Origin of the sequence: Gordonia sihwensis (assembly GCF_029632925.1) — a bacterium.
GTDB lineage: Bacteria > Actinomycetota > Actinomycetes > Mycobacteriales > Mycobacteriaceae > Gordonia > Gordonia sihwensis.
Genome location: NZ_CP121248.1, coordinates 3,471,300 through 3,700,102, shown reverse-complemented (window position 1 = coordinate 3,700,102; position 228,803 = coordinate 3,471,300). Strand labels below are relative to the sequence as shown.

The window sequence follows — 228,803 nt, the reverse complement described above, 5'->3', positions numbered from 1 at the left end:
GAAAAAGAGATGAACCAGGACCAGCCACAGGAGTCGGGTGGCAAGTGTCCGGTCATGCACGACTCGATGCCGGCACCCGTCGAAGGCGGAAGCAACCGCGAGTGGTGGCCCAAGTCCCTGAATCTGAAGATCCTCAAGAAGAACCCGGCAGTCGGCGACCCCATGGGCCCGGACTTCGACTACGCAGCCGAGTTCAACTCTCTCGATCTCGCTGAGGTCAAGCGCGACATCGAAGCCCTGATGACGAACTCGCAGCCCTGGTGGCCCGCGGACTTCGGTCACTACGGCCCGTTCTTCATTCGCATGGCGTGGCACGCAGCGGGCACGTACCGCAAGCAGGACGGACGCGGCGGTGCCGGAGCGGGCATGCAGCGCTTCGCGCCTCTGAACAGCTGGCCCGACAACGCGAGCCTGGACAAGGCCCGCAGGCTGATCTGGCCGATCAAGCAGAAATACGGCCGCAAGCTCTCCTGGGCCGACCTGATCGTGCTCACCGGCAACGTCGCCATCGAGTCCATGGGCCTGCCGACCTACGGCTACGCCGGCGGACGCGTCGACGCCTGGGAGCCGGACGAGGACATCTACTGGGGCCCGGAGCAGACCTGGTTGGGCGACGAGCGCTACTACGGTGACCGCACCAGCCTCGAGGGCCCGCTGGCCGCAGTGCAGATGGGTCTGATCTACGTCAATCCCGAAGGCCCGAACGGTAACCCGGATCCGGTGCAGTCCGCACTGGACATTCGCGAGACCTTCGGCCGCATGGCCATGAACGACATCGAGACCGCCGCGTTGGCCATCGGCGGACACACCTTCGGCAAGACGCACGGCGCTGCCGATCCCGAGGTGCACATCGGTGCCGAGCCGGAAGGCGCTCCCCTCGAACAGATGGGCCTCGGCTGGAAGAACAGCTACCAGAGCGGTGTCGGTGCGGACGCGATCACCAGTGGCCTCGAGGTCATCTGGACCCCCACGCCCACCCAGTGGGACAACTCGTTCCTCGAGACCCTGTACGGGTTCGAGTGGGAGCTCTACAAGAGCCCAGCCGGTGCACACCAGTGGCGCCCGAAGAACGGCGAGGGCGCGGACCTCGTTCCCGATCCCGCCGATCCCTCCAAGCGTCGCCACCCGTCGATGCTCACCTCCGACATCGCGATGCGCGTCGACCCGATCTACGAGCAGATCACCCGGCGGTGGCTCGATCATCCCGAGGAGCTCGCAGAGGAATTCCAGAAGGCCTGGTTCAAGCTCACCCACCGCGACATGGGACCGGTCACGCGTTACCTCGGCCCCGAGGTTCCGGCGGAGCCCCTGCTCTGGCAGGACCCGATCCCGGCCGTCGATCACGAGCTGATCGGTGACGCACAGATCGCCGAACTGAAGCAGGCCATCCTCGGATCCGAATTGACTCAGGATCAGCTGATCTCGGCTGCGTGGGCGGCGGCGTCGTCGTTCCGCGTCAGTGACAAGCGCGGCGGTGCGAACGGTGGCCGTCTGCGTCTGCAGCCGCAGGCCGGCTGGGAGGTCAACGAGCCCGACGAGCTCGCACAGGTCATCCGCGTTCTCGAAGGAATCCAGCAGTCATTCTCCGGAACTGTGTCCTTCGCCGACCTCGTGGTACTCGGTGGCGTCGCAGCCGTCGAGCAGGCCGCCAAGAACGCCGGCGTCGACATCACGGTCCCGTTCACCCCGGGCCGCATGGATGCCACGCAGGAGAAGACGGACGTCGACTCGTTCTCCGATCTGGAGCCCAAGGTCGACGGTTTCCGTAACTTCCTGGGCAAAGGCCAGAAGCTGCCGGCCGAGTTCAACCTGGTCGATCGGGCAAACCTGCTCTCGCTCAGTGCGCCCGAGATGACCGTGCTCGTCGGTGGTCTGCGCGTGCTCGGTGCGAACTTCAAGAAGTCGACGCACGGCGTTCTGACCGACAAGGTCGGCACGCTCACCAACGACTTCTTCGTCAACCTCCTCGACATGGGCACCGAGTGGGTTCCCGCCGCCGAGGAGGGCATCTACGAGGCCAAGGATGCCGCTACCGGTGAGAAGAAGTGGACCGGAACTCGCAACGATCTGGTCTTCGGCTCGAACTCCGAGTTGCGCGCTGTCGCAGAGGTTTACGCTTGCGATGACGCCAAGGACAAGTTCGTCCGCGACTTCGTCGCGGCGTGGGACAAGGTCATGATGCTCGATCGCTACGATCTGGCCTGATTTCTCCATCGAACCCCATCTTCACCCCCGTACCGACTCTCGGTGCGGGGGTGAAATGGGTTCAGCGTCGGAGCCTCGGCGTCGTTGCGAAGTCTCGGTGGGCTGATCTCGTCGCCCCTACATCCTGGGTTGTTCGCCGTGGGTGCGCGACAAGTGTGGGTGGATGGCAGAGAAGCAACTTCTCGAGTTCGTCGAGACCGAGATAGCCGGGCGTGGCCGGTAGTTCGTGCCGCGAGGATGGTGGTCCTTGCTCCCGTTCAGGCCACTTTCGTGGCGTGAAGACGCTCGACAAGACCGAGAGTGAACCGGTCGATGTCCTCGATGGAGAAGCTCTCGTCACCGGTGATCACGAGCGAGGGCCGGCGCAGAAAGTGCTCGCCGCCGATCGGGACGCTCACCAGTTCCAGGGCGCGTTGGATCCATCGAACCGGCCGGATCGACGAGGCGACGTGATCGGCGAGTAGCAACGTTCCACCCGGACGCAGCACCCGCGACATTTCCGCGAGCGCGATGTCCGTGGCGGGGATGGCGCAGAGTGAGAACGTGCACACCACGGTGTCGAAGGATGCATCGGGAAAGTCGAGAGCATGAGCGTCCCCGAGCGTCAGGTGCGCATCCGGTCTGACGTCGGCGGCGCGAAAGTGTGCCTGCGCGAGCATGTCCGGACTCAGCTCGATTCCGGTCAACGATGTCCCCGCCGGGTAGTGCTCGAGATTGAGTCCCGTTCCCACTGCGACCTCGAGAACCTGGCCTCGGGCGCGACTGCAGATCCAGGATCTGGTGTCGCGGAAAAGGACTCGGTCGAGGAAGGTCATGTGCTTGTCGTAACCGGCCGCTTGCTTGTCCCAGAATCGTTGCCATCGGGCGAGACGGTGCGTCGAATCGCCGACCATCGCTCAGTGCTCCCGGCCGGGAGCGATGGGTGCCGCGGCGGTGCGTGAGGCCTCGGACTCGGGGTGCGCCGCCAGATAACGCTTCTTGACCAGCTCCGATTCCTGCGCTTTACGGGAGTTCGTGAGATCGCGGGGCAGCATGTGTCGCACGAGGCGGCGTTGCCGATTCTCTTCCATGTACGAGGCGGTGAAGAACAGCGAGAGCAGGACCGCCAGAAGCACCATGGAACCACGCAACCACAGTTCACCCGGAAAGAACATGAACACGGCGTAGATGGGAAGAAACGGAACCTGGCCGCGGATCAGGTGCCGAACCACGGCGTGATTGCCCGTCAGATCGTTGGCCACCCAGTCCGTCATGGTCGAGGGCAGAGTGCGGCCGAAGGCGTAGCCGACCCACTGCCACGGCAAAGGGCGGGTCCTGTTGCGGTTCACCGGGTCGGGGTCGCTGTGCTCTGACGCATCCCCAGCCGCTTCATCAACAGGCTGGCCGGGCACCATCCGACTGCGGAATACAGCAGCAGATTCCCGCCGACGAATGCTGTCAGGACATGCCAGCGGCGGTCGTGAAGGGAACCGGCGGCGAGGCTGGCAAGGACCATGGTGCCCGCCAGCGCGGGGACTGCGCGTTCGATACTCGGTCCGCCGGGGCCGGTGAGGGTGTCGGTGCATGACATGCGGTAGATCCTCGCTTCTCTGCGTGTGGTGCGGTCGTCCGTGCATACCCTAGGGGGTAGATACGATGATACCAGCATACCCCTGGGGGTACTGTGTTACGGTTCCTCCATCTTCCCGACCAGTAAGGGCACGATGTGAGTTCCACCGACGTTCGAACCGACGAGAGTTCTGCAGACAACTCGCCGCCAGGAATCACCGGCGGGCCGTTGGCGCGCTTCGGTGCGCGCATGGCAGGCAACTTCAAGTGGGTGGTCACCGCGTGGCTCGTGGTCATCATCGGATTGGGAGCGTTCGCCCCGTCGGTGTTCGGATCCCTCGCCGGTGCCGGGTGGCAATCCAACGGATCGGAGTCGGTCCAGGTTCGCGAACTCGCACAGGAGCACTTCGGCGGGAACTCCTCGGCCGCGATCCAGGTGGTCGTGCATTCGGACACCGAGCAGGTGACCGATCCCGCTGTCGCGGCGGTCATTTCCGAGGTCACCGACATTCTGGCCGCCGATTCGCGGATTTCCGAGGTGATCCCCCCGCAACCGGGAATGTCGATCAGCCCCGACGGACACACCGGGATCCTCATCGGTGGAGCGAACGGGACCACCGACGAGATGGTGAAGGCCGTCGACGATCTCAAAGGTGAGCTGACCGCAGCCTCCACGGACTCGATCGAGGTCTACCCGACCGGAGCATCGGCACTGTGGAGTGACTTCAACAAGGCCAACCACGACGCGATGATCAAGGCCGAAATCATCTCCTGGCCCGTCACATTGGCGATCATGGTGCTCGCGTTCGGATCGCTCGTCGCGGCAGGTCTGCCCTTGCTGTTGACTCTGGCCGGCCTCGTCGCATCCGCGGGTGGTCTGGTTCTGCTCAACGAAATCACACCGATCTCGGTGTGGGCGATGAACTTTGCGATGATGTTCGCGCTGGCGCTCGGTATCGACTACGCGCTCTTCCTCGTCGTCCGATTCCGGGATGCGCTCCGCAAGACCATCGACGCCGGACGGATCGACCCCCAGCGTGCAGTGGCAGAAACGATGGACACGGCAGGCAAAGCAGTCCTGCTGTCCGGCCTGACCGTGCTGATCAGCCTGTCCGCCGTGCTTCTGGTACCTGCACCTGCGGTACGCACGATGGCCGTGGGCATCATGCTCGCGGTGGTGTTCGTTCTCGCGGCCACCCTCACACTGCTCCCCGCAGTTCTGGGCAAGCTCGGACCGAAGGTCAATGCCGGCTCCCTCCCGTACGCGAAGCGACAGGTGCACCGCTCGCCGAAATTCGCGACCTGGGGTCAGTTGCTGCACAAGCATCCGTGGCCGTTCGCCATCGGCTCCCTGCTGATTCTGGTGGCGCTGTCGATTCCGGCACTGGGTCTCAAGGTCGCCATGCCGTCCATTTCGGTTGTCCCCGAGGACGCTCCGGTCCGCCAAGGCTACGAACTGGTGCAGGCACAGATGGGCGAAGGCGCACCAGGCATGCTGCAGATCATCGCCCCCACGGCGGAGGCAGAGCAGACCGCACAGATCGCAGCGAGCGTCGACGGCGTATCGATGGTGACGCCGCCCATGCCCGCCATGGACGGATCCGATTACGTCATGCTGCAGGCCATCCCGAACGTGGACCCGTCGGACCCCGCACTCGAGACCACACTCGACGCCTTGCGCGCCGAGCTGCCCGAGGGAGCGATCGTCGGCGGTGCACCCGCGGAGAACCTGGACCTACAGACCGCGTTGAACGAGTACCTGCCGATCGTGGTGTCGGTGATCCTCGTGCTCGGATTCCTGCTGCTGCTGATCGCGCTCCAGGCACCGCTGATCGCCCTGCTGGGGACCGTGGTCAGCCTGCTGTCCACCGGCGCAGCATTCGGTGTGGCGAAGCTGATCTTCCAAGACGGTCACGGGGCGTCGCTGCTCGGATTCACCCCGCAGGGATTCCTGAACGGTTGGGGCCCGGTGTTCTTCTTCGCGATGATCTTCGCAATCGCGATGGACTACACGGTGTTTCTGCTGTCGAGCGTCAAGGAACACTACGAGAACACCGGTGATCCGCACGGTTCTCAGGTCGACGGAATGGCGCATTCGGGTCGGGTGATCTTCGCGGCCGCAGCGGTGATGATCGCGGTGTTCTTCTCGTTCGCGCTCGCCGAACCACTGCCACCCAAGGAGATGGGCATCATTCTGGGTGTCGCCGTATTGCTGGACGCGATACTCATCCGCTTGGTTCTGCTGCCGGTGCTCCTGCGCCTGACCGGCCATGCCGCATGGTGGTCACCCACGTGGCTACGAGCAGTACTACCCAAGATCGGCTTCTCGCACAGCTGAGACGCTCGCACAGTCGAGATGCTCACCATGGTGGTGGCCGATACCGTCCGGCGTCGGCCACCACGACCACTCTTACCCCTAGGGGTAACCTGGAGTTTCATCGAACGAAGGACTGAACGACATGACCGGTGACACCGAAAGCATCGCGTTGGTACTGAACCGTCTGCGGCGTGCGCAGGGTCAGCTCGCAGGAGTGATCTCGATGATCGAGAGCGGCCGTGACTGCAAGGACGTCGTCACCCAGCTGGCCGCGGTGTCGAAGGCTCTCGACCGGGCAGGCTTCAAGATCGTCGCCACCGGACTCCGTGAGTGCATCACCGGGGCGGAAACAGGGGAGAAGATGAGCGAAGCGGAGCTCGAGAAGCTCTTTCTCGCCCTCGCCTGACAACGGTCCGATCACCCCCGCATCGATGCACGGGGGTGATCGGACCGAGGCAGGACAGCCGGTTCGAGATGGGGTGCTCGGGCCCGCGACGTGTCAGCTCCTGCGCGCTGGACCGGGATGCTCGGGTGGGCGGGTGAACACCACACGAGCCCAGAGAACGGTGGACAGCAGGGCTGCCACCGCCCCCAGATACAGGCCGATCGATGGACCCGCCACCGTCGCGGTCGGTGCCAGTGACTGCCGAGCCCAGATCGCGAGCACACCGAACACCGTGGTGACACCGTTGCCCGCCAAAGCCAGAGCGGCCCACCGAAAACGCCGAACCAGACGCGCGATCGAGGCCGCTACGACGGTGAACGTGAGAGTGAATGCGGTGAACAGTGTCGCCAACACACCCGCTGATTCCGCGTCGGCGCTTTCGGTGCGCAGAAGAACGTCGTACCCGTGTGCGCCGCCGGTGTGCGGAAGCACCACTCCGAGCACGGCCGCCGACACCAGAACGAGCAGATACGGGGTGACCCGGGTGATCACCACCTCCGGTATCACGCGTCGTTCGATGGCCTCGAACACCGACCGATAGTGGCTCAGGTCGCCCTCGCGGTCGTAACTGTGCGGCGGTCGACCGTTCACGCTCGGCCGGTGAGAATGGCATTCCAGTACAACGCCGGCAGTCCGCGTCTCTTGAGGAACCACATGTCGCGGCGTTCGCGGGTGGTGTCGATCAGCGGTATCGAGGGAGCCGGCTGCATCGTGTAGTCGAACTCGGCCAGAAGCATCGTCTTACGAGAGGTGGTCAAGGGGCAGGAGGCGTACCCGCCGTACTGTGCGGTCAGTGGACGGCCGGCGATGCTCGCCTGCAGGTTCTCGGCGACCACGGGTGCTTGCTTGCGGATGGCGGCACCGGTCTTGGAATTCGGTGACGATCCGGCGTCACCGAGGGCGAAGATGTTGTCGAATCTGTTGTGACGCAGTGTGTTCTTGTCGATCTGGACGTATCCGGCTGGATTCTCGGGGTCCGCTATGGGGCTGGCCTTGATCCAGTCCGGTGCAGATTGGCGCGGTACGACGTGGAGCAGATCGTAGGGTAGCTCGTCGGTGGTACCTGCACTGTTGTCGGTGATCGTCACCGACCGGCCGTCCGGATCGACAGCGGTGACTTCGCTGTTCTTGCGCACCTCGATGCCGTAACGCGCCACGACTCGTTCGAGCTCCTCGGCGAACACCGGTACCCCGAACATTCCGGGTGTGGGCAGGACGAGGACAACTCGGATGGCATCGAGCACGCCCTGCTCGCGCCAGTAGTCGGCCGCGAGGTACGCGATCTTCTGCGGGGCACCCGCGCATTTGATGGGGCCGGAGGGCATCGTGAACACGGCGGTGCCCGACCGCATCTTTTGAATCATCTGCCACGTCTTGGGTGCGAGATCGTAGCGGTAATTGCTCGAGACCTGCGGGGTGTCGATCGATTCGGCCATGCCGGACACCGAATCCCAGTCGAGCTGGATGCCGGGGCACACCACCAGGTGGTCGTAATGGATCGTAGTTCCCGAGGAGGTGCTGACCGTCTGGGCATCGGGGTCGACCCCCTCGGCGCGATCCTTGATCCAGCCGACGCCCTGGGGCATCACCGACGCCTCGCTGCGCGCACTCTCCGAGGCCGGGGCGCGGCCTCCACCGACGAGCGTCCACAAAGGTTGGTAATAGTGGGTCTCTGCCGGCTCGATGATGCCGATGTCGGTCATTCCTGCTCGCCGCAAACGTGCCGCGAGCGAAATACCGGCGTTGCCTCCGCCGATGATCGCGACTTTGTGGTCGATGGTGTGCGCGGACATGTGGTCCTCCTGTTCGAGACACGAGCTCGGTGAGCGCTGTCTCGATTTCGGTTGATGCCGGGTGGTTCAGCTCGACGTCGGTGTGGGCGCGAGCCGTGTGGTCACAACATTGGTGGTCATTGAAGCCAGGTGCACTGCATCCACAGCAGTCGTGCTGGAAGGTCATTCCGGCGTTCGAGCAGGTGGTGCAAGGACACGTGCCGAGGTGTACGTCGCCCTCTCCTTGATTGATCGTACGGATGTACGTACATTATGGAAGAGGTTAGTCGCCAATACTGACAAACGCCACACTCGGGACGAATGAAATTTCCTCGTCCGCCCCGAGTCGGTGAGTGCCGGACGGCTGAGGAGGACGTGATGATCGGCAACCACTGCGATGTCGCTGTGAGTCGTTGCGCCTCGCTGGATCAGTCGGTTGCGATGCCCCTGGTCGCCCAGTGGAATGCCGCCCACTTCACCTCCACCCCGCAGGAATCGGAACCGTGCACCTCGCCGCACAGAACCTCCTGAAATACCCCACGGGGTACCATGAATTCTGAGACCTGTACGAACGCCACCACGATCGACAAGGAGATTTCGATGCTTCTCGAACGCATCTACGACGAAGACCTCGCCCAAGCCGGATACTTCATCGGCTGCCAGGCCAAGGGAGAGGCAGTGGTGGTCGACGCCCGCCGCGACATCGGTGTGTACCTGGACCTGGCCGATCGACATGGCATGACCATCACCGCCGTCACCGAGACCCACATCCATGCCGACTACCTGTCCGGCACCCGCGAGCTGGCCAAGGCCACCGGCGCGACCACCTACGTCTCAGGAGAGGGCGGCGACGACTGGCAGTACGGCTTCGAGGCCGAACGCCTCCACGATGGCGACACGCTGGCTCTGGGCAACATCACCGTGCAAGCCGTTCACACGCCCGGTCATACCCCGGAGCACCTCTCGTTCCTGGTGACCGACGGCGCCTTCGCCGATGCTCCGGGATACATGTTGACGGGCGACTTCGTCTTCGCCGGCGATCTCGGCCGCCCGGACCTACTCGACGAAGCTGCAGACGGTGTCGACACCCGTTTCGAGGGTGCCAAACAGATCTTCCGCAGTCTGAAGCGGTCGTTCGTCACGCAGCCGGATCATATCCAGGTCTTTCCCGGTCACGGTTCGGGCAGTGCCTGCGGAAAAGCTCTCGGCGCGCTTCCGTCGACCAGCGTCGGCTACGAACGCCGTTTCGCTTGGTGGGCCGGGTATGTCGAGCGCGACGACGAGCAGGGCTTCGTCGACGAGATGCTCGACGGTCAACCGGATGCACACGCCTACTTCGGCCGGATGAAGCGTCAGAACAAGCAGGGCCCGGTCGTTCTCGGGCCACTCTCTCCCTTGCGCGAGTACGACTCCGCAGAATTGGCACGCGCCCTCGACTCCGACGAGGTCGTCCTCCTCGACACCCGCGGCCAAGATGAGGTGCACGCCGGCGCTGTCCCCGGAGCGCTCAACATCCCCGGCATCGACAAGGCAGCCTCGTTCGGTGCCTGGGTCTACGACCCCGAACGAGAGGACACTCCACTGGTGGTGCTCGCCGAGGACCACGCCGTCGCCGACGAGCTACGTGATCACCTGCTGCGGGTCGGCATCGATACGGTGACCGGGTACGTCACGAGTCTACGAGGGCTCCCCATGACGACACCCGAGACGATCGGTGCGGACGAGCTGGATTCGTTCGACCCGGCAATGGTGCTGGACGTGCGCAACAAAACCGAACACGCCGACGGCCACATACCTGGCTCCGAACAGCTCAGCGGTGGCCGATTGCTGTGGAACCTCGACGGACTGCCCACGGGCGGTCCGATCGTGACTTATTGCCAGAGCGGCGTCCGTAACGCGGTCGCAGCCAGCGCCCTGCGCCGCGCCGGCTACCGAGTTGTCGAACTCGAGGGCAGCTACGCCGCCTGGGCCGAGCGCAACCTCGAAACAGTCTGATCGAACCCGCCCGAATCGGAGGCGGTCGTGCAGTCCGCCCCCGGTTCGGTCCGGTGCTCGCCCTGTCGGCTCGCTGCGCCACCGACGGTAGAGCAGGCCCCGGGCGAGCAGCCCCCGGGCGACACTCCTGATCCGGCACCGACTGGCCTGATCCGGGACCGACTGGGAAGCGAAACGATGACGCTCGCTACGCGGGCGGATTCACCAGGTTCGGCGCGATCTCCACCAGGCGCTCGTTCGTGGTGGGAAACAACTTTTCTCGAAGCAAGCATTGTCTCGTTGTGTGTCGGCGACGCCGACGGATGGTTTCTCGGGGACGGGGGGAGCTGCGGTCCCCGAGATCCTCGGTCGACATCGCTTCGACGCGTAGAGAGCATCACTGCCGTCCGTACGGATGTACGTACATTTGTTGTACAGTGGCCCCGAGGGTCAGCAGCCGGCGGCTCGAATTCGGATTCCGACACAGATCGACAGGAGGGCCTCTGATGGTTGAACCCGATCGCAGCGCCGCGCTCGACCGCTCCAGTGCGATGCCGCTGTGGGCGCAACTGCATGCCGATCTGGTCCGCCGAATCGGTGACGACGAATTCGCCGGCTCCGAGTTCCCGGGCGAGCATGCGTTGACGACGAGCTACGGGGTGAGCCGTCACACCACCCGCGAGGCCCTGCGGCACCTGCGGAACGAAGGAATCTTGATTGCAGAGCGTGGCCGGCCTTCTCGGTTGGCGGCTCCGCCGGTGATCGAGCAGCCACTCGGTGCGCTCTACAGTCTCTTCGCTGCCGTGGAAGCCACGGGTGTTGCTCAGCACAGCGTGGTGCGTGCACTCGAACTGCGGACCGACCCCGCGGTGGCCGCTACCTTGCAGGTCGGTCCCAAGGCTCCGCTGCTCTACCTGGAGCGCATCCGTATGGCAGGGACCATGCCGTTGGCTCTCGACCGTGCCTGGTTGCCGGGGGAGCTGGCACGCGACCTCCTGGATGCGGACTTCACTCACACGGCTCTCTACATCGAGCTCGAGAAACGCTGCGGCATCCGCCTGACCGGTGGCCGCGAGGACGTCACTGCCGTCGTGCCGGATCCGGAGGATGCGGCAGCACTCGAACTCGACTCGAAGACCGCGGCGCTGTCGATCCGCCGCTTGGGCTGCATGAATTCCCGGCCGGTGGAGTTGCGGCACACAGTGATTCGAGGAGATCGGTTCACCGTCTCGGCCACGTTCTCACCGAGCGAGGGCTATCGCTTCGTGCCGGCCACGCCGCTGCACGCCCTGTAAGCACCCACTGATCCAAGGAGCGTTGTTCATGACTGGAGCACCACCGGAAGCCGATCCGGCCGCCGCATATGCACTGATCGCCGAATCGGGAGCCATCCTGATCGATGTCCGCGAGGACGACGAATGGGCTGCCGGCCACGCCCCGGACGCCGTCCATGTACGCCTCGGCGATCTCGATCCTGCTGCCTACCCTCCTGAGCAGAAATTGGTCGTGGTGTGCCGGTCGGGCGCTCGGTCGAGCAAAGCTGTCGCGGCCCTCACCGATGCCGGTCGTACAGCGCACAATCTGTCGGGCGGAATGAAAGCGTGGCACGAAGACGGCCGCCCTGTGGTCCGTGATGACGGCACCCCCGGCGCAGTGATCTGACATGGTCGCCACCCTGGCGATTGCAGTTGCCGCAGGGATTCTCATCGGTCTTTCCCTCGGCGCGCTCGGTGGTGGGGGATCGATACTGACTGTTCCTGCCCTGGTGTATCTCCTGGCGGTCGAACCGCAGTCGGCAACGAGCGCCTCGTTGATCATCGTCGGAATCACCTCGATCATCGCGGCCATCAGTCATGCGCGAGCACGGCACGTTCGGTGGCGGGCAGCGGCAGTGTTCGGAATTCTGGGCTCGGTCACCGCCTTCGGTGGATCGATCCTCAACCGATCGGTCGACCCGCAGATCTTGCTGCTCGCGTTCGCGGCACTGATGATCGTCGCCGCCGGTGCGATGCTGCGCCGCACCCGGCGTGGACACGATGCCGACCTACCGACACCGAACCCGGCCGAGACCGCGGGAACACGCCCGGGTGCCGTTGCGGTCGCCACCAAGCCCGCGAAAGTGAAGATCACCACGTCGCAGGTAGTCAAGCTGGTCGCTTCCGCGCTCGTCGTCGGCTTCCTCACCGGGTTTCTGGGAGTGGGCGGCGGCTTCCTCATCGTCCCCGCCCTGGTTCTGGCACTGGGCTACTCGATGCCCGTCGCGGTCGGAACGTCGCTGGTGATCATCTCCATCACCAGCGCGGGAGCCTTCACCGAACGCCTCGGCACAGGTGCCACCATCCCGTGGGAGATCGTCGTACCGTTCACCCTCGCGGCCATCGCCGGATCGTTCGCAGGAAAAGCCATCAGCGACAAAGTCTCTGCCACCACACTCACCCGTAGCTTCGCAGCCCTGTTGCTCGTCGTGGCCGTCTACGTCACCGTCCAGGCCTCCATGGCCCTGTAACGCACATCGTTGTGCATCACTGAGCCTATTTCTGCGCATGCAAATGCGGGCGCATCCCACACCTAGTTCGAGGAAATCGTCGATGACCGCACTGATTCCCCGCCCTGAGGCGGCCAGGCCGTATCCGATGCGTCACGAGCCGAAGGGCTCGACGCTGTTCCAATTGGTGACCACCACCGATCACAAGACGATCGGGAAGATGTATCTGGTCACCTCGTTCGGGTTGTTCCTCATCGGCGGGTTGATGGCGCTGCTCATGCGCACCGAACTCGCCGTACCGGGGTTGCAGTTCCTGTCCAACGAGCAGTACAACCAGCTGTTCACCATGCACGGCACGATTATGCTGTTGCTCTACGCCGTCCCGGTCGCGTACGGATTCGCCAATTACATTCTGCCGCTTCAGATCGGGGCACCGGACGTCGCGTTCCCGCGGCTCAACGCGTTCGCGTACTGGCTGTACGTGTTCGGATCGCTGATCGTGCTCGCCGGGTTCATCACCCCGGGAGGTGCCGCGGACTTCGGATGGACCGCCTACACCCCACTGACGAGCGCACTGCATTCCCCCGGCGTCGGCGCCGACCTGTGGGTACTGGGGCTGATCCTGTCCGGCTTGGGCACGATCTTGGGCGCGGTCAACTTCATCACCACCGTGGTGTGCCTGCGCGCACCCGGCATGACGATGTTCCGGATGCCGGTCTTCACCTGGAACATGCTCGTGACCTCGGTGCTGGTATTGCTGGCGTTCCCGACCTTCGCGGCCGCGTTGGCCGGGCTGGCCTTCGATCGACACTTCGGTGGTCACGTGTTCGACCCGGCGACCGGGGGAGCGGTGCTCTGGCAGCACCTGTTCTGGTTCTTCGGCCATCCCGAGGTCTACATCGTCGCGCTCCCGTTCTTCGGCATCGTCTCCGAAATCTTCCCGGTCTTCAGCCGCAAACCCATCTTCGGCTACAAGGGTCTGATCTTCGCCACCCTCGGCATCGCAGCGCTCTCGATCACGGTGTGGGCGCACCACATGTACGCCACCGGAGCTGTTCTGCTGCCGTTCTTTTCGTTCATGTCCTTCCTCATCGCCGTGCCGACCGGGGTGAAGTTGTTCAACTGGATCGGCACCATGTGGCGAGGACAGGTCACCCTGGAAACCCCGATGCTGTTCAGCATCGGATTTCTGATCACATTCCTGTTCGGCGGACTGACCGGTGTGCTGCTGGCCAGCCCCCCCGATCGATTTCCACGTCACCGACACCTACTTCGTGGTGGCTCACTTCCACTACGTACTGTTCGGGACCATCGTCTTCGCCACCTACGCCGGGGTGTACTTCTGGTTTCCCAAGATCACCGGACGCATGCTCGACGAACGCCTCGGCAAGTGGCACTTCTGGACGACGTTCGTCGGGTTCCACATGACGTTCCTGGTCCAGCACTGGCTCGGCAACGAAGGGATGCCGCGCCGCTACGCCGACTACCTGCCCTCCGACGGATTCACCACCTTGAACCTGATCTCCTCGATCGGAGCGTTCATTCTCGGGCTGTCCACGCTGCCGTTCGTATGGAATGTGTTCAAGTCCTACCGATACGGCGAGGTCGCCACCGTCGACGATCCGTGGGGCTACGGCAACTCTCTCGAATGGGCCACCACCTGCCCACCGCCCCGCCACAATTTCACCGAAATACCTCGTATCCGTTCCGAGCGGCCGGCGTTCGAGCTGCACTACCCTCATATGGTCGAACGCATGCGCACCGAAGCCCACGTCGGGCTGACGGGCCACACCGCCGCTGTGCGGGCACCCTCCGAAGTGATCGCCGACGGCGTCGAAGAGGGCACCGCCAGCGGGACCTCAGGGGAGAGACGGTGACGAGCGCGCGGAGACGGCGCTCGACAGGTGCCGCTGTCCTGGTACCGGGACGGGTGTCTTACGCGATCGCGGTCGCCATGGGGTTCTACGTGCTCGCGCTGATCCTGGTGTTCACCTTCCTCGTCCCTCGACTCTCACCCGGGTCAGCGACCGCTGTCACCGCTGCCGTGGTGGCCGGCTTCGCGGTGCTGCTGATGGCGGCGATGATGTTCGCAGCCCGCACACCGCTGCATCCTGCAGCGGTATCCGTGGTCCGGGACACCGCGGCGGACCGAGAGGACGACATCGTCGAGGGGTGGGCGGTGGTCCTGGGCACCGACATCGATTCACGACGGGTGGAACTGGAAGTGACGGTGCCCGGGTCCGGAACGTACCAGTGCGATGTGCGTGCAGAACGGTCGACCGGCCGCGCACTGGTGACCGGTGCCACCATTTCGGTGTGGGTCGATCCTCACCATCGCCGATCGTTGACCTTGGTCGGGGTCGGGGTCGGTCCGAGCATCGACGACGATATGTCCGGGAACGGGAAAAGCTGATCGAGCAACCTCGCCTGCACCCCGCGGCGGCGAAAGCCACTCCAGGGTCGCAGACGTCGATCGTAACTACCCTCGACTGCCCGCCGGACGGCTGGCTGTGCCGGTGACCGACGCGAGTGTGCCTGCGCGACATCGACTTTCCCGCGACGGAGCCCCCGCTTGCCGGCGATGGCGAGTGTGGTCGTGGTGTTGCACCTGATCGGGTGGGGGCTGTTCGTTCACTACGATGCGGACCTGCGTATGCACGGTCTGGCCGGTCGGCGCGCTGCGACGGGCGAGACCACGAAGAACGACGACTCGGGTCGCAGCCCTGGCAAGACCAGGGCTGCGGACCGCGATCTACTTCTTGGAGAACATGCGGGAGAACAATCCCGGTGACTTCGGATCGGAGTCGTGCCCCTTGCAGCGATTGGACGCCGGAACGCCCCGCATCACCTGATCGACGTGTTGACCACATCCCGCCCACGTCGTTTTCCCGCACTTCTTGCACGTGACAGCCCTGCACATGAGTCTCTCCCTCGGTCGACAATTCACTTTCAATATACCCTATGGGGTATCTTTTTCCGGGTGTCGGGGATGATCGGTCATCGCGGCGGGGGTCCGCCCAAGTGGGCGACGTCGTAGACGAACTGTTCGGGTACCGCGCTGGTCCACGGCCGCAGGCCGAGTGCGGTCTTGATACCGATCAGGGCCTGTGCGATGGGTGGGCACCGGCGACACTGCCGCAGGTGCGTATCGATGCGGGCCGACGCGTCGACATCGAGACGCCCGTCCAGGTAGTCCGATGCCGCGGCGAGTGTGCGCCGGCACGCCTGGGAGTCGTTTCGCGGGTGTGCGGGACCGTCGTCGAGGGCGCGTAGCAGCTTCACCCGTGCACGGTGGATGCGCTTGTACACCGCTGCGGTGGTGAGCGCGCCGACCGCACCGATCTGTGTCGCCGTCCAGCCCTCGCCGTCGTGCAGTGCCAGGACCATTCGATCCTCGACGGTCAACGTCGCCAGCGCCGCTCGCACCGTGGATCGATCGCTGAGCGCCTGCGCGACCGTCTCGGGGTGCTCGAGGTCGCTGATCGATACATCGATGTCGCCCGTGCCCGATGGTTCGGTGCGCTGAGTCTCCGCGCGTGCGGCCACATCGCGGGCACGGTTGATCGTGATCCGGTAGAGCCACGTCGTGAGCGCCGATTCGGATCGAAACGTTCTCCGGTTGCGCCATGCGCGTTCGAGGACGTCCTGCACCAGATCGTCGGTATCGGCCGGTGATCGTGTCATCGCGGCTGCGAAGCTACGAAGAGTCGTGCCCTGGTCGATCAGATCGCGCGCGAAGCGCTCGTCGTATGCCGCGCTGTCGAGGTCGGGGCTGGGGTAGGGTTTGGCTGTTCGCGCGAGGAGCCGTGGATCGGTCCACTTCGGCGTTCTCGCCCGTCCAACAGTGAAAGTCCCTCTACAGAACTGGAATCATCATGTCGTTCGTCGAATTCATGCGCAGTACTGCCGGGCGCGCACTGCGTATCGTGGTGGGAATCGCTCTGATCGTGGTCGCCGTCGTGCTCGGCGGTGTCGGGGGCATCGTGGTGGGAGTGATCGGCGGTGTCTTCGTGCTGACCGGGGTGATCAACGTGTGTCTGCTCGGTCCGTTGTTCTCCGTCGATCTTCGAGGTCGTCCCAAGACGTCCTGAACGGGGTGTGCGGGCGGGCAGCTCAGAAATGGGGGATCACCTTGAATGCGGTGTACCCGTCGCTGCTCTGGGCCAATGCGACACCGTTCGAGGTCACTGCTGTCGGTGCGGCGCTCGGTGATGTGCCGGTGACGCGGCCGGAGGTCGCATCGATGGCAGTCACCCGCGAGTCCGACGCGCCGTAGACGATGCCGCCGACCAGAGAGAAGCGGTCGGCACCGGGAAATTGATCGGCGGTGAAACCTCGGGTGCCGTACTGCTCGAACAGGACAGCGATGCCGTCGTCGGTGAGGTCTGCGGTGGTGATCATCGTCGCCCCGCTACTGCTGTCGGCGGTCATCACCATCGGACTGCGGCTACCGCTGATCCATCGGAGCTCGGCATCGGAGAGGCGATAGACCGCCTGGATCGGTTCGGGACGGGTCGGGATCGTCCATGCCACGACCACTGCATTGCCGGCGGTGGCGACGAATCGTGCGGTCCCGGGGATCGCTGCGGGGGGCGGGGTGAGGGTGTCGGTGGACCAGGCGGTGTTGCCGGTGTCGGCGGTCACGATGCGCGCTGTGTCGCCGTCGACGGTGACCGCGTATCCACCGGATTCGGAGATCGCACCCGTCAGGTCGGTGCGGTGTCCGTCGGTCGCCGAGATGGCGGCCACGGCCGCGGGCTTTGCTGTCTGCGAGCAGTCGGCGTCGATCAGCAGTCCGGACCCGGTCAGGCAGCCTGCAGCGGAGACCGGGCCCCATACGAGGTCGCCGGTGCGGGTATCGCGGGCGGTCACCGTGGCCGGTGCACCCGAACCGGGATCATCGATGTCCTCGGTGATCAACAGCTCACGGTTGTGTGTGCTCGTCACCGCGAACTCGTCGCGATCGGCGGGTACGTCCACGCCGAATCGTGGTGTGCCGGTGTCGTCGAGTACCTGCACCCGGTGCGAACCGGATGCGTCCGAGGAGTCGACGACTCCGACGAACCCGTCCTCGACGATGTGAGGCTGCGACAGGAACGGGATCGACCACAGGGCCGTGTCTCCGAAGCCCGGCGGCGGCGCGGCCGGCGACGACGGATGTGCCGCCGGATCGGTGCCCGTGGTGTCGGGAGCAGGTGAGGAACTGCACCCCGACGCCAGCGCGACGGCGCACAGTGCAACGGTCCCGATCACCGCCGCCGCTCTGCCGATACGGTGCGCACCCATCTATGCGGTGGTGCTGTCTCCGCCGAGTGCCATGATCGCGCTCTGCAGCAGTGCAGTGGCCCGGTCGGCGACCTCGGCCAGGCCCGCTGCATCCGAGAGCCCCACCATCACCTGGGGGTTCATCGCTTCGACGATCGTGCTGCTGCCATCGGCCCGCACCACCACGTTGCACGGCAGCAGCAACCCCACCTGCCGATCGGTGTCGATCGCAGCCTTCGCCAACTGCGGATTACACGCTCCGAGGATGACGTAGCGTTCGATGTCGGCGTCGATCTTGCTCTTCAACGTCGACTGCATGTCGATCTCGGTGAGCACTCCGAATCCCTGTTCGGCGAGTGCCTCACGGGTTGCGTCCACGGTTTCCTCGAACGGCATGTCCACGCGGGTACCGATGGCCAATTCGGTCATAGTTCGTTCGGTTCCTTTCGATCGGTTCGGGTGCCGGTCACCCGATGGTCGGTGCACGGGTGAGCAGGCGTCGCCCGGTCATGCTGCGCAGGACGCGGAGGTGCAGTCGCGTTTGCGCCATCGCACGATCACCGCTGCTGTCAGCATTGCCAGGGACACCCCGGCAAGGATGGGTTGTATCGGTGCCCACAACCCCAGTGCACCCGAGGTGCCGAGCGCAAGAAGTACCAGCTTGTTGCACACCGGACACCCGACGGCGAAGAAAGTCAGGACCACACCGAGAGCGGCGGGTGTGCCGGTCCGCTCGACCTGCGCGGGTTTGTCGATCCCGAACCACAGTGCGGTCAACAGGGCCGTGGCCAGCAGAACCGGAAGCTCCCACGCCCGCACCGGCACCTCACGGCCGAAGACCGGCGTGTCGATGATGTCGGTGGGAATGCCCACCACCAACACCGTGACCACACCGGCGACTGTGCCGCGCAGTACCCGCGCCCCCCAACCCCGGAAACGATCGGACTCGGCGATCACCCCGTCACCGGAACGGCCGGCAGCATCGACGTCGAGACGGTCGGAGGTGGCGGGCTCTGTCATCGGCTGGGATCTCCTACGAGGTGTAGTTGTGTGAGTAGGGTGACACTGTGAGGCTATACCCAGATGGGTATCGCTGCCAGTATCCGACTGCCGAAAGGTATTGCATGACTTCGACATCTCGCTCCACTCGCCGCCGCGACATCGTGCTCCTGGCCATCGCCGTCGTGGTGGCGGCCGTGCTCGTGGGAGCTCTCGTACTCGGAACGACCGGTGGCGACGAGCAGTCGGAGGCGGCACCGGACGCCGGGTCGAGCAGCGCGAGCGGACCGCCGGTGATGGGACCGCTCGGCGATCTGGCGCACCGCGAGCCCGATGATCCGATGGCCCTCGGCGACGTCGACGCCCCGGTGGTGATGATCGCCTTCTCGGACTTCCGGTGTCCGTTCTGCGCCCAATTCAGCCGGGACACCGAGCCGCAGCTGATCGACCGATACGTCGACACCGGCACCCTGCGCATCGAATGGCGAGACCTACCCATTTTCGGGCAACAATCGTTCGACGCCGCCCGGGCCGGACGCGCCGCCGCCGCCCAGGGCAAGTTCTGGGAGTTCACCCGCGCCGTCTACGCCGATGCTCCCGAAACCGGTCACGCAGACCTGACACTGGAGTCGCTGCAGAGCTACGCGCAACAGGCCGGGGTACCGGATATGGCTCGGTTCACCGCCGACGCCACCGGCACCGCATTCGACGCCGCGATCACCGCCGACTCCACCGAAGCGCAGTCGCTGGGTATCCCGGCCACTCCGGCGTTCTCGGTCAACGGAGATCCGGTTCTGGGCGCGCAACCGTTCTCGGAATTCGTCGATCTGATCGACGCGGCAGCCGGCGCGTAGGGCGGCACGATGTCGCAGATCGGACTTCTCGGAGCATTTCTCGGCGGGCTGCTGGCACTTCTCAGTCCATGCTCGGCCCTGCTACTTCCTTCCTTCTTCGCGTACGCCTTCGACGGGGCCGGCAAGCTCGCCGGCCGCACCGGGATCTTCTACCTCGGGCTGGCAGCGGTCTTGGTGCCCCTCGGTGCTGGAGTCGGGGCCATCGGCTCGGCGATCACCCGGTATCGCGAGGTCACCACGATGATCGGCGGCGTGGTCATCATCGCCCTCGGAGTGATGATCATCGTCGGTCGCGGCTTCGCGCTGGGGTCCGCTCAGAGAGCAGCCGCGCGCATCGACGTCTCCTCCACCGGATCGGTGTTCGCCCTCGGCGCGGTCTACGGGCTCGCAGGGTTCTGCTCGGGACCCCTGCTCGGCGCGGTCCTGACCGTTGCCGTCGCCGGCGGTCAGGCCGTATACGGCGGAGTGCTCATGGCACTCTACGCAGCGGGGATGGTGATACCCCTGTTCGTGCTGGCGCTGGTCTGGGACCGATTCTCGCTCGGATCACGAACGTGGCTGCGCGGCAAGGAAATCAGCATAGGACCGCTGAAAACGCACACGACGTCTCTGATATCGGGGGTGCTTTTCATCGGTATCGGAGTGCTGTTCCTGCTCACGGAGGGCACAGCGAACCTCGGCGGCGTCATGGGGGTCGACAGTCAGTACTCGCTGCAGGTCTGGATCAGCGACGTGGCCGGCGCGGTACCGAACACCGCAGTGCTCCTGATCGCAGTGCTGGTGATCATCGCAGTCCTGACGGTGCGCATCGTCCGTGGTCGAGACCGCGACACCGCAGCCGAGTCCTCCGAGCTCGGTGAACGCGAGGACCGAACTCTCTGAGACGGTGTGCCTACGACACTGGAGCGGGGATGTGACGTCAGGTGTAGAGCTGTGACCATCCATCTCGCTGACGTCGAGCGAGATGGAGCACTGCAGCGGGAACCATTTCGACACCCATCAGCAGATCGTCGTCACCGAGCCCTCTGCCCTCCAGACTGTTGCGGCATGCTTTCACCGTGATGGAGGCAGAGTCGATCAACGCCCGCATCTCCAGGGAGATATCCGAACAGCGCAAGGCCGCATCGAGGCCCGGTCCGAAGCACACGACTTCGATCGTCACCGGCTCTGTCGCAGCATCGAGAAGGTTGTGGATCGCTCGCACCACGGCGGTGGGTGTGGTGTTCACCGCGAACACCACGCGCAGGGGAGTGGGATGATCGGTCACGTGAAGGTTCCGTTCTTCAGATCGCGGTGAGCTGCGGTGCCCCAGGGCTGTGCGTGGAGAAGGACATCGATGGCCCGACCCTCGCCGACCGGGCGGACCAGGTGTCCCAGTTCGCGGACCTGCAGTCCGCTCGCGGCGCGGGCGAGGTCGTCGATGGCGGGCAGGATCGACGGATCGGGTGGGCCCCCGACGCCGTGAGTGAAGTTCTCGAGCGCATGGCCGAGATACAGCAACCGTCCGCTCGGTGCGAGCCAACTCGCTGCACCGGCAATGACGGCGACCAACTCGTCGACCGGTAGATGCAGGAAGCCGATGGCCACCAGATCCACCGGTTCGGATGGTTCCCAGGTCCGGGCGTCGGCGACGGTGTAGTCGATCGCCCGATCCTCGCCGCCGCTGCGTGCCAATTCGATTGCCACAGAAGAAAAGTCGACAGCGCGCACTGTCCAGCCCGCGTCGGCCAACCATCGAGCGTGGCGGCCGTCTCCGCAGCCCAGGTCGATCGCCCGGCCCGGCGTCAGCTCCGCGAACCGCGCAGACAGGGCAGCCGCCGGGGCCGAGCCCCACGGATGCTCGACGCTGCTGTAACGCGCATCCCACTCAGATGAATCCATCTACGCACATTCCTCCAAAACACGGGCCGGGTAGTACTCGAATCCGCCAGAGTACCCCCAGGGGTAATTGGATGGTGCGCAATTTCTGAAATGACCGTGACTATGTCGGACCTGAGGGTAGAAAAAGGTCCGCGCACAAAACCATCGCAGTGTACGAGCCCGGAATCGAATGTCCTGAACTTGGACTCTGACAGAGTACGTTTAACCGCATCAGTGCAGTGAACTCTCGAAATCGTGCTGCTCTCTTCTGAAACTGACAGGTCGACCTTTCGTTATCGAATCGTTGAGTGTCTCGAAACCCGTCCGAAAACCAACTGTCTCTCAATACTTCGTGTCGTTGAGTTCTGCGACACTGTGCCCTTGTGAGCACACTTTTTATCTGTAACTTGGTTACGGTGTATCTGACTGTGAATCACATGACGGTTTAGATTGTGGGTGACACCCCTCCAGTCGGGTGTACCCGTCGATAGGGCTTACGTGGGCGTCGAGGACCGTGAATCGTCCCGGGTTTGATGGAGGCAGGTTTGACCGGAAGGGACACTTGTTTCATGCCTCGCCCATCGAAGTACTCGAAGGAGTTGCGGGACCGTGCCACGCGGATGGCCATCGATGCCCGTAGCGATCCTGCGACCGCGCCGGGTGCGTTGGCGCGGATCGCCAAGCAACTCGATATCCACCCCGAGACTCTGCGGAACTGGGTCCGCCGCGTCGAGAAGGGCCAAGCCGAAACCCCTGGCGTGGAGACGGTCTCCGATATCGAGAGGATCCGTCAGCTCGAGCGTGAGAACGCGGAGTTGCGGCGGGCGAACGAGATCTTGAAGACCGCGTCGGCTTTCTTCGCGGCCGAGCTCGACCGGCCACGCCGCTGATCGTCGATTTCATCGACCAGTACCGCCGTCGATGGCCCGTCGAGGCGATCTGCACCGCCCTCACCGAGGCCGGATGCGCGATCGCGCCATCGACCTACTACGCCGCCCGAGGCCGCGGTCCATCGGCCCGCGCCCTGCGCGACGAGGAACTCAAAGAACAGATCATGGACGTCTACGAAGACTCCGGCGGTATCTATGGGCGCCGCAAGATCCGCGCCGCACTCGCCCGCAAAGGGATAACGGTCGCGAAGTGCACGGTCGAACGATTGTGCGGTGACCTGGGAATCCGTGGGGTGGTGCGCGGGAAGTTCCCGCGCACCACGAAACCAGCGGCCGAGACCGAACACCCCGGTGATCTCGTTGACCGCGCATTCGCCGCGACAGCGCCGAATCAGCTGTGGGTTGCCGACATCACCTACGTCCGCACCGATGCCGGCTGGGTCTACGTGGCATTCGTCTTGGACGTGTTCTCGCGGATGATCGTCGGCTGGCAGACCTCGACCCGCATGTTCGCCGACCTGGCGATCGACGCCCTCGCGATGGGCTTGTGGCTGCGGCGTCGGACCGGCCAGGACATCACTGGCCTGATTCATCATTCCGACCGCGGAGTCCAGTATCGAGCGGTGCGCTACACCCAGGCCCTCGACGAGGCCGGCGCCGTCGCCTCAGTCGGCTCGCGCGGGGACTCCTACGACAACGCGATGGCCGAAGCCCTGAACTCGCTGTACAAGCACGAGCTGATTTACCGGAAGGGCCCGTGGCGATCGACGAACGCCGTCGAGATCGCGACTGCCGAATGGGTCCATTGGTACAACACCGCCCGACTGCACGGCGAACTCGATCACCGGCCACCGACAGAGATCGAGGACCTCTACTGGCAGCAGCACGCTGCTGCCGAGACTGAACCTGCACTACAGAACAAATGATCGGTCTCTAACAAACCCGGGACTTGACACCGGCGTGGAGTCGTTTGAGATTGGCAGTCGGGGGCCAGCAGAGGATTGGTTCCGTGATTCATCCGGTAAGTCGTTCCCGATGTCACACCCGGGCGAACTCTCCGGGAGTTCCCTGATGCGGTTGCCGGGTCTGGGATGCTGCAATCGAGGTATGCATGTGGGCGAGCATGTATTGGTGAGTATTTCTCGGCAACTTGGGCGACCTGCCGGGATTCGCGGTCGAATCGTTGGCCGGGTAGTGAATCGACGCAATCGTGAACCTATCGCTGCCGCGGTGGAGGCTGCTGGAATCCGGGCGGGTCAAGTAGTCGCCGATGTCGGGTTCGGTGGTGGTGTCGGATTAGGGTTGTTGCTTGATCGTGTAGGGCAATCGGGCATGGTGCACGGATTCGAGATCTCCACAACGATGATCGACGGCGCACAGAGACGCTTCCGTCGCGAGGTCCAAACGCGGAGACTGTCACTGACTGCCGCGCCGATGGAGGCATTACCTGTTCCGGACGCTTCGATTGACGCGTTGATCAGCACAAATACGATCTACTTCATCGATGATGTGTTCGCCGCATTCAGTGAGCTCAATCGGATTCTCGCTGGCAACGGCTGCGCCGTTCTCGGCATCGCAGATCCGGATGCTTTGCGAGCGATGCCGTTCACGCAGTACGGGTTTCATGTCCGGGAGTTCGATGCGATTGTCGACGAACTCCAGCGAGCCGGCCTGCATGTCGAGGAGCGGATCCGCGCCGGCAGTGTCGACTTTCCCTACTGGTTACTCGTCGCACGCAAGTCGGGTGTCCGGTAGCGGTTTTCGATGGCTCCGCTGCCTGGGTGCGCCTGACCGCCTCACTGTGCGGTCCGGCTCGCCCCGCAGCTTCGGGTAGGCGACGTCGCTGAAGGAAACTCGTGGCGGACAACAGCATCAATGCTGTTCAGTCCAGGGCGGTGTGACGTGGGGAAGGCATCTTGGGCCGTGACGACCGAATGCCTGAAGTTGTCGGCCTGTGCCCCGGTCGGTGCAGGCGAGACTCGGTCTGCCACGGTCGGCGGGCGTACTGTTGGATCGACGGTGAATGAGGTGTAGCGATGATGTTCTCTAACGGCGGCCACATGGGCAGTTTCGGACACGGTTGGATGCTGCTCGTACTGATCGCAGTCTGGGCGTTGATCGCCGTCGGAATCACTCTGGCGATCCGTTCGTCGATACGCGCCTCTTCAAAGCTGGACCCCGAGTCTGTCCTCGGCCAGCGTTTGGCGTGCGGGGAGATCTCTGACGTGGACTACACGCGGATGGTTCGGCTGATTCGCGACGACCCCCAGGGGCCTCCAAACTGGTGAGAGCCGACCAGTCGGCGCAGTGGTCAGGCCTGTGGGGCTGGTGATAGTTCCCGTTGAACAGTGAGCCAGGACATGCCGTTGTGCGTGCTCCAATGCTGGCGACGGTGAGGGGCCACATTCGTATCGTCAGCATCGGTTCAAGGTTTCCTCAAGATCGTCCGCGAGGGTCGCTACCCGGCGCGTCGGAGACGACTCTGGGAGTGGACGTCCGCGATACATGCTCGCGGATTCAGCGCGGACCAGAAAGGCTGATCAGGATGGTTGAGGTTTCGAGGCGATCGGTGCTCATCGGAGGGTTGGCGGCGCTGGGGGTCGGCGTACTCGGCGCGTGCAGCCCGGACCGCCCTCAACGCCCTGAGTCGTCGCCGTTGCCGGGACCACCGTTGCAGGCGTCGCCGAAGCCGGGGCAGAAGGTGGTGGAGGCGTCTTTGACGGCCCGACCGGTGGCTGTCGACCTCGGTGCGGGCATTATCGCGAACACCTGGGCCTACGGCGACGAGGTTCCCGGGCGAGTGGTTCGCGCCACTGCGGGCGACTTCCTGCGAGTCAACGTCGACAACCAACTTCCTGCGCCGACGACCGTTCACTGGCACGGCATCCGACTTCGCAACGAAGCCGACGGAGTCCCAGACGTCACGCAGCAGGCGATCGCACCCGGAAACCGGTTCGTGTACGCCTTCACGGCCCCCGATGCTGGGACGCACTTCTTCCACCCCCACGTCGGGGCACAGCTCGATCGAGGTCTGTACGCGCCGATCATCATCGATGATCCGGCCGATGCGGGCGACTACGACGCGGAATGGATCGTCGTCCTCGACGACTGGACGGACGGGGTCGGGAAGAGCCCCGATCAGATTCTGGCCGACTTTCAGGCCGAGTCCGGACCGTTGAAGTCGGGCATGGGCGGGATGGATCACTCGTCGATGCCGGGAATGAACCACGGCAACTCGTCGCTGGGTGACGCCGGAGACGTCGCCTACCCGCACTATCTCATCAACGGCAGGGTTCCGGAGGCGCCGACCGAGTTCCGCTGCCGACCGGGTCAACGAGTCCGGGTGCGACTGATCAACGCGGCATCGGACACGGTCTTCAAGGTCGCACTCGCCGACCACACGATGACGGTGACGCACAGTGACGGCCATCGGGTCAACGACAAGCAGACCGGAGCCCTGTACGTCGCGATGGGCGAGCGCTACGACGTGACCATCACCGCCGGAGATGGCGTGTTCCCGCTTGTCGCGGCGGCCGAAGGCAAGAGTGGCCAAGCCTTGGCGCTCCTGCGGACAGCTTCGGGACAGGCCCCGCCGAGCACCATCCGCCCGCGCGAACTCGAGGGCCCAGTACTTCTTGGCGCCGATGACCTGGCCGCGGCGGAATCGGCACGATTGCCCGACCGCGATCCCGACACCACACTCAAAGTCACTTTGAACGGGCAGATGTCGCCGTATGCCTGGGGGATCAACGGCAAGAAGTACGGCCAGGACACACCGCTGACTGTCCGGCCCGGCCAGCGGCTGCGAATGCAGATCACGAACTCGACGATGATGGTCCATCCGATGCACATCCACGGCCACACCTGGTCGCTGCCCGACCGATCGGGTTTGCGCAAGGATACGGTGCTGATCCGTCCGATGGGCCGCGTCAACGTCGACCTCGACGCCGACAACCCCGGCGCCTGGGCTCTGCACTGCCACAACATCTATCACATGGAGACCGGCATGATGACCACGCTCCGATACGCGTAGACGCACCAGCCCTGCGGCACCTAGACCGGTACATCGCGGGCCGACTGCGACACCTCGACCACCCCATCTACTAAGCTGCTTAGTAGATGGGGTGGTTTCGCCCCTCGCGGTCGCGTTCTGTGCACACGAGAGGTCGTATCCCATGGTCAAATTCCCTAGAGGCGGTACTGCCGCCTTCCTTCTTGCTGCCGTCCTGATCATCGCAGGGTGTTCGCAGCCATCCCGGGATCTGGTGGCCGATCCGTCGGTTGCGTCGGCCGCGCCGTCGATCGAGCTCACCCCCGACGACGGGGCGAGCGGAGTCGATCCCCTTGCCCCGGTCGTGGCCACTGTGCGCGGCGGCACCCTGGAGAACGTGACGCTCGTCAACGATGGGGGGCGGCCTGTCGTCGGCATCATGACACCGGACCGCTCCTCCTGGAAGGTCGGTGAACCGCTCGGTTATGGCCGGACGTACACCGTGACCGCCACGGCTCGCGGCGGCGGACAGCGCGCCTCGCGCACCGGGTCGTTCACCACGCTCACCCCCGACAATCAGGCCGGCGTCACCCTGCAGACGACCGGCGGCACGCCACTGTCGACCGGAGGGACCTACGGCGTCGGAATCGTCATCGTTGCTCACTTCGACGAGCCGATTGGTGACCGCGCCGCAGCCGAGCGGCGACTGTCGGTCCGCACCACGCCCGGAGTCGAGGGCTCCTGGTACTGGCTCGACGACCAGAACGCTCACTGGCGGCCGCGCGAGTACTACCGTCCTGGCACCGAGGTCACCGTTGAGGCGCGGATCTACGGCGCCGACCTCGGCGGCGGCCTCTACGGTCAAGAAGATGCCGAGGCGACTTTCACGATCGGTGACTCGCACGTAGCGATCGCCGACGATCGCACCAAGCAGGTCAAGGTGTACGAGAACGGCAACCTCGTCCGCACGATGCCGACCTCGATGGGGATGGGTGGCACTGAGGTCATCGGGGGCACCGAGATCAGCTTCTGGACTCAGCGTGGCATCTATACGGTGCTGGATAAGGCGAATCCGGTCGTCATGGACTCGTCCACCTACGGTCTGCCGATCAACTCCAGGCTCGGCTACAAGCAAACCATCGCCTACGCCACGAGGATCAGCACCGACGGTGTCTATCTGCATCAACTGGACGAGACCGTCTGGGCGCAAGGAAACACGAATCTCTCGCATGGCTGCCTCAACCTCAACGGCGCCAACGCCCGCTGGTTCTACCAGTTCTCGATCCCGGGCGACGTCGTCGAGGTCCGCAACACCGGCGGGGCGCCGCTGGAGCTCTGGCAGAACGGCGACTGGGGCGTGCCCTGGGAGCAATGGCGAGCAGGCAGTGCGCTGGCCTGATCAGAACTCCTGCGAGACGATCACGAATAGATCTCACTCCCGCAACGATCTACTAAGGCGCTTAGTAGATCGTTGCGGTGACATCGACGGCGTTGCAGCCCGCGCTGACATCGACCTGTCGACCGCGCTGACCTCCATGTTCTGCGATTGAAGGCGGCCCGCACACGCATTGCCCATTCCGTCGAATGTCCGGTTTGGTGCTGGTGGTGCCAGTGGTGCGCAAGTGTCATAGTGGCGTCCATGACTAGAGATCCCCTCGTCGGACTCACCTCCTCGCCATCATCGGCAACGCTCGCACCTCGGGTGCGGCACTGGGTGGGCACCGCCCCTGTCGCTCTTGGTCTGGCCGCGGCGGTTGCGGCGGGGACGCTGAGTCCAGCGCCCGCCGTGGCTGAGACCGCCAACGGTGTTGACGGTCACGTCGTGGTCGAGCTGGCGGCCATCGTTAAAGACAGCGTGCGGGCCGTGGCCGGACCTGACGGACTGGTGAAGCTGCTGGCCCCGATGGCCACCGTGACCTCATGTCTGACCGTCTCTGCCGAGACCGACCCCGCCGCAGGCGATCGGGTCGGAGCTCTGGGGTGCTTCGCGGCCGCCGGGACTGCCTTCGGTGGGCAGGCGCCATTGATCCTCGACGCGGTCCCTGTGGGGCGCCTACTGGCGACACTCGCTGCCGCGGTCGCGCCGCACGACCCGTCGATTTCGCACGGGGGATCCTCCGATCACCTCGCCCCGGACGGCGCCCGCCCCGCTCCCGGGCAGACTGCGGCCACCCCCACCCCCGGCGGTGTCCTGACCTCCACGTTCGGTGACGGTCGCGGTCATCAGGGCATCGACATCGGCAACCGCCTGGGAGCGCCCATCCTGGCGGTCGAGGACGGCGAGGTCATCAACTCAGGGCCTGCGGAGGGGTTCGGCCTGTGGATCCGTATCCGTCACGCGGACGGTGCTGTCACGACCTACGGTCACAACGATCAGAATTCGGTCAACGTCGGCGACCGTGTGCGTATGAGTCAGCAGATCGGCACTGTCGGCAGCCGCGGGGTGTCGAGCGGGCCGCACGTGCACTTCGAGGTCGCCGACCCCGCCGGGACGGCGATCGATCCGCTGCCGTGGCTGCAGGCCCGCGGCGTCACCATCGCCACCGAGGCATCGCCGCCGCCGACTGCGACGCCTCCGGACGTGTCGGTGCTGGCTCGGGGGCAGGTGCGCGACCGCCGACCCTGACCTACTATGTCTCTTAGTAGATGGAGAGAGGTTGGCAGTGACGCGAACAAGGGTCAGTCATCAACTCGCCGTGGCGGTCGGCATTCTCGCAGCAGTCCTCAGCGGTGCAATGATCATGGTCTATGCCGAGACCGTTGACTTGCGAGGGCGCCCGCATGCGCACCGCCTCGGCTGGCCGCCGACCTGGCATTGGGTGTGGGCGGCAATAGTAGCGGCGATCGTGGCGCTCGCCGCGCGAGCGCTGCTGCGGCGACTGGTATTCACCGCGCACGTTCGCCGTGATTCGACGACTGCCGACCCGGCGGACGAGACCGACTCGACTCGACGGGCCGAGACACAGATGCTGACCAAGACAAGAAGGAGTGGCCATGCTGCGTGAGTGGTCCCTGGTGCGCTGGGTGGTGGCAGCAGTCACGGCCATCGCGATCGGATTGGCCGTCGGTATTCCGTCCGGACTGATCGACACGCCGTGGTATTCACGCATGACGCCGACCCTGTGGTGGAACTACCCGATTTGGCTGGCGACCGCGGTGTTGGGCGGCCTGATCGCGGCCACCTACATTCAAGCCCGGACGGCGCCGCGGATGGAGAAGAAACTCTGGGCGACGGTCGGTTCGGCGTTGGCTGTCGGATGCCCGGTGTGCAACAAGGTGGTGGTCGCGGTCGTCGGTGTCAGTGGAGCCTTGACCGTCTGGGCGCCGTTGCAGCCGATCCTGGCTGTGGTGTCCGTGGCATTGTTGGGTTGGGCCCTTCAGCGACGGCTGCAGGGCGAACGGCGATGCGCGGTCGCGGGCTGACTGCGCGGTTTGCCGCAGTCAGTGCGGTGGCGTGAGGGAAAGGTGTGCGATGCACGGTCTGGGCGAGCTGGAGGCACGCATCATGGAGGTCTTCTGGCGCGATGACGCGGACAAACGCGTCCGCGACGTGCTCGAAGGGCTGGACGCGGAGCGCGAACCCGCGTACACGACGGTGATGACGGTGATGGACAACCTGTACCAGAAGGGGTGGCTGGGACGCGACCGGCGCGGCCGGGCGTACTGGTATCACTCGCTCAAGTCGCGTGAGCAGACCGTCAGCGATGCCTTGCGTGCGGTGCTGGCCGACGCCGGCGACCCGTCTGGGGCGCTGCTGCATTTCGTGCGGCACGCCTCCGACCAGGAAAGCGCAGCAATCGCTCAGGGCCTGCGGGAACGGGACTGACGCGGTGGTCACGGCAGCATTGTTGGGCGTGAGTGCGCTGGCTGCGACTCTGATCGGTGACCGGGTCCTCGACGTCCTGATCGCGCGTGATCGACTCACGGCCAGGACCCTGCTGCGGGTGTGGGCGGCGCTGACCGCTGGCGTGTTCGTCGCCGCTGCGAGCTCGGTGGCCATCGTCGCCGTTCCCGGCCACGCGAGCGTCGTGGGTGGGGTGTTGCAGACCTGCCTGAACGGACTCGACAGTGCGGTCAGCCGCACCCTCGAGTTGGTCGCCGGGCCAGGCGTGTTCGCCCTCGTCCTGGCCGTGTCCGGGTGGCGGGCTGCGGCGTTCTGGCGGACCGCCCGTCGCCGTGACCTCGAGATCGGGGCGCACCACGCACTGCTCGCGCGGTTGCTGAACCCGACGGGCGCCCGGTCGCCACTGTGGCTGCCGACGAGCACACCCATGGCCTACAGCACGCCCGGACGGACCGAGGGCCTGATCGTGGCCAGCGAAGGGCTGCGGCAGCGACTGGACCCGGCGGCGTTGTCGGCGGTGATGGCTCACGAACAGGCGCACGTCCATGGTCACCATCATCTGTTCGTCCGCGTCGCCGACTGTCTCTCGCACGCGGTGCCCTGGCTACCACTGACTCGGCAGGCGAGTCCCATCGTGCGCGCCCTGGTCGAGTTCGACGCCGACGCACACGCCGCGCATGAGCACGGCGACGCTGCCGTCGTCCGCGCGATCACGCACGTTCACCCGACCGCGCCGGCGGGCGCTCTGGGGATCGCTCGTGACTGCGTCGATCTGCGGTTGCATCGATTGGGCCGTTCCGCCGCTCCCGGCACGCGACCGTCGCGTAGTTCGTCCTACGCTGCCCCGACAGCGGCCGCGATGTTCCCCATTCTGCTATTCCTCGCCGGTCTGGCCACCGTGGTCCTGGCTGCCTGCCCCGCCTGACCCTCCTGGGAACCGGCCGGTGCTCGCCCGGCCCGTCGCATCGATCGTGATCGAGAGTCCGCACGCCGACGCGCACCGTCAGGCCGGGGCCAGGCTCGTTGGGCGCCCGGTCACACGGGCAGGACGACGTCGTTGATCAGCGCCTTTCGGACCCAGTCCACGAACACATTCCACAAGCCCGTCACCAACATCACGCCGACACCGACCAGCAGGACGCCCCCGACGATCTGAATGGTGCGGGCGTGGCGGCGGAGGAAGCCAAGGCTGCGGACGGCCCATGCCGATGAGAACGCCAGGACCACGAACGGGACACCGAGGCCGAAGCAGTACGCGACGACCATCAGCGCGCCGCGGAACGGCGCGTCGCCGTTCGTGCTGATCGCTAGCCCGATGACGGCACCGAGGGTGGCACTGCTGCACGGTATCCACCCGATGGCGAACACGGCCCCCAGCAGCGGCGCGCCGACCATACCGGTGCGGCGGTGAGGCGTCATGCGGCGTTCTCGCCGGAAGAACGGAACCACGCCGACGAATACCAAGCCCATCACGATGGTCACGACCCCGCCGACGCGTTGCATCACTGCCAGGCGGGCCTGATCGAGGAAGACCGAGGTCACACCGAACAGCGCCACCGTGGCCAGGACGTAGACGAGCGTGAAGCCCAGGACGAACAGCCCTGCCGCGGCAACCACCCGCCACCGGCCGGACTTGGGGCCCTCACCGACCTGGACGGCGGGAGCTTCGGCACCGACCAGCCCCGCCAGATACGACAGGTAGCCCGGCACCAGAGGCACCACGCACGGCGAGGCGAAAGAGATGATCCCGACCAGCGCCGCGACACCCAGGCCCAGCAGCAGCGGACCACTGGTGACCGTGGCCGCGAACGTCGTTCCCAGATCCGCCAGAAACCACTGATTCACTGCGGCGCCGCCTTCTCCTCGGCCACCGTCACAACGGCGGCACGCAATTCGGCCTCGGTGATCGCTCGAAGGAACAGCTTCGCTGGGCGGTGCTGGCGGTCGAGGATCAGAGTGGTCGGGACAACACCCACGGGGACTCCGAGTGCGGCAAGGGTGGCGCCGCCGTAGTCGAAGATCGACCGATAGGGCACCTTGCGGTCGGTGGTGAAATCCTGTGCGGTCGAGCGCGAATCACGAAAGTTGATCCCCACGAACTGCACCCCACGGGCGCGGGTGTCGCGGTAGACGTTCTCCAGTGCCTGAAACTCGGTACGGCACGGTGGGCACCACGAAGCCCACACGTTCACCACAACAACGTCACCGCGGTAATCGGCGAGCCGGACAGCTCCCCGGTCGAACAAGTCCTCACCCTCGACCGCGCCGATCGCACGCCGCATGGCGGGCGCGTAGTCGATGACCGTCTGACCGTCAGGGGAGACGAACTGATTGGCGCGCACCGCAGACACGGCATCAGTGCCGGTACCGCACGCGGTCAGCACCGTGGCACCGATGAGCATCGCGCCGACGAGCGCCTGCGCGCGTCGCCGACGGCCACGCGCGCAGTCCGGCATCCTCTCGTCGATCCGGTACCTGTCCTCGGAAATGTGTCCGGGTGCCACACAACCACCTCCATCTACTAAGGAGAGTAGTACTAACTTGCTTAGTAAATGGTGAGAGTGATCGATGCCCGGGTGCTGACGGTGGCCGGCGGCGGACTAACCCGGCTAGCGGTCCAAGACTGCGCGCGTCGTTGATCCTGGATGCAGGTCGAGTCTGCGCAGCAGTTGTGCGTTCAGGGCCACGACGATGGTCGACAACGACATGAGGATCGCGCCCACCGACATCGGCATGACAAATCCGATGGGTGCAAGCACTCCGGCCGCGAGCGGGACGGAGATCAGATTGTAACCGGCCGCCCACCACAGGTTCTGTTTCATCTTGCGGTACGCCGCTCGCGACAGTTCGATCACCGAGAGCACGGAGCGGGGATCGTCGCTGGCCAGGATGACACCGGCCGAGGCGATAGCGACATCAGTACCTGCGCCGATCGCCAGACCGATGTCGGCCTGGGCGAGCGCGGGAGCATCGTTCACCCCGTCTCCGACCATCGCCACCCTGCGACCTTCGGTCTGCAGTTCCTGCACCTTGGCGGCCTTGTCTTCGGGACGGACACCGGCGAAGACACGGTCGATGCCGAGTTCATGAGCAACGGCATTCGCGACAGCTTCAGCGTCACCGGTGATCATCACGACCTCGACGCCCTGCGCATGGAGCGCATCGACAGCCTCGCGTGACTCGCGGCGGATCTCGTCGGCGAGTTTCAATGCGCCGATCAGCCGCCGGTCTTGAATGACATGCAAGATGATCGCCCCGTCCGCACGCCAGCGATCAGCGACAGGCAGTTCGTTGAGGTGTTCTTCGGCGAGCAGGTGCGGGCCCCCGACCCGCACTGTCGTTCCCTCGATCGTCGCGGTGACCCCCACTGCGGGCGATGAGGAGAAATCGCTGCTGGTCGGGACTCTGAGGCTGTGGCGATCGGCGGCGCCGACGATCGCGCGTGCGAGGGGATGCTCGCTGTCGGACTCAGCGGCCGCCGCCAACGCCAGCAACTGATCCTCGTCGACGTCGTCGACGGCAAAGACATCCGTGACAGTGGGTTCGCCCCGGGTGAGCGTGCCGGTCTTGTCGAATAGGACGCTGTCGACCGTCCGCATGCTCTCCAACGCAAGTCGGTCTTTGACGAGTACGCCGCCCCGGGCCGCACGCTCGGTCGCAATCGAGACGACGAGCGGAATCGCTAGGCCCAGAGCGTGCGGGCACGCGATCACCAAGACGGTGATCGTGCGAACCACCGCATCATCGGGCAAGCCGATCGCCGTCCACACAATCGCGGTGATCGCCGCGGCTCCGAGGGCAAACCAGAACAGCCATCCGGCCGCGGTGTCGGCGAGTCGTTGAGCACGAGACGACGAGTTCTGAGCATCGGTGACAAGCCGTTGGATCCCGGCGAGAGTCGTCTCGTCGCCGGTGGCCGTGATCACGATTCGTAGTCCTGAATCGGAAGCGACCGTCCCCGCGGTCACGGTGTCGCCAACACTGCGGGTGACCGTCTGGGACTCACCGGTGACCATCGATTCGTCCATCGCCGCACGCCCCTCGACGATCCGGCCGTCGGCTGGGATGCCCCCGCCGGGGCGAATGACGACGGTGTCGCCGACCTCCAGATCGGCGGGGGCCACGGCCTCGATTTGCCCGTCTCGGACACGTTCTGCTTGGTCGGGCAGAAGCGCGGCCAGGGAGTCCAGGGCCGAGGTGGTCTGGGCCAGCGACCGCATCTCGATCCAGTGGCCCAGCAGCATGATGACGATCAGCAGCGCCAATTCCCACCAGAACTCCAGTTGATGACTGACAAGTCCCAGCGTCGCCGCCCAGGACGCGAAGAACGCCACCGTGATCGCCAGTGCGATCAGAAGCATCATCCCGGGTTTCCGCGTCCGCAGCTCGCTCAGAGCGCCGGCCAGGAACGGCCAGCCGCCCCAGAGGTACATCACGGTGCCGAGCGCGGGCGCGATCCATTCGGCCCAGCCGGGGACCGAGTAGCCGACCAACATCGCGAACATCGGCGAGAAGGCGATTACCGGAACCGCGATGATGAGGTTGATCCAGAACAGTCGGCGAAACTCCCCGACGTGGTCACCGTGCCCACCATGCCCCCCGTGCGCACCGTGGTGGTCCCGGTGCCCACTGTGGTCTCCGTGTCCACTGTCGTGGTCCAGGTGCCCGCTACGCCCGCCGGGGGTGCCATGCTCTCCGTGATGGTCGGCGTGGTCGTTGTGATCTCGACCGTGCTCGCCGTGTTCGTTGTGCCCGCTGTGCGGTGGGTCTGCGACAGCATTGTGGCTCTCAGGCACTGCCGCGTCATGGCGGTCGACGCCGTGTATGGGGGCGCCGCCGACGTCTCGGTGGTGGTGGTGCGCGTGGGGGTCAGTCATCCTGCTGCCTTCCTCATCGTCATTCCCCAGCTGGGTTGGTGACTGTTGAAGTCGTCACCACCCCCCGGCTCAAGACGTCGGTTGAATTTCGCTCTCGACGACCCACTTATGGTTGGTCATCGTCATGCCGTCCGCCTCGTAATCGACCATGTAGACGGTCTGGTCGGTGGAGCTGGCGATTGTTGCCTTCGCCCCCTTCATGCCCGTCATGTGATCGGCCTCAAGGGTGACTTCGGTGCCATCGGCCAGACGTCGATCTCCTGCGTTTTTGATCTCCTGTTGGACTACCCACTTGTGATCCTTGACCGGCTGGCCGCCGGTGGTCGGGGTGAAGTTCACCGAGTAGGTGTAGGTGTCGAAGGCGCCGACGATTGTGGCCCGCGCACCGTCCATGCCCGCCATGTGGTCTGCGGTCAGCATGACCTGGCTGCCGATCGGAAACTTGGGTGCTGAGACCGCCTTGATGCCGGCAGGTGCCGGTCCGCCGTCCATCGGGTGGTCCATCGGCGAATCGCTCATTGCTCCGGCACTGCTGGCCATGCTGCCACTGTCATGGCCTTGGTGGTCCTGGCTTTCGCCGGCACTGCAACCGGCCAGAACCAGTACTCCGACGAGTATTCCGGCCGAGACGGCCGTCATGAGAGGCTTGCGCATGTGGTCTCCTATCCACTCTGATCTCACCGAACGACGCACCGGTGTGGTGCATCGCCGTTTTCTCCGTTGTCGGCCGATTGCGCTTTGCTCGGCGGCCGCACAGGGCTGAAGGTGTAAAAGTGCGTTAACCCGCGAACGTCACGCCGACAGCAGGACGCGAGCTGGCGTCCATCAAATCCGCACTGCCGAATAGCCGGCCGCTGTGACTGCGTCGACCACCGCGGCCTCGTCGACGAGGCCGACGGCGGTGACCACGAGCCTGCCGGTCTGCGCGCTCACCTGAGCGTCCTGAACACCCTCTACGGCTGCGACTTCCTCGCGCACCGAGGCCTCGCAATGCCCGCACGTCATGCCTGTTACCTGATACTCGCTCGACGACATGTCTTCCCACCTCTCCAGTTGATACCCCATGGGGGTATGATGTTCCGATGACGATATACCTGCCGCCGGCCGTGATGCAAGAGTGCCGCCGCGCATCGCAGGTCAGGCGACCTGGCGAGAGCTGCCAGGTGTGGGGCGACTCGGTCAGTTGCGGTTGACTACGTCTGCACGTGACCGTTCGGGCGTCTCGGCGGTGTACTGATCAGTGAGACCGAGACGGAGGTGTTCGCTATGATAAACGGCCTCGTCAAGCAGTTGAGCGACGTGGGTGTCATAGAGGCTGTACACAATGCTGCGGCCGTTGCGTACCCCCGTGACCAGGCCCAGGTTCCGTAACAGTCGTAGTTGGTGCGAGACCGCGGACGGCTCCATCTGCACGGCCGCCGCAAGTTCTCCCACAGCCATGGCTCCGCCTTGAAGCTCGGATAAGATCCGCAGCCTGCTCGGAGTCGCCAAAGCCTGCAGGGTGGTGGCGACGCGGTCGGCGGTCGCCGCGTCGAGTGAGGTCGTTGTCTCGCCGCCACTGCCGATCCGGTGTCCCATGATCAACATCATACTTCGCACTACTCACATGAAGAGGTGTTCATATATTCTGATTTGGTGATTGATTCGAACCAGAGAGAGTGACCCGGGATGGACATGGCGACGACACAGGTCGACCAAAGCAGGGGTGCCGCGAGGCGTGGCTATGCCGGGGCGCGGACCCGTCCATGGGACCTTGCCGAGGTCCGATGGGCAGTGGCCGCATTGGTGTTGTTCGTGGCCGGGCTGGCCGCGCAGCTCGGCGGCACGGCGCCGGCAGTGTGGTGGACGCTATATCTGGCCTGCTATGTCGTCGGTGGGTGGGAGTCGGCGCTGTCCGGTCTGCAGGCGTTGCGCGAGAAGACTCTCGACGTCGACCTGCTGATGGTTGTGGCCGCGATCGGTGCTGCCGCGATCGGGCAGGTCACCGACGGTGCCCTGTTGATCGTCATCTTCGCGACTTCCGGCGCCTTGGAGGCCTGGGCGACGGCTCGCACCGAGGATTCGGTGCGCGGACTGCTCGACCTTGCGCCGAGTCGGGCCACGGTCCTTGGCGCCGGCGGGCACGAGCAGATCGTTGACGCCGCGGGGTTGGTCGTTGGCGACGTGATCCGGGTCCGCCCCGGTGAGCGTATCGCCGCCGACGGCACCGTCATCGACGGTGCCAGTGAAGTCGATCAGGCCACCATTACTGGGGAGCCGCTACCGGTGATCAAGCGGGTCGACGACGAGGTCTTCGCCGGTACGGTCAACGGCACCGGCGCACTGACAATCCGCGCTGACCGGCCTGCCGCCGACTCGGTCGTCGCGCGTATTGCGGCGATGGTCGCCGAAGCGTCGCAGACGAAGGCGCGAGCACAGCTGTTCATCGACAAGGTCGAACAGCGGTATTCGATCGGCATGGTGGCCTGCACGCTCCTGGTGTTCGCGATTCCGCTCGCGTTCGGTGCCGAACTGCAGCCGTCTTTGCTGCGAGCGATGACGTTCATGATCGTTGCGTCGCCGTGCGCGGTGGTCTTGGCGACCATGCCGCCGTTGCTGGCCGCCATCGCCAACGCAGGTCGCCGCGGCGTCCTTATCAAATCAGCGGTGGTCATGGAAAATCTGTCGACGATCGACACTGTCGCATTCGACAAGACGGGCACAATCACCTCCGGCCGTCCTGTCCTGGCCACCGTCGACCTCACCGGGCAGGGCCTCGACCTCGGCCACGGCATCGACACGGTCCTCAGCGTCGCCGCAGCCGTCGAGTCACTCAGTGAACACCCACTGGCGGCGGCCATCGTCTCAGCTGCCCATGAGCGAGGGCTATCGGTCCCGCCGGTGGAAGGCTTTGCCGCGCAGCCGGGGAGCGGTGTGACCGGCGTTGTTGGCGGGCACCAGATCGCGGTCGTGTCTCCACACACCTCGGACACCCCCGCGGCGGTCGAGGTCGCCGAACTCGTTGCTGCCGCCGAAACGCGAGGCGACACCGCGGTCATCGTCGTCGACAACGGGGCGGCTATCGCAGTGTTGGCTCTGGGCGACTCGCAACGCGTCGACGCGGCCGCCAGCGTGGTCGCTCTGACTGGCGATGGAGTGAGTACCGTCCTGTTGACCGGTGACAACGCAAAAGCCGCGGAACGCGTCGCGGCCGACGTGGGCATCGTTGACATCCATGCTGAATTGCTCCCGGAGGGCAAAACGGACGCCATTGCCGCCCTGCACGCTGGCGGTCGCACTGTCGCTATGGTCGGCGACGGGGTCAACGACGCGCCCGCGCTCGCTGCGGCCGAGGTTGGGATCGCGATGGGCGGCGCCGGTTCTGATCTGGCGTTGCAGGCTGCCGATGTCGTCGTCGTCCGTGATGATCTGACCGCAGTGCCCTCGGTCCTCGCTTTTGCTCGGCGGGCGCACCGTGTCGTCGTCGCCAACCTCATCATCGCGGCGACGTTCATTGCGGTACTGGTGCTCTGGGACCTGCTCGGCACGCTGCCTCTGCCACTCGGTGTCGCCGGCCACGAAGGGTCCACCATCATCGTCGGGCTCAATGGTCTGCGACTGCTCCGGCGTTCTGCGTGGCCACGAATGATTGGGCACTGATCAGCGGAGCCTCCGAAAAACGGCGGCGAATCAGGCGGCTTGTGTGTGCGACGATGACATCCATGGAATCGGTCCGGCCCTCGGTTGCCGCCGTCCACGATCGTGTGACAGTGCATCTGGACGCCCTCGACGACGCGACACTGGTCGACCAACTGCGCACGCTGCTCGGTGCGCGTTTGGTTGCGTATCTGGCCGGCGCGCCCAGCACCGCTGCGGTCAGCGACTACATCACACACGCGGCCGCAGTCCCGGACCACGTCCGAGCCCGTTTGAAGGTGGCCTACAGCGTGGCGGCCCTGCAACACCAGCTCGGCGCTACCCCATCGTTGATCCAAGCCTGGTTCCAAGGACGCAATCCGCGCCTGGATGATCGAGCACCGGCACAGGTCATCGCCGACGATCCCGGCCGCTTCCGAGGCACGCTCATCGCGGCCGCCGTAACTCTGGTGGGTGGCTAGGTGGACACTGACGCCGCGTTTGCGGCCTCCTGGCGGATCGGCAGTCGAATCAATGCCGTTGCTCAGGCCGAGATCCTCGTCGACTCCGTGGTGGGACCGCCACAGCACATTCGGCGACGACTGGATGCCGTCATTGACGACCTCCTCGATCCTGCTGACTAGGCTGGCGAACAGACGAATCAGCCGATGGCCCTACGGTTGGGCGCGATGTGCGCAATGACGTTCTCGAACCGTGGGACGGGACGTGCGCCGGTTACCCGAGAATCGTCGGCGGTCTGTCGTCACTCGTCCGCCGTGTCTAGCCGGCCGTAGAGTTTGGCGATCAGCACGTCCTTGGCGCGAAGTTCTGCGCGGAGGCGACGGAGTTCGGCATCGTTGGCCGTTAACTGAGCGCGAAGCGCCGACACGATGGAGCTGTCGGTGGCTGCAGCCTCGGGTGGCGGGGCGATGGTGGTGTGGGCGCGGATCTTCTCCCGCAGGTCCGGATGGTTGTAAATCGTCTTGCGGGTGACGCCGGCACGTACAGCGACGGCGTTGATGTTGATTGTGGCCCCCGATCTCCGCATGGCGGTGAGGGCCTTCTCAATCCGAGTCCGGACGTCGGCGGAGCGCTGCTGTGCGTGGGCGTTGAGCGCGGCGATCGCCTGATCAGTCGGTGGCGTCATACCCCATTACCTCGGTTCTCAGCTTTCCCTAGTGCGATCTCGTGCAGCCCTCGAGTCTGGATCTGCAGCAGCGGTCGCCGATCGGAGGTGCCGGCCCCGGCCACCGCAGAATCGCGATCGGCCGATGCCTGGTCCTCTTCGGCAGCGAGTCGGGCGATGATGGCATCGAGCGAGGCGATCTCGCGGAGACGTTCGTGGACCCAGACATTCTCGTCGGAAAGTTGCCGACCCGTGCGCTCGTGGTATTGGCGGCGCCGCACCTGGAGAAGCGACTCGGTACGGGTGCGCTGGTCGGCGAGTTCGTCGAGGTGTGTGCGGTCGGTGGCGAAGTGACCGCAGGTCAGGCAGGCGTTGCCTTTGTCGCAGGTCTGCAAGGGCGGCAGCAGACAGACGCCGTTCGGGAGGACGCGGTCGGTGCGTTGGGACAGTTGGGTCATGTCGTAGACGTCGGTGGGGCTGATGCCCAGGTCGGCGCCGTGGGCGCCGATCTTCTTGTGCTTGAGGAACTCCGCTTCCGCAGTGGCTGCGAGGGTGGCCGCGTATCGCAGGGTCATCTCGGGTGAGGCGTGTCCGAGGTAGCGCTGCACGACGTGGATGGGGACGCCGTCATTGAGGAGCTCGGTCGCCCGGGTGTGCCGGAGCCGGTGGGTTTGGGTGAACCTCAGAGGGTTTCCGGCGCTGTCGGTGAGTCCGTGGACTCGGTCGAGTTTGGCCAGTGCGGATCGGTAGGAGGCATACGGGCGGGGGCGTTGCCCCTGAAATTGGTGCCGGACCCCGAGAAACAGGTACTTCGGGGTCAGGTCCGGGTAGTGGTCTCGGTTGTACTGTTGTTGTTCGGCGATGATGTTCACCACGGCCTGCTCAACCAGGATCGTCGGGATGACGCCGTCGACCTTGGTCTGCTGGTACCGGAGTTTGGCGACGAACGCATCGGGGTCGTTACTGTCTACGGGACGTTCGATGCCAGGGATCGCCTCCAGGGGTTCGTGGTCGAGCATCAGGATCTCCGAGGCTCGGCGGCCGGTCAGGGCTTGAAGCAGCCAGATGCGGGCGGTCTGCGGGTCACCGAGGCCGGCAACGACCGATAGGGTTCGGTCGGGGTGGGTGATCGACACCGGGAATCCGCGGTCGGCGGACAGGACGTCGAGGTAGCACAGCATCTGCTGCAGTTCGCTGGTGCTGTACCAGGTCAACTCCCGAACGCGGGAGGAGTGCCGAGTCCGGAACGCCGGCCCCCACAGCCGGGTGTGCGCGGCCGAGACCGCCAGCCAGCGACGATCGCCGGTCGCCGCCGCGGCTTCGGGGGCGTGGTCGGCCATGAACGTGTAGAACACCTGCGTCTGGCTGCGGGCCTCGTCGACGGCCGACGCCGACAACAATCGCCCAGGCCGGGCACAGGCCTGCGGTGAGTGCAGGTAGCCGGAGAAGTCGGTGAACACCTGACGCAATACTGCGGGGTCGGTGCTGATCACTGGATCGTCGATGCCCTGAGCCTGCAGGAACGGCCCGAGAAGGCGGGACAGGGTGCGGGCCCGCTCCACCGCCGACGACCACCGCAGCAGTTCGGTGCTCAGCGCGGTCCGCAACCAGAAGCGGACACCGTCGCGGAGCCAGCGCGGTTCGAGGGTGTCCAAGCGTAGCGCTCTGTCGTGGGCCGGTTCGTGCTCGCGTTGCGGGATCCGCCGATCGGCTCGCAGATCCCAGATGTCGTGCTCCCACCACGGCTTGGTGCCGCAGCGGACACTGACGTGCAGGTGCATCTGCTCGATGAAGTTGGTGATGTTGCGGCGCGAGTTCGCCGACGCCAGGCGGGCATTGCGCTGCTCGAACCCCACCAGCGCCGACCGGGTCAGGTCCGCGACACCCAGGTCGGTCACCGACGTCGGTGGATCACCGTGGACTCGTTGATAGTCGGCGACGGCCGCGGTCAACGTCAGGGAGAACCAGCGCAGCAGGGACGGTTCGATCTTGCGGAGTCCGTCGGCACCGCACAGCCACACCCACCACGCCAGCTCTTGCTGCAAGCGCAGCGGAACCGACTGCGGGGTGAAGTCGTGCCCGTCCGGGTTCCGCAGGTACCGCCGATTGAGCAGAAACACGCGATCGGCGGGCGCCTGGTCGATGCGGTACCGCAGCTGCCGCCATTGATCGGGGACCCGCGCCCACTGCGCCTCCCACAAAGAGTCCCCGGAGGGATCTGCGGCGTCGGCAGGTATCAGCCGCGGGGTGTGGTCAGGTGTCATGGATTCCCCTCCAGCCCGCGACGTAGTTCTTCCACTGCGACAGGGACCGCATCTGCGCGTCTTCGGTCACCCATCCGTAGGTCGAGAGAGTGGTCTGCACATCCTGGTGGCCCAGGCGCCGCATCACCACGTGCGGCGGAGTCCCGTTGAGGAGCAACGCGGTCGCATGCGTATGACGCAGCCAGTGCGGCGACCAGTCGGCCGGCACTGTGTCGGGATGGTGGCGCCGCACCTGGTCGACCCGGGCGTACACGGTCTCCACCCGCATCGGCGCGAACTGCTGCCCGCGAACGAGATTGACGAACACGAAATGTGAATCCAGGTTCTCCACGAGCACGTCAGCGCACATCTGCACGAGCATCCACACGTACTCGGTGTAGAGCGCGGCCAAGTCGTCACCGATGTAGATGCGGCGAGCCCCGGTTTTGGCGCGCAGGCCGTGAGGATGATCATCGCGGCCGACGATGTCGATGGATGGGGTGACGCCGCCAGTGATGTGGAAGTCACTGTGCCGCAACGATAACGTTTCACCCAGGCGCATGCCGGTCTCGGCCAGGACCGCCATCATGAGTCGGTCGCGGAGTCCGACAGGGCCGCCGGTCCAGCCGGTGTCGGTCTGGACCGCACAGTCGTCGAGGATCGCGACCACCTGCGCTGGATCCAGGACCGGCGTCGCAGACTGGTTCGGCAGCCGAGTCCGGTACAACGGCCGCCGGTGATCGCGGTGCGGGCCGACACCGTCGAGGAAGCCCTTGTAGGGGCTCGCCCAGCGTTGGGTCCGGCGGGCACTGTAGAGCCGCTCATACGGTTCGATCAGGTGATGAGCATCGGCGTGGAAGGTGTACAGCGCCAGCACAGCAGCACTGTAGGTGGCGACCGAGGATTCGGCGAGCCACCTCTCCCGCTCGGACAGTCGCGTCACGCCGGGCAGGTCCCCGTACCGCAGGTAGGTCAGGAAGTCGCCGAACCGGGACACCGGAAACTGGTCCCACTCGTCGCCGACATGCTCAAGCAAAGTCCACCAGTATCCCAGGCCACGGGCGTAGCCGCGGACGGTATTAGGTGAGCGGTCCTGATCGCGCAGAAACCGCAGGAACTCGTGCGCAGGCAGAACGGGTAGACCGGTGTCGTCGACGACGGTGTAGGAGTCGGGCCGGTCAGGGAATCTCATTCGCTGTGCTCGGGCCATCACCGCCACCTCCGCCGACGATCACGCTTGCCGCGAACGGTGAGCGCCGGCGAAGTCGACCTCGACAACCGCGCCGCGGCGGCCGGTGACCGACGGCGCGGCCGCTGACGCCGGCGTTGCTACAGCCTTCTGAGCCGGCCCTCGCTGGCCGACCATCAACTCGCCGATCACATCGACCGGCAGGATCAATCGGCGTGCGGCCAGAGCCTGCACAGATTTGGTGCCGTACACCGCTTCGACCCACCTGCTCATCAGGCGAGGACGCTCGGGAAGCCGATCGTCCCAGCCCGGTTCGGTGCGGCCCCAGGTGAACCCGGTATCAGGATTCACCCGCGTATACAACTGCTTGCGCAGCGTCTCGTAACGATGCTCGTCCATGGCGCCGGACTCGTAGAAGTGGCGCAGCAATGCGCCGAGCGAGATGCCCCACTTCATCTTCACCGGAAGGAGATTCACCAACGACGGTGCACTACGCAACGATGCCGACGCATGCGCGTACGGCGCCAGGAACTCCGAAGCGAATCGCGAGGCCTCTTGCTCGCGTTCGTCGGTCATCTCACCGGCATTGCGATGGAGCATCAGGTGCCCGAGCTCGTGTGCGAGCGTCCACCGCGTCCGTTCCCACGAGTCCAACTCCCGCGACGCGACCAGAGGCCGTTCCCGGAATTCTCCGATCCACACCGAGCACCCGAGATGCTTCTCCAGACGTCCGCGTGAATTGCCTTCCAGGCCTTGGGATCCGAATCGTTCACTCCGCATCATCACCGGGATCCCACTTCGTTCCATCAGATGAGTCAGGTCCGCAATCGGCGCATCCGGTCCGACATTGAGCATCTCCCTGGCCGCCGCGGCCGCAGCGACAGGATCCAACGTCGGTCTGGGCTCAATCAGTAAGGGCGGCAACTTCTGCGCAGCATGCAACTGGAGCAGGAAGTCACCTGACAACGCCATCACCTGCGCCATCCGATTTTTCTCGGCAGCGGTCATCGCCTTCGGCGCCCGGAACGACAGATCCGACGGCTCGACCCGCGACACCGGTGCGGTGGTGAAGAACTCCGCAGGAAACCGCAGAACCTCACTCAAATGATCGACGTCCTGGACGGCCAACTCGACGGTCTCCGCGCGCTCCATCCGCGTCAACCGCGCACCAGACCAGCCCATCTTCGCGAGTACTTCTTTGGCGGTCATCCGTCGGAGCAGTCTCGCTTGCCGGACCCTGAGTCCGTACACCTCACATGTGGTCATAACGTCCCCGATTCAAACACTCGCCGACTGACGGTAGCGACCGGGTCTGACAATTCCGCTAGGCCGGCGAAGGACCGTCGCCCTCCTGAGCCTTGCCCAGCAGGTCGCCGAAGTCGTCGTCGTTCTCGGCGACGACCTGACGAGGCTGCACTTGCCGCGGGAGTGGAGTCGACGCCAAAATCGCCACCGTCGACGATGAATCGATCCCGACCACCGCCGCCAGAAAAACCTCGGCCACCTGCACCGAGTCCGGCGTGAACGAGTAGAGCACGAACCATTCCACTGGGCCCGAGGGAATCTGCTGCTCCGGATCGGGAACAGGGAACGGAAGCACCCAGTCGGCCTCCGCCGGGCCGGAGTCCCGCTCGTCGGGAGTCACCGGAACCGGGCCGGTGCGCACGATTAGACGCTCGCCCTGCTCCGGGATGACCGACGCCGGCATCTTCCGGACCCGGATGCTGGTCCCTCGCTGGTCCTCGAGCAGTGCTGACATCCCCTGCCCGTAACGCATCGCGAACACGCCAGGCTTCGGCGGAGAATCTGGATTCCTGAAACCCACAGTGCGAAGCAACAGCATCCCGCGCACGTCCGTGCAGTGGATCATTCCGTGTAGGTCCGACACGGTCCCGCCGTGCTCGGTCACCACAGGTTCCCAGAGGTCGGCAACCGCCTGAACGGCGTCGGCCAGGTCGCGCCGCAACACCACGAACTCGCCGTTGAACTGCTCGACCAGCTGGTCGCACTTGGCCTGGAGTTGGCTGAGGTTCATGCATGAAGAATTTCATATCCGTTCCTACATATCAATAGGTTCACCGATGAAAGTTTTCGCATCTGAATACTCGGTTGATACCTAATAGTATACATGTAGATAACAATAAATGCAAAGGTCAAGGGCATATTTATAACTCATCTTGTCTTGCTACTACAGATAACGCGACCAGGTGATCTTCGGAATGGCCAGGACCGCGGGCGGTCGACGGTCGATGACCGAGATCGGGGTGGTGGAACGGGATCGAGCCGGGCTGGTCCGGGTGGTGCCCGCGTGGCGGGCCGGAACCGGTTTCACCGACCGCCGGGATGCTCTCGTGCGGCTCATCGGGAGTCGGTCGTGACCGTGATTCCGCTGCTCCTCGCGGCAGCGGCCGCCGTCTTGCTGTGGCCGGCGCCGCAGGCTCACCGCAGACTCGAGGAACTCTGCGGTCGTGCCGATCGGGGCTCGCGCCGGCGGACCGACCCCTGGCTGACGGTCTGGGCGCTGCCCGCGGGCGCGCTGATCGTGTTCGGCGTCGCACCCGGTGTCGCCGGGGCGCTGGTGGCCGGTGCGATTACCCGGCAGCGGAGGCAGACGCGACGGGACGCTGCGCGAGATCGCGACATGGGCGAGCTGATCGCCGCGCTCGGAGTGATGGGAGCCGAACTGTCGGTCGGTGCCCCTGTGGTCCAGGCGTGTCGCGCCGCAGCGTCCGACCTGCTGCAGTCCGGGTCGTCCGGACCGGTCGCGGACGAACTGGCCCGGATGGCGGCCCGGGCCGAACTCGGCGGCGATCCGGGACCACCCCCGTCCACCGCGTCGAACCCGGTCCGGCGTCTGGCGCAGGCATGGGCCATGTCGCTCGAGTTCGGGCTGCCCATCGGTGAGGTGCTCGCCGCGCTGCGGTCGGATCTCCTGTCGAGGCAGGACTTCGCCGCGCGGACCAGAGCCGGGCTCGCGGGGCCGCGCGCCACCGCGGCGGTTCTCGCAGGTCTGCCGATGCTCGGACTGGTACTCGGACAGGCGATGGGAGCCGACCCGGCTCGAGTGCTGCTGGGCACGGGGACGGGCGGTGTTCTGCTGGTGATCGGCACGCTGCTGGCGGTCGCCGGACTCGCATGGGCCGGGCGGATCACGAATAGGGCGGTGGCGCCGTGAGTGCGGCGCTGGTGCTTCTGGCGGCGGCATTGCTCGCGTGGCCACCGCCCGGGTGGGTGCTCGCCCGGGTCCGGGAGTCCGAGCAGACCGGTGCGGGGGACGAGGCCGGAGGATCGCCGGATCCCTTCGACATCGCAGCGGGCTACGACACGCTGGCGGTGTGCCTCCGGTCCGGACTGCCGCTGGCGACCGCGGCGGCGGTCGCGGCCCGGACGTCGCCGCCGGTGCTGGGCAGGTCGCTCACCAGAGCCGCGGAACTCCTGGCGCTCGGCTCCGATCCGGACCAGGCCTGGGCAGCTGCAGAGTCCGACAGCCCGGAGTTCGCGGAACTCGCGGCGCTGATCAGGAGGGCATCGCGAGCGGGTTCGGCGGTGGCCGACGTGGTTTCGGGATTCGCCGACGGCACACGGCGGCGTGCGGAGAACGCCGCTCTCGAAGCGGCCGAACGTGCGGGAGTCAAGATCAGCGGACCGCTGGGGCTGTGCTTCCTTCCCGCGTTCGTATGTCTGGGCATCGCGCCGGTGGTGATCGGCCTGGCGTCGGGACTCCTCGCGGGCGTGTGACGGAGGCGTGCGCCCGTGCCGGGCGTCCCGGGTCATTCAGACGGCAGAATTCGGTTCTGCCGCTCTTTCCTCTTCTCGCCCGGACGCGCACGCTTCGTACATGGATACACGTGCAGTCACCCGATGGATGGCCGTGGCGGCCGGAGCGGCGCTGCTGGCGGTCGGAGTCGCGTCTTGCGACAACGGCGACCGCGCCGTGCGGCAGAGCGCCCCGTCGACGGTCGTCACGGTCACGAAGTCGGTCGCGCCCGTGACCGACAGTGGGTCGCCCACGGTGACGGTCATGCCGACTGAGTCGACGGAGACGACCGAGGCGGCCACGGAGACCTCTCCCAGGTCGGATCTGTCGAGCTATTACGGGGAGTGGACCGGGCACGGACGGCAGATGACGCTGCAGCCGGATGGGACCGCATTGGTCACCCTGGCCTCCGGCGCCGCGAATGTGGAGAAGTGGACCGCCACGTGGGGAGCGCACGGCAACGGCATCGTCGTCACGCTGGACACCATGACCTGGCACACGGGCGAACCGCTCGGAAACCAGCCCGGCACGTCGTGGACCGCGGTCCTGGCGCCGTCGGCGGAGGACGGTGTCACGGTGCTCCACATGCCCGGGTTCGCCGACTGGTGCTCGACGAGATTCGGCCGGTCGGTGGTGTGCGGGGCGTGAGCGGCCGACGTCGGCCCGCGCGCAGTTCTTCGCCGACACGCCCTACCGCCGCCGTCGGAACCGATCCGGCCTTTCGCGCGTCTAAGTGATGCAGGGTTTCATCGACGAAGAAGGGGGACGTCATGACGATTCCGGGGGCCGCGCGGCAACGCTGGACGGAGATTCGGGAGTTAACGATCCGGCTCGCGGTCGAAGAGGAGGGCATGTCGACGGCGGAGTACGCGATCGGCACGATCGCGGCGGCGGCGTTCGGGGCGCTTCTGTACACGGTGGTCACCGGCGATTCGGTGCTCTCGGCACTGACCGGGATCATCGGCAAGGCGCTGAGCACGTCGGCGGGGTGAGCCGTGCGTGGCCGGACGGTCGCGCTGATCCGGCGGTGCGCCCGCGACGAGTCCGGGATGGTAACCGTGGAGGCGGCCTATGCACTCGCGGCGATAGCGGCGTTTCTGCTCATCGGCCTTGGAGCGGTGGCCGCGGTGTCGGCGCAGATCCGGTGCACCGATGCGGCACGCGAGGTGGCGCGGCTGACGGCCGCGGGAGACGAGTCGGCCCGCAGCGTGGGCGCGGAGGTGGCGCCCGCCGGTGCGGGAATCGCGGTGTCCGGTGAGAACGACCGGGTGGTGGTCGAGGTGTCGGCGGACGTCCCGCTGCTTCCTTTCGTCAGAGTCTCGGCGAAGGCGGTGGCCGCTCGCGAGCCGACCGGCGATGAGGCGGGCGGACCGGGGGACGGCGATGAGCGTTCGGCGGACGGAGGCTGACGAGGGATTCTCGACCGTCGCCGGAGCCGCGGTGATCGCGGGTTTGGGGTTCCTGCTGGTGGCGATGCTGTATTCCGGAGCAGCGGTGGTGGCGAGGCATCGGGCGCAGTCGGCGGCGGACCTGTCCGCACTGGCGGCCGCCGCGGTGCGGGTCAGTGGAGACGGGGAGGCGTGTGCGGCCGCGCGGCAGCTGATGTCGAGGCAGGAGGGGGGTCCGAGGATGACCGGTTGCGTGGTCGACGGCGACGACGTGCAGCTGTCCGTCGCGGTCAGGGTTCGGTTGGGTCGCTTCGGTATTCGTGAGGCACGTGCGGTCGCGCGGGCGGGGCCGGTCGAGTCGCCGTAGGGCCGCGGGTCGGCCCGGAGCTACGTGTGCAGACGGCCGATCAGGCGGAGCAGTTTGATCGCGTGCTCCTTGTCCAGCGGTTCGTTGCCGTTGCCGCACTTCGGGGACTGCACGCACGACGGGCAGCCGGTGTCGCAGCCGCATGAGGAGACGGCGGCCTCGGTGGCTGCGACCCACTCGGTGAACGCCTCGTACCCGCGATCGGCGAAGCCCGCCCCGCCGGGGAAACCGTCGTAGACGAACACGGTCGGCAAGCCGGTTCCCGGATGCAGCGCGGTGGAGAGTCCGCCGATGTCCCAGCGGTCGCACGTCGCGACGAGCCCCAGCATTCCGATGGCCGCGTGCTCGGCGGCATGCAGTGCGCCGGGGAACTTGTCGAGTGCGATGCCGGCGTCGATCATCGCCTCGGGCGTGAGGGTGTACATCACGGCGCGGGTCTCGAGTCGGTGCTCCGGCAGGTCGAGCGGAACCGAGTCGAGGATCTCGCCGCTGAGCGACTTGCGGAGGAAACCGACCACCTGACTGGTGACGACGACCGATGCGAGAGCGACGGTGAGGGGACCGAACTCGCGGCGGTCCACGGTCTCGAGGATCGACACGTCGCTGACCTGGCGAGCCGACGTCGTCCAATCGGGTTCCTCGGGGTGACTCAGTGCGAGGCCGTCGTCGAGATCGAGTTCGTCGACCACGAAGCTCTCGCCCTGGTGCAGGTACACCGCTCCCGGGTACACCGAAGTCATGGCGCGGGCGGTGTCGACGGTGCCGAGCAGACGGGAGGACGTGACATCGACGATCAGCACCTGTCCGCCGATGCCGCCGCGCAGGTCGATGTCGCCGTGCGGGTCGAGCCCGGGTGCCGCGTACCAGCCGGCCTTGCGTCGTTTGAGCTTGCCCTCGGCGGCGAGGTCGGCCACCACCTGCTCAGCGGAGAAGGCCGCGACTTCGGCCTCGGTGAGCGGGAACTCGGTCGCCGCGCACAGCATGTGCGGACCGAGGACGAACGGGTTGGTGGGGTCGGTGACGGTGGCCTCCACCGCGCGCTCCAGGAGTGCCTCGGGGTGGTGCACCAGATAGGTGTCGAGCGGATCGTCGCGGGCCACCATCACGACGATCGACCCCTCGCCCCGCCGACCGGCGCGTCCGGCCTGCTGCCAGAAGGAGGCGACCGTTCCGGGGTAGCCGGCCACCACCACGGCGTCGAGCCCGGAGATGTCGACGCCGAGTTCGAGGGCGTTGGTGGTCGCGACACCGAGCAATTCGCCTTCGGAGATGGCCCGTTCGAGCCGGCGCCGATCGTCGGCGAGGTATCCGGCGCGGTACGCGGCGACGCGGTCGACCAACTCCGGTGCCGTCTCGGCCAGGATCTGCCGGGCCCGCACCGCGGTCACCTCGACGCCTCGCCGGCTGCGTACGAAGCACAGGGTGCGTGCGCCTTCGATGACGAAGTCGGCGAGCAGTCGTGCCGCCTCCGATCCTGCGGAGCGGCGTACCGGAGCCTCGTTCTCCCCGGTGACCTCTTCGAGGAAACCCGGCTCCCACATGGCGACGGTCCGTTCACCGTGGGGCGAGGCGTCCTCGGTGACGGCGACGACGTCCTCGCCGATCAGCCGAGACAGGGCCTGCGCCGGGTTCGACACGGTCGCGCTGGCCCCGATCACGACGGGGTCGGCGCCGTACTTCCGCGCGATCCGCAGTGCCCGCTGCAGCACCAGCGCGGTGTGCGAGCCGAAGACGCCGCGGTAGTGGTGGCATTCGTCGACGACGATGTAGCGGAGCTTCGCGAAGAACGGCCGCCATCGGGGGTGGGTGGAGGTGATGCCGATCTGCAGCATGTCGGGATTGGTGAAGATCCACCGGGAATGCTGCCGCGCCCACTGACGCAGCTCCGAATCGGTGTCGCCGTCGTAAGCGCACGGCTGCAGGTGCGCGAACTCCGGCCGGCCGGCGATCAACTGCGCCACCGACCGGAGCTGGTCGGTCCCGAGAGCCTTGGTCGGGGACAGGTAGAGCGCCGTCGAGTCGGGGTCGTCGGCGAAGGTGGTGAGCACCGGGAGCTGGTAGGCGAGGGACTTTCCCGATGCGGTGCCGGTGCAGACACAGACGTGACGACCGCCGGCGGCGAGGCTCGCGGCCTCGGACTGGTGACGCCAGGGACGCTGCACTCCGCGTTCGACGAACGCCTCGCGCACCGCCGGGTGCACCCAGTCGGGCCAATCGGTGAACTCCGCGCCGCGGGGATCGATCACCGACATGTGCGTGAGTCCCGCGGTGCCCTCCGGCGTTCCCTCGAGGGTGCGGCCGAGAAGTTCGCTGCCGTAACCACGCTGCGACATGCCGTGTTCTCGCCTCACTGCCCTCAATTCGTCTTGCCCGAAGCACCCATGGTACGCAGGGACTTTGGCGCCTTCTCCGGCGTGTCGCCGAACGACCTGCCGAATGAGGGTGTCATTGGCGTGAGGAACGTGATTAGCTTAAGGCGGTCGCATGCTCCGATCTGATCGAAGTTCGTTGCGGCCGGTGTACTGCAGTTGGTTTCATCGCCCTACGGCGAGGCTTGTTGAAGTATGGCGGTCGGAACAGGCCCCCGTCGCGGCTCCGTTGCGATGGGTGATGCAATGCAATGTAAAGGAATGCAGTAAATGGCACAGGGAACTGTGAAGTGGTTCAACGCGGAGAAGGGCTTCGGCTTCATCGCGCCTGACGACGGCAACGCCGATGTTTTCGTGCACTACTCCGAGATTCAGGGCAACGGCTTCCGTACCCTGGAAGAGGACCAGCGCGTGGAGTTCGAGGTCGGTCAGGGCACCAAGGGCCCGCAGGCCACCGGCGTTCACGCCCTCTAGTCTTCTCTGAGCCCGCCAGGGTTCGACACAAGACTTCACCGGACTCCCGGACCGCTTCGGCGGCCGGGAGTCCGGTCTTTTCGTCCCGCGTCGGCCGGAGACCTCACTGTCACATTCGGGCCGTACCATGGTCGTGTGAGTCAGATGTCGCTGTTCTCTGCGGAGATCGAGGACCCGGCCATCGCGGACCTCGCCGGATTACTTGCGGCACAGGGTCAGTCGGTGCACACGAGTTGGGGTGCACGCGTCTCCGTGGTGGTCGGGGAGCAATGGCGCGCGGAGGAGATCTGCGCGGAGATCCGCGGCGCCGGTCTCGAAGCGGAGATCGTGACCTCCGAGGAGGGCCGCCCGATCGCACGGACCGAGGCCAATCCGCGGATCACCGCGCTGCACCGTGCATGGTCTGCCGGTGCAGTGAAGGCGGTTCCTGAGGGGTGGACGCCGACCCCGCACGCGCTGCGCCTGTGGACTCTCGCGTCCGGCCGCCCGGACGGCGCTCATTACCTGCTCGGCCTCGACCCGAGTGCCCCCGACACTCACGCGCCGCTGTCGACCGCGCTCATGCGGGTCGGCATCGCACCGACCCTCGTCGGAACGCGCGGGCCGCACCCGGCGCTGCGGATCTCCAGTCGCAAGCGGGTCACCCGGCTGCTCGAGACCGTCGGCATCGCACCGGACGGGGCTCCGGAAGGTGTGTGGCCTTCCCCATAGGCCGTGAGGTGCGGCGACCCCACCGGGTGTCGTCCGTTCGGACTACTCGACGTGTGTCATTCGGGACCAACGTCCCGACCCCACAATCCGAGGTGACGTGCAGAAGACGCGTTATATAAGGTACAACGGCATCGAGCAGCAATTCTCTGACTGAAGGGCACCCGTGGCCGCCTCCGACAACGCATCCTCAGCCGTCCGGCGTCTCGTCATCGTCGAGTCGCCGACCAAAGCCCGCAAAATCGCGGGCTACTTGGGCGGGAACTACGTCGTCGAATCGTCTCGCGGCCACATCCGCGATCTGCCGCGCGGTGCAGCCGACGTCCCCGCCAAGTACAAGGGCCAGCCCTGGGCTCGCCTCGGCGTGAACGTCGACGACAACTTCGAGCCGCTGTACGTGGTGTCCGCCGACAAGAAGTCGACTGTCTCCGAACTCAAGTCGCTGATGAAGGACGTCGACGAGCTCTACCTCGCGACGGACGGTGACCGCGAGGGGGAGGCGATCGCCTGGCATCTGCTCGAGACGCTCAAGCCGAAGATCCCGGTGAAGCGCATGGTGTTCCACGAGATCACCGAGTCGGCGATCCGCGCCGCCGCCGAGAATCCGCGTGAGCTCGACATCGACATGGTCGACGCGCAGGAGACCCGCCGCATCCTCGACCGGCTCTACGGCTACGAGGTGTCGCCGGTGCTGTGGAAGAAGGTCATGCCGAAGCTGTCGGCGGGCCGAGTGCAGTCGGTCGCCACCCGGATCATCGTCGAGCGCGAGCGTGAGCGCATGGCGTTCGTCTCCGCCGACTACTGGGACATCGCCGCCACCGTAGACGCCGGCGAGTCCTCGTCGCCGCGGACCTTCGCCTCCCGCCTGGTGAACATCGGCGACGACCGCGTCGCCACCGGGCGCGACTTCGGTGCCGACGGCCAGCTCAAGAAGGCCACCGGGGTCACGGTGCTCGATCAGGCGCGCGCGAGGGCCCTCGCGACCGCACTGGAGGGCGCGTCGCTCACGGTGACGTCGGTGGAGGAGAAGCCGTACACCCGCCGTCCCTACGCGCCGTTCATGACCTCGACGCTGCAGCAGGAGGCGGGCCGCAAGCTGCGGTTCTCGTCCGACCGCACGATGCGGATCGCGCAGCGGTTGTACGAGAACGGTTACATCACCTACATGCGTACCGACTCGACCACGCTGTCGGAGTCGGCCATCAACGCCGCCAGGTCGCAGGCCCGTCAGCTCTACGGCGACGATTACGTCCACCCGACGCCGCGTCAGTACACGCGCAAGGTCAAGAACGCGCAGGAGGCGCACGAGGCGATCCGCCCGGCGGGCGACTCGTTCCGCACCCCCGGCCAGGTGGCGTCGGCGCTCGACACCGATGAGTTCCGGCTCTACGAGCTGATCTGGCAGCGCACCGTCGCCTCGCAGATGGCCGACGCACGCGGTACCACCATGAGCCTGCGGCTGACCGGGCACGCGACCGCCGGTCCCAGCCCCAGCGGTGAACAGGTCACCTTCGCCTCGTCCGGCCGCACCATCACGTTCCCCGGCTTCCTGTCGGCCTACGTCGAGACTGTGGACGCGCTGGCCGGCGGCCAGGCCGACGACGCCGAGAACCGGCTGCCGAACCTCCGCGAAGGGCAGACGCTCACCGCCGCGTCGCTCACCGCCGACGGACACTCCACCAACCCGCCGGCCCGCTACACCGAGGCCTCGCTGGTCAAGGTGCTCGAAGAGCTGGGCATCGGCCGGCCGTCGACCTACGCGTCGATCATCGGCACCATCCAGGACCGCGGCTACGTGGTGAAGAAGGGCAGCGCGCTGGTTCCGTCATGGATCGCGTTCGCTGTGGTGGGGCTGCTGGAGGGTTACTTCAACAGCCTCGTCGACTACGACTTCACCGCGTCGCTGGAGGACGACCTGGACCAGATCGCGTCGGGGAACGCCGACCGCACCCGCTGGCTCAGCGAGTTCTATTTCGGCGCGGACGAGGCTCAGCACGACGACGACGGAGACGCGGCGGGCGCGATGGCCCGCGTCGGCGGACTCAAGAAGCTGGTCGGAGTGAACCTCGAAGGCATCGATGCCCGCGAGGTGAACTCGATCAAGCTGTTCGATGATTCGCAGGGCCGTCCGGTGTTCGTGCGGGTGGGCAGGTACGGCCCGTATCTGGAACGCAACGTCGCGGGACCGGACGCCGAGCCCGATCTGCAGCGCGCCAACCTGCCGTCGGACATGACGCCCGACGAACTGACGCTCGACGTCGCGGAGAAGCTGTTCGAGACTCCGCAGGAGGGCCGTGTGCTGGGCGTGGACCCGGCCACCGGACACCAGATCGTCGCGAAGGAGGGCCGATTCGGCCCTTACGTCACCGAGATCCTTCCGTCCGAGGACGACGAGGACGAGGACCCGGGGACGTCGGCGCCCGTCCCGACCATTCCGGCCGGGCCGACACCGCGCGGCGGCGCGGACGAGGTGGTCTCGCTCGACGACGTGCCGAGCGGCGGATCGGGCGGTGTCGCGACCGCGACGACCACGACGACGGCCAAGAAGACCGCGAAGAAGACGGCGAAGAAGGCTGCCAAGAAGGCCGGACCGAAGCCGCGCACCGGCTCGTTGTTCAAGGGCATGGACATCTCGACGATCACGCTCGACGACGCCCTGAAGCTTCTGTTGTTGCCGCGCGTGGTGGGAGTGGACCCGGAGAGCAAAGAGGAGATCACCGCCCAGAACGGCCGGTACGGTCCGTACCTCAAGAAGGGCACCGACTCGCGGTCGTTGACCAGCGAGGAGCAGCTGTTCACGGTCACGCTCGACGAGGCGCTGAAGATCTACTCCGAGCCGAAGCGCCGTGGTCGTGCGGCCGCAGCGCCGCCGTTGCGCGAACTCGGCAACGACTCGGTCAGCGAGAAGCCGATGGTGATCAAGGACGGCCGATTCGGTCCGTACGTCACCGACGGCGAGACCAACGCCAGCCTCCGCAAGGGCGACGAGGTGGCGACCATCACACCCGAGCGGGCGATGGAACTGCTCGCTGACCGCCGTGCCCGCGGTCCGGCCAAGAAGACCGCCAAGAAGACCACGGCCAAGAAGACCACGGCCAAGAAGACGACTGCGAAGAAGACGGCTGCGAAGAAGACGACTGCGGCGAAGAAGACCACAGCGAAGAAGACGGCTACGAAGAAGACGGCCGCCAAGAAGACGGCGCCGAAGACCGAGGACTGAGCGGGACCCGAGGCTGCCGGGGCCGGCGGATCGAGGCATTGCGACCCTTGGCCGGGACCGGTCGGCCGGGGGACACTGGACTGGTGGACTCCCGATCGACGCCTCCGGATCACAGTGCCCCCGACCGCGCTGCCCGACCTGCGACGATGCGGGTCTGGCGCGTGACCGACACCGGCCCGGTGTCGACGACGTCGCCGATCGAATGGACGCGGGAACCGGTCCCGACGCCCTCACCGGGCGAGCTGCTGATCCGCGTCGACGCGTGCGGCGTGTGCCGCACCGACCTCCACGTGGTGGAGGGCGATCTACCGGTGCACCGACCGCATGTCGTACCCGGTCACGAGGTCGTCGGCACCGTGGTGGAGATCGCGCCGGGCACGACCACCGAGTTCCGGGTGAACGATCGAGTCGGGGTCCCGTGGCTGCACAGCACGTGCGGTCGGTGCGTGTACTGCCGGCGCGGAGCAGAGAACCTGTGCCCCGACTCGACCTACACCGGATGGGACGCCGACGGCGGATACGCCGAGTTCGCGGTGGTGCCCGCCGCCTACGCGCTGCGCCTGCCGACGGGCTACAGCGTCGACGAGCTGGCGCCCCTGCTGTGCGCCGGGATCATCGGCTTCCGTGCCCTGCGCCGCGCCGAACTCCCGCCCGGCGGGCGACTCGGTCTGTACGGGTTCGGCGGCAGCGCACATCTCGTCGCGCAAGTCGCGATTCATCAGGGTGCCCGCGTTCACGTTCTCACTCAGGCTCCCCACGCGCGTCGACTGGCCGCCGATCTGGGAGCCGTCTCCGTCGGCGGCGCCTACGACAGCCCGACCGAACCGCTCGATGCGGCCATCATCTTCGCGCCGGTCGGCGAACTGATCCCCACGGCACTCGAGGCGCTCGACCGCGGCGGAATCCTGTGCCTCGCCGGGATCCATATGAGTGCGACCCCGCCGCTGGACTACCGCAGGCATCTCTTTCACGAGAAGGAGATCCGGAGTGTGGAGGCCAACACTCGCGACGACGCCGTCGCCTTCCTCCAGTTCGCCGACGACCACCGCCTGCAGGTGACGACGAGGCCGTACCGGCTCGACGAGGCGCTGCACGCGTTGCGTGACCTGAAGGCCGGCCGGTTCGCGGGGGCTGCGGTGCTGCATCCGGCCGTCGAACCGGAGCCGTGACGCCTACGGGACGACGAGCACCGGGCACCGCGCGTGATGGACCAGGTTCTGGCTCACCGATCCCATGAACGTGCCCGCCACCGACCCCATCCCGCGTGAGCCGACGATCAGGAGCCGGGCGGACGACGATGCGCCGACCAACCCTCGTGCCGCGGACGAGTCGCCGTACACGATGTCGACGTCCACCTCCGGGAACTGCTCGCACGCGGGAGCGATCCGACGCCGCAGCCGTGCGATCCCGTCCTGCTCCACCAGGCTCCAGTTGACGAGGTTGAGCGCGTATCCGGCGCCGATCATGGCGGCGGCCGGGAAGTAATAGGCGACGGTGAGCTCTTCACCGAGAGCCCGAGCCTGATGCAGAGCCACGGTCAGCGCGCGGTCGGCGTGAGGTGAACTGTCGTATCCGACCACCAGTCCGTCGCGATCACTGTCGGCGGGATCGTCCTCGCGCCATGCGAGGACCGGACACGACGACGATCGGATGACCCCCATCACCTGGCTGCCGAGCAGGACGTCGCGAATGGGACCGGACCGCGTCGACCCGATGACCACCATCGACGCCCCGGAGGAGTACTCGGCGACGTGGTCGGCGAGGGTGCCGCTGTAGACCTGGGTGGCGATGTCCAGGTCCGGTGCGACCTCGCGGGCAGCGGCCAGGGCTTCGGTGAGCACCTTGGTCCCGGCTGTGTTCGCCTCTCGGCGGAGTGCTGGGTCGACGCACATCGCGAACGGATCGTGGGCGGCGAACCACACATCGTCCGGAACGGCGTACACGAGCCGGATCGGAGACCGCGTGCGGGCACACCACTCCGCAGCCCATCGGGCGGCTCCGAGCGCGCGCCGGGACCCGTCCACTCCGACGATCACGGGTCGGTCGAGGGTGTAGCTCATCGACCCATCCTCGCGCGTCGAGTCCCATCGCCGACAGTGCCGAACAGGACCGGAGACCACGTGACCAAGGACTGCCACCCCGGGTGACCTCGGGCCCGCCCCGGAACTACTCCAGCGTGGACGTCGGCTCGGCGACGTCGATGTCGGGGCGGGCGAGGAGGGTCTCGATGCCGCGGCCGCGCAATTCGACGCCCTCGCCGATCCGCCAGTGCTCGGCCTCGCCCTCGCCGGCGAGGAAGACGGCGCGGGCGGAGCCGAGCACGCGGGTCGGCTCGTCCTTCGCCAGTTCGGTGAGGCGTGCCGCCTCGTTGACCGGATCGCCGATCACCGTGTACTCGAGCCGCTGCTCCGCGCCGATGTGGCCGGCCACCGCCTTGCCCGCGGAGACGCCGATACCCATGTCCACGTCGCCGAGCCGTCGCGCGAGCTCGACGCGCAGGTCGCGTGCGGCGGCCAGCGCCGAACCGGCGAAATCGTCCTGCTCGAGGGGCGCGCCGAAGATCGCCAGCGCGGCGTCGCCCTGGAACTTGTTGACGAATCCGCCGTGCCTGCCGACCACGTCGACGACCACCTTGAAGAATTCGTTGAGCAGTTCCACCACCTCGCGCGGCGGCCGGTTCACCGCCAAACGCGTCGACCCGACGATGTCGACGAACAGCACGCCGACGTAACGCTCCTCGCCGCCGAGTTCGGTGCCCGTCTCGATCGCCCGACGGGCGACGTCCTCGCCGACATAGCGTCCGAACAGGTTGCGCAGCTGCTGGCGTTCGCGGAGGTCGGAGACCATCTCGTTGAAGCCCGCCTGCAGCAGACCGAGGTCGTTGCCGTCGTAGATCTTCACCGCGACGTTGAGGTTGCCGGCGCGGACCTGATTCAGCGCGACGCGCAGTTGTTTCACCGGATCGGTGATGGACCGGACGAGGCGGGTGATCGCGAGCAGTCCGAACACCAGGGCGGCCGCGGCCATCCACAGGATGGGCCGCTGCAGGCCGACGGCGTCGGTGTCGATGACCGCCGTGCGCTGCAGGATGATGAGCGCGGCGATGATGGTCATCGGTACGGCCACCGACACCACCCAGAACACGGTGATCCGAGTGGCGATGCCGGGTGCGTTGGAGTTGTCCGGGTCGTTGGCCATCGCGGCCACGGTGATCGGCCGCAGCACCTTCTCCGCCTGCATGAAGCTCAGCACGCCCGTGACGAGGGCGCCGATCAGGCTGGCGATGATCACGACGACGAAGTCCTTCATCGACGTGCGCAGGTTGATGACCGCGAGGATCACTCCGCCGATGCCCCACAGGCCGAGGTTCACCGCGGTCAGCAGAGTCGGGAGGTTCAGCGCCCGTTTGCGTGCGGCGGCGTCGTCGAGTCTGGTCCGCCGACGGTGCCAGATCAGCACCGGCATGCTCAGCTGGATGGAGAGATACGCACCGACGATGATGGCGATGAACAGGTACAGCCCGAAGGCCACCTGATTCTGGGCGTTGAACTCGCTGATCGAGATCGAGTCGACGCGCGGCATGCCGAAACGCAGGAAGGCGAATGTGAACAGAGCGCCGATCAGGTTCGCGCGAAGCATGTCGAGTGCGAGGACCGGCCACGGTGTGTGTGCCAGCCAGCGCAGGGTGTGCGCTGCTCTGGACAACCACGACCGTCGTCTTACCATGTCATCCAAGGTAGCGGCATGCTTGCAATTGTTAAACAGCGTGCGGGATGCGTGTTGTCTGAACTGGGCTTTAGGCTGGCTGATGTGACAAATGTCTTTGACCGGATGATCGGGCAGCAAGCGCTGATCGGAGAGCTTCTGGCGGCCGCGACGTCGGCGCGGTCGGTGGCCGCTCGACTCGACGAAGCGGACGCCGGGGCGGTGTCGATGTTCGACGAGCGCCCGGGATCCGAGTCCGAGGCGGGTCCGCGCGAGTCGATGACCCACGCCTGGCTGTTCACCGGTCCTCCCGGCAGCGGCAGGTCGGTGGCCGCGACCTGCTTCGCGGCCGCGCTGCAGTGTCAGGCGGCCGACGAGGTGGGCTGCGGTGAATGCCGTGCGTGCACCACCGTGCTGGCCGGGACTCACGGCGACGTCCGGCACATCGTTCCCGAGGGGCTCACCATCTCGGTGGCGCAGATCCGCGACATCGTCCAACTCGCGGCCCGCCGCCCGACCACCGGTCGCTGGCAGATCGTGGTGGTCGAGGACGCCGATCGGCTCACCGAACAGGGCGCCAACGCGCTGCTGAAAGCCGTCGAGGAGCCGCCGGACCGCACCATCTTCCTGCTCTGCGCGCCCTCGGTGGCGCCGGAGGACATCGCGATCACGCTCCGGTCGCGGTGCCGGCATGTGGGACTGACCGCGCCCGCGGCCGCCGACATCGCCCGCGTCCTGGTGGACCGTGACGGGATCGACGCCGACCGCGCGTCCTGGGCGGCATCGGTGTCGGGCGGGCACGTCGGCCGGGCCCGCCGCCTCGCCGTCGACGGGTCGGCACGCGCACAGCGCGACCAAGCGCTCGGCCTGGCTCGGGCAGCCACCCGCGATTCCACCGCGTTCGCGGCGGCCGAGACGCTCGTCAAGACGGCGACCGAGGCCGCGAACCAGATCAGTGCCGAGCGCGACGCCGCCGAGACCGAGGAACTGATGACCGCCCTCGGTGCCGGCGGAACCGGCAAGGGCACCGCACGGCCGCCCCGCGGAACGGCCGGTGCGGTGAAGGAACTCGAGAAGCGGCAGAAATCGCGCCGCACCCGGACGATGCGGGACGTGCTCGACCGCGCGCTCGTCGACCTCGCGGCTCTGTTCCGCGACGGGCTCTCGCTGTCGATGGGAGCACAGGTGACACTGATGCACCCGGACAAGGCTCAGGACCTGACCGTCCCGATGGCGCGGCACGCGTCTCCCGAACAGCTTCTGCGGTGCCTTGAGGCGGTGCTGGAGTGCCGTGAGGCACTCGAGACGAATGTGAAGCCCAAGTTCGCCGTCGACGCCATGGTGGTGCGGATCGGCAGGCAGCTGGCACGCCGCTGAACGCCCGAAGGCGGGCTCCACCGGAGCCGGTTTCTCCGGACCGGAGAAATTCTTCAGTCCTTTGACCAGCAGGTTAGCCCGATTCTCGGATCCGGCGATTTCGTCCGTCACGCGCGGGCGCGTGAAATGGTTGCATGCTCACTTGGGAGAACTTGGAGGACCGGATCGGCCGGAACTGGGCCATCGTGTCCAGGCTCGTGCTGGCCACAGTCCTCTATTACGCGGTCTCCGTCCTGTACCACGGGACGGTCGGCTACGCCGGCGGCGAGGTGTTCACTCGTCCGCTGACGGGGACTGCGATCTTCGCGGGCATCATGTGCATCCCGGCCGCGGCCGGGTGGTACGTGTCGCGACGGTTCGCTACGGCGGGGGACGCCTAGCGATCAGTCGTCGCCGTCGGCGGCTTCCGACTCGTCGTGCTCGGCGAGAGGATCGTCGCCGCCGGCACCCTCCAGCACCGTCAGCTCATTGTCGATCGCCGCGGAGACAGCTTCGGCCTTCTCTTTGATCTTGTCGATGAAGTCGGGCATATGAGTCTCCTCGGACGGTGCGGAACCTGCCTCAACTATAGGTGCGCAGGGGAGAGGGACGAGGGTCAGCCGCCGGGGAGCAGCGGCCGGCCTGTCGGGGCTTACGTCCACGGCGCGCTATGAGAGGGGTTAGCGCGTCGGGGCGTGACGTCGAGGAGGCGTCGGAGAGACTGACGGTCGGCACACGACCGTCGGCGTGACGGCCGGTGTACCGCTCGCACTGTCGGGGATGCGAGCGGCACGCCGGCTGTCGCTGTTGAGCGAACGTCTGGTTCTTAAGCCGCTTTAGTTCTCAGGCCGGTTGGGTGAGCGTCCGGTTATTAGGCCGCTTTAGTTCTCAGGCCAGTTGAGCGAGCGGAGCGAGTCGAAACACAGCCAGCGGGAGTTTCGACTCGCTTCGCTCGCTCAACAAGCCTGGGTGGTGGCTGCTCGCTCAACGAGCCTGGGTGGTGGCTGCTCGCTCAAGAAGCCTGGGTGGCGACTGCTCGCTGAACAAGCCTGGGTGGTGGCTGCTCGCTCAACAAGCCTGGGTGACTGCCCGCTCAACGTCCGGTACCGGCCGGCAGAGGGCGCGGGTCACGCGGTGACGATGCTGCGCTTGGCCAGTCCCATCCAGAAGCCGTCGATCGGCTGCTCGGGTACGGCGTCGGCCCGGGTGGCGGCGCCGAGGGTGACGAACAGCGGCGCGAAGTGCTCGGTTCGCGGGTGCGCGTACGGCATACCGGGTGCGCGGTGCGCGAAGTCGAGGAGACCGTCGACGTCGCCGGCGGCGAAGCGTTCGCGTGTCCATTCATCGAAGTCGACCGACCACTGCGGGGGCGTCGCGCCGGGCGACGGATCGTCGAGGAAGGGCAAGCCGTGAGTGGTGAAACCGGATCCGATGATGAGCACGCCCTCGTCGCGCAGTTCGGTGAGCCGCTCGCCGAGACGCATGAGGCGCGCGGGATCGAGGGTCGGCATCGACATCTGCAGCACCGGGATGTCGGCGTCCGGGTACATGATCGTGAGCGGCACGTATGCGCCGTGGTCGAGCCGCCGCTCGGCGTCGCGATGCACCTGCTCGCCCAACGGCATCAGCCCGGCGACCCGATCAGCGAGATCGGGTGCGCCGGGCGATGGGTACGTCGTTCGGTAGTAGCGGTCCGGGAATCCCCAGAAGTCGTAGGTGAGGGGGACTCTCGAGTCCGTGGCTCCGATGGTCAGCGGTGCGGCCTCCCAATGAGCGGAGACCACCAGGATCTGCCGCGGTCGCGGAAGGTCGGCGGCGAGTCGTTCCAACTGGCCGACCCACCGTTCGTCGTCCACCAGGGGAGGAGCGCCGTGGCTGAGGAACAGCGCGGGCATGCGGTCGGCGGTCGGAGCGTTCATGGCTTCACAATCTCATCTGCGGTGTGACTGCGAATGGAACGTCGGCCGGCCGCCGGGTATTCCTCCTGCGTCAGCTGGCCGAGAGCAGGCTGAGGATGCTCGCGAAATCGGAGCTGCCGACGCCGGACTGCATCGCCAGGCTGCCGAAGTCCAGGACCGAGCCGATGCTGCCGATGCCGCTCGGGACGATCACCGGACGCACAGTGACGCCGATATTGCCCGGTTCCAGCGACTTGATGCCACCGCAGGTGCCGAGGAACAAGTACACGCCGTCGCCGACCTTGACGTCCGTGGAGTTGCTGTTGGGTCCGGGACTGATCAGGTTGTTGCTCGCGGCGGGACCGAACCGCAGTCCGGGGTTCAGCATGATCTTGACGATCGTCCCGTAGTCGCCGGCGTTAAAAGCGACGAAGGCCTGCAGCGCTTGAGTGCCGTCGAGCAGCGCGGAGGTGCAGCTGCTTTCGCCGAGGAGATGTTCGGTTACATTCGGATTGGTCAGTGTCAGCCGCACGTTCTTGCCATTGAACGAGCCCTGCTCCGATTTCAGGGTCGGACCCTGGTAGCGGTCGGCGGCGGCCGCCTCGCCGGGAGTCGCGACGGTCACACCGGCGACGGCCGTCAGCGCGACCGCGGCGGTGAGTACGAGAGTTCGGAGATTTCGGAGCATTCGGGGCACGTCCTGTCGGGTCCGGAACGGGGAGTTCGCCTGAAATATAGCCACCGAAGGCGCATTCGGCGTCATCGACGACGGTTCGTGGCACGGATCTGTACATGGCCGGAGAGTTTCGCGGAGCCGCCTGGCGTGTGAGACTGCAACTTCGTTGACAGTGACCTCGACGCGGTGAGCCGATGCCACGATCGGGCATGACAACCGAAGACAAACGACTCGCGAAGGACCCGCAGGGCTGGCGCGCCGGGCTCACGAGTTCCCCGTCATCGCCCCGGAACGACCCCGGCAGGGTTCACCGACCGAATCATCGCACTGCGCCGACAACTGACCGCCGAAGGCGAAGACGCCGGACCAGTGACCATCGGGTGGCACCGACAACCCGCGAACCCCCGGAAAAGCAATGAGTCGCGACATCGTGTGCAAACGATGTCGCGACTCATCACACGGAGCCGCCTGGGGTGTGTGAGACTGCGACATCGTTGACACGTCTCATCGGGGGTTTTCCGCGCACATCGTTGACACCTGCGGCGCGACATCGTTGACGTTTTGGCCGCGGACATCGTTGACACCTGCAGCGCGACATCGTTGACAGTGACCTCGACGGTGAGCCGATGCCACGATCGGGCATGACAACCGAAGACAAACGACTGGTGATCGTCCGCGCGGTCCGCGACCAACACCTCACACCGACACAGGCTGCCGCGCGTTACCGAGTGTCCCGGCAGTGGGTGTACGAACTCCTCAAGCGATACGACCGCGAAGGACCCGCAGGTCTGGTGCCGCGCTCACGAGCTCCCCGTCATCGCCCCGGAACGACCCCGGCAGTGATCACCGACCGAATCATCGCACTGCGCCGACAACTGACCGCCGAAGGCAAAGACGCCGGACCAGAGACCATCGGATGGCACCTGCACAGGGAAGGACTGCAGGTGCCTGCGGCCTCGACGATCCGCCGCATCCTGCACGCCGCGGGCCTGATCACCCCAGAACCCCGCAAACGGCCCCGCAGTTCCTACATCCGCTTCGAAGCCGACCTGCCCAACGAATGCTGGCAAGCCGACATCACTCACTGGTACCTCGCCCACGGAGACCGGGTAGAGATCCTCGACTTTCTCGATGATCACTCTCGATTCCTGCTCCACATCAGCACGCAGAACGCATACACCGGAACAGATGTCGTCACCGTCATGAACGCACTGATCAACCAGTACGGGGCACCGTCATCGACCCTGACCGACAACGGGATGGTGTTCACCACCCGACTCACCGCACGCAACGCCGGCCGTAACGGCTTCGAGAAACTCCTCGAAGCCCACCACATCACCCAGAAGAACGGCTCACCCGGACACCCGCAGACACAAGGCAAGATCGAACGCTTCCACCAAACCCTCAAACGGTGGCTCCGCGCCCGCCCCCGACCCACCACCATCGAGGACCTACAAGCACATCTCAACGACTTCCGCACCTGGTACAACACCGACCGTCCGCACCGTTCGCTAGGCCGCCGCACACCCTGCCAGGCCTACACCGCGCTGGCGAAGGCACACCCGCAGACCACCACCGAACCAGAGTGGCGTACCCGGACCGACCGGATCGACAACCACGGCAAAGTCAGCCTCCGCTACGCCGGCCGCCTACGACACCTCGGAATGGGCCGAGCCAACATCGGCCAGCCAGTACTCATGCTGATCCACGACCACGACGTCATCACCACCCACGCAGAGACCGGCACAATCATCGCCACCCACCACATCGACGACACCCGCGACTACCAGCCGCCAGACAAGAACACACCGACAACCCGCGAACCCCCGGAAAAGCAATGAGTCGCGACATCGTGTGTAAACGATGTCGCGACTCATCACACGGAGCCGCCTGGGGGAATCGAACCCCCGACCTATTCATTACGAGTGAATCGCTCTGCCGACTGAGCTAAGGCGGCGTGCCGTCTGACGACAGCGCTCATGATGGTACCGAGTCGTCAGCCTCGCAGGCAAAACGGGTGCTAGGAGACCGATTCCGCGATGCGTCGGGTCTCCGCTGCGATCACCGCGCGACAATCGTCCGGGTCCAGGACCACGCCGAAGACGTCCGCGAGCAGGACCGGGAGCTCCGCGGGTTCGACGTCGCGGACCTGTGAGAGGCCGTCCGGTTTCTCCGTGGTCCAGGTGACCCCGTCGAGGGTCTCGTGTGTGCGTTCGTCGAAGCGCTGAACGAAGGATCGGGTGACGAACGGTGACCGGGGTGAAGTGGAGACGAAGTGATTGCCGACGGCGTAATCGATCGGGAACTGCGGATCGAACGTGAACGCGTTGCGAGGGATCCACTCTTCGGCCCGCTGGGCGAGGACCCAGCGTGCGGTACCGAACAGGTCGCCGACCGGTGAAGAGGTGAGGCGGAAACCCCAGCCGTCCTGCTCCACCTCCGCGCCGTTCGCCAACGGGATCGGCTCGAGGGGGCCGCGGCCGAAGCCGACGTCACACAGGTATCGACTGCCGTCGTCGAACTCGACGGCGAGGAGCGCATGCGTCGCAGGCCGCGTCTCGGGGTCGCCGCCGAGAATCACCCGCCCGGACAGGGCTGTGAAGCGAAACCCGAGGCGTTCGAGTGCGGCGGCGAACAGCGCGACGTGCTCGAAGCAGTAACCGCCGCGCGATTGCTCGACCAGCTTGCGCTGGACGGCAGCGATGTCGAGCGGAATCGGTCGGCCGACGATGATCTCGAGGTTCTCGAACGGGATGGACGTGACGTGGGCGCGATGGAGCTCGCGCAGCGCGTCGAGCGTCGGTACGGGCGGTGCGGCCGCACCGATCCTGTCCAGATACGCCGTGAAGTCGAGGCCGTCGCTGCACCAGAGGGACATGCGTCCCAGTCTGCCGGTGCGGCGACGGCCTCGGCCAGTGGATTTCGCTATCCGGCGACGCCCTCGGCGCGGGCCGCGGCGGCGACGGCCGCGGCCACAGCGGGGGCCACCCGCTCGTCGAGTGGGCTGGGCACGATGCGGTCAGCGGCCAGATCGTCGCCCACCACCGAGAGGATCGCCTCGGCGGCGGCGATCTTCATGCCCTCGGTGATACGGCGGGCGCCGGCGTCCAGCGCTCCGGCGAAGACGCCGGGGAAGGCGAGGACGTTGTTGATCTGATTCGGGAAGTCGCTGCGTCCGGTCGCGACGATCGCCGCGTACTTGGCGGCCACGTCTGGATGGATCTCCGGGTCGGGATTCGACATCGCGAAGACGATCGCGTCGTCGGCCATCGAGGCGATGAGCTTCTCGTCGACGGTCCCCGCGGAGACGCCGAGGAAGACGTCGGCGCCGTCGAGGGCTTCGGCGACACCGCCGGTGAGCCCGCGCGGATTGCTCCAGGCGGCGACCTCGTTCTTGTACTCGACCATGTCGGTGCGGTCGGTGCCGACGATGCCCTTGGAGTCGAGCACCACGATGTCGTCCACGCCCGCGGCTTTGAGGATCTTGGCGCACGCCACCCCGGCCGCGCCGGCGCCCGAGACGACCACCTTGAGTCCGGCGAGCTCACGGCCCAGGAATCGGACCGCGCCCTTGAGGGCTGCGAGGACGACGATCGCCGTGCCGTGCTGGTCGTCGTGCATCACCGGGCAGTCGAGCGCCTCGATGACGCGGCGCTCGATCTCGAAGCAGCGCGGCGCCGAGATGTCCTCGAGGTTCACCGCGCCGAAGCTGGGCCGCAGCCGGACGAGCGTCTCGACGATCTCGTCGGGGTCGGTGGTGTCGAGCACCAGGGGGATGGAGTTCAGGCCCGCGAAGGTGCGGAACAGGGCGGCCTTGCCCTCCATGACCGGCAGCGAGGCGCGCGGGCCGATGTCGCCCAGCCCCAGGACGGCGGTGCCGTCCGACACCACCGCCACCAACCGGTCGGTCCAGGTGTAGTCGTTGACGAGTTCGGGTTCCCGGTGGATCGCGCGCGATACCTGCGCCACGCCGGGTGTGTAGGCGATCGAGAGATCGCGCTGGGTGGCGATGGGGGCGCTCAGTTCGACGGACAGTTTGCCGCCGCGGTGCGCGTCGAAGATCTCGTCGTCGGTGATGGGCATGTCGGTGGTCTCCGGCTCGCTCGGTGCAGCGATCGTCTCGTCTGCCGTACTGGTCACTGTGTCTCCTCGATGCGGACGCCGTTGTCCGTTGTCAGATCTGCTCCGCGGATGCTGCCGACACGCGCAGAGGTGAAGGGCGCCGCGGAGTGTGTGCAGCGTATTCGTCTCGGCGGCACGGTGGCGCCGAACGGTCGCGTCGTCGCGCAAGTCACATCGCGGGGAGGGTCGCTCGGCCGTCGACGGTGGCGGTGACGCCCGCGTCGAAGAGGATGGAGCCGACGCGGCACGGATGAGATTGTGCCATCGGCGCGCACGAGAAGTGCACGCGCCTGCGGGGTCGCCTCCCCGATGCGGCCGTCGAGGCCGCCGAGCGCTAACATACAACTTGTGTCTATGACGTATTCATCCGCGGACCGCGTGTACGACGAGGTCAAGGAATTGATCCTGACCTGCGACCTTCCCGGCGGGGAGATGATCAGCGAGGGCGAGATCGCCACTCGGTTCGACGTGAGTCGCACACCGGTCCGCGAGGCCTTCCTACGGCTGGCCGCCGAGGGCTGGATGCGTCTGTACCCGAAGCGCGGCGCGCTCATCGTCCCGATCGGCGAAGGCGAGGCCCGGGACGTCCTCGACGCCCGTGTGCTGCTCGAGACTCACGCGATGGAGTCAGTGTCGGGCGACACCGTGGCCATCGCCGCACTGGTCGGCCGACTGGAGGACAACCTCTCGCGGCACCGGCTGGTGGATCCGGCCGACGCGTCGGAGTTCGCGCGGCTCGACGCCGAGTTCCACCAGCTGATCGTCGCCGCCGGGCGCAACGGGCTGTTGGCCGACTTCTACGTCTCGCTGGGCGAACGGCACCGTCGGATGACGGCCGAGCGACTGCGTCACGACCCCGGAATCACCGAACGCATCGTGGCCGATCACGCCGACCTCGCGCAGGTGGTCGGAGCGGCCGACGCCGCCCGTTTCGCGTCGCTGCTGACCGCACACCTCACCGGTGTCCACGGCACGGACGGAAGCGCGGCATGAGCGCGGCCGAACGCGCACGCGGCGCGGTCGCCGGGTGGCCCGCGGTCTCGCTGGCGGTCTTCACCGCGGCATGGGGCGGCAATGAGTTCACACCGCTGCTGGTCATGTACCGGACCGCATCGCAGATGTCGGCGGTGGTGGTGGACGCCCTGCTGTTCCTGTACGTGTTGGGCATCGTCCCGGCACTGCTGGTCGGCGGACCGCTGTCGGATCGGCTCGGCCGCCGCGCGCTGATGCTGCCGTCGCCGGTGATCGCGGCGGCCGGGTCCGTCCTCCTGGCGCTCGGCGAGCACTCGGTTCCGCTGTTGGCCGCCGGCCGCGTGCTGAGCGGCGTGGCGCTGGGTCTGGCGATGGCGGTCGGCGGAACGTGGATCAAGGAACTGTCGGACCGGGCGGGCGATCCGCCGTCGGCCGGTGCCCGACGCGCCGCGTTGAGCCTGACCGCGGGCTTCGGGATCGGTGCCGGCCTGGCGGCCGTGCTCGCGCAGTGGGCTCCGCTGCCGGGACAGCTGTCGTACCTGGTCAACGTCGCACTCGCGGTGGCCTCGCTCGGTCTGATCCTGCGGACGCCGGAGACCCGGCCGCGTGCCTCGGACGGTCGGCTGCGGGACGCGATGCGCATTCCCTCGGCGATGAAGCCGCGGTTCTGGCTGCTCGTGGCGCCGGTGGCGCCGTGGGTCTTCGGCGCCTGCGCGATGGCTTATGCGGTGATTCCCGCGATGATGGCCGAACACACGCCCGGCACCGCGATCGCGTTCGCCGGTCTCTGCTGCGTCGCGGGACTCACGGCGGGCTTCTTCATCCAGACCCTCGGCAAGCGGATCGACCGCCCGGGGTCGGTGCGCACCCTGCTCGTGGCACTGGGTCTGGTGGCGGTGGGGATGGCGCTGGCGATCGTCGTCGTGCTGCACCCGTCGATCGTGCTCGCGGTGGTGACCGCCATAGTCCTGGGCTGCGGCTACGGCATGGCGCTCATCTCGTGCCTCATGGAGGTCCAGCGTCTCGCCGGACCCGACGATCTCGCCGGGCTCACCGCCGTCTTCTACACCCTGACTTATCTCGGATTCGCCTCGCCGGCTGTGATGGCCTGGGTCGTCGAGCGTTTCCCGTCGATCAGCTATCCCGAGATGTTCGGAGCGGGAATCGCGATGACCGCACTCGGGGCCGCGGTGGTCTCCCTCGCGAACCGCACGCGAGCGGCCGGTCCGCAGACCGTGGAGCCGGCCGAGCAGACCGTGGACCTCGAACGCGTCTGAAGCGGCTCCCGTACCCGCCCCGGGAGAGGGGGTGACATGATTTCGCGCATGGTTCCGACCAAGATCACCGGACCGCTGAACGCGGTGCTCGCGCGTCTGCCGGAGAGCGCCGCAGATCACCTCGTCCTCGGGTACCGGATGGTCCGCGCGATAGCGGTCAGCAATGTCAGCGACCGTGCGATGACCCTCGCGGCGCAGGCGTTCACCTCCATCCTCCCGGTGCTGTTGCTGCTGACCACGATTCCCGGAGACGGCGTCCTGGACCGAACGATCATGATGTTCAGCCTCGACGGACTCGTCCTGGGACACCCGGATTCGCCGGGGTCGTACGCGTCGTTCGGCATCGCGGGCGCCTTCATGACCATCGTGTCCGCGACTTCGCTCGCCCGCGCCCTCGACCGCATGTACGTCGGCGTCTGGGGTGTGCGGTCCACCGGGCTGCGCGGCTGGTGGCGGTGGCTCACCGTGGTCGCGGTACTCGCCCTCGCGACCACGGCGCAGGCGGTCGTCGTGCTCGACTACAACGAGGACGGCGGACGCATGGTGTTCGCGCTGATCTGGACCTTCGTCATCTGGATGCTGGCGTGGACCGCGGTCCCGCGGATTCTGACGGTGCGACAGCTGGCCGCACCCGACCTGTGGAGCATCGGCGCCCTGGCCGGCGCCGGACTGACGGTCTTCATGGCGATCACGCAGATCGGCTACGCGCAGGTCTTCCACTCCGCGCGCGCCTCGTTCGGATCGCTGGGCATGGTCTTCGCGGCCATCGGCTGGCTGTTCGTGTTCACCGCGATCGTCGTCGTCGCGACAGTTCTGGCACAGGTGATCCGCACGCCGAACGACTCGGACGACGCCTTGGTCGAGGAACCGGTGGAGCTGCGCTCCGACTACGCGTCCGGATAACCGTTCGGATTCTGCGACTGCCAGCGCCAGACGTCGGCGCACATGTCGTCGATGCCGCGGCCGGCGTGCCAGCCGAGTTCCCGATTCGCTTTCGACGGATCGGCCCAGTTCGCCGCCAGATCGCCCGGCCGGCGTGCGACCACCTCGTACGGAATCGTCCGGCCGCTGGCGCGCTCGAAGGCCGCGACCAACTGCAGCACCGACACCGGCTCACCGCTGCCCAGGTTCCACACCGACAGCGCGTCGGCGGTCTCACCGAGCCGGTCGAGTGCGGCGATGTGGCCGGCGGCCAGGTCCTCGACGTGGATGTAGTCGCGGACGCCGGTGCCGTCGACGGTGTCATAGTCGTCGCCGAACACCGACAGCTTCTCCCTGCGTCCGACAGCCACCTGTGCGACGAAGGGCATCAGATTGTTCGGCAGCCCGTTCGGATCCTCACCGATGCGGCCGCTGGCGTGCGCGCCGACCGGATTGAAGTAGCGCAGCAGGGCGATCCGCCAGGAGTCGTCGGCGAGGGCGAGATCGCGCAGCACCTGCTCGATCATCACCTTGGTCCAGCCGTACGGATTGTTCGCCGACGTCGGCATGTCCTCGGTGCGCTGGAGCACCGGGTTCTCGCCGTACACCGTGGCGGAGGAGGAGAAGACGAACTTCCGCACGCCGCGGGCGTCCATCGCGCGGAGCACGCTGAACGCGGTGTCGAGGTTGTTCCGGTAGTACTTCAGCGGCTCGGAGACCGATTCCCCGACCGCCTTGAATCCCGCGAAATGGATGACGGCGTCGATGTCCTCGGCGGCGAAGATCGCGGCGGTGGCCGCCTCGTCGGTCAGGTCCACGCGGTGCACCTTGATCGACTGTCCGCTCAGTTCCTCGAGCCGGTCGATCACCGCGGGCTTGGCGTTGCTGAAATCATCGGCGATCAGGACGTCGTGCCCCGCCGCCAGCAGTTGCAGGACGGTGTGCGAACCGATGTAACCGGCGCCGCCGGTGACGAGTACGCGCATGAGTGTCGGGTCTCCGATCAATCGAGGATCTGCTGAGTTCGGGCGTAGGCGGCTTCCACGCCCTCCTTGTGCGGCGCCCACCAGTCGCGGTTCTCGCGGTACCACGCGATCGTCGCGGCGAGGCCGGAGGCGAAATCGGTGTACGCCGGCCGCCACCCGAGTTCGGTGCGGAGGCGGTGGGAGTCGATCGCGTACCGGCGGTCGTGGCCGGCGCGGTCGGTGACGAAGTCGAAGGCGTCGGCGGGCTGTCCGAGCGCGGTCAGAATCGCCTCGACCACCGTGCGGTTGTCGACCTCGCCGTCGGCGCCGATCAGATAGGTCTCACCGATCCGACCGCGGTCGACGACGGCCCAGACGGCGTCGTTGTGGTCGTCGACGTGGATCCAGTCGCGGACGTTGCGCCCGTCGCCGTAGAGCTTGGGCCGCACCCCGGTCAGCACGTTCGTGATCTGACGCGGAATGAACTTCTCGATGTGCTGATACGGCCCGTAGTTGTTCGAGCAGTTCGAGATGGTGGCGGCGATGCCGAACGACCGGACCCACGCGCGGACCAGCATGTCGCTGCCGGCCTTCGTGGAGCTGTACGGGCTCGACGGGTTGTAGGCCGTCTCCTCGGTGAAACGCGACGGATCGTCGAGGTCGAGGTCGCCGTAGACCTCGTCGGTGCTGATGTGGTGGAGGCGCACGCCATGCCTACGGACTGCTTCGAGCAGCGTGTACGTGCCTACGAGATTGGTCTGGACGAATGCCGACGGGTCGGCGAGCGAATTGTCGTTGTGCGATTCGGCCGCGAAGTTCACCACGAGATCCGATTCGGCGACGAGCGGATCGACGGCCGCGGCGTCGGCGATGTCGCCGCGGACCACCCGGATCCGGTCGGCCACCGGTTGCAGCGTCGACGGGTTCGCGGCGTAGGTGAACTTGTCGAGAACGGTCAGCTGGGCGTCGGGCCGGGTGGCCAGTGTCCGCAGCACGAAGTTGGCTCCGATGAAACCGGCTCCGCCGGTCACCAGCACTCGCATACGGGTTCCCCCGGATCCGGGCATCGCTGCCCCGTGGCTTCGAAATCTGTCGCGGCCAACTGTACCGATAGGCTGATCGCATGCGCGGAATCATCCTCGCCGGCGGCACCGGGAGCAGGCTTCACCCGATCACGCTGGGTGTGAGCAAACAGCTGGTCCCGGTGTACGACAAGCCGATGATCTACTACCCGCTCTCGACGCTGATGCTCGCCGGGATCCGGGACATCCTGGTCATCACCACGCCCGGCGACCGCGCCGCCTTCGAACATCTCCTCGGCGACGGCGAGCGGTTCGGCGTCTCGATCAGCTACACCGTTCAGCCCGAACCGGAGGGCCTCGCGCAGGCCTTCCTGCTCGGTGCCGATCACATCGGCGACGATTCCGTCGCGCTGGTCCTCGGCGACAACATCTTCTACGGTCCGGGGCTGGGTTCGCAGCTCAAGGGATTCGACGGGCTCGAGGGCGGTGCGATCTTCGCCTACCGGGTCGCCGATCCCAGCGCGTACGGTGTCGTCGAGTTCGACTCGGCGGGGAACGCGGTGTCGTTGGAGGAGAAGCCCGCGAGGCCGAAGTCGCGCTACGCGGTGCCGGGGCTGTACTTCTACGATAACGACGTGGTCGACATCGCCGCCGGCCTACGGCCCTCCGCGCGCGGCGAATACGAGATCACCGACGTCAACGCGGAGTACCTGCGGCGCGGAAAGCTCCGGGTCACGGTGCTGCCGCGCGGCACGGCCTGGCTCGACACCGGCACCTTCGACGGTCTGCTCGACGCCGGGAACTTCGTCCGGACGGTGGAGCAGCGGCAGGGGCTCAAGATCGCGGTGCCCGAAGAGATCGCTTGGCGGCTGGGATACCTCGACGACGAGCGGCTCCGCGCGACCGCCGTGCCCCTTGTGAAATCCGGTTACGGAAGTTATCTGCTCGACCTGCTCGAGCGCGGACGGGAGTTGTGAGCGTGGATGTACGACCGCTGAGCATCGACGGCGCGTGGGCCTTCACCCCCGTGCTTCACGGCGACGATCGCGGAGTGTTCCTGGAAGCCTTCAAAGCCGACGTGGTCGCCGAGACCATCGGCCGACCGTTCCAGCTCGCCCAGGTCAACACCTCGGTGTCGGCGGCGGGCGTGGTCCGGGGCATCCACTTCTCCGATGTGCCGCCGAGTCAGGCCAAGTACGTGACCTGCTCTGCGGGGGCGGTGCTCGACGTGGTCGTCGACATCCGCGTCGGCTCGCCGACCTTCGGCCGCTGGGACGCGGTGCTGCTCGACGACAACGACCGCCGCGCCGTCTACCTCTCGGAGGGATTGGGCCACGCCTTCTGCTCCCTGCAGGACGGATCGGTCGTCACCTATCTGTGCTCCACCGGATATCGCCCGGGCAGCGAGCACGGCATCGACCCGATGGACCCCGAACTCGGCATCGAATGGCCGAAGATCGCCCGCGACGGCTCTCCGCTGGAGTACGTGCTGTCGGAGAAGGACTCCGCCGCGCCGGGCCTGTCGCAGGCTCGGGAGTCGGGATTGCTGCCGAGTCTCGACGCGGTGCGCGAGTTCCTGACGGACTGAGCTCGAGTCAGGAAATTTTGGCTCCCGGAAGGGTCTGAGAGACCGTTCCGGGAGCCAAAATTTTCGGCGGAGGTCAGCCCAGGGACGGGAACGGCGGGAGCGCGGGGGTGAAGAGCCAGTCCTGCCAGATGTCGTTCAGCGACGATGTGGAGAAGGTGGAGGCGAGCGCGATGAAGTCCTCGGTGGTCACGCAGCCGTAGGCGTACTTCTCCGTCCACCGGCGGAGGAGAGCGAAGAACTCGCCGTCGCCGATCCGCAGACGCAGCGCGTGCAAGGTCATCGCGCCGCGCTTGTAGACCCAGTCCTCGAACATCTCCTCGGCGCCGGGGTCGGCGAGCGGGACGCGGACCGGCGCGGCGGCGAGCTTGGTGTAGTAGTGCCGCGCCCACTCGTCGGCCGACCTGCCGCCGGAGTGCTGGCTCCACAGCCACTCGGCGTAGCAGGCGAAGCCCTCGTGCAGCCAGATGTCGCGCCAGCGCGCGACCGTCACCGAGTTGCCGAACCACTGATGCGCGAGCTCGTGCGCGACGAGGCGCTCGTGTTCCCGAGTGCCGTTGCAGTGGTTGGCGCCGAAGGTGGAGAAGCCCTGAGATTCGAGGGGGATGTCGAGGTCGTCCTCGGTGACGACGGCAGTGTATTCGCGGAACGGATACGGGCCGAACATCTCGATGAAGGCGCGCATCATCTGCGGCTGCCTGGCGAAGCTCACGTCGAACCGAGCGCGGAGCGTGGGCGGGACCAGCGCATGCACCGGCACCGGTTCCTCCGCCATCGTCCGGTGTTCGTACTGTCCGATCTGAATAGCGGCCAGGTAGGTCGCCATCGGCTCCACCTGTTCGTACACCCAGGTGGTCTGCGCGGCGCGGCGGCGTTTGGACGCGAGCCGGCCGTTCGCGAGCGCAAAGTACGGGCTGTCGGTGGTGATCTCGATGCGGAACGGCGCCTTGGCCTCGGGATGGTCGTCGCAGGGGAACCACGACGGCGCGCCGTTCGGCTGATTGGCGCACAGCGAGCCGTTGTCGAGTTCCTCCCATCCGACGTCGCCGAAGGGACCCCGTATCGGCCGGGGACTGCCGCGGTAGCGCACCTCCACCGTCAGCGCACCGCCCGGCGGCACCGGCGCCGGCGGCGTGATCGACAGCTTGCCGAGCCGGTGGGAGAAGCGTGCGCGCCGGTCGTTGACCGTCACGCGGTCCACGCGCATGCCCGTCGCGAGGTCGAGGCTGAAACGGTTCAGCTGCTGGTACGACGACGCGGTGATGACCGCGGTCCCGGACAGCCTGTTGCTGCTGACCCGGTACTCGAGGTGCAGATCGTAGCGGGAGACGCGGTACCCGAGGTTGCCGTTGCGGGGAAGGTACGGATCCAACTCATGGGAAGCCGCACTGAGTTTGGGGGTGTGCCACGCGGACTTCTCGATCTTGCCTGGCACAGACAGCCTTCCCGTTGGTCGATTGGCGCGGCAATTCGAGCCTACCGCTGAACCTGCGACGCCGCGTGACGACGGTCAGCGCGGCCACGGCGTGATCGGATTGCCCTGCCAGCGCGTGTGCGCCGGAACCACGTCGCCGCGCATCACGAGCGACGCGGGCCCGACCGTCGCCGACGTCTCGATGCCGGAGGCCGGCAGCGCCACGCAATGCGGGCCGAGTGTGGCACCCGCCGCGAGGGTCACCGAATCGATCGCCATCACGCGGTCGTGGAACAGATGCGTCTGCACCACGCAGCCGCGCTGGACGGTCGCGCCGTCGCCGAGCGTCACCAGGTCGGCTTCGGGCAGCCAGTACGACTCGCACCACACGCCGCGGCCGATGCGCGCGCCCAGCGCCCGCAGCCACAGGTTGAGCACCGGGGTGCCGGCCGCGGCGTTGGCGAACCAGGGGGCGGCGACCGTCTCGACGAAGGCGTCGGAGAGTTCGTTGCGCCAGACGAACGAACTCCACAGCGGATGCTCCGATGCGCGGATGCGCCCCACGACCGTCCATTTGGCGATCGCCGCGATCACGCCCGCGACCGCTCCCGCCGCCAGCAGGGTCAGCCCGCTGCATGCGGCGGCCACCAGCACGTTCGTCGTCACGGCCAGCGACTGCAGCGCGAACAGCACCCCGACCCCGATACCGAACGAGACCATCACCGCGATGATCCGCAGAGTCTCGACCACCCCGCGCGCCACGCGGAGCCGGGTGGGCGGGGCGAAGGTCCGTGACGTGTCGGACTCCGACGCCGTCCGCCGTAACCGCACCGGCGGGCTGCCGAGCCAACTCGACCCGCTCTTGGACTTCGTCGGCGCGGACGACAGCACCGCCACCAGCGAATTCTTCGGCAGCTTGCGCGAGGGTGCCACCATGCCGGAGTTGCCGAGGAAGGCCCGCTTGCCGACCTTGGCCTCGCCGACGCGCATCCAGCCGCCCCCGAGTTCGTACGACGCCATCAGCGTGTCGTCGGCGAGGAACGAGTCGTCGCCGACACTGGTGAACTTCGGGATCACCAGCGCGGTGGAGATCTCCGTCCCCCGGCCGATCCGGGCGCCCAGGGCGCGGAACCACCAGGGGGTGAGCAGGCTCGCGTACAGCGGGAACAGGTAGGTGCGCGCCGAGTCCACGAGCCGTTCGGTGGCCCACACCTGCCACCCGATGCGCGACCGGACGGGGTACACCCCGGCGCGCATGCCGATCGACAGCAGCCGCACCGCCACCAGGATGAGCAGCGCGAACGCGGCCATCGCGGCCACGGCGGCGACCGGCGCCATCGCCAGGCCGCGTGCCGCGGCGGCGCCCATCGAGTCCGCGGGCAGCGCCCAGGAGCCGATCACGGTGAGCCCGACGGCCAGCGACACCAGCGGTATCCCGGAGATGAGGAAGGCGCTGCACGCATATACCGGCACCCACCGGCGACGCCGCGGGGGCCGGTGCTCGGGCCAGTCGGCTTTCGCTTTGCCGACTTTGGCGGCCGGCGAGCCCGCCCACCGCTGTCGCGACTTCACCTTCCCGCGCACCGCCGATCCCGGGTCGACGATCGCGTCGCGTCCCACGGTGGCGCCCGGGAACAGCGTCGAGCGCGATCCGACGGTGGCGCCGGGCTTGATCGCGATCGGACCGATCACGAGCTCGTCTCCGTCGATCCACCAGCCGGCGAGGTCGACCTCCGGCTCCACGGCGGCGCCGTCGCCGATCTCCAGCAGCCCGGTGACCGGCGGCAGCGAGTGCAGGTCGACGCCGCGGCCGATGCTCGCACCGAGCGCCCGTGCCAGCGTCGGGAGCCACGGGGCTCCCGAGAGATTGTGGGTGCCGCTGGCCTGCATCAAGCGTTCGGCGGCCCACAGGCGCACGTGGACGGATCCGCCGCGCGGATACGTGCCGGGACCGACCCCCGCGAGCAGGGCGCGAGCTCCGGCGGCGGCGATCACCAACCGGCCGAAGGGGGTCACGAACACCAGGAACGCGACGATCAGCAGCCACCAGTTCACCGACGCCAGCCACGGCGCGGAGTAGCCGAGGGCGTCGGCGGCGGCGCGACCGACGTTGTTCGCGACGCCCAGCCAGGTGATCCACTGGATGCCGGTGAGCGTGGCGAGTGGGATGGATGCGGCCGCCTGCGCGAATCCGGTGGACCGCGGCACCGGCGTCACCGACCGCGGTGCGACGGTGGCGCCGGGTGCCAGGGAGTCGAGGAGCTCGGCCAGCGAGCCGAGCCGGGGGTGGTCGTAGAGGTCGGCGACGGTGATCTCGGGGTAACGGGCGCGCAGTGCCGTCACCAGCTGAGCTGCGGAGAGCGATCCGCCGCCCTCGGCGAAGAAGTCGGCTTCGGCCGAGTCGACACCGACGCCCAGCACCGCCGTCCACTGTTCGGCGAGCCACGCCTCGGTGGGTGTGAGATCGCCGCCGCCGTCCGAGGAGTCCGTGCCCGGCACCGGCCAGGGCAGCGCGTCGCGGTCGACCTTGCCCGAGGTGCGGGTGGGCAGCTCGTCCATGAGGACCAGCCGGGGCACCAGCGCGGCGGGCAGGTCCTCGCGCAGCAGCGCTTGCGCGGCCGCGACGTCGAAACTCGGGTCGGCCGACGCGAGATAGCCCACCAGCAGGGCGTTCCCGGTGGCTGTCTTGCGGACGGCGGCCGCCGCACCGCTGACCCCGGGGAGATTCTGGAGCGCGTTGTCGACTTCGCCGAGTTCGATGCGCCGTCCGCCGATCTTGACCTGATCGTCCGCCCGGCCGACGAAGTCGAGACCGTCGTCGCACATCCGCACCAGGTCGCCGCTGCGATAGGCGCGAGCCCAGCCGAGCGAGGGCATCGGCGAATACTTCTCCGCGTCCTTGACCGGGTCGAGGTAGCGGGCCAGCCCCACGCCGCCGATCACGAGTTCGCCAGTCTGCCCCGGCTCCACCGGTTGTTGGTCGGCTCCCACCACCGCGAGGTCCCAGCCGCGCAGCGGCAGACCGATCCGCACCGGCCGTCCCCGGTGCATCTGCGCGGCGCAGGCCACCACGGTGGCCTCGGTGGGGCCGTAGGTGTTCCACAGTTCCCGGTCGTCCGTCGCGAGACGGTCGGCCAGTTCGGGAGGGCACGCCTCACCCCCGAAGATCAGCAGACGGACGGCTTCGAGGGCCTCGGCCGGCCACATCGCCGCCAGGGTGGGGACGGTCGAGACGACGTTGATGTCGCGCTTCACCAGCCACGGACCGAGGTCCATTCCGGAACGGACGAGCGCCCGCGGCGCGGGTACGAGGCAGGCGCCGTTGCGCCACGCCAGCCACATCTCCTCGCAGGACGCGTCGAAGGCGACCGAGAGGCCGGCGAGCACGCGGTCGCCGGGTCCGAGCGGTTCGTCCTGCAGGAACAGCTGGGCCTCCGCGTCGACGAACGCGGCGGCGTTGCGGTGGGTCACCGCCACGCCCTTCGGCTTCCCGGTGGAGCCGGAGGTGAAGATGATCCACGCGTCGTCGGCGGTGGTCGCCGGGGACGACAGGAGTGCGGGGTCGTGATCGGTGCGGGTCTCGCGGTCGGTGCGCCGATGGACGCCGTCGGCGTCGATGATCGCGTCGACGTCGGCCTCGCCGAAGACCAGTCGCGCGCGTTCGTCGGGGTCGTCGGCGTCCACCGGCACGTAGGCCGCGCCCGCGTACAGGGTCGCGAGAATCGCGATGTACAGATGGCGATCGCCCGAGGGCATCCGGATACCCACCCGGTGCCCGCGCCCGATGCCGATCGACGCGAGCCTGCGGGCCACTCGACGCACCAGGACGGCGAGTTCGGAGTACGAGACCATGCGGTCGCCGTCGTCGACGGCCGGCGCGTCCGGGTACCGCTCGGCGGTGGCGGCGAGGATCTCGCACAGGGTGCGCGGAGCCGGTGCCTGGGACGAGAGCAGGTACTCGGGCGGGATCGGCACGGGTGATGGACCTCCGGGAGGCGACGCGAACGAGCAACGGGCCACCACGGCACGTCGAGGTAATTGTGCAACAGGGCGAACGGTCGCGCTGGGCGGCACACGGCGGGTCCGAGCCGGTTTCGCCTGCTCGACGAGCTCACCGGAGCGGACCGTAAGCTGGATCACGTCGGGCCGGCGACGCTCGATCACCGGCACGTATCGATGCTTGTATCACCAGCGCTCAGGAGATGAAACATGGCGGCACCGCTCAAACTCGGACTGAAGGCGTCGGCGGAGCAGTTCGACCCGCGCGAACTGGTCGAGGTCGGCGTGATGGCGGAGGAGTTCGGTCTGGACTCGGTGACGGTCAGCGACCACTTCCAGCCGTGGCGGCACAACGGCGGACACGCCCCGTTCTCCCTCGCGTGGATGGCCGCGGTCGGCGAACGGACGCAGCGACTGCAGATGGGCACCTCGGTACTCACCCCGACCTTCCGCTACAACCCCGCTGTGATCGCCCAGGCGTTCGCGACGATGGCGTGCCTGTACCCCGGCCGGGTGATGCTCGGCGTCGGCACCGGTGAGGCGCTGAACGAGTACGCCACCGGGTTCCAGGGCGACTGGCCGGAGTTCAAGGAGCGCTTCGCGCGCCTGAGGGAGTCGGTCCGCCTGATGCGCGAGCTGTGGACCGGCGAGAAGGTCGACTTCGACGGCGATTACTACCGCACCCAGGGCGCCTACATGTACGACATCCCCGCCGAGCCGGTGCCGGTGTACATCGCGGCGGGCGGTCCGGTGGTGGCCCGGTACGCCGGACGGGCCGGCGACGGTTTCATCTGCACCTCCGGCAAGGGTATGGAGCTGTACACCGAGAAGCTCATCCCGGCGGTGAAGGAGGGCGCCGCCAAGGCCGAGCGGGAGTTCACCGACATCGACCGGATGATCGAGATCAAGATCTCCTACGACCGCGACCCGGAGACGGCCCTCGAGAACACCCGCTTCTGGGCGCCGCTGTCACTGACCCCGGAGCAGAAGCACAGCGTGAACAGCTCGGTGGAGATGGAGCGGCTCGCCGACGAACTCCCGATCGAACAGGTCGCCAAGCGGTGGATCGTCGCGTCGGATCCGGACGACGCGATCGCGCAGATCAAGCCCTATCTCGACGCCGGGCTCAACCATCTGGTCTTCCACAACCCCGGGCACGACCAGCGCCGGTTCCTCGAGTCGTTCACCGCCGACGTGGTGCCGAAGCTGCGCGCGCTGGCCTGACCGGCCGAGGCGTTCCGGGGCACAGACGCCGAACCGTGCCGTCTGTGACCCGTTTCGTGCCACTGGTCCGATACTCCCGCTTGGTCGGACCTGTGGCGACGATGAATGTTTGCAGGTAGGAGGGTTTTCTCGAGGTCGACGGTTCTCCTGCGAGGTCCGATTTGAGAAAGTGCAATGCCTGTCGCGGGGCAAGGCTCTCGGATAGCGTTCCGAAATATGGGCAATGCGAAGGATTCTCGTAGAACTCTTATCAAGAATGCACGGGTGTTCGACGGTCTCGCCGACCGAGCCGCGGACGGAGTCGACGTCCTGATCGACGGACGCACGATCGCCGCGGTGTCCACCGATCCGATCGATGCGCAGTCGGCCGACGCCACGGTGATCGACGCGGGCGGCAAGTTCCTGATGCCCGGTCTGTCCGACGCGCACGTGCATCTGATGGGCAATGCGAACGGCTACCTGGACTTCGTGGCCGGGCCCACCGGCAGCCTGTACACGAACACCCTCGCCGAGGCGAGGCGCATGCTGCACCGAGGGTTCACCACCGTCCGCGACATGGGCGGCGACGTGGCGCCGATCAAGACCTCCATCGACCGCGGCGACTTCGAGGGCCCGCGGATCTTCCCCAGCCAGGCGATGATCTCGCAGACCTCCGGTCACGCCGACTTCGCGTTCGTCTATCAGACTCCGCAGGAGTTCGGCGGCGGCCCCTCGCGGACCGATGAGATCGGCTTCACGCGGGTGGCCGACGGCGTCGACCGGGTGCTGGCCGCGGTGCGCGAGCAACTCCGCAAAGGCGCGAGCCAGATCAAGCTCACCGTCGGAGGTGGCGCCGCGTCGATGTACGACCCGCTGTACACCCTGCAGTTCACGCCGGACGAGATCCGCGCCGCCGTCGCCGCGGCCGCCGATTACGGCACCTATGTGGCGACCCACGTCTACACCGTCGACGGAGTGCGCCGGGCGATCGAGGCCGGTGTGCGGTCCATCGAGCACGGTCACCTGGCGGATGAGGCGACCGTCGCGCTCATCGGGGAAAAGGGTTTGTGGCTGTCGATGCAGCCCTTCGCCGAGGCCGATCACCACTATCCGGACCCCGCGAGAGCGGCGAAGAACACACAGATCTGCGCGGGCACCGAAGCGGTGTACGGCTGGGCGCGCAAGCACGGTGTCCAGGTGGCCTTCGGCACCGATCTGCTGCTGGAGCCCGAAGCGGCGCCCCGGCAGAGCGTGATGGCCGCGCGGCTGGGCGACTACTACTCGAATGTCGAGGCGCTGAAGATGCTCACCTCCGGCAACGCCGCCCTCTTCGAGATGGCCGGTCCGCGCAATCCGTACGCGTCGGCCCGGCTCGGCGTGATCGCCGAGGGCGCGTGGGCCGACCTGCTGTTGATCGACGGCGATCCGATCGCCGACCTCTCGGTGATCGCACAGCCCGACGAGAAGTTCGTCCTGATCGTCAAAGACGGCGTCGTCGTCAAGAACGCGGTGTGAGGACGGACGTGACGATCCAGTACGAGACCGCGGCGTTCGACACCGATCCGCTGCTGCACGGCATCGACCTGGGGGTCGACGCGTCGTGGGGACACATCTACGGTCCCGTCGAAGTGACGGTGCCACGCGGCGGCGTCACCGTTCTGCAGGGGTCGGGCGGCCGCGGCCGGACGGCGTTGCTGCTGACGCTGTGCGGGCGGATGCGCCCGACGAAGGGAACGCTGACGGCCTTCGGCCGCACCGACGACGCCCACCATCTGTTCAATCACTCCGCGATGGCGTTCATCGACGAGGTCGACGGCATCGAGCAGACGATTCGCGTCCGGGACGTGCTCACCGAACAGTTGCGCTGGCACGCGCCCTGGTACCGCTGGGTGAAACAGGCGCGTGAAGACGACCTGGAACGGATCTGCCGTCCGGTGTTCGGGGACGATCTGCAACTGCCGCCGCTGATGTCGTACGTCGAGGAACTGCCCGAGCTGACCGCGGCGCTCTTCCGGATCGCGGTCGCGAACATCGGGAGGTCGGAGCTGCTCGTGGTGGGCGGGGTCGACAACCTGACGCGGGTGGAGAACTCGAATCTGATGCTCGACCGGCTCGTCGCGCTCGGGCGCGAACAGACGGTGGTGACGGCCGACGTGAACGGCGCGCCGGCACACCGGGGACTCGTCCGAGTGGAGCGAGTCGACAATCTGACGGACCGCGAATTCGTCCGGCTCGAGCCGGCAGATCGGAATATCTGACATGCTCGCCGCCTTTTCGCCGGGAAGCGATTTCAAGCGTTACTACCGCGGGCGGATGCCACGGCTCGCGCTGGCCGTCATCATCCTGATGCCGCTGCTCTACGGTGCGCTCTACCTGTGGGCGTTCTGGAACCCGTTCAACGCCGTCGACAAGATCCCGGTGGCTCTGGTGAACCTGGACAAGGGCGCCGAAGTGATGGGGAACAAGCTCGACGCCGGCGACCAAGTGGTGCAGGGGCTCATCGACTCGAAGCAGCTCGACCTGCACGTGGTGTCCGAGGAGGAGGGCGCCCAGGGTGTCGCCGACGGCAAGTACTACTTCTCGATCACCCTGCCCGAGGACTTCAGCGCCAAGGTGGCCTCGCCGACGTCGAGCGAGCCCGGCTCGGCCGAGCTGATCTTCACCTACAACGACGCGAACAACTACCTCGCGACCATCATGGGCCAGGACGCCGCGCAGCAGGTGGTCAACAAAGTGTCGGCGCAGGTCGGTTCCCAGACCTTCGAGATCGTTCTGAACGACGCGGGGTCGATGGTCGGGAAGCTGACCCAGGCGGCCGACGGGGCCAACGAGCTGAGCGCCGGACTGGTCACCGCGCACGACGGCTCGGCGAAGCTGTCGTCGGCGTTGAACGAACTCAACGACGCGATCGTCGAGACGACCGATCCGCTGATGGCGCTCTCGGAATCGCCGGGCCGCGGAATGAGCGCGGCCGAGTTGAGCGCGGCGGCCGACCGGATGAGTCGGACGGCGGCCGGACTGAGCACGATCAGCGGCGGCGCGGCCACCGCGGAGAGCGACGCCTCGCAGGCTCTCGCCCGCGTCACCGCGCAACTGAAGGGACATCCCGACCCCGCGGTCCGCGCTGCAGGTCAGGCGCTCGAGGGCGTGCGCCGCCAGCTGGCGACTCCGCAGCGACCCGATCTGCCGAGCTCGGCTGAGCTGGCGCAGTTGAGCACCGACACCGCCGCGGTCAGCCGCGAGCTCGCCGATCCGTCGAGTCCGGTGCGCATGGCGATGACTCTTCTCGAGCCGGGCGTCATGCACGACGATCTCGTGAAGGTCCGCGCCGGATCGGCCGAACTCAGTTCCGGCGCCGACCAGCTCACCGCCGGTCTCGTCGAACTGTCCTCCGGCTCCAAGGAACTGGCGTCGGGCCTGAACCAGGGCGTCGAAGCGATACCGCACTGGTCCGCCGCGCAGAAGAAGGAACTGGCCGACACCCTCGGGCAGCCGGTCAAGCTCACCGAGAACACCGAGCACGAGGCCGCGACCTTCGGTACCGGTTTCGCACCGTTCTTCTTCTCGCTCGCGCTGTTCGTCGGCTGCATCATCGCCTGGATGCTGTTCACCCCGATCCAGGCTCGGCCGGTGGCGCAGGGACTCGACTCGCTGCGGGTGGTGCTCGCATCCTATGCGCCGACCTTCGCCGTCGGTTTCCTCCAGGCGGCGATCCTGTACGCGGTGGTCGTCTTCGCGATCGGGATGCGCCCGGCGTATCCGGTGGCCACATTCGGCTTCATGCTGCTGATCGTCGCGATGTTCCTGGCGATGATCCAGATGTTCAACGCGCTGTTCGGGCCGGCCGTCGGGCGGGTGGTCACGCTCGCGTTCCTGATGATCCAGCTGACGTCCGCGGGCGGCATCTATCCGGTGCCGACGACGACCCTCCCGTTCCAGTACATCCACTGGGTGGACCCGATGACCTACACGGTCAACGGTCTGCGCCAGCTGACGCTCGGCGGAATCGACCACCGACTGTGGATCGCGATCGCCGTGGTGGCGGGCCTGACCGCGCTGTTCATGGCAGGGTCCACATGGGCGGCACACCGCAACCGCCAATACACGATGGACCGCTTGTATCCGCCAGTCGAGGTCTGACCGGCGCCGAGTTCCCGCGCTGTACCCACCGCTGTTGAAGGAGAAGAGATGCCCAACTCGCGTTCGACCGACTCGATGATCGTCAGTCCCGTGTTCACCCGCGGGGGAGAGGCGACCGAACTGCCTCGGTTCGAGATGCCCGACGAGATGATGCTGCCGGAGACGGCGTATCAGATCGTGCACGACGAGGCGATGCTCGACGGAAACGCCCGGCTCAACCTGGCGACCTTCGTCTCGACCTACATGGACAAGGAGGCGCAACTCCTGTACATGCAGACGGTCGACAAGAACATGATCGACAAGGACGAGTACCCGGCGACGGCGGCGATCGAGGACCGCTGCTGGCGGATCCTCGGCAACCTCTGGCACAACCCCGACGTCGACCAGGCGATCGGCACCTCGACCATCGGGTCGTCGGAGGCCTGCATGCTCGGCGGCCTGGCGCTCAAACGCCGGTGGCAGGCCAAGCGCAAGGCCGCGGGTGAGTCGATCGAGAAGCCGAACCTGGTGATGTCGACAGCGGTGCAGGTGTGCTGGGAGAAGTTCTGCAACTACTTCGAGGTGGAGCCTCGCTGGGTGCCGATCACCGAGGAGCATCTGTTCCTCGACGGCTATGAACTCGAGAAGTACGTCGACGAGAACACGATCGGCGTGGTGGCGATCATGGGCCAGACGTACACGGGCGCGTACGAGCCGGTGAAGGAGATCTCCGCCAAGCTCGACCAGATCCAGAAGGACACCGGCCTCGACGTGCACATCCACGTCGACGGTGCCTCGGGTGCGATGATCGCGCCGTTCTGCCAGCCGGATCTGGAGTGGGACTTCCGCGTCGACCGTGTCGCATCGGTCAGCACCTCCGGCCACAAGTTCGGTCTGGTGTATCCGGGCGTGGGCTGGATCGTGTGGCGCGACGCCGAGGCGCTCCCGGAGAGCATGATCTTCCACTGCAGTTACCTGGGGGGAGACATGCCGACGCTCGCGCTGAACTTCTCCCGGCCGGGCGCCCAGGTGCTGCTGCAGTACTACCAGTTCCTGCGACTGGGGCGGGCGGGCTATGCCGCCGTCCAGCAGGGTTCGCTCGACGTGGCGCAGTACCTGTCGTCGGCGATCGCGGAGATGGGCCCGTTCGAGTTGATCAGCAAGGGCGACACCATCCCGGTGTTCGCGTGGCGGCTCACGAAGGACGCGAACCCGAACTGGAACCTGTACGACCTTCAGGACCGGCTTCGGATGAAGGGCTGGCAGGTGCCCGCCTACCCGCTGGCCGACGATCTCGCCGACATGACGGTGCAACGGATCGTGGTGCGGGCCGGGCTCAGTCACGATCTCGCCGACAAGTTGCTCGACGATCTGCGCGCGGAGGTCGACTTCCTCGAGAAGCTCGACGCGCCGATGCCGCGTGAGGGCAACAACTCGCACTTCCACCACTAGACGTCCGTGGTCCGCTGCTCGTCTCCTCAATGTGGGAGGCGAGCGGCGGGGAGTCGCTCAGGAGACACGTACCGTCCATGACCAATCGCAACGCCACCACGGCGCTGACGAGCCGGATCCTGACACCCTCGGTGGTTCATCAGTGCATCGGCTTCATGATCGGCTCTGCGCTGTTCGCGATCGGCTCGGCTCCCGGTTTCGGGAACTGGGCCGGCGCGTCCGTCGTGAACATCTGCTATTTCGCCGGCTCCTGGTTCTTCACCGGTGCGGCGTTCATCCAACTGGTGCTCAGCGGCAGTCCCACCGTCCCGGTCTCGTATGCGCCGGGGGTGATGGTTCGCGCCGAGTGGTTCGCGGCGGCGACGCAGTTCTTCGGCACGCTGCTGTTCAACGTCAGCACCGGCGGGGCGCTCATGACGCACACCATCCGCGGCGAGAAGCATCTCGTCTGGACTCCGGACGCGGCCGGCTCGGTGGCGTTCCTGGTGAGCGGGTTCTTCGTCCTCGTCGCCTTCTCCCACGCCACGGGACGGATGTGGGCGCCCGGTGACCGGAACTGGTGGTCGGGCCAGATCAACTTCATCGGGTGCGTGGCATTCGGCGTCTCCGCCGTCGCCTCCTACATCACGGTCGGCGGCATCACCGTCGATGCCGTGGCCGCCAACGTGGGCACCTTCGTCGGCGCGATCTGCTTCTTCCTGGCCTCGGCCGTCGTCCTCCCACGGGCATCGGCGGCACGATGACTGCCCGGCCCGCCCCGGACGAGATCAGGGACTGGAGCCGGTCGGTCGGCGTGTGCGACGACGATCCGCCGCTCGTTCTCGGCGGGCGCCAGGGACTGGCGGCCTACCGGGACATGGTGGGCGTCGACCGGCTCGCGAGCACTGACCCGGAGACCTTCGGCGCGGCGATCCATCAGCGCAGGCTGTCGGTGGTGACGGCCACACGGGCGCTGCGCACACCGCTGACGTGGCACGCGGAGGTTTCCGAACCCCCACCGGACGGCGACTTCCTGTTGATCGCGATGCCCGACGCCGCGGGATCGTCCGGCGACCACGTCGTGGTCGTGACCGGCGGCTCGCCGGAACCGCCGTCGTCCGGTGACCTGGCGGACGTGGCCGCGCTGCGGATCCCGGCCGACGAACTGGGAGTCGGGGCGAGGACGCTCGCCACGGCCGGTGTACTCATTCCCGACACCCTGTTGGCGGCGGTCGCGGCGCGCAGTGTCCGCGGGTTCGTCTCATCGGTCATCGCGCGCGATGTGCGGACGCCGACCCTGGCCGCCGAGATCGCGATGATCGACATGCTCTCCGCTGTGGTCGCCGAGACGGGCTGCCGGACCGGGTGACGTGTCCGGCACCACCGCCTACGTCCGGGAGCAGACTCACGAACTCATCGAGCGGCACTTCCGCGATCCGTCGCTGTCACCGGCGGTGCTGGCCGGGCGCCTTCACCTGTCCCGGCGCCAGTTCTACCGCCACTTCGAGGACTGCGACCGGAGCGTCGCCGAGATGATCGCCGACCGGCGACTGCAGGCCGCGCGGGTGCTGCTGATATCGAACCCGGCGGCGTCGATCGCCTCGGTGGCACGAGCGTGCGGGTTCGCGTCGCTGGGCGCCTTCCGCTTCCGGTTCCGCCGCGCCTACGGTCTGGGCCCCAATGAGTTCCGTGATCGGCTGGCGCAGTCGAGGGCGGGAGGGGCGCCCGCGTCCGCGGAGACCTCGCGTCCGGTGGGCTAACCCGACTTCGCAGGCGGGGCGACGGTTTCGGTCACCGTCTTGGTGTCGGTCTCGGTCCGGGTCCTGGTGACCGTGTCGGTCACGGTGCGCGTGGCCGTGGCGTTCGACGTCGCTGTCTCGGTCGCGGTCTCGGTCACGGTGTCGGTCGCGGTGCGCGTGGCGGCGCTGCCGGTGGTCGTCGAGATCACCGTGGTGGTGTCGACGACGGTCTCGGTGACCGGAGCCTGGCTGTCGGACGATCGGCTCTGGCCGACGAGGAAGAAGCTGACGATGACGAGAGCGGCGGCGAGGCAGGCGACCGCGGTGATGATCCGCCAGCGCCGGACGGCCGCGGTCTCCGCGGCGGCGGCCGTCACGGGTTCCGGAGGGCCGGTCGGCGGGCCGTACCCCGCAGGCTGGTTGCTGTAGGCGGTCTGTCCCGCGGACGCCGGGTACTGCGGCTCGCTCGACGGGGGTGTCGTGGGGCCGTCGTTCGGCGGCTGGGTCACGGGCGCTCCTAGGACGAGACGATGCGGGCCGCGGCGGGTCGTCGCGCCGCGGTCTCCCAGAACAGTACCGCGCCGGGTATGCCGCGATGCCGGCCTGCTAGCAGTTACCCCCAGGTAGTGACAGTTGCGACGCAAGTTTGCCGATCGGACCCGCCCGATGTGACCCGAATATCACCTTGGCGCTTTTGGTGATTCGCTCGACACTGATAATTGGGTGTGCAAGTATGTCAGATGAGAAAGCAAGGCTCCCTCCCAAAGCCAGGCCCACCTCGCCATGTCCCCCATGCGTAGAAGGTCTCCTCATGCCCCATAGTGCAACCCTGCCCAAGACAAGTCTGTCCAATACGCGCGCTTCGTTCCCTCAGGCGGCACGTCCCGGACTGGCGACCCGGCTCACTCCGCGCACCGTCGCCGAATGGGAAGCGCGGCTCGGCGTCGGCAGTGTCCCGACGCGCCCGCGTCCGGACCGGTTCACCGGCCATTCCGGCACCACCGCCTACAGCCCGACGGTCGACGTCCGCATCGCGGAACCGGAGACCTTTCATGCGATGCGCTTCGCACAGAGTCTGTCGTCGATCGTGACCTACTGCGCACTGCAGCCCGCGATGACGATGGAGCGCACGGCGGAGCGGGTGCGGAACGAGCCGTCGGACTCTCTGGTGGTCAGTGTCAGCGGTATGCGCGGACAGTCACTCATCCGGCAGAACGGCCGGGAGTTCGTCTACGGCCCCGGCGACCTGGTGTTCGTCAGCAACGCGACCCCGTACAGCCTGGTGACCAACGCCGTGGCCGACCCGTCCGGACTGCTCATCCCGTTCAATCGGCTCGGCAAGCACCGCCACATCGCCGAGCGGCTGCAGCGTCCCATCGCGGCCAACACCCCGCTGGCCCGCGCGGCCGCGGTCTTCGTCCGCCGATTCGCCGCCGAGACCTCGGCGCTCAATGCGGGGCAGGCGACGGGCACCGTCTCGGAGCAGGCCGCCGTCGATCTGATTGTCGCCGCGCTGTCGTAACTCGACGGTTCTCCGACCGGCACCGAGGACAACGCCCTGTTCGTCCAGGAGGCCGCTCGCGACCTCATCGACCGCCACCACCGCGATCCCAGCTTCTCCCCGGACGCGATCGCCGAGCGGCTGCACCTCTCGCGCCGCCAGCTGTACCGCTACTTCGAGAACTGCGACACCTCGCTCGCGAGCCGGATCGCCGATCGCCGGCTGCAGACCGCCCACGAGATGCTCATGCAGAACGCGGGCGCCTCGATCAGCACCATCGCGCTCTCATCGGGCTTCCCGACGGTCGCGACCTTCCGGAACCGGTTCAAGCAGCGCTACGGCGTCGGACCGGTGGAGTATCGCCACCGCGTGCGCGGATAGCGGCGGGCCGGTCACGGCGGGGAGTCGGCCGCCGGATCGAGCCGCCACAGCGGGTTCACCGGGCCGTGGCCGGCGCCGAGCGGATAGGCGGCGGCCAGGCCGCGGGTGACCCACCGCTTCGCGAAGGCCACGGCGTCGGGCACGCGGTAGCCGTGGCCCAGCGCGCCGGTGATCGCCGCGGCCAGGGTGTCACCCGCACCGTGGTCGTGCGGGGTGTCGATGCGTCTGCCCGGGAACTCCAGGAACTCTCGGCCGTCGTACAGGATGTCGGGGCTGTGTTCGCTGCCCCGCAGGTGGCCGCCCTTCACCAGGGCCCACCGGGCGCCCGTCTCGCGCAGTGCCGCGGCGGCCGCCCGTTGGCTCGCACCGTCCACGACGTCGATCCCGGTCAGTAGGCGCACCTCGTCCAGGTTCGGCGTGACGACCGTGGCGAGCGGCATCAACCGCTCGGTGAGCGCACCGAGGGCGTCGGACGCCAGCAGGGGATCGCCGTGCATCGACGCGCAGACGGGATCGACCACCAGCGGCACTCCCGTGTCACCGCCGATGCCGAGCTGCGTCGCGGCTTCGGCGATCGCCGTGATGATCGGATCGGAGGCCAGCATCCCCGTCTTGACCGCACAGACGCCGATGTCGGGAACCACCGAGTGCATCTGCGCCGCGACCACCGCCGGATCGATCTCCTGGATTCCGGTGACCCCGGTGGAGTTCTGCACGGTCACCGCGGTGACCGCGACGCAGGCGTGCAGGCCGAGCATCGCGAAGGTGCGCATATCGGCCTGAATGCCCGCGCCGCCGCCGGAATCGGAGCCGGCCACGGTCATCACCCGGACCGGGGTGACGCCGGGGCCGGCCTGCGGAAGCCGCAGGGTCACGGCGCGGCGGCCTCGGAGATCGGCAGGTACACCTGGTTTCCCGCCGCCGCGAACTCGGCCGATTTGGCCGCCATGTCCTGTGCCAGCCGCGCGTCGATGTCCTCCTGCGTGACGAGCCCGTTCTCCTGTGCATAGGTGCGGACGTCGGCCGAGATCCGCATGGAGCAGAACTTGGGGCCGCACATGGAGCAGAAGTGCGCGGTCTTCGCCGGCTCGGCGGGCATCGTCTCATCGTGGTACTCGCGTGCCGTGTCGGGATCGAGCGCGAGGTTGAACTGATCGGTCCAGCGGAACTCGAAGCGCGCCTTGCTGAGGGCGTCGTCGCGTTCCTGGGCGCGCGGATGCCCCTTGGCGAGGTCGGCCGAGTGTGCCGCGATCTTGTAGGTGATGACGCCGACCTTCACGTCGTCCCGGTTCGGCAGCCCCAGGTGCTCCTTCGGCGTCACGTAGCAGAGCATCGCCGTGCCGGCCTGCGCGATCATCGCGGCGCCGATCGCGGAGGTGATGTGGTCGTAGGCCGGCGCGATGTCGGTGGCGAGCGGGCCGAGCGTGTAGAACGGGGCCTCCTCACACAGCTCTTCCTCGAGCCGGACGTTCTCGGCGATCTTGTGCATCGGGACGTGCCCGGGGCCCTCGATCATCACCTGTACGCCGTGGCTCTTGGCGATCTTCGTCAGCTCGCCCAGGGTCCGCAGTTCGGCGAACTGCGCCTCGTCGTTCGCATCGGCGATGGACCCGGGGCGCAGGCCGTCGCCGAGCGAGAAGGTGATGTCGTACCGCGCGAAGATCTCGCACAGCTCGTCGAAGTGCGTGTACAGGAACGACTCGGTGTGGTGGGCCAGACACCATGCGGCCATGATGGAGCCGCCGCGCGAGACGATGCCGGTCACCCGCTTGGCGGTCAGCGGGACGTAACGCAGGAGCACGCCGGCGTGCACGGTCATGTAGTCGACGCCCTGTTCGGCCTGTTCGATGACGGTGTCGCGGTAGATCTCCCAGGTCAGGCGCGTGGGATCGCCGTTCACCTTCTCGAGCGCCTGGTAGATCGGCACGGTTCCGACCGGGACGGGGGAGTTGCGCAGGATCCATTCGCGAGTGAGGTGGATGTCCTTGCCGGTCGAGAGATCCATGATGGTGTCGGCGCCCCACCGGGTGGCCCAGACCATCTTCTCCACCTCTTCGGCGATGGACGAGGTGACGGCAGAGTTGCCGATGTTCGCGTTCACCTTCACCGCGAAGGCCTTGCCGATGATCATCGGCTCCGACTCGGGGTGGCGGTGATTGACCGGAATCACCGCGCGTCCGGCGGCCACTTCGCTGCGGACCAGCTCGGCGTCGACGCCCTCGCGCGCGGCGATGTATCTCATCTCCGGCGTCACGATCCCGGCGCGTGCCCAGGCCAGCTGGGTGGCCGCGTCGTGTCCGCCCACGGGCACCGGTGCCGGCCGTTCCCAGGAGTCGCGCGTCTTCGCCAGCCCCTTCTCGAGGTCGATGGTCGCCGACGAGTCGGTGTACGGACCGGAGGTGTCGTAGAGGTCGAGGTGCTCGCCGTTCGTCAGATGCACTCGACGCTGGGGAACGGCCATGCCGTCGATGTCGAGGTAGACCTTGCTGCTGCCCTCGATGGGGCCACAGGTCACCTCGGCGGTGGCGTCGTCACGTGTGGTTCCAGGCATGGATGTGCCCATGATGATCCTCCCTACGCCGGCATTATCCGGACAGGTTCAGGCGGTCGACGACCGCCTGTCGCCATCTCAGCCCCCGGTTCCGTGGGAGCCCCCGCGTGTGAAGTTGTGCGGTGCCCACCATACTCACGTCGTCCGGTCGCGTCGCATCGTGATGCAGATGTGACAGATGTGACTTGCGTCTCCCCGTCGAACGAACGTAATCTTGTGACGCTGGTCACAGGAGGTCAACGAATGCATCGCAAAGTCCGTCACTCGCATCCGCCGCAGTCGGCGCGCTCGCTGCTGCATCAGATCTCCGAGGTCTCCCACAACCCGGAGCGGGAGCGCTTCGAGTTGCGGGTGGGCGGCGACCTGGTCGGCGTGCTCGGCTATCGCATCGACGACGGTCCCGACGGCGAGGTGGTGACGATCCTCCACACGGTCCTCTACGACGAGTACAGCGGCCACGGGCTGGCCACTCGGCTCACCGGCGGCGCCATGCAGTACATGCGCGACAACCAGCTCAAGGTGCGGCCGCTGTGCACCTTCACCAAGCACTTCCTCGACGCCCATCCCGGCATGGTGGCGATGGCCTCCGCCTGAGGCGGACCGACCGGCGCACCCGCCGGGATCAGCTCAGGTCGAACACGAGGGGGGCGTGATCGCTGGCGCCCTCCGCGGCGCGGGCGTCGCGGTCGATGAAGGCGTCGTGGATACGGTCGTCCAAGGCGGGGGAGCAGAGCGCGAAGTCGATGCGCATGCCCTCGTTGCGGGCGAAGCGCCCGGCCTGGCAGTCCCAGAAGGTGTAGGTCCCCGGACCGGGGGTGAAGGGGGCCGCGCTGTCGACGAATCCGCCTTCGACGAAGCGGCGGAAGGCGGCGCGCTCCTCGTCGGAGGTGTGCGTGCGGGACGCGAAGTACTCGGGGTCCCACACGTCCTCGTCGGTCGGCGCCACATTCCAGTCTCCGGCGAGAGCGACCTGGGCGGCGGGATCGTGCGACAGTTCCAGCGATGTGACATCGGCGAGGGCGCTGAGCCAGTCGAGTTTGTACTGGAAGTGATCGTGTCCCGGCTCGCGCCCGTTGGGGGCGTACAGGCTCCAGACGCGCACGCCTCCGCAGGTCGCCGAGATGGCTCGCGCCTCCCGTTCACCGGCGTAGAGCGGCTGCCCGTCGAATCCGATGTGGATGTCGTGCACCCCGATCCGGGACGCGATCGCGACGCCGTTGTATCCGCTCGACCCGTGGAACGCGACGTCGTAGCCGTGGGCCAGAAAACTCATCACCGGGAACTGATCGTCGGTGCACTTGGTCTCCTGCATCGCGAGCACATCGATCGCATGCCGATTCATCCATGCCACGACCTGCTCGGATCGGGCGCGGATCGAGTTCACGTTCCACGTCGCCAGGCGCATGGCGTCAATCCTGCCGCAACCGCATCAGGGGCGCACCGGCACCCTCCCACCGGCCTGCGACGGCGGCCGCGTCGTCGGCGGACGTGAGCAGGACGAGTCCGAAGCGGCGGCCCGATCGGCGCAGCCGCTCCCGCCAGTGCGCGGGGGAGGTGGCGAACCACTCGAAGTCGCCTTCCGGAGCGTCGGCCAGGAGTCGGCCGGCATCGGAGACGACGGTCAGCAATGCCGTCGCCCGCGCGCCGGTGGGGGTCCGCAGACCGGTGGGGAGGTCGCCCATGCAGTCGTCGAACGCGTCTTTGTTGTGCCCGAAGTGGCCGGGGAAGTCCCATGCGGCGGCGAAGCGGTCGTACAGTCCGTCCAGCGTGCGCATCCGGTCGCCCGGCAACCGCCGGACCGCTGCGCCGGTGCGGTACGTGGTGACGTCGCCGACCGCGAGCGCTGTCGCCGGGCCCTCGCCGGCGAGGAATTCGGTCAGGGAAGCGGTGGTCACGCCGACGGCCCCCGGATCTGGACGAAGGTCCGATAGTGGTCGAGGGTGTACCAGGCGGACCCGTCGCTGCCGGTCACGATGCGTTCGGCGTCACGTCCGCGTCCCGGCTTCTTGGGGTTGACGTCCCATTCCTTGTAGACGATGCGCCGCCCGTCTGCGGACTTGACCGGCAGCTTGCGCTCGTTGTTCCGGAAGGTGTCGCCGCCGTGGGTGCCCGGGGCGTTCGCCGCCTCCGGCCACCGGCCCGAATCGATCTCGTTCAGCGTCTTGGTGACCCGGGTGGGAGCGTCGCCGCCCCTCGCCTCGACCGTCGCCGGGCCGGGCGCCGCCGTGGACGTGCCGAGGAGCGGGCCGGCGACCGTGGACGTCGGTGCGGACGACGCGTCGTCGGGGCTGTCGCGGCCGTCGATCCACCACGTGAACGCCGCGATGGCGAGCAGCGCGATGACGGCGAGCGCCGAAGCGATGATTCGTCGCCTGGTCAGGTCGGGGTCGGTGGAGTTCGGCATCGCCGTCCACCGTAATTCATCGCGCCGCCGCTACAGAGCCAGCAGGCGACACGTGTGGTGCAGTTCGAAGTCCAGTGCCCGCCACGCCGCGCGGGCCGAGTCGTCGGACGCCGCCACCGTCACCGCGACCACCCCGTCGGCGATCGGCGCCCAGTCGCCGGGCGGGGTGGGGGCCGTCGGCTCGGGGCCGACCAGCACCTCGTAATCGGCCGAACTCGCGATCGCCGCACCCAGCGAGGCGACGCGCATCAGCCGGTCGGCGACGATCACGCGGCGCGGCAGCCCCCGGCCGTCGAGCCAGCGCAGCGCCGCGGGCAGACCGGCCGCGGTGGAGCCGAAGTCGACCGGTGCCGCGGCTCTCGACCGCAGAGAGTCGCCGGCGCCGTTGACGAGCCACCCGTCGGTCTCGGTTCGCTCGGCGGCCGGTGCGGCGCGCATCAGCGCTCGCTCCACGCCGCGGATCTCGGAGTTGCGCACCACCCGTCGCGAGAGCAGTCGCACCGACGTGATCGCATCGGTGCGGATGCGGTGGCGGACGCCGTCGCGCTCGACGACGATCGCCTCGCCGGTCCGCTCCCGGAGCAGCCCGGTGATGTCCGACAGGCTGGGGGAGCGATCGGTCGGGGGATTGGGTGAGGCCCGCCAATCGGCGGGCGCGTCGGCGCCGAGCCGGTACCGGACCACCACTCGATCGCCGACCGCGGGCTGCGGTCCGCGAGAGACGGGCGACGGGTCCGGCGACGGCACGGCGGGCGGGTCAGTCGTCGTGGCCGAACGGATCGGTGACGGTGCCCGGCAGCCAGGTGAGGCCGGGCACGCCCCAGCCGTTGCGCTTGATCGCCTTCTTGGCCGCCCGCGCGTTGCGCCCGATCAGCACGTCGACGTACAGGAATCCGTCGAGGTGTCCGGTCTCGTGCTGCAGCATCCGGGCGAAGAATCCGGTGCCCTCGATCTCGACGCGGTCGCCGTTGCGATCGGTGCCGACCACCTTGGCCCAGTCGGCCCGCCCCGTCGGAAAGCCCTCACCGGGCACCGAGAGACAGCCTTCGTCGTTGTCGTCGGGATCGGGCATCGTCTCGGGGATCTCGGAGGTCTCCAGGATCGGATTGATCACCTCGCCGCGCCGGCGCACGCCGGCATCGGGGCAGTCGTAGACGAACATCCGGAGCGGCCGGCCCACTTGATTCGCCGCGAGTCCGACGCCGTTGGCGGCGTCCATGGTCTCGTACATGTCGTCGAGCAGAGCGACGATCTCGGCCGAGGGCTTCGAGTCGGCGTCGAGCTCGACCGGGGTGGTCGGCTGGTGCAGCACGGGTTCGCCGATGATGCAGATCGGGAGAATTGCCATGACAGAGCAGTCTACTGCGCGAGAGGTCCGGTTTCGCTGCGGTGCGTCGGCACGGACGGCGGCCGCGATCGTGGTTAGATGTTCGACGGAACCACACTGATGTCATTCGTGCGCCGAGGCGGCGTGCGAGCCGGTGTGAATGCACGGTCCAGCTGTTTGAGGAGCGAGATGAACGGCGCAACGGCGAGTAGCCCGCAGGGCGACGACCCCTCGGCGATCGACGGAGCCCGCGACCAGGCTGCGAACCTCGACCCCCACGAGGTGGGTCCCGACGGACTGACCCGGCGTGAGCGGGAGATCCTGAACTTCGAGCGGCAGTGGTGGAAGTACGCGGGATCCAAGGAAGACGCGATCAAGGAACTGTTCAACCTGTCCGCGACCCGCTACTACCAGGTGCTGGGGGCACTGGTGGACCGCCCGGAGGCGCTCGCCGCCGATCCGATGCTGGTGAAGCGTCTGCGTCGGCTCCGCGCCTCGCGCCAGAAGGCCCGCGCGGCACGACGGCTCGGGTTCGAGATCACCTGACGCGGGCACGGCCTGCGCACGGGCTGCGCGGGTGGCCGGTGGGTTAGAGTTGCCGTGATGAATGCTGAGCGAGAGAACAACCGACTTCCGCTGCGTGCGGGTGCCATGCTGCTGTTGGCGATCGCGGTCGTCTGCCTCGGCCTCGGCATCCATCAGTTGACGACCAGCGGTGAAGATCCCGACGCCGGCCTCAAGGCCGCCGGGCAGAGCGCACAGGCCGCCGCCGAGTCGGAGAAGCAGCAGGAGCAGGCGACGTCGAGCAAGTCTCCGTCCAGCAGCACCGCGCCCGCCGCGGACACCGAAGGCGTGCCCGAACTGTGCGTCCTCAATGCCGGCAATGTGACCGGTCTGGCCGGTTCGGTCAGCAAGGAGCTCACGGCCGCCGGATTCAAGGTCGGTGAGACGGCGAACCTGAGTACGTCCAGCGTCAGCGAGAACACCATCTTCTACTCCCCCGAGCAGGAGGAGGCCGCCAAGAAGGTGGCCGCGGCCGTGCCGGGCGGTGCCGCCCTGAACCCCCGGCCGACGGCTTTCACGCGTTGCCCGGAGGGCCTGCCGGTCGTGGTGGTGAGCCGGTAGCACGCGGACCGGACGCACCCGTCATAATCATTGGCGAACAGTAAACATCAGCGAACACGGCAACAGCCCCAACGTGCACGCGAAGCGGATGGAGATCCGCCCAGCCGACCACAGCGCCGACGACTAAGGAGCACACATGACCGTCCGTAGCACCAATCGCGCTTCGACCGTCCGGGTCATGGCGGCCGTGGCCGCCGCGGGCGGCGCGGCCCTGGCACTCTCGGCCTGCACCCCGAACGAGCAGCCGAGTGACGTGCCCGGCACCACCCCCGCGGTCGTTACCGGCGACCAGGTGGCTCCCGGCGACGTCGTGAACGCCGACGGCATCCCGGCGAGCGCGCAGTCCGCGTCAACCACTCTGGTCAACAAGGACGGCAACCGCGTGGGCTTCGTCAGCTTCTCGCAGGAGGGCGAGGCCGTGAAGGTGTCGATGCGGGTGGCCGGTGTGAAGCCGGGCGAGCACGGCATCCACATCCACACGGTCGGTAAGTGCGAGCCCGCGACCGGGTTCTCCACCGCCGGCGGTCACTTCCAGGCCGACGGTCACACCGGCAAGCCGGAGTCGGGCGATCTGGCCACGCTGAACGTCCTCAAGGACGGCACCGCCAGCGCCAGCACCACCACCGACGCGTTCACCGTCCAGGACATCCGCGGCAAGGCCGTCATCCTTCACGATCTCGCCGACGGCGGCTCCGAGGCCCCGCGCCTGGCCTGCGGCGTGATCTCGCAGACCAGCTAGCGCCGACCCGAGGCAAGGAGCCGCGGTGACCACTCCGGCGGCGATCCCGTTCCACGGGTCGCCGAAGCCGACGCTCGGGGTCGAGTGGGAACTCGCCCTGGTCGACAAGTCGAGTCGCGACCTGTCGAACGCCGCAGACCGGCTCTTCGAGCTCGTCGACGCGCGTGCCGGCGATCAACGCGACAAGATCCATCGCGAACTGCTGCGCAACACGGTGGAATTGGTCACCGGCATCTGCACCACCGTCGGCGAGGCCATGGACGATCTCGGCGGGTCGCTCGACGTGGTGCGCGGGCTGTGCGACGAGATCGGCATCGATCTGTACGGCGCGGGCACCCACCCCTTCGCGGAGTGGTCCGCCCAGCAACTCACCGAAGGCCACCGATACGCCGAGTTGATCGAGCGGACGCAGTGGTGGGGCAGGCAGATGCTGATCTGGGGCGTGCACGTGCACGTGGGCATCGACAGCCGCGACAAGGTGCTGCCGATCCTGTCGTCGCTGCTGAAGTTCTATCCGCATCTGCTCGCGCTGTCCGCGTCGTCGCCGATGTGGGCCGGACGCTCAACGGGGTATGCGAGCAACCGCGCGATGATGTTCCAGCAGTTGCCGACGGCGGGGCTGCCGTTCCAATTCGAGTCGTGGTCGGAGTTCGAGGGCTTCGCGCAGGACCAGAAGACCACCGGGATCATCGACCACCTCAACGAGATCCGCTGGGACATCCGGCCGTCGCCCCATCTGGGAACCATCGAGGTGCGGGTCTGCGACGGAGTGTCGAACCGGCGTGAACTCGCGGCGATCGTCGCCCTGACCCATTGCTTGATCGTCGACCTCGACCGGCGCCTGTCGGCGGGACAGACGCTGCCGCAGATGGCTCCGTGGCTGGTGCAGGAGAACAAGTGGCGCGCCGCCCGCTACGGGCTCGATGCGATCATCATCCAAGACGCCGAATGCTCGGAGCGCCTCGTGACCGAGGACCTCGCCGAACTGCTGGTGCGTCTGGAACCGGTGGCGGCGTCGCTGGGCTGCCTCGAGGAACTGGGTACGGTCGCCGACATCATCGCCGGCGGCGCCAGCTACCAGCGGCAGCGCCGGGTCCTCTCCGAGACCGGCGACATGCGCAAGGTGGTCGACTCGGTGGTCGCCGAACTCGGTTAGCGGACGCGTCCGCGACCGCGGTGGCGCTACCCGCCGTTTCGCGAGGACAGTTCGTCCTCGTCCAGAACATCCTCCCCCAGGGCCTGCTCGCGATACACGAGGCGGCCGACGCGCTGGGCGACCACCGGCGCGGTGATGAGTGCGAACAAGCCGGTCAGGACCAGCATTCCGCCGTCCGGGTGGCTGTCGAGCCTGATGAAGGTGCCCGCGAGCACCAGGATCATGCCGAACGTCTGAGGCTTGGTCGCGGCGTGCATCCGGCTCAGCGTGTCGGGGAATCGGACGATCCCGATGGCGGCGGTGAGGGCCAGCAGCGAGCCGAGCAGGATCAGCGCCGCGGCCACGACGTCGAGGATCACTGGTCGTCCCTCACTCGGAAACGGGCCACGGCGATCGACCCGATGAAACCCACCAGGCTCAGCGCCACGATGCCCGGGACCACGGTGGTGTCGGTGGTGTAGGCCACCCACACCGACAGACCGGAGATCGCGATGGCGACCAGCGCGTCCACGCCGACGAGCCGATCGAGGGTCGAGGGCCCGCGAAGCGTGCGATAGACGGTCAGGAGCACGGCGGTGAGCAGCATCGCGGCACTGATGATCCAGACGACGGTCATGCCTTCTCCTTCCGTGAGCGCTCCTGCTCGACCACCCGACGGCGGTCGGCGAACGGGACGTGATGGTAATCGTCGTCGATTCCGTGGAACGGACTCGGATGCCACTCGTCGTCGCGCTCGAAGGTCTTGATGAACTGTCGCTCCACGTAGGCCATCTGCTTCAGGAACTCGTCGATGTACTTCTGTTTGCGCACGTCGAAGACGTGGATGTACAGCATCCGCTGGTCTTGATCGATCTCGACCACCATGGTGCCGGGCACCAGGTTGATGTAGTCGACGGCCAGCGTGAGCGTGAGGTCGGATTTGATGGCCATGTGCACGCGGACCACCGCACCGAGCGGCGGATCGCCCGGCTTCACCGCGGCCCACGCCACCTGAGCGCTGGAGAGGAAGAAGTTGTAGATCATCGTGCCGACGAGCTTGAGCGCCGAGAGCGGGTGAAACCGACCCTCCACCGGCACCCGCGGCAGCGGCAGCAGGACCATCACCAGCAGGGCGATCAACGCGCCGACCACGATGTTGGCCCAGGTGACGTCGCCCCAGAGAAGCACCCAGACGAAGGTGAGCCAGGCGAAGCCCCACAGTCGCAGGCCGAACTCGCGCAGCGAGCCGCCGGCCCAGGCCGGTGCGTGCAGGTTCTCGTTCAGCCAGACGTAGGTCCGGACCGCGGGCCAGGCCAGGTGCACCAGGGTGACCCGCCACAGGTTGCCGAAGAATGCGGCCACCGGGCGCTTTCCGACGGGTTTCGCGTGCGGCTTGTCTGGGAACGGCGTGTTGCTCATGGCCGGCCTCCGTCGGTGGCGTGCGCGGGGTCGGGCCCGTGCAGAACCGTCGAGATGTACTCGCTGCGGTCGAGGACGCCGTGTGCGGCGTCGTCGGTGAAGTGGAAGATGGGCCCGCCCCACAGCGTCAGCGCCAGACCGGCGGCCACCATCGCCATCGTGGGCAGCACCATGGCCACCGGCATCCGGCCCACGTCCTCGCGTTCCTCGAGCAGGACGTCGGTGCCCTCTTCGATGAGCGCGGACGCGGTGCTCGACGCCATGGCGCCGTCGGGCGCGTCGGCGCGGGCCCGCCAGAACGCCTTGGTCCAGATACGGGCCATCACGTACAGGGTGAGCAGGCTGGTGACGACCGACCCGGCGACCAGCACCCACGCCAGCACCGATCCGTCCTGGGCACCGGCCTCCAGCAGCGCTACCTTGCCGATGAATCCCGAGAACGGCGGAATGCCGCCGAGATTCAGCGCCGGGATCAGGAACAGCCCGGCCAGCAGCGGACTCGCGATGAGTCCGCCGAGGCGCCGCAGCGACGCCGACCCCGCCTGCCGTTCGATCAGTCCCACCACCAGGAACAGCGTGGTCTGCACGAGGATGTGGTGGGCGACGTAGAAGATCGCCGCCGAGGTGGACAGCTCGGAACCGACGGCGATGCCGAACACCATGTAGCCGATGTGGCTCACCAGCGTGAACGACAGCAGTCGCTTGATGTCCGACTGCGCTATGGCGCCGAAGATGCCGACGAGCATGGTCAGCAGTCCCGCGATCATGAGCACGTTGTCCATCGATCCGCCGGGGAACAGCAGGGTGTGCGTGCGGATCAGCGCGTACACGCCGACCTTCGTCAGCAGACCCGCGAACACCGCGGTCACCGGGGCCGGAGCGGTCGGATAGGAGTCGGGAAGCCACGTCGAGAGGGGGAACACGGCTGCTTTGATGCCGAAGGCCACCAGCAGGACCGCGTACAGCGCGTTGCGGGTGCCGTCGGGCACGTCGTCGAGCCGGACGGCCATCTCGGCGAGATTGAGGGTTCCGGTGGTCGCATAGGCGAAGGCGATGCCGGCCAGGAAGATCAGCGACGACACCATCGACACCATGATGTACGACGCGCCGGCTCGCACGCGCTCGGCGCTGGCGCCCAGGGTGAGCAGGACGAAGCTCGCCGCGAGGAGCACCTCGAACGAGACGTACAGGTTGAACAGGTCGCCCGCGAGGAACGAATTGCAGACGCCCGCGGTCAGGATGAGATAGGTCGGCAGGAAGATCGACACCGGCTGCTCGGTGGTTCCGTCCCTGATGCCCTGCCCGATCGCGTAGACCACGACGCACAGCAGCACGGTCAGCGAGATGACCAGCATCAGCGCCGCGAGGCGGTCGACCACCAAGGTGATGCCGAGCGGCGTACCCGCGATGCCGCGGCCGTCCCAGCCGCCGACGTTGACCGCGAAGGTCCCGTGAGCGCTGGTGAGGTAGAGCATCAGGCCGGACGCGATCAGCGCGACGCCGATGGCGGACACCGAGACCGCGCGCTGGATGGTGGGGCTCCGGCCGGCCAGCAGCGTCACGGCGGCCGCCAGCAGCGGAACCATCGTCGGCAGCACGATGAGGACCGGGATCCAGGACGTCTGCGGCGTCATCGTGCCCCCTTCGCGTGCTCGTCGTCGTTCGGTTCGTCCGCGTCCCGCGGCATCTCGTCGCCGTCGTAAGGCAGGTACTCCAGGACCTCGGCGTCCTCGGGCATCAGGTCCGGCTCGTGGACGTTGAGGTGCGCCGCGATGAACTCCTCCGGCGTCAGCGGGTTGCCGTACTTGTCGAACAGGTCGCCGGCGACGGTGTCGGCGCCGGTGGCCGGATCGTCGCTGAGATCGCGATCGGGCTGGGACTCGGGTGTTCCCGTGAGGATCTTGATGTCTTCCTCGTCGTCGCCGAGTTCGTCGTCGGTCGCTGCCTCCGCGCCCGGCGGCAGCTTCTCCTCCTCGGCGGCCTGATTGATCTTGAAGAGCCGGTAGGTGACGGCCAGGACGAAGGCCGCGATGCCCAAGGTGATGACGATCGCGGTCAGGATCATTCCCTGCGCCAGCGGGTCGGTGTCGAAGCTCGCCCCGTCGGATTCGCGCCCGCGGATCGGCGGATGGCCGGGCGGACCGGCGAGGACGAGGATCATCAGATTCAACGCGTTGCCCGCCAGCAGCAGGCCGAACAGCATGCGGATGAGGCTGCGCTCGGTCAGCAGGTAGACGCCCGCGGCGGCCATGGCTCCGGCCACGATCAACAGGCCCAGGTTCACCGACATCACCTCACCTCCTCGGGCTCGGGAGCGGCCGGTTCGGCGGGCTCCGGCGGGGCGTCGGCCACATCGAGCCGGGCGCCGAGGCTCCGGAGGATGTCCAGGACCAGCCCCACCACGATCAGGTAGATGCCGAGGTCGAAGAACAGGGCGGTGACGATGTGGAACTCGCCGAAGACCGGCAGGCTCAGATCGATGACGGCGGACGAGAGCGCCGGAGCACCGAGCGCCAGGGACACCGCCGCGGTGGTCGCCGAGACCGCGAGCCCGGCGCCGAGGATGGTGCCTGCCTCCACTCTCATCGCCTCGCCGAGTTCGTAGCGTCCGCCCGCGAGGTAGCGGAGCACCAGGGCCAGGCCCATCACCAGACCGCCGGCGAACCCGCCTCCCGGTGCGTTGTGTCCGGCGAAGAAGAAGTAGACCGAGAGCACCACCAGGGTCGGGAAGACGAGCCGGGTGGTGGCCTCGAGGATCAGCGACCGCTGCGCCGGATCACGCATCTCGCTGCCGCGCAGCCACGTGGTGCGTCCGTGTGCGGCGTCGTCCCCGTTGCGGCGCTGCGCGAGTGCCGAGTCGGTGACCCGGGGGACGGCGCCGAACCGGCGGCTCCGGAACACCATCGAGGCCACTCCGGTCGCCGCGACGATCAGGACGGAGATCTCGCCGAGGGTGTCCCAGGCGCGGATGTCGACGAGCAGGACGTTGACCGCGTTGGCTCCGTGACCGAACTCGTACGCGGCGTCGCCGAGGTAGACGTGCAGCGGCTCGGTGGACCGTGCCGCCGCGGCGAACAGCCCGATCACCACCAGCATCGCACCGAAGGCGACGGAGATCGCGATGCGGATGGGGCGATGACCGGTGCGCAGCTTCGGGGTCGCCTCCGACGGAAGTTTGCGCAGGACCAGCACGAACACGACCAGTGTCAGGCTCTCCACCAGAAACTGGGTCAGTGCGAGATCCGGGGCGCCGTACATGGCGAACAGGGCGCCGCAGCCGTATCCGGTGATGCCGAGGGTCAGTAGGCCGGCGAGGCGGTTGCGCAGCACGGCCGTCGCGATCGCCGCGGCGACCATCACGAAGCCGATGACGATCTCTTCGACGGTGTCGAATCCCGCCAGGTGCAGCGACTGCCTGCGTCCCAGGAACAACACGCTGACGGGCAGGATCACCGCGGTCGAGAGGATCACGCCCTGGGTGATGGGCAGTGAACCGCGCTGGGTGTTGCGGGTGACCCAGAGGGACACGGTGTCGGCGGTGCGCAGCGCGCCGTCGTAGATCCGGTCGGCGTTGAGCCGCGGCGGATGAACGAAGACGTGCGCGCGGCGCGCACGCAGGAACAGGAACAGGCCGGCGCCGCCGGCGACGACGATGATCGAGAAGACGACCGGGAGACCGAAGCCGTGCCACTGCGCGAGATGCTCGATCTCCTCGCCGTAGGCGGGCAGCGACTGCGCATAGGGCTCGAACAGCGAGCCGATCCAGCCCGACGCGAACGCCGCGACCACGCCGGCCGCCGACAGCAGTGCCGGAGGGACGAGGAACATGACGGCGGGCTGGTCGAGCTGTGCGACGGCCCTGGTCGGCAGGCGGCGGACCTTGCGTCCGAACGCGCCCCACAGGAAGCGCGTGGTGTACGCGAACGTGATGACCGAACCCACCAGCAGCACCACGTCGACTGCGTGCCGCTGCATCGGGGAGAGCGCGCCGGTGTCCCAGACGCTGCCGAAGGCGGTCTCCTTGCCGACGAAGCCGAAGGTGAACGGCAGGCCGGCCATGCTGGCGCCGGCCACCGCGGCGACCGCGGCGAGCCCGGGCAGTCGTGCGCCGAGGCGTGCGAGCTTGCGGATGTCGCGGGTTCCGGTGGACTTGTCGATGATGCCGACCACCATGAACAGGCACGCTTTGAACATCGCGTGCGCCACCACCATGGCCAGGCCGGCCATGGCGACGTTGGCGTCGCCCACACCCACCAGCACGGTGATGAAACCGAGCTGCGACACCGTGCCGAAGGCGAGGACGAGTTTGAGGTCCAGTTCGCGCAACGATCGCCATCCGCCGAGCACCATCGTGAGCAGACCGAGTCCGATGACCGGTATCTGCCAGCTCAGAAGGGGTGCGAAGGCCGGTGCGAGCCGGGCCACGAGGTACACGCCCGCCTTCACCATGGCCGCGGCGTGCAGGTACGCGCTGACCGGGGTGGGAGCGGCCATCGCGCCGGGAAGCCAGAAGTGGAACGGGACGATGGCCGACTTCGAGAGGGCGCCGATCAGCACCAGGATCACAGCGACGTCGATGTAGACGCTGCCGGCCGGCGGATGGGCGACGAGGTCCGACAGCAGGTAGCTTCCGGTCCGCTCGCCCAGCATGATGATGCCGACGAGCATCGCCAGTCCGCCGAAGGTGGTGACCAGCAGGGCCTGGGTCGCGGCGCGGCGCGAGGTGGCGCGAACCGTGTTGAATCCGACGAGCATGAACGACAGGACCGTCGTCGCCTCCCAGAACACGTACATGACCAGCGTGTTGTCGCTGACGACGAGGCCGAACATCGCGCCTGCGAAGGCCACGAGTTCGCCGCCGAAGACCGCGACTCTCCGGCGCATCTGCTGGAAGTAGTTGGCGCAGTAGATCAGCACCAGTGCGCCGACGCCCAGGATCAGCACCGACATGACGGCCGACAGAGTGTCGAACCGCAGCACGATGTCCATCTGCAGGCTGGGGATCCACTCGATCGTCTCCACGCGGGGCGGTGCGCCCGGGGCCGGCCAGTTGGCGACCACCCATGCCAGCCCGGCCGCCGGAGCGAGCGCCAGGACGTAGAAACCGCGGGAGCCGAGAGTCTTGATGATCGGTGGTGAAATGAGCGCACTGACGGCCAGGGCGATCAATACCAGGATCAAAATGGCACTCCGACTTGTGTCGAGGACGGGCGGGCGGGGTGTCGTGGTGACGAGAACTTGAGGTCTACCTTACCGTTTTCGATATGAAGGATTTTCGCAGACTGCTGGCAGCAGCGCTGATCATGGTGTGTGCGGGTGCGCTGTTCGTCGCATGCGGTTCCGATGACGAGCCGTCGCGGCCGGGTGTCGCGCTGCCGTCCGACTTCCCCGAATCAGACGTGCCGATGGTCGACGGAGCGGTGCTCACCGCATCGGGCGAATCGCCCCAGTGGCAGGTCACGGTGCAAGCACACGCCTCCGACGGCAACCCGTTGACCAACGCCGTCACGAAGCTCACCGATGCCGGTTTCGCGGAGTCCTCCCGGGTCGACGACCCCCAGTCGAAGTCGGTGCTGCTGAGCAAGGACGTCGACGGCAGGCAACTGTGGGTCAACGTGGGACTGTCGTCGACGGCATCGGCCGGGGCCTCGACAGTGATCTATCAGGTGAGCTTCGCCGGCTGAGCGCCGTGCGGGTGAGAGCGGTATCGGTGCGGGCCGCGCCTCGCCGAACCCGAAGCGAACCGGTACGGGCGTCCCAGCGACCTCACAGATTCGGCGGGTTCCCTCGATGGTCGACGGCGACGACTGCGTCGCCACCGGACACGAGGATCGACCAGGATGACTGACCCCAACCGACCCCAGCACGACGACTCGGAGGCCCCCGGCGGGCAGACCGAGCCCCAATCCGACCACCAGCCCGACCCGCAGGCCGGACCGGACCCCACGAGCACCACGGCCCCGACCGAGCCGATCGCACCGGTCGCCGGAACGCCGCCCGCCGACCCGGCGGCCGCGCCGGGACAGCCCGGGGCGGCCCATCACCGGCCGCCTCTGGTCGCGGCTCCGGCATCCACCGGCCCGCAGACCGTCGAGGTGCGGCGCAAGTGGCTCGTCGGGGGAGCGGTTGTCGGAGCCATCGCGTGTCTGGGACTCGCCTTCGGTGCCGGCTACGTCACTGGTGACCACACCGGCGGCCACCACAGGCAGAACGAGGCGCGATACGAGCGCGGCGCGACCATGCGCGGATTCATGGGGCAGGAGCGCAACGGTCTCGGTGGTCAGCGGTGGCGCATGATGCCGCCGGGATCGGCCAACGGCGACGGCCAGACGCCGGGGCAGCAGAACCAGACCCCCGATCAGAACCAGACTCCCGGGCAGCAGACGCCGGGCCAGTCGGGATCGGCGACCACGACGCCGGGAACCTCCAGCTGAACCGACGGCCCGCACGGGCCCGCGGCGAGACCGCACAGACGACGATGGCGGCGTCGGCACCCCTCCGGGTGGCCGATGCCGCCATCGTTCTGCGGTCGTCGCCTCGGCGACTCCTGCCGGAATTACTTGCCGGGGCGCTTCTTCCCGGCGGCCAGACCGAAGCCCTTGGCCTTCGACGCACCGGTCTCGGTGATCGTCCGGCTGTCGGACGAGCCGGCCGCCGGAGCCGGAGCCTCGGCGGGCTCGTCGGTCTGAGCGGCGGTCTCGCCGGCCGCCGGCGCGGCGGGCTCTTCCGGCGCAGCAGGCTCCGGTGCGGGTGCGGTCTCCGCGGGGGCCGAGGGCTCCGCCGCCGTCGCTGCAGCCTTCGGGGCGCCGGGCTTCTTGGCGCCCGGCTTCTTCAGACCTGCGGCCATGCCGAACCCCTTGGCCTTGCCCTCGGTGCCCGACGTGGTGGCAGCGGCAGCGGGGGCCGCCGTGCCGGTGTCGGCGGCGGTTGCATCGGCCGGGGCCTCGTCGGCCGGCTCGGTCGCAGCCGACTCGGTCGCCGCGGGAGCCGTCGGCTCGGCCGGTGCTGCGGCTGCGGGCTTGGCCGCGCCCGGCTTCTTGGCTCCGGGCTTCTTGAGCCCGCCGGCCATGCCGAAGCCCTTGGCCTTGCCCTCGGTGGCCGTGGTCTCGACCGGCGCCGCTGCCGCGCTCGTCGCTGACTCGGTTGCCGCTGACTCGGTCGCAGTGTCGTCGGTCGCGGGTGCCGCCGATGCCGCTGCCGCGGGCTTGGCCGCGCCCGGCTTGGGAGCGCCGCCGGGCTTCTTGAGTCCGCCCGGCTTCTTCAGCCCGCCGCCCATGGCCAGTCCCTTGGCGGGAGCTGCCTGGGTGGTCTGCGCCGCCGGTGCGGCCGGGGCCGTGGCACCGCCGGGCTTGGGGGCACCGCCGGGCTTCTTGAGTCCGCCCGGCTTCTTGAGCCCGCCGCTCTTCGGTGCAAGACCCACCGCGGGCTTCGCTTCGGCCGGGGCCGCGGTGGCGGCGGGAGCTGCGGGCTTCGCCGCAGCGGCGACCGGCTCGGGCTCGGGCTCGGGGGCGCGCTCGGTCTGAATCGGCCCGAGGAAGTTGCCGCCGCGCTTGACCTCCGGACGGCCGCGCTTGACGCCCTCCAGGATCAGCTGGCTGACGTCCACGACCTCGACCTGCCCCTCGTCCTCGGTGCCCGAGGTCTGAGCGGTCACGCCGTCGGTGAGCATCACGCGGCAGAACGGGCAGCCGGTCGCGATCTTGCGGACCTGCTTGTTGCCGTCCGCGTCGGTCGGCCGGGAGTTCAGCGTGCTGAGCGCCTCGTCGACGCGGTCGACGTTGATGCGCTTGCCGATCTGCTCCTCCATCCACATCCGGGCGCCGCCGGCGCCACAGCACATGGAGCGTTCGCCGTGGCGAGGCATCTCGGTGAGCGTGGAGCCCGAGGACTCCATCAGTTCGCGCGGAGCATCGTAGACCTTATTGTGGCGGCCCAGGTAGCAGGGATCGTGGTAGGTGACCTGCTCGCCCGCCGGTGCGGCGACCGGCACCAGACGCTTCTCACGGACCAGCCGGTTCAGCAGCTGGGTGTGGTGGACCACCTCGTACTTGCCGCCCACCTGCGGGTACTCGTTGCCGATGGCGTTGAAGCAATGCGCACAGGTCACCACGATCTTCTTGCGCTGCTCGGGCGCGGTCGCGAACACCTCGTCGAAGGTGTCGATGTTCTGCTGTGCCAGCATCTGGAACAGGAACTCGTTGCCCGCACGACGAGCGGAGTCACCCGTGCAGGTCTCTCCCTGGCCCAGCACCATGAAGTCGACGGCCGCGATGTCGAGCAGTTCGGCAACGGCCTTGGTGGTCTTCTTCGCGCGGTCCTCGTAGGCGCCTGCGCAACCGACCCAGAAGAGGTACTCGTAGCCCTCGAACGAGTCGACGTCCTGGCCGTAGACCGGGATGTGGATGTCCATCTCGTCGATCCAGGCAGTGCGCTGCGAGGCGTTCTGGCCCCACGGGTTGCCCTTGTTCTCGAGGTTCTTGAACATGCCCGCGAGCTCGGACGGGAAGTCCGACTCGATGAGGACCTGGTACCGGCGCATGTCGATGAAGTGGTCGACGTGCTCGATGTCCACCGGGCACTGCTCCACGCAGGCGCCGCAGGTGGTGCAGCTCCACAGAGCCTCGGCGTCGATGACGGCACCGGTGGTGCCCTCGGACTCGCCGACCAGCTTGCGCTCGGCCTCGGCGCGAGCGGCCGCGGGGACCTTGTTCAGGCGGGCCTCGTCGACGTTGCCGTCGGCGTCGACGATGCCGACCTCGTCGCCGCCCATGTCCTTGCGGCCGCCGGCGAACAGGTACGGCGCCTTGGCCTGGCCGTGGTCGCGCAGCGACATGATCATCAGCTTCGGCGACAGCGGCTTGCCGGTGTTCCAGGCCGGGCACTGGCTCTGGCAGCGACCGCACTCGGTGCAGGTGGTGAAGTCCAGCCAGCCCTTCCAGCTGAAGTCCTCGATCTTGCCCGCGCCGAACGCGTCCACGTCCGGGTCGGCGGTCTCCATGTCCAGGACCTTGCCCTGGCTCATCATCGGCTTGGCCGCACCCAGTGCGACGCCGCCGTCGCTCTCACGCTTGAAGTAGATGTTGAAGAAGGCCGCGAAGCGGTGCCAGGCCACACCCCAGTCGATGTTGAGGCCGACGACGGCGAGCCAGACCATGCCGCTCATCAGCTTGACGACGGCCGCGGCGGTGACCCAGTAGACGGAGCTGCCCTCGAAGAGCTGGGCGAAGTAGTGCGTGAAGAACGAGGTCCAGACCGGCGGGTTCTCGATGCCCGACGAGATCTTGAAGGTCTTCACGAAGATCATGCCGAGGCCCTCGATCAGGACTACTGCCTCGACGAAGTAGGCGGCGCCGAACCGCGAGCCCGAGAAGCGCGACAGCCGGGCAGGGACGCGGGGATGGTTCAGCTGACGGATGACCATCAACACCACGATGCCGATGACGGTGGCCAGACCCAGGACCTCGTCGGCGAAGATGTAGATGTTCCAGGCGCCGATGACGGGCCAGTGAAACTCGGGATCGAAGATCTGACCGTACGCCTCGAACCAGAAGACGAAGCCGATCAGGAAGCCGAACATCACCAGCCAGTGGGCCCAGCCGACGGTGCGGAACTTGACCATGCGGGTGTGCGCGACGAATTCCTTCATCATCGTCGCGAAACGCTTCCCGGGGTAGGCGAACCGCGAGGGCTCCACCTTCTGGCCCTGGGCGATGGATCGGACCATCGTGCCCACGCCGCGAAGGAAGAGCGCCCAGCATACGAGGCTGAGTAATACGGCGATGGTTCCGATCACGGCGGTAGTCGTCGTCACTGGAAGTACCGGCCTTTCTGTCCAGGTCGTACCAAGACGTCAAAGCGCTCGGGTCATAGCACTCCGCGTCAACCTTTATTCCCTGGTTACCGTAAAGGTTCGACCCTGCTCGGGTCTGCCAAGGTTTGCCTAACTTCGCCTGCAGATCGGCCGTCACGGTTACCGTTCACCGGTATGTTACTCGCGAGTAATAAGAGGGTCCAGTCCGTGTCGGGAGTGTGCTGAGGCGCACGAATCTGAGTCGACACGCCGAATTCGTGCCGTGAATCTGTGTCACCTGATCGGTTGAAAGTGGTGCTTATCACTCGAAAGTTACCGTTCGGTACGAGTCCGGCGGCGGGAGGCGGCAGCCCCGCGCGACGGGGGTGCCGGGCTCCTGTGTGAGCCATTCCTTTCGATTAGAGAAGAGTCCCAGGTGACCTCGATGGATACCCGATCTCGAAGCCGTCGGCAGCGACGCACCCGTCTGACGACGGGCCTCACCGCGGTCGCGGCGTCGGCCGCACTCCTCGCGGGCGGAGTCGGCGCCGCGCCGGCGAATGCCGCGAACGGCCTTCCGGATTTCCCCTCGTACAAGTGTGCGCCGGGGCAGCAGACCGCGCCCAGCCCCGTCGGCGACACCGTCGACTGCGGGGCTGCCCGCCCCGCGGTGCTCGCGAAGATCGGCGACGGCCTGATCGGCCTGGTGCTGCCCGATCTGGGCCTGAACCTCGCCGATATGAATTCGGCCACTGCCATCAGCCTGGCGCCGCTGTTCGGCACCTCGTACCCGGGCGCCGCGACGATCGCGGGCACCGGTCTGGCGTCGGCGCTCGCCGTCGGCGGCACCGCCAACGCGCAGGCCGACGCCTTCCTGTCCGGCGCCATCTCGGTCGGCAGCCTCGGCGCGGTCTCCGATTCGCGGGCCACCGGCGGCCTGGGGCTGTCGATCGGAGCGGGAGTGTCGGAGACCTCGGTCCGGGCACTCCCGCTCGGCGTCGCGATCGCGATGGGGCTGGGCGAGAACGCGACCGCCACGGCGCTCGGCGGCGTCGCGGTGGCGACCGGCTTCCTCGACGGCATCGCGAACGCGCCGGACCCGACCAAGAGTTCGGTGATATGCACGGCGCTGTATGGAAAGGCGCAGGTCACCGACGGGGAGACCGGAAAGAACTACTCGTCGTGCACCAGCGTCGCGTTCATCTTCCAGAAGTCGCAGCAGGGCGACGGCCCGGTGGTCTACTCGATCAAGAATCCGTTCTCGCTGACGCTCGGCTCTCCGCTGGCGCCGATGACGACCCTGCTCGACATGGTGGGTGCGCTCGGCATTCCGGCGCCCTTCCCGGACTCGGTGACCGGCATCCTCACCGGCAATGTGATCCCGACCTTCTCGCAAGACCTCATCCGTATCGTGATGACCGACCATGGGCCGCGGATCGAGACCGACCTGTTCGCCAAGAAGCCGGCTCCCACGCCGCCGGCGACCGAGCCGTCCACCGCGTCGACCGCGACACGGGTCGCCGATGTGCAGGCGACGAGCACCTCCGCGGCAGCCGACTCGGCGCAGACGACCGTTGGTTCGGAGGCCACTGAGAACACCTCCGCTGAGGCCACGGCACCGTCCGGGGAGTCCTCGGCCACCGAGCCCGCCCCGGCGCCCGAGGCCGCGACCGAGGCTGCGCCGACCGCCGAGGCGCCGGCCGTCACCGACGAGCCCGCCGCCGAGCCGTCGCAGGATTCAGCGGCCGAGCAGCCCTCCGACGACCAGTCGTCGGAGCCTGCCGCTGAGCCGTCCGCGAACGAGAGCGTCGCTGACACCGCGGATTCCGCACCGGCCGCCGAGGCGCCCGCGGCGTGACCGATTCGGGCGATTGGCTGTGACCACCGTCACTGCGAACTAGCATGACGGTGTCGCAAACCGTCCGCGTTGGAGGGAGCAGTCCGATGATGAACAGCTGGAGCAGAATCCGCCGGAGCCTCGCCGAGTACTTTGCGACGGGATCGGCTGTCGCACTGATCACCAGCGGACTGACCTGACTCGGTAGCGCGATCAACAGCCCGCCCCGCCACCGCGGGGCGGGCTTCGCGCTGCCGGTCACCGTGCCGGAGGCAGTGCCTCCAACTCGGCCAGCGACGTCTCCAGGTGGGCAAGTATGCGCTGGAGGCTCGGCAGCTGGGCCCGCGCACCGATGACGCCGAACCCGGCCTTGCCGCCGATCGTCGTGACGGTGATGTTCATGGCCTGCCCCTCCATCGGAATGGAGACCGGGTACGAGCCGTCCAGCCGGGCGCCGTTCCAGTACAGCGGCTCCTCCGGTCCGGGAACGTTCGAGATGATCAGATTGAACGCGCGCGGTGTGTACTCGACGAACCCGGGGACCGTCGCGAAGGCCAGCGGCCAGATGGTCGCGGCGCCCAGGGCGAGAGCCTGCAGCGGTTTGAGCCCGCGCACCACGTTCTTGGCGCCGTGGGTGGACGCCTTGATGGCAGCCACCCGGTCGGCGGGCGACTCGATGTCGGTGGCCAACCGCACGGTGATCGCGGTGACCGCGTTCCCGTCGGAGTCTCCGTCGCTGTGCAGCGACACCGGCATCATCGCCACCAGTGACTCGTCGGGCAGGCCGTCGTGATCGCTCAGGTAGCGGCGGAGTGCTCCGGAGCACATGGCGAGGATGACGTCGTTGAGCGTCATCTGCTGCGCCCGAGCCACCGCGCGAAGCCTGGTGACCGGCCAGTCCTGCGCGGCGAAGCGGCGCGCCGAGCCTATCGACTGGTTCAGGATCGTCGACGGCGCCATCTGCATCGGGGCCACGTAATCCTTGTCGAAGACGCCCGCGGCGGCGATCCGGGCGGCGGCCGGCGCCATGCCGACCACCTGGCCCGCGGTGTCGGCGATCGCTCCGGCCACGCCCGTCACCGCACCGAGCAACCGCGACGAGCCCTTCGGCGGCCGTTGCTCCCGCCGCCGGCGGCGCCGTCGACGCACCAGCTCCATATCCCAGAAGGCGGTACCGGAACGGTCGTCGGGATCGGTGGAGAGGGAGCGCTGCAGCAAGCGCAGGGCGGAGACGCCGTCGACGATCGAATGATGAACCTTCGTGTAGAGCGCCACGCGGCCGTCCGCCAAGCCCTCGATGATGTGGATCTCCCACATCGGGCGACGGCGGTCGAGGAGGGCGCCGTGATTCAGCGACACGTAGCGGAGCAGGTCTTTGATCTCACCCGGACGGGGCAGAACGATGTGTCTGATGTGATAGTCGAAGTCGACCTCGTCGTCCTGCGTCCACGCGGTGTAGCCGGCGATCTGGGCGGGTGTGGCTGGGCGCTTGAGGAACATCGGCGAGACGTCGGTCGCGGCGTGGAAGCGTTCGGATATCTCGTCGGCCAGATCCTCGGCCGACTGGCCTTCGCGGGGTACGAACAGTTGCAGTCCGCCCACGTGCATCGGCTGATCTCGCGTCTCGGCGATCAGGAACATCGACTCGGTCACCGGCATGTACTGCATCGGCGTCTCCCCTCCCTGCGCGACCGCGCGTCCCGCTTGCGAGAGATTGTGACAGCCTTCCGGTCCGGATGACCGGGGGACCCGGGACCGGGTCGGTGTGCCCGGGTGGCCGGCGCTGCGTCTAGGTTGGACCGGTGCCCCTGCGTTCCCCCGCGATCCGGCGTCTGATTCCGGTGATTCTGCTGTCAGTGATCGCCGTCGAAGCGGTCGTCACGATCGCGTCGGTGTGGATGGCAGTGGGTGCGCGGGGACGAGTGGTGCAGGCCTCCGAGATCCCGGACGACGCGCCCCGCACCATGATCGTGCTCGGAGCCAAGGTCCGCGACGGGCAGGTCGGCGACTACGTCGGGCCGCGGCTCGACGTGGCGGTGAACGCCTACCGGTCCGGCCGCGTGGACCGCATCGTCGTATCCGGCAACGACGCCGACTCCGCGGGCAACGAGGTACGGGTGATGCGCGCGTACCTCCAGGCCCACGGAGTGCCGTCGACGAGCATCGTCGACGATCCGCTCGGGGTGAACACCAACGCCACATGCCGCCGGGCCGCGACGATGTACGACGTCCGCTCCGCGATGATCGTGACGCAGAACTTCCACGTGGCGCGCGCGGTGACGCTGTGCCGCGCGTGGGATGTCGACGCGCTGGGCGTGGTGGCGCCGTGCGACCGCTGCTCGCCGCTGAGCCTGGTCCGCAACCAGCTCCGCGAGGCGCTCGGCTCACGGCCGCGCGCGGTGATCGACACCGTCCGCGCACGCCGCTGAGCCGCGGGCTGCGGCGGTCATTCGGACGGCGTATCGCCGCCGTCGCCGGCCGTAGCGTGAGTCCATGCCTGACAACCCCGCCCGCAGCGGCGCGAGTGCGGCCGCCGCATCGGCCGGCCAGGTCCGGGTCTCGGGTCTGGCGGTCGCGACCGGCGCGTCGCACGACCGCCGTCTCGGACCGGCGCACGCCGCGCTCGGCGACGCGGGGCTCGAGGTCCGCGACGTGGTCGCGGTGATCCACGTGAGGCCGCCGGCCGACGACACCTGGTCGGCCGAGCGGGTGCGCGACGAACTGGGACTCGGGGGAGCCCCTGCGGTGCGCGCACTCGATGTGGTCGACGACGGCTGCGGGGTGCCGTCGTCGATCGCGGTGGGATCGTCGATGCTGGCGCAGACGCACGGCGCGGTGCTGGTGGTGGTCGCGGGAGCGGCCGCGGTGCTCACCGGCACCCCGCAGCCGGGACACCGCCGCGGCGACCGGAACGGTTCGGCTCTGCGGTCGAGCGCCGACTCGGACGGTACGCATGCCGCAGTCGAGCGGGTGCTGACCGCGGTCGGCGACGATCTGCCGATCGTGGCCGTGGCGCCCGGAGGCATCCGGCTCGCGGCCGGCCGTCGGTTCGTGGCGACGAGCCTGTCGACGCACGCCGCCGCTCCGATCGAGGGGCTCATCGACGCGCGCGCCGGCGGGCACTCCGAGGTGGTGCTGGTGACCGCGAACGGGTCGGGCCACGCTGCCGCCGTGGTGTGCCGGTTGCGCGATTGAGTCCGAGCCGCGCCGACGACGGTCGGTCCGGCGGGTCAGATCGTCGGCCGGAACGGAAGCCGCGGGCGTCCGGTGAGGTACAGCGACCCCGGGAGTCGGCGCAGTACTTCGACGACGGCGAGCGAGATCGCCAGTGTGCTGACGTACACCGTCAACGTCGCGAGCGGCTGCGGGATGTGGGCGACGAGCCACTTCTGGCCGTCGTCGGTGACCGGGCGCAGCAGGAAGAACAGCACCATCACGTGTACCAGGAACACCGGGAACGACCGGTTGGACGCGTAGGCGACCACTTTCGCCATGATCGGCGTCCGCTCACGGTGGAACGTGGCCCAGTGCAGTCCCGTCGCGTACACGCTGATGGCCGCGACCACGATGAACGGGAGCAAGGTCAGCTCGAACGGACTGCCCGGATCGTTGATCGGCGCACCGGAGAACAGCACCCGGTGCACGTAGGCGCCGACGGCGAGCAGACCCGTGCCCAGCAGGAGCCAGCCGAGCAGTTCGCCGCGCCCTCGCAGCCACTGCCCGACGCGTTCCCGGTGGTCGGCGGCCAGCGCACCGAGGATGATGAGCAGCTGGTAGGGCACCACGGTGGCGTACAGATGGCTCCACAGCTCGGCCATCCCGGTCGGCGGAGTCCAGTAGCAGATGAGACCGAAGACGGTGATCTGGAGCGCCGCGCTCGCGCCGAGCAGCCACCAGTGCCGGCCGCGGGTGCGCGCCACAAGCCGGCGGATCAGCGGGAACAACAGGTACACCTGCAGCATCACGAACAGGAAGTACAGGTGGTAGGCGGCCGTCCCCCATTTGATGCGGTCGAACAACTCGTCCAGGCTGCCCGGGACGTCACCGAGGCGTCCGCTCGCCCACATTCCCTCGATGGTCCAGTACAGCACCGACCACACCAGGTAGGGCACGATGACCAGCTTGATCCGGCGCCGCCAGAACGACGTGGCGCGGAAGTCGGGACGGTCGAGGTACTGGTACATGAGCACGAAGCCGGTGAGCGCGAAGAAGATGTTCCGGGTGGAGTGGAACAGCAGCGCGGTCCCGTTGGTGCCCATGCTGGTGAACTCGGCGGTCGTCGACGTGAGCGTGTGCACGAAGATGACCAGGGCGAAGGTCATCGTGCGCACCAGGTCGACGTGATGGAGGTAAGGGCGTTTGGCCGGCGCCGGCGCCGGCGGCGCGGAGCCTACGGCGGGAACGGTCGGGGTAGCCGCCTCGGGGAGGACAGCTGTGGACGACATCGGGTGACCTCACGGTTGCGGGGGAGCGGATCAATCGGACACGCTAACAGCCCACCCTGTGCACTCACTGTGTGCCCGCTGCCGGGCCGGTGTCGGTCCCGCTACCACCAGCCGGTGGCTTTCTGCAGGTCACGGTCGAGGAACGGCGCCAGGCTGCGCATGAAGGCGGTGGAGACGTGGTGGTAGTCGTGCCACACCAGGATGTTGCCGACCACAGCCGGGCAGTAGGTGTCGTTGCAGAAACCGTCGCTGTAGTCCAGGAAGGTCATGTTCGGGAAATCCGGGATCAGCGCGTCGGCCGGGTTCACCGGCGACAGCGCCCGTGACCGCTCCACGCCGCACACACGCGGCAGCTTGCCGGAAGCGATGCACTCCGGAGGCGAGAGCGGTCCGTGCGCCCACGGGGTGTCACGTACGGCGACCACCTTCTGCCCGCGGTCGCGGAACTCCTTGAAGTAGTCGACGTAGCCGCGCGGCACCACGTCGCCGTTCTGTCCGGTGGGGGCGGGCCGGGTGGCGGTGGTGAAGACGACGTCGGGCCGGTCGACGGCCAGCTTGTCGACCACCGCCCGCGACCACTCGTTGCATTCGGTGAGGGTGCGGCCGTCGAGTTCCACCTCGGCCTCGGTCGAGAGCGCGCAGCCCGCCTTCATGTACGTCGTGACGCGGAAACCGCGGTTCTTGCCGATCTTGTCGAGCGCGGTCATCCAGTGCTCGGAATGCGAGCCGCCGACCACGGCGACGGTGTGCGCGCCCTGCGGATCGCCGTACACGCCGACCTTGATCGCGGGATCGCCGAAGTTGGAGAAGTGGTCCCAGTGGCTCAGCGGCCAGTCCTCGGCGGCAGCCTCCGGCGACGGCGCCACCGGCACGGCCGGACTCGGCGCACCCTCCAGGAGGGCCCGGGCACCGGGATACTCGCGGGGGTCGAGATTGGTGGTGTCGACGATCATCTGACTCTGGCGGTGCTGCCAGTAACCGGCACTCGCCACGGCGAAGACCGAGGCGACGACGAGGATCGCGGTGAGCCCGCGCCGGTAGCCCGCCGAGAAGCCGCCGCCGCGTCCCGCGCGCAGCGGCGTCTCGACGAACTTCGTCATCAACCAGGCGAGAATCACCGAGACCACCAGGATCGCGGTGCCCTCGGCGAAGTTCACGTCGTCGACGAATCGCCAGTTCATGTAGAAGATCAGCAGCGGCCAGTGGATCAGGTACAGCGAGTACGCGATGGAACCGAGCCAGACGATCCACGGGTGGGCCAGGACCAGGCCGCCGGGGCTCAGGTCGTTGCCGGGGACCGCCCGCGTCGCGGTGGCAGACGAACCGACCCAGATCAGCAGGAGCGTCGATCCGACCGGCACCAGCGCCATGACGGCCGGGTACTCCTGGACGCCCGCGATCCAGAATCCGGACGAGGCGATCATCGCAACGGCGAACACCGTCAGCAGCGTGCGCAGCCAGTTCGTCAGGCGCAGCCTGGGCATCCAGACGGCGAGCAGACCGCCGGCCAGCGGCTCCCACATGCGGGCCACGGTGTCGTAGTAGTTGAACGGCTGGTTGATCCCGTGCCGGTAGTTGGCCCAGGCGAAGGACACGAGCGTCACCGCGAGCAGCGACGTCCCGACGATCGCGCGGATCACGTTCGGGCGGGCCAGTGCCTCCCAGCGTGCGGCACCCCATTTGAGGAGGCCGCCCAGGGCGAGCGCGGTGAGGAGGGTCAGAACGAAGAACTGGCCCTGCATCGACATCGACCACAGATGCTGCATCGGGCTGATCGCGGAGTCGGCGGCGCCGTAGTCCTGCGAGAGGAAGGCCAGGTGATAGTTCTGGTAGTAGAAGGCCGAGGCGATGATCTCCTCGCCGAGCGGACCCCAGCGGGTGCTCGGCATGAGCCACCAGACGCCTGCCGCGATGAAGGCGAGCAGCAGGAACATCGCCGGAAGCAGGCGGCGCAGCAGCCGGCTCAGCCGGGGCCACGGATCCACCGCCGCGCGCCAGGAGACATCGGCCGGCTGGGTTCGGATCACGTGCTTGAGCAGCGAGGCGACGAAGAAGTAGCCGGACAGCGTGAGGAAGACGTCCACGCCGCCGGACACGCGGCCGAACCAGACGTGGAAGACGGCGACGAGGAAGATCGCGATGCCGCGCAACCCGTCGAGGTCGGGCCGGTAACCGGAGGTGTTCCCGGTGGCGGCGTCTTCGTTGTGTCGAGTCGGCGGTCCCGCCGTAACGTCGGTTCCAGCAGACTTCACACGCCGGATGCTACTGGGATCGTCCCGGCGATTTCCATTCGCAACGCGCGGCGGCCGGCTGCGCCAGCGGTCATGGACGAAGCGCTTCTGCGGCGATCAAGTCGATCAGTGAACGGTAGGCCGCCGAATGCGCCTCGAACATCGATGTGTGCGTCGCACCGGGCAGCAGTTGCAGTCGACCGTGCCCCCGGTGCAGCAGGTACTCGGCGACGAATCGTTCGGAGTTGACCGCCGACACGAGTCGGTCGGCAGTGCCGTGCACCGCTACGATCTCGGGCGCGGACGCCTCGTCGCCATCAGTGGCCAGTTCCAGCGGGTCCACGGCGCGGTAGCGGTCGGCGACCGCGCTGGGCGGTCCGCCGAGGGCGCGGATCACACGGGAGTCGCCGTGCGTGGCGGAGAACACCATGTCGAGCGGCCCGGACACGCTGATGACCGTCGACGGCCGCCAGCGCGGAGGGCCGAGACCGAGACCGGGATCGGCGGCAGTGCGGAGTGCGGACCACACCGCGAGTTGGGCGCCGGCGCTGTGGCCGGCGAGCACCGAGTTCCGCAGAGTGATCTGCGGATGCGCGCGGATCACAGCGGGCAGATCGTCGAGAGCGGTAGCGACGTCGGTGAACGTGGCGGGCCAGCCGCCGCCGCTCCCCAGGCGCCGATACTCCACGTTGTAGACGGCCAGGCCGCGGGCGGTGAGGTCGCGTGCCAGACGGTCGAAGCTGTGTGCACCGACACCGCGCGCCCAGGCGCCTCCGTGCACCAGCACCACCAGCGGAAGCCTCGGGTGGGCAGGTGAGACGATCGGCAGATAGAGGTCGGCGTAGTTCTGAGTGGGGTCGGCGTGCGCGGCCGGATACGCGATGCGCTGGAGGAAGGGCTCGGCCGACGTGACGACGGCTCGATGCGCCGCCGGGGTGATGGTCGAGTGGCTTCGGTGCGCTGCGGGTGCGCCGTGCGGCGATGAGCCGGGCCCCGCTTGCCACAGCAGAACGCCGAGCAGCGCGGCCGCCGCGAGCAGAGTGGAGACCACGCCGACGATGACGGGGTGGTCGCGCTTGAACTTCATCGCCTCGATTCTCTGCGTCGCCGCTGACAGTTCGCAGACGAGTACCTCTCGTCCCGCAGGAGATCGCGGAAGAATCCGCAGTCGTTACCACCGATACGCCCAATCTCGCCTGACGGCACCGAGTCCGACGCACCATGGAGTCAGCCGCGCGCAGGTGACGCGCGGCACAGTCGAGAAGAAAGCGTGACGCGATGAAGACGAAGGCCGCGGTTCTGCACGGTGTCAACGAGGACTGGAAGATCGAAGAAGTCGAGCTGGGCGACCCCGTCGCGGGTGAAGTCCAGGTCCGGCTCGTCAGTTCGGGACTGTGTCACTCCGACCATCACCTGCGGACCGGCCAGAGTCCGGCGCCGATGCCGGTGGTCGGAGGCCATGAGGGTGCGGGCGTCGTCGTGAAGGTGGGAGAGGGCGTCACTCGTTTCGCGGAGGGCGACCACGTGGTCACCGCTTTCATCCCCGCCTGCGGTGTGTGCGGACCGTGTTCGCGGGGCCAGCAGAACATCTGCGACGAGGGAGCCGGCCTGCTCACCGGCAAGGCGATCTCCGACAAGACCCACCGGGTGACGATGAACGGTGAGGGCCTCACCCAGATGTGTCTGCTCGGCACCTTCTCTCCGTACATCACCGTCAACCAGGCGTCACTGGTCAAAATCGAGGACGACATCCCGCTTCAGCAGGCCGCGCTCCTCGGCTGCGGCATCGCGACCGGCTGGGGTTCGGCCACCGAGATCGGCGGAACCAAGGTCGGCGACACGGTGGTCGTCGTCGGCATCGGCGGAGTCGGAATCAACGCCGTCCAGGGCGCCAGTGCGGCCGGCGCCCGGCACGTCGTCGCCGTCGACCCGGTGAAGTTCAAGCGAGACATGGCCGAGAAGCTCGGCGCCACGCACACCTTCGAGAGCATGGAGGAGGCGATCCCGGCGGTCGGAGAGATGACATGGGGAACCATGGCGAACACGGTCATCCTCACCGTCGGCGAGATCAAGGGCGAGTACATCGCGCCCGCGATGGCCATGACCGCCAAGGGGGGCCAGACCGTGGTGGTCGGCATGGGCGACTTCCAGGCGATGGACGTCAAACTCAACCTCTTCGATCTGACGCTGATGCAGAAGCGGGTGCAGGGTGCCATCTTCGGCGGCGCCGGCCCGCGCACCCAGGTGCCGAAGCTCCTCAACGAGTACCGGGCGGGCAAGCTGAACCTCGCCGACCTCGTCACCCAGACCTACCGCCTCGAAGAGATCAACAAGGCGTACGACGACATGCTCGAGGGCCACAACATCCGCGGCATGGTGGTCTTCGACGAGGCCGACTGGTAGTCGCGGCTGGTTGAGCGAGCCCCTCTCAGGCCGGTTGAGCGAGCACCCTCTCAGGCTGGTTGAGCGAGCGCCCTCTCAGGCTGGTTGAGCGAGCGGAGCGAGTCGAAACCACCACCGCCGCCCCGCTCGCCCACCCACCCCACCCCATCGAGCAGTTTTCGAGAAGCATCGCGAACCGTGCACTCGTAGCGTCAGTCGTATGACGAACATCAACACACTCACCCTGCAGGTCGCCGACGTCGAGGCGGCGAAGTCCTTCTACGACGAGGCGTTCGGGATCGGCGACCGTCTGCGCTTCGAACAGGCCACGCCGCCGACGTCGGGCTTCCGCGGATTCGTGATCTCGCTCGTGGTCGCCGACCCCGCGGTCGTCGATTCCTTCATCGAACCGGCGATCGCGGCGGGCGCGCGCGTCGTCAAGCCCGCCAAGAAGTCGTTCTGGGGATACGGCGGTGTGCTTCAGGCACCGGACGGCACCCTGTGGAAGATCGCGGCGTCGTCGAAGAAGCCCACCGGTGCGCCCTTGCGCGTGGTCGACTCCCTGGTACTGCTACTCGGCACCTCCGACATCACCGCCAGCAAAGCCTTCTACGTCGACCACGGGCTCACGGTGGCGAAGAGCTACGGCCGCAAGTACGTCGAGTTCGAGGCCGCCGACGGCGCCGTCACCCTCGCCCTGTACGGCAGGAAGGCCGCGGCGAAGGACGCGGGTGTGCCGCCGGAGGGCAGCGGTTCGCACCGGCTCGTCGTCGGTTCCGATGCCGACGCATTCGTCGATCCCGACAGTTTCGCCTGGTCACCGGCGAGTCTGACATCGGATCAGCCGCTGTCGGCGCAACCTCGCCGTGCCGACGCCGGAGGGGCCACGGCCTGATCGCCCAGGGCGAACACCGTTCCGGAACAAACAAAGGGCACCCTCGGTTGAGTCGAGCAGACTGAACTTTGGAGGTGTGATGTCTGAGAACATTTCCGTTCCCGTGCTGTTCGTTCCCGAGCTCGTGGTGCTGCCCGGGATGGTGGTGCCCGTGCCGCTCGACGACGCCGCGCAGGCCGCCGTCGACGCGGCTCGCGCGAGCGACAGCGCAGAGCACGGTGCGGGCAAGATCCTGATCGCCCCGCGCCTCGACGACCGCTACCCGACACACGGCGTGATCGCCTCGGTGGTGCAGGTCGGTCGCATGCAGGGCCGAGACGGCCACGTCGCGGTGATCCGCGGCGAGCAGCGCGCACACATCGGTGCCGGAACCACCGGTCCGGGTGCGGCGCTGTGGGTGGAGGTGGAGCTGGTTGAGGAGACCGAACCCACCGAGACCACCCGCGAACTGGCCGCCGAGTACCGCAAGGTGGTACTCGCGATGCTGCAGCGCCGGGAGGCGTGGCAGGTGATCGACGCCGTCAACCGCCTCACCGATCCGTCCGCCCTCGCCGATACCTCAGGCTATGCGTCGTGGATCAGCGATGAGCGCAAGCGTCGGTTGCTGGAGACCGAGAACGTCGACGAGCGGCTGCGGCTGTTGATCGACTGGACCGGGGAGTACCTGGCGGAGACAGAGGTCAGCGACAAGATCGCGGCCGACGTGCGCGAGGGCATGGAGAAGACGCAGAAGGAGTTCCTCCTGCGCCAGCAGCTCAACGCCATTCGCAAGGAACTCGGGGAGGACGAGCCGGACGGTGCCGAGGACTACCGGACTCGCGTCGAGGGCGCCGATCTGCCCGAGAAGGTCCGTGAGGCCGCTCTTCGGGAGGTCGGGAAGCTCGAGCGAGGAAGTGATCAGAGCCCCGAATCCGGCTGGATCCGGACCTGGCTCGACACGGTGCTCGACCTTCCGTGGTCGGTCCGGACCGACGATTCGACCGACCTGATCGGGGCGAGGGAGATCCTCGACGCCGACCATCACGGTCTGGAGGACGTGAAGGACCGGATCGTCGAGTACCTGGCGGTCCGCGCCCGGCGTGCCGAACGCGGATTGTCGGTGGTTGGCGGTCGCGGTTCCGGCGCGGTGATGGTGCTGGCCGGACCTCCCGGGGTCGGTAAGACGTCGCTCGGCGAGTCGGTGGCCCGCGCGCTCGGTCGCAAGTTCGTCCGCGTGGCGCTCGGCGGTGTCCGCGATGAGGCCGAGATCCGCGGTCACCGGCGCACCTACGTGGGCGCGCTGCCCGGACGGATCGTCCGTGCCATCGGCGAAGCCGGTTCGATGAATCCCGTCGTCCTGCTCGACGAGATCGACAAGGTGGGCTCCGACTACCGTGGCGACCCCGCGGCGGCGCTTCTGGAAGTCCTGGACCCGGCGCAGAACCACACGTTCCGTGACCACTACCTGGATCTGGACCTGGACCTTTCGGACGTGGTCTTCCTCGCTACCGCGAACGTGGTGGAGAGCATTCCGTCGGCGCTGCTGGATCGCATGGAGCTGGTCACGATCGACGGCTATACCGAGGACGACAAGGTCGCCATCGCGCGTGACTACCTGGTTCCGCGACAGCTGGAGCGGGCCGCGCTCACGGCGGACGAGGTGAGTGTCACCGAGCGCGCCTTGCGTGAGATCGCCGCGAACTACACCCGTGAGCCGGGTGTTAGGCAGTTCGAGCGGATGCTGGCGAAGGTGGCGCGGAAGGTCGCGGTGCAGGCCGGCGCCGGGAGCGAAGCGAGCGGGCCGGATTCGCACGGCGCCGGGAGCGAAGCGAGCGGGCCGATCGTCGTCGACGAGACTGCGCTGGTGGAGTACCTCGGGCGACCGCGGTTCACTCCGGAAACCGCCGAGCGCACCGAGGTTCCGGGCGTCGCCACCGGTCTGGCCGTGACGGGAATGGGCGGCGACGTGCTGTTCATCGAGGCGCTGAAAGCGGCGGGCACGTCGGAGAAGGGTGAGCACGCGGCCGGACCGCAGCTGAAGCTGACGGGCCAGCTGGGTGATGTGATGAAGGAGTCGGCGCAGATCGCGCTCTCGTACGTGCAGGCGCACGCCGCCGATTTCGGCATCGATCCGGCTGATCTCAACGGCACGGTGCACGTCCACTTCCCGGCCGGTGCGGTTCCTAAGGACGGACCGTCCGCGGGTGTCACGATGGTGACCGCGTTGGTGTCGATGCTGACCGGCCGGCGGGTGCGCAGCGATGTCGGCATGACCGGCGAGGTGACCCTGAACGGGCGCGTGCTGCCGATCGGCGGCGTGAAGCAGAAGCTGCTCGCCGCGCAACGGAACGGGTTGAAGACGGTCTTCATCCCGCAGCGCAACGAGGCCGATCTGGACGAGGTTCCGGCTGAGGTGCTCGAGGCGCTCGAGGTGAAGCCGATGACGGATGTCGCGGTGATCGTCTCGGAGGCCCTTGAGCCTGTGGAACAGGCGCGCGCCGCGGCGTGATGAGAATTTTGGCTCCTGGACGGGTCTCACAGACCTGTCCGGGAGCCAAAGTTTTCAGAGAAGTTCGGCGCGGCGGGCGGCGAGGGCATTGGCTAGCTCGCGCATGCAGTCGCCGGGCGCCAGATTGAGCTGCTTCCACGAGTAGGCCAGCGGGATCCAGCCGAGGCAGGCGATCGAGTTCGCCTTCGCGAGATCGCGGTTCCACCGGTCCTCGTGCCGATGGAAGGCGTAGCCATGGATCTCCACGCCGACGCGCTCGGCGGGCCAGGCGAAGTCCCACGGCCGACCGCAGATCGGGAACTGCTGCTTCCATCCGGTGATCTGTTCGCTGCGGAGCATCCGCACGAAGAGTCGTTCGGCCTCGGACTCCGAGCCGTCGGCGGAGACACCCAGCAGCTTGCGCACTCGGGCGAGTCCGTGGACGCCGCGGTTCCGGTCCAGCGCGGCGACCAGTTCGGGCACGGTCACCACGCGCTTCTGAATCATCCGATCGAGGAAGACCAGACCCTCCTCGTGTTCTGACGCCGCGCCGAGAACCGACAGGGCGGTGCCGGTCACCTGGATTCCGCGGACCTCGGTGATGTCTTCGTGCGGGTAGGTGCGCCGCTTGAGGTCGGCAGCCACCCCGCAGGTCGCATTCGGCTTCGCCGAGCGCGGCACCGCGGCGGTGATCGGCCCGGGAACGTCTCGGACCAGTCCGTGCCACCAGGCGGCAGCGGTGCGATCGATGGTGGCCGCCCTCGCATGCGCGACCACGCGTATTCGCGCGGCGGCCTCCAGCGGGTGGGCGAGGGAGAGGAAGACTTCGCGGGCCTGCCGTATCCACAGGCCTCGCTCCACCTGCGAACGGATCTGGCCCACGGTGAGTCCGCAGGCCAGTGCTTGTCCGGTGGTGATCACGCCGTCGTGAGCGGCGAGATGGTGTGCGACCGCGATCTCCGGATGCTCCGACCACCGGCTGTTCGCCCGACGATCGGCTGTCGACTGTGCTTCCCCCACCTTCAATTAGACGCACGTGCCGGGCTATCGGTTCCGGTCTGCAAAATTTTGGCTCCCGGAACGGTCTGTGAGACCGTTCCGGGAGCCAAAATTCTCTGCGGGTCAGTGCGCGGGTTCCTCGGAGGTGAATCGCTGCGCGTAAGCCACGCCGAGCGAGAGCAGAACCAGTCCGGCGACGATGAAGGCGATCACCCGGAACATTCCGTCGAGGGCGGCGAGATCGAACAGGAAGAGTTTCGCGACCGCCGCCGCGATCACCGACAACCCCGTGGCGAGGGTGAGGGTGCGGCTCGCTCCCTGCAGCCTCCGCGCCCACATCAGGGCCGCGGCGGCGGAGCCGAACCAGACGAGGGTCGCCGCGAGGTGACCGGCGCGGAATCCGGTGGCCGAGCCTCCGGTGGCGACTCCGGCGACGCCGACGCACAGTTCGGTGGTGAGCCACAGGCCGATGAGGCCGCCGATCAGCCAGATCTGTTGTGCGCGGCTCGGCGCTGCGGTGCCCCATTCGCGGGCCAGCACCATGGTGGCGGCCAGGCCGAGGAGTGAGCCGACGAGGAGGGTCGCGTGGACCGAGTCACTCAGCCCGCCGGGATACAGGAGCTGTTGCGCCCCGCCCGTCTCCAGCAGCGACGACAGTCCGAGGCCCGCGAACACGGTGGCCGCGATCCGCACTGCGCCCCGCAGATCGTCGGCCCAACGGGCCGCGAGACCCATGATCACCGCACCCGCCAGGAAGCCGAGCGAGATCGTGGAGGCGTCGAGTGCGACCCCGAGCGCCATCGAGATCAGCACCGCTCCCGCGGCCAGCCACACCACCCGGCAGACGAAGGGCACCGACGCTGGTCCGCGGGTAGCCACCGCGGCGACGACGAACAGCACGGCCCCCAATCCGATCACCGCCGTCGACGATCCGGCCCCGGCGGTCCACTGACCTGCGATCATCGGCAGCGGGATCGCCGCGGCCACCGAAGTGAGTCCGAGCACCGCGGCGCGACTGCTTGCGGGCGCCAGCATGATCGCCGAGCAGAGCGCCAGGGCGAGCCCGGTGAGCGCGGTGACCGCCAGGAACCACGCAGGGCCGTCGCCGATCACCACGAACACGGTCATCGGAAGCGTGGTGGCGACAGTGTTGACTACGAACAGCGAGGTCCAGTCCCGACCGGCCTGCAGCCACAGGGTGGCCGCCGCGTACGTCAGCATGAAGCAGACCAGGAGTTCGTCGACGCCGCCCGCGACCACCGGCGCGAAGACCAGCAGCGGCACCGACACCATGAGTGCGAGCGCCTGACTGTTCCACCGGTGCGCCGACCACAGTCCGCCGCCGCCGATCAGTGCGCCGGCGACCAGCGCTGCCGACTCCGGCAGCCAGCCGTAGATCGCGGTGGCGGCGAGGACGTCGAGTAGGGCCGCGGCGACGCCGGTCGCGATCAGGGCGACGGCGCCGGGACGCTTCTCGGGTCGGCGTCCGACCCGCCATCCGACGGCGACCAGCGCGGCGGCGAAGACCGCGCCGCCGGCGACGCGAAGCTCGGGCCGGAGCAGACCGGCCTGTGCGGCCAGAACCAGCAGCAGCACGATTCCGATCAGCGTGATCGCGACGCCGACCGCCGCCAGAACCCGGCCGACCAGCCCGCGTTCGGCGGCGTCGGAGAGTCGTTTGCCGAGGCTGGGCGCCGGCGTGGCCGGCGGCGCCGGGAACGGGCGCGGAGCGTACGACGGCGAGCCGTACGGATGAGGCGGGTAGGGCTGCGGGGCGTACGACGGGACACTGTACGACTGGGGACCGAAGGGCTGTCGCGTGAACGGTGTGCCCACCGTCGGCGGCACCGTCGCGTACTGCAACTGCGGCTGCGGCTCAGGCTGCGGCTGGGGCTGGGGCGCGGGCTGCGGTCCCGTCGCCGCGACCGGGGGCACATCCGCGTCCTGCGGTGTCTCCGACTCTCGGGCGAGCGCCGCGGTGAACGCCTCGAAGTCGGCCGACACCGCCGACATCCGGCCCGCGATGCTCTTCAGCTCGTCGCCGAGGCGGGCCGCCGCGACTGCTGGATCGTTGTTGTTCGTCATGCCTTCCAGCGTCGCGGTGCGGCGCCTCGCGGACATGCGCAGAATTACGCAGAAGGTGTGGGGAGTTGGCCGTGGGGTCGGCGGTTACTCCTGGTCGAGGCCGTGCTCGATCGCGTATCGCGCCAACTCCACCCGGTTGCCGAGCTGCAGCTTCCGCAGCGCGGCGCCGACGTGGTTCTCGACGGTGCGCGGACTGATCGACAGCCGCGTCGCGATCTGCCGCGACGACAGTCCCTTCGCGACATGCCGCAGCACCTCAGTCTCGCGCTGTGTCAGCGTCGGTGCATCGGGTTCGGGGGAGCGGGCGATCCGTCGGTACTCGCCGAGTACCAGTCCGGCGAGGCCGGGAGTGAACACGGCCTGCCCGTCGCCCGTCGCGCGGACGGCCGCGACCAGCTCCGACCGCTGCGCGCTCTTCACCAGATACCCGGTGGCCCCGGCCTTGATGGCCTCGAGCACGTCGTCGCGCTCGTCGGACGCCGAGAGGACCAGCACGTGCGCGCCGGGGTGCGCCGCGAGGACGGCCGCCGTCGCTTCGGCACCGGAGCCGTCGGGCATCTGCATGTCCATCAGGACGACGTCGGGCCGCACCGCCGCGGCACGCGCGGCCGCGCTCGCGCAGCCGTCGGCGGTGGCGACGACGTCGAAGCCCTCCTCCGACAGGTCGCGTGCCACGCCCTCTCGCCACATCGGGTGGTCGTCGACCACCATCACGCGCAGTGCGGCATCGCTCATCGGGACTGCGCCTCTCTCTCGCCGGCCGGGATCGTCAGCTCCCATTCTGTCCCGGCACCGGGCGCCGACTCCAGCCGAGCGGTGCCGCCGAGTGCCTCGATCCGCCCGATGATCGACCGCGAGATCCCCATCCGCCCTTCCTCCACCGCCGCAGACAGCCGGCCGGGCTCGATCCCCACACCGTCGTCGCGGACGCTGACGACGATCTCGGTGTCGAGGTCTTCCAGCAGGACGAAGGCATGCGCGTCGCCGCCCGCGTGGCGTTCGACGTTGTCGAGGATGTTGCCGACCGCGGCGAGCACCTCGCCGGCGACCGCGGCGTCGATCAGGACCCGCTCGCCGGGTGTGCTGACCCGAACACGGTCGGTCGCCAGGGCGCGCAGGCCCGGTCCGAGGTCGAGGAGGGCGCCCCCGTCTGCCACCGGCGCGGGTGTCGCCGCGATGAGCTGCCGCAGCACGCGTTCCTGTTCGGCCGCCAGACTCGCGAGTTCGTCAGTGGGACCGCCGATCTCGCGCCCGCGACGAGCGATCAGGGCGAGGACCTGCAGCACGCCGTCGTGCACCTCGCGGGCGAGCCGTTCGCGTTCGGCCGATGCCGCGGCGAGTTCGACGGCCGCGGTGAGCCGGGAGTGCATCAGCCGGGCGCGAGAGGCGGCCATGCCGAGGGCGATCGACGCGGCGGCGAGCAGGATGGCCGTCGCGTTGCGTCCGAAGTTCAGCAGGAATTCGCCCTTGACGTAGTAGTTCGTCAGTCCGATCACCGCTGCGGCCGCGAAACCCCAGCGCGCCCCGCCGAGCAACGCCGCGGACAGTGCCGCGTTGGTCATCCAGAGAGTGGTGGGCCAGGTCTGGTTGTCGGCGATCCACTGGCCGGAGGCGACGAACTCGGTCGAGAGCATCATCGCGGCCGACACGATCACCTCGCTCGCGACGAACCACCGGCGGCGTCCGAATCCGGCGAGGTAGCCGGTGGTCCACCAGACGTTGGCCGCGGTCAGGACGGCGAACAGGATCCAGGTGACGGCGGGATGTTCCAGGTCGCCGTTGATCGCGACCTGGAAACCGAGTGCGTAGACGAAGGCGACGAGACGGAAGATCTGCGCCGCCCGCCACATGGGGCCGACGGGGTCGGCGTCGTCCAGACCCCGCCAGAGGGCGGTGGGATCGGCGGCGGGCAGGGCGCGGCGGTCCACGATTCAGAACTGCCGGTCGCGGAACGGGGACGTCGTCATGGCTCCATCTAACAAGGGGCGCGTCACAGCGGCGACCGCTCTCGACGTTTCGTCGGCCCGGAGGCGACCTCCTGATCGATGTCCTACGCTCGGCACGTGATCTTCTGGCCGCGACGACGGCGCCGCCCGCCGGCGCAGCAGCCTTCGCGGGTGCCGTTGCCCGGACTGTGGTCGCGCGGCGTGGAGTTCGGCGACGACGCCCTGACCTTCGTCGACTACGTTCACCCGGCGGCCTCGGTGTGTGCCGAGCCGGTGCTGTCGGTGAGCGGGATCCGCGACGTCGACCCGGCTGGATTCCCGCCGGAGATCCGCACGACGGCGGGCGAGACGCTGTTCGTGTCCAAGCTGCGTGAGGGCGACCTCCGGCAGTTCGCCGAGCGTCACCGGATTCCGCAGATCGCCCGCCCCGACATCTGGATGCGGCTGCTCGAGCCCTTTCTCGACACCACGATCGGCCACGGTCGGCAGGCCGATACCGACGGCTGGCTGCGGGAGCGCGGGTTGTCGGAGGCGGAGATCGCTCGGGCCCGCGCCCGCGTGGGACCGATGATGACCGCCTACAACGAGCTCCTGTGGGAGTGGGAGGATCTGAACCTCTCCGACCTCGTTCTGGCCTCCGCATCCAGTCCCGACGCGGGTCTGTATTGGTGGGCGATGGAGCTCGCCGACCGCGCGGCCGTCGAGTAGGGCGGGTTCAGCTCGCGGCGTACACCTTCATCGCGACGATCTGCCTGCGTTCGAAGGTGGCCATCGCCACCGCGTGTTCTTCGCCGCGCGTGAGGCTCACTGTCACGTATCGTCCGGCAGCCAGGCACTTGCCGGTCTGCCAGCCGTCCAGTTCGTCGCGCAGGTCTGCGACCGGCCCGACGCGCCCGGCACCGTACTCGACCCGTACGTCGGACCCGGACCGCCCTGCGCACGCCGCGTCTAGGAACGCGAGCGTCCGCCGCTTCTCCGCGGCGCCCGCGCGAACGAACCCTCGGGCGAAGCCGGCGGCCCCGCCGAGTCCCTGGTTCCGCAGCAGCGCCCCGGTCAGCCGCGTCGAGATCGGGAGTGCGTCGACTCCTTCGGCAAGGAGTTGTCGCACCATGGTCGGCAGTTCCCAGTGAGCGAACAGGCCCGCGATCAGATCGGCCGACGCCATCTCATACCGCAGGTGCACAGGCACCGTCAGCGTCACGGCGTCGCTCATGCGGATCTCCAGCGTGAGGTCGCGGATCACGGTGTCGCCACAGACGATGTCGTGCGCCGGATGGAAGACGATCGTGTTGGGGGCGATGAAGGTGTCGTAGAAGCGGGAGAGCTGCTCGTCTCCGCGGTGCGGGCTCGACCCCACCGGGTCGTTGACTATCGCGTCCGGTGCGAACAGCGACAGCCACCGCTGTTTGTGGTGCGCGGCCACGGCCGCCGGCGACCCTTCGACGGTGGCCAGCATCTGCTCTCGCAGTCCCATCCCACTCCGTTCCTGAGTCGACCATCGCAATAGAACGCGTTCTAGTCTAACCGTCGGTCCGTCGTCCGGAAATGGGAAGGCGCGTCCGGGTCGGGGTGCACCGGACGCGCCTTCGCATGGGTGGGTCAGGAGACTGCGCAGGTCTCCGTGTCGACCTTCTTCACCGTGGTCCCGTTGGTGATCGAGACGGTATTGGTGGCGGAGTTGACGCTCGCGACGTCGCCGTCCTCAAGCGGGGTCCGGCACTTCTCGACACCATCGGCGTTGAGGATCAACTGACGATCGGTGCCCGCCACTTCGAGAGCGATCGTGAGCTTCGGCTTGGCCTCGGTACTCGGCTCGGTGGCTTCGGCACTGGTGTCGGGTGCCGACGACGGAGTGGTCGACTCGACGGACTCGGACTCTGACGGCTTCGTCGACTCTGATGGCTTCGTCGCCGACGTGGTGGGGTCGGCCTCTGATTCTGGCGCGTTGCTGGTCGACGGTTCCGATGTCGTCGACGGTGCAAGTTTCTCCATCGCGCTTCGCATCCTCGACAGGGCGCCCGGTGCGTCGTTGACGATGTTTTGGGGTGCGGCGGGAGTCCAGTCGGACTGTTCCTGCCAACTCGAGATGTTGGATCGACCTCGGTCACCGCCTCCGTTGGAGGTGCAGTACGTGACGCCAGACCAGTTGGTGATGTCCCATTGGGCGTAACCACTCGACAGCTCGCCGTTCTGGCCGTATCGCGTACGGACGCGAACGGAATAGACCTTCTTCAGAACTGAGTACGGGAGGGAAATGCCATTGTAGTTCGCGACCGAGGTCGCACCGGACCAAGCCGGACTGCTTCCGCCCTCCCACCGTTCCACTTCGTACCAGTACCCGGGGCCGGCGCTGGTCCACTGGAGATCCGCTTTGGAACCGCCTCCGCCGCTGCACGACATGCCCGTCACAACCGGCACTGGAGTGAAGTTCTGACTCGCTATCTGGGACACATTGGCTGTCGCCGCATCAGTTCCGGCGGCCATGGTGTCGGTGGTCTGTACCAGTCCGACCGCGGCGACGGCCGCGCCGCCGATGGCGAGGAGCGCACGAGTGGACGGCAGCTTCTGGCGAATTGATTGACGGAGATTAGCCACAGTTGGCCTCCTGGAGCTTGGCCTCGCTGCTGTCGGCGGGCTCATCGAGTGTTTCGGTCTGGTGTGCGTCATTCGACGCGTCGCTGCTGGATCGGCGTAGGGGGCCGAAAGCGAGCATCAGCAAGGCCCCGGCGAGGACGCCGCCGAGGAAGATCGCCGTCTTGCTCGAAAGCCACGCGGCTACGTACCCGGCGAACGGCACGCTTGTGATCACCCGATCTGCGTGATCGACCAGGTACGGCGTGGGATCCGCAACTCGGTTCGCATCGCCCTTCATGATCAGCGCGACCTTGTCGCCACCGGCGGGGTCGACTGCAACGACGCGATGGGTGATTCGAGTTCCGGCCTCGTTGTCGACACTGACGACATCGCCGACACTGATCTGCGCTGCGGGAACGGTACGGGCCACTGCGAGAGAGCCGGTCGGGATCTGCGGCGACATCGACCCCGATCGGAACACCAGTGGCTTGATCCCGAACGTCATCGACACCACCGCGATCACGATGCAGACCAGACCCGCGACGGCGCCGAGATTGAGGGCGAGCTCGCGGCGGCGGCGTCGCTGCGTAGTCCTTGCTTCCTGCTGACTCATTGCGAGATCACGCTTGGGTCGCTGCGAAGTTGAATTTGACTGACAGAGCTGACATCCGCGCACTATTCGGGGCGTTGGAGTCGAGAGTGATTTGGAAGCACAGATTGTCGGTCGTGTTCTTGTTCACTCGCTGGTTGGTCGTGATGATGTCGGTGGTGCCGAGCGTCAGCGCCTTGCCCGTCGCGATGGCGGTGCCGCCGCTGCAGACGGTTCCATTGCTGCTACCACCCCGGTAGACGTTCACCTTCAGATTCTGCGCGAACGTGCCGGCGTTCGCGTCGCCGTATGTCGCTGTGCCGCTGTCGGCGCTGACTGCCTTCATCGTGTAGTCGAAGTCGCTGCCGCCGATGTTGTTGACCGGGAGCATGCCCGCGACTGTGGCTCCCTTAGCGAGGTTGAGCTTCGCCAATGACGCGAATTGGTGTGTTGGCCGGTCGCCGTGAAGATCCATTCGCACGTCGACGGCCGCCGTGCTGAACATTCCGGTAGTCGCGGTCGCGGTGTCCGACCACGCGGCCATCGTGCCGACGGCGCCGAGACCGAAGACCATTCCGAGTGAGGCGATCGCTCGGGCGCGCGTCCAACCGGTGTCGCCGAGGCGCCCGCGCAGTCGCGACCCCGACCGCTCGCGGTCGTGAGTTTCGTTGGATGAGGACATCTGTTTCTGCCTAATCATTCGGGAGGGAGTCACTTGATGAAAGGAATCGGTTGGGTGATCTCGGCACTGGGGATCACCGGCGTCGCCGACGGCGGGCCGGGGACCGCCGAGTAGGCGAGCGGCGGACGTCCGGACTGATCGGCGCCGCACGCATAGCAGCGGTTCTCAGATCCTGCGGAGTGCCGGCCGCCGACCTCGGCGTGCGCCGGAACCGCCTGCGTGGGAGCCGGCGGCATCGGCGGATCGGGTGGAGCGGCTCCGGACTCGGGGCTCTCGGGAGGCTTCGGCTTCTTGCGGTCGCGGATGCTGCTGATCCACATCCACAACGCGTACGCACCGAGACCGCCGGCGATCACGAACACCGCGATGCTCCGCGACGAGCCGGAGATCAGGGAGTTGATCCGGCCGAGGTAGGGAACCGAGTACAGCAGTCTGCCGCGGACCTGCTCTTCGACGAGTTGGACCGGGTCCGTCGCATTATTGGCATCGCCCTTGGTGATGAACCGGCGCTTACCGCTCGCGTCGTAGACGATGCTGATGATCCGATGCGTCGTGACCGACGGATTGCCCGACTCCGGCTGGAACGTGATGACGTCGCCAGCCTTCAATTGATCGCCCGGCGTCGGCTTCACCACGATCAGCGTTCCCGGCGGGTACGTCGGCTGCATCGACCCGGTGAGCACCGTGTACGCGGTGGAACCGGTCAGCCGCGGAACCACCACGAGCACAGCGAGCACGCCGACCGCGACGAGCAGCAGCGTCCACGAGGCGATCGTCTTCACCCACCAGATGGGTGGAGTCGCGTCGGAGTTCTCCGCGTCGCTTGCGGAGGGAAGCGCCTCCGTCTCGCTGGTGTGATGGGTTCCGCGACTGAACATCATGAGTTGCTGACCGACTGGGCGCCGAAGGTGAAGGTCGCGTTGGCCGACTGCGACGTCGATGCGTTGGTCGCGATGGTGGTACGCAGGCACAGCACTTCGGTAGTACCCGCCGCGACGTTGCGGGCTGCGGTGGCAGCGGTGTTCATCGCACCCGAGTAGATCTCGTCACCGACATCGCCGGTGGGGGTGCACGCGGCCTCGCTGCCGACTACCGCGACACGCAGCTGCAGCGGGGTGGTGCCGGTGACGGCCACCGAGTTCAGCTTGTACTGCATCGTCACATTGCCGGAATTGATGACCGGCAGCGGCTTCTGGACGCTGTCGCCGGGGTTCGCGTCAGTCAGCGTCAGTCCGTCGAGAGTGAACTGCTTGACGCCGCCCTGGTTCACCGAGATGTCGAGCTTGCCCGCGGTGACGGTGGTGGATGAGCCTGTGGTTTCCGAACGCCAGAGGGCGCCGGTCTGCTGGAGGGATACGAATCCCACCAGCAGCACCGCCGCCGCTGCGAGCGCCCATTTGATCTGGGGCTTCACGTGTTCTTCTTAGCTGCTGAGCTTCTGCGTCAGCGTGACAGCTGCGCCGTTGAGGCTGCCGGGCTTATCCATGCTGGTGTTGTCGGTCACCTTGGCGGGGTCGAACAGAACCGTCGTGGTGATGGTCCGGGTGCCGGAAGATTCGATGGTCTCGTTCCCGGTTGCGCCAGCGGTAGTTGCGGTCAGGTAGGGCGCGAGCAAGCCACTGACCCCGCCGACTGTCGGAACAAGCTCGGCTTTGAGATTGGTTCCCTTGAGAGTGATGTTGTACTCGGCGACGTACTTCACCGAGTCTCCGGGGACGAGGAAGTCCGTTGCCGGGTTGAAAGCAGTGCCATCGGCCCAGGTCCACGAGCCGGTACCCGTTTGAGTGACGTTCAAGCTACCGGCGGTGACAGCAGTGGTGTTGCCGCCGACTTGGCTGTTCCACGCGGCCATGGTGCCCGCGCCACCGGCGAGGATGAGCGCGCCGGCGGCAGCGGCGATCGCGCCCTTGGTTGCCTTGTTCATGTGTTCCCGTTTCTTCTCAGGGACTGTTCCGGAGGTTTCCGGACAGTGGGAGGGAAGGGTGCGCGAGGTGACCCCGCGCGGTCTCGGCCGGGATGGCCGAAGTCGTAAGTGACGGACAGACTTCCGTCGGAATCAGCGGTCGTTCGCCACTACGGCGGGTGCCGACGCGAACTGGCTCTTCGAGGCGTTGCCGAGGCTGCCCGACGCCGAACCGGAACCGAAGAGGTCGCCGAGGGAGCCGCCGCTCAGCGACCCGCCGAGCGAGCCGCTGTCGCCGTCACCGGTTCCCGGATCGGTACCGGGCGCGACCTCGTTGAGGAAGAATCCCCACCCGGGATCAATTGAGAACGACTGGGCGGTCTCGCCTGCAGGCAGCCCGATGTAGAGGTTGACGGCCACCGGCTTGTCCTTGACCAGACGTCCCGACTCGGCGAGGAGCTTCGCGTCATCGGGGGAAGTCGATACCCCGGTGATGGTCGCGGGAGTACCGGTCTTGCCGTCGATGTCGGCGCGCAGTTGGGCGGTTCCGTCGCCGCCCACTGACCAGAACCCCGTGAACACCTGGAACTTGGCCGGCGTATCGCAGGTGTTCTTCACCTGGAACGAGCTGTGCTTGGCGAACTCGCCGGGTATCGGGTGAATGCTGGTGTCGTACGTCAGCGCCGCCTGCGCGATCCAGGTGGTGCCGGCGTCCTGCGAGAACGCCATGCAGCTGTCATCGACGTCGTCGCCGACCGCAGCATGAGCGCTGCCGGCGCCGATGGCAGCGAGCGACACTGCCGCTGCTCCGGCGGCAGTGACGACGACTGCGCGTCGAGCGGTTGAGGTCAATCGTGCGATGGGTGCCATGCCGAGAATGATGGGACGCCGCAGCGCCCCACGGTGCCACCAACTCTGGGGACACAGTGCGAGGGAGCACTTCTGTGCCGGAAATGCGGCGTCGAGGGCGAATGTGTAACGAGGGATGTTTCCGCAGGTCGACGGGATCGAGGCGCCTCTGCTCAGGTCGTTCTCAGGTATCCGGTGACGCGCATCACCATCTGTTCGTATGAATGGAACAGGTCATGGTTTTGACGCTCGATACGTGCCCGAAGGCTCGGCGCATGACGCAGATGCTGCCTCCATGGCCGTTCACGTTCGGTGGTGATCGACATCACCCAGGATTGAGTCAACTTCGCTCAACTCTCCGGAATGAATCGTCCCTGCGTACAGTTGAACCCATCGAGAAACTTGAGTGAAAGCGGCTCAACAAGGTTGACGGGGTGAACATCCTCGATTAAACCTGAGTCGAAGGCGCTGAGGTTTCACAGACCAACAAGGCCCTCCCGGCCCAAAGAACTACCCGGCCCCCACCAGCAAGCCGGAACTAGGAGGAACACACATGTCACGTGCTGTCGGAATCGACCTCGGCACCACCAACTCCGTGGTGTCGGTTCTCGAAGGCGGCGAGCCCGCCGTCATCGCCAACGCTGAGGGGTCGCGGACCACTCCGTCGATCGTCGCGTTCGCGCGCAACGGCGAAGTCCTCGTCGGACAGCCGGCCAAGAACCAGGCCGTCACCAACGTCGACCGCACCATCCGCTCGGTGAAGCGCCACATGGGCGACACCGATTGGACCGTCGAGATCGACGGCAAGAAGTACACCCCGCAGGAGATCAGCGCCCGCACGCTGATGAAGCTGAAGCGCGACGCCGAGGCCTACCTGGGTGAGGACGTCACCGACGCGGTCATCACCGTGCCGGCGTACTTCAACGACTCGCAGCGTCAGGCCACCAAGGAGGCCGGCCAGATCGCGGGCCTCAACGTCCTGCGCATCGTCAACGAGCCCACCGCGGCCGCTCTGGCCTACGGTCTCGACAAGGGCGAGAAGGAACAGACCATCCTGGTCTTCGACCTCGGTGGCGGCACCTTCGACGTCTCGCTGCTCGAGATCGGCGACGGAGTCGTCGAGGTCCGCGCCACGTCGGGCGACAACAACCTCGGTGGTGACGACTGGGACGAGCGCATCGTCGAATGGCTCGTCGACAAGTTCAAGGCCAGCTCGGGCATCGACCTGACCAAGGACAAGATGGCCATGCAGCGTCTGCGCGAGGCCGCTGAGAAGGCGAAGATCGAACTCTCGTCCTCGCAGAGCACCTCGATCAACCTGCCGTACATCACCGTCGACGCCGACAAGAACCCGCTCTTCCTCGACGAGCAGCTCTCGCGCGCTGAGTTCCAGCGCATCACGAGCGACCTGCTCGAGCGCACCCGGACTCCGTTCCAGGCCGTCATCAAGGACGCGGGCATCGCGGTCAGCGACATCGACCACGTGGTGCTCGTCGGCGGTTCCACCCGCATGCCTGCCGTGACAGACCTGGTCAAGGAGCTCACCGGTGGTCAGGAGCCCAACAAGGGCGTCAACCCGGACGAGGTCGTCGCCGTCGGCGCCGCCCTGCAGGCCGGCGTCCTGCGCGGCGAGGTCAAGGACGTGCTGCTGCTCGACGTGACCCCGCTGTCCCTCGGCATCGAGACCAAGGGCGGCGTGATGCACAAGCTGATCGAGCGCAACACCACCATTCCGACCAAGCGGTCGGAGACCTACACCACCGCTGAAGACAACCAGCCGTCGGTGCAGATCCAGGTGTACCAGGGTGAGCGCGAGATCGCCTCGCACAACAAGCTGCTCGGATCGTTCGAGCTCGGCGGCATCGCGCCTGCACCGCAGGGCGTTCCGCAGATCGAGGTCACCTTCGACATCGACGCGAACGGCATCGTTCACGTCACCGCGAAGGACAAGGGCACCGGCAAGGAGAACAGCATCCGCATCCAGGACGGCTCGGGTCTGTCGAAGGACGAGATCGACCGGATGATCAAGGACGCCGAGGCTCACGCCGAAGAGGACCGCGTCCGCCGCGAGGAGGCCGAGACCCGCAACCAGGCGGAGTCGCTGGTCAACCAGACCGAGAAGTTCCTGAAGGAGAACGAGGACAAGGTCCCCGCCGACGTCAAGGACAAGGTCAACGCGGCCATCACCGGAGCCAACGAGGCGCTGAAGGGCACCGACACCGGCGCCATCCGCAGCGCGATCGAGAAGCTGTCGGAGGAGTCGCAGGCCATGGGCCAGGCGATCTACGCGGCGGCTCAGGCCGAGGGCGAGGCCGGTGCGGCCACCGGTGACGCCGGAGCCGACGACGTCGTCGACGCCGAGGTCGTGGACGATCCCGCCGAAGGTGAGAACAAGTGACAGCCGGTAACAACGCCGGGGAGAACACCGCCGAAGAGCCGGTGACGGTGACCGACAACCGTCGCGTCGACCCGGAGACGGGTGAGGTGCGCGACGGCGCGGGAACCCAGCAGGCTGAAGCCGCCGCGGACGACGCGGCGGCCCAGCCGGCCGGCGACCAGGCCACCCCGGCCGATGCGCAGGTGGCGGAGCTGACCGAGGCCCTGCAGCGGGAGCGCGCGCAGTTCGCGAACTTCCGTCGCCGCAGTGCCGAGGAGCAGCTGCAGGCCGTCGACCGCGGTAAGCAGATCCTCGTGGAGAAGCTGCTGCCCATCCTCGACGACCTCGACCGCGCCCGGGACCACGGAGACCTCGACGAGGGCCCGCTGCGGGCGTTCGCCGACAAGCTGGTCGACGTTCTCTCGGGTGAGAAGCTGGCGAAGTTCGCGGAGCCGGGCGAGGAATTCGACCCGGAACTCCACGAAGCCATTCAGAATGATGGCAGCGGGGACACCCCTGTCATCGGCAACGTCTTCCGGACGGGCTACCGCCTGGGAGACAAGGTGATCCGTCACGCCATGGTGACGGTCACCGACCCGGCGCCGAGCGACGCTGCGCCGGAGCAGTGATGCGAGCGCGGGGTCGCCGTTGCACGGCGGCCCCGCGGCCCCACTGCCACCGTGTGTCCGAACAGGAGCGACACATGACAACCACAGACTTTTCAAGGAGGTGACGCCTGATGGCTCCCCAGCGTGAATGGCTGGAACGCGATTTCTACGCAGACCTCGGCGTTTCTTCCGACGCCAGTGCCGACCAGATCAAGAAGGCTTACCGGAAGCTCGCCCGTGAGTTGCACCCGGACGCCAACCCGGGCGACACGGCGGCCGAAGAACGCTTCAAGAGAGTGTCGGAGGCGCACAGCGTGCTCTCCGACGAGACCAAGCGCCGCGAATACGACGAGGCCCGGACCCTGATGGCCAGCGGCCGGTTCCGCGGCGGCAACGGTTTCGGCGGCGGAACGCCGGGCGGTGCCGGCGGATTCGACTTCGGTGATCTGTTCGGCGCGGCCGGCGGTGCGGGCGGGGGCGGTGGCCTCGGCGACATGCTCGGCGACCTGCTGGGCGGACGCGGCGGCTTCGGCGGGTCGGCCGGCGGACCCCGCCAACGGCGCGGCAACGATCTCGAGACCGAGACCACCCTCGCATTCCGCGACGCGGTGCAGGGCACCACCGTGACGCTGCGCGTCACGAGCCCGTCGCCGTGCACCAAGTGCCACGGCAGCGGTGCACGGCCGGGCAGCAGCCCGCGCACGTGCCCCACCTGCAACGGCACCGCCTTCGTCACCCGCAACCAGGGGCACTTCGGATTCTCCGAACCCTGCCCCGACTGCCAGGGCACCGGCACCAAGATCGACGATCCGTGCCCGGACTGTCAGGGCACCGGCATCACCGTGCGCCCGCGGACCATCAACGTCCGCGTCCCGCAGGGCGTGGAGGACGGTCAGCGGATCCGGCTCGCCGGTCAGGGGGAGGCCGGTATGCGCGGCGCGCCGTCCGGCGACCTGTACGTGACCGTGCACGTGATGGCCGACAAGGTGTTCACCCGCAGCGGCAACGACCTCAAGGTCTCACTGCCGGTGTCCATCTCGGAACTGATTCTCGGAGCGACCATCTCGGTTCCGACGCTCGACGGTTCCGTCGGCGTCAAGATCCCGGCGGGCACCTCCGACGGACGGACCCTGCGGCTGAAGGGCCGCGGTGTGCCGAAGCGATCCGGCGGATCCGGTGATCTGCTGGTGACGGTGAAGGTCGCGGTGCCGACCAAGCTCGACGACGCGGCGACCGAAGCGATGAAGAAGTATGCGGAGGCCGAACGGGCCAGTGGATTCGACCCCCGCGCAGGATGGGGGCGGTGATGACCCATGGCAGTCGACGATCGAGGAGACCAGTCGCGCAATGACGACGTCGGCGACGCCGCCACGTTCATGATCTCGGTGGCGGCGGAGCTGGCCGGCATGCACGCCCAGACCCTCCGGACCTACGATCGGCTGGGGCTGGTGACCCCGCAGCGCACGCGCGGCGGCGGGCGTCGCTACTCCAACCGCGACGTCGAGATGCTTCGCGAGATCCAGCGGTTGTCGCAGGACGAGGGCGTGAACCTCGCGGGGATCAAACGGATCATCGAACTCAGCGACGAGGTGGAGGCCCTGCGCCGACGGGTCAGTGACCTGACTCGGCAGATGGAGTCGGCGTCGCGGGCACGTCACGGAGAACTGGTTCCGGTGCCCCGCACCAACGCCCTCGTGGTGTGGCAACCGCGGGGAAAACGGAGCCGCTGACGCGGTAGCACCACGACGCGGTAGAACCACAACGCGATAGAGCCACAAGGCCGCCGACTGCCGTCGGCGGCCTTGCCCGTTTCGGTTCCACTATCCTCGGCGGCGTGTGCCCCGAGCACCCACCGTCTATCGAGAGGTCCCATGAATCTGATCCACGCCGCAGGCCGCGCCCTCACCGGCATCCCGTACATGATCCTGGGCTACGACGCCGCCACGGCGCCGGGTGCCCGCGTCGAAGCGGCGTCGCCGCTGCTCGACAAGATCCGGACCGTGATCCCGCTGCCGACCGACAACGAGACGATCGTCCGGGCCAACGGTGCCGCCCAGGTGCTGGGCGGCGCGATGATCGCCACCGGTCTCGGTGCACGGCCCGGTGCGGTCCTGCTGGCGGCGTCGCTGGTTCCGACCACCTTCGCCGGGCACGCCTTCTGGGAGATCGACGATCCGATGCAGCACAAGATGCAGCAGATCCAGTTCCTGAAGAACGTGTCGATGCTCGGCGGTGCGTTGGCCGTGCTGGTCGCGTCCCGGCATCGGTCGTAGGCAGTGCCCGGTCCCGGGCGGTCAGTTCAGCGGGTCGTGCTGGATCGCGTCGGGATTCACGCCTGCGGCCCGTAGTCGCAGCGCGGTGTGGAAGACCATCGGGGCCGGGCCGGACAGCAGCACCTGGCGGCCCCGCCAGTCGGCGTATGTCGCGGCCACCTCGCCGACGCGGCCGTAGCGCACTTCGAGCCCCCAGCCGCGCGGATCGGTGCCGCCGGTGAGCCACCACGGGTCCTCGGTGTTCTCCGTGACGGCGGTGACGCGCAGCCACGGATTCGCGCCGGCCAGCTGTGCGAGCACGCCGAGCTCGTACAGTTCGCCGGGATTCTGTGTTCCGTAGAAGAGGTGGACCGGAGCCGGCTCGCCGAAGCGGGCGTGTTCGATCAGCAGCGCGCGCAGGGGAGCGAGCCCGGTACCGCCGGCGATCAGCAGCGCCGGTCGCGCCGGATCGATGTGCATGGTGCCGTGGCGCTGTGCGAAGGTCCACACGTCTCCGACCGCGGTGTCTCGCACGATGGAGCCGCTGACCCGGCCGCCCGGCACGGCTCGGACGTGGAACTCCAACTCGCCCTGCGGGTTCGAGGGAATGGCCGGGGAGAAGTTGCGCCAGGTCCGGGGCCACTGCGGGATCTGTGTCTCGAGGTACTGGCCGGCGGCGTACGGCGGGTGCGGTCCATCGGCGATCAGCCGGATCACGGCCCGTTCGCGCGTGATCCGGAACTTCTGCACCACGCGGGCGTGCCAGCGCGGGGGACCCTCGGCGCTTTCCGCGGCGCCGCGCATCACACCGGTGGTCAGGAGCATCGCCTGCCCGACGGTCTCCTCCACCTCCGGCGTCCAGCGGTTGCCGAAGGCGAACTGGAACTCCGACATCAGGGCGTCGTAGATCAGCCAGTAGTGCTCGCTGACGACGCCGAACTTGCGGTGGTCGCGGCCCAACTGCGCGAGGAACTCAACCAGCTCGCCGTGGCCGTCCGGTGCCCCGATCGCGTCGAGCACGTGGTCGATCACATCCACGAATGAGGCTCGGAGAGTGCCCATCTCTGCCGGAAACAACTCTCGCAGGCTGGGCCGCATCGCGAACAGCCGGGCGAAGACGCTGCTCGCGAAACGGTCGGGATCGCTCGCCAGGAGTGCCCGGGTCTGCGCCAGGATCGGCTGCTCGGGCTGAGTCACTCTTCCTGCTCGCTTTCCGCGTCGTCGCTGGTGTTCACGGGCCGCCCGGTGCCGGGCGTGGTCCACTGTAGTCGGCGTGACCGACTGGCCCCGATATTGTTCGGCGTGCCGCTTGTGGGTTGTGGCACGCTAGCGGTGTGACGATGCTCGGTGGACTGCTCCCTGGAATCGTCGACGCGCACGTCCACTACTTCAACCCCACCCGGTCGTCATGGGCGCTCGCCCGCTTCGCGCGGCTGTCGGCGCCCCGGCTGCGACGGTTCGTGCCCACGCCGGCCCTCTCGCTCGCCGCCCGCGTGGGCACCAGCGCCGACCGCCTGTACGGTCTCGATTCGAGCATCCTGACCTCAGCCTACGAACCGGCGCAGTATTCCAGCGACGCCGTCGCACTGCTCTCCATCGCGGGCGTCGGTGTGGAAAGCGTGGTTCAAGTGGAGTCGCACTGGCGGCCGGCGAGGGACCCCGAGTCGCTGATGAACTCGTCGTTCGACGAGCTGAAGTACCTCACGGCGCTTCCGCACGGTCAGAAGGGTCCGGCGCTCGGTGCCACGGTCACGGCAGCCGACCCGCGACATCCCCTGTTCGGCGCCGCTCTCGACCGTCAGCTCGCGTACTCCGACCGCGTTCGCGCCGTCCGGTTCAAGTGGGCGCGGCACGCCGATCCCGAACTGCCGGACTGGTGCGACGAACCGGATGTGGTCGCTTCGACCAGCTTCCTCAAGGGCTTCGAGGAGCTCGCCGAACGTGATCTGGCGTTCGTCTCGGTGGCCTACTCCCATCAGCTCGGGCAGCTGGACATGCTCGCCCGGCGGTTCCCCGACACCACGATCATCGTCGAGCACATGGGGATGCCCGCGGGTGCGTTCGGACCGGTCGGCGCGCAGACCGGCATGACGGCTGCCGCGCGTGCCGAGATCCTGAGTCTGTGGCGCGAACGCACCGCCATGATCGCGAATCGGCCGAACGTGGTGGTCAAGGTCTCGGGACTGGGCCTCGCGCTCCTCGGCTACGGCCGGGAGACGTCGGGCACCATCGCCAGCCGAGCGGTACTGGCCGACATGGCCGGTCCGCTGGTACTGCATCTGGTCGACCGGTTCGGTCCCGACCGCGTGATCTTCGGCTCCGACTCCCCGGTCGACCGCCCCAACTCGCCGATCGGCATGACGGTCGGCGCACTGCTCGACGTCCTCGGCGACCGCGGCGACCACCTGTTGACGCAGTTGTTCGCGGGGAACGCCAAGCGCATCTATCGATTCTGAGACGTCAGCCGGCGCGTCGACTAGGTGCCGAAGGGTGTGCCGCCGGATAGAACGTGTTCTAGAGTCGGGAGCGAGATCGCACCTGAGAGAGGTATTCGTGGGCAAGTACGTGGTGACCGGCGCGGCGTCGGGAATGGGACACGAAGTGGCGCGACGCCTGCGGGCGGACGGGCACGAGGTGATCGGCGTCGACCTCGCGGACGCCGACGTGGAGGCGGACCTCTCGACGAGCGCAGGCCGGGCACATGCGGTTCGCGCGATCATGACCCGGGCCGGCGGCAGGCTCGACGGCGCCGTGTTCGCCGCCGGGGTGGGCGCGCTGCGCGGCAAGGAACGGCTGACCGTCGAGGTCAACGTGCTCGGCGTCACCGAACTCCTGATGGGTCTGCAACCCGAACTCGCCGCGGCCGACAAAGCCAAGGTGGTGGTGTTCGGGTCCAATTCGACGACGTCGACGCCGTTTGTGCCGCGCCGGGCCGTCAGACTGCTGGAGGCGGGCGAGACCGAGAGAGCCGTGCGCATCGTGCGCCGGATGGGGCCGCTGTCGGGACCCGCGGCGTACGCGGCGTCGAAGATCGCGGTGAGCCGCTGGTGCCGGCGGCACGCGGTGTCCGATCAGTGGGCCGCCGCGGGCATCCGCATCAACGTCATCGCTCCGGGGCCGGTGCTCACGCCTCTGCTGCGCAAACAGCTCGCCAGTTCGACGGCCGCTCAGGTGCGCTCGTACCCGGTGCCGGTGCGTGAGTACGGCACGCCCGAGCAGATCGCCGACTGGGTGATGATCATGCTCTCGCCCGCGGCCGACTTCATGACCGGTTCGGTGGTCACCGTCGACGGCGGCACCGAGGCGCTGCTGCGGACCGACGACTGGCCCGCCCGTCTGCCGCTGCGGCGCGTCCCGCGGATGCTGTCGGCGTTGCGCAACGCACCGAGGAAGGGGCGGGTCGCGGACTACTCCGACGTCTGATCGGCCTTGCGCGGAAGACTGAGAGTGCGGTCGACGATGCGGCGCATCGCCCATTCGAACTCTTCGGGGCCGGCATCCGAGCACTGGTAGCCCACCAGGACCATCAGCGAATGCGCGGCGATCTGCTCGGGCTCGTCGGGGTCGGCGATCAGGTCGCCGACGAACTCGGCGACGGCCTCGCGCCGGGTCCGGTCCACCTCTCGTACCGCGGCTGCGACGTCGGGGTCTTTCGACGACCAGACGCGCAGCGCCCGCTCGGTGTGGTGCGGCAGATTCCGCGACGCCTCGACCACTGCGAGTATCCGGTCCACCGGGCTGCCGATGGTGCGCAGCTGTGCCACTACGTTGGCCGTCGCCTCGGTCTTCCAGTGCTCGATGAGCGCGGTCTCGAAGTCCCTCCAGCTCTTGAACGAGTGGTAGAAACCACCGGTGGTGAGACCGGTCTCCGCGCACACCGTCGACTGTTTGAAGCCGCCGTAGCCGTCGCGGGCGAGGACGCGCAGGCCGGCGTCGAGGAACCGGGAACGGAGCGGGTCGAGCGCGGACGGTGATTCGGACATGGCCCGATTGTCGCACGTCGCCGGTGCCCTACAGTCGTGGTGACCTCGGCCGTACGACGGCCGCACTCGCAGGCGAAGGGAACCGCAGCGATGATCTCCGACCACCGAGGCCAGGTATTCACCACAGTCGAGGACCTGGTGGAGGCGATGCTGTCGTCACGGCCGCCGGTGGTGCTCGACGTGCGCTGGCAACTCGGCGACGACGCCGGCCACGACCACTACCGGGCCGGGCACGTGCCGGGCGCGGTGTACGTCGACCTCGACACCGAACTGGCGGCACCGCCCTCGCCTGCCGCGGGCCGACACCCGCTGCCCGACCTCGCCGACCTGCAGGCCGCGGCCCGTCGGTGGGGCATCGACGTCGGGTCCCGGGTGGTGGTGTACGACGACTGGGAGGGCAAGGCGGCGGCGCGCGCCTGGTGGCTGCTGCGCTGGGCCGGGCTGGCCGACGTCACCGTTCTGGACGGCGGTCTGGCGGCATGGAAGTCCGCGGGCATGCGCGTCTCCACCGGAGATGCGACTCCGCGCGTCGGCAATGTGGTGCTGTCGGGCGGGCATCTGCCGGTCGTGACGATCGACGAGGTCGCGGCGCGCGACGGTTCGACCGTCCTGCTCGACGCCCGTGCGCCCGAGCGTTACCGCGGCGACGTCGAGCCGGTGGACCCGAGGCCCGGGCGCATCCCCGGTGCGGTGAACGCCCCGGCGGGCGCCAACGTGACCGCCGACGGCAGATTCAAGCCGTACGGCGAACTCGCCGACCACTTCCGGGCACTCGGCGCCGACCGGGACGCCGTCGTCTACTGCGGCTCGGGCGTCACCGCCGCGCACACGATCGCCGCCCTCGCATCGATCGGGGTGTCCGCGGCGCTGTATCCGGGGTCGTACTCGCAGTGGTCGGCCGATCCGGACCGCCCGGTGGAACGCGGCTGAGCGCGCTATCGCGCCTGGCTCGCACCCGCCAGGCGCGAACGCAGTGCACTCTTGTCGATCTTGCCCACCGAGGTCACCGGTAGGGCGTCGACGGTGTGCAGACGGTCGGGCAGCTTGAACGACGCGAGGCCGCGCTCGGAGAGGAAGGCGCGGACGTCGGGCAGCGAGGGTGCGGTGCCGTCGCGCCCGGGCACCACCACCGCGCAGATGAGTTCACCCAGCGCGTCGTCGGGCAGGCCGACGACGGCGGTGTGCGCGATCCGCGGATGCGCCAGCAGGTGCTCTTCCACATCGTCGGCGGCCACGTTCTCGCCGGCTCGGACGATGGTGTCCTTGATGCGACCGGTGACGGCGAGGTGCCCGGACGGAAGCCGGCGCACCAGATCTCCCGATGAGTAGAAGCCGTCGTCGGTGAACGACCGCAGGTTGTGTTCGGGCGCCCGGTAGTAGCCGCGGATCGTGTACGGTCCGCGGACCTGCAGTTCGCCCTCCTCGCCGTCGGGCACCGGCCGGCCGGCGTCGTCGACTATCCGGACCTCGTCGAGCGGACTCATCGGCAGCCCCTGGCTCACGTGCACCAGATCGCGTGGATCGTCGGCCCTCGTGTAGCAGATCAGACCCTCGGCCATGCCGAAGACCTGCTGCACCACCGGGCCCATCGCGGCGTCGATCGCGGCCGCATCGGGTGCGGCGAGTTTGGAGCCGCCCACCTGCAGCAGTCGCAGCGAGGAGATGTCGGCGGGCTCCCATTCGGTTGCCGCGCACCACAACTGGGCCAAAGCGGGGACCAGCGCGGTCACCGTGACCCGGTATCGCTCCACCACGCCGAACGCCGAGTCGGGGCTGGGATCCTGGGTGAAGACGGTGTGGCCGCCCGCTGCGATCATCCCGAGCAGTCCGGGGCAGCAGAGGGGGAAGTTGTGCGCTGCCGGGAGCGCCGCGAGATACACGTCGTCGGCCGTCAGTTCGGCGATAGTGGCCGAGGTGGCCGCGTTGAAGGCGTAGTCGTTGTGCGTGCGCGCGATCAGCTTCGGCAGTCCGGTGGTGCCGCCGGAGACCAGGAAGAGCGCGGGCAGATCGGGATCGACGGTGACCGGCGGTCGGGCGTCGGCATCGGGCAGCGGGGAGAACACGCCGGGATCGCCGTTGACGAAGACGTGCTCGACGGACGGGACGCGGTCGCGCAGATCGGCGGCGAGCCCGCGGTAGTCGTAGCCGCCGCGAACGTCGTCGCACAGATACGCGCGCGCCCCGGAGCCCGCGGCGAGATGAGCGATCTCGGTGATCCGGTGGGCCGGCAGCGCCATGACGGGCACGATGCCCGCGCGGAGGAGGCCGAACGCAGTGGCGGCGAACTCGACGGAATTGTGCAGCTGCAGGACGACGCGCTCTCCGGGCTTCAGACCCGCGCCGATGAATCCGGCCGCACGGCGGTCGGCGGTGGCGAGCAGTTCGCGGTAGGTCAGGGTGAATCCGGTGGCCGCGTCGGTGACCGCGGGGCGGTCGGGATCGGTGGCGGCGCGGTCGGCGAGCGGTGCCCACAGGGGGCGATCGTCGAATACGCCCGCGGCGCGGTAGAGGTCGGCGCGATCGGGCCGATGGGGTGCGAACCCGGTTTCGAGAGTGTCCGCTGAAGGTGGCATGCTCGGTCCTAGCTCTAGTTGACGAGGGCAGCCTAACCTACGAGTCGCGGGTGATGTAGATTAGCCTCACCTAATTTTCTTGCGGATCTCCGCTGTGAACGATGGGACTGAACAATGGTTGTGGCACCTGCTTCTCCGGTGGGGGACGCGCCCGTCGACGACGATCTGGCCGCGCGGGCCGCCGCGGTGTGCGGCGCATGGGCGTCGTCGGGTGAATTCGGTGAGTACGTCGTCTACGAACGAGACGGACGCTGGACGTTCGCCGCTCGTCCGCAAGCACGCATCATCCTCACCAAGACCATGGTCATCGTCGATCCGGCGCCCGGAGACGACCACTGCACGCCTCGTGAGATCGCCTGGGACGGCGAACCCGCGGCGGCACTGAACCAGGCGCTCACCGGGCTGGGTCTGCCCCGGTGGCGGCTGTACGGCTGGGTCGGATTCGACTACTGCGCGCCGCACTACGGCCTGCTCGACCGCGTCCGTGACGACGTGGTGCTCGCCCATCTGATCGTGCCCGGGCTCGAGGCCTTCGTGGACGCGGACGGGATCTCGGCACCGGGGGCCGACGAGGCCACTCTCGCGCGACTGCGCGAACTCGCCGATCTGCCGGTCCACGCCGGCGGGGAGGAGTCGATCCGCCGGGCGGAGCCCGTGGAGATCGATGTCTCGGCCGACCCCGACGACTACCGCGGCCGGGTCGCGACGGCCGTGCGCGAGATCAACGACGGCCGATACCAGAAGGTGATTCTGTCCCGCAGTGTCGATGTGGGCTTCGACGTCGACATCCCCGCGACCTACGTCCGCGGCCGCAAGAGCAACAACCCCGCGCGGTCGTACCTGCTGCATCTCGGCGGACTCGAGGCCGCCGGTTTCAGCCCCGAGTTGGTGGTCGCCGCCGACGGTCTCGGGTCGGTGGTCACCGAACCGCTCGCGGGTACCCGTGCCTTCGGCCGCTCGCCGGAGGCGGACGCCGCCGCCCGCGAAGACCTGCTCTCCGATGAGAAGGAGATCGCCGAACACGCGATGTCGGTGCGCGCGTGCTTCAGCGAGATCGAATCGGTGGCGCTGCCCGGCACCACCGCGGTGAACGAGTACATGGTGGTCCGTGAACGCGGCAGCGTGCAGCATCTCGCGTCCACGGTGTCCGGGAGGCTCGACCCGGCTGCCGGACCGTGGCGGGCGCTGGGCGTGCTGTTCCCGTCGATCACCGCCTCCGGCATCCCCAAGGCACCCGCCCTCGAGGCGATCTACCGGCTCGAACCCGCGCGTCGCGAGCTCTACTCCGGCGCCGTCCTGATCGCCGATTCGAGCGGTGAACTGGAGGCGACGCTGGCGCTGCGCACCATCTTCGCTGAGGGCGATCGCGTGTGGCTGCGCGCCGGCGCGGGGATCGTCGGGCAGTCGCGCCCCGAGCGGGAGTTCGAAGAGACCTGCGAGAAGCTGGCCAGCGTGGCCCCGTACGTCGTGCGGGCGGCGCGGTGAGCGCGCCGACCGACCGGCCGACGGCCGCCGCAGTCCGCGAGGACGTCGCCGCGCTGCTCGACGTCGATCCGGCCACCATCACCGACACGGACGACCTCATCGGTCTGGGCCTGGACTCGATCCGGATGATGCGGCTGGCCGGCGGCTGGCGCAAGAGCGGACACGACGTCAACTTCGCCGACCTCGCCGCCCGCCCGACCGTCGCCGACTGGGCGGTCATGCTCGGCGCAGACCCGGCGGACGAAGCGGCTTCCGCGCCTGCCGAGTTCGACGAGTCGGCGTGGTCGGAGGCGGCGTTCCCGCTGGCGCCCATGCAGCACGCGTACTGGGTCGGACGCACCGGTGCCGCCGACCTCGGCGGTGTGGCCGCGCACCTGTACGTCGAGTTCGACGGCGCGGGTCTGGACCCCGACCGGCTCGCCGCGGCGGCGCAGGCGCTCGCCGCCCGCCACGGCATGCTCCGCGCACGGTTCCGTTCCGACGGACGCCAAGAGGTGCTCGACACTCTGCCGCGACCGGCGCTGACGGTCGACGATCTGCGCGAGGCCGTACCCGGCGAGATCGACCGGATCCTCGAGCAGCGGCGCGAGGCCAAGAGCCACCAGGTCCTCGACATCGCTGCCGGACAGGTCTTCGACCTCACGCTCACCCTGCTTCCCGGCGGTCGCCACCGTCTGCACTTCGACATCGACATGCTCGCCGCGGACGCGATGAGCTACCGCACCCTGCTGCGCGACCTGGTCTCGGCCTACGACGGTGCGCAACTGCCGCCCCTGGCCATCGAATACCGCGACTACCTGCGGCATCGGGCCGAGCATCCGGATCCGGCACGCGCCGCCGACCGCGAATGGTGGACCGCACGGCTGCCTGACCTGCCGGGCGGACCGGTCCTGCCGACCCGCCCGCCCGGGCAGTCGCAGAGCGCTGCCCCGCGGGTGCGGCGGATGAACCACTGGCTCGACGCTCGGGCCCGCGAACGTCTTCTCGCCGCAGCACGCGAGCGCGGAGTGACGCCGGCGGCGGTCGTGGGAGCGGTGTACGCCGCGAGCGTCGGCGCGTGGTCTGCCACACCGCGTTTCCTGCTGAACGTGCCGCTGTTCCAGCGAGTGCCGATGCACGACGAGATCGAGTCGGTCTCCGGAGACTTCAGCTCCTCGATCCTGGTGGACGTCGACCTGAGGACGCTGACCGAACCAGGCCGCGGGTCGGTGCTCGACCTCGCGCGCGAGGTGCAGCGACGGATGCACGAAGCCGGTGCGCACAGCGCGTACGGCGCGCTCGAAGTGCTTCGCGACCTCGGCCGTCTGCGCGGCGAGACGGTGCTGGCCCCGGTGGTCTTCACCAGTGCGCTGGGGCTCGGCGAACTCTTCGCCGACGAGGTCTACGACCGGCTCGGCGAGCCCGCGCACATCGTCTCGCAGGGCCCGCAGGTGTTGCTCGACGCCCAGGTCACCGAGGTGGGCGGTGGCCTGCTGACCAACTGGGACGTCCGCATCGACCAGTTCCCAGACGGCGTGGTGGAGGCCATGTTCGAGCACTTCACCAATGCGCTCGACCGGCTCGCCGCCGCCGATTCGACGGCGGGCTGGCTGGCCGAGGCGCTGCCGCACCTGCCCGCCGCCCAGCGGGCGGTCCGATGCGAGGTCAACGACACCGCGGCGCCGACCTCCGGGCGTGTGCTGCACGAAGGCTTCTTCCAGATCGCGGCCCAGCACCCCGATCGCACCGCGCTCGTCTGGCGCGACGGGAGCGCCACCTACGGTGAACTCGCGGCACAGGCGCTCGCCGTGGCGGCCGCGCTGCGGTCGGCGGGAGTGCGGCCGGGCGATGCGGTCGGTGTGCAGATTCCCAAGGGCTACCGGCAGGTGATCGCGACGCTCGGCGTCTACGCCTCCGGTGCCGTGTGGGTTCCGGTCACCTACGATCAACCCGCTCCGCGGCGTTCGGCCATTCTGCGGACCGGCGAGGCGTCGCTGCTGCTGACCGACGGGGTCGTGGCACCAGACGCACTGGACGTTCCGGCGCTGGAACTGAGCGACGCGATGGCGGCGGCACCGCTGTCGGGCCCGTACCTGCCCGACCCCGAGGCGTTGGCATATGTGCTGTTCACCTCGGGTTCCACCGGTGCTCCCAAGGGTGTCGAGGTGCCGCACCGGGCGGCGATGAACACCATCGACGACATCAATCAGCGTTTCGGTGTCGGCCCCGACGACCGATCACTCACGGTCGCGGCACTGGAGTTCGACATCTCGGTGTACGACATCTTCGGCCTGTACAGCGCGGGCGGAGCGGTGATCGCCGTCGACGCCGACGACGCCAAGGACCCGGCGGCGTGGCGCGAACTCCTCGTGACCCACCGCGCGAGCATTCTGACCTGTGTCCCCAGCGCGCTCGACATGTTGTTGACGTTGGCGGAGACGGAGGCCGACGGTGCGGCGCTGGGTGATTCGCTGCGCGCGGTGCTCCTCGGCGGCGACTGGGTGGGCGCCGATCTCCCGGACCGACTGCGCGCACTGGCCCCGCGGGCCCGTTTCGCCGGTCTCGGCGGAGCCACGGAGATCGCGATCCACGGCACCGTGTGCGAGGTGACCCGGGCGCCGGAGCACTGGACCAGCGTCCCGTTCGGGACACCGTTGAACAACGTGGCCTGCCGAGTGGTCAGCGAACTCGGTGCCGACTGCCCCGACTGGGTGACTGGCGAGCTGTGGGTGGGCGGCGACGGCGTCGCGCACGGCTACCGAAACGAGCCGCAGCGCACCGCGGAACGGTTCGTGGAGTTCGAGGGCCGCCGGTGGTATCGCACCGGTGATCTCGCGCGCTACTGGCCCGACGGCACGATCGAGTTCCTGGGCCGCGCCGACAATCAGGTGAAGATCCGCGGGTTCCGCGTCGAACTCGGCGAGATCGAAGGTGCTCTGCGCTCGCTGCCCGACGTGCGGCATGCGGTGGCGGTGCTGATCAAGGGGAACGGACCGGCCACGCTGGCCGCCGCGGTGGCACCCGAACCGGGTGCCGCGCCGTCACCGGAGGGCCTGCTCGCCGAACTGGCCGGATTGGTTCCGGCGTACATGGTTCCGGCGGTGCTCCAGGTCCGGGACGAGCTCCCGCTGACCGGCAACGGGAAGCTCGACCGCGCGGCCATCACCGCGAGTCTGAGCGGCGCGTCCGACGTCGGCGCGCCCCGGCGGTCGCCGGAGACCGATCTGCACCGCGCTCTGCTCGACATCGTCGCCGGTGTCCTCGGCGGTGATCGCGAACTGGGCATCGACGACGACTTCTTCGCCGCGGGCGGCGACTCGGTGCTCGCCACCACCGTCATCGCCCGGATCCGCGACCTGCTCGACGCGCCGCAGGCCGGGGTGGCCGACATCTTCGCGGCGCGGACCGTGGCGGAGCTGGCGCGCCGACTCGACGCCGCCGACGAGCGGGCGGGACGGCTGGAGCGCGTGGCGACGATCTACCTGGAGATCGCCGCGATGGACGATGAGGAGTTGATGGCGCAGTGACCGTGAACCGCCCCGACGCCGGAGCGTCCGACGCCTTCTCCGCCGGCACGCTGGTGGCGATCGGCGCCGGACCCAAGTCGCTGTCGGTGGCCGCCAAGGCCAAGGTGATGGCCGATCTCGGCCTGCCCGCGCCGCGCGTGGTGATCGTCGACCGGTACGGGGTGGGCGGCAACTGGCTTCCGCTCGGCGGCTGGACCGACGGTCGTCACCGGCTCGGCACCAGCCCGGAGAAGGACCTCGGCTTCCCGTACCGCGGCGCGCCGCACCGCACTCATGCCGCGCAGATCAACGCGGGAATGCTGGAGTACAGCTGGATGGCGTTCCTGGTGGCGCATCAGACGTACACCGAATGGATCGACCGCGGCCGGCCCAACCCGCACCATCACGTGTGGGCTCGCTATCTGGACTGGGCGGCGGCCAAATCGGGGGCCGAACTGCACATCGGCACGGTGGAGCGCGTCCGCGTGGTCGACGGCGGATGGAGCGTCGACTTCCGCACGTCGGACGGCGGTCTCGACAGCGTCGACGGCGACGGACTGCTGGTGACCGGACCGGGTTCGAGTGACGAGCCGCTGCTCGACGATCCCCGCGTACTGTCGGTGGCCGGTTTCTGGGATGCGGTGTCGCGCAGGGCGATTCCGGCGTCGTCGCGAGCCGCGGTGATCGGCGGCGGTGAGACCGCGGCGTCGGCGCTGGACGAGTTGGTCCGGCACGAGGTGATGTCGATCTCGGTCATCTCACCGGCACCGACGATCTACACCCGCGGCGAGAGTTACTTCGAGAACTCGGTGTTCTCCGATCCGACGGGGTGGCCGTCGTTGCCCGCGGCGGAGCGGCGCGATGTGATCCGCCGGACCGACCGCGGCGTGTTCTCGGTGAGCGTGCAGGAGAACTTGCTGGCCGACGAGCGGATCCACCACCTGCGAGGCCGAGTGACCGCCGCGCGACGGGTGGGGGAGTCGGTGGCGTTGACCCTCGGCAACCCAGGCCGGTCGGCGGCCGAGCACTCGTTCGATCTGGTGGTGGACGCGACCGGCGGTCGGCCGCTGTGGTTCCTGGACCTGTTCGACGCCGAGAGCGTCGACGAACTCGAGCTGGCGCTGGGCGGACGGCCCGACCTACCGCGTCTGGAGACGGCGATCGGGCACGATCTGGCGGTCGAAGGGTTGTCGCAGGCGCTGTATCTGCCGAATCTGGCCGGCTTCGCGCAGGGCCCCGGTTTTCCGAATCTGAGCTGCCTCGGCGAGCTCTCCAATCGGGTATTGCGCAGTGCGGTGGATCGGTCGGCGGCGCGGACGGGAGCGAAGCGATGAGTGCGTCCGACACGGGATACCGCATCGAACGCGAGCTGACCGACGTCTCGGACGCGGTGCGCGAGGCGGGCGCCCCGCCGGTGCCGTCGACGATCGGCGCGTTCGCGTTGCGCACGGTGGAGCCAGGGGGAGCCGACCCGGCACTGCTGGAGGAGTGGTTCGCGCGGCCGCACCTGGTGCAGACCTGGGAACAGGAATGGTCCGCGGCACGCTGGCGGGACGACGCCCGGTATCGCCTCGACGGCGACTACTCGCGGCCGATCATCTTCTCCCGCAAGGGCGTTGATGCGGGGTACCTGGAGATCTACCGCGTGGCGCGCGACGAGATCGCCCGCCTGTATCCGGTGGACCCGCACGACCTCGGTCTCCACGTCGCGACGGCTGATCCGGAGTTGCTCGGCCGCGGGGAGATCTCGGCGTTCATCCGTGAACTCGCCGACGCACTCTTCGCCGCCGATCCCGACTGTCGTTGCATCGCCGTGGAACCCGCGTCGTCGAACACTCCCATGCGCCGAGCCCTGACCAAGCGCGGCTGGACCGATCACGGCGAATTCCAGGTCCGCCCGGACCGCCGCATCGCCCTCCACCTGCTCCCCCGCGAGAGGAGCTCCCCCCATGCCTGAGCACCCCTCACCCAGGCTTGTTCAGCGAGCGAGCCCCAGCAGGCTTGTTGAGCGAGCGCAGCGAGTCGAAACGATCACGAGTCCCAGCAGGTTTGTTGAGCGAGCGCAGCGAGTCGAAACGATCACTCGCGCAGGCCGGGACCGCCCCGCGTGTTGTGGACTCACCCTGCGTCTGGTGGTTTCGACTCGCTTCGCTCGCTCAACCAGCCTGGATGGTGGCTCAACCGGCCTGGGGGTGAGTGTTCGTCCAGCGGACAGGGTGGCTCTCCCCAGGTTTGTTGAGCAAGCGAGTCCCCCCAGGCTTGTTGAGCGGGCGAATCCCCCCAGGTTTGTCGAGCGAGCGAGTCCCGGCAGGGTTGTTGAGCGAGCGCAGCGAGTCGAAACGACCGCTCGTGCAGGCTGGGACCGCCCCGCGTCTTGTGGAGTGAGTCTGCGCCTGGTGGTTTCGACTCGCTTCGCTCGCTCAACCAGCCTGGAGGGTGGCTCAACCAACCTCGAGGGTCGCTCAACCAGCCTGGAGGGTCGCTCAACCAGCCTGAGGGCTCGCTCAACCAGCCTGAGGGCTCGCTCAACCAGCCCGGCGATGAGGACTCGCTCAACGGGCCCCGGCATGAGGACCTGCTCGACCACTGAAACACCGCACGACTTTGGGAACAAGAGATGACTACACCCGCGACCACTCGCAAGGCACCCGCACTCCGGGCGTTTCACAAGCCGGCCGACGCCGACGCGCCGATCCTTCTCGTCTTCCCGCACGCGGGCGGGGGAGCGTCGTCGTACCGTGACCTGTCGGGGCGGTTGTCGGCTCACTTCGACGTCCGCGTGATGCAGTATCCGGGACGGCAGGACCGGATGCGCGAGGACGCCGCGACCGGACTCGGAGATTTGGCGACCGAAGCCGCGGAGGCCTTCACCGCCACCGCCGACTTCGCCGACCGTCCGGTGGTGGTGTTCGGGCACAGCATGGGCGCAATCGTCGCCTTCGAGTTCACCCGACTGCTGGAGGCGCAGGGCACGACACCCCGACGGCTCATCGTCTCAGCGGCTACCGCGCCGAGCCGAGTGGCTCAACTGCCGAAGCATCCCGACTCCGACGAGGACCTGCTGGCACACCTGACGGGCCTGCAGGGCACCGGCGGCGCGGTGATGGGCAGCGACTCGGTGATGCGGATGGCGCTGCCGGTGCTCCGAGCCGATTACCGGGCGTTCGACGCCTACGACTGCGCCGCCGACGTCCAGGTGTCGACCCCGATCCAGGTGGTCGGCGGAGCGGACGATCCAGTGATCCGGCCGCACCAGCTCCACTCGTGGTCCGACCACGCCGACGAGGTGGAGGTCAGCCTCGTCGACGGCGGCCACTTCTACCTCAACGAGCATCCGGACGCGCTCGTCGACCTGCTGGTGCGGACCGCGACGGGCGGAGGTACCCGGTGACCGCGCACCACCCGCACGTCGCCGGAGGAGCGGATTCGGCACCCGACGACGCCGTCGTGATCGCGGGCATGGCGGTCGAGGCGCCGGGCGGCATCGACACCCCGGAGGACTTCTACGCAGCCCTCGCCGCCGGTGAGGACTTGATCGGGCCGATGCCCCGCGACCGCGGCTGGCCGGTGGACCAACTGCTCTCCCTCGACCGCGTTCCCGGTTGGGGCGCCGTGCCCGACGCCGGTGGATTCCTTGACGGCGCAGCCGAATTCGACCCCCAGTTCTTCGGGCTCAGCCCGCGAGAGGCGACGGCGATGGATCCGCAGCAGCGGGTCGCGCTCCGGGTGGCCTGGCGGGCCGTCGAGAACGCGGGCGTCAACCCCGCAGCCCTCGACGGCCGGGAGATCGGAGTCTTCTTCGGAGCTTCCGGCATGGAGTACGGACCCACGGTGGCAGCCGTGAACGACTACTCCGGCCACCGGATCGCCGGAACCGCACTGGGTTCGGTGTCCGGACGGATCTCGCACGCCCTCGGACTGACGGGCCCGGCGATCACCGTCGACACCGCGTGCGCGTCGTCGCTCACCGCCGTGCATCAGGCGGCCGCAGCGATCCGCTCCGGCGAATGCGACTGGGCGATCGCCGGCGGCGTGTGCGTGATGGGGTCGCCGGGAGCGTTCTTCGAGTTCTCCCGCAACAATGCGCTCGCCGCCGACGGACGGTGCCGCTCGTACGCGTCGGGGGCCTCCGGCACCGTCTGGGGCGAGGGCGCCGGCGCGGTGATTCTGGAGAGCGCCGGCGCGGCCCGGTCCGCCGGACACCGCATCTACGGAGTGGTGGCCGGATCGCGGGTGAACCACAACGGTTCCGGGGCGCCGATCGTGGTGCCGAGCGCGGACGCCCAGCGCCGGGTGATCGCGGGCGCACTCGCCGCCGCCGGCGTAGACGCGGCACAGATCGACCTGATCGAGGGGCACGGAACCGGCACTCTGGGCGACCCGATGGAACTCGACGCGCTCTCGGCCGTCTACGGCGCCGCCCGGGCCGACGACCGTCCCGCCGCCGTTGGATCGGTGAAATCGAACGCCGGACACGCGCAGGCGGCGGCCGGAATCCTCGGTCTCATCAAAGTCCTGCAATGCGGCCGGAACGGCACGATCGTCGGCACGCGGTTCGCCGACGAGCCGACCGACAAGATCGACTGGGACACCGCCGGGCTACGACTGCCCGCCGCCACCGAACCCTGGCCGGCGCGCGACGGCCACCGTTTCGCCGCCGTCTCCAGCTTCGGAGTGTCCGGAACCAACGCCCATCTCATCGTCGACATGCCGGAGGCCCCGAATGCCTGACACGCCTCAGACCGGTGCGCAGTACCTCTTGCCGGACGGCCGCATCCCGGTGGTCGTCTCCGCGGACGTCGAAGACCAGCTCGGCCGGTTCGCGGCCTCCATCGCGCGCTACCTGCGGGCGCATCCGGCCGTCGACGCGCAGCGGGCGGCCGCATATCTGCTCGACGCCCGGCCGGTCCGCCGACACCGTGCGATCGCGGCGGTCGCCGACCGCGATGAGCTGCTGGCCGCACTCGATGCGCTCGCCGCCGGCCGATCGCACCCCGCGGTGGTCCGCGGGACCGCCGCCGCACACCGCTTCGCGTACGTCTACCCGGGCCAGGGCAGCCAGCGGCCCGGCATGGGTGCGGTGGACTACGACCGCTCCGCCGCCTACCGCGCCGCCGTCGACGAGTGCCACGCCGCCTCGCTCGACCTCTTCGGAACGTCGCCGATCGACTACGTCCTCGGCCGCGGCGACGCGGAACAGACCGACGACGTGCGGGTGGTGCAGCCGGCGCTGTTCATGCACATGCTGGGTCTGACGGCCATGTGGGACGCGGCGGGCGTCCGACCGTCGATGACCGTGGGACACAGTCAGGGCGAGATCGCCGCGGCGGTGCGCAGCGGCATCGCCAGTCTGCGCGACGCGCTGATCGTGGTGACCGTGCGGGCACGCGCGGTGGACGCGGTGGCACCCCGCGGGTACACGATGGCCGTCGTCGGAATCAGTCTCGACGAGGCCGAGGCGCTGCTGGCCCGCAATTCCGGATGGATGGAATTGTCGGTGGTGAACTCCGAGCACATCCTGTGCGTGTCGGGGGAACGGCAGGCGGTGCTCGGCCTGATCGCCGCGCTGGAGGCCGAGGGCAAGTTCGCCAAGGAGATCCGCGTCGCCTACCCGGCGCACACCAGCATCGTCAGCAAGTTCGCCGACGAATTCCAGACGGCGTTCGATGCCTACGGTCTCGGCCGGACGTTCACCGATCCCCGGATCCCGTGCATCGGCGCCACGCTCGGGGAGGCGATCGAGCCGTCGACCCCGGTGCGCGACTACTGGTTCTGGAACCTGCGCAACCGCGTCCGGTTCGACCGAGCGGTTCACACGGCGGCAGACGCCGGAGCCGACGTCTACATCGAGATCGCCGAGCATCCGACGCTGGTGCTGGCGTTGTCGGAGACGCTGGCGGGCTCGCCCGATGCCACGATCCTGAGCACCCGCCGCCGCGAGTGCACCGATCACACGCTCTTCACTCGCAACGTCGTGACGGTCGCGGCCACCGACCTGACCTTCGACTGGTCGAGCTGGGAGGTGCGCGGGCGCACTCGCGGGCTCCCGCTGGAGGCCTTCCCGAACTCGCCGATGCGCAAGACCCGCCTGTGGGCCAGGCCGGACGCCGGCGTCGGAGACGCCGTCAACCGCCCGGGGTGGGCCGCGCCGCCCGCCGACCACGACGTGCGTGTGCTCGACGTCCGCTGGCAGCGTCCGGTGAGCCGGCGCTCGGCTGCCCCGCAGCGCATGGCGGTGCTGGCGCTTCCCGGATCGGATCTGAGTCTCGCCGCCGGCATCTGCTCGGCCGCGCCGCAGCACGGCGCCGTGGCCTGGCAGGTACCCGACGGCGGTGCCGAGATCGGTGAGGTCGACGCCGCACTGGTGCTCCTGCCCGCGCGCGGCGACGACGTCGAAGCCGAACTCGCCGCGGTCCTGGCCGGCTCGGCCTGGCGCGGCGGTCTCGCGGAACTCCCGCCGACCGTGTGGATCGTCAGCACAGGGGCGGAGACGGCAGTGGACGGCGACGTCGCCGACCCGGTGCACGCCGCGGCCGTCGCCGGGCTGCGCTGCCTGGCCACCGAGCAGTCCGGGGTGCGCGTCGTGCAGCTCGATCTCCCTGCGCGGCAGCCAGTCTCGGCTGACGATGTGCTAGCGGCCGTCCATGTCGCGGGCGAGCCGGCGATCGCACTGCGAGACGGCGCGGTACTCGTCAAGCGACTGATGCCGACGGAAGCGGGGTCGGTCGCCGACCTCGATCTCACGCACGCCGTCATCACCGGCGGCACCGGGAAGGTCGGACTCGCCGTCGCCGAACGCTTCGCGCGCGACGGTGCGCGCCGGATCACCCTGCTCAGTCGTTCCGGCGGCGACGAGACGGCTCATCGCGTCGCCGCCCGGTTGTCCCGGCGTCACGGAGTGGACGTAGACCTGCGGCGCTGCGACCTCACCTCGGACACCGAGCCGGCGCAGCTGGCGGATCTGCCTCCGGTCACCACTCTGGTGCATGCCGCGCTCGACTACGTCGAGCGGCCGCTGTCGGAGATCACCGAGGCCGATGTGCGGCGCGCCGTGGATGCGAAGGTGAGCGGACTCGCCCGGGTTCTCGACGGGATCGGGGGCGCACCGCGGGTCGTGCTCTGTTCGTCGCTCGCAGCCACCCTTGGAGGCCGGGGACAGGCGCTGTACGCCGCCGCGAACCGTCTCCTCGAGGTGGAGGCCGCCCGGCTGCGGACGACGGGGGTGAACGCCGTCGCGCTCGCCTGGGGCTTGTGGGCGGTGCAGGGACCGCTCGACGCCGACGGGCTGGCGCGCGTCACGGCGACGGGCGTGGTGCCGATGGCGCCGACCGCGGCACTCGACGCGGGTCTCGCCGTTCACGGGGGCGATGCCGTGGTGATGGCGGCGTCCTGGCCGGACCTGCGCCATCTGTTGGAGATGACCGGGTCGGGCGTGCTGATCGAGGAGGTGCCCGATCGCGTCGGCGCACCGGAATCGGGACACGAAGAGGATGCCGCGGCAGCCGACGCCGCGGTCGAGACGGAGCACACCGAAGAAGCCGAGACGGCGCCGGCCGAGGTACCGGAGACGCCGCCGGCACCTGCTCGATCGGGCGACTTGACGGCGAACCTGATCGACGAGTTGGCGGTCGCGATGGGTCTCGCGGCGACGGACATCGATCCCGCTGCGCCGCTGGTGGCGCTGGGTATGGACTCACTGCAGGCACTCGACTTCCGCAAACGGGTCCAGACCGCGCTGGCGTGCGACCTTCCGGTGGAGGCGATCCTGGGCGGCGCCAGCCTCGATGAGGTGGTTGCGTTGATGGACGAGGCCGCGTAGCGCTCGCGTCATCTTCCGGGTGTGGGGCGCGCAGCGAAACGGACGAATCCGTGACCAGGGTAACCGTACTAAGGCTAGACTTACCTTCTTAAGGTTTGGTTCAATTACCGCATGTATGACGAAGAGCAGGTCACCCAGCCGATCGCCGCTGAGCCGGCGCCGGCGGCCGAGGAGTCGGGCACGTCGATCAACTGGCCCACGGTGATGATGGCGGCGGGCATCTCGGCGGTCGTCTCGGCGATCGTGCTCTCCATCGGACTGGTCGGTCTGATGCTCAGCGACGTCGGCGGCAACCGGGCCGCGGCGCAGGAGGCCCCCGCCACGGTGGTGAATCTCGGTGCGCAGCAGACACAGCCGCAGGCCGCCGCCCCGGCGTCCGACAGTGCCGCCCCTTCGTCGGACGCCCCGGCCGCCGACGCTCCCGCCGCCGATGCGCCGGTCGCCGATGCGCCCGCCGCGGACGCTCCGGCGGCGCAGGCTCCGGCTGCTGCTCAGCAGCAGACGCCCACCGCGCAGGGGCCGACGAAGCCGACGGCCGCGCAACTGCAGGCCGAGATGGACTACCTCGCCTCCGGTGCCTCGAACGCACAGAAGGCTCAGCGCCTGGAGGGCGGGGCCCGCGCGGTGAACCAGGCGCAGGGCATCCTCGGTCTGGCCGCGAAGTTCAAGCCGATGGGCCTGACTTACCGGATCGTCGACCCGGTGACGGTCAACGGCAACATCGCCAGCGCGCGTCTCAAGCTGTCCTCGCCCGGATACCAGCCCACCTACATGACGATGAAGTGGGTGTGGAAGGACGGGCGCTGGAAGCTCACCAACTCGTCCATCTGCGAACTCGGTTCGTACGCCAACATTCCCTGCAACCTGTAAGGACCGTTGGACCAGGAAGGACCCGGGGCGATCGCCCCGGGTCCTTCCTTTAGGTAAGGCTAGGCTAAAATCGACCCATGACGAGTGACCTGGCCGCCCGCCGACGTGAACTCCTCCGCAAGCGTCTCCAGGAGGAGAGTCTGACTCACCGTGGCGCCGCGGAGGCGGTGCCGGCCCGGGCCGACGGTGCGCGCACCCCGCTGCCCATCGCGGCTCGCCGGCTCTGGTTCGCCGGCCACCGCGATCCGGACGACACCTCGCTCAACATCTCGGTGGCCTTCGCGCTGCACGGGGAACTCGATGCCGAGCGTCTCCGCCGCGCCGTCGAGTCCGTGGTCTCGCGACACGAGACGCTCCGCGCCCGCTACCTCGCGGGCGAGGACGGCGAGCCGGTGATGCAGCACCGCGTCGGCGCCCCGATCTCCTGGACGACCGCCGACCTGACCGAACTGTCCGGCTCGGCGGCTCAGCGGCGCCTGCAGGTGCTGGCCGCGCGGGAGGCGCGGACGCCCTTCCGACTCGCCGACGACCCTCCGCTGCGAGTCACGCTCGCCGCGCTGGCACCCGAGCACCACGTGCTGCTCCTGACCGTCCACCACATCGCCTGGGACGACGACTCGTGGGCGGTGTTCTTCGCCGACCTCGCCGCCGCCTATCGGGAGACGGAGACGGCGGCGCTCGCGCGGGCGTACGCCGACGTGCCCGACCCCTCTGACGACCGACTCGACGCCGACCTCGCGCACTGGGCGCAGGTGCTGCGTCCCGCACCCGAACCGCTCGACCTGCCCGCCGCGACCGGCGCCACCGGCAGCGGTCGCGTGCACCGCCGCTTGGCGCCGGAGATCGAGGCTGCGGCAGCCGAACTCGGACGAGCTGCGCGCACCACCACGTTCGCGGTCCTGCTCGCGGCCACCCAAGCCTTCCTGCATCGCGTGTACGGCGCCGACGACGTGGTGATCGCGGTGCCGACCACCGTGCGCCCGGCCGGGGCCGAGGATCTGATCGGTTACTTCGGCAACACCGTCCTGCTGCGCGGCGACGTCGACGCGCGGTCGTCGCTGACCGAGCTGATCGGCTGTTCCCGTGAGTCGTTGGCCGCCGGGCTCGCCGCCTGCCGCGTTCCGATCGACCGTGTGGTGGCCGAGTTCGCGCCCGACCGCCGCGCCGGTCTGGCCGGGCTGGTCTCGGCGAGCCTGTCGCTGCGCCGTGATCTGTCCGGGCTCGGGCTCGACGGCCTCCGCGTCGAACACCTCGACCACCTCCACGCTCCCAACGCCCAGTTGCCGTTGGAGTTCGCGATCGTGTCCGGTACCGAACCCGTCCTGGAACTGCAGTACCAGTCGTCCCGCTTGCGCGATGCGGAGGCGCAGGCGCTGCTCGCCGCGTACGCGACCTTCCTCACCGACGTCCTCGGCCGGCCCGACGCGCCGATCCGGGACGCACGACTGCTCGACGACGAGGCGCTCTCGGCGGTGGTCTCCGCGGCCGCCGGACCCGCGGTCGACGATGTTCCCGACACCCTCGTCGGCATGTTCGAGGCCGCGGTGGCGCAGCGTCCCGCCCACCCGGCGATCGTCACCGACGACCGCTCGATCACTTACGCCGAACTCGGCACCGCCGTCGACGTGCTCGCGGCCCGGATCGCGCACGCCGCGGGCCCGGCGCTGGCGGCGCCGGACGCCGTGGTCGCGCTGCGCATGTCCGCGAGCGAGGACTTCGTGGTCGCCGCGCTGGCGGTGCTCAAGACCGGCGCCGCCTACCTGCCGGTGGATCCGGACTACCCGGCCGACCGCACCGCCTTCCTGCTCGAGGACGCCCGTCCGGTGCTGGTGCTCGACGCCGCCGAAGTGCAGCGGCTGCGCGCCGAACCCGAAGAGGCGCCGCGGCGTCTCGACCTTCCCGGGCCCTCGCCGGAATCGTTGGCCTACATCATCTACACCTCCGGATCCACCGGCACCCCGAAGGGCGTGGCGGTGGAGCACCGGGCGATCGCCGAGCATCTGCGGGCATTCGGCGCCACCAGCGTCGTCGGCTCCGACGACCGCCTCGTGCAGACCTCGTCGGTCAGCTTCGACGCGTCGATGTTCGAGATCTTCGCGACCCTGACCGCCGGCGCCACCCTCGTGATCCCGAAGAAGGGCGCGCTCACCGACATCGCCTACCTGGCCGACCTGCTGGTCCGCGAGCAAGTGACGGTGATGCACATGGTGCCGAGCATGCTCTCCACGCTGTTGCTGATCCCGGAGGTCAAGCAGTGGACCACGCTGCGCACCGTGCCGGTGGGCGGCGAGGCGCTGCCGGGTGAGGTCGCCGACGAGTTCACCACCGCGTTCACCGCAGACCTCAGCAACAACTACGGGCCCACCGAAGCCGTCGTCGCGGCCACCCATCACCGGGTCGACGGACCGCGCGGCGGCGCGGTGGTGCCGATCGGCCGTCCCAATCCGGGGGTCGCGGCGCACCTGCTCGACGCCGGCCTGCAACCGGTGCCCGACGGAGTGGTCGGCGAGCTGTACCTCGGCGGACGTCAGCTGGCGCGCGGCTACCTGCGCCGCAGCGGACTGACCGCCGCGCGATTCGTCGCGGACCCCTTCGGAAAGGGTGAACGTCTTTACCGCACAGGCGATCTCGCCCGGCGCGGCGGAGACGGGGAGCTGCAGTTCGTCGGCCGCTCCGACGACCAGATCAAGGTCCGCGGCTTCCGCATCGAACCCGGTGAGATCGAGGCGGTGCTCGCCGCGCACGAGGACGTCCAGCGTGCCCTGGTCACCGTGGTCGACGACCGACTGCTCGCGTACGTGATCGGCGAGTCCGGCGCGGTCCCCGACCCGCAGGCGCTCCGCGACCACGCCGCGCAGACACTTCCGTCGCACATGATTCCGGACGCCGTCGTCGTCATCGACGAGGTGCCGATCACCGTGCACGGCAAGCTCGACCGCGCTGCGCTTCCGGTGCCGGCCACCCAGGCCGCGGGTTTCGTGGAGCCGGCGACGCCCACCGAGCGGCGGGTGGCGGCGGTGTTCTCGGAGCTGTTCGGCGGCCGGACCATCGGGTCCGCGGACTCGTTCTTCGATCTCGGCGGCCACTCGCTGCTCGCGGCCCGCCTGGTGACCGCCCTCTCGGCCGAGTTCGGACTCGACGTCGACGTCCGGGCACCGTTCGACGCCCCGACGGTGGCCGGGCTGTCCGCACTGCTGGTCGAGAAGGCGCGCGCCGAGCTCGGCGTCGACCTCGACGCGGACCCGGACCAGGACGGCTGGGCGGACGGCGCCTGGACAGAAGGCGACGCGGAGGGGAGCGACTGGGCAGACGGGGACTGGACCAGCGCCGACTTCGGCGGGATCGCCCTGGGAACGCCGGAGCCGCAGCACACCGAACCGGTCCGACCTCCGCTGGTGGCCGGTGACGAGGTCGACCGGGCGCCGCTGTCGTTCTCCCAGCTCGCCATGTGGTTCAACGAGCGGTTCGGCGGCGCGAGCGCGGAGAACAACATCGTGCTGACCCTCGCCGTCGAAGGGCCGGTGAACGACGACGCTCTGCGCGGCGCGATCGCGGACGTGGTCCGGCGGCATCGCTCGCTGCGGACCTCGTTCAGCGAGATCGACGGACTGCCGGTCCAGGTGATCCGCGACGACGCCGACATCGAGGTGCCGCTGAGCATCACCGATGCCACCGATGCCGACGACCCCGTGCGCAGCGCGGCGCAGACCGGGGAGCTGATCTTCGATCTGGCGGCGGCGCCGCTGGTGCGCGCACACCTGGTGCGCGCCGGGTCGTCGTCGGTGCTCGCGCTGGTGATTCATCACATGGTGGTCGACCACGGCAGCACCGACATCATCATCGCCGACCTCGCCGCCGCCTACCGTGCGCGGACCGGCGGTCCCGCCCTCACTCCTCGGCCGGCCGGACCGGAGTACACCGACGTGGCGCGCTGGCAGCACTCGATGTTCGGTCTCGACGCCGACCCCGACAGCGATGCCGGCCGCTACGGGCGTGCCCAGATCGACTTCTGGCGCGACCGGCTCGAAGGACTTCCGGACGAGATCCTGGTGGCGGCCGACCGGCCCCGCCCCGAGGGCCTGAGTCACCGCGGGGTGATCGTCGACTTCGATATCAGCGCTTCGCGCTACGAGCGGCTCAAGACCGTCTTCCGCGGCAGTGCGGTCAGTGACTTCATGGCGCTCACCGCCATGTGGTCGGCTGCGCTGCACACGCTCGGCGGCGGCGTCGACATCGCGATCGGCACTCCGTCGGCGGGGCGGGCCGACCCGGCGACCGCCGACATCGTCGGGCTGCTTGCCAACATGGTGGTTCTGCGCACCGATCTGGCCGGCGAGCCGACACTGAACGACGTTCTGCACCGCTCCCGCGACGCCGTGCTCGACGCCTTCTCCCACCAGGATCTGCCGATCGAACGCCTGGTGGAGGCGCTGAACCCGCGCCGCACCCGGGCCCGGAACCCGCTGTTCCAGAGCATGGTCCACTTCCGAGATACGGCAGGCGAGCCCGTGGTCCAGCTCGCGGAGGGCACGTCCATGCACATCCTCCCGATGGAGGTGGACACCTCCTACCTCGATCTGAACCTGATCGTGACCACCTGCGGCGACGGCAGCCTGAGCGGCCGGCTGGTCGCGAGCGCAGACCTCTACGACGAGGACACCGCGCGCGGTATCGCCGACCGATTCACGACGCTTCTCGAAGCTCTGGCGGAGAATCCGCAGCGACGGCTGTCGGAGGTGACGGTCCGGCCGATACCCGATGCACTCGACGCCTCCGTGCACGGTGAGGATCCAGCCGTGCTCGCCGAACTCATCGCCGCCCGGTCGCCGCGACGCGTTCAGGCGCGGCCCGCGACACTCGTCGGCCTGCCGCACGCGGGTCTGACGCACTGCGCCTCGGTCGCGACCTGGATCGTCGACGGTCCGGGTGCCGCCACCGCACTTCCGGAGACGCTGCGCGCGCTCTCGCCCGCGTCGCTGGTGATCGACAACTACGCCGCCGCACCGGCGGCCGCGCCGGTCGCCGAGGTGTACACCGCCGGCGGCGGCACCCAGACGCCGACCGAGCGGGCACTGGTGACCATGCTCGAGGAACTGCTCGGGGTCACCGGGATCGGGCGCGACGACAACTTCTTCGCGGTCGGCGGCGACAGCGTCATCTCGATCCAGTGGTCGGCGCGTGCCGCGGCCGCGGGCATCGCTCTCGATCCGCAGCAGATCTTCGACCACTACTCGATCGCCGAACTGGCCGAGGCGGTCGACGCCGCGCGGGCCCGGAACGACGACACCGTCGAGCCGGAGCCGCAGCCCGTCGATGCGTCGCCGATGTCGGCGTCGGGGCTGTCGAGTGACATGCTCTCGGCGCTCGGCTCGGCGTGGGAGGCGCAGCAGTGAGCCCGGAGCAGCAGTCGAAGCCGGCCATCGAAGACGTCCTCGCGCTCTCGCCGCTGCAGGCCGGGCTGTTCTCGCTCTCGGAGATGGCCGGCGACGGCCTCGACGTCTACAGCATGCAGTTCGTCGTCGAGATCAGCGGACCGCTCGACGCCGCGGTCTTGCGCCGCAGCGTCGCCGCCGTCCTCACGCGGCATCCCAATCTCCGTGTCAGTCTGTGGGATCAAGGCGTTCCGCACCCGGTTCAGATCGTGCCGACCCAGGTCACCGTGCCGTGGCGCGAGGTGCGGACCCATCCCGACGATTTCGACGCTCTCGCGCTCGCCGAACGCTCGCAGCGGTTCGACCTGCGTCGCGGCCCGGCGATGCGGGTGGTGCTCGCCGCACTGCCCGAGGGCAGGCACCGGCTGCTGCTCACCGCACACCACATCCTCATGGACGGCTGGGCGATCGCGCTCTTCTTCCGCGAGCTGCTGGCGATCTACGGGGCGGGCGGCAGCGCCGACGGACTGGCGCCGGTGAAGCCGTACCGCAACTACATCGCGTGGCTGGCGGAGCAGGACACCGCCGCGGCGCTCGACACCTGGACGTCGTATTTGGACGGGGTGTCGCCGCTGTTGATCGGTGCTCCGGGGACCCCGGCCACCGAACCGGTGCGGCACCGGCGAACGCTCGACGCCGCGGAGACCTCGCGCGTTCTGGGTTGGGCGCGCCGGGCCGGACTGACTCCGGCGGCTGTGACGCAGTACGCGTGGTCGGTGGTCCTCGGCCGGCTCGCCGACCGGACCGACGTGGTCTTCGGGACCACCATCTCGGGCCGACCGCAGAGTCTGCCGGGGGCCGGCGAGATGGTCGGGCTGTTCATCAACACCGTCCCCGTGCGCGTCGACCTGCGAGCTCAGCCGACCGTCCTCGAGGCCTGCACCGCACTGCAGCGGTCGTCGGCCAGGATGCGCGACCTCGGATTCCTCGGCCTCGCGGACATCGCGCGCGCGGCCGGTACCCCGAACCTCTTCGACACGCTCTTCGTCTACGAGAACGCTCCGATCGGTTCGGCGACCGAATCCGTCACCGCGCCGGACGGCACCCGCTTCCTGCCTCTCGCGATGGAGTCGCTGTCGCACTACCCGCTGACCGTCGTCGCCTACGAGCTCGACGGGGAGCTGATCGTGATGAGCGAGTCGGTCGCCGAATCGCTGGGACCGATCGATCCGGCGCAGGCCGTCGAACGGGTGCTCGCGGTGCTCCGGGCGCTGCCCGACGCCGCGGACGCTCCTGCCGACACGCTCGACGCGCTGCTCGATCACGAGAGGGAATGGGCGGCACGGCCGTCGCGCGGTACGCCGCTGCCCGCCGGAACCACGGCGATCGGGCTGTTCTGCGAACAGGCACGGACCTCTCCGGCGTCCGTCGCGCTCGTCGCCGACGACGGCACGTGGACCTACGATCAGCTCCACCGCTGGTCGCTGGCGGTTGCGGGGGACCTGCGGTCTGCGGGAGTGCGACGCGGTGACGTGGTGGCGGTGGCGCCGCGACGGTCGGGCCGGACGGTCGCGGGCGTGCTGGGGGCGATGCTCGCCGGTGCCGCGTACGTGCCGATCGACGTGTCCATGCCGGTCGCCCGGATCGAGAATCTGCTCGACCAGTCCCGTGCGGACGTGGTTCTCACCGACCCCGAGTTCGTCGATCTGTTCGCGGGGCGCACCGTCGTCACCGATTGGGACGGCGGGGATCGGCATGGCGGGGAATCCGTCGAGGTGTCCCCGGCCGATGCGGCGTATCTCATCTTCACCTCCGGCTCCACCGGCGAGCCCAAGGGAGTGATCGGCACGCAGGGAGCGCTGGCCAGCTATGCCCGCGATCACCGCGACCGCGTGCTGTCGGTCGGCCGCCGGCGGCTCGACCGCCCGTTGCGGGTGGCGCACGCCTGGACGTTCTCCTTCGACGCGTCGTGGCAGCCGCTGGCCGCCCTGCTCGACGGCCACGAGGTCCATCTGTTCTCCGATGAGCAGACGCGCGACGCCACGCGTCTGGTCGCGGCGCTCGCCGAGCGCCGGATCGACATGATCGACACCACGCCGTCGATGTTCGGCCAGCTCTCGGCGGCCGGGCTGGTGTCCGGGGAACCGGGTCGGCCGACGTTGACGGTGCTCGCACTCGGTGGCGAGGCGATCGGTCCGGCGCTGTGGGACCAACTGGGGTCGTTGCCGCGGACGGCGGTCTTCAACTGCTACGGACCCACCGAGACCACCGTCGAGGCGATGGTCGCGCGCGTGTCGGAGTCGCCGGTGCCGACGATCGCCGGACCCACCGACCGGATGAGTGCGCGGGTGCTCGACTCCCGCCTGCGGCCGGTTCCCGACGGGGTGATCGGTGAGCTGTACCTGACCGGGGACCAGGTCACTCGCGGCTATCAGGGGCGCCCGGGGCAGACGGCGGCAGCCTTCGTCGCCGACCCGATCCGATCTGGGGAGCGCATGTACCGGACTGGAGACCTGGTGCGCCGCAACGCAGTCGGCGACATCGTCTTCGTGGGACGCGGCGACGACCAGGTCAAGATCCGCGGCTACCGCATCGAGGTGGGCGAGGTGGAGGCAGGACTCAGGGCGGTGCCCGGGGTTCGCGAGGCCGCCGTGGTGGTGGTCGATCGGCCGATCGGTGCGGCGCTGGTCGGATTCGTCTCGGGGGCGACCAACGGGGCGGGTCTCGACGCCGCCGTCGTCCGCGGCGAACTGGCGCAGAAGCTGCCGTCGCACATGATCCCGACGAGGATCGTCGTGCTGCCGGTGCTGCCGGTGAACCGTAACGGCAAGCTCGATTCGGTGCTGCTGGGGGAGTCGGCGCGCGCGGCGCTGGCCGGCGGCGGGGAGACGGGCCGACCGCTCGACGAGGTGGAGGAGCGGGTGGCCGCGGCCGTCGAGGGCGTGCTCGGCACCCGTCCCGGTCCCGACGACGACTTCTTCGACCTCGGCATGGACAGCATCGTCGCGATGGCGTTGGTGACCGCGCTGCGTGCGGGCGGCGACGAGATCGCGGCGCGCGACGTCATGGCCTTTCCCACCGTTCGCGACTTGGCCGACGCGGTCCGCCGGGGCGAGCGTCTGGCGCGGATCGCCGCCGAGCGCGAGTACGGCGAGGTGCCCGCGCTGCCGGTGGTGGAGTGGATGTACGAGGGCGGCCGGTGGCGGCGGTTCACGCAGACGGTGCTGTTCCGACTGCCCGACGGGTGCACGGACGCCGAGGTGGTCCAGGTGCTGCAGGCCGTGCTGGATGCGCACGACATGCTGCGGTCCACTCGGGAGAGCGGAGTGCTCGTGACCCGGGAACCCGGTGCGGTGGACGCGGCGAGTCGGTTCTGGGTGATCGACGGGGAGCCGGGGCAACAGCTGGGCACGCTCATCACCATCGCCGCCCGCCAGGCCAACGAGGCCGTCGATCCCGATCGCGGAGACATGGTGGCCGCGGTTCGCGTGGTGCCGAGCGGGGGCGGCGACGTCCTGCTGCTCGCGATCCACCATCTCGCGGTGGACGCGGTGAGCTGGCAGATCCTCTTCGGTGACATGGCTCAGGCCGGCGCGGCCGTCGCCGCGGGCGCGCCGCCGGCACTGCCCGCGGAGTACACGGACTACCGCGCGTGGAGTCGCCGAATGCTCGCGAGGTCGGGAACGGAAGTCGTTGCCGCACAGCGGGATTACTGGCGGTCGCAGGTGCGTGCCGACGACCCGGTGATCGGTTCGCGTCGACCGGAGATCGGCCGCGACACCTGGAGCGAGTTGACGTCGGCGCCCGTCTTGACCGACGTCGCCGTGACGGCCGAGATCCTGGACCGGATCGATCAGCGGATCGGGATGCGTGAGTTCCTGCTGACCGCGCTGACGGCGACCTTCGCATCCTGGCGCGCCGAGCGCGACCAGGACCCGTCGGCGGGAGCGCTGATCGCGCTCGAAGGTCACGGCAGAGAGGATGCGACCGTCGGGGACGACATCGACACCGGGCGCACGCTCGGCTGGTTCACCACGGTGTTCCCGGTGCGGCTGGCCGCGGGCGCGACGGTCACGGTCGACGCATTGGAAGCGGACTCCGGCGAGGGGCGACGTCTGTTCGAGCGTGTCACCGCAGAGCTGGAGGCGGTCCCGAACCGGGGTCTGGACTATGGGCTGCTGCGCTATGCCGATCGCGACGCCGACCTGGTCGAGGGCGTCGAACCGCAGGTGGAGTTCAACTATCTGGGCCGCTTCGACCTGGGTGTCGCGGGTGAGGATCCGGGCGCGTGGCAGCCGGTCGTCGACCTGGAGTTGAACGAGCATCTGCCGACCGATCCCGAGCCGGATCTTCCGCTGCGATACGCGCTCGACGTGGTCGCCGTGGTCCGCGCGACCGACGACGGCCCTCAGTTGGTGACGAACTGGCGTTATTGCTCCACGGTCCTCTCGCCCGCCGACATCGCCCGCCTCTCCACCCTCTGGTCCCGCTCCCTCTCCGCCCTCTCAAGCGCCGAACCCCCAAAGCCTCTCGAGTAGCGGAGGAGCGGACCGAGACGGGCGTCGCCCGGAGTCTCGATGCGTCCTCGGCTTGCGCCTCGTCCTACTCGACGGTCTTGGGGGCGTTCTATCAGGTTTGTCGAGTGAGCGGAGGAGCGGAGCGACGGAGCGCATCGAGACGTTGCCGCCGGGGTGGTCTCGATGCGTCCTCGGCTTGCGCCTCGTCCTACTCGACGGTCTTGGGGCGTTGTATCAGGTCTGTCGACCCCGCAGGTTTGTCGAGTGAGCGGAGGAGCGGAGCGACGGAGCGTATCGAGACGTTGCCGCCGGGGCGGGTCTCGGTGCGTCCTCGGCGTGCGCCTCGTCCTACTCGACGGTCTTGGGGTTCTATCAGGCCTGTCGACCCCGCAGGTTTGTCGAGTGAGCGGAGGAGCGGAGCGACGAAGCGCATCGAGACGGGCGCCGCCCGGGGTCTCGATGCGTCCTCGGCGTGCGCCTCGTCCTACTCGACGGTCTTGGGGGCGTTCTATCAGGTTTGTCGAGTGAGCGGAGGAGCGAAGCGACGGAGCGTATCGAGACGGGCGAGTCTCGATACGTCCTCGGCTTGCGCCTCGTCCTACTCGACGGTCTTGGGGGGTTCTATCAGGCCTGCCGGCCCCAGGTTTGTCGAGTAAGCGGAGGAGCGGAGCGACGAAGCGCATCGAGACGGGCGCCGGGGTCTCGACGCGCCCTCGGTCTACTCATAGGCCTGGGCGATCACTCCTGCGGCCTCGACGGCGGCGTCTGGCCCGGGCGGAAGCCCTTCTTCGCCGCGCGGCGCAGCGCGTCGAAATCGCCGGCGATCAGCGCCTCTCGTTTCGCGCGCGACCACTTCGACACCCGTCTCTCCATCGCGTACGCATCCTCGATGGAATCGAACTCCTCGCAGAAGACGAGCTCGACCGGACAGCGATTCCGGGTATATGCCGACCCGCGACCTGACTGGTGTTGCTCGAACCGATGCTCGATATTCCGCGTGCTCCCCACGTAATAGCTGCCGTCCGCGCATTTCAGGATGTACATGAAGCCGTGCATGAGTTGACTGTTGTGGGCGTCGGGGCGGGGTGCAATGCGGGTATCCACAGCGTGTGACGACGGGTCTCGATGCGCTTCGTCGCTGCGCTCCTGCGCTTACTCGACTGTCCTGGGGGTGCGCTTGCTCGACTGACCTGCGGGCGCTGGGCTCCCTGTGTTCGCTTGGGGGCCTGGGGGTCTCGATACGTCCTCGGCTAGCGCCTCGGCCTACTCGACTGTCCTGGGGAACCTGGGGAAGAGGACCGAGGGGAGAGTGCTGTGGATCACTCGATAGAGTCACGGTGTCTCGATCTTGAGGAGAACCGTGATGGCCCGTTGGATCCGTTTGTCAATCGCTCTCGTCGCCGTGATGACCGGGCTCTCGCTGGTGCCGGCGGTCGGGTATGCCGACACCGGCGGCCGACACTGGGTGGGGAGCTGGATGGCCGCGCCGACCGACGCGCTCAACGGCGCCGATGCCGACCTGGTTCCGATCCTGAACATCGCCGACCAGACCTTCCGGGTCGTCGTTACGCCGCACATGGGCGGCGACGAGGTCCGAGTCCGTCTGACCAACGCGGCGCGTCCCGTGCCGCTCGACGTCAGCGCCGCGACCGTCGCGATCGCAGGTCCCGGCGCCGCGGTCGCGTCACCGGTCGTCCCCCTGACCTTCCACGGCAAGCGCGCGGTCGTCATCCCCGCCGGCGGTGACGTTCTCAGCGACCCGGTACACCTCGACGTCGACGCCTGGCAACGGCTGGCGGTGTCGGTGAGTGTCCGCGGCCCGGCGGCCTTCGTCACCCAGCACATGAACGGCAACGCGACCAGCTATTACACGGTGCCGGGCGCGGGTGACCGGACGCGGAGCCGCCGTGCGGCCGACTTCCCGCTCAGCACCACCGTGGTACCGATCGTCAATCGCGTCGACGTCCTCGCCTCGCCTCAGACCTCGGCGATCGTCACGCTCGGCGACTCCATCACCGACGGCTACGTCGCCGACAACTACCTGGTGGTCCCGCAGTCGCGGCGCGGGGTGGTCGATCGCAATGTGCGCTATCCCGACTTCCTGCAGCGGCGCCTGGACGCGGCGGGCATGAGCCGTTCGGTGGTCAACGCCGGGATCAGCGGAAACCGCGTGGTCTCCGACGGACTCGTCCCCGAGTTCGGCACCGCCGCGATCGACCGCCTGCACCGGGACGTGCTCTCGGTCCCCGGGGTCAAGGACGTGATCCTGCTCGAAGGGATCAACGATCTCGCCATGCCGGTCGGCTCGACCGCCGACCAGGTGATCGCCGGGTACAAGAACATCATCGCCCGACTGAAGGCCGACGGCGTCCGCGTTCACGTGGCGACGATCCTGCCGGCGTCCGACTCGCTCTTCAGCGGCTACGCCGCCCCGCGGGCCGATTCGGAGCGCCAGCGGGTCAACCATTGGATCCGCACGCAGAAACTCGCCGACAGCGTGATCGACCTGGACCGTGCCGTTCGCGATGAACACGATCCGAGCGTTCTCGCGCCGAAGTACTCCGGTCCCGACCGCCTCCATCCGAACCCGGCCGGCTACCGCACGATGGCCGAGGCCGTCGACCTCTCGATCTTCAGCTGAGCGGCCGCGGCCGGTCGCGTATCACAGCAGGCGATGGGCGGCCCGGCCCGCGGTGCGGCCGGTGAACAGGCACCCGCCCAGGAAGGTCCCTTCGAGTGCTCGGTAGCCGTGCACGCCGCCGCCACCGAATCCGGAGGCCTCACCGACGGCCATCAGCCCTTCGACGGGCCGGCCGTCCGCGGACAGGACCCGGCCCGAGAGATCGGTCTGCAGTCCGCCGAGGGACTTCCGGGTCAGGATGTTCATCTTGATCGCGATGAGCGGTCCCGCATCGCGGTCGAGGATTCGGTGCATCGGCACGGTGCGCACGAGGTTGTCGCCGACGTAGGCCAGCGACCGCCGGATGCTCTTGATCTGCGGATCGGTGCTCTTCGGGTTGAAGGCCTCACGGTCGCGGTGCGCGATCTGCTTCTTCAGAGAACCCGGATCCACCAGATCGGTACCGACAAGGGCGTTCATCTTGGCCGTCAGCGCTTCGACGCTGCCCGCCGTGACGAAGTCCGGTCCGCGATCGAGGAAGGCCTGCACGGGTTTCGGAACGTCGTCGGTGGCGCGGTGCAACAGGTACAGCGGGAGGTTCTTGGCGGTCAGCTCCGGGTTCTGTTCGGAGCCCGAGAGCACGAACTCCTTCTCGATGATCCGCTTGTTCAAGACGAACCACGAGTAGTCGTAGCCGGAGCGCTGGATGAGCTCGAGGGTGCCGAGAGTGTCGTGGCTGGGGATGCCCGGTTCGCCGAATCGGCGACCGGCCGCGTCGAACCACATCGACGACGGGGCTCCGAGCACCCGGATACCGTGTCCGGGCCAGATCGGCGAATGATTCCGCAGGCCCTCGGTGTAGTGCCACATGCGGTCGCGGTTCACGAGCCGGGCGCCTGATCGTTCGGCGATGCCGAGCATCCGGCCGTCTACGTGCTGCGGGACGCCGGTGACCATGAATTCCGGCGCCGTTCCCAGCCGTGCCGGCCAGTTGCGGCGCACCAGGTCGTGATTGCCTCCGATGCCGCCCGACGCCACGATCACCAGTGGGGCGTGGAGTTCGAAATCCCCGATCTGCTTGCGGGAACTGGCTTTTCCTCGCGGCAGCGAACTCGGTTCGAGGACGCAGCCGCGGACGCCGACCACGGCTCCCTGCGCGGTGATCAGTTCGTCGACCCGATGCCGGAACGCGAACCGGATCCGTCCGCGGCGCTGCGCCTCGCGCACCCGCCGGACGAACGGTTCGACGACTCCCGGACCGGTGCCGAGCGTGGTGTGGAATCGGGGGACGGTGTTTCCGGGAGTGCCCGGAACGCCGTTGCCCCGCTCGGCCCATCCGACCACGGGGACCCACGAGACGCCCATTCCCGCCAGCCACGACCGCTTCTCTCCGGCGGCGAATTCCAGGTACTTCTCGGCCCATCTCCGAGCCCAGTAGTCCTCGCCGTCGACGCTGTGCGGCGAGCGGTCGAAGCCCGCGGTGGCGAACCAGTCGCGGTGTGCCCGCTCGTGCGAGTCGCGGATGCCGGCGAGACGCTGCTCCGGGCTGTCGATGAAGAACAGTCCGCCCAGACTCCAGTGCGCTTGGGCACCGACGTTCTGTCCCGACTCCTGATCGACGATGAGCACCTTGCGTCCGCGATCGGCGAGCTCGGACGCCGCGACGAGTCCGGACAGTCCGTGACCGACGATGATGACGTCGGCGTCCGGTGACGGCCCGGCCGCTGCCGCGATCCCGTGACCCGGCGCGACCAATGCGGCGGCGACGGCCGCGCCGCCCGCGGCGAGTGCCTGGCGACGAGTGATGGTCGGATTGAACTCAGCGGGCACGGGTGACCTTTCGATGTCGTGAGGGTGGTATCGGTCGTGTCCTGGACGGCCTGCACCAGACTGACCGGGCGCGGGCCGCAGCGCGCGCGGTATCGCCGAAATCTGGCACAAGAGACACGAAAATCTGGCACTCGATAAGCGAGAGTGCTAAATTTGGTGGTGCACAGTCGACGATCATCAGTCGAACCGGCTGGTGACAAATGAATAGGAGGTGTGGTGCTGTGCTTCGCTTCGATCCATTCAGCGACTTTGACGCCCTCGCCCGCGGCCTGCTCTCCGGCCAGGCAGGAACTGCGCGGACTCCCCGATTCATGCCGATGGACCTCTACAAGGTCGACAGCCACTACGTTCTCGCGGCCGACCTTCCCGGCGTCGACCCCGGATCGATCGACGTCAGCGTCGACAACGGCGTGCTGACCCTGTCGGCTCACCGGACCGTGCCGTCCGAAGACGCCAAATGGCTGGCCAGCGAACGCTTCTCCGGAACCTTCAGGCGCCAGGTCACCCTCGGCGAGGGAATCGACACGTCCGGAATCAATGCGCAGTACGACAACGGCGTACTGACGGTCACCATCCCGCTGTCGGAGAAGGCCAAGCCCCGCAAGATCGAGATCGAGCACAAGGGCGAGCCGCGGTCGATCACCGCTGCGACGGAGTGACCCGCTGACAGCCGCCGCAGGCGTCGCGCATTCTCTTCACCGAAGGAGGTTGTCGATGACGAGTGTCTTGGAAGTCGATCCGATCGACTGGCTGGAACAACAGCATCCGGTCGATGCGGACGGCGCCGAACCTGACGACTACCCCCACACCGTGCGGGGAGCGGCGCAGGTCGACGCACTCCCTCACCGTTCCGAAGTCCCGTAACCGAACCGTGTGCCGGGCGTCCGGGGAGAAGACCCGGGCCGCCCGGCACCTCACGATCTCTCATGAGAACGACGATCAGAGCATTTCGATGACTGCAGTCCTGCCTCCACGGGAGTCCGCCGCGCCGCGGCCCACGAGTGAGATCCGATGTTCCCGATGCGAGCGCGCCTACTGGCTCCGATGCCGGTCGGGCGCCGCCGCCGTCGACTTCGCCGCGGCCGACGGCTGGGTGATCGAACCCGGGCAGACGTTGTGTCCGTGCTGTGCGGCGATCGGAGGCGGCCGCAATCGATTACCGTGAGCCCATGAGCAGCGATTGGCGGGCGACCCGCGTCGACGAGATCCGTTCACTGATCCACCGCGCCGCGCCCGGTGTCGTCGAAGAGGCGAAGTGGAAGAAGCCCTCGAATCCCGACGGAGTGCCGACCTTCTCGCTCGACGGTCTGATCTGCACCGTCGAGACCTACAAGGCGAAGGTCAAAGTCACTTTCGCCAGGGGCGCGTCGCTGCCGGATCCCGCCGGGCTGTTCGTCCCCGCGACCGGCGGAACCCGCCGTGCCGTCGACCTCGCCGAATCGGACGATCTCGACGCGGACGCGTTCGTGGCGCTGGTCCAGGCGGCGGTCGCGCTCAACCGGGACTGAGGCGCAGGCCCGGCTCAGACGCGGGGACGGCCCACCACGAAGGTCCCCACATTGCATTCCTCCAACTCGTCGCGGCCGGTGGCCGCGGCGAATGCCGCGGTGTCGCCGTATCCCTGCGCGACCCCGCCGAGACCCATCGCCGTGGCGGTGAGATACAGCGTCTGGGTCAGCACGCCGACGTGTTTGAGGATCACCGCGTACGCCATCTGCTCGTACGTCCACATCATTCGGCCCGCCCGAGCGGCCAGGGCGAGCATCACCTGCGGCAACTCGCCGTCGGCGAGGGTGAGAGCGGCGGGCGAGAGCAGCCGATTCACGGCGGGGTCGTCGATGTCGGCCACCCGGCGCAGTGCGTGCCGGTACGAGTCGTAGTGGTACATCCCGGGTGCGACGCCGTCGACGGTGCGGATCACCGGGTAGATCTCGAGTTCGTAGAGCGAGCCGCCGGAAGGGTAGGGGCGGGAAGGAAGCTCGGTGACGGCGGTGCCGGAACGCTCGAGGGTGGCCACGTTCCGAGTTCGGGCGCAGCGATACAGCAGCTCGCCCAGCTCCGCGACGGTCATCGGTGCGGCGTCGTCGAAGCTGCGGACGGACACCCGATCCTCGACGACGCGCGCCAAGGGCACGTCCGACTGCGACAGGCGGTCGAGATCGGGCACGGGCAGCGGGATGCTCTCGCCCGGGTACGGTTCGGGCGACGCGGGGACCGGCGCGAAGTGCCCGTCGGCCCAGCGGGTGGGGCCGAAGTGGGCCCAACTGGTGCCGCGGTCGCCGACGGTGCTCCGACGGTGGAACCAGAGTTCGTGGGGACTCCACGCGGCCGCTGAGAAATCGGACTCCTCGCCGTCGGCGTCGAGAACGGCGTGACCGGTCCACAGCAGATCCGACCACAGCGAGTCGGCGACGAGGTCGTCGTCTCGGCAGCCGGCCAGGATCGCGGCCACCGAAGGGGCGCCGATCACCACGTCGCACCAGGAGCGCGGGTTCTCGGCGACGACCTCGCCACCCGTCCTGCGGAGCACCGTGAATCGAGACAGCACCCCGTCGGCGTGACGCGGCTCGGGGCGCGTGGAATCGACGGAGCGGAACGGCCGGAGGCGGTACAGCTCGGTCTCGCCGCGGGAGACGGCGAGTTCGAGTGCACCGGCCGACAGCAGGTCGCGCAGCAGATCGGCGACCGGCGGAGGCGGTGCCGCGTCGAAGGCGACCGGGCCGGCGTTGAGTGCTTTGAGTACGCCGCCCTGCATGGGCACCAGTCCGGTCAACCGGCGTTTCGCCGGCAGAACCGTAGCGGTCCCGGGAGCGCCGAGCACGGCTTTGCTCCCGGGACGCCAGGTGTAGACGTTGCGCAGGGCGGTCCGCGAGGGACCCGTCATCCGATCAGGCCGTCGCCTTCTGGAAGGCAGGCTTCAGCTCGTCGAGCAGGTACGGGATCGCCAGCGGCGTCGGCTGATTGAGTCCGCTGATGTCGGCGACGGACAGATCGGCGACGGCCCCGCTGCGGACCGACTCGAGCTCCGAGTATCCCGGCAGCTTGCGCAGCGCGCTCTTGAGAGCCGGGGTGTTCGCCGTGACGATCAGGACATCGGCGTCGAGCATCGGGACGTTCTCGGTGGAGATCGGGAAGCGCGGGTTCTTCGTCTTCTCGAACTGAGCGAGCAGCTTGGGCGCGACCTTCATGCCGAGTTCGTTGAACAGGTACGCGGCGCCGTCGTTCGGATCGGCCATCACCTGGATCTGATCGGCGGAGTACATGTACGCCATCGCGTACGTCTTGCCCGCCAGACCCGGGAGCTCCTTCTTGAAGTCGGCGATCTGGTTGTTGACGCCGGCGGTGATCTCCTTGGCCTTGCCGTCCTGACGCAGCAGGGTGCCCATCAGCGCGACAAGGTCCTGCCACGGGTCCACCTGCTGACCGGTCACGCCGGGGATGGTGGGCGCGATCTTTCTGATCTTCTCGAAGTTCTCCGGCTGCGACTTGGGCATGTAGCCCTCGGCGAGGATCAGGTCGGGCTCGGCCTTGGCGATCTGCGCCACCAGGTTCTCCGGATCCAGTGCCGTCGATCCCTGCAGCTTGTCACCGGTCCAGGGCGACGGGCTGCCGGTGAGGATCTGGATGTTGTCGAGGTAGGCAACGGGCTTGACGCCGAAGGCCAGTGCGGTGTCGATCCACTGCGCGCCGAGGGTGACGATCCGCTTGGGAGTGCCCTTCACCGTCACCGGTCCCTGCGCGGTGTTCACCTGGATCGGGCCGCCCGAGGCCTCGTCCTCGTCGGGAGCGCTGCACGCGGACACCGTCAGGACGACGGCCAGCAGACCCGCCACCAGTGCCAGGACGGTCTTCATAGTCGACTTCATGAGCCGAATAGTAACCCAGGCTCACCTAACTTTGCTTAGTCGGCCCTGGGTTGGGAGTCGGACATCACGCATCCAGCGTCCGCAGGAGAGCGCGCGTGCGGGCGCGCGTCTCGCGGTCGCGATCGAACAGTATGCCGACGAACTCGTCGACGCCGAAGGCTCCCAGCTCCCGGATGCGGTCGGCGACGGTGGCCTCGTCGCCGACGATCGCGGCGTCGCCCGGACCGGTGAAGCCCTCGCGGTCGAGCATCGCCTTGTACGAGGGCAGGTTGTCGTACATGGCGAACTGCTCGGCCGCGGCGGCGCGGGCGCCGTCGGCGTCGTCGGTCACCGAGACCGGCAGCATCGCCACCACGCGCACGTCGGAGGCCGAGCGTCCCGCGGCCTCGGCGGCTGTGCGCAGGGTGGGGGCGATGTGATCGCGCAAGGTCTTGGGCCCGGTCATCCAGGTCACCGTGCCCGCCGTGCGACTGCCCGCGATGCCGAGCATCTTCGGTCCCAGCGCGGCCAGGTACACCGGCGGCGCGGGAACGTCGGCGATCGTCAGGGCGCCCCGCGTCGTCACGAGTTCGCCCGCGCTGCTGACCTTTTCGCCGTTCAGTAGCGGGAGCAGGCCGTCGAGGTACTCGTTGGTGCGCTGGACGGGCCGCTTGTAGGAGACGCCCCACATGCCCTCGGTGACCACCTGGTGGCTCAGGCCGAGTCCCAGATGGAGGCGCGGACCGATGATCGCGTTGGTGGTCAGCGCGCGTTGCGCCAGGAGCATCGGATGCTGCACCTGCATCGGCAGCACGCTGGTACCGAACTCGATCTCCGGCACCTCCCATCCCGCGACCGTCAGCATCGTCAGGGCGTCGGGCTCATTCGGCATCTGGGTGCACCAGACTCGGCGAAAGCCCTCCTCCTGGATCTCCGCGAGGCTCTCGACGGCCTTGTCGACGGAGGCGGTGCGGGCATTGATGGTCCAGACGACGCTGACATCCATGGGTGCTCCTGAGTTCGGGACGGTCGACGTCGATCCTATGCTTCGTCGCCGACGCGCGTGGGTGGCTCGGGACCCCGCCGCGGGGAGCTGGTGCGCGTGCAGCCGGTGAGACGATATAGTCAAACAGTCTCACAGTGGTGCGTTCATCTCTTACTCTTGCCGCATGGAACTGGTCGTGTCGCCCGCGCATCTGCGGTTGCGGAATCGAATCGAGCGGACCACGGGGGTGGATCTGTTTCCCGGCGACGACGTGCGCTCGGCGTTCGCTGCGGGACTTCTCGCCGGCGACCCGACGGCGGAGGCCTTCGTCGCCGAGACCTTTCACGGTGAGATGGGCGGTGCGGCGGCGCGCGAACTCCTCGACGAGGCGCTGCGAGTGGGGATCGACAACGTTCCCGACGCGCCCGAATCGATGCGGGCTCTCTTCGCCGAGTTCGAGACGGTCCCGGACTGGGTGGATCCGGACCTGGTGGAGCAGGGCGCGGCGGTGTGGCGACGCTGGGGCTACAACCTCGGAGCGGTCGGGAATGCGGGCACGATGGACACCTACACCGAGGCGTCTCTCGCGGTGCCGCTCTCACTCGCCGGCGGATACGCGGGATCGAGTGCGCTGAACCGATATCTCGAGACGAGTCGGTGGTGGCTGGAGGTCTGCCGTCCGGGGGCGGTGCTCACTCCCGGGTCGACGGCGCGCGCCATCTCGCTGCGAGTCCGCGTGATGCACGTGTCGGTGCGGGCGCGCGTCTTTGCGCATCCGGAGTGGGACGCCGAACGGTACGGTCTGCCGATCAGCCAGAGCGAGATGATGCTGACCCTCCTCGGCGGCAGCGTGGGTCCGGCTTTCGGGCTGACCGCGCTCGGCTTCCTGACCAGTCCGTCGGAGGTCCGCGCCGTCCTCCATTTCAATCGGTATCTCGGTCACCTGGTCGGTTGTCGGGTGGACGAGATGTATCCGGATACTTATGCCGACGGCCTCCGGCTGCTCTACTACTTCGACGCCACGCGCAAACACGATTCCGGCTGTCTCGGTTCCGAACTGGTGGAGTCGTTCGTCCCCGCGTTCGCGCCGCATCCGGGAATGCGCGGCCCGGGCCGGTTGCGTGCCCTGTTCCACCTGCATCTGCAGGCCGGCTACACGCGGCTGTTCATGCTGCCCTGGAACCGGCGCGCCCACCGGCTCCCGAGCGGGCTGCCCGGCGTCGCGATGCTGATCGGACGGGCGCCCTTCATCGCCGTGATCGAAGTGGCGCGCCGCGTACTGCCGGGTGTGGATCGGTGGTGGCAGGCCGGGTCCATGAGACGGTGGCGGCGCTGGCACGCCTGGCACAGCGGGAGCCGTGTGGAGGCGTTCGACGCCACGGCCCCGTTGCGCCGCTGACCGCCCGAGCTTGCGCAGCGGCGTCAGACGGCCGTCCGCAGTGCGCGGTACACGCTCTCGCCCAGGAATTCGGCCAATTCGTCCGGCGCCCAACGAGAATCGGCGAGCAGGGAGCGAACGGCGCCCTCGCTCGCGGAGACCCACAACTCCACCAGCGGGTACAGCTTCTTGTCGATGTCCGCCTCCGGCATCCCCCACGCCGCCAGGGTCGGCCGCAGCAGATCGGTGCAGCGGGCCACGGCGTCGGCCCGTCCCCGGCCGAAGAACTCCGCGACTTCGGAGTCGGGGGAGCCGTACACCAGCCGCCAGGTCTTGGGCTGTTCGGCGACGGTGTTGAGCAGTGCGCGGAAACCGTCGATGAAGACCGTCGCGTCGGCGTCGACGGCTCGCCTGCGGAGCACGGTCGTCATCGATTCGCGCAGCCGGCCCTCCTCGCGCTGGACCAGTTCGGCGATCATGTCGACGCGGTTGGCGAAGCACGCGTAGATCACCGGCCGGGTGACGCGCAGCCGCTCGGCCACCGACGCCACGGTCACGGCCGAAACGCCTTCGGAGACGGCGATGTCCAGCGCGGCGTCGAGGATCTGGGGCCGACGACGCTCGGGGCCGAGATGCTCGGCGCGCGGCCGGTGGGAGTTGGCAGCCATTGCGCTAAGAGTTTAGAGGTTCGAGACTCTCGTCGACGCTGAAAGCCGGTGTGCGGCCCGGAACGTGCGGAACCTACGATGACCGGACGACGAAGTGCGCGTCGACGAGAGGAACGCCGGTGGACAGAACCGTGAACGATGTGGCTCAGCAGGTCTCGACCGGCGCCATGCCGGGATGGGACCGCGTCGAGACCCTGGCCGTCCAGGCGCATGCGCGCTACGCGTCCAATGCCGACGGGCACGTCGCCGACTACATCCCGGGGCTGGCGGCCGCCGACCCGGAGCTGTTCGGACTGGCGGTCGGAGAGATCGACGGATCGGTCCACGGCGCCGGCTCGTGCGAGACACTGTTCTCGATTCAGTCGATCTCCAAGGCCTTCGTCTATGCGATGGTCTGCGACGCCGTGGGCCACGGCGTCATCAAGGATCGGGTCGGCGTGAACAACACCGGCTTGTCGTTCAACTCGGTGATCGCCGTCGAACTCAACAACGGTCACCCGATGAACCCGATGGTGAACGCCGGCGCCATCGCCACCACGGCGCTGGTCCCCGGAGCCACGCCGGCCGAACAGTGGGAGGTGATCCGGACGGGGCTGTCCCGGTTCGCCGGACGGCAACTCGAACTCGACGGCGAGATCTACCATTCGGAGATGCGAACCAACCAGCGCAACAGGGCGATCGCACAATTGCTCGAGAGCTACGGGCGCATCGACATCGATCCGTCGGACGCGGTCGACACCTACACGCGCCAGTGCTCGCTCCGCGTCAGCGCGCGCGACCTCGCGGTGATGGGCGCTACGCTCGCCGACGGCGGAGTCAACCCGGTGACCGGTGAACGCGTGGTCTCCGACCAGGTCTGCCGCGACACCCTCGCGGTGCTGGCGTCGACCGGCATGTACGAGCGTTCCGGCGAATGGCTGTTCGAGATCGGCCTGCCCGCCAAGTCCGGGGTCTCGGGCGGCGTCGTCGCGATCGCCCCGGGCAAGGGCGCGATCGGCACCTTCTCGCCCCTCCTGGATTCGGCCGGGAACAGCGTTCGCGGCCAGTTGGCGACCGCGTATCTCTCACGTGCACTCGGCTTGAACATCTTCGCCTCGGCTCCCGCCCACCACTCTTCGGCACCAGCCGCCCGAAAGGATGCAGTATGACGACCACCGCCGTCCCGGTCAGCGAGGAGCGGCGCTCGTGGCTGCCGCTCATCGGACTGTTCTTCGCGCAGGTCCTGATGTCGTTCAACGTCGCGGCGCTGCCGGTCTCGATCGGCGGGATGGTCGACGACTTCGACGCCACGCCCACCGCCGTCGGCACCACCATCGTCATGTACGGGCTGGCCGTGGCCGCATTGGTGATGCTCGGCGGCAAACTCGGTCAGCGCGTCGGATGGGTGATGATCTTCCGGATCGTCGTCGTCACCTTCGCCTGCTCGTCGCTGATGATGATCTTCTCGCCGTCGGTCGGGTGGGCGATCGCCGGACAGGGCCTGGCCGGAGCATCCGCGGCCATCATCGTGCCGTCGCTGGTCGCATTGATCGCTGAGAACTACGTCGGCGACCAGCAGGCGACGGCGGTGGGATCGCTCGGCTCGGCTCGTGCGGTCTCCGGCATGAGCGCCTTCTTCATCGGCGGTGCGCTGGGTGCGTCGGTGGGCTGGCGGCCGGTGTTCGGCATCGTCCTGGCTGTGGCGGTCATCGTCTTCGCGCTCAGCTTCACCCTCCGCTCGGACAAGGGTGACCCGAGTATCGAGATCGACGTGATCGGCGCGGTGCTGATCGGTGGCTCGGTGGTGCTGCTGACGCTCGGCTTCAACAACCTCAACTCGTGGGGCCTGTTCTTCGCCGACGCCGGTGCGCCCTTCGACGTCGGCGGAGTCTCGCCGGCGCCACTGATGATCGTGCTCGGTCTCATCGTCGGCCAGGGCTTCTTCGTCTGGACCCGGTCGCGGATGAAGGCGGGCAAGGTTCCGCTGGTCGATCTGTCGGTGCTCGGCAGTTCGCGTGAGCGTGCCGCGGTGTACGCCATGTTCATCGTCGTCTCGCTGGAGGCCGCACTGAACTTCACCGTGCCGCTGTACATCCAGATCGTTCAGGGCCGTTCGTCGTTCGACACCGCGATCGCGATGATTCCGTTCAACCTGACGGTGTTCGTGACCGCGCTCCTCGTGATCAGGTTCTACCGGCGCTACAGTCCCCGCACCATCGGCGTCTTCTCCTTCGGCCTCACCACCGCGGCACTGCTGTGGCTCTCATTCGTGGTGAGCAACAACTGGGAGACGGCGGCGACGATCATCGGGCTCATCGTGTTCGGCATCGGGCAGGGCGCCCTCGTCACCCTCGTCTTCAACGTGCTCGTGACCGCGGCTCCGACGCGTCTGGCCGGTGACGTCGGATCGGTCCGCGGCACCACACAGAATCTGGCTTCGGCGGTGGGCACGGCGGTGGCCGGCGCGCTGCTGGTCACCATCCTCGGCTTCACGGTCGCATCGTCGGTCGCGAGCCACCCGGAACTGCCCGACTCGCTGGTGGAACAGGTGAATCTCGATAACGTCAACTTCGTCAGCAACGACAATCTGCGGACCGCTCTCGAGGAGCAGACGGACGCGACCCCGGCACAGATCGACGCCGCGGTGGAGGTCAACGAGGACACGCGTCTGCGGACCCTGCGATTCGGACTGCTGTTCCTGGCCGCCGTGAGCGCGACCGCGATCATTCCGGCCGGCCGACTGCCGAACTACCGCAGGGAGGAGATCCCCGCACCCGGAGACGACGAAGGCGCGGCCTAGGCCGCGGCCTCGCTCTGGCGGGGTTTGATGCCCAGGCGGTCGGCGAACAGTCGCCGCTGGATGATCCAGCCCGCCACCGACAATGCGATCCACAGCGCGTTCGAGGTGATGCTGGCCGCTGCCGAGTCGGGACTGTCGACCCAGTTCAACGGCTCGAAGGCGCGCCCGACGCCGATCAGGACCATGCTGGCGCCGCCGATGGAGGTGAGCCACAGCAGTGCGCGTGCGCGGTACTTGTCGGCGCAGAACGCGGCCGCGACCGCGATGGCGACGATGATGATCGCGCTGGCCGCCCACGAATTGTCGCCGGGCTGAACCAGGTCGGCGAGGCGTGCGCCGCCCACCGCTCCGGTCAGGCCGCCCACGAAGTACGCGGCGAACCGGAAGATCAGCGAGCAGACCACCCAGGCCGACACCGCGCCGATCAGGCCGAACAGGAACATGGTCAGACCGCCGGCGTTGAACAGGCCGCTGACGATCCAGCCCAGACCGAATCCCGCGGCGATCACGCCCAGATGCACTGACCGCACCCCGTAGAAACACAGCAGCGCGCCGACTGCCAGGATCACCAAGCCGTTTGCATCAAACATCCTCGAGCCCTTCCGGTTCTGCCGTCGCGTCCGGCCGGACGCGATCGGCGCCGCGCCCGCGGTGGACAGGAACGTCAGAGTAGTCGAGAATCCCCCAGCCCCGAGCCGGATACCGCTGACGAGTCTTCCGTCTGACGGTAGGCGCGGAAATTACCGTAAATGGGTGAAATCGCCCTCGAAATCGGCTCTGCCGCAGAACAATGGGCGAATGGCGTGGTTCAGGGACGGGCAGGCGGTGAGACCGTTCGACCGTCCCGTCGTCCGCAATGCGTTGCCGCGCCGCACCGTCTACGCACTGCTCGACGAGTACCGGTCGACGCCGGTCACCGTGGTCTGGGCCCCGGCCGGGTACGGCAAGACGACCGCGGTCGCCGGATGGCTCACCGACCGCCGGCATCCGGCGGCCTGGGCCGATCTCGCCCGTGTCGGCGCCGACCCGGCCGCGCTCTGGTCGGCGGTGGTCACCGCCGTGGCCGAGATGGGCATCGGTGATCCCCGTGCGCTCGCCGCGATGATCGACTTCTCCGCGTGCTCGCCGGCGGAGGTGCCCGCGCGGCTGGCGTCGTGCCTGGCCGACTCCGGGCCCCTGCTGCTGGTGCTCGACGACCTGCACTCGGTCACCGGGCCGCGCGCACGAGCAGTTGCTGGAACTGGTGGACCGGATGCCCGACAGCGTGCGCATCGTCGCGGTGACGCGCCACGATCCGCCGTGGCCACTGCACCGCATGCGGGTGGAATCGGTGCTGAGCGAGGTCCGCGTCGACGAGATCCGGTTCGGTGTTCACGAGGCGGCGGCGCTGCTGGCGGATGCGTCGGTGACCGTCGGTCCGGACGACGTGGAGCGGCTGGTCGAGCGAACCGGAGGCTGGGCCGCCGGTCTGCGCCTCGCGGCCATCGGTCTGGCTTCGGCGGCCGATCCGCACGCGTACGCCACCGAGTTCTCCGGACGGGACGGATACGTCGCCGACTATCTGATGCGAGAGGTATTCCTCGGCGCACCGCTGCAATGGCGCTACTTCCTCACCAGGGTCTGCGTCGCCGACGAAGTGTGTCCGGAACTGGCCGCTGCTCTCGGCGGAGGTGAAGACAGCGGTGAGCGGCTGGCCGAACTCGCCGGTCTCAACATGTTCGTCCACGAGAGCGCAAACGCCCCCGGCTGGTACCGGCTGCACCCGCTCCTGCTCGATCTGCTCCGTTCCCGGATCACCGACCGGCGCGATCTGGCCACTTCGCATCGGGTGGCCGCGCACTGGTTTCGTGAACAAGGCATGCCCAGACGGGCGCTGGAGCATGCGATCGAGGCGAACGAGTGGGAGGCGGCCTCCGAACTCGTCGGCACCCACATCATCGCGTGGGCGATGGCGCGCCCGCCGGACTGGCTGTCGGCGACGTTGAGCCGAGTTCCGCGGGACGCGGTTCTCACTCATCCCGGGTTGGCGATCGGGGTGGCGACGGCCGAGGCCATGACGGGCCGGACCGCCGACCTGGACGAGTTGGCAGCGGCGGCGCACGGTCGCGTCTGCCGCCTCGAGGGCCGCAGGCGTCGCCGGTACGAGTTCCTGTTGGAATTGGTCGAGTTGGGATTGCGGCCGTGGATCGACGATCCGGCGGGGTTGCGGGCACGCTGCGATCGACTGCACCGGAACCCAGAGGCGCTGGCGACTTCCGGACTGGCGGACTGGGACGTGATTCGGACGGCGCTGGTCGGCAACCTCGGAGCCTGTGAGCTCTGGTCGGGGGATCGTGTGGCGGGCCGAGCCGATCTCGCCGACGTGCTGCGGTATGAGGGCGGCCCGCGGATTCTGCTTCCCGTTCTCAACGCCCGCGCGAACCTCGCGCTTCTCGAGTGGCAGGACGGAGACTTGTCGGCGGCTGAAACTCACGCCCGCCGCGCGGTCGCAGATGCCGACGAGCTCGGCAGTCCTCTCGCCGTCCAGGCCGGGGCCGCACATCTGGCGCTTGCGGGCATCGCGCTCGACCGGGATGACCTCGACGATGCGGCGACGTGGCTCGATTCGGCGTCCGCATCGGTCCACAGCCCCCACGCGACCGTGGTGCTGGTGGTCCTCCAGGCGCGGCTGATGATGGCGCGACGAGCCGTCGCCGAGGCGCTCCGGTTCGCCGACGAGGCACTTCGCGCGGCGTCGGTCCCGGGCGTTCCGGACTCGTTGGTGACCGTAGCGATCGGCACCCATGCGGTGCTGAGTCGGAACCGCCACCGCAGACGTGTCGGCATCCGCTTCGCGGGCGACGCGGACTCGATCCGGGGAATGGTGGCCGAGTGCCTCGACGTCGCGGCGAACAGCGGCGGAGGGTCGAGCAGGGATCAGCGACTGCGGGCCCTCGACCGAGCCCTGGGCATCGCCGCCGGTCATCGGCTTCGCCGGCCGTTCCTCGAACGAGGAGTCCACTTGCGCGAACTGCTGTCCGACCGGGTCGCCGGCGGCACGGAGCACAGCGGCTTCGCACTCGACCTTCTCAATCGGATTCCGGTCCGTACCGGCGGGCTCGTCGACGAGGCGGGCCGGCTGGTTCCGCGGCTGAGCGCCCGCGAGATGGATGTCCTCCGGCATCTGCTCGGTGCCACGACCACCGCCGAGATCGCCGATCGGCTGTTCATCTCGGTGAATACCGTCAAGACGCATCAGCGCGCGATCTACCAGAAGCTCGGGGCGCGCGGCCGTCGTGACGCGATAACGCGGGCGCGGGAGCTGAGGCTGATCTGACCGGGACCGAGCACGCCGGATTCTCCCTTGCCGTCGGAATCACTCGCAAAGGGTGATGTGCGAGGGATGGCCGAGCGCGATGATGGGGGCGTAGACGATCAACACGATGGGAGTTCCCTCATGTCCGTTCCCGATCAACGCGAATCGCATCCGGTACGGCAGGGCGTCGCAGGCGGGGCCACGTTCGCCGCTGCGATCCTGCTCTTCGTCGCCGGTCTTCTCGGTCTGTTCCAGGGCATTTCGGCAGTCGTCAACGACGACCTGATCGTCGTAGGCCCGCAGTACGTTTACCAGTTCGACACCACCGCGTGGGGCTGGATCCACATCGTGGTGGGCGTCCTCGCGATGATCATCGCCATCGGCATGTTCACCGGTGCGGTGTGGGCGCGCGTCGCGGCCATAGTCATCGCATCGCTGTCGATCATCGCCAATTTCCTCTGGCTGCCGTACTACCCCTGGTGGTCCATCTTGCTCATCGCCCTCGACCTGGTCGTCATCTGGGCGGTCGCCACCTGGAAGTCCGCTTGATCGGCGGTAGGTGTCAGCGCACCGCTTGATCGACGGGTACGTCGCCGTCGGTGAACGCGATGTCCTTTCCTGTCGTCGACGGTGTCGCGAGGACCGCGGCGGCGACCAGTGCGACGTTCGCCCGCGACGTACCGGGATTGTCGGGTGAGCGCGTCGCGCCCGGGTCGATCGCGCCGGTCGGTTCGTCGAGCGTCAGCCGGCCGGGCATCAGAATTGTCCAGTCGAGGTCAGCCGAGCGCAGAGCCGTGTCAGCAGCGGCTTTGGCCTCGGCGTACGGGAAGAACGAGTCGCTCTCGGGCACGCCGTGATCGGGGCCGGCGCCGAGGTAGGAGACCATCACGAAGCGCCGAACACCCGCGGACTGCGCGGCGTGCATCGTGGCGATTGCCGCATCGCGGTCGACGGCGTACGTGCGTGCCGGGTCGCCGCCGCCCGCGCCCGCGCTGAAGACCACGGCGTCGGTGCCCGTCAACGCCTCGGCGATCTGACCCTCAGTCGAGTTCTCGATGTCGAGGATCAGTGCCCGTGCGCCCGTCGCCTCGACGTCTGCGGCATGGTCCGCGTTGCGGATGATCGACGTGACCGCGTCGCCACGCGCGATGAGCAGGGGAGCCAGGAGTAGGGCGATCTTTCCGTGACCGCCGATGATCGCGATGTGAGCCATGCACTCGACCGTACGCGTGCGTTACGCTCGCCGCCGGGTCGCGCGGCGTCGGGCGTCACCCCGCCGACGCGCCTACGCGGAGTCGGGCTACGGAACCACCAGCGGCTCCGCGGAGCGCGAGCGCGCGGAGACGTCGGCGGCCCAGCGGATGGGGCCGGCGGACGGTGTCCACCCGGTCAGCAATGACGAGACCTTCGCATCCATCCGGGTGCGCAACCGGTCGAACGAGTCGCGGTAGTCCTCGCCCACCTGGCCGAGCAGCAGCCACCACGCCCAGGCGACGGCGCCGGCGTTGGCGATGAAGTCGGGGATCACGGCGATACCGCGGGCGGTGAGATCCAGTTCGGCGTCGGCGGTGGTCGGAGCGTTCGCGGCTTCCACCACGATCCGCGCTCGGACGTCGCCGCACCCTGCGCCGGTGATCGCGTACGACACGGCCGCGGGGACCAGGATGTCGCACGCGGTCGCCAGAACTGCCTCGCGAGGCAGGCGCATCACCCGCGACGGCACCGCGGTCCGATCGATCTCGCCGTACTCATCCCGTGCGTCGAGCAGCCCGGGGACGTCGAGCCCGTCCGGGTCGTAGAGCGTCCCGGCGGCATCGGCCAAGGCCACCACGCGCGCACCGGCTTCGTGCAGATAGAACGCGGCGCCGCCGCCCATCGTCCCGGCGCCCTGGACCGCGATCGTCGTCTCCGGCACCGCCCAGCCGCGAACCCCGGCCGCGGCCAGAGCGGCCTGCGCGACGCCGTAGCCACCGACCACGTCGCCGAGGCGTCCTCCGGGCGCGTAGGCGTTGAGACCCGCGAAGACGCGGTCGGCGGTCGCGCGCGGGTCCGGCGACCGCTCGATCGCCGCGTGATACGACTGCCGCATCCCGAGACGGGCGAAGACGGTGTCGATCCGCTCCTGCGACACTCCGAGATCCTCGGCGGTGACCCAATGGTTGTCGAGGAAGGGACGCATCGCCTCGCAGTAGCGGGTCAGTACATCGACGGCCCGCGGATCCTTGGGATCGAAATCGATGCCGCCCTTCGCACCGCCGACGGGCAGGTCGAAGGCCGCCGTCTTGTTCGACATTCCGCGTGCCAGATCGGCCACCTCGTCGACGGTGCAACCCGCGCGCATGCGAGTTCCGCCGGTCGCCATCCCGTGCACCAGAGTGTCGATCACGAGGTAGCCCACGGCGCCGGTCTCGTCGTCGACCCATTCGATGCGCAGAAACGGCGGTCGACGCCCGCCGGAGCCGGGCGCGGGCAGGACGGTCTCGTGCAGAACGCCCTCGGTCGGGGGCAGACCGCCTGCGGCAGCCGGGTCGGTCGGGGTGAGCGTCATGGCCGGTCCTCCTCACGGTCGATCTCGCGGGTGCGTACATCCGCCGTCGTCCTCATCATCGGATTCCGGATGCGCCCGGGTCCATGTGGAATTTGTGAAGACGACCGTTCAGCTTTACCGATTAGGCTCGATGCATGGAGGTCTCGCTGCACCGCCTGAAACTGCTTCGGGAGCTTCGGTACCGCGGCACGGTCACCGCGGTGGCCGACGCCCTCCACTATTCGGCGTCCGCAGTGTCCCAACAGCTTTCGCTCCTGGAGCGGGAGGCGGAGACTCCGTTGTTCGAACGGCACGGACGCCGCATCTCACTCACCGAGGCCGGCATGGTGCTCGCCGATCACTCCGAGTCGATCCTCGACGCGGTCGAGAGCGCGGGCAACGCGATCGAATCACTGCGCGGTGCCTCGTCCGCCACGCTCCGCGCCGGCGTGTGGGCGTCGGTGGCGACGGGGCTCCTGCCGACCGGACTGGCGATTCTCGAACGGCGAGCGCCGGGAGTCTCGGTGCGGTCGGTGGAACTGGCGCCCGAGGCGGGTTCCGATGCGGTGCGCGACGGTTCGCTCGACCTCTCATTCGTCATCGACTACTCGAACTACGCGATGCCGCGGATCCGCACCCTGGAACGGCAGACGATCGCGGTGGAGCGGATGTACGTCGCGGCGCCCGCGGGTGCCGCCGGTCCCGACCCGATCGACCTCGCGGGACTGGCTGCCGACGCATGGATCCTGTCCGACTCGCGTTCGCACTTCGGCCGCGCGGTGCGCCTGGCATGCCGGGAGGCGGGATTCGAACCGGATGTGCGGCACGTCGTCGGCGAGCAGTCGACCGCGCTGGCGCTCGTCGCCGCCGGTCAAGGTGTGACACTGGTGTCCGACCTCGGTGGGATGACACCGCCGCCGGGCGCGGAGCTGACGCCGCTGGCCGGGAGATTCGAGCGCAACCTGTCGATCGCGTACCGCACCAGGGACTCGGACCGATCGTCGCTGCAGGCATTCATCGACGCGATGGCCGAGGCCGCGGTGGAAGTGGGACTCCGGGCTCCGGGCGGTCAGCGGCCGGGAACGTAACCGCGTTCCTTGTCGACGGCGGGCCCGGGATCGCGCCCTGCGGCATAGTCGGTCAGCATGCCGAGGAACTGGTCGGAGAGCGTGCCACGCCAGCCGATCACGTCGCCCGACATGTGCGGGCTGATGTGCGCGCCGGGCAGCGTCCACAGCGGGTCATCGGCGGGAAGCGGCTCGGTGTCGAAAACGTCGAGATGCGCCGAGAGCCGTCCGGCCGCGATCTCGGCGGTGAGCGCGGACTGATCCACCAGGGCGCCTCGCCCGACGTTGACGACGTGCGCGCCGTCGGGCAGCGCCGCCAACTGCCCGGCGCCGAGCATCCCCCGAGTCGTCTCCGTCAGGGGCGCGACCATCACCAGGTGGTCCACGTCGGTGAGGTGGGCGGCGAGGTCGGCCGAGTCGACGACCACGCCGAAGTCGGGATCGTCCTCGCGGGGCCGTCGGCCGGCACCGCGCACCTGCAGCCCCACGCGCCGCAGCAGCCGGGCCGTGGCTCGCCCGATGCCCCCGGTTCCGACCACCAGCGCACGGCGGCCGGCGACGCGCCGGGTCTCCCGGTGCACCCACCGCTCCTCGCGCCTGAACTCCTCGGTCTCGTGGAGGAGCTTGTCGTGCGCCAGAATGCAGGCCAGCACGTATTCGGCGATCGGCTCGTCGAAGACGCCGCGCGCATTGGTGACCCGTACGGACGACGACCGGAGCCCGTCGAACAGGATCGCGTCCACGCCGGCCGCGGCCACGTGCACCCATCGCAGCGCGTCCGCCGCGTGCCAGGCGCGCGACAGGGCGTCGGAGAAGATGTCCCAGACCAGCAGGACGTCGGCGCCGGGTAGCGCGTCGGCGAGGGTGCCGTCCGTCGCGGTGCGGATCTCGGCGATCCGGGCCATCGCGTCGAGGTCGGCTGGCGGCTCGACTCCGTCGGCGGTGAGCAGGACGACGATGGGTCTGCGGTCGGACATGGTTCCACCGTAACGGTCGCCAGATTGTCGACAATCCTACCGTTGACAGTCGATGTGCGGGGGGACACACTGACCACATGAGCAGCGCGTCCCTGTCTCCGGTTCTGAAGCAGGCGACTCCGGTCGTCGTCGACCACGCGTCCGGATCGTGGATACACGGCACGGACGGCCGCCGCTATCTCGACTTCACCACGGGGATCGGTGTCACCAGCACCGGTCACTGTCATCCCGACGTGGTGGCCGCCGCGCAGGAGCAGTGCGCCAAGATCATCCACGCGCAGTACACGACGGTGATGCACCAACCGCTGTTGCGGCTCACCGAGAAGCTCGGCGAACATCTGCCGGACGGGATCGACTCGGTTTTCTACGCCAACTCCGGGTCGGAGGCGGTCGAGGCCGCGGTCCGGCTGGCGCGGATGGCGACGCGGCGCCAGTACATCGTCACGGTGCAGCGCGGATTCCACGGCCGCACCGTGGCCGCCGCCTCGCTCACCTCGGCGGGCACCAAGTTCTCGGCCGGGTTCGGACCGCTGATGGCCGGTGTCGCGACCACCCCGTTCCCCGACGCCCTGCGGCTGGGACTGTCGGAGGACGAGGCCGTCGACTACGCGCTCAAGGAGTTCGACTACCTCCTCGGCACTCGGATTCATCCCGACGAACTGGCCGCGGTTCTGATCGAACCCGTCCTCGGCGACGGCGGATACCTCGCGGTCCCGCCCGCATACCTCGCCGGCCTGCGCGAGCGGACCCGACGGCACGGCGCGCTGCTGGTGCTCGACGAGGTGCAGGCGGGCGTCGGTCGCACCGGACGATTCTGGGGGCATCAGCACACCGACGGGCTGGTGCCCGATGTCATCATCACCGCCAAGGGCATCGCCTCGGGGTTTCCGATCTCGGCGATCGCGGCGCCCGAGGCGATCATGGCGAAGGCCTGGCCGGGGTCGCAGGGCGGGACCTACGGCGGCAACGCGGTCGCGGCGGCCGCCGGCGTGGCCACGCTCGAGGTGATCGAACGGGAAGGGCTGGTGGAGAATGCGCGCGTACGCGGCGCGCAATTGCTCGACGGCCTGCGCGCAGGGCTCGACGGCGTCGATGAGATCTGCGACATCCGCGGAACCGGACTGATGCTGGCCGTCGAATTCGGCGATCCGACGGCCAATGCGGGGAGCCCGGACTCGGCCGAGGCGGTGCGGCTGGCGGGCGCCGTGCAGCGGGCGTGCATCGACGAGGATCTGCTGACCCTCACCTGCGGACCCATCGGGGCCATCGTCCGGATCATCCCGCCGCTGACCGTCACCGCAGACGAGGTCGCCACCGGCACGGAGAGATTCATTCGCGCCGTGGAGCGTGTAGTGGGAGGCTGATCTCATGACAGTCCCCGCCGCGCTGATCGATGCACTCCGCGCGGAAGGACTGGCCCCGGAGTCCTCTCCGCGGCGTCTCGCCGAGTACTCCTACGACGCCTCCAACTACCGCGTGGTGCCCGCGGCGGTGCTCTTCCCCCGGTCGGAGGGAGAGGTGTCCGCGGCGCTCACCGTCTGTCACCGTCTCGGAGTGCCGGTGACCGCCCGCGGAGGCGGCACCTCGATGTCGGGCAACTCGATCGGTGACGGACTGGTCATCGATCTCTCGCGCCACATGAACCGGGTGCTCCGCGTGGACGAGGAAGCGGGTACGGCCACGGCACAGGCCGGGGTGGTGCTCACCGCGCTGCGGGCAGCGGTGCACGCGTCCACCGGCGATCGCCTGACCTTCGCCCCGGACCCGTCGAGCCAGACCCGTGCCTGCCTCGGCGGGGCTGTCGGCAACGACGCCTGCGGCAACCACTCGGTGCGCTACGGCCGCACCGCCGATCACGTCGTCGAACTCGCCCTGGTCACCGCCGACGGACTGCGGGTCACCGCCACCCGCAACGGAATCAGGGCCACCGATCCCGCCGACACCCAGGCCGCGGCGCGCGCCGAACACCTCGAGTCGGAGTTGCGCGCGCTGGCCGCCGACCACCTCGCCGCCATCAGGACCGAGCTGGGACGCATTCCGCGGCAGGTGTCCGGCTATCACCTCAGGCATCTGCTTCCCGAGGAGGGCTTCGACGTCGCCCGTGCGCTGGTCGGCAGCGAGGGAACGTGCGGCGTCATCACCTCGGCCACGGTCGCGCTGGTACCGCGGCCCGCGACCACCTCGCTGATCGTGGCCGGATACGCCGACATCGTCGACGCGGCGTGCGACGTGCCGTTGCTGCTGCTCCACGGACCCACCGCCGTCGAAGGGGTCGACGAGGTGATCGTGGAGACGATGCGCCGCCGGCGCGGCGCCGACGCGGTGGCCGATCTGCCCTCCGGGCACGCATGGCTGTTCATCGAGACCGACCGCGGTGCCGACGCGGCCGATGAACTGGTGCACGAGCTGCGGACCGCCGGACACCCGGTCGACGTCCGCCAGGTGCACGATCCCGCGGAGCGCGCCGACCTGTGGCGCGTACGCGAGGACGGCGCCGGACTCAGCTCGCGGCTCACCGATCCCGCGACGGGCGAGACCATCTCCACCTGGCCCGGCTGGGAGGACGCCGCCGTGCGGCCGGACCTGCTGGCCGACTACCTCGCCGACTTCCGCGACCTGCTCGGCCGGCACGGTCTCACCGGCGTAATGTACGGCCACTTCGGCGCCGGCTGCATGCACATCCGAATCGACTTCGATCTGCGGACCTCGCAGGGGCGCACCGTGTTCCGCGAGTTCTGCACCGATGCCGCGCACCTCGTGGTGCGCTACGAGGGCTCGCTCTCCGGGGAGCACGGCGACGGACGCGCGCGGTCGGAGCTGCTGCCGATCATGTACTCCGACGAGATGCTGACGGCCTTCGACCGCTTTGCGTCGATCTGGGACCCTCGGGGCCTGCTCGCGCCGGGCGGACTCCGGGCCACCCGGCCGATCGACGCCGACCTCGCGCTGGCCGACGTCGACCCGCATCCCGCCCAGTCGTGCATCGGCATCGGACGGTGCCGGACTCACTCGGGCGGAGTGATGTGTCCGTCCTACCGGGCCACCGGCGACGAGAAGGACTCCACGCGCGGCCGCGCGAGGGTGCTGCAGGAACTGGTCCGGGGCGGTGCCGCCGCGGACTGGGACTCACCGATGGTCGCCGAATCGTTGGAGTTGTGTCTGGCGTGCAAGGCGTGCTCGTCCGACTGCCCGACGGGTGTGGACATGGCGGCGATGAAGTCCGAGGCGCTGCACCGCAGATATGCCCGACGGCTGCGGCCGCGGGCGCACTACACGCTCGGTCTGCTGCCCACGTGGCTGCGGTTCACCCCGTACGCCGCCGGACCGCTGAACCGGCTGCTGGCCTCGCGGGCCGGCCGCGCCGGTGCGCGGCTGGGCGGTCTGGCGCAGGGCCGGGTGCTGCCGCAGTTCGCGTCCGCAGCGCGGCTGCGCGCCGAACTCGGACGCGCTCCGGACAGTGTCGGCGCGCCCGGACCGGCCGAGGTGGTGCTGTTCCTCGACTCGTTCACCCGGGGGCTGCGTCCGGAGGTGGCCGGTGCGGCTGTCCGGGTGCTCGGCGGCGTCCACGCCGCGGTCGCCTGCAGCGAGCACCACTGCTGCGGGCTCACTCAGATCACCACCGGTCGGCTCGACGCCGCCCGCAGGACGTTGCGGCGCACGGCCCGGCATCTCGACGCCCTCGACCCGGAGGCGCCGATCGTCGTCGTGGAGCCGAGCTGCGCCGCGGCACTGCGCGAGGATCTGCCGCGACTGCTCTCGGAGGAGTCGGTGGGTGCGGCCGATGCGGAGCGGGCACGCCGCGTGGCGGCGCGCGTACGATCGGTGGCGGTGCACCTGGGGCGCCTCGCAGAGCAAGGGCGTGCGCCACAGTGGCCGGACGGACCACCTGAGGCGGTGGTGCTTCAGACTCACTGCCACGAATACGCGACCTTCGGAAACCGGGTCCAGCGTGCGACGCTCACCGCACTCGGCGTCGGCAGCATCGTCGAGGCGACCGGGTGTTGCGGTGTGGCAGGCGATTTCGGTTTCACCGCCGGTCATGAGGAGGTGTCGGACGCGGTGGCCGAGCAATCGCTGGCGCCCGCACTGCGGCGTCATCCCGACACTCCGGTGCTCACCGACGGCTTCTCGTGCGCCACCGCGATCCGTCGCCTCGCCGTCACCGATCCGGCCGCCGGCGGAGCCACGGGCGCCGACCGGCGAGGACGGCATCTGCTGGAACTGCTCGACCCGGACCCACTCGAATCGCACTCCGCCGACCCCGCGGCCGGCGGGGGAGGACCCCGATAGCTCAATCATCACAGGAGGTATGTCATGACCCGTTCCGTCGCCGACATCATCGCCGGTCTAGGCACCGGCATCCACATCGACGGACGCTGGCGCCAGGCGTCTTCCGGCAGCACGTTCGACGTCGAGAACCCGGCCACCGGAGAGGTGCTGGCGACGCTCGCCGACGGTGGCGAGAGCGATGCGGTCGCGGCGATCGACTCGGCGGCGGCACACCAGCGCGAGTGGGCGGCGACCCCCGCGCGCGAGCGGTCGGAGATCCTGCGGAGAGCGTACGAACTCCTCACCGAACGGGCTGACGAGGTCGCGGCGGTGATGACCGCGGAGATGGGCAAACCGCTGGCCGAGTCCCGCGGCGAGGTGGCGTACGGCGCCGAATTCTTCCGCTGGTTCGCCGAGGAGGCCGTGCGGATCCGCGGCGATGCGCGGCGCAGTCCCGACGGCAAGTCGCGGATCATCGTCACCCAGGAACCGGTGGGACCGTGCATCCTGATCACGCCGTGGAACTTTCCGCTCGCGATGGTCGCGCGAAAGATCGGGCCGGCCATCGCCGCCGGTTGCACGATGGTCTACAAGCCGGCCAGCCTCACCCCGCTGACCTCCCTGTACGTCACCGATCTGCTGCGCGAGGCGGGGCTGCCCGACGGAGTCCTCTCGGTGGTCTGCACCTCGTCGGCCGGCTCGGTCGTCGAGCCGTGGATCGATTCGGGCAAGGCGCGCAAGCTGTCGTTCACCGGCTCCACCGACGTCGGCAAGTCGCTGCTCGAACAATGCGCCCGCGGAGTGCTGCGGACGTCGATGGAACTGGGCGGCAATGCCCCGTTCATCGTCTGCGAGGACGCCGATCTCGATGTCGCGATCGAGGCAGTCCTCGCGGCCAAGATGCGGAACATGGGCGAGGCGTGCACGGCCGCCAACCGGATCCTGGTGCACCGTTCGGTGATCGGAGACTTCGCCGGGCGGCTGACTACCCGGATGTCGGAGCTGACCGTCGGAGACGGGGCGGTCGACGGCACCGATGTGGGTCCGTTGGTGAACCGCGCCGCCGTCGACAAGGTCGACGATCTGGTGCGCGACGCCGTCTCCCGCGGTGCGGAGGTACTGTGCGGCGGCGAGCGGCCCGAGGGGCGCGGATGGTTCTACCCGCCGACGGTCCTGACCGGCGTCGCGTCCGACGCCGAGATGGTGCGCACGGAGATCTTCGGGCCGGTGGCCGCGTTGGTGCCGTTCGACTCCGACGACGAGGCCGTCGAACTCGCGAACAACACGGAGTTCGGTCTCGTCTCCTATGTGATGACCGAGTCCGCGGATCGCGGTTTCTCCATCGCCGAGCGACTGGAGACCGGGATGGTGGGATTCAACACCGGGCTGGTCTCGAATCCCGCGGCACCGTTCGGCGGCGTGAAGCAATCGGGTCTCGGCCGGGAGGGCGGATTCTCCGGCATCGACGAGTTCTTGGAGACCAAGTACGTGGCGATGCCGGTGCGGAACGCGACCTAGGCCCGCTACGGCAGGTGGCCGGCGGCCGGTTCGGCTGTGCCGCCGGTCAACCGGGCCAGCCCGTCGCTCATGTGCGCTTCCAGGACGGCGACCGCACGAGTCCGGTCGCCGGCGCGAACGGCGTCGGCGATCTCGCGGTGCTCCGACACCCGGTCCGAGCCAGGAGCGTATGTCGGCGCCATGGCCCGAAGACACATGCTCGTCTCGACGATCACCGTCTCGTGCACCCGCGAGAGCCGGTCGCTCTCGGCGGACTCCACGATGGTGCGGTGGAACTCCAGGTCGGCGGCCATCATCGCAGGGGAGTCGCGTCTCGTCGCAGCCGCCGACATCCGCGCGACCACGGCGTCGAGACGGTCGGCGCATGACGGCCCCGTTCCGGCCGCGAGGATCCGCTCCACCGCGGCGCGTTCGATCGTCGTACGCAGCAGGTACATGTCGGCGACGGCGTCGGCGGTCAGTTCGGGAACGAACAGGCCCCGATTGCGGCGCGAGATCAGGAGTCCCTCCTGGGTGAGCCGCTGCATCGCCTCGCGCAACGGTCCCCGGCTGACTCCGAGCTGCTTCGCCAGGGTGGCTTCGCCGAGTTGGGATCCGGGCGGGAACTCTCCGGCGGAGATCGCCCGGCGCAGGGCGCGGGCGATGATCGCGGGGGTCGATTCCTGGACGACGGGTTCCAACGAACTCGCCGGACGGTCGCTCGCTGTCATCACGCTTCCCGTCATCCCGCTTCCCGTCTTCACGCTTCTTCGGAGCATGCGTGGATCCGCGGTCGCGGTACGCGGTCGGCGACTGCCGCCTGCAACGCGGCTCCCGCCCGCATCACCAGCAGATCGGCGAAGCGCGGTCCGATGAGCTGAGCGCCGACCGGAAGGCCGCTGTCGGTGACGCCGCACGGCACCGACAGTGCGGGTTGCTGAGTCATATTGAAAAGGTAGGTGTACGGCGTCCACGAGGTCCAGTCGTCGTCGGGCCATCCCGGAGGGACGTCGCTCCCGACCGGGAATGCCGGCACGGGGGTGGTGGGAGTCAGCAGCAGGTCGTAGTCCGTGTGCAGTGCGCCGAGTTGGACGCCGAGCGCCATCCGCACGGCGACGGCGTCGAGGTAGTGCTGCGCGGTGAACTCCGAATGCCGGTGCAGGGCCGCGCGCAGGGAGGGGTCGATCCGGTCGGACACATCGTCGCCGAACGGCTTCAGAACGGCCGCGGCTCCGGCGAACCAGAGGACGTGGAAGGCATCGGCCGGGTCGGCGAGTTCCAGCGTCACTTCCTCGACCCGCGCGCCGAGGCTCTCGAGCGTCCGTGCCGCGGCGCTCACCTCTCGCTCGACGTCTCGATGGTTGGTGCCGAAGCCGAGGTCGCGGCTGTACGCGATCCGCAGGCTGGAAAGCGGGCGGTCGACGCGGGTGCCCTCGAGCACGGCCGCGAGAAATCCCCCGGGCTCGGGGGCCGTCGCCCGTGCCGGCACCGCGGACCAGTCGCGGTAGTCCGGCCGGACCAGCGCATCCATGTACGCGGCGGCGTCCGTGACAGTTCGGGTCATCGGACCGGCGTGCGCGAGGGTCCCGAACGGGCTGGACGGGTACATCGGCACCACGCCGTAGGTGGGTTTCAGCGCGACCGTTCCGGTGAAGGAGGCGGGGATCCGGACCGACCCGCCGCCGTCGGTGCCGACCGACAGCGGGCCGAGTCCGGCGGCGACGGCGGCCGCCGACCCGCCGCTGGATCCACCGGGAGTCAGTGCCGGGTCGTAGGGGTTCCGCGTGATCCCGGTCAGCGGAGAATCGGTCACCGCTTTCCACGCGAACTCGGGTGTGGTGGTCTTGCCGAGGACCACGCAGCCGGCATCGCGCGTCGCGGCCACGGCCGGGGCGTCGTCGGTCGGAGGGGCGGCCGCCTGCCCGTCCGCCAGCAGTCGCGAGCCGCGGAGTGTCGGGTGGTCCGCGGTGAGGAAGATGTCCTTGATCGTCACGGGTACGCCGTCGAGCGGGCCGAGCGGATCGCCGTGCCGGTAGCGTTGCTCGGCGGCGCGCGCCGCGGCACGGGCTCCCTCGGGATCCACCAGGCAGAAGGCGTTCAGCACGGGGTCCAGGCGGGTGATCGCAGCAAGAGCTTCTTCGGTCGCCTCCACCGGCGAGAGGGTGCCGGCGCGATAGGCCTCGGTCAGCTCCAACGCGGTGAGTGCGCAGGTGCTCGCGTGCGGTGTGCTCATGACATCGACCGTCTCTCTCGATCGCGGTCTGTTGATTGTCGACAATCCTACGCAGGCGAGTCGGTTCGTCAAGGGTCTCCGGCCCGTGCGGGGTAGTCTTCTGAAAATGCTGCCCGCCGCGGGCCGGCGACGCCCGGCGCTACGACCTGCACGTCTGATCCTGATCGGCTTCGTTCTCGTCATCGTCGCCGGAACTGTGCTGCTGACGCTTCCGATGTCGTCGGCCGACGGACGGGGCACGGGCCTGGTGGCGGCATTGTTCACCGCGACGTCGGCGACCTGTGTCACCGGGCTCTCGGTCGTCGACACCGCCGAGCACTGGTCGGGCTTCGGCCAGGTGGTCATCCTGGTGCTGATTCAGGTGGGCGGACTCGGGGTGATGTCGCTGGCGACGATCTTCGGTCTGCTCATCGCGCGGAGGGTGCGGCTGCAGACACAGATGGCGGCGCAGCGGGAATCGAAGTCCACGGTGTTCGGCGACGGCCGACGGGTGATTCTCGGGGTGATCGGCACCACGGTGGTGATCGAGGCCGTGGTCGCGGCGATTCTCGCGGTCCGGTTCGCGACCGGCTACGGCGAGTCGACGGGGCGTGCCGCCTACCTCGGCGTCTTCCATGCGGTCTCGGCGTTCAACAACGCCGGGTTCGCCCTCTTCAGCGACAACCTCGTCGGCTTCGTCGGCGATCCGTGGATCATCGTGCCAGTTTCGGCGGCGCTGATTCTCGGCGGACTCGGTTTCCCCGTGCTCTTCGAGCTGGCGCGCGAGATGCGCCGCGCCGGACTGCGGCTGCGGGGTGTGGGCCGCGCCGCCCGGCTGCGGCTGTCGTTGCACACCCGGATGACACTGGTCACCTACGGGGCGCTGGCCGTGGTCGGCGTGGTGGCGCTGACCGCCACTGAGTGGACCAATCCGGCCACGCTGGGCCATCTGGGACTCTCCGACAAGCTGCTCGCCGGCATGTTCTCCGGAGTCTCGCCGCGCACGGCCGGATTCAACAGCGTCGACGTCGGCTCGATGAAGTCGAGCTCGCTGCTGGTGACCGACGTCCTGATGTTCATCGGCGGCGGCAGTGCGGGTACCGCGGGCGGCATCAAGGTCACCACCTTCGCGATCCTCGGCTACGTGATCTTGAGCGAGATCCGGGGTGAGCCGAGCGTGCATGCGATGAGGCGGCGGATCGGGCCGGACGTCCAGCGGCAGGCGATCACCGTCGCGCTCCTCGGTGTCGGCGCGGTCGTCGCCGCCACGCTCGCGCTGATGTACCTCACCGACTACACCCTCGACGCGGTGCTGATCGAGACGGTGTCGGCGTTCGCCACCGTCGGCCTGTCGACGGGGATCACGCCGGACCTTCCCGGCGCGGCGCAACTGCTTCTGGTCGGGTTGATGCTGCTCGGCCGCCTCGGTCCGATTACGCTGGGATCGGCTCTCGCGCTGCGGGAGAAGGCCCGCAGATTCGAACGACCCGAGGAGCGCCCGATCGTTGGCTAGGTTCAGAAGGACTCGCGACGACGAGCGGCGTGTGGCCGTCATCGGTCTCGGCCGATTCGGGGCGTCGCTGGCGATCGAGCTCGTGAATCAGGGCGTCGAGGTGCTCGCGATGGACAGCGATCCGGCCCTCGTGCAGCGATACTCCGACGACCTGCCGAACGCCGCGGTGATCGATTCGACGGATCCACAGGCGCTGCGCCAGTTGGGCGTCGAGACGTTCGATCACGTGATCGTCTGCATCGGGGCCGACCTCGAGGCCAGTGTGCTGACCACGTCGGTGCTCGCCGATCTGGAGGTTCCCGACATCTGGGCGAAGGCGTTGTCGCGTCAGCACGGGAGCATCCTCACTCGCGTCGGCGCCCATCACGTCGTGCTGCCGGAGCACGAGATGGGCGAGCGAGTGGCGCATCTCGTCATCGATCGTCGGCTGCTCGACTACGCGGAGTTCGACCACGAGTTCGCGATGGGGAAGTCGTCGGTACCGCGCGACCTCGTCGGTCTCGATCTCAAGTCGAGCCGAGTGCGGAGCACCTATGGCGTCACCATCGTCGCGATCAAGAAGGGCGACGGCGCGTTCGAGTTCGCCGGCGTCGACACCGTGGTTCATGAGGACGATGTGTTGATCGTCGCGGGTCCGAGGCGGGCCGTGGAGCGGTTCGCGGACAACAAGTGAGCCCAGAGCTCGAAATCCGCCGATTTCTCCCATAACTCCTGGTCGGTCCGGGTATTCACGGCGAACGCCGACAACTGTCCAGATAACGGTTTTGTAACGAAAGTCCGTCATTCTGTGATAGATCTGACACGACGGCGCAACGTGATTAACGCGTTCGGTTGACGTTCGATCGGACGATTCTCCCCGACAGAGAAAAGAGTAGAGAAATGGCTGAAGGCCCGATTCGCCTCGAAATTGACGTCCTGACCCCGATCCTGGACGCCCTCGGCTCCAGCGGTGGCAGCAGCGGTGGAGACACCCCGGCGACGCCGTAGTTCGAGACGACGTAGCTCGATTCGACGAGAGGTCGCTTCGCTCATTGCGAAGCGACCTCTCGGCTTTCTTCCGGCACCCGGTGCGGTCGAGCACCGGATCGCAGCGATGGGACCGCATGAATGACCGAGATCGTCACCCTTGATGACACCGACCTGACCGAGGCCGTGCGGCTCGCCGCCCACGGGATCCGGGAGATTCCGCTCTACCAGTGGTTGCTGGGCGAGCACATCGGCGATTCGGATAAGCGGGAGTGGCTCGCTCGCCTGCTCCTTCGTCCGTTGCTGAGAGTCGGGTGTGTCACGGGCGCCCGCAGCGACGGGCGGCTGGTCGGAGTACTCGTCTGGCAGCCGCACGACGTCGATCTGTCGCCAGGCGGTGAGCCGCCGCTAACTCCCGCGGACGTCGAGGTGGCAGCACGTACACCGGGTCTGCGCGAGAGGTTGGCCGAGCTCTGGACACAGCCGCCGCTGTGGTCGCCGGTCGAGGACGCGGTCAACTGCACCCTCACCACGGTCGAACCCGGGGGACGCGGCGGTCGCACGCTCATCGACATGATGCGGGTCGTCGAACGATACTGCGCCGAGCGCGACAGGCCCTTCTACGCCTGGACCGGCTCGCCGGAATTGCGGGACTGGTTCGTGGCGGGTTGGGCGGCCGAGCCCTTCGCGACCACCGACTGGCACGGTAGGACGATGTACGGAGTCCTGTCCGGTCGTCCCCCGGTTCCCGCGGCGGTGCCCCGTGAACGCGACGCGGTGTGACCGGTACGGACCGCACCGTCGTCTGCCGGGAGCAGGATCATGTCCAGCAGCAACGCGGCGGACGCCATCAGGAGTGCTGCGTCCAGGTAGTGGCACGCCATCGCGCCGATGTAACCGGGTCCGCCCCAGGCGTTGACCGTGAAGTTCGGGTCGAGCCCGCCGATGACCTGGACGCCGGCGCGGTATACGCAGAACACGAGCAGTGCGGTGGGCGGGAGGGCGGCCGCGAGGCGCCAACGGCTCTGCCCCGCGGCTGCGGCTCTGAGCGTGCGGCGGACACGAAGAGCCGCCCGTCGTCCGAGAGGCAGCAGAACGACCGGTCTGCGGCGACCCGTGCGACGGCGATGGATGCCGACGGCCATCGCGAGAGCGGCCGCGAGCCCGGCCAGTACCGCGTGTTGCCACCACGCCGATGTACCGGCCTGATGCTGCTCGTGGACGGGCGAGCGCCCGGCGTAGAGGAGTGCACCGTGAATCAGTCCCGCCACGAAAGCGGAACCGAACAGGGCTGCCGACAGCGACGAGATGTGGGAACGACTGCTGCAGGGACGTGAAGTGGAAATGGTCATGACTCAACGGTGCCGCCGGCGGTCTCGGCTGTCGTCGGCTTACGAGCCGGTTTCTCGGCGGTACTCCGAGACGATCCGCTAGCCGGGGTGGTACCGGGGGAGGACGTCAGGCGAGGACTCCGGAATGACGCGGCCGGAGTCTCATCCTTTCTAGATTGAGAGACATGGCAGATCCCGTGCATCCGTCGACAGTGCCGTCGGCGCGACCGCCGTGGCACGTTCGAATCGAGAACCGGTTGGGCGCCGGCGGATTCGCGATGCTGGTGGATCTGACGATCGCAATCACGTGCTTCGCGCTGTTCACCGGGCCACTGCTGCTCGGGGTGGTCGACCGTCACGGGTCTCCGGCCGCGCAAGCCGCGTTCGGGGCGCTGGCCGCGGCTCCGCTGATACTTCGACGGCGACGCCCCGTCGCGGTTCTGTGCGTGATCACCGCGGTGTCGGTGGCCGCGATGCTGTTACGCGTGCAGTTCACGCCGTTCGTATCCGATGCCGGGCTTGTGTTCCCGATCGCCGTCTACACGGTTGCGGACCGCTGCGCGCGTCGGATGTCGGCGGTGGTCACTGCGGGCGCGGTGTTGGTCGTCTCGCTCGGCGGAGCGGTCGCCTTCTCGCTGCACCCCGAGATCGAGCAGGACGCGGTTCACCTGCTTCTCGCTGTTCCGGCCTGGATCATCGGCGACGCGACGCGGAGCCGACGGAAGTTCCAGGCTCGGGTGCGGGAACAGGAACGGCTGTCGGCGCTGGAGCGGCAGCGTCGATTGCGAGCCGAGGACCATCTCCGCCTCTCGCGCGAGGTCCACGATGTCGTCTCGCACGGGCTGAGCATGATCGTCGTCCGTGCCGGGATCGGCCGAGTGGTCTTCGACGAGCAGCCCGAGGAGGCACGCCGCGCACTCGCGACCATCGAGACTGCGGGCCGCTCGGCCCTGTCCGATCTCCGCGGACTGTTGCGTGAGATCCGCGAAACTGCGCCGGGCGACGCGGCTGCGGCCCCCGGGTTGGCCGACCTCACCGCGCTCGCGGCGCAGATCAGCGACGATGGGGTGGTCTCGGTGAGAGTCGTCGAGGACGGACCGCCGAGGTCGTATCCGCCCGCGGTGGAACTCTCCGGATATCGAATCGTTCAGGAGGCCGTCACGAACGCCGTCAAGCATGCTCCGGGCGCCGCGGTGACCGTCCGGCTCACCCACCGTCCGGACCACCTGTTGCTGACCGTGTCCGACGACGGCGGACACGGGGTGCCGTCCGATCCGGTCGGTGCCGGGCTCGGCCTCGCCGGAATCGGTGAGCGCGTCGAACTCCTCGGCGGGGACGTCGTCGCCGGTCCAGATCCGGACGGTGGATTCACTGTCCGGGCACGACTGCCCGTGCGGGTGACGGACGCGGCGGGCGCGCCGTGAACGATCCCGCGGACACGACCACCGTGCTGGTGGTGGACGACGAACAGCTCGTGCGCGCCGGATTCCGGCTGCTGATCGACTCGGCGTCCGACCTGACCGCTGTCGGTGAAGCCGGGGACGGAGGCGAGGCGGTCCGCGCCGCCCGCCGGCTTGCGCCCGACGTGGTGGTGATGGACATCCGGATGCCCGGCATCGACGGAATCGAGGCCACCCGTCTGATCGTCGCGGACGACGCCGCGGCCCGAGTGCTGATCGTCACCACGTTCGACGACGACGAATACGTCTTCGCCGCGCTCCGCGGCGGGGCCAGTGGGTTCCTGCTCAAAGACACGCCGCCGGAGCAGATGCTGGAAGCGATTCGCACCGTCGCCCGCGGTGATGCGTTGCTCTCGCCGTCGATCACCAGGCGACTCATCACCGAGCTCGGGCGTTCGCCGGAGCGGCCGGCGGTGCGCAGCGGTGAACTCGACCGTCTCACCGACCGCGAGCGGGACGTGTTCGAACTGGTCGCCGCAGGACTGCCCAATGGTGAGATCGCCGACCGCCTGCACCTGGGGATCACCACTGTCAAGACTCATATCGGACGACTGCTCACGAAGCTCGATGCCCGCGACCGCGTGCACTTGGTCATCTGCGCGTATGAGAACGGCGTCGTCGCGGCGCAGCGCGAACGGTAGAGGTCGGCGTTGCCGCATTCGACTGCATAGTTTAGCCTTGCCTAAATTGTGTCGCGCGGTGGTGCGCGATCGGACAGCCGGGCAGACGGTTGTCCAGGGGCGATCAGGAGTGCAGGAAGAATGAGTCGGAGAACAGGTCAGTCGGGTACCGGTGTCAATTCGCCGACGGTGATCGCCGCGGCCGGTCTGGCTGCCGTGATCTCGTCCCTGATCGTCGTGGTCGGCGTGGTCGCCATGATGCTCAGCGGTGCCGCTCCCACGACTGCTGCGCAATCGCCTGCCACCGTGGTGAGTCTCGGTGACACCCAGCAGGCCCCTGCGGTCCAGGGCGGAACGCGACCCCGGCGGCCACGGCCGACGCGTCGGCGTCGGTCGCCGAAGACGCGCCGGCGACCGACGAGCCCGGACTCGCACCCGGAGCCCCCGTCGTCGCCACCAGGCAGCAGGCGCCGACGACCGCTCAGTCGCAGGGATCCGGTCCCACTCCGCCGACGCTCGCCGAGTTCAACAGCCAGTTGACGACGCTGTCCGGCAATTCGTCGTCCGCTCAGAAGGCGAAGCTCCTCGAGGGCGGTTCCCGCGCGGTCGGTCCCATCTCGAAAGTGCTGTACCTGGTGAAGCAGTATTCGTACACCGGCTTCCGGTACCAGGTGGTGGGCCCGTTGACGCAGAACGGCACCACGGCGAACGCCCGACTGCAGATGACCCTTCCGGGGTCGGGCTCGCGCTATATTCCGCTGCGGTGGGTGTGGAAGGACAGCGCATGGAAGCTGTCCGACAAGTCGGTGTGCGACATCTCCGCGTACGCACAGATGCCGTGCAGCTTGTGACGGTGTGACGCGGCTGGAAGCGCGATGCGTGCTCCGGACGAAACGTTCGTCGAAGCGCGGCGTCGAAGACTCGTCGACGTCGGACGACAGTTGCAGGTGGGGCTACATTCGACCTGTGTCCTGTATCACTGACAACCCCTGGGGTTTAGTGGAATGGACTCAACTTTCAGATAGTTGAACTACTCGAGAGGCAAACCTGAGCCTCGTAGACTTAGGTTCGGCAGTGCCGAACCGGACAGCTCAACAGAAAGGCGAATGTCAGTGGACAGCTTCACCCCCACCACCAAGACACAGGCTGCACTGCAGGCTGCCGTCCAAGACGCGGCCGCGGCGGGCAACCCCGACGTGCGGCCGGCCCACATCCTCGTCGCACTCCTCGAGCAGACCGACGGCATCGCATCGCCGCTGCTCAAGGCGGTCGGCGTCGACCCCGTGCGGATCCGGAACGAGGCCAAGACCCTCGTTGACCGGGCTCCGACCGTGTCGAGTGCGAGCGCGCAGCCGCAGCTGAGCCGCGAGTCCATCGCGGCGATCACCGCTGCGCAGAAGCTGGCCACCGAACTCTCCGACGAGTACGTCTCGACCGAACATTTGATGGTCGGACTGGCCACCGGTGAGTCGGAGACTGCACGACTGCTGGCCGGCGCAGGCGCCACGCCGGAGGCACTGCGTGACGCGTTCGTGTCCGTCCGGGGCACAGCGCGCGTCACCAGCGAGAACCCGGAAGCGACGTACCAGTCGCTGGAGAAGTACTCCACCGACCTCACCAAGCGCGCTCGCGAAGGCGAGCTCGACCCGGTGATCGGCCGCGATTCCGAGATCCGCCGCGTGGTCCAGGTGCTCTCACGCCGTACCAAGAACAACCCGGTGCTCATCGGCGAGCCGGGCGTCGGCAAGACCGCCATCGTGGAGGGTCTGGCCCAGCGCGTGGTGGCCGGCGATGTCCCGGAGTCGTTGCGCGGCAAGACCGTCATCTCGCTCGACCTCGGTTCGATGGTCGCGGGCGCCAAGTACCGCGGCGAGTTCGAGGAGCGGCTGAAGGCGGTCCTCGACGAGATCAAGGCGTCGGACGGACAGATCATCACGTTCATCGACGAGTTGCACACCATCGTCGGTGCCGGTGCGACCGGTGAGTCCGCGATGGACGCGGGCAACATGATCAAGCCGATGCTCGCCCGCGGTGAGCTGCGGCTGGTCGGTGCCACCACGCTCGAGGAGTACCGCAAGTACATCGAGAAGGACGCGGCCCTCGAACGCCGGTTCCAGCAGGTGTACGTCGGTGAGCCGTCGGTGGAGGACACCATCGGCATCCTTCGCGGACTCAAGGACCGGTACGAGGTGCATCACGGCGTGCGCATCACCGACTCGGCTCTGGTGGCTGCCGCGACGCTCTCCGACCGCTACATCACGTCGCGGTTCCTGCCCGACAAGGCGATCGACCTGGTCGACGAGGCCGCGTCCCGGTTGCGGATGGAGATCGACTCGCGTCCGGTCGAGATCGACGAGGTGGAGCGCATCGTCCGGCGCCTGGAAGTGGAGGAGGTCGCCTTGGAGAAGGAGACCGACGCCGCGTCCAAGGAACGACTCGAGGCATTGCGCCGCGAGCTGGCCGATCACCGCGAGAAGCTCAACGAGCTGTCGGCCCGTTGGCAGTCGGAGAAGACCGCCATCGACGCCGTCCGCGATGTGAAGGAGGAACTGGAGCGTCTGCGCGGCGAGGCCGAGCGGGCCGAGCGCGACGGTGATCTCGGGAGGGCCGCCGAGCTCCGGTACGGCCGGATCCCCGGCCTCGAGAAGGAGTTGGAGGCCGCGATCGAGAAGAGCGGCACCGATCCCGACGAGGACGTGATGCTGCAGGAGGAGGTCGGTCCCGACCAGGTCGCCGAGGTGGTCTCGGCGTGGACGGGCGTGCCCGCGGGCAAGATGCTCGAGGGTGAGACGGCCAAGCTGCTGCGCATGGAGGACGAGCTGGGCAAGCGAGTCATCGGTCAGCTCGAGGCGGTCAAGGCCGTCTCCGACGCGGTCCGACGCGCTCGCGCGGGCGTCGCCGATCCCAACCGTCCGCTGGGCTCGTTCCTGTTCCTCGGTCCCACCGGAACCGGCAAGACCGAGCTGGCGAAGGCCCTGGCCGAGTTCATGTTCGACGACGAACGAGCGATCGTGAGGATCGACATGAGCGAGTACGGCGAGAAGCACAGCGTCGCGCGGCTCGTCGGTGCGCCTCCCGGGTACGTGGGGTACGAAGCCGGTGGCCAGCTGACCGAGGCGGTGCGTCGTCGTCCGTACTCGGTGGTCCTGTTCGACGAGGTCGAGAAGGCTCACCCGGACGTCTTCGACGTGCTGCTGCAGGTGCTCGACGAGGGGCGGTTGACCGACGGTCAGGGACGCACGGTGGACTTCCGCAACACCATCCTCATCCTGACGTCCAACCTGGGCGCCGGCGGTGACAAGGATCAGGTGATGGCGGCCGTCCGCGCGGCGTTCAAGCCGGAGTTCATCAACAGGCTCGACGATGTGGTCATCTTCGACTCCCTCTCGCCCGAGCAGTTGGTCCGGATCGTCGACATCCAGCTCGACAACCTGGCCAAGCGTCTGCACCAGCGTCGTCTCGAACTGGAGGTGACGCCGAAGGCCAAGGAATGGCTGGCCGAACGCGGATTCGATCCGCTCTACGGTGCGCGTCCGCTGCGTCGCCTGGTGCAGCAGGCCATCGGCGACCAGCTCGCGAAGGCGTTGCTGGCCGGCAGGGTCCGCGACGGCGACACCGTCCCGGTGGACGTCAGCGGCGACGGTGAGACCCTCGTGGTCGGCTGAGCCGAGCCTCGTTGAATCTCATCGGTTGAGATCCGCCGGTTGAGCGGTACCGACGGAATCGCACAGAGGTCCCGCACTCGGGTTTCGAGTGCGGGACCTCCGTCGTGTCGGATGGATCAGAGGTTCGCGGCCAGGAAGGGAATGACCTTCTCCAATGCCGCACCCGCACCCCGCGGCTGGTCGTACAGGTCGTAGTGCGAGACGCCGGGGAGCACCACCAGTTCCTTGACCTCGGACGCCGCGCGGCGGTTGATCTCGAATCCGTCGCGGTAGGCGCCGAATGCTCCGGGCTTGTCGCCGACGACGACCATGATCGGCTGGGTCAGCAGCGTCTCGGCGAAGGCGAAGGCGTCCCACACCATGGCCGACGCGCCGTGTGCGACGTCGAAGATCGCCTTGCCGTTCGCGGACTGTCCGCGCGGGGTGCAGTAGTAGTCGCAGGCCTCGACGACGTCGATGTCGCCGATCTGCTGCGCGGCCTCGGCCGATGGCGGCAGAGCAGCACTGATCGCGCCCTCGGCTCCCGCGGCCTCGGCGGTGCGCTGCTCGGCGATCTGTTTGAGCGCGGCCACCGGGCCGCCGGCTGCCGCCGCGTTCTCGCGGACCATGCGACCGTAGTTCACGCCGGTGATCGAGACAACTGTCTTGATCCGCTTCTCGCTCTGCGCCGAAGCGAGCACGTATCCGCCGCCGCCGCACACACCCAGCGCGCCGATTCGGTCGGTGTCGACGTAGGGGAGCGTCGTGAGGTAGTCGACCACCCGGCGGAAGTCCTCCACACGCTGGGTCGGATCCTCGATCAGCCGTGGGGTGCCGCCGCTCTCACCCTGAAAGCTGGCGTCGAAGGCGATGACCACGTAGCCCTCGTCGGCCAGGCGCGTGGCGTAGATGTTGCCCGCGGTCTGCTCCTTGCAGCTGCCGATCGGATGCGCGCTGATGACGGTCGGGTACTTCTTGGATTCGTCGAACGACGGCGGAAAGTAGAGGTCCGCCGCGATCTCCCAGAACATGTCCGGGTTCTGGAACTTGATGTGCTTGATGCCGTTGGACACGTGCTCGCCTCTCTGTCGATTCTCGGCCGATCATGTGATGGGTATGTCTCTGTCGGCCGCTGCATCCAGTCTTCCCACTTCTGTTGACGTGGCCCAGGCCCGGTAGTTGCCTAGGAATAATCCTTCCTGGGTACGAGTCCATGGATGAGACCCCACCCGGCGAATCGAACACTTGTGCGATCTAGAAGTAGAATGTAGCATAGATCACAGATCGAGCGTGAAGGTCTCTTCGGGGGATGCTTCGAGTTCTTTGAGAATCGAAAGTGCAGATGGGGTCGGGTGCCGGTTCGGATTCGTCGGACCGGCACCCGGCTCGGGGTGACTGTTGAGCGACCCTGGCGTGCTTGTTGCGTGATGCAGTGCGTTGCGAATCGATCGCGGCGAGGGAGGCCGTGCGAAAGGGGGAATCATGAATCTGACTGAAGCTGTGAAGGAGTTCGCCGATCGTCTGTCGGACGAATTGTCTCCGGCAATGGGAGGCGAGTCGGGAGGTTCGCTCGCGCGACTGATCGACTCGGTGGCTCGCGCTGGCGTCGACGACCGCGAACTCCTCGTGTTGATGGCGGAGTTGACCCGCTTGCTCAATCTGACGACGACGGCGTTGGCTGGAGTGTCGGAGGCTGCCGCGCGATCGGGGCTTCCGACTCGCAAGCGAGTGAGATCGGTCGTCGACCTGTTGAAAGGACTCGGTCACTCGCCGGCGGCGGCACATCGTCTCGCTCGGGTGGGTGGCGTCGCGGCGACGCTCCCGTCGTTGTCGCGGCAGGCGCGCGCAGGCGGTGTCTCAGTGGAACACGTCGATGCTGTCGGACGCGGGATCGCGTTCGTGGAGAAGCGGATCCCGCTCGACTCCGCGGCGCGTGAGGATCTGGCTCGGCGGCTGACGGTGCAGGAGACTCCGGCGGGTGTGGCTCGCCGAGCGCGGGAACTCGCGCTCGAATGGGCTCCGGAGCTCGATGAATCCGATCCGGACTCGGTGCCGGTCGCGGAGAACTCGGAGCTCAATGAGATGAGTCTGGCAGTCGGGGCCGACGGTCGGATCTCGGCGACGCTCGACGTGGATGTGCTCACCGGAGAGGAACTCAGCGCGGCGCTGGATCGGTTGTGCCGACCGGTGCCGCTGCCGGACGGCTCACCCGATCCGCGCGCGGTGGGACGGCGGCGTGCAGATGCGTTCGGGCAGATAGTCCGCTCCTTCCTCAGCGGACGCGATCGCCCGTCGAGCGGCGGCGTCCTTCCGCACGTCACTCTGGTCGTGCCGAGTCGCACGGAGGAACGTGTGAGTGGCAGGCGGTCGGAGACGGAGCAGAGGGTCTCGTCGCTCGGCTACACCGGGCCGGTGTCGTCCGCGACGGTGGGTCTGGTTCTCTGCGATGCGGCGGTGCGGCGCATCGTGATCGACGGCGAGTCGGTGCCGCTGGACGTCGGCCGTGAACAGCGGCTGGTCACGGCGGGGATCAGAAGGGCACTCGAAGTGCGAGATCGAGGGTGCGCATTCCCAGGGTGCGGCCGGCCCGTCGGATGGACCGATGCGCATCACTGCATTCCGTGGTCGCAGGGTGGAGAGACGTCGCTCGACAACAGCGTTCTGCTGTGCCGGATGCACCACACGCTGATTCATAAATCGGGGTGGGAGGTCTTCATCGGCCACGATCGGTATCCCTGGTTCCGTGAGCCTGCGGACACCGACCAGCCGAACCGGCCGCGAAGGGAGTTGCGGTCGAACGCGCGCAGGACGCTCACGTCGGCGCCGGCAGCCGCGTGACTGCGGCGGCTACCGCGGGCAGAAGGTCGTGGCGATCTTCATGACGGTCTCCAGCGGTGCGCCGCGGAGGCCGAGATCCCACGACACACCCTTGACGATCTGCAAGCACTGCGCGTAGTTCGAGTTCACCGAGTTGTCGACCTTCACGACGACCTTGTTGGTCCCGCCGAGGAGGTTGGTGGTGATCTGCTCGCCGGTCTCGGCGGCGTCGGACTTCGCTTCTCCGGACTTCGCGTCTCCCGGCTCGTCCGACGGCTCGGTCGCCTTGGTTCCGACGCAGGTGCCGGAGACGGTGTAGTCGGTCTTGTTGAACATCCCTGCGAAGTTCGCGATGCCGGTGTGCTGGTTCAGCGTGTTGAGCTTCACGGTGCGGGTCAACGTCTTGGTGCCGGTCTTGGCGTCCTTCCGGGTGGCGGTGACGGTGCACTGGTCCGCGTCCTTGCGGTTGATCACCATCACGTTGATCTCGTTGGTCCCGGAGGTGATCGAGACGGCTCCGGATGCCGGCTGCTGGTACCCGCCGACGACGCCGGCCGCGGCGTCGCCCGGGGCGAATGCGGCGCCGACGGTCGCGGCGAGAGCGGCGGTCGCGCCGACGGTGGCCAACTGGATGCTGCGCTTCACGTGAAACTCCTCAGGGTGAGCTGGACCATGCAACTACACCGGAGACGGCGGTCCGCGCGCAAATCGCCGAGCGTGGGGGCATGCGGTGTGAATGGAGCCGTCAAGATCCTCGGCGCCGCCGTATAGATCGCGTTAAGGCATCTGGCGCAGCGCATCTCGTGCGACGAGCGTGAGGTCCGAGCCCGCCGGACCGGCGGGCCGTCGGATTGAGGAGGCCGGGAGATGGCTGACGTCGTAATGGTCGGCATCGCCGTGCTCGCGATAGCCGCGTGCGCTGGACTGCTGTTCGCACTGGAGCGGGGGACCGGGCGATGACCGGGGCTGGCACGGTGTCGGTGGTGCTGTTGATCGCCGCAATCGGCGTCGTCGGATATCTGGTGGCAGCGCTGCTGTACCCGGACAAGTTCTAGAGAGTCGGGGCATTGACTGATCTTTCGGCCGGCATTCTGCAGCTGGCAGCTGTTCTCGTCGTGCTCGCGGTGGTGTATGTGCCGCTGGGCGACTACATGGCGCGGGTGTACGAGTCCGTGAAGGACTCTCCGCCGGAGCGTCTGCTCTACCGGGTGATCGGCGTCGATCCGCGGGCGAATCAGACCTGGCGCGGCTACGCGCTGTCGGTCCTCGGATTCTCCGGTGTCTCGATTCTGGTGCTGTACGCGCTGCAGCGTCTGCAGGGGCATCTCCCGTGGTCGGACGGAAAGCCCGGCATGTCTCCGGCGGTCGCCTTCAACACCGCGATCTCGTTCGTCGCCAACACCAACTGGCAGTCGTACGAGCCCGAGACCGTCATCAGCAACCTGTCGCAGATGCTCGGCCTGGCGGTTGCGAACTTCCTGTCTGCGGCGGTCGGCATGGCCGTGGCGATCGCGCTGATCCGGGGCATCGTCAGCCGCCGGGGCAACGGAGTGCTCGGCAACTTCTGGGTCGATCTCGTGCGGGGCACCGTCCGGATTCTGCTGCCGCTGGCGCTGGTCGTGGCGACGATCCTGGTCTTCCAAGGGGCGGTCCAGTCGTGGCACACGGCAGCGGAATTCACCACTGTGGACGGGACCGCGGGACGGGTCCCATTGGGTCCCTTCGCGTCCCAAGAGGCGATCAAGCTTCTCGGCACCAACGGCGGTGGAACGTACGGGGCCAACTCGGCGCACCCCTTCTCCAACCCGACGCCACTGACCAACGTGGTCCAGGTGCTGGCGATCCTGATCATTCCGGTCTGTCTCACCCGCACTTACGGCACGCTGGTGCGCGATCGCCGACAGGGGCTCACGCTGCTGGGCGTGATGGCCGTCATCTGGGGCGCGATGCTGGCGCTGGTCTGGACCTTCGAGTCGCGGACCGACGGGATCGCGTCGCAGGCCGCGGGCGCCATGCTGGAGGGCAAGGAGTATCGGTTCGGGATTCCGGGCTCCGCTCTCTTCGCGGTGTCGACCACGGGCACGTCGACGGGTGCGGTGAACGCCGCTCACGACAGCTTCGCCGCAGCATCGGGCGGAGGGCTGCTCTGGAACATGCTGTTGGGCGAGGTCGCCCCCGGAGGCGTCGGCTCGGGCCTCTACGGACTCCTGGTGCTCGCGATCATCACGGTCTTCGTCGGCGGCCTGCTGGTGGGTCGGTCGCCGGAGTTCGCGGGCAAGCGGATCGGTCAGAAGGAGATCACCGTCGCCGCGCTCTACGTACTGGTGATGCCGGCGCTGGTGCTCGCGGGGTCCGCGGTGACTGTTCTTCTCGGATCCACACCGGAGGCTCTCGGCAACGACGGTGCCCGCGGCAGTGACAGTGCGATCCACGGGTTCAGCGAGATCATGTACGCATACGCGTCGGCGGCGAACAACAACGGCAGCGCGTTCGGCGGACTCGCCGCCACCAACGACTGGTTCCAGATCTCGTTGGGGCTGGCCATGCTGTTCGGCCGGCTGGTGCCGATCGTCCTGGTGCTCGCATTGGCCGGACTGCTGGCCAGGCAGAAGCCCAAACAGAACGAGACATCGGTCTCGCTGCTGCCCACCAGCGGAATCCTTTACGGCTCACTTCTTCTCGGCACCACGCTGCTGGTCGCCGGACTGACCTTCTTCCCGGCGATGGCGCTGGGACCGATCGCGGAGGCACTGTGATGACTGCGACGCAGACGAGCGACGAGAGTGCGAACGACACGAGCATGGCGGGGAGCGGTGCATTCGACGTGAGGCAGCTCGTGTCGTCGCTGCCCCAGGCGCTGCGCAAGCTCAATCCGCGCGATCAGGCTCGCAACCCGGTGATGTTCGTGGTGTACCTCGGTGCGGCGATCACCACCGTGCTGGCCATCGTCTACCCATCGGTGTTCGCGTGGACGGTGGTGGTGTGGCTGTGGTTCACGGTGATCTTCGCGGGTCTGGCCGAGGCAGTCGCCGAGGGGCGCGGCCGAGCGCAGGCCGACAGCCTGCGGAAGGTGAAGCGCGACACCGTTGCCCGGGTTCTCGGCGACGACGGCGCCATCAGCCGGATCCCCGGGGCGGAGCTGAAGCCGGGAATGCGGATCGTGGTCGAGGCGGGCGAGACCATCGCCGGGGACGGCGACGTGGTGGAGGGCATCGCGACGGTCGACGAGTCGGCCATCACCGGGGAGTCCGCGCCGGTGGTGCGGGAGTCCGGCGGCGACCGGTCGGCGGTCACCGGGGGCACCGTCGTGCTGTCGGACCGCATCGTCGTGCAGATCACGGCCGAGCCGGGCAGCACCTTCGTCGACAGAATGATCGCGCTCGTCGAAGGTGCGTCGCGCAAGAAGACTCCCAACGAGATCGCGCTCGACATCCTGCTGACGGCGCTGACCATCATCTTCCTGCTCGCGGTGGTCGCGATCGGTCCGATGCAGAGCTATGCGGGACAAGCCGCCGACCCGGTGAAGCTGATCGCACTCCTGGTGTGCCTGATTCCGACGACGATCGGGGCGTTGCTCTCGTCCATCGGCATCGCAGGCATGGACCGGCTGGTGCAGCGCAATGTCTTGGCCATGTCGGGGCGCGCCGTGGAGGCGGCGGGCGACATCGACACCCTGCTGATGGACAAGACCGGCACCATCACCTACGGCAATCGCCGGGCCACAGAGTTCCATCCGGCAGACGGAGTGGAACTCGTGGAGCTGGCGGGCGTCGCGTACCGGTGCAGCCTGGCCGACGACACCCCGGAGGGCCGCAGCATCATCGACTTGGCGATCGAACGCTACGAGGTGACCCCGCTCGACGAGGTGTCGCTTGCCGCGGCGAGATCGGGCGCCGATCCGGGTATCACCGTGGTGCCGTTCACGGCTCAGACGCGGATGAGCGGCGTCGACGTGGACGAGAACGGGCGGCTCAGCGAATACCGCAAGGGTGCCGCAGACGCGGTGGAGAAGTGGGTCGGCGAGCTCCCGGCGCAGGTGCGCGCCGACGTCGACACCATCGCCACCCGCGGCGGAACGCCGCTGGTGGTCGGCATCCGGCGAGGGCTGCGGTCGCATGTGCTCGGTGTCATCGAACTGTCGGACGTGGTGAAGCCGGGGATGACCGAGCGCTTCTCGCAGTTGCGCGCCATGGGTATTCGCACCGTGATGGTGACCGGCGACAACCCGCTAACCGCCAAGGCCATCGCCGACCAGGCCGGCGTCGACGACTTCATCGCCCAGGCCACTCCCGAGGACAAGCTCGACCTGATCAGAAAGGAGCAGTCGGGAGGCCGACTGGTCGCGATGACGGGTGACGGCACCAACGACGCTCCCGCGCTGGCTCAGGCCGACGTGGGGCTGGCGATGAACACCGGAACCATGGCGGCCAAGGAGGCCGGCAACATGGTCGACCTCGACTCCGATCCCACCAAGCTGATCGAGGTGGTGGCGATCGGAAAACAACTGCTGATCACCCGCGGCGCCCTGACCACGTTCTCGCTGGCCAACGATCTCGCGAAGTACTTCGCGATCCTGCCCGCATTGTTCAGCACGGTGTACCCGCAGCTCGACGCGCTCAACATCATGCGGTTGCATTCGGCGCAGTCGGCGATCGTCTCCGCGGTCGTCTTCAATGCGCTGATCATCGTCGCGCTGATTCCGTTGTCGCTGAAGGGCGTGCGCTATCGGGCGACGAGCGCGGCCAATCTGCTGCGCCGCAACCTGCTGCTCTACGGGCTCGGCGGCGTGGTGACGCCGTTCATCGGCATCTGGCTGATCGATCTGCTCGTCCGGCTGCTGCCGGGGATGGGATGAGGACATGAAGAACGTCTTGCTCGGCCTGATCCGGCAGAGCGGTGTGGCACTGCTCGCTCTGGTCGCGTTGACCGTCGTCGTGGGCGGCCTGTATCCCGTTGCGGTCTGGGGCATCTCGCGGTTCCACACGACTGCTGCCGAAGGGTCGTTCCAGTCCGACGTGCACGGTTGCCGAGCCTCCGACCTGCTCGGCGTCGACCAGCGGCCCGCGCCCGGACAGCCCGACCCGTTCCTGCACAACCGGGTCGCCGGCGGCGTCGACGACCCGATGGCGCCGGGCGATCCGGCGGCGTCGGGGGCGAGCAACCTCGGCCCGAACAGCCCCGAACTGGTCCAGATCATCGACGCCCGCCGCGCGACGATCGCCGCGCGCGAGGGCGTGAAGCCGGCACAGGTGCCCGCCGACGCCGTCACCGCCTCGGGCTCGGGACTCGACCCCGACATCAGCGTGGAGTACGCCGCTCTGCAGGTGCCGCGGATCGCCCGGGCGTCGGGTCTGGCGCCGCAGGAGGTCCGCGAGATCATCGCCGACCACACCCGGGGCCGCCAGCTGGGTTTCCTCGGGCAGGAGCGGGTCAACGTCCAACAGGTGAACCGCGACCTGCAGAGCGCGCGCGAGACGCGGGCCGGGACAGAGCCGCATGGCACCGCCTGCCGATAGCATCGGCGACATGCCATCAGCTGAGGAACCACGGGGCCAACTCGAGGTATTCCTCGGCTGTGCCCCGGGCGTCGGCAAGACGTACGAGATGCTGGCGCGGGCTCGCACACTCGCCGACGAGGGCGTCGACGTGGTGGTCGGGGTGGTCGAAACCCACGGGCGAGCGGCGACGGCGGCACTGCTGGACGGGCTGGAAGTGATCGAGCGCGTGCCCGTCGAATACCGCGGGACCGTGCTCCTCGAAATGGATCTCGACGCGGTGCTCGCGCGTGAGCCGGAACTGGTGCTGGTCGACGAACTCGCGCATTCCAATGCGCCGGGCATGCGCAACGAGAAGCGGTGGCAGGACATCGAGGAACTCCGGGACGCGGGAATAGACGTGCTGTCCGTCGTCAACATCCAGCATTTCGAAAGCCTCAACGACGTCGTCGCCCGCATCACCGGCGTCACCCAGCGCGAGACGGTGCCCGACGCGGTGGTCCGCGGCGCCGACCAGATCGAGCTCGTCGACATCGAGCCGCGTGCGCTGCGGCAGCGACTCGCCCAGGGCAAGGTGTACGACGCCGGGCGGATCGACGGCGCCCTCGCCAACTTCTTCCGGCAGGGCAATCTGACGGCGCTTCGCGAGCTGGCTCTGCTGTGGCTCGCCGATCGCGTCGACGACAAGCTCGCCGCCTACCGTGCGGCCAACGCCATCACCGAGACCTGGGAGGCGCGCGAACGGGTGGTGGTGGCGGTCACCGGCGGACCGGAATCGGCCGGGCTGATCCGCCGGGCCGGGCGGATCGCGTCGCGGTCGAGCGCCGAGTTGCTGGTGGTGCACGTGGTGCGCGGCGACGGTCTGACGAATCGGGGAGCCGCCGACGTCGGCGGCCTGCGGCAGGTGGCGGCGGGCATCGGCGCGCGCCTGTATTCGGTGGTCGGTGACGACGTCCCGGAGACGCTCCTGGAGTTCGCGCGCGCGATGAACGCGACGCAGTTGGTCCTCGGCACGTCGAGGCGGTCGCGGTGGCGGCGGCTGTTCGACGAGGGCGTCGGCGCGGCCGTGGTGCGTGACAGCGGCCGCATCGACGTCCACATGGTGACGCACGAGAAGGCTGCGGTGCGGAATCGTCTCGACATCCGCGACACGCGATTCCACCGGCCCGGCAGCTGGATTCTCGCGGTGCTCGCGCCGCTCGCACTCACCGGGGTGCTCGCGCTGACGAACGAATACCTTGGCTTCACCAGTCAGAGCGCACTGTTCTTCGTGGTGATCCTCGCGGTCGCGCTGCTCGGCGGAGTGGTGCCCGCGGCGCTGTCGGCGGTGATGTCGGGCCTGCTGCTGAACTACTTCTTCGCCGCGCCCACCTTCACGTTCACCATCGCCGAACCGGACAACATCATCACCCTCGCGGTGATGCTCATCATCGCGGTCGCGATTGCGGCACTGGTGGATTCGGCGACGGTCCGACGCAGGCAGGCACAGCGCGCAGGTCGTGACGCCGAGCTGCTGGCGCTCTTCTCCAGCGCGGTCCTCGACGGGGCGGGGGTCTCCGGGCTGCTGCAGCGGGTCCGCGAGACGTACCAGCAGACCGCGGTCGCGGTCGCGCGGAAGGACGACCGCACCGAGACGGTCGCGCATTCGGTGGGGGAGAACCCGCCGCTGACCGCGGCTGAAGCCGACACCGTCTGTCCGGCCGCCGGCGGCGAGTACCAGCTGCTGCTGCGCGGACCCGAAGTGGGAGCCGCCGACCAGCGGGTACTCGCGGCCGTCGCCAGCCAGGTGGCCGCGGCGGTCGAGCGGGACCGGCTCGAGGCCGAGGCCGCGGAGGCTGACGAGTTGGCGCGCACCGATGAGCTGCGGCGCGCGCTGCTGGCCGCGGTGAGCCACGATCTGCGGACGCCGCTCGCGGCGGCGAAGGCGGCGGCGTCGAGTCTGCGCAGCCCGGAGGTGGTGTTCAGCGAGGAGGACACCGCCGAACTGCTCGCGACGATCGAGGAGTCCGTCGATCAGCTGGCCTCGCTGGTGGGCAACCTGCTCGACTCGTCGCGGCTGGCCGCGGGAGTGGTCCGTCCCCGGCGCACCCGCACCTACTTGCCGGAGGTGATCCACCGCGCGGGCGCCGCCGTGTCGCGTCGGGCGCCGGGGACTCCGGAGATCACGGTCGACATCGGATGCGACTGGGCGGTCACCGACGCCGGACTCCTGGAGCGGGCGCTGGCCAATCTGATCGACAACGCGCTGCGCCACGGCGGCGACGCGATCGAGATCCGCACCGAGTCGGTGCCGGCCGACGACTCCGACGAGCGCCGGTGCCGAATCCGGGTGATCGATCACGGTCCCGGTATCCCGGCGGAGGAGCGGTCGCGCGTCTTCACTCCGTTCCACCAGTACGGCGACCAGAACCGGCAGACGTCGGGTGTCGGGCTCGGATTGTCGGTGGCGAGCGGGTTCGTGTCGGCGGTCGGAGGAACGCTGGCGGTGGCGCAGACTCCCGGCGGCGGGACGACGATGGTCGTGGAACTACCCGCGGAGCACGACCCGGCCGACGACCCGGAGGGAGGCGCGTGATGGCCGAACACGGGCACGTCCTCGTGGTGGACGACGAGCCGCAGTTGCTTCGAGCCTTGCGAATCAACTTGCGCGCCAGGGGCTTCGACGTGACCACGGCGGCTACCGGCGCACAGGCGCTGGAGGCGGCGAGCAAGCGGACACCCGACGTGGTGGTCCTCGACCTCGGGCTGCCCGACATGGATGGGTTCACCGTCCTCGCCGGCCTGCGCGGGTGGACGTCGGTGCCGGTGATCGTGCTGTCGGCGCGCACCGACGCCGCCGACAAGGTGCAGGCTCTGGACGCGGGTGCGGACGACTACGTGACCAAACCCTTCGGCATGGAGGAGTTCCTCGCCCGTCTGCGCGCGGCGATCAGGCGGGGCAGCGTCGCCGGAACACCGGCCGAGAGCCCGGTGGTGCGCGCCGGCGCGCTGGAAGTCGATCTCATGGGCAAGCGGGTCCTGCGCGACGGTGAGCCCGTGCGGCTCACACCCACCGAATGGGGTGTGCTCGAACTGCTCGTGCGCAGCGAACCGAATCTGGTGAGCCAGCGGGAGATCCTCACCACCGTGTGGGGGCCCACATACGTGAACCAGACCAACTATCTCCGCGTCTACCTGGCTGCGCTGCGGCGCAAGCTGGAGGCCGATCCGTCGCATCCGCAGCACCTCATCACCGAGGCGGGAATGGGGTATCGCTTCGTCCGGTGACGGCCGGAGATCGGCAGTACCCTCGTGCCATGACCGCCACCGTCGCCCAAGTCGCCGCCGCCAAGTACGTCATGCTGACCACTTACAAGAAGGACGGCACTCCCGTGGCATCGCCGCTGTGGGCGGCGCCCGACGGTGACGACATGCTGCTGTGGACGGTCGGCGATTCGTGGAAGGTGAAGCGGCTGCGCCGCAACAACAACGTGCTGGTCCAGGCGTGCAACGCGAGCGGGCGCAGCACCAGCGGACCTCAGGTGGCCGGGCTCGGCGAGATCGTCGACCGCCAGCGAGCCGTCGACGCGATCATCCGCAAGTACGGGCTCATCGGCCGGCTGACCATCTGGGGATCGTCGTTGCGCCGGGGCGCTTCGGCGACGGTCGGGATCCGCGTCCGCGACGTGCTGTAGATCCCCGAAGGGCCTGTCGTGCGAGCGTGCCCCAGGCTGGTTGAGCGAGCTTTCTCCAGGCCGGTTGGGCGAGCTTTCCCAGGCTGGTTGCGCGAGGTGTCCCGAGGCTTATTGAGCGAGGGTGCCCCAGGCTGGTTGAGCGAGCGTTCTCCAGGCTTGTTGAGCGAGCGAAGCGAGTCGAAACCCTCACCCGCCCCGCGCCAGCAACGACAGCGTGACCCGCACATACGCCTGTGCGGCCGTGACGAGTTCGGACAACGACACTGATTCGTCGGGCTGATGCGCCTGCCCGTTGATGTCGCCGGGCCCCATCACGACGGTGGGGATGCCGAGGGCGGTGCTGATCCAGCCGCCGTCGCACGCGGCGGTCCAGCCGCCGACACGGGTGGGCGCCCCGGAGTCGGCGACGGCCTGCGCGGTGGCGTCGACGATCGGATCGTCGGCCGGAGTGGCGAAGCCGGGCAGATACATCGTCGGAGTCACCGAGACGGCGACACCGTCGGACTCGATGCCCGCGGCGCGGATCTCCTCCGACAGGCGCCTGCCGATCTCATCGACGTCTTCGCCGGGCATCAGCCGACGGTCGACGCCCATCGCGCAGTTCGGGGCCACCACTGAGATGCCCTGTCCGCCGTCGATGGTCCCGACGTTCCACGTTCCGTAGCCGAGCAGCGGATCCGGGTCCGCTGCCATGCGGCGCTGGTCGGCGTCGATCAGCTCGATCACCCTCGCCGCGGCGAGGATCGCGCTGGCGCCGTCGCTGGGGCGGCCGGAGTGTGCGGCGCGGCCGGTCACGACCACATCGAAGTACGACGCGCCGCGGCAACCGCGAACCACCTCGAGCCGGGTGGGCTCGGCGACGATGCATCCGAGGTACTCGCCGGAAGGCGGATCGGCGACCAGATGCCTCACCCCGACCCCGTGTTCCTCCTCGTCGACGGTCACCACCAGGCGGACCGGTCCGGAGACCTCGACGCCGTCGTCGACGGCACGCGCGACGACCTTCATCGCCGCCACAACGGCGGCGATGCCGCCCTTCATGTCGGTGGCGCCGCGTCCGACGATCAGATCGCCGTCACGACGTGGCACGAACGGATCGCCCGTCCAGCCGGGCCCGGGCGGAACGACGTCGGAGTGCCCCAGGAACATCAGACCCGGGCCGGCGGCGTCGCCGTTGACCGTCGCGATCAGATTCGGCCGGCCGGGCGCGGCTTCGGAGACCTCGACGTCGAACCCCGCTTCGCGGCACGCATCGGCCAGAACCGCGACGGTCGACTCCTCGCTGCCACCTGGGTTGACGCTCGCCTCGGCGATCAGCGCACACGTCAGCGCCTCGACCTCGGCGGCGTCGACAGCGGCTGCCAGAGCGTCGACGACGTCTTGACTGACAGTCCTCATCGTCGGCCTTTCTCCTTCAGCTTCGAGTCGTCGGGCGCACAGGGAGCCCTCGATAGTAGGCTATGCCCGATGGCCATTGTGTATTTCGTGATTGCGGTGCTCGCGCTGTTGGGTGCGGGCGCCCTGTTGTGGCTGGACCGGAACCGGTCGCAACAGGTTCACCACCAGCGCGCTGTGTGGGGCGAGACGCATTCCTTCAAGTTCCGCGAGACCGACAGCAAGCTTCGCACCGTGTTCCATCGTGCCGCGATGGACGTGCCGGAGCACGTCCGGGTGCGCGATGTCGCCTACGGCGTCTACGAGGGTGCCGAAGCCGTGGTCTTCGACCTCGAAGACACGTCGACCATCGTCGCGGTGCGTCGTCCGGCCGCGTCGGCGGTGACCGTTGACCTGCGCTACGAGGATGTGCTCGCGCCCGCGGAAGACGATGTGGATCTGCTCGGCGCGATGGGATCGCGCGTCATGTTCGCGAGCAATCTCGACGCCGCACGCCGGATCTGCGACCGCCGCATGGTGACACTCGCCACCGACACCCCGGCCTACGTCGAGATCCTGTGGAACGAGGGCAACTGGGCGCTCGGCGCGATGCCGGTGACAGTGGAGGACGAGCGTCTCGACGTCGCACTCGACGCCGTTCGCCGCTTCGCGGATCTGCTGCGCGTACTGCCGCCCGCCGTGGTGCCGCAGGACGCGCCCGACCCGCGCGATCCGCACGGTCCCACCAACGAGGAACTGGCCGACGAGAAGACCGAGTCTCTGCGCGACAAGGAGCGTCGTCGCCGCATGGAGGCATCGGCATCACAGCCGGCCCCGCGGCCGGAGCCGCGCCCGTCCCGGCTGGACGCGACACCGCGCCCGCCCGACTCCGCGGGCACTTCGCGGATCGAGCCGATCCGGCGGCCTGCGCCGCGACCGGTCGCCGATCCCCGCACGTCCCGGGAGCGTTTCGCTCCGCCGGACCTTCCGCGGCTGAACGACCCGCGCGAACGCTGATCCGGCACGCCCGGACCCCTGACCTCTTGAAGCCCTCTTAGGAGCTGGTGACCCATGTCGGCATCCGATGCCACCCCCGCCGTCGACGGCGCCGCGCGCGCCCGCCTCGCCGAACTGGTGACCGAACTGGCCGTCGTGCACGGCAAGGTCACGCTGTCGTCGGGCAAGGAAGCCGACTACTACGTCGACCTGCGCCGCGCGACGCTGCACTCGGAGGCCTCACGGCTGATCGGTCAGCTGATGCGAGAGCTGACCGCGGACTGGGACTACGCCTCCGTCGGCGGACTCACGCTCGGCGCGGACCCGGTCGCGACGTCGATCATGCACGCCGACGGTCGGGCCGTCGACGCGTTCGTGGTGCGCAAGGCCGCCAAGACGCACGGCATGCAGCGACGGATCGAGGGCCCGGACATCGCGGGGCGTCGCGTGCTGGTGGTCGAAGACACGTCGACCACCGGTGCGTCGCCGTCGCAGGCTGTCGAGGCCGCCCGCGAGGCCGGTGCCGAGGTGGTCGGGGTCGCGACCGTGGTGGATCGTGCGACCGGCGCAGACGATGTCATCACCGCGCTCGGTGTGCCGTACCGGTCGCTCCTCGGGCTTGCCGACCTCGGCCTTGCCTGACCGGCCCGACGACGCCGTCGGGCCCACCGAGTGGGTCACCGGGGTCGGCCCGGCCGTCGGTGTCGGCCCGTGGCTCGAGGAATGCGAGGGACCGCTGCCCGGTGACCCCCGCTACGACCGCACGCTCCTCGCGGAGGGGGATCGGCGCAACGTCGTCGACGCCTACCGCTATTGGACCCGCGAGGCGATCGTCGCGGACCTCGACACGCGTCGCCACGAGTTCCACATCGCCATTGAGAACTGGGGGCACGACGCCAACATCGGCACGGTGGTGCGGACCGCGAACGCCTTCCTCGCGGCCGAGGTGCACATCGTCGGGCGCCGCCGCTGGAATCGGCGCGGTGCCATGGTCACCGACCGCTACCAGCATCTCCGGCACCACTCCACCGTCGCCGACCTCATGGAGTGGGCTCGCGCGGAGCATTTGACGGTGGTCGCTGTCGACAACACACCCGGCGCGGCGGCGCTGGAACGCACCGAACTCCCGCGGCGGTGCGTGCTGGTGTTCGGCCAGGAGGGACCCGGCGTCAGCGACGAGACGCAGGACAGCGCCGATCTCACGGTCTCCGTCGCGCAGTTCGGGTCCACCCGCAGCATCAACGCGGGCGTCGCCGCGGGCATCGTCATGCACGCGTGGATCGCCCAGCACGCCGACCTCGATCAGGCGTGGTGATCGGCTTCCGGTTCGCCGTTCATCCGCGCTTCAGACGGGGTGGTTCAGCGCGTCGATCACCTGCTGGATGCAGTCGGACGGGCGGTCGTTGATCATGTGCCAGTTGAACTGCAGTTCGCGCCACCCGAGTGACTGAAGGTGGTTCGCCTTGGCGAGGTCGTTTCCGTGGCGCCGCGGATCGCGCTGAAAACTCCAGCCGGAGATCTCGACGGCCAGCCGGTGGTCGGGCCAGGCGAAGTCGAGTCGCCACCCGCCGGTCGGGAACTGCTGCACCCACCCGTCGAGTCGCCACTGCCTGAGTAAACGTGCGAAGAGTCGCTCGGCCTCGGACTCGCTGTCGGACCCCGCGATGCGGACGAGCCCGCGGGCTTCGCGGATCCCGACCAGACCGGCGTGGTCGGTGAGCGCGCGCTCCAGGTCGGCGAGCCGGACCTGCCGGGCCTGCAGCATGCGGTCGAGGAATGCGGTGCCCTCGGCGAGTTCGACAGCGGTCATCAGTGCGGTCAGCGGCTTGTGTGTCAGGGACAGCCCGCGGACCCGGGTGAGCGATTCGGGACGGTACACGCGGCGCACGGCACGGACGCCGACCGGCCACTCGAGGGAAGGCGCCTGCGACCGGCACGAGAGGGTGAGATGCGTCGGCAACTGATCCACCATGCCGTGCCACCACGCGGCGGTGGTCCGGTCGGCGACGCCGCGGTGCGCGAGAACCGCTGCGCGGACCATCGCGGCCTCAGTGAAGTCGTTCGCCGCCGATCGGTAGACGCCCCGCGCCAGGCCGGACCACTCGCCGCGCTCGATCCTGCCCTGGATCTGCCTGCGGGTCAGCCCCAGCTCGATCGCCTGCGTTGCCGTGATGACGCCGTCGTGCGCCGCCAAGTAGGCCGCGACGTCCCCTGTATCCCCCACATCTGATTAGACGCGGCGGAGTGCCGTTCGGTTCCAATGCGAATCCTGTCGAGTTGGTACCCACCACGGGTACCAACTCGACAGGATTCACGGCTCGGCCGAGATCAGTCGAGTTCGACCGGGCTCTCGCTCTTCTGGATCCGGCGGCGGCGCAGCCACTCGAAGACCATCGGCAGCACCGAGATCAGCACGATCACGATGAAGATGGGCTCGATGAGCTTCTGGATGATCTCGAACTGGCCCAGCCAGTAGCCGAGCAGGACGATGCCCGCGCCCCAGACGATCGCGCCCACCACGTTGTAGATCGTGAAGACGGCGAACTTCATCCGCGCGGCGCCGGCGACGATCGGGGCCAACGTGCGCACGATGGGTACGAAACGCGCCAGGAAGATGGTGATGGGTCCGTGCTTCTCGAAGAACTCGTGCGCCTCGTCGAGGTAGCGCTGCTTGAGGAAGCGCGCATCCGGCTTGAACATCGACGTCCCCGCGTAGCGGCCGATCCAGTAACCCACCTGGCCACCCAGGATGCCCGCGATCGGGACGCCGATCAGCAGAGGCCACAGGGTGAGGCCCGAGTCTGCGACCTTGGCTGCGTTCTCGCCCGCCTCGCCCGCGGCGATCAGACCAGCGACGAACAGCAGCGAGTCGCCCGGCAGCACCGGGAACAGGACGCCCGACTCGATGAAGATGACGAGGAGCAGACCCCAGAATGCGGCCGCTCCGAAGTACCCGATCAGATTGAACGGATCCATGAAGCCGGGCATCAGTGCCACGTTCGTCGTGGTCTCGGCAAGCAGAGTGTCGATCACAGGCCCCGATCCTACCGGCAGTCGCTTCGAGAACCCTTAACGATGTCCTTGGCAGGGGACCGGCCCGGCCCGGCGAGGCAACCGTCATACTGGATCGGACAGCTAACAATCGAGTGGAAAACATCCACTGGCTCTCTTAGGACGTGAG

Annotated in this window: 203 protein-coding genes, 1 tRNA gene, 2 pseudogenes and 1 riboswitch; of the genes and pseudogenes, 118 read left to right on the top strand and 88 right to left on the bottom strand. The window is 68.2% G+C overall.

Features of this window, described 5'->3' with window-relative positions; all coding sequences use genetic code 11:
- Window positions 1–9: 9 nt before the first annotated feature.
- Entirely contained in the window at window positions 10–2,205 is a 2,196-nt protein-coding gene (katG, locus tag P5P27_RS17645) for a catalase/peroxidase HPI (RefSeq protein WP_039868156.1), read from the top strand.
- Between the two features lie 257 nt (window positions 2,206–2,462).
- Here katG and P5P27_RS17640 read toward each other — a convergent pair whose 3' ends face one another.
- Genes P5P27_RS17640 through P5P27_RS17630 form a run of 3 tightly spaced genes read right to left on the bottom strand, consistent with a single transcriptional unit; the run spans window position 2,463 to window position 3,775 of the window.
- On the bottom strand, window positions 2,463–3,098 hold the full coding sequence (locus tag P5P27_RS17640) for a class I SAM-dependent methyltransferase (RefSeq protein ID WP_151097334.1): 636 nt from the start codon (window positions 3,096–3,098) through the stop codon (window positions 2,463–2,465).
- Between the two features lie 3 nt (window positions 3,099–3,101).
- A complete protein-coding gene (locus P5P27_RS17635; RefSeq protein ID WP_006898185.1) occupies window positions 3,102–3,509 on the bottom strand; it encodes a DUF5313 family protein in 408 nt (135 codons plus the stop codon).
- A gap of 20 nt (window positions 3,510–3,529) precedes the next feature.
- On the bottom strand, window positions 3,530–3,775 hold the full coding sequence (locus P5P27_RS17630) for a YgaP family membrane protein (protein WP_006898186.1): 246 nt from the start codon (window positions 3,773–3,775) through the stop codon (window positions 3,530–3,532).
- A 228-nt stretch (window positions 3,776–4,003) separates the two neighbouring features.
- On the opposite strand from P5P27_RS17630, the gene P5P27_RS17625 reads away from it, so the two are divergent.
- Entirely contained in the window at window positions 4,004–6,091 is a 2,088-nt protein-coding gene (locus P5P27_RS17625; RefSeq protein WP_233500148.1) for an MMPL family transporter, read from the top strand.
- Between the two features lie 121 nt (window positions 6,092–6,212).
- Window positions 6,213–6,476 (top strand): metal-sensitive transcriptional regulator, encoded by a 264-nt coding sequence (locus P5P27_RS17620; RefSeq protein WP_006898188.1) that lies wholly within the window; start codon window positions 6,213–6,215, stop codon window positions 6,474–6,476.
- A 93-nt stretch (window positions 6,477–6,569) separates the two neighbouring features.
- Here the strand turns inward: P5P27_RS17620 and P5P27_RS17615 are convergent, their stop codons facing one another.
- Together P5P27_RS17615 and P5P27_RS17610 are read right to left on the bottom strand one after the other, a co-directional pair.
- Window positions 6,570–7,106, bottom strand: coding sequence for an Rv2732c family membrane protein (locus P5P27_RS17615; protein WP_006898189.1), 537 nt, complete (start codon window positions 7,104–7,106; stop codon window positions 6,570–6,572).
- The gene (locus P5P27_RS17610; protein WP_006898190.1) at window positions 7,103–8,308 is read right to left on the bottom strand and encodes an NAD(P)/FAD-dependent oxidoreductase; all 1,206 of its coding nucleotides are present in this window, start codon (window positions 8,306–8,308) and stop codon (window positions 7,103–7,105) included. Before P5P27_RS17610 ends, P5P27_RS17615 begins: the two co-directional genes overlap by 4 nt.
- A gap of 579 nt (window positions 8,309–8,887) precedes the next feature.
- Here P5P27_RS17610 and P5P27_RS17605 point away from each other — a divergent pair.
- From P5P27_RS17605 to P5P27_RS17580, 6 genes and pseudogenes are all read left to right on the top strand, one after another.
- Window positions 8,888–10,282: an MBL fold metallo-hydrolase gene (locus P5P27_RS17605; protein ID WP_006898191.1), complete on the top strand. Its 1,395-nt coding sequence runs from the start codon at window positions 8,888–8,890 to the stop codon at window positions 10,280–10,282.
- Between the two features lie 485 nt (window positions 10,283–10,767).
- Complete coding sequence (locus P5P27_RS17600) at window positions 10,768–11,556, top strand: GntR family transcriptional regulator (RefSeq protein ID WP_006898192.1); 789 nt, start codon at window positions 10,768–10,770, stop codon at window positions 11,554–11,556.
- Window positions 11,557–11,584: 28 nt separating this feature from the next.
- Window positions 11,585–11,923 (top strand): rhodanese-like domain-containing protein, encoded by a 339-nt coding sequence (locus tag P5P27_RS17595; protein WP_006898193.1) that lies wholly within the window; start codon window positions 11,585–11,587, stop codon window positions 11,921–11,923.
- Window position 11,924: 1 nt separating this feature from the next.
- Window positions 11,925–12,767, top strand: coding sequence for a sulfite exporter TauE/SafE family protein (locus P5P27_RS17590; protein ID WP_006898194.1), 843 nt, complete (start codon window positions 11,925–11,927; stop codon window positions 12,765–12,767).
- A gap of 82 nt (window positions 12,768–12,849) precedes the next feature.
- Window positions 12,850–14,623 (top strand): annotated as a pseudogene (gene ctaD, locus P5P27_RS17585) (aa3-type cytochrome oxidase subunit I).
- 53 nt (window positions 14,624–14,676) lie between these two features.
- The gene (locus P5P27_RS17580) at window positions 14,677–15,159 is read left to right on the top strand and encodes a hypothetical protein (RefSeq protein WP_081598160.1); all 483 of its coding nucleotides are present in this window, start codon (window positions 14,677–14,679) and stop codon (window positions 15,157–15,159) included.
- Window positions 15,160–15,743: 584 nt separating this feature from the next.
- On the opposite strand, the gene P5P27_RS17575 is transcribed toward P5P27_RS17580, so the two are convergent.
- Window positions 15,744–16,430 carry a sigma-70 family RNA polymerase sigma factor gene (locus P5P27_RS17575; protein WP_006898200.1) on the bottom strand — a complete coding sequence of 229 codons (687 nt, stop codon included), beginning with the start codon at window positions 16,428–16,430 and terminating at the stop codon, window positions 15,744–15,746.
- A gap of 191 nt (window positions 16,431–16,621) precedes the next feature.
- Between P5P27_RS17575 and P5P27_RS17570 the strand changes: the two genes are divergently transcribed.
- Window positions 16,622–16,837: a YgaP-like transmembrane domain gene (locus P5P27_RS17570; protein ID WP_006898201.1), complete on the top strand. Its 216-nt coding sequence runs from the start codon at window positions 16,622–16,624 to the stop codon at window positions 16,835–16,837.
- 22 nt (window positions 16,838–16,859) lie between these two features.
- Here the strand turns inward: P5P27_RS17570 and P5P27_RS17565 are convergent, their stop codons facing one another.
- From P5P27_RS17565 to P5P27_RS17555, 3 genes are all read right to left on the bottom strand, one after another.
- On the bottom strand, window positions 16,860–18,032 hold the full coding sequence (locus P5P27_RS17565; protein ID WP_006898202.1) for a PQQ-binding-like beta-propeller repeat protein: 1,173 nt from the start codon (window positions 18,030–18,032) through the stop codon (window positions 16,860–16,862).
- Entirely contained in the window at window positions 18,033–18,440 is a 408-nt protein-coding gene (locus P5P27_RS17560) for a DUF302 domain-containing protein (protein ID WP_006898203.1), read from the bottom strand.
- A 78-nt stretch (window positions 18,441–18,518) separates the two neighbouring features.
- Window positions 18,519–19,031: a hypothetical protein gene (locus P5P27_RS17555; RefSeq protein ID WP_006898204.1), complete on the bottom strand. Its 513-nt coding sequence runs from the start codon at window positions 19,029–19,031 to the stop codon at window positions 18,519–18,521.
- 104 nt (window positions 19,032–19,135) lie between these two features.
- On the opposite strand from P5P27_RS17555, the gene P5P27_RS17550 reads away from it, so the two are divergent.
- Entirely contained in the window at window positions 19,136–19,864 is a 729-nt protein-coding gene (locus P5P27_RS17550; protein WP_006898205.1) for a DsbA family protein, read from the top strand.
- 9 nt (window positions 19,865–19,873) lie between these two features.
- On the top strand, window positions 19,874–20,746 hold the full coding sequence (locus tag P5P27_RS17545) for a cytochrome c biogenesis CcdA family protein (protein ID WP_006898206.1): 873 nt from the start codon (window positions 19,874–19,876) through the stop codon (window positions 20,744–20,746).
- Window positions 20,747–20,783: 37 nt separating this feature from the next.
- Here the strand turns inward: P5P27_RS17545 and P5P27_RS17540 are convergent, their stop codons facing one another.
- A complete protein-coding gene (locus P5P27_RS17540; protein WP_278125298.1) occupies window positions 20,784–21,101 on the bottom strand; it encodes a DsrE family protein in 318 nt (105 codons plus the stop codon).
- A 26-nt stretch (window positions 21,102–21,127) separates the two neighbouring features.
- On the bottom strand, window positions 21,128–21,745 hold the full coding sequence (locus P5P27_RS17535; protein WP_006898208.1) for a class I SAM-dependent methyltransferase: 618 nt from the start codon (window positions 21,743–21,745) through the stop codon (window positions 21,128–21,130).
- 548 nt (window positions 21,746–22,293) lie between these two features.
- Here P5P27_RS17535 and P5P27_RS17530 point away from each other — a divergent pair.
- The 10 genes and pseudogenes from P5P27_RS17530 to P5P27_RS17485 all read left to right on the top strand — a co-directional run bounded on the left by P5P27_RS17530 (window position 22,294) and on the right by P5P27_RS17485 (window position 31,374).
- Window positions 22,294–23,540 (top strand): annotated as a pseudogene (locus tag P5P27_RS17530) (IS3 family transposase).
- 181 nt (window positions 23,541–23,721) lie between these two features.
- Complete coding sequence (locus tag P5P27_RS17525) at window positions 23,722–24,369, top strand: class I SAM-dependent methyltransferase (RefSeq protein ID WP_101841515.1); 648 nt, start codon at window positions 23,722–23,724, stop codon at window positions 24,367–24,369.
- A gap of 281 nt (window positions 24,370–24,650) precedes the next feature.
- On the top strand, window positions 24,651–24,902 hold the full coding sequence (locus tag P5P27_RS17520; RefSeq protein WP_006898160.1) for a hypothetical protein: 252 nt from the start codon (window positions 24,651–24,653) through the stop codon (window positions 24,900–24,902).
- A gap of 257 nt (window positions 24,903–25,159) precedes the next feature.
- Window positions 25,160–26,647, top strand: a complete 1,488-nt coding sequence (locus P5P27_RS17515; protein WP_278125295.1) for a multicopper oxidase family protein — start codon at window positions 25,160–25,162, stop codon at window positions 26,645–26,647.
- Window positions 26,648–26,789: 142 nt separating this feature from the next.
- Window positions 26,790–28,004 (top strand): L,D-transpeptidase, encoded by a 1,215-nt coding sequence (locus tag P5P27_RS17510; RefSeq protein WP_006898158.1) that lies wholly within the window; start codon window positions 26,790–26,792, stop codon window positions 28,002–28,004.
- Window positions 28,005–28,307: 303 nt separating this feature from the next.
- Entirely contained in the window at window positions 28,308–29,231 is a 924-nt protein-coding gene (locus tag P5P27_RS17505) for a M23 family metallopeptidase (protein WP_278127433.1), read from the top strand.
- 31 nt (window positions 29,232–29,262) lie between these two features.
- The gene (locus tag P5P27_RS17500) at window positions 29,263–29,610 is read left to right on the top strand and encodes a hypothetical protein (protein ID WP_278125294.1); all 348 of its coding nucleotides are present in this window, start codon (window positions 29,263–29,265) and stop codon (window positions 29,608–29,610) included.
- Complete coding sequence (locus P5P27_RS17495; protein WP_278125292.1) at window positions 29,600–30,028, top strand: hypothetical protein; 429 nt, start codon at window positions 29,600–29,602, stop codon at window positions 30,026–30,028. The genes P5P27_RS17500 and P5P27_RS17495 overlap by 11 nt, the downstream gene beginning before the upstream one ends.
- Window positions 30,029–30,077: 49 nt before the next feature.
- On the top strand, window positions 30,078–30,431 hold the full coding sequence (locus P5P27_RS17490) for a BlaI/MecI/CopY family transcriptional regulator (protein WP_006898154.1): 354 nt from the start codon (window positions 30,078–30,080) through the stop codon (window positions 30,429–30,431).
- A 28-nt stretch (window positions 30,432–30,459) separates the two neighbouring features.
- The gene (locus tag P5P27_RS17485) at window positions 30,460–31,374 is read left to right on the top strand and encodes a M56 family metallopeptidase (protein ID WP_278125289.1); all 915 of its coding nucleotides are present in this window, start codon (window positions 30,460–30,462) and stop codon (window positions 31,372–31,374) included.
- 110 nt (window positions 31,375–31,484) lie between these two features.
- Here P5P27_RS17485 and P5P27_RS17480 read toward each other — a convergent pair whose 3' ends face one another.
- From P5P27_RS17480 to P5P27_RS17470, 3 genes are all read right to left on the bottom strand, one after another.
- Complete coding sequence (locus P5P27_RS17480) at window positions 31,485–32,294, bottom strand: cytochrome c biogenesis CcdA family protein (RefSeq protein WP_006898152.1); 810 nt, start codon at window positions 32,292–32,294, stop codon at window positions 31,485–31,487.
- Entirely contained in the window at window positions 32,291–32,905 is a 615-nt protein-coding gene (locus tag P5P27_RS17475; RefSeq protein ID WP_039868132.1) for a TlpA family protein disulfide reductase, read from the bottom strand. Before P5P27_RS17475 ends, P5P27_RS17480 begins: the two co-directional genes overlap by 4 nt.
- A 153-nt stretch (window positions 32,906–33,058) precedes the next feature.
- Window positions 33,059–34,954, bottom strand: a complete 1,896-nt coding sequence (locus P5P27_RS17470) for a heavy metal translocating P-type ATPase (RefSeq protein ID WP_006898150.1) — start codon at window positions 34,952–34,954, stop codon at window positions 33,059–33,061.
- 87 nt (window positions 34,955–35,041) lie between these two features.
- Between P5P27_RS17470 and P5P27_RS17465 the strand changes: the two genes are divergently transcribed.
- Entirely contained in the window at window positions 35,042–35,368 is a 327-nt protein-coding gene (locus P5P27_RS17465) for a hypothetical protein (RefSeq protein ID WP_231650302.1), read from the top strand.
- A gap of 27 nt (window positions 35,369–35,395) precedes the next feature.
- Here P5P27_RS17465 and P5P27_RS17460 read toward each other — a convergent pair whose 3' ends face one another.
- From P5P27_RS17460 to P5P27_RS17450, 3 genes are all read right to left on the bottom strand, one after another.
- Complete coding sequence (locus P5P27_RS17460) at window positions 35,396–35,980, bottom strand: YdhK family protein (protein WP_278125284.1); 585 nt, start codon at window positions 35,978–35,980, stop codon at window positions 35,396–35,398.
- A 171-nt stretch (window positions 35,981–36,151) separates the two neighbouring features.
- Entirely contained in the window at window positions 36,152–36,361 is a 210-nt protein-coding gene (locus P5P27_RS17455) for a heavy-metal-associated domain-containing protein (protein ID WP_174302307.1), read from the bottom strand.
- Window positions 36,362–36,505: 144 nt separating this feature from the next.
- Window positions 36,506–36,904, bottom strand: coding sequence for an ArsR/SmtB family transcription factor (locus P5P27_RS17450; RefSeq protein ID WP_006898146.1), 399 nt, complete (start codon window positions 36,902–36,904; stop codon window positions 36,506–36,508).
- 96 nt (window positions 36,905–37,000) lie between these two features.
- Here P5P27_RS17450 and P5P27_RS17445 point away from each other — a divergent pair, with 96 nt between their 5' ends.
- From P5P27_RS17445 to P5P27_RS17435, 3 genes are read left to right on the top strand one after another with little or no spacing between them, the layout of a single operon-like run.
- Window positions 37,001–38,965 carry a heavy metal translocating P-type ATPase gene (locus tag P5P27_RS17445; protein ID WP_039868140.1) on the top strand — a complete coding sequence of 655 codons (1,965 nt, stop codon included), beginning with the start codon at window positions 37,001–37,003 and terminating at the stop codon, window positions 38,963–38,965.
- Window positions 38,966–39,018: 53 nt separating this feature from the next.
- Entirely contained in the window at window positions 39,019–39,423 is a 405-nt protein-coding gene (locus P5P27_RS17440) for a hypothetical protein (RefSeq protein WP_233500150.1), read from the top strand.
- Entirely contained in the window at window positions 39,424–39,585 is a 162-nt protein-coding gene (locus P5P27_RS17435; RefSeq protein ID WP_156150509.1) for a hypothetical protein, read from the top strand.
- Window positions 39,586–39,704: 119 nt separating this feature from the next.
- Here P5P27_RS17435 and P5P27_RS17430 read toward each other — a convergent pair whose 3' ends face one another.
- The 5 genes from P5P27_RS17430 to P5P27_RS17410 are packed head-to-tail and all read right to left on the bottom strand — an operon-like array spanning window position 39,705 to window position 45,534.
- Entirely contained in the window at window positions 39,705–40,088 is a 384-nt protein-coding gene (locus P5P27_RS17430; RefSeq protein ID WP_006898142.1) for a hypothetical protein, read from the bottom strand.
- Window positions 40,085–42,331, bottom strand: a complete 2,247-nt coding sequence (locus P5P27_RS17425) for a tyrosine-type recombinase/integrase (protein ID WP_278125280.1) — start codon at window positions 42,329–42,331, stop codon at window positions 40,085–40,087. Before P5P27_RS17425 ends, P5P27_RS17430 begins: the two co-directional genes overlap by 4 nt.
- Window positions 42,321–43,520, bottom strand: a complete 1,200-nt coding sequence (locus P5P27_RS17420) for a tyrosine-type recombinase/integrase (RefSeq protein ID WP_006898140.1) — start codon at window positions 43,518–43,520, stop codon at window positions 42,321–42,323. Before P5P27_RS17420 ends, P5P27_RS17425 begins: the two co-directional genes overlap by 11 nt.
- A gap of 21 nt (window positions 43,521–43,541) precedes the next feature.
- Window positions 43,542–44,765 (bottom strand): XRE family transcriptional regulator, encoded by a 1,224-nt coding sequence (locus tag P5P27_RS17415; RefSeq protein ID WP_006898139.1) that lies wholly within the window; start codon window positions 44,763–44,765, stop codon window positions 43,542–43,544.
- Window positions 44,766–44,823: 58 nt separating this feature from the next.
- On the bottom strand, window positions 44,824–45,534 hold the full coding sequence (locus tag P5P27_RS17410) for a hypothetical protein (RefSeq protein ID WP_006898138.1): 711 nt from the start codon (window positions 45,532–45,534) through the stop codon (window positions 44,824–44,826).
- A 184-nt stretch (window positions 45,535–45,718) separates the two neighbouring features.
- Here P5P27_RS17410 and P5P27_RS17405 point away from each other — a divergent pair, with 184 nt between their 5' ends.
- The 7 genes from P5P27_RS17405 to P5P27_RS17375 all read left to right on the top strand — a co-directional run bounded on the left by P5P27_RS17405 (window position 45,719) and on the right by P5P27_RS17375 (window position 49,011).
- Window positions 45,719–45,877: a hypothetical protein gene (locus tag P5P27_RS17405; protein WP_278125276.1), complete on the top strand. Its 159-nt coding sequence runs from the start codon at window positions 45,719–45,721 to the stop codon at window positions 45,875–45,877.
- Window positions 45,874–46,674, top strand: a complete 801-nt coding sequence (locus P5P27_RS17400) for a type II secretion system F family protein (protein WP_006898136.1) — start codon at window positions 45,874–45,876, stop codon at window positions 46,672–46,674. Before P5P27_RS17405 ends, P5P27_RS17400 begins: the two co-directional genes overlap by 4 nt.
- Window positions 46,671–47,237, top strand: a complete 567-nt coding sequence (locus P5P27_RS17395; protein WP_006898135.1) for a type II secretion system F family protein — start codon at window positions 46,671–46,673, stop codon at window positions 47,235–47,237. The genes P5P27_RS17400 and P5P27_RS17395 overlap by 4 nt, the downstream gene beginning before the upstream one ends.
- 100 nt (window positions 47,238–47,337) lie before the next feature.
- Window positions 47,338–47,904, top strand: coding sequence for a hypothetical protein (locus tag P5P27_RS17390; RefSeq protein WP_278125272.1), 567 nt, complete (start codon window positions 47,338–47,340; stop codon window positions 47,902–47,904).
- Between the two features lie 122 nt (window positions 47,905–48,026).
- Entirely contained in the window at window positions 48,027–48,248 is a 222-nt protein-coding gene (locus P5P27_RS17385) for a DUF4244 domain-containing protein (RefSeq protein WP_278125271.1), read from the top strand.
- A 57-nt stretch (window positions 48,249–48,305) separates the two neighbouring features.
- A complete protein-coding gene (locus P5P27_RS17380) occupies window positions 48,306–48,665 on the top strand; it encodes a TadE family type IV pilus minor pilin (protein ID WP_278125269.1) in 360 nt (119 codons plus the stop codon).
- Entirely contained in the window at window positions 48,640–49,011 is a 372-nt protein-coding gene (locus P5P27_RS17375) for an Rv3654c family TadE-like protein (RefSeq protein ID WP_278125267.1), read from the top strand. Before P5P27_RS17380 ends, P5P27_RS17375 begins: the two co-directional genes overlap by 26 nt.
- Window positions 49,012–49,031: 20 nt before the next feature.
- Here the strand turns inward: P5P27_RS17375 and P5P27_RS17370 are convergent, their stop codons facing one another.
- Window positions 49,032–51,344, bottom strand: a complete 2,313-nt coding sequence (locus P5P27_RS17370) for a DEAD/DEAH box helicase (protein ID WP_278125265.1) — start codon at window positions 51,342–51,344, stop codon at window positions 49,032–49,034.
- Between the two features lie 306 nt (window positions 51,345–51,650).
- Between P5P27_RS17370 and P5P27_RS17365 the strand changes: the two genes are divergently transcribed.
- The 4 genes from P5P27_RS17365 (at window position 51,651) to P5P27_RS17350 (ending at window position 56,951) form a co-directional block, all read left to right on the top strand.
- Window positions 51,651–51,854 carry a cold-shock protein gene (locus P5P27_RS17365; RefSeq protein WP_006898129.1) on the top strand — a complete coding sequence of 68 codons (204 nt, stop codon included), beginning with the start codon at window positions 51,651–51,653 and terminating at the stop codon, window positions 51,852–51,854.
- Window positions 51,855–51,989: 135 nt separating this feature from the next.
- Window positions 51,990–52,565 (top strand): hypothetical protein, encoded by a 576-nt coding sequence (locus P5P27_RS17360; RefSeq protein ID WP_039868129.1) that lies wholly within the window; start codon window positions 51,990–51,992, stop codon window positions 52,563–52,565.
- Between the two features lie 163 nt (window positions 52,566–52,728).
- On the top strand, window positions 52,729–55,782 hold the full coding sequence (gene topA, locus P5P27_RS17355) for a type I DNA topoisomerase (protein WP_278125262.1): 3,054 nt from the start codon (window positions 52,729–52,731) through the stop codon (window positions 55,780–55,782).
- A gap of 146 nt (window positions 55,783–55,928) precedes the next feature.
- Entirely contained in the window at window positions 55,929–56,951 is a 1,023-nt protein-coding gene (locus tag P5P27_RS17350) for a zinc-binding alcohol dehydrogenase family protein (protein WP_006898125.1), read from the top strand.
- Window positions 56,952–56,954: 3 nt separating this feature from the next.
- Here P5P27_RS17350 and P5P27_RS17345 read toward each other — a convergent pair whose 3' ends face one another.
- On the bottom strand, window positions 56,955–57,842 hold the full coding sequence (locus tag P5P27_RS17345) for a universal stress protein (protein ID WP_278125260.1): 888 nt from the start codon (window positions 57,840–57,842) through the stop codon (window positions 56,955–56,957).
- Between the two features lie 106 nt (window positions 57,843–57,948).
- Window positions 57,949–59,508 (bottom strand): adenylate/guanylate cyclase domain-containing protein, encoded by a 1,560-nt coding sequence (locus P5P27_RS17340; RefSeq protein WP_039868127.1) that lies wholly within the window; start codon window positions 59,506–59,508, stop codon window positions 57,949–57,951.
- A gap of 84 nt (window positions 59,509–59,592) precedes the next feature.
- On the opposite strand from P5P27_RS17340, the gene P5P27_RS17335 reads away from it, so the two are divergent.
- Window positions 59,593–60,864 (top strand): DNA polymerase III subunit delta', encoded by a 1,272-nt coding sequence (locus tag P5P27_RS17335; RefSeq protein WP_278125258.1) that lies wholly within the window; start codon window positions 59,593–59,595, stop codon window positions 60,862–60,864.
- 134 nt (window positions 60,865–60,998) lie between these two features.
- The gene (locus P5P27_RS17330; protein WP_006898121.1) at window positions 60,999–61,244 is read left to right on the top strand and encodes a hypothetical protein; all 246 of its coding nucleotides are present in this window, start codon (window positions 60,999–61,001) and stop codon (window positions 61,242–61,244) included.
- Between the two features lie 3 nt (window positions 61,245–61,247).
- Here the strand turns inward: P5P27_RS17330 and P5P27_RS17325 are convergent, their stop codons facing one another.
- The 3 genes from P5P27_RS17325 to P5P27_RS17315 all read right to left on the bottom strand — a co-directional run bounded on the left by P5P27_RS17325 (window position 61,248) and on the right by P5P27_RS17315 (window position 63,429).
- Window positions 61,248–61,394, bottom strand: a complete 147-nt coding sequence (locus P5P27_RS17325; protein WP_278125256.1) for a hypothetical protein — start codon at window positions 61,392–61,394, stop codon at window positions 61,248–61,250.
- A 576-nt stretch (window positions 61,395–61,970) separates the two neighbouring features.
- Window positions 61,971–62,762, bottom strand: coding sequence for a dioxygenase family protein (locus P5P27_RS17320; protein ID WP_278125254.1), 792 nt, complete (start codon window positions 62,760–62,762; stop codon window positions 61,971–61,973).
- A gap of 70 nt (window positions 62,763–62,832) precedes the next feature.
- Window positions 62,833–63,429: a hypothetical protein gene (locus P5P27_RS17315; RefSeq protein WP_278125252.1), complete on the bottom strand. Its 597-nt coding sequence runs from the start codon at window positions 63,427–63,429 to the stop codon at window positions 62,833–62,835.
- Between the two features lie 629 nt (window positions 63,430–64,058).
- On the opposite strand from P5P27_RS17315, the gene P5P27_RS17310 reads away from it, so the two are divergent.
- Window positions 64,059–65,258, top strand: a complete 1,200-nt coding sequence (locus P5P27_RS17310) for an IS481 family transposase (RefSeq protein ID WP_278125250.1) — start codon at window positions 64,059–64,061, stop codon at window positions 65,256–65,258.
- Between the two features lie 43 nt (window positions 65,259–65,301).
- On the opposite strand, the gene P5P27_RS17305 is transcribed toward P5P27_RS17310, so the two are convergent.
- From P5P27_RS17305 to P5P27_RS17295, 3 genes are all read right to left on the bottom strand, one after another.
- Window positions 65,302–65,374: transfer RNA gene (locus P5P27_RS17305), tRNA-Thr, on the bottom strand.
- A 63-nt stretch (window positions 65,375–65,437) separates the two neighbouring features.
- Entirely contained in the window at window positions 65,438–66,295 is an 858-nt protein-coding gene (locus P5P27_RS17300) for an arylamine N-acetyltransferase family protein (protein ID WP_278125248.1), read from the bottom strand.
- Between the two features lie 47 nt (window positions 66,296–66,342).
- Complete coding sequence (locus P5P27_RS17295) at window positions 66,343–67,500, bottom strand: NAD(P)-dependent malic enzyme (RefSeq protein WP_233500182.1); 1,158 nt, start codon at window positions 67,498–67,500, stop codon at window positions 66,343–66,345.
- Window positions 67,501–67,893: 393 nt separating this feature from the next.
- Here P5P27_RS17295 and P5P27_RS17290 point away from each other — a divergent pair, with 393 nt between their 5' ends.
- Genes P5P27_RS17290 through P5P27_RS17280 form a run of 3 tightly spaced genes read left to right on the top strand, consistent with a single transcriptional unit; the run spans window position 67,894 to window position 70,691 of the window.
- Window positions 67,894–68,532 carry a GntR family transcriptional regulator gene (locus P5P27_RS17290; protein ID WP_222111458.1) on the top strand — a complete coding sequence of 213 codons (639 nt, stop codon included), beginning with the start codon at window positions 67,894–67,896 and terminating at the stop codon, window positions 68,530–68,532.
- Window positions 68,529–69,788: an MFS transporter gene (locus P5P27_RS17285; RefSeq protein ID WP_278125244.1), complete on the top strand. Its 1,260-nt coding sequence runs from the start codon at window positions 68,529–68,531 to the stop codon at window positions 69,786–69,788. Before P5P27_RS17290 ends, P5P27_RS17285 begins: the two co-directional genes overlap by 4 nt.
- A gap of 36 nt (window positions 69,789–69,824) precedes the next feature.
- Window positions 69,825–70,691, top strand: coding sequence for a YihY/virulence factor BrkB family protein (locus P5P27_RS17280; RefSeq protein ID WP_278125243.1), 867 nt, complete (start codon window positions 69,825–69,827; stop codon window positions 70,689–70,691).
- On the opposite strand, the gene galE is transcribed toward P5P27_RS17280, so the two are convergent.
- Both galE and rfbB read right to left on the bottom strand, forming a co-directional pair.
- Window positions 70,676–71,695: a UDP-glucose 4-epimerase GalE gene (gene galE, locus P5P27_RS17275; protein ID WP_278125241.1), complete on the bottom strand. Its 1,020-nt coding sequence runs from the start codon at window positions 71,693–71,695 to the stop codon at window positions 70,676–70,678. The genes P5P27_RS17280 and galE overlap by 16 nt on opposite strands.
- A gap of 17 nt (window positions 71,696–71,712) precedes the next feature.
- Window positions 71,713–72,717 (bottom strand): dTDP-glucose 4,6-dehydratase, encoded by a 1,005-nt coding sequence (rfbB, locus tag P5P27_RS17270; RefSeq protein WP_278127464.1) that lies wholly within the window; start codon window positions 72,715–72,717, stop codon window positions 71,713–71,715.
- Window positions 72,718–72,797: 80 nt separating this feature from the next.
- On the opposite strand from rfbB, the gene rfbA reads away from it, so the two are divergent.
- A complete protein-coding gene (gene rfbA / locus P5P27_RS17265; RefSeq protein WP_006897975.1) occupies window positions 72,798–73,673 on the top strand; it encodes a glucose-1-phosphate thymidylyltransferase RfbA in 876 nt (291 codons plus the stop codon).
- A 2-nt stretch (window positions 73,674–73,675) separates the two neighbouring features.
- Window positions 73,676–74,284 carry a dTDP-4-dehydrorhamnose 3,5-epimerase family protein gene (locus P5P27_RS17260; RefSeq protein WP_278125238.1) on the top strand — a complete coding sequence of 203 codons (609 nt, stop codon included), beginning with the start codon at window positions 73,676–73,678 and terminating at the stop codon, window positions 74,282–74,284.
- Between the two features lie 73 nt (window positions 74,285–74,357).
- Here P5P27_RS17260 and P5P27_RS17255 read toward each other — a convergent pair whose 3' ends face one another.
- Together P5P27_RS17255 and P5P27_RS17250 are read right to left on the bottom strand one after the other, a co-directional pair.
- Complete coding sequence (locus P5P27_RS17255; protein WP_411815644.1) at window positions 74,358–75,716, bottom strand: M1 family metallopeptidase; 1,359 nt, start codon at window positions 75,714–75,716, stop codon at window positions 74,358–74,360.
- A 75-nt stretch (window positions 75,717–75,791) separates the two neighbouring features.
- Window positions 75,792–79,670 (bottom strand): Pls/PosA family non-ribosomal peptide synthetase, encoded by a 3,879-nt coding sequence (locus tag P5P27_RS17250; RefSeq protein WP_278125237.1) that lies wholly within the window; start codon window positions 79,668–79,670, stop codon window positions 75,792–75,794.
- A 234-nt stretch (window positions 79,671–79,904) separates the two neighbouring features.
- Here P5P27_RS17250 and fgd point away from each other — a divergent pair, with 234 nt between their 5' ends.
- The 8 genes from fgd to P5P27_RS17210 all read left to right on the top strand — a co-directional run bounded on the left by fgd (window position 79,905) and on the right by P5P27_RS17210 (window position 88,207).
- The gene (gene fgd, locus P5P27_RS17245; protein WP_278125236.1) at window positions 79,905–80,918 is read left to right on the top strand and encodes a glucose-6-phosphate dehydrogenase (coenzyme-F420); all 1,014 of its coding nucleotides are present in this window, start codon (window positions 79,905–79,907) and stop codon (window positions 80,916–80,918) included.
- A gap of 216 nt (window positions 80,919–81,134) precedes the next feature.
- Window positions 81,135–82,412 (top strand): metal-dependent hydrolase family protein, encoded by a 1,278-nt coding sequence (locus P5P27_RS17240; RefSeq protein ID WP_006897980.1) that lies wholly within the window; start codon window positions 81,135–81,137, stop codon window positions 82,410–82,412.
- 8 nt (window positions 82,413–82,420) lie between these two features.
- Window positions 82,421–83,155, top strand: a complete 735-nt coding sequence (locus P5P27_RS17235) for an ATP-binding cassette domain-containing protein (RefSeq protein WP_278125235.1) — start codon at window positions 82,421–82,423, stop codon at window positions 83,153–83,155.
- 1 nt (window position 83,156) lies between these two features.
- Window positions 83,157–85,037, top strand: a complete 1,881-nt coding sequence (locus P5P27_RS17230; RefSeq protein WP_278125234.1) for a YhgE/Pip domain-containing protein — start codon at window positions 83,157–83,159, stop codon at window positions 85,035–85,037.
- A 48-nt stretch (window positions 85,038–85,085) separates the two neighbouring features.
- The gene (gad, locus tag P5P27_RS17225; RefSeq protein WP_006897983.1) at window positions 85,086–86,468 is read left to right on the top strand and encodes a glutamate decarboxylase; all 1,383 of its coding nucleotides are present in this window, start codon (window positions 85,086–85,088) and stop codon (window positions 86,466–86,468) included.
- 77 nt (window positions 86,469–86,545) lie between these two features.
- Window positions 86,546–87,211 carry a hypothetical protein gene (locus P5P27_RS17220; protein WP_006897984.1) on the top strand — a complete coding sequence of 222 codons (666 nt, stop codon included), beginning with the start codon at window positions 86,546–86,548 and terminating at the stop codon, window positions 87,209–87,211.
- The gene (locus P5P27_RS17215; protein WP_278125233.1) at window positions 87,208–87,816 is read left to right on the top strand and encodes a hypothetical protein; all 609 of its coding nucleotides are present in this window, start codon (window positions 87,208–87,210) and stop codon (window positions 87,814–87,816) included. The genes P5P27_RS17220 and P5P27_RS17215 overlap by 4 nt, the downstream gene beginning before the upstream one ends.
- A 1-nt stretch (window position 87,817) precedes the next feature.
- On the top strand, window positions 87,818–88,207 hold the full coding sequence (locus tag P5P27_RS17210) for a helix-turn-helix domain-containing protein (RefSeq protein WP_278125232.1): 390 nt from the start codon (window positions 87,818–87,820) through the stop codon (window positions 88,205–88,207).
- Here P5P27_RS17210 and P5P27_RS17205 read toward each other — a convergent pair.
- Window positions 88,204–88,695: a hypothetical protein gene (locus P5P27_RS17205; protein WP_006897986.1), complete on the bottom strand. Its 492-nt coding sequence runs from the start codon at window positions 88,693–88,695 to the stop codon at window positions 88,204–88,206. The genes P5P27_RS17210 and P5P27_RS17205 overlap by 4 nt on opposite strands.
- Window positions 88,696–88,997: 302 nt before the next feature.
- Here P5P27_RS17205 and P5P27_RS17200 point away from each other — a divergent pair, with 302 nt between their 5' ends.
- Window positions 88,998–89,708 (top strand): AraC-like ligand-binding domain-containing protein, encoded by a 711-nt coding sequence (locus tag P5P27_RS17200; protein ID WP_278125231.1) that lies wholly within the window; start codon window positions 88,998–89,000, stop codon window positions 89,706–89,708.
- Between the two features lie 36 nt (window positions 89,709–89,744).
- Window positions 89,745–90,068 (top strand): helix-turn-helix domain-containing protein, encoded by a 324-nt coding sequence (locus P5P27_RS17195; protein WP_341338791.1) that lies wholly within the window; start codon window positions 89,745–89,747, stop codon window positions 90,066–90,068.
- Between the two features lie 11 nt (window positions 90,069–90,079).
- On the opposite strand, the gene thiD is transcribed toward P5P27_RS17195, so the two are convergent.
- Window positions 90,080–90,892, bottom strand: a complete 813-nt coding sequence (gene thiD, locus P5P27_RS17190; protein ID WP_062366550.1) for a bifunctional hydroxymethylpyrimidine kinase/phosphomethylpyrimidine kinase — start codon at window positions 90,890–90,892, stop codon at window positions 90,080–90,082.
- 47 nt (window positions 90,893–90,939) lie between these two features.
- On the bottom strand, window positions 90,940–92,631 hold the full coding sequence (thiC, locus tag P5P27_RS17185) for a phosphomethylpyrimidine synthase ThiC (protein WP_278125230.1): 1,692 nt from the start codon (window positions 92,629–92,631) through the stop codon (window positions 90,940–90,942).
- Window positions 92,623–92,736, bottom strand: a riboswitch (TPP riboswitch). It overlaps the preceding gene by 9 nt.
- A gap of 126 nt (window positions 92,737–92,862) precedes the next feature.
- Here thiC and P5P27_RS17180 point away from each other — a divergent pair.
- Entirely contained in the window at window positions 92,863–93,213 is a 351-nt protein-coding gene (locus P5P27_RS17180) for a GNAT family N-acetyltransferase (RefSeq protein ID WP_006897990.1), read from the top strand.
- Between the two features lie 28 nt (window positions 93,214–93,241).
- Here P5P27_RS17180 and P5P27_RS17175 read toward each other — a convergent pair whose 3' ends face one another.
- From P5P27_RS17175 to P5P27_RS17155, 5 genes are read right to left on the bottom strand one after another with little or no spacing between them, the layout of a single operon-like run.
- Window positions 93,242–94,024: an exodeoxyribonuclease III gene (locus P5P27_RS17175; protein ID WP_278125229.1), complete on the bottom strand. Its 783-nt coding sequence runs from the start codon at window positions 94,022–94,024 to the stop codon at window positions 93,242–93,244.
- A 4-nt stretch (window positions 94,025–94,028) separates the two neighbouring features.
- Window positions 94,029–94,514 carry a barstar family protein gene (locus P5P27_RS17170; RefSeq protein ID WP_278125228.1) on the bottom strand — a complete coding sequence of 162 codons (486 nt, stop codon included), beginning with the start codon at window positions 94,512–94,514 and terminating at the stop codon, window positions 94,029–94,031.
- Window positions 94,511–95,023, bottom strand: coding sequence for a guanyl-specific ribonuclease (locus P5P27_RS17165; protein ID WP_278125225.1), 513 nt, complete (start codon window positions 95,021–95,023; stop codon window positions 94,511–94,513). Before P5P27_RS17165 ends, P5P27_RS17170 begins: the two co-directional genes overlap by 4 nt.
- Window positions 95,024–95,053: 30 nt before the next feature.
- The gene (locus P5P27_RS17160; RefSeq protein ID WP_278125223.1) at window positions 95,054–95,770 is read right to left on the bottom strand and encodes a GNAT family N-acetyltransferase, cg3035/Rv0428c family; all 717 of its coding nucleotides are present in this window, start codon (window positions 95,768–95,770) and stop codon (window positions 95,054–95,056) included.
- Between the two features lie 10 nt (window positions 95,771–95,780).
- Window positions 95,781–96,371 (bottom strand): peptide deformylase, encoded by a 591-nt coding sequence (locus P5P27_RS17155; protein ID WP_045539684.1) that lies wholly within the window; start codon window positions 96,369–96,371, stop codon window positions 95,781–95,783.
- Between the two features lie 168 nt (window positions 96,372–96,539).
- Here P5P27_RS17155 and P5P27_RS17150 point away from each other — a divergent pair, with 168 nt between their 5' ends.
- From P5P27_RS17150 to P5P27_RS17135, 4 genes are all read left to right on the top strand, one after another.
- Window positions 96,540–96,896, top strand: coding sequence for a nucleoid-associated protein NapA (locus tag P5P27_RS17150; protein ID WP_006897996.1), 357 nt, complete (start codon window positions 96,540–96,542; stop codon window positions 96,894–96,896).
- Window positions 96,897–96,953: 57 nt separating this feature from the next.
- Window positions 96,954–97,475 (top strand): LytR C-terminal domain-containing protein, encoded by a 522-nt coding sequence (locus P5P27_RS17145; protein WP_006897997.1) that lies wholly within the window; start codon window positions 96,954–96,956, stop codon window positions 97,473–97,475.
- 136 nt (window positions 97,476–97,611) lie between these two features.
- Window positions 97,612–98,214 (top strand): superoxide dismutase family protein, encoded by a 603-nt coding sequence (locus P5P27_RS17140; protein ID WP_006897998.1) that lies wholly within the window; start codon window positions 97,612–97,614, stop codon window positions 98,212–98,214.
- A 25-nt stretch (window positions 98,215–98,239) separates the two neighbouring features.
- Entirely contained in the window at window positions 98,240–99,370 is a 1,131-nt protein-coding gene (locus P5P27_RS17135) for a glutamate--cysteine ligase (protein WP_006898000.1), read from the top strand.
- A 26-nt stretch (window positions 99,371–99,396) separates the two neighbouring features.
- Here P5P27_RS17135 and mnhG read toward each other — a convergent pair whose 3' ends face one another.
- From mnhG to P5P27_RS17105, 6 genes are read right to left on the bottom strand one after another with little or no spacing between them, the layout of a single operon-like run.
- On the bottom strand, window positions 99,397–99,729 hold the full coding sequence (gene mnhG / locus P5P27_RS17130; protein ID WP_006898001.1) for a monovalent cation/H(+) antiporter subunit G: 333 nt from the start codon (window positions 99,727–99,729) through the stop codon (window positions 99,397–99,399).
- Window positions 99,726–99,986, bottom strand: coding sequence for a monovalent cation/H+ antiporter complex subunit F (locus P5P27_RS17125; RefSeq protein WP_006898002.1), 261 nt, complete (start codon window positions 99,984–99,986; stop codon window positions 99,726–99,728). Before P5P27_RS17125 ends, mnhG begins: the two co-directional genes overlap by 4 nt.
- Window positions 99,983–100,768, bottom strand: a complete 786-nt coding sequence (locus tag P5P27_RS17120) for a Na+/H+ antiporter subunit E (RefSeq protein WP_006898003.1) — start codon at window positions 100,766–100,768, stop codon at window positions 99,983–99,985. Before P5P27_RS17120 ends, P5P27_RS17125 begins: the two co-directional genes overlap by 4 nt.
- A complete protein-coding gene (locus P5P27_RS17115) occupies window positions 100,765–102,402 on the bottom strand; it encodes a Na+/H+ antiporter subunit D (RefSeq protein ID WP_278125215.1) in 1,638 nt (545 codons plus the stop codon). The genes P5P27_RS17120 and P5P27_RS17115 overlap by 4 nt, the downstream gene beginning before the upstream one ends.
- Window positions 102,399–103,058, bottom strand: coding sequence for a Na(+)/H(+) antiporter subunit C (locus P5P27_RS17110; protein ID WP_062366465.1), 660 nt, complete (start codon window positions 103,056–103,058; stop codon window positions 102,399–102,401). Before P5P27_RS17110 ends, P5P27_RS17115 begins: the two co-directional genes overlap by 4 nt.
- Entirely contained in the window at window positions 103,058–105,949 is a 2,892-nt protein-coding gene (locus tag P5P27_RS17105) for a Na+/H+ antiporter subunit A (protein ID WP_006898006.1), read from the bottom strand. Before P5P27_RS17105 ends, P5P27_RS17110 begins: the two co-directional genes overlap by 1 nt.
- A gap of 83 nt (window positions 105,950–106,032) precedes the next feature.
- On the opposite strand from P5P27_RS17105, the gene P5P27_RS17100 reads away from it, so the two are divergent.
- Both P5P27_RS17100 and P5P27_RS17095 read left to right on the top strand, forming a co-directional pair.
- A complete protein-coding gene (locus P5P27_RS17100; protein WP_006898007.1) occupies window positions 106,033–106,452 on the top strand; it encodes a hypothetical protein in 420 nt (139 codons plus the stop codon).
- 156 nt (window positions 106,453–106,608) lie between these two features.
- Entirely contained in the window at window positions 106,609–107,202 is a 594-nt protein-coding gene (locus P5P27_RS17095) for a hypothetical protein (RefSeq protein WP_006898008.1), read from the top strand.
- Window positions 107,203–107,324: 122 nt separating this feature from the next.
- Here the strand turns inward: P5P27_RS17095 and P5P27_RS17090 are convergent, their stop codons facing one another.
- Complete coding sequence (locus P5P27_RS17090; RefSeq protein ID WP_278125211.1) at window positions 107,325–110,579, bottom strand: (Fe-S)-binding protein; 3,255 nt, start codon at window positions 110,577–110,579, stop codon at window positions 107,325–107,327.
- A gap of 424 nt (window positions 110,580–111,003) precedes the next feature.
- Between P5P27_RS17090 and P5P27_RS17085 the strand changes: the two genes are divergently transcribed.
- The gene (locus P5P27_RS17085) at window positions 111,004–112,416 is read left to right on the top strand and encodes a hypothetical protein (RefSeq protein WP_278125210.1); all 1,413 of its coding nucleotides are present in this window, start codon (window positions 111,004–111,006) and stop codon (window positions 112,414–112,416) included.
- Window positions 112,417–112,653: 237 nt separating this feature from the next.
- Here the strand turns inward: P5P27_RS17085 and P5P27_RS17080 are convergent, their stop codons facing one another.
- Window positions 112,654–114,063: a WS/DGAT/MGAT family O-acyltransferase gene (locus P5P27_RS17080; protein ID WP_278125208.1), complete on the bottom strand. Its 1,410-nt coding sequence runs from the start codon at window positions 114,061–114,063 to the stop codon at window positions 112,654–112,656.
- A gap of 134 nt (window positions 114,064–114,197) precedes the next feature.
- Between P5P27_RS17080 and P5P27_RS17075 the strand changes: the two genes are divergently transcribed.
- Window positions 114,198–114,824: a SanA/YdcF family protein gene (locus P5P27_RS17075; protein WP_278125206.1), complete on the top strand. Its 627-nt coding sequence runs from the start codon at window positions 114,198–114,200 to the stop codon at window positions 114,822–114,824.
- Window positions 114,825–114,888: 64 nt separating this feature from the next.
- Complete coding sequence (locus P5P27_RS17070; protein WP_278125204.1) at window positions 114,889–115,590, top strand: hypothetical protein; 702 nt, start codon at window positions 114,889–114,891, stop codon at window positions 115,588–115,590.
- A 35-nt stretch (window positions 115,591–115,625) separates the two neighbouring features.
- On the opposite strand, the gene P5P27_RS17065 is transcribed toward P5P27_RS17070, so the two are convergent.
- The 3 genes from P5P27_RS17065 to P5P27_RS17055 form a co-directional block, all read right to left on the bottom strand.
- Window positions 115,626–116,840 (bottom strand): acyltransferase, encoded by a 1,215-nt coding sequence (locus tag P5P27_RS17065; RefSeq protein ID WP_278125203.1) that lies wholly within the window; start codon window positions 116,838–116,840, stop codon window positions 115,626–115,628.
- 101 nt (window positions 116,841–116,941) lie between these two features.
- Window positions 116,942–119,092 (bottom strand): acyltransferase family protein, encoded by a 2,151-nt coding sequence (locus tag P5P27_RS17060; protein WP_278125201.1) that lies wholly within the window; start codon window positions 119,090–119,092, stop codon window positions 116,942–116,944.
- 70 nt (window positions 119,093–119,162) lie between these two features.
- A complete protein-coding gene (locus tag P5P27_RS17055) occupies window positions 119,163–120,158 on the bottom strand; it encodes an alpha/beta hydrolase family protein (RefSeq protein WP_278125199.1) in 996 nt (331 codons plus the stop codon).
- 191 nt (window positions 120,159–120,349) lie between these two features.
- On the opposite strand from P5P27_RS17055, the gene P5P27_RS17050 reads away from it, so the two are divergent.
- The 3 genes from P5P27_RS17050 to lon all read left to right on the top strand — a co-directional run bounded on the left by P5P27_RS17050 (window position 120,350) and on the right by lon (window position 124,836).
- Window positions 120,350–121,474 (top strand): NDMA-dependent alcohol dehydrogenase, encoded by a 1,125-nt coding sequence (locus P5P27_RS17050; RefSeq protein ID WP_006898017.1) that lies wholly within the window; start codon window positions 120,350–120,352, stop codon window positions 121,472–121,474.
- Window positions 121,475–121,673: 199 nt separating this feature from the next.
- Window positions 121,674–122,348, top strand: coding sequence for a VOC family protein (locus P5P27_RS17045; RefSeq protein WP_278125197.1), 675 nt, complete (start codon window positions 121,674–121,676; stop codon window positions 122,346–122,348).
- A gap of 79 nt (window positions 122,349–122,427) precedes the next feature.
- On the top strand, window positions 122,428–124,836 hold the full coding sequence (gene lon / locus P5P27_RS17040; protein ID WP_278125195.1) for an endopeptidase La: 2,409 nt from the start codon (window positions 122,428–122,430) through the stop codon (window positions 124,834–124,836).
- Window positions 124,837–124,890: 54 nt separating this feature from the next.
- On the opposite strand, the gene P5P27_RS17035 is transcribed toward lon, so the two are convergent.
- The 4 genes from P5P27_RS17035 to macS form a co-directional block, all read right to left on the bottom strand.
- Window positions 124,891–125,835 carry a hypothetical protein gene (locus P5P27_RS17035; RefSeq protein ID WP_052692449.1) on the bottom strand — a complete coding sequence of 315 codons (945 nt, stop codon included), beginning with the start codon at window positions 125,833–125,835 and terminating at the stop codon, window positions 124,891–124,893.
- A gap of 102 nt (window positions 125,836–125,937) precedes the next feature.
- Window positions 125,938–127,899 (bottom strand): DUF2339 domain-containing protein, encoded by a 1,962-nt coding sequence (locus P5P27_RS17030; protein ID WP_278125192.1) that lies wholly within the window; start codon window positions 127,897–127,899, stop codon window positions 125,938–125,940.
- 84 nt (window positions 127,900–127,983) lie between these two features.
- The gene (locus P5P27_RS17025) at window positions 127,984–128,634 is read right to left on the bottom strand and encodes a response regulator (protein WP_006896047.1); all 651 of its coding nucleotides are present in this window, start codon (window positions 128,632–128,634) and stop codon (window positions 127,984–127,986) included.
- Window positions 128,631–129,827, bottom strand: coding sequence for a MacS family sensor histidine kinase (gene macS / locus P5P27_RS17020; RefSeq protein ID WP_278125189.1), 1,197 nt, complete (start codon window positions 129,825–129,827; stop codon window positions 128,631–128,633). Before macS ends, P5P27_RS17025 begins: the two co-directional genes overlap by 4 nt.
- 135 nt (window positions 129,828–129,962) lie before the next feature.
- Here macS and P5P27_RS17015 point away from each other — a divergent pair, with 135 nt between their 5' ends.
- On the top strand, window positions 129,963–130,553 hold the full coding sequence (locus P5P27_RS17015) for a hypothetical protein (protein WP_278125188.1): 591 nt from the start codon (window positions 129,963–129,965) through the stop codon (window positions 130,551–130,553).
- Between the two features lie 7 nt (window positions 130,554–130,560).
- Here P5P27_RS17015 and P5P27_RS17010 read toward each other — a convergent pair whose 3' ends face one another.
- The 8 genes from P5P27_RS17010 to P5P27_RS16975 all read right to left on the bottom strand — a co-directional run bounded on the left by P5P27_RS17010 (window position 130,561) and on the right by P5P27_RS16975 (window position 136,463).
- Complete coding sequence (locus P5P27_RS17010; RefSeq protein ID WP_278125186.1) at window positions 130,561–131,319, bottom strand: nuclear transport factor 2 family protein; 759 nt, start codon at window positions 131,317–131,319, stop codon at window positions 130,561–130,563.
- A 125-nt stretch (window positions 131,320–131,444) separates the two neighbouring features.
- Window positions 131,445–132,440 (bottom strand): hypothetical protein, encoded by a 996-nt coding sequence (locus P5P27_RS17005; protein ID WP_278125185.1) that lies wholly within the window; start codon window positions 132,438–132,440, stop codon window positions 131,445–131,447.
- A complete protein-coding gene (locus P5P27_RS17000) occupies window positions 132,433–132,924 on the bottom strand; it encodes a signal peptidase I (protein WP_423201260.1) in 492 nt (163 codons plus the stop codon). The genes P5P27_RS17005 and P5P27_RS17000 overlap by 8 nt, the downstream gene beginning before the upstream one ends.
- A gap of 115 nt (window positions 132,925–133,039) precedes the next feature.
- The gene (locus tag P5P27_RS16995; protein WP_260868777.1) at window positions 133,040–133,690 is read right to left on the bottom strand and encodes a SipW-dependent-type signal peptide-containing protein; all 651 of its coding nucleotides are present in this window, start codon (window positions 133,688–133,690) and stop codon (window positions 133,040–133,042) included.
- A gap of 29 nt (window positions 133,691–133,719) precedes the next feature.
- Entirely contained in the window at window positions 133,720–134,571 is an 852-nt protein-coding gene (locus P5P27_RS16990) for a signal peptidase I (RefSeq protein WP_278125180.1), read from the bottom strand.
- Entirely contained in the window at window positions 134,568–135,104 is a 537-nt protein-coding gene (locus tag P5P27_RS16985) for a hypothetical protein (protein WP_278125178.1), read from the bottom strand. The genes P5P27_RS16990 and P5P27_RS16985 overlap by 4 nt, the downstream gene beginning before the upstream one ends.
- A 9-nt stretch (window positions 135,105–135,113) precedes the next feature.
- A complete protein-coding gene (locus tag P5P27_RS16980) occupies window positions 135,114–135,614 on the bottom strand; it encodes an alternate-type signal peptide domain-containing protein (protein WP_278125176.1) in 501 nt (166 codons plus the stop codon).
- 132 nt (window positions 135,615–135,746) lie between these two features.
- Window positions 135,747–136,463 carry a hypothetical protein gene (locus P5P27_RS16975; protein ID WP_278125174.1) on the bottom strand — a complete coding sequence of 239 codons (717 nt, stop codon included), beginning with the start codon at window positions 136,461–136,463 and terminating at the stop codon, window positions 135,747–135,749.
- A 532-nt stretch (window positions 136,464–136,995) separates the two neighbouring features.
- Between P5P27_RS16975 and dnaK the strand changes: the two genes are divergently transcribed.
- The 5 genes from dnaK (at window position 136,996) to P5P27_RS16950 (ending at window position 141,700) form a co-directional block, all read left to right on the top strand.
- Window positions 136,996–138,840, top strand: coding sequence for a molecular chaperone DnaK (gene dnaK / locus P5P27_RS16970; protein WP_006896063.1), 1,845 nt, complete (start codon window positions 136,996–136,998; stop codon window positions 138,838–138,840).
- Window positions 138,837–139,448, top strand: a complete 612-nt coding sequence (gene grpE / locus P5P27_RS16965) for a nucleotide exchange factor GrpE (RefSeq protein ID WP_006896064.1) — start codon at window positions 138,837–138,839, stop codon at window positions 139,446–139,448. The genes dnaK and grpE overlap by 4 nt, the downstream gene beginning before the upstream one ends.
- A 110-nt stretch (window positions 139,449–139,558) precedes the next feature.
- Window positions 139,559–140,734, top strand: a complete 1,176-nt coding sequence (gene dnaJ, locus P5P27_RS16960; RefSeq protein WP_278125171.1) for a molecular chaperone DnaJ — start codon at window positions 139,559–139,561, stop codon at window positions 140,732–140,734.
- Between the two features lie 6 nt (window positions 140,735–140,740).
- Window positions 140,741–141,157 carry a heat shock protein transcriptional repressor HspR gene (locus P5P27_RS16955; protein WP_278125170.1) on the top strand — a complete coding sequence of 139 codons (417 nt, stop codon included), beginning with the start codon at window positions 140,741–140,743 and terminating at the stop codon, window positions 141,155–141,157.
- Between the two features lie 141 nt (window positions 141,158–141,298).
- The gene (locus tag P5P27_RS16950; RefSeq protein ID WP_278125169.1) at window positions 141,299–141,700 is read left to right on the top strand and encodes a DoxX family protein; all 402 of its coding nucleotides are present in this window, start codon (window positions 141,299–141,301) and stop codon (window positions 141,698–141,700) included.
- A gap of 21 nt (window positions 141,701–141,721) precedes the next feature.
- On the opposite strand, the gene P5P27_RS16945 is transcribed toward P5P27_RS16950, so the two are convergent.
- Window positions 141,722–142,876, bottom strand: coding sequence for an FAD-binding oxidoreductase (locus P5P27_RS16945; RefSeq protein ID WP_278125168.1), 1,155 nt, complete (start codon window positions 142,874–142,876; stop codon window positions 141,722–141,724).
- A gap of 143 nt (window positions 142,877–143,019) precedes the next feature.
- Here P5P27_RS16945 and P5P27_RS16940 point away from each other — a divergent pair, with 143 nt between their 5' ends.
- Both P5P27_RS16940 and P5P27_RS16935 read left to right on the top strand, forming a co-directional pair.
- Window positions 143,020–144,135, top strand: a complete 1,116-nt coding sequence (locus P5P27_RS16940) for an amidohydrolase family protein (protein WP_006896069.1) — start codon at window positions 143,020–143,022, stop codon at window positions 144,133–144,135.
- 97 nt (window positions 144,136–144,232) lie between these two features.
- Entirely contained in the window at window positions 144,233–145,102 is an 870-nt protein-coding gene (locus P5P27_RS16935) for an SDR family oxidoreductase (RefSeq protein WP_006896070.1), read from the top strand.
- On the opposite strand, the gene P5P27_RS16930 is transcribed toward P5P27_RS16935, so the two are convergent.
- Window positions 145,087–145,662: a TetR/AcrR family transcriptional regulator gene (locus P5P27_RS16930; protein WP_045539864.1), complete on the bottom strand. Its 576-nt coding sequence runs from the start codon at window positions 145,660–145,662 to the stop codon at window positions 145,087–145,089. The genes P5P27_RS16935 and P5P27_RS16930 overlap by 16 nt on opposite strands.
- A 90-nt stretch (window positions 145,663–145,752) precedes the next feature.
- Here P5P27_RS16930 and P5P27_RS16925 point away from each other — a divergent pair, with 90 nt between their 5' ends.
- Complete coding sequence (locus tag P5P27_RS16925) at window positions 145,753–146,592, top strand: sulfurtransferase (RefSeq protein ID WP_278127461.1); 840 nt, start codon at window positions 145,753–145,755, stop codon at window positions 146,590–146,592.
- A gap of 5 nt (window positions 146,593–146,597) precedes the next feature.
- On the opposite strand, the gene P5P27_RS16920 is transcribed toward P5P27_RS16925, so the two are convergent.
- Window positions 146,598–148,235, bottom strand: coding sequence for a (2,3-dihydroxybenzoyl)adenylate synthase (locus P5P27_RS16920; protein ID WP_278125165.1), 1,638 nt, complete (start codon window positions 148,233–148,235; stop codon window positions 146,598–146,600).
- A gap of 114 nt (window positions 148,236–148,349) precedes the next feature.
- Here P5P27_RS16920 and P5P27_RS16915 point away from each other — a divergent pair, with 114 nt between their 5' ends.
- The 10 genes from P5P27_RS16915 to P5P27_RS16870 all read left to right on the top strand — a co-directional run bounded on the left by P5P27_RS16915 (window position 148,350) and on the right by P5P27_RS16870 (window position 171,804).
- Window positions 148,350–149,720, top strand: a complete 1,371-nt coding sequence (locus P5P27_RS16915) for a salicylate synthase (protein WP_006896074.1) — start codon at window positions 148,350–148,352, stop codon at window positions 149,718–149,720.
- Complete coding sequence (locus P5P27_RS16910) at window positions 149,717–153,226, top strand: non-ribosomal peptide synthetase (protein WP_278125163.1); 3,510 nt, start codon at window positions 149,717–149,719, stop codon at window positions 153,224–153,226. The genes P5P27_RS16915 and P5P27_RS16910 overlap by 4 nt, the downstream gene beginning before the upstream one ends.
- Window positions 153,223–154,539 (top strand): SidA/IucD/PvdA family monooxygenase, encoded by a 1,317-nt coding sequence (locus P5P27_RS16905; protein WP_278125161.1) that lies wholly within the window; start codon window positions 153,223–153,225, stop codon window positions 154,537–154,539. The genes P5P27_RS16910 and P5P27_RS16905 overlap by 4 nt, the downstream gene beginning before the upstream one ends.
- Window positions 154,536–155,162: a GNAT family N-acetyltransferase gene (locus P5P27_RS16900; protein WP_045540529.1), complete on the top strand. Its 627-nt coding sequence runs from the start codon at window positions 154,536–154,538 to the stop codon at window positions 155,160–155,162. Before P5P27_RS16905 ends, P5P27_RS16900 begins: the two co-directional genes overlap by 4 nt.
- A 660-nt stretch (window positions 155,163–155,822) precedes the next feature.
- Window positions 155,823–156,596, top strand: a complete 774-nt coding sequence (locus P5P27_RS16895; protein ID WP_278125157.1) for a thioesterase II family protein — start codon at window positions 155,823–155,825, stop codon at window positions 156,594–156,596.
- Window positions 156,593–157,936, top strand: coding sequence for a beta-ketoacyl [acyl carrier protein] synthase domain-containing protein (locus P5P27_RS16890; protein ID WP_278125156.1), 1,344 nt, complete (start codon window positions 156,593–156,595; stop codon window positions 157,934–157,936). The genes P5P27_RS16895 and P5P27_RS16890 overlap by 4 nt, the downstream gene beginning before the upstream one ends.
- The gene (locus P5P27_RS16885; protein ID WP_278125154.1) at window positions 157,929–161,024 is read left to right on the top strand and encodes an SDR family NAD(P)-dependent oxidoreductase; all 3,096 of its coding nucleotides are present in this window, start codon (window positions 157,929–157,931) and stop codon (window positions 161,022–161,024) included. Before P5P27_RS16890 ends, P5P27_RS16885 begins: the two co-directional genes overlap by 8 nt.
- A gap of 111 nt (window positions 161,025–161,135) precedes the next feature.
- Window positions 161,136–161,894, top strand: a complete 759-nt coding sequence (locus tag P5P27_RS16880) for an MTB12 C-terminal domain-containing protein (protein WP_278125152.1) — start codon at window positions 161,136–161,138, stop codon at window positions 161,892–161,894.
- 77 nt (window positions 161,895–161,971) lie between these two features.
- A complete protein-coding gene (locus P5P27_RS16875) occupies window positions 161,972–167,287 on the top strand; it encodes a non-ribosomal peptide synthetase (RefSeq protein WP_278125150.1) in 5,316 nt (1,771 codons plus the stop codon).
- Window positions 167,284–171,804: a non-ribosomal peptide synthetase gene (locus P5P27_RS16870; RefSeq protein WP_278125148.1), complete on the top strand. Its 4,521-nt coding sequence runs from the start codon at window positions 167,284–167,286 to the stop codon at window positions 171,802–171,804. The genes P5P27_RS16875 and P5P27_RS16870 overlap by 4 nt, the downstream gene beginning before the upstream one ends.
- 717 nt (window positions 171,805–172,521) lie before the next feature.
- On the opposite strand, the gene P5P27_RS16865 is transcribed toward P5P27_RS16870, so the two are convergent.
- The gene (locus tag P5P27_RS16865; RefSeq protein ID WP_045538273.1) at window positions 172,522–172,839 is read right to left on the bottom strand and encodes a GIY-YIG nuclease family protein; all 318 of its coding nucleotides are present in this window, start codon (window positions 172,837–172,839) and stop codon (window positions 172,522–172,524) included.
- Window positions 172,840–173,146: 307 nt separating this feature from the next.
- Here P5P27_RS16865 and P5P27_RS16860 point away from each other — a divergent pair, with 307 nt between their 5' ends.
- The gene (locus P5P27_RS16860; protein ID WP_278125145.1) at window positions 173,147–174,424 is read left to right on the top strand and encodes a GDSL-type esterase/lipase family protein; all 1,278 of its coding nucleotides are present in this window, start codon (window positions 173,147–173,149) and stop codon (window positions 174,422–174,424) included.
- 21 nt (window positions 174,425–174,445) lie between these two features.
- Here the strand turns inward: P5P27_RS16860 and P5P27_RS16855 are convergent, their stop codons facing one another.
- The gene (locus tag P5P27_RS16855; protein ID WP_278127460.1) at window positions 174,446–176,158 is read right to left on the bottom strand and encodes an FAD-binding dehydrogenase; all 1,713 of its coding nucleotides are present in this window, start codon (window positions 176,156–176,158) and stop codon (window positions 174,446–174,448) included.
- 296 nt (window positions 176,159–176,454) lie between these two features.
- Between P5P27_RS16855 and P5P27_RS16850 the strand changes: the two genes are divergently transcribed.
- The 3 genes from P5P27_RS16850 to P5P27_RS16840 all read left to right on the top strand — a co-directional run bounded on the left by P5P27_RS16850 (window position 176,455) and on the right by P5P27_RS16840 (window position 177,741).
- Complete coding sequence (locus P5P27_RS16850; RefSeq protein WP_006896087.1) at window positions 176,455–176,892, top strand: Hsp20/alpha crystallin family protein; 438 nt, start codon at window positions 176,455–176,457, stop codon at window positions 176,890–176,892.
- Between the two features lie 55 nt (window positions 176,893–176,947).
- A complete protein-coding gene (locus tag P5P27_RS16845; protein WP_156150463.1) occupies window positions 176,948–177,097 on the top strand; it encodes a hypothetical protein in 150 nt (49 codons plus the stop codon).
- Between the two features lie 305 nt (window positions 177,098–177,402).
- Window positions 177,403–177,741: a DUF1801 domain-containing protein gene (locus tag P5P27_RS16840; RefSeq protein WP_278125142.1), complete on the top strand. Its 339-nt coding sequence runs from the start codon at window positions 177,403–177,405 to the stop codon at window positions 177,739–177,741.
- Between the two features lie 14 nt (window positions 177,742–177,755).
- Here the strand turns inward: P5P27_RS16840 and P5P27_RS16835 are convergent, their stop codons facing one another.
- The 3 genes from P5P27_RS16835 to P5P27_RS16825 form a co-directional block, all read right to left on the bottom strand.
- On the bottom strand, window positions 177,756–179,117 hold the full coding sequence (locus P5P27_RS16835) for a SagB family peptide dehydrogenase (RefSeq protein ID WP_278125140.1): 1,362 nt from the start codon (window positions 179,115–179,117) through the stop codon (window positions 177,756–177,758).
- A 4-nt stretch (window positions 179,118–179,121) separates the two neighbouring features.
- Complete coding sequence (locus tag P5P27_RS16830; RefSeq protein WP_231650177.1) at window positions 179,122–180,099, bottom strand: ABC transporter substrate-binding protein; 978 nt, start codon at window positions 180,097–180,099, stop codon at window positions 179,122–179,124.
- Between the two features lie 64 nt (window positions 180,100–180,163).
- Complete coding sequence (locus P5P27_RS16825) at window positions 180,164–181,084, bottom strand: TIGR03564 family F420-dependent LLM class oxidoreductase (RefSeq protein ID WP_278125137.1); 921 nt, start codon at window positions 181,082–181,084, stop codon at window positions 180,164–180,166.
- Window positions 181,085–181,247: 163 nt separating this feature from the next.
- On the opposite strand from P5P27_RS16825, the gene P5P27_RS16820 reads away from it, so the two are divergent.
- Window positions 181,248–182,462 (top strand): oxygenase MpaB family protein, encoded by a 1,215-nt coding sequence (locus P5P27_RS16820; RefSeq protein ID WP_278125136.1) that lies wholly within the window; start codon window positions 181,248–181,250, stop codon window positions 182,460–182,462.
- Between the two features lie 23 nt (window positions 182,463–182,485).
- On the opposite strand, the gene P5P27_RS16815 is transcribed toward P5P27_RS16820, so the two are convergent.
- Window positions 182,486–183,109, bottom strand: coding sequence for a TetR/AcrR family transcriptional regulator (locus tag P5P27_RS16815; protein ID WP_006896093.1), 624 nt, complete (start codon window positions 183,107–183,109; stop codon window positions 182,486–182,488).
- Window positions 183,110–183,228: 119 nt separating this feature from the next.
- On the opposite strand from P5P27_RS16815, the gene glsA reads away from it, so the two are divergent.
- Window positions 183,229–184,257: a glutaminase A gene (gene glsA, locus P5P27_RS16810; RefSeq protein ID WP_278125133.1), complete on the top strand. Its 1,029-nt coding sequence runs from the start codon at window positions 183,229–183,231 to the stop codon at window positions 184,255–184,257.
- Window positions 184,254–185,888, top strand: a complete 1,635-nt coding sequence (locus tag P5P27_RS16805; protein WP_222111084.1) for an MFS transporter — start codon at window positions 184,254–184,256, stop codon at window positions 185,886–185,888. The genes glsA and P5P27_RS16805 overlap by 4 nt, the downstream gene beginning before the upstream one ends.
- On the opposite strand, the gene P5P27_RS16800 is transcribed toward P5P27_RS16805, so the two are convergent.
- Window positions 185,885–186,478: a hypothetical protein gene (locus P5P27_RS16800; protein WP_006896097.1), complete on the bottom strand. Its 594-nt coding sequence runs from the start codon at window positions 186,476–186,478 to the stop codon at window positions 185,885–185,887. The genes P5P27_RS16805 and P5P27_RS16800 overlap by 4 nt on opposite strands.
- A 288-nt stretch (window positions 186,479–186,766) precedes the next feature.
- Entirely contained in the window at window positions 186,767–187,099 is a 333-nt protein-coding gene (locus P5P27_RS16795; protein ID WP_039867294.1) for a hypothetical protein, read from the bottom strand.
- A 41-nt stretch (window positions 187,100–187,140) separates the two neighbouring features.
- Between P5P27_RS16795 and P5P27_RS16790 the strand changes: the two genes are divergently transcribed.
- Together P5P27_RS16790 and P5P27_RS16785 are read left to right on the top strand one after the other, a co-directional pair.
- A complete protein-coding gene (locus P5P27_RS16790; RefSeq protein ID WP_278125129.1) occupies window positions 187,141–189,204 on the top strand; it encodes a winged helix-turn-helix domain-containing protein in 2,064 nt (687 codons plus the stop codon).
- Window positions 189,205–189,324: 120 nt separating this feature from the next.
- Window positions 189,325–189,732, top strand: a complete 408-nt coding sequence (locus P5P27_RS16785; protein WP_278125128.1) for a DUF7144 family membrane protein — start codon at window positions 189,325–189,327, stop codon at window positions 189,730–189,732.
- A gap of 13 nt (window positions 189,733–189,745) precedes the next feature.
- Here P5P27_RS16785 and P5P27_RS16780 read toward each other — a convergent pair whose 3' ends face one another.
- On the bottom strand, window positions 189,746–190,396 hold the full coding sequence (locus P5P27_RS16780; RefSeq protein ID WP_006896100.1) for an NAD(P)H-binding protein: 651 nt from the start codon (window positions 190,394–190,396) through the stop codon (window positions 189,746–189,748).
- Window positions 190,397–190,483: 87 nt separating this feature from the next.
- The gene (locus P5P27_RS16775) at window positions 190,484–191,731 is read right to left on the bottom strand and encodes a Glu/Leu/Phe/Val dehydrogenase dimerization domain-containing protein (RefSeq protein ID WP_006896101.1); all 1,248 of its coding nucleotides are present in this window, start codon (window positions 191,729–191,731) and stop codon (window positions 190,484–190,486) included.
- Window positions 191,732–191,865: 134 nt separating this feature from the next.
- Between P5P27_RS16775 and P5P27_RS16770 the strand changes: the two genes are divergently transcribed.
- Entirely contained in the window at window positions 191,866–192,798 is a 933-nt protein-coding gene (locus P5P27_RS16770) for a LysR substrate-binding domain-containing protein (protein WP_062366518.1), read from the top strand.
- On the opposite strand, the gene P5P27_RS16765 is transcribed toward P5P27_RS16770, so the two are convergent.
- Window positions 192,780–193,754 carry a D-2-hydroxyacid dehydrogenase gene (locus P5P27_RS16765; protein WP_278125123.1) on the bottom strand — a complete coding sequence of 325 codons (975 nt, stop codon included), beginning with the start codon at window positions 193,752–193,754 and terminating at the stop codon, window positions 192,780–192,782. The genes P5P27_RS16770 and P5P27_RS16765 overlap by 19 nt on opposite strands.
- A 77-nt stretch (window positions 193,755–193,831) precedes the next feature.
- Between P5P27_RS16765 and P5P27_RS16760 the strand changes: the two genes are divergently transcribed.
- From P5P27_RS16760 to P5P27_RS16750, 3 genes are read left to right on the top strand one after another with little or no spacing between them, the layout of a single operon-like run.
- The gene (locus tag P5P27_RS16760; protein ID WP_006896105.1) at window positions 193,832–195,118 is read left to right on the top strand and encodes an aspartate aminotransferase family protein; all 1,287 of its coding nucleotides are present in this window, start codon (window positions 193,832–193,834) and stop codon (window positions 195,116–195,118) included.
- 4 nt (window positions 195,119–195,122) lie between these two features.
- Window positions 195,123–198,044, top strand: a complete 2,922-nt coding sequence (locus tag P5P27_RS16755; protein ID WP_278125120.1) for an FAD-binding and (Fe-S)-binding domain-containing protein — start codon at window positions 195,123–195,125, stop codon at window positions 198,042–198,044.
- Between the two features lie 24 nt (window positions 198,045–198,068).
- Window positions 198,069–199,541, top strand: a complete 1,473-nt coding sequence (locus P5P27_RS16750) for an NAD-dependent succinate-semialdehyde dehydrogenase (RefSeq protein WP_006896107.1) — start codon at window positions 198,069–198,071, stop codon at window positions 199,539–199,541.
- Window positions 199,542–199,546: 5 nt separating this feature from the next.
- Here the strand turns inward: P5P27_RS16750 and P5P27_RS16745 are convergent, their stop codons facing one another.
- Both P5P27_RS16745 and P5P27_RS16740 read right to left on the bottom strand, forming a co-directional pair.
- A complete protein-coding gene (locus P5P27_RS16745; RefSeq protein WP_039867311.1) occupies window positions 199,547–200,251 on the bottom strand; it encodes a GntR family transcriptional regulator in 705 nt (234 codons plus the stop codon).
- Between the two features lie 29 nt (window positions 200,252–200,280).
- Window positions 200,281–201,753 (bottom strand): amidase, encoded by a 1,473-nt coding sequence (locus P5P27_RS16740; RefSeq protein WP_278125118.1) that lies wholly within the window; start codon window positions 201,751–201,753, stop codon window positions 200,281–200,283.
- Window positions 201,754–201,859: 106 nt separating this feature from the next.
- Here P5P27_RS16740 and P5P27_RS16735 point away from each other — a divergent pair, with 106 nt between their 5' ends.
- The 5 genes from P5P27_RS16735 to P5P27_RS16715 all read left to right on the top strand — a co-directional run bounded on the left by P5P27_RS16735 (window position 201,860) and on the right by P5P27_RS16715 (window position 207,643).
- Window positions 201,860–203,245, top strand: coding sequence for a TrkH family potassium uptake protein (locus P5P27_RS16735; protein WP_278127459.1), 1,386 nt, complete (start codon window positions 201,860–201,862; stop codon window positions 203,243–203,245).
- Complete coding sequence (locus P5P27_RS16730; RefSeq protein ID WP_278125117.1) at window positions 203,238–203,918, top strand: potassium channel family protein; 681 nt, start codon at window positions 203,238–203,240, stop codon at window positions 203,916–203,918. Before P5P27_RS16735 ends, P5P27_RS16730 begins: the two co-directional genes overlap by 8 nt.
- 434 nt (window positions 203,919–204,352) lie before the next feature.
- Complete coding sequence (locus tag P5P27_RS16725) at window positions 204,353–204,994, top strand: hypothetical protein (protein ID WP_278125115.1); 642 nt, start codon at window positions 204,353–204,355, stop codon at window positions 204,992–204,994.
- Between the two features lie 733 nt (window positions 204,995–205,727).
- Window positions 205,728–206,966 carry a sensor histidine kinase gene (locus P5P27_RS16720; protein ID WP_278125114.1) on the top strand — a complete coding sequence of 413 codons (1,239 nt, stop codon included), beginning with the start codon at window positions 205,728–205,730 and terminating at the stop codon, window positions 206,964–206,966.
- Complete coding sequence (locus P5P27_RS16715; protein ID WP_278125112.1) at window positions 206,963–207,643, top strand: response regulator; 681 nt, start codon at window positions 206,963–206,965, stop codon at window positions 207,641–207,643. Before P5P27_RS16720 ends, P5P27_RS16715 begins: the two co-directional genes overlap by 4 nt.
- 137 nt (window positions 207,644–207,780) lie before the next feature.
- On the opposite strand, the gene P5P27_RS16710 is transcribed toward P5P27_RS16715, so the two are convergent.
- Window positions 207,781–207,927, bottom strand: coding sequence for a hypothetical protein (locus P5P27_RS16710; protein ID WP_278125111.1), 147 nt, complete (start codon window positions 207,925–207,927; stop codon window positions 207,781–207,783).
- Between the two features lie 231 nt (window positions 207,928–208,158).
- Here P5P27_RS16710 and P5P27_RS16705 point away from each other — a divergent pair, with 231 nt between their 5' ends.
- Both P5P27_RS16705 and clpB read left to right on the top strand, forming a co-directional pair.
- Window positions 208,159–208,473: an MTB12 C-terminal domain-containing protein gene (locus P5P27_RS16705; RefSeq protein WP_278125109.1), complete on the top strand. Its 315-nt coding sequence runs from the start codon at window positions 208,159–208,161 to the stop codon at window positions 208,471–208,473.
- A 261-nt stretch (window positions 208,474–208,734) separates the two neighbouring features.
- A complete protein-coding gene (clpB, locus tag P5P27_RS16700; protein ID WP_006896116.1) occupies window positions 208,735–211,287 on the top strand; it encodes an ATP-dependent chaperone ClpB in 2,553 nt (850 codons plus the stop codon).
- A 116-nt stretch (window positions 211,288–211,403) separates the two neighbouring features.
- Here the strand turns inward: clpB and P5P27_RS16695 are convergent, their stop codons facing one another.
- On the bottom strand, window positions 211,404–212,339 hold the full coding sequence (locus tag P5P27_RS16695; protein WP_278125107.1) for an alpha/beta hydrolase: 936 nt from the start codon (window positions 212,337–212,339) through the stop codon (window positions 211,404–211,406).
- 409 nt (window positions 212,340–212,748) lie between these two features.
- On the opposite strand from P5P27_RS16695, the gene P5P27_RS16690 reads away from it, so the two are divergent.
- A complete protein-coding gene (locus P5P27_RS16690; protein WP_278125105.1) occupies window positions 212,749–214,104 on the top strand; it encodes an HNH endonuclease signature motif containing protein in 1,356 nt (451 codons plus the stop codon).
- A 9-nt stretch (window positions 214,105–214,113) separates the two neighbouring features.
- Here P5P27_RS16690 and P5P27_RS16685 read toward each other — a convergent pair whose 3' ends face one another.
- Window positions 214,114–214,728: a hypothetical protein gene (locus P5P27_RS16685; RefSeq protein WP_278125104.1), complete on the bottom strand. Its 615-nt coding sequence runs from the start codon at window positions 214,726–214,728 to the stop codon at window positions 214,114–214,116.
- A gap of 311 nt (window positions 214,729–215,039) precedes the next feature.
- Between P5P27_RS16685 and P5P27_RS16680 the strand changes: the two genes are divergently transcribed.
- Genes P5P27_RS16680 through P5P27_RS16650 form a run of 7 tightly spaced genes read left to right on the top strand, consistent with a single transcriptional unit; the run spans window position 215,040 to window position 223,252 of the window.
- A complete protein-coding gene (locus P5P27_RS16680) occupies window positions 215,040–215,138 on the top strand; it encodes a potassium-transporting ATPase subunit F (RefSeq protein ID WP_081598092.1) in 99 nt (32 codons plus the stop codon).
- A 12-nt stretch (window positions 215,139–215,150) separates the two neighbouring features.
- Window positions 215,151–216,839: a potassium-transporting ATPase subunit KdpA gene (gene kdpA / locus P5P27_RS16675; protein ID WP_278125103.1), complete on the top strand. Its 1,689-nt coding sequence runs from the start codon at window positions 215,151–215,153 to the stop codon at window positions 216,837–216,839.
- Window positions 216,839–218,938 (top strand): potassium-transporting ATPase subunit KdpB, encoded by a 2,100-nt coding sequence (gene kdpB, locus P5P27_RS16670; protein WP_278125102.1) that lies wholly within the window; start codon window positions 216,839–216,841, stop codon window positions 218,936–218,938. The genes kdpA and kdpB overlap by 1 nt, the downstream gene beginning before the upstream one ends.
- Window positions 218,939–218,942: 4 nt before the next feature.
- A complete protein-coding gene (locus P5P27_RS16665) occupies window positions 218,943–219,599 on the top strand; it encodes a potassium-transporting ATPase subunit C (RefSeq protein WP_278125101.1) in 657 nt (218 codons plus the stop codon).
- A gap of 10 nt (window positions 219,600–219,609) precedes the next feature.
- The gene (locus P5P27_RS16660) at window positions 219,610–222,153 is read left to right on the top strand and encodes a sensor histidine kinase (RefSeq protein ID WP_278125100.1); all 2,544 of its coding nucleotides are present in this window, start codon (window positions 219,610–219,612) and stop codon (window positions 222,151–222,153) included.
- Window positions 222,153–222,845, top strand: coding sequence for a response regulator (locus P5P27_RS16655; protein ID WP_278125099.1), 693 nt, complete (start codon window positions 222,153–222,155; stop codon window positions 222,843–222,845). The genes P5P27_RS16660 and P5P27_RS16655 overlap by 1 nt, the downstream gene beginning before the upstream one ends.
- Before the next feature lie 29 nt (window positions 222,846–222,874).
- Window positions 222,875–223,252, top strand: a complete 378-nt coding sequence (locus tag P5P27_RS16650; RefSeq protein ID WP_006896127.1) for a PPOX class F420-dependent oxidoreductase — start codon at window positions 222,875–222,877, stop codon at window positions 223,250–223,252.
- A gap of 186 nt (window positions 223,253–223,438) precedes the next feature.
- Here P5P27_RS16650 and P5P27_RS16645 read toward each other — a convergent pair whose 3' ends face one another.
- Window positions 223,439–224,650, bottom strand: coding sequence for a M20 family metallopeptidase (locus P5P27_RS16645; protein WP_278125096.1), 1,212 nt, complete (start codon window positions 224,648–224,650; stop codon window positions 223,439–223,441).
- A 69-nt stretch (window positions 224,651–224,719) separates the two neighbouring features.
- Here P5P27_RS16645 and P5P27_RS16640 point away from each other — a divergent pair, with 69 nt between their 5' ends.
- From P5P27_RS16640 to P5P27_RS16630, 3 genes are read left to right on the top strand one after another with little or no spacing between them, the layout of a single operon-like run.
- Complete coding sequence (locus P5P27_RS16640) at window positions 224,720–225,643, top strand: hypothetical protein (protein ID WP_278125094.1); 924 nt, start codon at window positions 224,720–224,722, stop codon at window positions 225,641–225,643.
- 54 nt (window positions 225,644–225,697) lie between these two features.
- Window positions 225,698–226,264, top strand: coding sequence for an orotate phosphoribosyltransferase (pyrE, locus tag P5P27_RS16635; RefSeq protein ID WP_006896132.1), 567 nt, complete (start codon window positions 225,698–225,700; stop codon window positions 226,262–226,264).
- On the top strand, window positions 226,257–226,937 hold the full coding sequence (locus P5P27_RS16630; RefSeq protein ID WP_222111068.1) for a TrmH family RNA methyltransferase: 681 nt from the start codon (window positions 226,257–226,259) through the stop codon (window positions 226,935–226,937). Before pyrE ends, P5P27_RS16630 begins: the two co-directional genes overlap by 8 nt.
- A gap of 30 nt (window positions 226,938–226,967) precedes the next feature.
- Here the strand turns inward: P5P27_RS16630 and P5P27_RS16625 are convergent, their stop codons facing one another.
- Together P5P27_RS16625 and P5P27_RS16620 are read right to left on the bottom strand one after the other, a co-directional pair.
- Window positions 226,968–227,846: a type IV toxin-antitoxin system AbiEi family antitoxin domain-containing protein gene (locus P5P27_RS16625; RefSeq protein ID WP_278125093.1), complete on the bottom strand. Its 879-nt coding sequence runs from the start codon at window positions 227,844–227,846 to the stop codon at window positions 226,968–226,970.
- A gap of 104 nt (window positions 227,847–227,950) precedes the next feature.
- On the bottom strand, window positions 227,951–228,655 hold the full coding sequence (locus P5P27_RS16620) for a DedA family protein (RefSeq protein WP_006896135.1): 705 nt from the start codon (window positions 228,653–228,655) through the stop codon (window positions 227,951–227,953).
- Window positions 228,656–228,803 lie beyond the last annotated feature (148 nt).

Excerpts from the sequence above, each read along its gene's own strand:
- katG (WP_039868156.1), top strand. The coding sequence starts at position 10 with ATGAACCAGGACCAGCCACAGGAGTCGGGTGGCAAGTGTCCGGTCATG.
- P5P27_RS17640 (WP_151097334.1), bottom strand. The coding sequence starts at position 3,098 with ATGGTCGGCGATTCGACGCACCGTCTCGCCCGATGGCAACGATTCTGG.
- P5P27_RS17630 (WP_006898186.1), bottom strand. The coding sequence starts at position 3,775 with ATGTCATGCACCGACACCCTCACCGGCCCCGGCGGACCGAGTATCGAA.
- P5P27_RS17625 (WP_233500148.1), top strand. The coding sequence starts at position 4,004 with ATGGCAGGCAACTTCAAGTGGGTGGTCACCGCGTGGCTCGTGGTCATC.
- P5P27_RS17620 (WP_006898188.1), top strand. The coding sequence starts at position 6,213 with ATGACCGGTGACACCGAAAGCATCGCGTTGGTACTGAACCGTCTGCGG.
- P5P27_RS17610 (WP_006898190.1), bottom strand. The coding sequence starts at position 8,308 with ATGTCCGCGCACACCATCGACCACAAAGTCGCGATCATCGGCGGAGGC.
- P5P27_RS17605 (WP_006898191.1), top strand. The coding sequence starts at position 8,888 with ATGCTTCTCGAACGCATCTACGACGAAGACCTCGCCCAAGCCGGATAC.
- P5P27_RS17600 (WP_006898192.1), top strand. The coding sequence starts at position 10,768 with ATGGTTGAACCCGATCGCAGCGCCGCGCTCGACCGCTCCAGTGCGATG.
- P5P27_RS17595 (WP_006898193.1), top strand. The coding sequence starts at position 11,585 with ATGACTGGAGCACCACCGGAAGCCGATCCGGCCGCCGCATATGCACTG.
- P5P27_RS17590 (WP_006898194.1), top strand. The coding sequence starts at position 11,925 with ATGGTCGCCACCCTGGCGATTGCAGTTGCCGCAGGGATTCTCATCGGT.
- P5P27_RS17575 (WP_006898200.1), bottom strand. The coding sequence starts at position 16,430 with ATGACACGATCACCGGCCGATACCGACGATCTGGTGCAGGACGTCCTC.
- P5P27_RS17570 (WP_006898201.1), top strand. The coding sequence starts at position 16,622 with ATGTCGTTCGTCGAATTCATGCGCAGTACTGCCGGGCGCGCACTGCGT.
- P5P27_RS17565 (WP_006898202.1), bottom strand. The coding sequence starts at position 18,032 with ATGGGTGCGCACCGTATCGGCAGAGCGGCGGCGGTGATCGGGACCGTT.
- P5P27_RS17560 (WP_006898203.1), bottom strand. The coding sequence starts at position 18,440 with ATGACCGAATTGGCCATCGGTACCCGCGTGGACATGCCGTTCGAGGAA.
- P5P27_RS17555 (WP_006898204.1), bottom strand. The coding sequence starts at position 19,031 with ATGACAGAGCCCGCCACCTCCGACCGTCTCGACGTCGATGCTGCCGGC.
- P5P27_RS17550 (WP_006898205.1), top strand. The coding sequence starts at position 19,136 with ATGACTTCGACATCTCGCTCCACTCGCCGCCGCGACATCGTGCTCCTG.
- P5P27_RS17545 (WP_006898206.1), top strand. The coding sequence starts at position 19,874 with ATGTCGCAGATCGGACTTCTCGGAGCATTTCTCGGCGGGCTGCTGGCA.
- P5P27_RS17535 (WP_006898208.1), bottom strand. The coding sequence starts at position 21,745 with ATGGATTCATCTGAGTGGGATGCGCGTTACAGCAGCGTCGAGCATCCG.
- P5P27_RS17525 (WP_101841515.1), top strand. The coding sequence starts at position 23,722 with ATGCATGTGGGCGAGCATGTATTGGTGAGTATTTCTCGGCAACTTGGG.
- P5P27_RS17520 (WP_006898160.1), top strand. The coding sequence starts at position 24,651 with ATGATGTTCTCTAACGGCGGCCACATGGGCAGTTTCGGACACGGTTGG.
- P5P27_RS17515 (WP_278125295.1), top strand. The coding sequence starts at position 25,160 with ATGGTTGAGGTTTCGAGGCGATCGGTGCTCATCGGAGGGTTGGCGGCG.
- P5P27_RS17510 (WP_006898158.1), top strand. The coding sequence starts at position 26,790 with ATGGTCAAATTCCCTAGAGGCGGTACTGCCGCCTTCCTTCTTGCTGCC.
- P5P27_RS17495 (WP_278125292.1), top strand. The coding sequence starts at position 29,600 with ATGCTGCGTGAGTGGTCCCTGGTGCGCTGGGTGGTGGCAGCAGTCACG.
- P5P27_RS17490 (WP_006898154.1), top strand. The coding sequence starts at position 30,078 with ATGCACGGTCTGGGCGAGCTGGAGGCACGCATCATGGAGGTCTTCTGG.
- P5P27_RS17475 (WP_039868132.1), bottom strand. The coding sequence starts at position 32,905 with ATGCCGGACTGCGCGCGTGGCCGTCGGCGACGCGCGCAGGCGCTCGTC.
- P5P27_RS17470 (WP_006898150.1), bottom strand. The coding sequence starts at position 34,954 with ATGTTCGCGATGTTGGTCGGCTACTCGGTCCCCGGCTGGGCCGAATGG.
- P5P27_RS17465 (WP_231650302.1), top strand. The coding sequence starts at position 35,042 with ATGCCCCCCGTGCGCACCGTGGTGGTCCCGGTGCCCACTGTGGTCTCC.
- P5P27_RS17460 (WP_278125284.1), bottom strand. The coding sequence starts at position 35,980 with ATGCGCAAGCCTCTCATGACGGCCGTCTCGGCCGGAATACTCGTCGGA.
- P5P27_RS17455 (WP_174302307.1), bottom strand. The coding sequence starts at position 36,361 with ATGTCGTCGAGCGAGTATCAGGTAACAGGCATGACGTGCGGGCATTGC.
- P5P27_RS17450 (WP_006898146.1), bottom strand. The coding sequence starts at position 36,904 with ATGGGACACCGGATCGGCAGTGGCGGCGAGACAACGACCTCACTCGAC.
- P5P27_RS17445 (WP_039868140.1), top strand. The coding sequence starts at position 37,001 with ATGGCGACGACACAGGTCGACCAAAGCAGGGGTGCCGCGAGGCGTGGC.
- P5P27_RS17440 (WP_233500150.1), top strand. The coding sequence starts at position 39,019 with ATGACATCCATGGAATCGGTCCGGCCCTCGGTTGCCGCCGTCCACGAT.
- P5P27_RS17430 (WP_006898142.1), bottom strand. The coding sequence starts at position 40,088 with ATGACGCCACCGACTGATCAGGCGATCGCCGCGCTCAACGCCCACGCA.
- P5P27_RS17425 (WP_278125280.1), bottom strand. The coding sequence starts at position 42,331 with ATGACACCTGACCACACCCCGCGGCTGATACCTGCCGACGCCGCAGAT.
- P5P27_RS17420 (WP_006898140.1), bottom strand. The coding sequence starts at position 43,520 with ATGGCCCGAGCACAGCGAATGAGATTCCCTGACCGGCCCGACTCCTAC.
- P5P27_RS17415 (WP_006898139.1), bottom strand. The coding sequence starts at position 44,765 with ATGACCACATGTGAGGTGTACGGACTCAGGGTCCGGCAAGCGAGACTG.
- P5P27_RS17410 (WP_006898138.1), bottom strand. The coding sequence starts at position 45,534 with ATGAACCTCAGCCAACTCCAGGCCAAGTGCGACCAGCTGGTCGAGCAG.
- P5P27_RS17405 (WP_278125276.1), top strand. The coding sequence starts at position 45,719 with ATGGCCAGGACCGCGGGCGGTCGACGGTCGATGACCGAGATCGGGGTG.
- P5P27_RS17390 (WP_278125272.1), top strand. The coding sequence starts at position 47,338 with ATGGATACACGTGCAGTCACCCGATGGATGGCCGTGGCGGCCGGAGCG.
- P5P27_RS17385 (WP_278125271.1), top strand. The coding sequence starts at position 48,027 with ATGACGATTCCGGGGGCCGCGCGGCAACGCTGGACGGAGATTCGGGAG.
- P5P27_RS17380 (WP_278125269.1), top strand. The coding sequence starts at position 48,306 with ATGGTAACCGTGGAGGCGGCCTATGCACTCGCGGCGATAGCGGCGTTT.
- P5P27_RS17375 (WP_278125267.1), top strand. The coding sequence starts at position 48,640 with ATGAGCGTTCGGCGGACGGAGGCTGACGAGGGATTCTCGACCGTCGCC.
- P5P27_RS17370 (WP_278125265.1), bottom strand. The coding sequence starts at position 51,344 with ATGTCGCAGCGTGGTTACGGCAGCGAACTTCTCGGCCGCACCCTCGAG.
- P5P27_RS17365 (WP_006898129.1), top strand. The coding sequence starts at position 51,651 with ATGGCACAGGGAACTGTGAAGTGGTTCAACGCGGAGAAGGGCTTCGGC.
- P5P27_RS17350 (WP_006898125.1), top strand. The coding sequence starts at position 55,929 with ATGCGGGTCTGGCGCGTGACCGACACCGGCCCGGTGTCGACGACGTCG.
- P5P27_RS17345 (WP_278125260.1), bottom strand. The coding sequence starts at position 57,842 with ATGAGCTACACCCTCGACCGACCCGTGATCGTCGGAGTGGACGGGTCC.
- P5P27_RS17340 (WP_039868127.1), bottom strand. The coding sequence starts at position 59,508 with ATGGTAAGACGACGGTCGTGGTTGTCCAGAGCAGCGCACACCCTGCGC.
- P5P27_RS17330 (WP_006898121.1), top strand. The coding sequence starts at position 60,999 with ATGCTCACTTGGGAGAACTTGGAGGACCGGATCGGCCGGAACTGGGCC.
- P5P27_RS17325 (WP_278125256.1), bottom strand. The coding sequence starts at position 61,394 with ATGCCCGACTTCATCGACAAGATCAAAGAGAAGGCCGAAGCTGTCTCC.
- P5P27_RS17320 (WP_278125254.1), bottom strand. The coding sequence starts at position 62,762 with ATGAACGCTCCGACCGCCGACCGCATGCCCGCGCTGTTCCTCAGCCAC.
- P5P27_RS17315 (WP_278125252.1), bottom strand. The coding sequence starts at position 63,429 with ATGCTCCGAAATCTCCGAACTCTCGTACTCACCGCCGCGGTCGCGCTG.
- P5P27_RS17310 (WP_278125250.1), top strand. The coding sequence starts at position 64,059 with ATGACAACCGAAGACAAACGACTGGTGATCGTCCGCGCGGTCCGCGAC.
- P5P27_RS17300 (WP_278125248.1), bottom strand. The coding sequence starts at position 66,295 with ATGTCCCTCTGGTGCAGCGACGGCCTCGACTTCACGGCGTATCTGGAC.
- P5P27_RS17295 (WP_233500182.1), bottom strand. The coding sequence starts at position 67,500 with ATGCCCATCACCGACGACGAGATCTTCGACGCGCACCGCGGCGGCAAA.
- P5P27_RS17290 (WP_222111458.1), top strand. The coding sequence starts at position 67,894 with ATGACGTATTCATCCGCGGACCGCGTGTACGACGAGGTCAAGGAATTG.
- P5P27_RS17285 (WP_278125244.1), top strand. The coding sequence starts at position 68,529 with ATGAGCGCGGCCGAACGCGCACGCGGCGCGGTCGCCGGGTGGCCCGCG.
- P5P27_RS17280 (WP_278125243.1), top strand. The coding sequence starts at position 69,825 with ATGATTTCGCGCATGGTTCCGACCAAGATCACCGGACCGCTGAACGCG.
- galE (WP_278125241.1), bottom strand. The coding sequence starts at position 71,695 with ATGCGCGTACTCGTCACCGGCGGCGCCGGTTACATCGGTTCGCACACC.
- rfbB (WP_278127464.1), bottom strand. The coding sequence starts at position 72,717 with ATGCGAGTGCTGGTGACCGGCGGAGCCGGTTTCATCGGAGCCAACTTC.
- rfbA (WP_006897975.1), top strand. The coding sequence starts at position 72,798 with ATGCGCGGAATCATCCTCGCCGGCGGCACCGGGAGCAGGCTTCACCCG.
- fgd (WP_278125236.1), top strand. The coding sequence starts at position 79,905 with ATGGCGGCACCGCTCAAACTCGGACTGAAGGCGTCGGCGGAGCAGTTC.
- P5P27_RS17240 (WP_006897980.1), top strand. The coding sequence starts at position 81,135 with ATGGGCAATGCGAAGGATTCTCGTAGAACTCTTATCAAGAATGCACGG.
- P5P27_RS17230 (WP_278125234.1), top strand. The coding sequence starts at position 83,157 with ATGCTCGCCGCCTTTTCGCCGGGAAGCGATTTCAAGCGTTACTACCGC.
- gad (WP_006897983.1), top strand. The coding sequence starts at position 85,086 with ATGCCCAACTCGCGTTCGACCGACTCGATGATCGTCAGTCCCGTGTTC.
- P5P27_RS17220 (WP_006897984.1), top strand. The coding sequence starts at position 86,546 with ATGACCAATCGCAACGCCACCACGGCGCTGACGAGCCGGATCCTGACA.
- P5P27_RS17215 (WP_278125233.1), top strand. The coding sequence starts at position 87,208 with ATGACTGCCCGGCCCGCCCCGGACGAGATCAGGGACTGGAGCCGGTCG.
- P5P27_RS17200 (WP_278125231.1), top strand. The coding sequence starts at position 88,998 with ATGCCCCATAGTGCAACCCTGCCCAAGACAAGTCTGTCCAATACGCGC.
- thiD (WP_062366550.1), bottom strand. The coding sequence starts at position 90,892 with ATGACCGTGGCCGGCTCCGATTCCGGCGGCGGCGCGGGCATTCAGGCC.
- thiC (WP_278125230.1), bottom strand. The coding sequence starts at position 92,631 with ATGGGCACATCCATGCCTGGAACCACACGTGACGACGCCACCGCCGAG.
- P5P27_RS17180 (WP_006897990.1), top strand. The coding sequence starts at position 92,863 with ATGCATCGCAAAGTCCGTCACTCGCATCCGCCGCAGTCGGCGCGCTCG.
- P5P27_RS17175 (WP_278125229.1), bottom strand. The coding sequence starts at position 94,024 with ATGCGCCTGGCGACGTGGAACGTGAACTCGATCCGCGCCCGATCCGAG.
- P5P27_RS17165 (WP_278125225.1), bottom strand. The coding sequence starts at position 95,023 with ATGCCGAACTCCACCGACCCCGACCTGACCAGGCGACGAATCATCGCT.
- P5P27_RS17155 (WP_045539684.1), bottom strand. The coding sequence starts at position 96,371 with ATGGCAATTCTCCCGATCTGCATCATCGGCGAACCCGTGCTGCACCAG.
- P5P27_RS17150 (WP_006897996.1), top strand. The coding sequence starts at position 96,540 with ATGAACGGCGCAACGGCGAGTAGCCCGCAGGGCGACGACCCCTCGGCG.
- P5P27_RS17145 (WP_006897997.1), top strand. The coding sequence starts at position 96,954 with ATGAATGCTGAGCGAGAGAACAACCGACTTCCGCTGCGTGCGGGTGCC.
- P5P27_RS17140 (WP_006897998.1), top strand. The coding sequence starts at position 97,612 with ATGACCGTCCGTAGCACCAATCGCGCTTCGACCGTCCGGGTCATGGCG.
- P5P27_RS17125 (WP_006898002.1), bottom strand. The coding sequence starts at position 99,986 with ATGACCGTCGTCTGGATCATCAGTGCCGCGATGCTGCTCACCGCCGTG.
- P5P27_RS17120 (WP_006898003.1), bottom strand. The coding sequence starts at position 100,768 with ATGAGCAACACGCCGTTCCCAGACAAGCCGCACGCGAAACCCGTCGGA.
- P5P27_RS17115 (WP_278125215.1), bottom strand. The coding sequence starts at position 102,402 with ATGACGCCGCAGACGTCCTGGATCCCGGTCCTCATCGTGCTGCCGACG.
- P5P27_RS17110 (WP_062366465.1), bottom strand. The coding sequence starts at position 103,058 with ATGTCGGTGAACCTGGGCCTGTTGATCGTGGCCGGAGCCATGGCCGCC.
- P5P27_RS17100 (WP_006898007.1), top strand. The coding sequence starts at position 106,033 with ATGAAGGATTTTCGCAGACTGCTGGCAGCAGCGCTGATCATGGTGTGT.
- P5P27_RS17095 (WP_006898008.1), top strand. The coding sequence starts at position 106,609 with ATGACTGACCCCAACCGACCCCAGCACGACGACTCGGAGGCCCCCGGC.
- P5P27_RS17085 (WP_278125210.1), top strand. The coding sequence starts at position 111,004 with ATGGATACCCGATCTCGAAGCCGTCGGCAGCGACGCACCCGTCTGACG.
- P5P27_RS17080 (WP_278125208.1), bottom strand. The coding sequence starts at position 114,063 with ATGCAGTACATGCCGGTGACCGAGTCGATGTTCCTGATCGCCGAGACG.
- P5P27_RS17070 (WP_278125204.1), top strand. The coding sequence starts at position 114,889 with ATGCCTGACAACCCCGCCCGCAGCGGCGCGAGTGCGGCCGCCGCATCG.
- P5P27_RS17065 (WP_278125203.1), bottom strand. The coding sequence starts at position 116,840 with ATGTCGTCCACAGCTGTCCTCCCCGAGGCGGCTACCCCGACCGTTCCC.
- P5P27_RS17055 (WP_278125199.1), bottom strand. The coding sequence starts at position 120,158 with ATGAAGTTCAAGCGCGACCACCCCGTCATCGTCGGCGTGGTCTCCACT.
- P5P27_RS17050 (WP_006898017.1), top strand. The coding sequence starts at position 120,350 with ATGAAGACGAAGGCCGCGGTTCTGCACGGTGTCAACGAGGACTGGAAG.
- P5P27_RS17045 (WP_278125197.1), top strand. The coding sequence starts at position 121,674 with ATGACGAACATCAACACACTCACCCTGCAGGTCGCCGACGTCGAGGCG.
- lon (WP_278125195.1), top strand. The coding sequence starts at position 122,428 with ATGTCTGAGAACATTTCCGTTCCCGTGCTGTTCGTTCCCGAGCTCGTG.
- P5P27_RS17030 (WP_278125192.1), bottom strand. The coding sequence starts at position 127,899 with ATGACGAACAACAACGATCCAGCAGTCGCGGCGGCCCGCCTCGGCGAC.
- P5P27_RS17025 (WP_006896047.1), bottom strand. The coding sequence starts at position 128,634 with ATGAGCGATGCCGCACTGCGCGTGATGGTGGTCGACGACCACCCGATG.
- P5P27_RS17010 (WP_278125186.1), bottom strand. The coding sequence starts at position 131,319 with ATGGGACTGCGAGAGCAGATGCTGGCCACCGTCGAAGGGTCGCCGGCG.
- P5P27_RS17000 (WP_423201260.1), bottom strand. The coding sequence starts at position 132,924 with ATGACGTTCGGGATCAAGCCACTGGTGTTCCGATCGGGGTCGATGTCG.
- P5P27_RS16995 (WP_260868777.1), bottom strand. The coding sequence starts at position 133,690 with ATGTCCTCATCCAACGAAACTCACGACCGCGAGCGGTCGGGGTCGCGA.
- P5P27_RS16990 (WP_278125180.1), bottom strand. The coding sequence starts at position 134,571 with ATGATGTTCAGTCGCGGAACCCATCACACCAGCGAGACGGAGGCGCTT.
- P5P27_RS16980 (WP_278125176.1), bottom strand. The coding sequence starts at position 135,614 with ATGAACAAGGCAACCAAGGGCGCGATCGCCGCTGCCGCCGGCGCGCTC.
- P5P27_RS16975 (WP_278125174.1), bottom strand. The coding sequence starts at position 136,463 with ATGGCACCCATCGCACGATTGACCTCAACCGCTCGACGCGCAGTCGTC.
- dnaK (WP_006896063.1), top strand. The coding sequence starts at position 136,996 with ATGTCACGTGCTGTCGGAATCGACCTCGGCACCACCAACTCCGTGGTG.
- dnaJ (WP_278125171.1), top strand. The coding sequence starts at position 139,559 with ATGGCTCCCCAGCGTGAATGGCTGGAACGCGATTTCTACGCAGACCTC.
- P5P27_RS16955 (WP_278125170.1), top strand. The coding sequence starts at position 140,741 with ATGGCAGTCGACGATCGAGGAGACCAGTCGCGCAATGACGACGTCGGC.
- P5P27_RS16950 (WP_278125169.1), top strand. The coding sequence starts at position 141,299 with ATGAATCTGATCCACGCCGCAGGCCGCGCCCTCACCGGCATCCCGTAC.
- P5P27_RS16940 (WP_006896069.1), top strand. The coding sequence starts at position 143,020 with ATGCTCGGTGGACTGCTCCCTGGAATCGTCGACGCGCACGTCCACTAC.
- P5P27_RS16930 (WP_045539864.1), bottom strand. The coding sequence starts at position 145,662 with ATGTCCGAATCACCGTCCGCGCTCGACCCGCTCCGTTCCCGGTTCCTC.
- P5P27_RS16925 (WP_278127461.1), top strand. The coding sequence starts at position 145,753 with ATGATCTCCGACCACCGAGGCCAGGTATTCACCACAGTCGAGGACCTG.
- P5P27_RS16920 (WP_278125165.1), bottom strand. The coding sequence starts at position 148,235 with ATGCCACCTTCAGCGGACACTCTCGAAACCGGGTTCGCACCCCATCGG.
- P5P27_RS16915 (WP_006896074.1), top strand. The coding sequence starts at position 148,350 with ATGGTTGTGGCACCTGCTTCTCCGGTGGGGGACGCGCCCGTCGACGAC.
- P5P27_RS16900 (WP_045540529.1), top strand. The coding sequence starts at position 154,536 with ATGAGTGCGTCCGACACGGGATACCGCATCGAACGCGAGCTGACCGAC.
- P5P27_RS16895 (WP_278125157.1), top strand. The coding sequence starts at position 155,823 with ATGACTACACCCGCGACCACTCGCAAGGCACCCGCACTCCGGGCGTTT.
- P5P27_RS16885 (WP_278125154.1), top strand. The coding sequence starts at position 157,929 with ATGCCTGACACGCCTCAGACCGGTGCGCAGTACCTCTTGCCGGACGGC.
- P5P27_RS16880 (WP_278125152.1), top strand. The coding sequence starts at position 161,136 with ATGTATGACGAAGAGCAGGTCACCCAGCCGATCGCCGCTGAGCCGGCG.
- P5P27_RS16875 (WP_278125150.1), top strand. The coding sequence starts at position 161,972 with ATGACGAGTGACCTGGCCGCCCGCCGACGTGAACTCCTCCGCAAGCGT.
- P5P27_RS16865 (WP_045538273.1), bottom strand. The coding sequence starts at position 172,839 with ATGCACGGCTTCATGTACATCCTGAAATGCGCGGACGGCAGCTATTAC.
- P5P27_RS16860 (WP_278125145.1), top strand. The coding sequence starts at position 173,147 with ATGGCCCGTTGGATCCGTTTGTCAATCGCTCTCGTCGCCGTGATGACC.
- P5P27_RS16845 (WP_156150463.1), top strand. The coding sequence starts at position 176,948 with ATGACGAGTGTCTTGGAAGTCGATCCGATCGACTGGCTGGAACAACAG.
- P5P27_RS16840 (WP_278125142.1), top strand. The coding sequence starts at position 177,403 with ATGAGCAGCGATTGGCGGGCGACCCGCGTCGACGAGATCCGTTCACTG.
- P5P27_RS16835 (WP_278125140.1), bottom strand. The coding sequence starts at position 179,117 with ATGACGGGTCCCTCGCGGACCGCCCTGCGCAACGTCTACACCTGGCGT.
- P5P27_RS16830 (WP_231650177.1), bottom strand. The coding sequence starts at position 180,099 with ATGAAGTCGACTATGAAGACCGTCCTGGCACTGGTGGCGGGTCTGCTG.
- P5P27_RS16825 (WP_278125137.1), bottom strand. The coding sequence starts at position 181,084 with ATGGATGTCAGCGTCGTCTGGACCATCAATGCCCGCACCGCCTCCGTC.
- P5P27_RS16820 (WP_278125136.1), top strand. The coding sequence starts at position 181,248 with ATGGAACTGGTCGTGTCGCCCGCGCATCTGCGGTTGCGGAATCGAATC.
- P5P27_RS16815 (WP_006896093.1), bottom strand. The coding sequence starts at position 183,109 with ATGGCTGCCAACTCCCACCGGCCGCGCGCCGAGCATCTCGGCCCCGAG.
- P5P27_RS16805 (WP_222111084.1), top strand. The coding sequence starts at position 184,254 with ATGACGACCACCGCCGTCCCGGTCAGCGAGGAGCGGCGCTCGTGGCTG.
- P5P27_RS16800 (WP_006896097.1), bottom strand. The coding sequence starts at position 186,478 with ATGTTTGATGCAAACGGCTTGGTGATCCTGGCAGTCGGCGCGCTGCTG.
- P5P27_RS16790 (WP_278125129.1), top strand. The coding sequence starts at position 187,141 with ATGCCCGACAGCGTGCGCATCGTCGCGGTGACGCGCCACGATCCGCCG.
- P5P27_RS16785 (WP_278125128.1), top strand. The coding sequence starts at position 189,325 with ATGTCCGTTCCCGATCAACGCGAATCGCATCCGGTACGGCAGGGCGTC.
- P5P27_RS16780 (WP_006896100.1), bottom strand. The coding sequence starts at position 190,396 with ATGGCTCACATCGCGATCATCGGCGGTCACGGAAAGATCGCCCTACTC.
- P5P27_RS16775 (WP_006896101.1), bottom strand. The coding sequence starts at position 191,731 with ATGACGCTCACCCCGACCGACCCGGCTGCCGCAGGCGGTCTGCCCCCG.
- P5P27_RS16770 (WP_062366518.1), top strand. The coding sequence starts at position 191,866 with ATGGAGGTCTCGCTGCACCGCCTGAAACTGCTTCGGGAGCTTCGGTAC.
- P5P27_RS16765 (WP_278125123.1), bottom strand. The coding sequence starts at position 193,754 with ATGTCCGACCGCAGACCCATCGTCGTCCTGCTCACCGCCGACGGAGTC.
- P5P27_RS16760 (WP_006896105.1), top strand. The coding sequence starts at position 193,832 with ATGAGCAGCGCGTCCCTGTCTCCGGTTCTGAAGCAGGCGACTCCGGTC.
- P5P27_RS16755 (WP_278125120.1), top strand. The coding sequence starts at position 195,123 with ATGACAGTCCCCGCCGCGCTGATCGATGCACTCCGCGCGGAAGGACTG.
- P5P27_RS16750 (WP_006896107.1), top strand. The coding sequence starts at position 198,069 with ATGACCCGTTCCGTCGCCGACATCATCGCCGGTCTAGGCACCGGCATC.
- P5P27_RS16745 (WP_039867311.1), bottom strand. The coding sequence starts at position 200,251 with ATGACAGCGAGCGACCGTCCGGCGAGTTCGTTGGAACCCGTCGTCCAG.
- P5P27_RS16740 (WP_278125118.1), bottom strand. The coding sequence starts at position 201,753 with ATGAGCACACCGCACGCGAGCACCTGCGCACTCACCGCGTTGGAGCTG.
- P5P27_RS16735 (WP_278127459.1), top strand. The coding sequence starts at position 201,860 with ATGCTGCCCGCCGCGGGCCGGCGACGCCCGGCGCTACGACCTGCACGT.
- P5P27_RS16725 (WP_278125115.1), top strand. The coding sequence starts at position 204,353 with ATGACCGAGATCGTCACCCTTGATGACACCGACCTGACCGAGGCCGTG.
- P5P27_RS16720 (WP_278125114.1), top strand. The coding sequence starts at position 205,728 with ATGGCAGATCCCGTGCATCCGTCGACAGTGCCGTCGGCGCGACCGCCG.
- P5P27_RS16690 (WP_278125105.1), top strand. The coding sequence starts at position 212,749 with ATGAATCTGACTGAAGCTGTGAAGGAGTTCGCCGATCGTCTGTCGGAC.
- P5P27_RS16680 (WP_081598092.1), top strand. The coding sequence starts at position 215,040 with ATGACCGGGGCTGGCACGGTGTCGGTGGTGCTGTTGATCGCCGCAATC.
- kdpB (WP_278125102.1), top strand. The coding sequence starts at position 216,839 with ATGACTGCGACGCAGACGAGCGACGAGAGTGCGAACGACACGAGCATG.
- P5P27_RS16665 (WP_278125101.1), top strand. The coding sequence starts at position 218,943 with ATGAAGAACGTCTTGCTCGGCCTGATCCGGCAGAGCGGTGTGGCACTG.
- P5P27_RS16660 (WP_278125100.1), top strand. The coding sequence starts at position 219,610 with ATGCCATCAGCTGAGGAACCACGGGGCCAACTCGAGGTATTCCTCGGC.
- P5P27_RS16655 (WP_278125099.1), top strand. The coding sequence starts at position 222,153 with ATGGCCGAACACGGGCACGTCCTCGTGGTGGACGACGAGCCGCAGTTG.
- P5P27_RS16650 (WP_006896127.1), top strand. The coding sequence starts at position 222,875 with ATGACCGCCACCGTCGCCCAAGTCGCCGCCGCCAAGTACGTCATGCTG.
- P5P27_RS16645 (WP_278125096.1), bottom strand. The coding sequence starts at position 224,650 with ATGAGGACTGTCAGTCAAGACGTCGTCGACGCTCTGGCAGCCGCTGTC.
- P5P27_RS16640 (WP_278125094.1), top strand. The coding sequence starts at position 224,720 with ATGGCCATTGTGTATTTCGTGATTGCGGTGCTCGCGCTGTTGGGTGCG.
- pyrE (WP_006896132.1), top strand. The coding sequence starts at position 225,698 with ATGTCGGCATCCGATGCCACCCCCGCCGTCGACGGCGCCGCGCGCGCC.